This window comes from Burkholderia sola, from assembly GCF_905400185.1.
Classification (GTDB): Bacteria; Pseudomonadota; Gammaproteobacteria; order Burkholderiales; family Burkholderiaceae; genus Burkholderia; species Burkholderia sola.
Genome location: NZ_FR989675.1, coordinates 2513472 through 2741221, shown reverse-complemented (window position 1 = coordinate 2741221; position 227750 = coordinate 2513472). Strand labels below are relative to the sequence as shown.

The following is a 227750-nucleotide window of genomic DNA, read 5'->3' as shown; positions in this document are numbered from 1 at the left end:
CCGACCAGTGCGCCGACGCCCGCGCCGATCGCCGCGCCCTTGCCGCCACCGGCCAGTGCACCGATGCCCGCGCCCAGCGCCGCACCCGTGCCGGTACCGACGGCCGTGTTGTTACCTTGCTGCGTGGCGCAGCCTGCCAGCAGCGCGCCGGCGAGTGCGAAGACGGACAGGCGAGTCGCGATTTTCATGTTCATCTTGGATTCCTCTCTTGGTTGAACGAGTCGACAACGACGACAAACAACAGTGATGGCTCCCTGCGCGGGCCGTCCGAAAAAGGAAGGCCGGCCGGCGCTCGCGGCAGCCGCCGAGGCGCTCGCATGCCCTGTCCGTCAGCGTGGCTGTTCGGGCAGTGCGACGCGTCAGCCTCTACAATATAGGCGGTGAGTGGCCGATTTGGCCCTATAGCATGCCGCACGCGAAGAGTGCGCCGGGTCGCGCGTTCGCGCAATGGCGTGCAACAGATTCTTTCACTTTTCCCGAATTTCGCCGCGGAATTTGATATTTTTTGACGTTTTGCGCGCGAGAAAAACGTTTTCACGGAGTTTCGATGAGCATTGACCGGGCCCAAGTCGACGCCGCGCTGGCGGCAGTCGTCGACCCCAATACCGGCCGCCCGTACGCGGCGAACAAGGGCGTGCGCAACGTCGCGATCGACGGCGATGTCGTGGCGCTCGACGTGGTGCTCGGTTATCCGGCGCGCAGCCAGCACGACGACGTGCGCGCGCGCGTCGCCGCAGCGCTCCAGGCCGTGCCGGGCGTGCGCGACGCGCGCGTCGCCGTGTCGCAGGAGATCGTCGCGCATACGGTACAGCGCGGCGTGAAGCTGTTGCCGAATGTGAAGAACATCGTCGCGGTCGCGTCGGGCAAGGGCGGGGTCGGGAAGAGCACGACGGCCGTCAATCTCGCGCTCGCGCTCGCCGCGGAAGGCGCGTCGGTCGGCATTCTCGACGCCGACATCTACGGCCCGTCGCTGCCGACGATGCTCGGCATCCACGGCCAGCGCCCCGAGTCGCCGGACAACCAGTCGATGAACCCGCTGGTCGGCCACGGGCTGCAGGCGAACTCGATCGGCTTCCTGATCGAGGAAGACAACCCGATGGTGTGGCGCGGCCCGATGGCCACGTCCGCGCTCGAGCAGCTGCTGCGCCAGACCAACTGGCGCGAGCTCGACTACCTGATCGTCGACATGCCGCCGGGCACGGGCGACATCCAGCTCACGCTCGCGCAGCGCGTGCCCGTCACCGGCGCGGTGATCGTCACGACGCCGCAGGACATCGCGCTGCTGGACGCGAAGAAGGGGCTGAAGATGTTCGAGAAGGTCGGGATCCCGATCCTCGGCATCGTCGAGAACATGAGCATCCACGTCTGCTCGAACTGCGGCCACGAGGAGCACATCTTCGGCGCCGGCGGGGCGGAGCGGATGGCGAAGGATTACGACGTGACCGTGCTCGGCAGCCTGCCGCTCGACATCGCGATCCGCGAGCGCGCCGACAGCGGCACGCCGACGGTCGCGGCCGATCCCGAAGGCGCGCTCGCGCGTCGTTACCGCGACATCGCGCGTGGGGTCGCGCTGGCGATTGCCGAGCGATCGCGCGACATGACGTCGAAGTTCCCGTCGATCGTTGTTCAAAATACGTAAAACCCTTGCGGGGCGGGGCCTCACGCTGTTTGCTGCGCCGCGAGGCGCGGTATCATGGCGACTTTTCCCGGGTCCCTTTACCCGCCCGGCGCGGCCGTCGTCTCGAACGGTCGCCAGCCGGCATGAGGATCGAATGAAACAACGACATCACGGCGTGCGCGCCGGCCGCGCGCGGCGCGCGCTGCTGGCCGCCGCCGCGCTGGGCCTGCTGGCCGGCTGTACCTCCTTTTCCTCGTCGCACGAAAAACGGGCCGACGCGCAACTGCAGCCGACGGTCGGCTCGCAGGCGCGTGGCGCGGTGACGTTCGTCGAGCGCCCGGACGGCGTGCAGGTCACCTACAACCTGGTCGGCCTGCCGCCGAACAGCGATCACGCGCTGCAGGTGCACGAACGCGGCGACTGCAACGCGGGCGACGGCTCGAGCGCCGGCCAGGTGTTCGCGCCGGCCGCCGACCGGTTGCGCGCGGGCGCGCGCGTCGCCGGCGATCTCGGCAACATCCACGCGGATGCGAACGGCGTCGCGGCCGGCTTCATCGTCGCGCCCGATCTGGCCCTCGATGGCGTGCGCTCGGCGATGAACCGCGCGGCGCTGGTGCACCGCGACGCGAGCGACCCCGCGTTTTCGCAGCATGGCGCGGGGCCTGCGCTGGCTTGCGGCGTGATCCGTTGACGGCCGCCGCGTGCGTGGGCCGATGATCGCGTAAAATGTCCGCCTTTCCCGGCCGCCGCCTCGCGCGAGCGGCCCTCCCTGATTGTCACGCAGCGTTTCCAGGCGCCCAGATATGAGCATCAAGTCCGACAAATGGATTCGGCGCATGGCCGAAGAGCACAAGATGATCGAGCCGTTCGTGCCCGATCAGGTCCGCGCGTCCGAGGACGGCCGCCGGATCGTCAGCTACGGCACGTCGAGCTACGGCTACGACATCCGCTGCGCGGACGAATTCAAGATCTTCACGAACATCAACTCGACGATCGTCGATCCGAAGAACTTCGACGAGGGTTCGTTTGTCGATTTCAAGGGCGACGTGTGCATCATCCCGCCGAATTCGTTCGCGCTGGCCCGCACCGTCGAATATTTCCGCATCCCGCGCACCGTGCTGACCGTCTGCCTCGGCAAGTCGACCTATGCGCGCTGCGGGATCATCGTCAACGTGACGCCGTTCGAACCCGAATGGGAAGGCTACGTCACGCTGGAATTCTCGAACACCACGCCGTTGCCCGCGAAGATCTACGCGAACGAAGGCGTCGCGCAGGTGCTCTTCTTCGAAAGCGACGAGGTGTGCGACGTGTCGTACGCCGATCGCGGCGGCAAGTATCAGGGGCAGCGCGGTGTCACGCTGCCGAAAACCTGATCTGGTTGCATAACGTCTCACCAGTTTCCGGGTGACCGCTGCGCGTGACGCGCCGCGGTCGTTCTTTTTGGAGAATCGCCCATGAAGTTTCGTTTCCCCGTCGTCATCATCGACGAAGATTTCCGCTCCGAGAACATCTCGGGCTCCGGCATCCGGGCGTTGGCCGAAGCGATCGAGAAGGAGGGCGTCGAAGTCCTCGGCCTCACGAGCTACGGCGATCTGACGTCGTTCGCGCAGCAATCGAGCCGCGCGTCGTGCTTCATCCTGTCGATCGACGACGACGAACTCATGCTCGGCGAAACCGGCCCGGACGGCGAGCTGCCGGAGCTCGCGACCGCGATCATCGAGCTGCGCGCGTTCGTCACCGAAGTGCGCCGCCGCAACGCGGACATCCCGATCTTCCTGTACGGCGAGACGCGCACGTCGCGCCATCTGCCGAACGACATCCTGCGCGAACTGCACGGCTTCATCCACATGTTCGAGGACACGCCGGAGTTCGTCGCGCGCCACATCATCCGCGAGGCGAAGGTCTATCTCGATTCGCTCGCGCCGCCGTTCTTCAAGGAACTGGTGAAGTACGCGGACGAAGGCTCGTACTCGTGGCACTGCCCCGGGCACTCGGGCGGCGTCGCGTTCCTGAAGAACCCGCTCGGCCAGATGTTCCACCAGTTCTTCGGCGAGAACATGCTGCGCGCGGACGTCTGCAACGCGGTGGACGAACTCGGTCAGCTGCTCGACCACACCGGCCCGGTCGCGGCGTCCGAGCGCAACGCGGCGCGCATCTTCAGCGCCGATCACCTGTTCTTCGTGACCAACGGCACGTCGACGTCGAACAAGATCGTCTGGCACGCGACGGTCGCACCGGGCGACATCGTGCTGGTCGACCGCAACTGCCACAAGTCGATCCTGCACGCGATCACGATGACGGGCGCGATCCCCGTGTTCCTCACGCCGACGCGCAACCATTTCGGCATCATCGGGCCGATCCCGCGCGACGAATTCAAGCCGGAGAACATCCGCCGGAAGATCGAGGCGAACCCGTTCGCGCGCGAGGCGCTGCGCCAGAACCCGGACATGAAGCCGCGGATCCTGACGATCACGCAGAGCACGTACGACGGCGTCGTCTACAACGTCGAGATGATCAAGGACCTGCTCGGCGACCTGCTCGACACGCTGCACTTCGACGAAGCGTGGCTGCCGCACGCGACGTTCCACGATTTCTACCGCGACATGCACGCGATCGGCGACGGCCGTCCGCGCACCGGCGCGCTCGTGTTCGCGACGCACTCGACGCACAAGCTGCTCGCGGGCATTTCGCAGGCGTCGCAGATCGTCGTGCAGGATTCGGAGAACCGCACCTTCGACAAGCACCGCTTCAACGAGGCGTACCTGATGCACACGTCGACGAGCCCGCAGTACGCGATCATCGCGTCGTGCGACGTCGCGGCCGCGATGATGGAGCCGCCGGGCGGCACCGCGCTCGTCGAGGAATCGATCGCCGAGGCGATCGACTTCCGCCGCGCGATGCGCAAGGTCGACGCCGAATACGGCGACGACTGGTTCTTCAGCGTGTGGGGGCCGGACAACCTGTCCGAGGAAGGTATCGGGTCGCGCGAAGACTGGATGCTGAAGCCGAACGACCACTGGCACGGCTTCGGCCCGCTCGCGGAAGGCTTCAACATGCTCGACCCGATCAAGGCGACGATCATCACGCCGGGGCTCGACGTCGACGGCGAGTTCGGCGAGACCGGCATTCCGGCCGCGATCGTCACGAAGTACCTGGCCGAGCACGGGATCATCGTCGAGAAGACCGGCCTGTACTCGTTCTTCATCATGTTCACGATCGGCATCACGAAGGGTCGCTGGAACTCGATGGTGACCGAGCTGCAGCAGTTCAAGGACGACTACGACAACAACCAGCCGCTGTGGCGCGTGCTGCCGGAATTCGTCGCGCAGCATCCGCGCTACGAGCGCGTCGGCCTGCGCGACCTGTGCACGCAAATCCACGACGTGTACCGCGCGAACGACATCGCCCGCCTGACGACGGAGATGTACCTGTCGGACATGGAACCGGCGATGAAGCCGTCGGACGCGTTCGCGAAGCTCGCGCACCGCAAGATCGACCGCGTGCCGCTCGACGAGCTCGAAGGCCGCGTGACGAGCATCCTGCTCACGCCGTACCCGCCGGGCATTCCGCTGCTGATCCCGGGCGAGCGCTTCAACAAGACGATCGTGAACTACCTGCGGTTCGCGCGCGACTTCAACGAACGCTTCCCGGGCTTCCACACCGACATCCACGGCCTCGTCGCGGAAGAGGTGAACGGCCGCGTCGAGTACTTCGTCGACTGCGTGCGCGACTGATGGCGGCGCACGGACGAATCCGGACGATGCGCGCGGCGCTGGCCGCGCTCGTCGTCTGGGCGGCAGGATTGGCGGCGCTCGCGGGCGCGAGTGTCGCCCATGCGGAAGTCGCGGCGGCCGACCCGATCGACGTCGCGATGCGGCAATGCCTCGCGCGGCGCGATCGGTCGTCGCCGGCCGGGCAGATCCAGTGCATGGGCGAAGCGCAGCAGCAGTGGCAGGCCGTGATGGACGGCGCGTACCAGCGCCTGTTGAAGGATGCGCCGGCCGACGCGAAGCGCGGCTGGCAGGACAGCCAGCGCCGCTGGCTCACGTGGCGCAAGGACGAAGTGCTGCTGCTGAAGGCCGTGTACGACACGACGCGCGGCACCGCGTATGCGATGTCGAGCGCCGACCTGCAGTTGCAGCCGGTGCGCGATCGCGCGCTGGCGCTGCGCGGCGCGGCCGATCGCTATGCGCCGCCGCCCGCCGCCGTGCCGGTCGCGGCGACGAGCGGTGCGCAGGGCGGTGCCGGTGGGGTCGCGCCGGCCGGCGCCAAGCCGGCGAATGCGCCGCGCGATCCGGCGATCCGCCGCGTGCGGCCGTGCGCGCAGGACGCCGCATGCGAACACGCGTTATTCGACTTGAACCGCTATTACCAGAAGCTGCACCGCAAGATGCCCGCGCATTCGGCCGCGACGCTCGTGCGCGCGCAGCGCGCGTGGGTGGCGTTCCGCGATGCGACGGCGCCGCTCGTCGGCGAGGACGGACGCGTCGACCTGATCGGCGCGCGCATCGCGACGATGAAGCGGCTGTCGGAGACGGCCGGCAATCGGTAAAGGCGCGCCGCTTTTGACTGCGGCGACATGATGAAACGGGCACCCTCGGGTGCCCGTTTTGCGTTGGAGCGGTGTATCGCCTACGCGGGCTGCGACATGCCCTGCAGCCCGAACCACGACGGCACGAGCGCGACCGCGTCGTCGAGCGACGCGAGCACGTGCAGGCTCAGCGCGACGATGTCGGGCGTCGGCGCTTTCAGGTCGGGCACGGTGACGACCGCGGCGCCGGCGCCGGCGGCCGACTGCGCGCCGAAGTCGCTGTCCTCGAACGCGACGCACGCGTGCGCCGGCACGCCGAGACGCTCGGCCGCGAGCCGGTAGACGGCCGGGTCGGGCTTGCCGCGCGCGACTTCGTCGCCGCCCGCGATCGCGCGGAAGAACGGCAGCACGCCGACCGCGTCGAGCCGCGCACGGATCACGTCGCGCGCGGACGACGACGCGACCGCGCACGGAATGCCGGCCTGCGCGAGCGTTTCGAGCAGCGCGAGCGCGCCCGACTTCAGCGGAAACTTCGGATGGGGTTCGGGTGCGGCGAGTTGCTCGCGCACGCGGATGCGCACCGCGTCGAACGTGTCGGCGTCGCCGATCAGCCGCGCGAGGATCACCTGGCCTTCGGCGAACGAGCGGCCGACGATCTGCAGGTAATCGATCTCGGTCAGCACGACGCCGTGCGCGTTCGACACGTCGATCCACGTGTTCATGATGGTCCGCTCGGAATCGACGAGCAGGCCGTCCATGTCGAAGAGCGCGGCGGAGAAGGTCATCGTGGGCGTCCGTGAAGCGGTGAAGCGGGGAAGCGACGGGCGGCGCAACGGCCGCCCGAATGAAAAACGGACGCCGAAGGCGTCCGTCCGGGACGGCGGGTCGTTACTTGCCGATCGCGGCGCGGGCAGCCTTGACGGCCGCGCGCACCTGGTCGGGCGCGGTGCCGCCCGGATGGTTGCGGCTCGCGACCGACCCTTCGAGCGTCAGGTAGCCGAACACGTCGTCGCCGATCAGGTGCGCAACGTTCGGCAGCTCCTGCTTCATTTCGTCGAGCGTCAGGTCGGCGAGGTCGATCCCGCGGTCGTCGCAGATCTTCACCGCGTGCGCGACGGCTTCGTGCGCGTCGCGGAACGGCAGGCCGCGCTTGACCAGGTAGTCGGCGAGGTCGGTGGCCGTCGAGAAGCCCTGCAGCGCGGCCGCGCGCATCGCGTCCGGCTTCACGGTGATGCCGGCGACCATCTCGGCGAAGATCCGCAGCGTGTCGGCGACGGTGTCGACCGTGTCGAACAGCGGTTCCTTGTCTTCCTGGTTGTCCTTGTTGTACGCGAGCGGCTGGCCCTTCATCAGCGTGAGCAGCGCCATCAGATGGCCGTTCACGCGGCCGGTCTTGCCGCGCGCGAGTTCGGGCACGTCCGGGTTCTTCTTCTGCGGCATGATCGAGCTGCCGGTGCAGAAGCGGTCGGCGATGTCGATGAAGCCGACGCGCGGGCTCATCCACAGCACGAGTTCTTCGGAGAAGCGCGACACGTGCGTCATCACGAGCGCCGACGCCGCGGTGAATTCGATCGCGAAGTCGCGATCGGACACCGCGTCGAGCGAGTTCGCGCAGATGCCGTCGAAGCCGAGCGTTTTCGCCACTGCATGACGGTCGATCGGGTAGCTGGTGCCCGCGAGCGCGGCCGCGCCGAGCGGCAGGCGGTTCACGCGGGTGCGGCAGTCGCGCATGCGTTCCGCGTCGCGCGAGAACATCTCGACGTACGCGAGCAGGTGGTGGCCGAACGTGACCGGCTGCGCGACCTGCAGGTGCGTGAAGCCCGGCATGATCGTGTCGGCGTTCTGTTCCGCGAGGTCGATCAGCGCGCCGCGCAGGTCGTTCAGCAGGCCGCCGATGCGGTCGATCTCGCCGCGCAGCCACAGGCGGATGTCGGTCGCGACCTGGTCGTTGCGCGAGCGGCCCGTGTGCAGGCGCTTGCCGGCATCGCCGATCAGCGCGGTCAGGCGCGCCTCGATGTTCAGGTGGACGTCTTCCAGGTCGAGCTGCCATTCGAATTCGCCACGCTCGATCTCGCCTTTGATCTGCGCCATCCCGCGTTCGATCGCGGCCAGGTCGTCGGCGCTGATGATCTTCTGCGCGGCGAGCATGTTCGCGTGCGCGAGCGAGCCGGCGATGTCGACGAGCGCGAGGCGCTTGTCGAAAAACACCGACGACGTGTAGCGCTTGACCAGCTCCGACATCGGTTCCGAGAAGCGGGCCGACCAGGCCTCGCCCTTTTTGTGCAGTTGGGACGTCATGGCGATTCTTCGAAGGGGAGTTGGGCGGCCGTGGGCCGCCGAGGGAATCCCGCGATTCTAACATTCGCGAAGCGGGCGGCCGGCGCGCGCTACCGCGGGCCGCAGGTCAGCGGGCCGATGCGCGGCAGCGTGCCGTCGTCCGGCCGCCGGTACGCGAATTCGACGGTGCAGTCGCGGCCGCTGCCGGAGATCTCCAGGTGGTTGGTCTCGACGAGGCCGTCGACGAAGGTCAGGCCGTCGTAGCCGACGATCGTGCGCTGGCCGCTTTCGACGTGGCGGACCGCGAGTCCCGGCGGAAGCGGCGTGCCGTCCGGCGCGTGCAGCGCGATCGACGCGGCGCTGTAGCGCGTGATGGCGAAGTGCGCGAGCACGCCGGAGCGGGCCTGCGGCACGACGTCGAGCGTCGTGTCGGCGATCCGCGCGTCGGCCGGCAGCGCGCTGCCGTCGATCGCGACGCGATTGTTCTGGTACGCATTCAGGTCGGGCACCAGCAGGTAGCCGGCCCGGTCCGTCGCGCCGATCGGCCGGTTCTGGTGCAGCACGGGCACGCGCCCCGTGTCGGTCGAGACGAGCGCGAAGCCGTCGTCGACGCGGCGCGCCGTCATCACCCGGCCGTCCATCAGCACGAACGCGCCCGTGATGTCGGCCGCCGCGTTGCCGCGCCCGTCGAACGATTGCGCGAGCAGCGTGAGCTGGCCGGCGCGGCCGAGATACTGCAGCTGGCCCTGCCCGTAGCGCGTGCCCGCGTTGGCGCCGGCCTGCACGTTCCAGCCGAAGCCGCCGCCGTAGTCGGGCGGCCGCGATGCGTTGAGCGTGTAGGTCGATTCGCCGTTCTGCCGCCCGGCGTTCGCGGAGACGGACGTGTTGCCGCCGAGCCCGATGCTCAGGCTCACGAAGAAGCCGCGCGCGTCGCGTTGCCGGAAGTCCTGGAAGCCGCTGAACGTGATCGAGGTCAGGCCGCCGAGGTTGACGAGGTAAGCGAGCGAGCCGATCCGCGACGCGGCGACGCCCGGATACTTGAGGGCCAGATAGCTGAACGACAGCGTTTGCGCGCGCAGGAACGGGAACGACACCGTCACGCGATCGGTGGCGCGCGAGACCGGCACGCCTTCGCGGCTGCCCAGGTCGACGTAGTCGCCGAATGCGCGCAGCGTCTGTGCGTCGATCGAGAAGCGCGACGTCACGTACTGGTAGCCGATGCCGGCCTGCACGCCGGTCCTGCCCGGCGCGCTGAGCGCCAGGGACGCGTTCGCCACGCCCCGCTCGCCGAGGCGCGCGAGCACGCCGGCGCCGGCGTTGTAGACGCCGGCCGTCGCTTCCCCGTGCGCTTCGACGGTCAGCCGCTCGCTGATCCCGTAGCGCAGCGAGGCGCTCGCCGCCGGCGTGCGCGCGTAGTCGAACGAATCGGTGCCGTACGCGCGGCGCAGGAAACCGGCTTCGACCGAATAGCTGGCGAGGCCGGGCGCGAGCAGGCGCGTATCGACGTACAGCGGAATCGACGTCGCGATCGCGCGGCCGAGCGCGTCGCGCGTGACGACCGTCGCGTTGCCCGCGCCGGTGATGCCCGGCACGCTGTTGATCACGAACGGCCCGCTCGGCACGTTGCCGCTGAACTGGCGCACGTTGTTCACGTACAGGTCGACCGACGTCGGCACGACCGCGCTGCCGGACAGTGCAGGCACCGGAAACGTGACGAGGTCGGGGCGCAGGCCGAAATTGCTGCGCCACTGCACGCCGCCCAGGCGCAGCGAGCGCGTCCAGGACAGCGACGACGAAATCGTGTCGCCGACCTGGGTCGTCGTGAGCGTGCCGGGATGCGAGCGGGTCCAGGACGTGTCGTAGCGTACGTAGCGCCGGCGATCGTCGTACAGGTACGCGATGCCGGTGCTGCTGAGTACGCCGGCCGGATCGAAATAGCGCGCCTCGCTCCAGACCGCGAGCGGTGCGCGCGCGACGGTTTGCGCGTACGCATCGTAGTTCAGCACGAAGCCGCGGCCGGACGTGGCCGGCGGCGCGGCGGCGAGCGCGCGCGTATCGAACGTGTGCGGAATCCGCAGTGCATCGGGCACGCGCAGGTCGAGCGTCTGCCGGCCGGCGTCGTAGTCGTAGTGCAGCCCCGCGAGCGTATCGAGCGCGACGAGCGTGTTCGACGGCGCGTTCGCGGGGCCGCCGGTCGCGATGCCCAGGTCGTTCAGGTCGGTGGACGCCGCATACAGCCGCCCGTCGATCTGCCGGAACCGGGCAATCCGGTGCGTCGGTTCGCCATTGAGCGACACGTCGAGATACAGCCCGTCGGCTTGCGCCGCGGCTTCGGACGCGGCGGCGGGCGGCACCGGCGCCGGCTGCGCGCATACGGCGAGCGCGCGCAGCGCCAGTATCAGCGCCAGCGCGAGCGGCGCGGCGGTGGGCCGGCCGGGCCCGGCGTGTCGTACGGGGCAGTCGGGCCGGAGGGTCTTGCTCGGCGTCGGCACGGGCACCGTCGTGCGATCCTGCTCGGGTGGCTCAGGGCGCCGTCAGCCGGGCTTCGACCGGCTGCGCGTTGACGGTCGCCTGGATCTTGACGAACGGCGTGCCGGCGTCGAGCTTGAGCGGCCAGCGTCGCGTACTGCCCGCGAGCGCATAACCGAGCAGCCCGCGCGTGACCTCGTGGACACCGCCTCGCGCATCGACCAGCCGGACCGCGGAAATCTGCGCCCGCCGTCCGCCGCGATTGTCGACCGTGAGCCGCATGCCGGTCCCGTCGGGTTCGACGCGCCAGTCGAGGCGCGGGGACGCTGGCGCGGCATCGGGCTCGACGAATACGGGCACGGAATAGCGCAGCCGGATCGTCACGCCGTTGTCGACCGGCGTGCCCGGTGCGGGCAGTTCGTCGATCAGCACGCGATAGCTCTCCTCGGCGGCCGGCGTGCCGCGGCTCGTGCGTACGAGCCGGATCAACTGCTCGGCGTTCGCGTCGATCTGCAGCAGCGGCGGCGACGCGGCGAGCGCGTCGGTCGGCGTCATCACGTCGGTGCCGTTTTCCTGCGTCCAGCGATAGGTGCGGACCTGGCCGTAGATCGGCCGTCCGCCCGGGTTGCTGAGCGTCATGCTCGCGGCGGCCGCCGATGGCGGCAGCTCGATCGTCACGGGCGTGATCTGCAGCGTGGCGGCATGCGAGACCGCCGCCGCCCATCCGACGTACAGCGCGGCCAACGCGCGCGGGAACAATCGCACGGCCCGTTAGAAATAGACGGTGGCGGTGACCGAGGCCTGGTAGGTGTCGGGCTTCGGCGTCGCCTGCGCGGGCACCTGGCCGTACACGTTCAGCACCTGCGCGGAACCGGTGCCGGTGCCGCCCACCGTGTCGGTGCCTTGCGTATTGCCCCAGATCGTCGAGTGGCCCGAGTCCTGATAGAGCTGGTAGCCGACCGTCGTGCCGGTATTGCCGGTCGTGGTGCCGCCCATCAGCCGGCTGGCGACGGTCGAGCCGCTCACCGTGCCGGCGTCGAGCCCGACGTTGTAGGGCGTCGAGTTCGTGCAGGTGACGGAGACCGTCGTCTGCTGGTTGAGCGTCGACGCGAGCACGCCGGTCGTGCCGAATGCAAGCGGGTTCGCGGCGATCGTGCAGTTCGCCTGAATCGTGAGCGTGACGTTGAATTGTGCGGTGGCCGTGCCGTTCGAATAGACTGCGGCAACGGTGACGGGCTGCAGCACCGGCGCGAACGCGAACGTGGCTGCGAGCATGACTGAAAAAACACGACGTCGGGAATCTATCATTATGATTGTCTCCTGCCGTTCAAGGGGTCGCCCGGCCGCGGAGTGCCTGCCGCGTGGTCTGTTGCCGGTCGCCGTTACCGCTCTGTCGTTGGAGGAAGACTACTCCACCGCTTCGGTCGCGCGCAATGGAGAAAACGCCGACCTGGCGGGCATTGTCCGGGGGGGGCGGACGGATTCCATCGGCCTATTGATATGGATCAAGTAACAGTGCGAACGATCGATGCGCGGACCGATACGATGACGGCGCGACCCGGTCCGCGAACCCGATCGGGCGGACGGTTTTTTTCGGGGAGATGCATGGCGGATGACGGCTTCGACGTGGCGCGCCGCTGGATGCGCGCGCTCGCGTACCTGCTGCTGGCCGCGCTGCTCGGCATGCCGTGGATGCCCGCGCGTGCGGATACGTGCACGGTGACGCCGCCGGCGCCGAGCTTCGGCTCGGTCAGCCCGATCACGCAACAGGCGTACACGACGACGGCCACGATGACCGTGAACTGCACGTGGGACGTGCTGAGCCTGAACACCGGCGTGCTGGTGTGCGTGAACCTCGGCGGCACGAGTCCGCGCTACCTGAGCAACGGGACGAACCAGATGCAGTACGACCTGTATCAGGATGCGGGCTATTCGCAGCCCTGGGGCGCCGTGAGCAGCGGCACGACGCCGATCTCGCTGACGTTGACGAAACCGGCGCTCGGCACGTCCGCGAGTGCGAACGTGACCATCTACGGCCGCATCGCGCCGAACCAGCCGACCGTGCCGACCGTGAACAACGACAGCACCGTCTATACGCAGAGTTTCAGCGGCAACCAGGCCGCATACAGCTACAGTTTTTCGTTGCTCGGCGTGCTGCCGACACCGTGCGTGTCGCAGTCGACGGCCGGCACGATGACGGTTACGACGACCGCCACCGTCGTCAACAACTGCATCATCAGCGCGACCGGCGTCGCGTTTCCGCCGGCAGGCGTGCTGGCGTCGGCGCTGACCGCGAGCGGCTCGATCAGCGCGCGCTGCACGAACGGCGACGCATTCCGGATCGCGTTGAACGGCGGCGGCAGCGGCAACGTCGCCGCACGCACGATGCAGCGCGCGGGCGGCGGGTCGGTCAGCTACCAGCTCTATCAGGACAGCGGCTTCACGCAGCCATGGGGCGACGGCACCGCCGGCACGTCGATGGCGACCGGCACCGGCAGCGGGTTCGCGCAGGCGATCACCGTGTACGGCCGCGTGCCCGCGCAAGCGACGCCGGCGCCCGGCAACTACAGCGACACGATTACCGCGACGATCAGCTTCTGAGCCGCGCTCAGTCGCGCACCAGCACGACGAGCTTCAGGTCCTCGCGGTGCGCGGGCTTCAGCGTGATCTGCTGATACACGACGCGGCCGTCGGCCGGATGGTCGAATTCGCGCAGCCCGCCTTCGCGCTCGAACACGTCCTGCGACGCCCAGTACTGCGCGAACGCGTCGCTGCCGGCCGTCAGCGCGTCGATCAGCGCGCGCGTCGGCGCATCGGTCAGGTGGCGGATCGCATCGGCGCGGAATTCGGCGGCGAGCCGCCGGGCGCGGGTTTCCCAGTCGACGATCAGCGTGCGGGCGGCCGGCGACATGAACGTGAAGCGCAGCAGGTTGCGGTCGTGTTCGCCGTCGAGCCAGCCGGAAAAGAGCGCGGCAGCCGGCGCATTCCACGCGAGCGCGTTCCATTGTCGGTCGAGCACGTAGGCGGGCGTCGCGATCGCCGCGACGGTCGCGGCGAGCGTCGGCGGCAGGTCGCCGCCCGCGACGTCGGGCTCGGCCGGGTCGCGCTGCGCGGCGAGCTCGAACAGATACGCGCGCTCGGCCTTCGACAGCTGCAACGCGACCGCGATCCGGGCCAGCGCGTCGGCCGAGGCCGACACGGGCCGACCCTGTTCGATCCACGTGTACCAGGTCGGGCTGACGCCGCACAGTTGCGCGACTTCCTCGCGCCGCAGCCCCGGCGTGCGTCGGCGCGGGCCGGGCGGCAGGCCGACGGCCTGCGGCGACAGCCGCTCGCGGTGGGCGCGGATGAATTCGCCGAGCGCGCGGGCAGGCGTGGCGTCGAGCGGCGGGACGGGGGCGGAGGAGAGTTGGCTCATGCGGAAACGGCAAAGTGGAAGCGAAAACGCGGCAACGATCGAACGATCAGACAGGTGGATCGAATACCAGAATAACTGCTTAACTTGTACTGGTACACACGCCGGCCTATTGTAGCGGCTCGCGCGCTGGCAGGGCAGCGGGCGTCCCCCACAATACGTTGCACGGGGCCGGATCGCGCGCCGAAGCGTCGGTCGGCCGACTGCATCCAGGACAGGAGCGAACGATGAAACACCACGACCAGGTCGCCGACGCATTCGGCACGACGGCCGCCGCCTATCTGACCAGCACGGTTCATGCGACGGGCGCCGACCTGCAGACGCTCGCCGACGCGGTGCGTGCGACGCCCGATGCGGCGGTGCTCGACCTCGGTTGCGGCGCCGGCCACGCGAGCTTCGCGGTCGCGCCGCACGTGCGCGACGTGGTCGCGTACGACCTCGCCGCGCCGATGCTCGCGACCGTCGACGCGGCCGCGCGCGAGCGCGGGCTCGCGAACATCCGCACGCAGCAGGGTCCGGCCGAGCGGCTGCCGTTCGACACCGCGACGTTCGACTGGGTCGTGAGCCGGATGAGCGCGCATCACTGGCACGACGTTCGCGCGGCGCTCGCCGAGGTGCGCCGCGTGCTGAAGCCGGGCGGCCGCGTGCTGATGATCGACATCGCGGGCAACGACCATCCGTTGCTCGATACGTACCTGCAGGCCGCGGAAGTGCTGCGTGACGCGTCGCACGTGCGCGACTACCGTGCGGACGAATGGCTCGCGATGTTCCGCACCGCCGGTTTCGACGCGCAGGTGCACAGCCGCTGGCGGCTGCCGATCGATTTCGACACGTGGGTCGCGCGCATCCGCACGCCGGCCGACAGCGTCGCAGGCATTCGCGCGCTGTGGGCGCATGCGCCGGACGAGGTGCGCGGCTATTACGCGGTGCGGCCCGACGGTTCGTTCGAGCACGATGCGTTGCTGATCGACGCGCACTGAGCGTGCGGCGCGCGCTGCGCCGTTGCGCCATTTCGTCGCCGCATGAAAAAAGCCGCGATACGCATCGACGCGTATCGCGGCTTTCGTTATCCCGGCCGGCGCCGAACACGTCCGGCGCCGCGCGGCCCGCGGATCAGCCGGTGTTGCGCAGGCCGGCCGCGATCCCGTTGATCGTCAGGTGAATCCCGCGGCGCAGCCGCGCGTTCGTGTCGCCCGCGCGGTGACGCTTGATCAGCTCGACCTGCAGGTGGTTCAGCGGATCGAGATACGGGAAGCGGTTCTTGATCGAGCGCGCGAGCAGCGGGTTGGTCGCGAGGCGGCCTTCCTGCCCGGTGATTTCCGCGAGCGCCTGCGACGTGCGCTCCCATTCCGCGACGATCCGCCCGAACACGTGCTTGCGCAGCTTGCGGTCGGACACGAGCTGCGCATAGCGCGACGCGACCGCGAGATCGGTCTTCGCGAGCACCATGTCCATGTTCGACAGCAGGTTCGCGAAGAACGGCCAGGTCTTGTTCATCTTCTTCAGCAGCGTCACGCGTTTCGCACGTTCGGCGTCGTCCTGCGCGCCGTCGAGATACGCGCTCACCGCGCTGCCGAAGCCGTACCAGCCGGTCAGCAGCAGCCGGCACTGGCCCCACGAGAAGCCCCACGGAATCGCGCGCAGATCCTCGATCTTGCGCTGCTTCGGATCCTGCAGCTTGCGCGACGCCGGGCGGCTGCCGATGTTCAGCTCGGCGATCTCGGTGATCGGCGTCGACGAGAAGAAGTAGTCGGTGAAGCCCGGGGTTTCGTAGACGAGCGCGCGGTACGCGGCCATCGCCGAATCGGACAGCGTCTGCATCGCGGCCTCGAACGCGGGCAACTGTGCCGGCGCGTTCGACTGCGGCAGCAGCGACGCCTCGAGCGTCGCGGCGACGACCGTCTCGAGGTTGCGCCGGCCGATCGACGGGTTCGCGAACTTGCTCGCGATCACCTCGCCCTGTTCGGTCAGGCGGATCTGGCCGTTCACCGTGCCCGGCGGCTGCGACAGGATCGCCTGGTAGGTCGGGCCGCCTCCGCGGCCGACCGTGCCGCCTCGGCCATGGAACAGCCGCAGCGTGATCTTGCGTTCGCGGAACAGGTCGACGAGCGCGAGTTCCGCACGATACAGCTCCCAGTTCGACGTGAGGAAGCCGCCGTCCTTGTTGCTGTCCGAATAGCCGAGCATCACTTCCTGCTCGGCGCCCTGGTGCGCGATCAGCGCGTCGATGCCCGGCAGCGCGAAGTATTCGCGCATGATGCGCGACGCGTCGCGCAAGTCGGGAATCGTCTCGAACAGCGGAATCACCATCAGGCTGTTGCGCGCGTCGCTGCCCGGCACGCCGAGCGTGCCTTCGAGCAGGCCCGTCTCCTTCTGCAGCAGCAGTACCTCGACGAGGTCGCTGACGGTTTCCGTATGCGAAATGATGTAGTTGCGCACCGCACGCGCACCGAATTGCGCGCGGACCTCGCGCGCCTTCTCGAACACGCCGAGCTCGCTCTGCGCGAGCGCCGAGTAGTCGAGGTACGGCGAGCGCAGCGGGCGCGGATCGGCGAGCGCGGCGAGCAGCACGCGCAGCTTGTCTTCCTCGGCGAGCGCCGCATAGTCGGCCTCGACGCCCGCGCGCGCGAACAGCTCGGCGACCACCGCCTCGTGGATGTCGGAACTCTGGCGCAGGTCGATGCTCGCCAGATGGAAGCCGAACACTTCGGCCGCGCGCACGAGCGGCGCGAGGCGCGGCGCGGCGAGCGACGCGCCGTGGTGCTCGTCGAGCGACGCGGTCAGCACCTTCAGATCGGCGACGAATGCTTCGGAATCCTCGTACGGAATCGCGCGCACCGGCGGCGCGCCGCGGCCCGCGCTGCGCACGGGCACCGTGCCTTCGCCGACACGCACGCGCGCGCTCGCGGCGAGCCGCGTGTAGATCCCGATCAGCGCGCGGCGATACGGTTCGTCGACGCGATGCGGCGACTGGTCGGGCGATGCTGCCGCGAGGGCCTTCACTGCGTCGTTCGCGCCGACCAGCAGGTTCGACACCGATAGCTCGGCGCCGAGCTTGTGCACCTGTTCCAGATAGTGCTCGAGGATCACCGCGGCCTGGCGGTTGATCGCCTCGTCGAGCGTCGCGGCCGTCACGTTCGGGTTGCCGTCGCGATCGCCGCCGATCCAGCTGCCCATCTGGAAGAACGCGGGCACGCGGGCCGACAGGCCGTGCTCCGCGAGCGCGGCCTCGATGTCGCCGTACAGCGCGGGCAGTTCGTCGAGGAACGTCGCGCGGTAGTACGACAGCGCGTTCTCGATCTCGTCGCCAACCGTCAGGCGCGAGTCGCGCAGCATGCGCGTCTGCCACAGCGCGGTCACGCGTGCGCGCAGCATCGCTTCGTTGTACTGGCGCTCGCGAGCGGTCAGCTCCTGGTCGCGCTCGGCGAGCAGGCGCGCGATGTCGTGCTGCGCGTCGAGGATGCTCTTGCGCTGCACTTCGGTCGGGTGCGCGGTCAGCACCGGCACGATCAGCGCATCGTCGAAGAAGCGCTGCAGCAGGCGCTTCGACGCGTTGCCGGTGGTTTTCAGCTGGTCGAGCGCATACGCGACCGTGCCGGGCTGCGGCGCGGAGCCGGCCAGCGCGTGGATGCGGCGGCGGCGGTTGTGGTGACGGTCTTCCGCGATGTTCGCGAGGTGCGAGAAATAGCTGAACGCGCGCACGACGCTCACCGTCTGCTCGGGCGTCAGCTTGCGCAGCTTCTTCTCGAGGGTCTGCGCGGCTTCGCTGTCGTCCTCGCGGCGGAACTTGACCGCGGTCTGGCGGATCGTCTCGACGACGTCGAACACCGTATCGCCTTCCTGTTCGCGCACGACGTCGCCGAGCAGGCGGCCGAGGAAGCGGATGTCCTCGAACAGCGGGCGGTCCTTGTCGTCGCGCGTGCGGGTGCCGGCCTTCGGCGCGACCGCCTGGCGGGCGGCGGGGCTGGAGGCTTTCGTCGCGCGTTTTGTCTGACGTATCGGGTCTTTCGGTTTCGTTGCCGTGGGTTTCGTTGCCGTTTTCGCACGGCCGTTCGCGGCGGTCGCGAGCGTGGCCGTCGGGGCGTCGGGGGAGGGCAAGGCAGCATTGCGGCGCGCCGTACGCGCCGATCCGGAAGACTTCACGATGGGTTTCCTTGGGAAAGCTCGAGTCAAAAGGAACTGCGGAAACTGCGGGAACTGCGGTCAAGCAACCAGCTACGTGCGACACATCCGCACAACGGCGCCGCGACCCGCGCGGAAGCAGGCCGGGCGCAGGCTTCGGGCCCGGGCGGGCCGGGGCGTGCGTGCTACCATTGTTCGATCTTCAATCCCGTCCTTCGATGTTCCAGCAATGAATTCCGAGACCCCCGCGGCCGGGCCGCAGCAGGCACAGCCGCCCGCGACGTTGACGATTGCTTCGCGCGAGAGCCGCCTGGCGATGTGGCAAGCCGAACATGTGCGTGATGCGCTGCGCAAATTATATCCAGCTTGTGACGTGAAAATCCTCGGGATGACGACGCGCGGCGATCAGATTCTCGATCGCACGCTGTCGAAGGTCGGCGGCAAGGGCCTGTTCGTGAAGGAACTGGAGGCCGCGCTGGCCGACGGCCGCGCCGATCTCGCCGTGCATTCGCTGAAGGACGTGCCGATGGCGCTGCCCGACGGCTTCTCGCTCGCCGCGATCATGGAACGCGAAGACCCGCGCGATGCGTTCGTGTCGAACGACTACGCGTCGCTCGACGCGCTGCCGGCCGGCGCGGTCGTCGGCACGTCGAGCCTGCGCCGCGAGGCGATGCTGCGTTCGCGCTATCCGCATCTCGAGGTCCTGCCGCTGCGCGGCAACCTCGACACGCGCCTCGCGAAGCTCGACCGCGGAGACTACGCGGCGATCATCCTCGCGGCCGCCGGCCTGAAGCGCCTCGGCCTCGAAACGCGGATCCGCGCGCTGCTCGATGTCGAGGCCAGCCCGCCTGCGGCCGGCCAGGGCGCGCTCGGCATCGAGATCGCCGCGCACCGCGACGACGTCGCCGCGTGGCTCGCGCCGCTGCACGACCCGCGGACCGCGCTCGCGGTCGAGGCCGAGCGGATGGTGTCGCGCGCGCTCGGCGGCAGCTGCGAGGTGCCGCTCGCCGCGCACGCGGTGTGGCGCGCGGGCGAGCTGTACCTGACGGGCCGCGTGTCGACCACCGACGGCAAGCGCGTGCTGACGGCCGACGCGTGCGGCGCGGTCGTGACCGTCGCCGATGCGCTCGCACTCGGCCGCGCGGTGTCCGACGAACTCGAGGCGCAAGGCGCGCTCGACATCGTCCAGGCGCTGCTCGCGAGCTCGCAGGCCGCGGGCAAGGGCGACGCCTGATGGCGGGCGGCGCGCGCGCGTTCACCGCTGTCCTGACGCGTCCGGACGGCCAGTCCGACGCGCTTGCGTCGCAACTGGCCGACGCCGGCTGCGACGTGCTCGAATTCCCGCTGATCGATATCGCGCCGGTCGACGATCCGGCGCCGCTCGACGCCGCGTTCGCGGCGCTGGCCGACTACGCGCTGGTGATCTTCGTGTCGCCGAACGCGATCGACCGCGCGCTCGCGCGCTACGGCGCGATCTGGCCGAACGCGCTGCCGGTCGGCGTGGTCGGGCCCGGCAGCGTCGCGGCGCTCGAGCGCCACGGCATCGCGGCGCCCGCGCATCGCGTGATCGCGCCGCAGGCGCCGGCCGACGGCGGCGTGCCCCATTACGATTCGGAAAGCCTGTTCGCGAGCATCGACGCCGCGTTCGGCGGCGCGCAGGCGCTGGCGGGCGAGCGCGTGCTGATCGTGCGCGGCGACGGCGGGCGCGAATGGCTCGCCGAGCGCCTGCGCGAGGCCGGTGCGGACGTCACGCTCGTCGCCGCGTACCGGCGCGTCGTGCCCGAGCCGCGCGTCGGCGCGTGGGAGCGCGTGCACGCGCTGCTCGACGGCCAGCCGCACGCGTGGCTCGTCACGAGCTCGGAAGGCGTGCGCAACCTGCACGCGCTCGCGCGGGCCCACCTGAACGATGCCGAGATCGACGCGCTGAAGCATGCGCCGCTCGTCACGCCGCACCCGCGGATCGAGCAGACCGCGCGCGCATTGGGTTTTGATAGGATTACGCTGACTGGCGCGGGCGATGAGCGCATCGTCCGCGCGTTTCGAACGATGGCCGACGAGGCCGTCCAACCGGCGACAGCCGCACCGGTGACTAAACGCATGACAGATACCAACGATTCCAAAAGCGTCGCTTCCCAGCCGGCCGCTGCCTCCGCGCCGCCGTCCAGCCCTCCTTATCGCGCGCCCGAACCGCGTGCGCGCCGCGGCGGCAGCGCGGTGCTGTGGTTCGTCGTCGTCGTGCTCGGCTGCGCGGCGGGTGTCGGCGGCTACGCGCTGAACCGCAAGATCGACCGGCTCGACGGCACGTTCGTCGCGCGCCAGAAGGCGCTCGACGCGCAAGCGGCCGAAACGCGGACGAAGACCGAGCAGGCGCTCGCCGGCACGCACCAGGTCGACACGCAGCTCGCGCAGCTCGACGGCAAGCTCGCCGATGCGCAGAGCGCGCAGCAGGCGCTGCAGCAGCAATACCAGGACCTGTCGCGCAACCGCGATGCGTGGATGCTCGAGGAAGTCGACCAGATGCTGTCCAGCGCGAGCCAGCAGCTTCAACTGACCGGCAACACGCAGCTCGCGCTGATCGCGCTGCAGAACGCCGACGCGCGTCTCGCGACGTCGCAGAGCGCACAGGCCGTCACGGTGCGCAAGGCGCTCGCGCAGGACATCGAGAAGCTGAAGGCCGCGCCGGCAGCCGATCTCACCGGCCTCGCGATCAAGCTCGACGACGCGATCGCCAAGATCGACGCGCTGCCGCTGTCCGGCGAGGCGATCGTGCCGCACGCGGCGCCGAAGGCCGCGCCGGCCGACGCCGCGTCGTCGGTCGCCGCCGGCGAGCCGCGCTGGAAGGTGTGGTGGCACGCGTTCTCGGCCGGCCTCGGCCAGCAATTGAAGGGTCTCGTGCAGGTGCGCCGGATCGACAACGCGGACGCGATGCTCGCGTCGCCCGACCAGGGCTACTTCGTGCGCGAGAACGTGAAGCTGCGCCTGCTCACCGCACGGCTGTCGCTGCTGGCGCGCAACGACAGCGCGATGAAGGCCGATCTGCACGCCGCGCAGGCGTCGCTCGGCAAGTATTTCGATCAGGCGTCGAAGGACACGCAGACCGTCGAGGATCTGCTCAGGCAGGTTGACGGCGCATCGCTGACGGTCGCGGTGCCGAACCTGAACACGAGCCTGAACGCCGTTCAGCAGTTCAAGAGCCGGGGGTAACGATGACGCTTCGAGGAATCGTCTGGCTCGCGGTCCTGTTCGCGATCGCCGCGGCGCTCGCCACCGTCGGCCGTTTCGACGCGGGGCAGGTGCTGCTCGTCTATCCGCCGTACCGGATCGACGTGTCGCTGAACCTGTTCGTGATCGCCATCGTCGTGCTGTTCATCGTCGTGTACGCGCTGCTGCGCATCGTGCGCAACATCTGGCGCATGCCGCAGCGGGTCGCCGCGTATCGCGCGCGTTCGCGCAACGAGAAGGCGCAGGCGTCGCTGCGCGATGCGATCGCGAACCTGTACGCGGGCCGCTTCTCGCGTGCGGAGAAGGCCGCGCGTGAAGCGTTGTCGGTCGATGCGAACCTGGGCGCCGCGAGTCTCGTCGGCGCCACGGCCGCGCACCGGATGCACGAGTACACGCGCCGCGACGACTGGCTGTCGAAGGTCGACGCGCCCGAATGGCAGGATGCACGGCTGCTCGCCGCGGCCGACATGCGCGCGGACGCCCGCGATGCGGACGGCGCGCTTGCCGCGCTGGCCGACATGCAGGCCGGCGGCAAGCGCATCCATGCGCAGCAGGTCGCGCTGCGTGCGCAGCAGCAACTGAAGAACTGGGCCGAGGTGCTGAAGCTCGCGAAGGCGCTCGAAAAGCGCGAGGCGCTGCATCCGGCCGCGGCCGTGCGGCTGCGCCAGCAGGCGGCGGAAAACCTGCTGCGCGAGCGCCGGCACGACCCGGATGCGCTGCTCGAGGTGTGGCAGTCGCTGTCGCCGGTCGAGCGCCAGTCGCCGCGCCTGGCCGATCTCGCGGCCGAGCTGCTCGTGCCGCTCGAGCGCCGCAACGAAGCGCGCCGTATCGTCGAGGACGCGCTCGCGCACAACTGGGATGCGCGCCTGCTGCGCCGTTACCCGGATACGGCCGGCGCCGATGCGCTGCCGCTGATCCAGAAGGCCGAAGGCTGGAAGAAGGATCATCCGGAAGATGCCGACCTGCTGTTCGCACTCGGCCGCCTCTGCCAGCAGCAGCAGCTGTGGGGCAAGGCGCAGTCGTTCCTCGAATCGGCGCTGAAGCTGGCCGACAACGAGGCGCTGAAGGTGCGCGCGCATCGCGCGCTCGCCCGCCTGTTCGAGCAGCTCGGCGAAACCGACAAGGCGGCGAAGCACTACCGCGAAAGCGCGCTCGCGATCACCGTCGTGTGACGCGGCGCTGCGCTGCGCCGCGTAAAAAGCCCCGAACGCCGATCGGCCTTCGGGGCTTTTTTTCGCCTGTGGCGAGGCAGGAGCGGCCTGCGGCGCGTTACGCGCCGAGCCTGCGCAGCAGGTCGTCCTCGCTCGCGACGAACCAGACCGATTTTCCGCGATTGCACTCGCGAACGAGCGCGCGCAGCGCTTCGCTGCGCGCGAGCCGGCGGTCGATGTCGCCGACCACGCCGAGCCGGACGCCGTAGTTGGCCAGCTTTTGCAGCACGACGCCGGCCAGCCTGCTGTCGAGCCGGTAGAAGTCGTCATGCAGCGTGTCCGCCGCGACCGCGATCCAGTCGGCTTCATGCTCGTGCGCGAGCGCGACGAGATCGAGCGCGTCGCTTTCCCGTTGCACGAGGCCGGCGGAAGGATCGCGGACCAGCACGCGGCTGCCGGCGGCCTGAACGATTCGATGGGGCATGTCGAGCGTGTCCGTCGATGAGAGAAAAGTGCGCACGGTGTCGCGCTGTCCGCGGATGAAGTGAGGCTGCTCGGGAAGAAACCGCACCTGCGCGTGCGGCACGAGGCGCGTCAGGCGATCCTGCGTGTCGCGGGAATCGAGCATCACGTCGCGGCCTCCGACGATCGCCAGCACGGGCATCGATAACGTGCGGAGCATGGTGTCGTCGAATACCGGAATCGGCTCGATGCGCGGCCGAACGCCGCGATCGACGGCGCGCATCAGTGCGAGCGCGTCCCGTTCGGCCGGCGTCGATGCGGGTGGCAGGCGACCCAGCACGCGCCGCCGCACGCATGCGCGCCCGGCATCGCCAAGCAGCAACAGCGGCAGCGCCCACCACAGAAACGGCTTCTGCCTGCCGATGCCGGACGGGCAGAGCAGCGCGAGCCGGGTGACGCGCGGCGGCCGCCGCAACGCGAAGTCGAGCGCCGTTCGCGCGCCGAGCGAGATGCCGACGAACGCGGCGCGCGACACCTGCAGGCCGTCGAGCACGTCGTCGAGCCACTGCGCATAGGCGTCGCCCGCGAGCGGCGGGCGCGACGGCGCGCTCGGTCCCGCTTCGCCGATCACGTCGATCGCGTAGAGCCGGAAGTGCGTCGCCCAGTCGGTCGCGTGATGCTGCCAGCTTGCCGCCGTCGTCTGGGCGCCGTGGATCAGTACGACCGGCGGCGCGTGTTCGGGGCCGCAGGCGATGACGTGCGTCGCGCCATGACGCGTTTGCACGGTGACGCGCCGATGCCCGGCCGGCCAGTGCGACAGCGCGGCCGCGTACGCGGCGCGAATCGCGCGGGCATGGCGGGGTGACTTGAAGATTGCGCTCATGTCCCGCTTTGCTGGAGCAGCATGTCGAGCGACGACATCAGCGCGGCCGTGTCGGCCGGTGTCGCGGTCACGATGATCTTGACCATGCTCGAGGCGGGATCGAACGTGACGTCGATTCGCACGGGGTCGACGTACGATGTGCGGCCGGACGCCATCGCGTGCAGCGACCGCGACAGGTACTGGTGCAGCGACTGCGACGCATCGGGAACGTCGACGATGCTGGTGACGCGCACCGCACGCGGCGCGGGCGAGGCCGGCTCCGTCCGGGCGAACGCGGCGAGGTCGGCGTCGAGGATGCGGTAGGCACGGCCGACCCGCGTCGCGCGCAGCTTGCCGTCGCGAATGAACCGCAGGACGGTCTTCGGATGGACGCGCAGGCGGGCGGCGGTGTCTTCGACGGTGTGGAACATGAGCTATCGATAATTCCTTAATTGTCTTTATTGTTCCATATATAAAGGAGCATAAGGGAATAATTTGAGTGATAAAGGGGCTGCCGTCGGATGGGCGAGACACTCGGCCGATCCGGGTTGTGCCCGTCCGGAATCGAAAACGCCCCGGCGGCCGGCCATGCCGGACGTCGGGGCGTATCGGGGAGAAACGGGCCGGCAATCGGCCGGCGTGTTCGATCGATCCGGCCGCGCCTTTACGCGCCGCGCATCACTTGTCGACGAGCCGCTTCGGCACCGACAGCGCCAGCAGCCCGCCGAGCATGAGGAACCCGGCCAGCATGTACATGCCCGCATCGTTGCTGCCCGTTATCTGCTTGAGCCAGCCCATCAGGTACGGGCTCAGGAAGCCCGCGAGGTTGCCGATCGAGTTGATCATCGCGATGCCGGCCGCGGCGGCCGTGCCGCCGAGGAAGGCGGTCGGCAGGCTCCAGAACAGCGGCAGCGTCGTCAGGATGCCGATCGTCGCGAGCGTGAGGCCGAGCATCGCGAGCGCGGTCTGGTGGGCCCAGATCACCGACAGCACGAGGCCGAGCGCGCCGATCGCGGCCGGAATCGCGAGGTGCCAGCGGCGTTCGCGGCGCTTGTCCGCGCTGCGCGCGATCAGGATCATCGCGACCACCGCGGCCGCATACGGAATCGCCGACAGCAGGCCGATCATGACCGTGTCGGTCACGCCCGTCGCCTTGATGATCGTCGGCAGCCAGAAGCCGACGCCGTAGAGCCCCATCACGAACGAGAAATAGATCAGCGCCATCAGCCAGACGCGCGGGCTCGACATCACGGCGCCGAGCGGCGGGTCTTCCTTGGTGGCTTCCTCCGCGTCGACGTTGCGGGCGAGCAGCGCCTTTTCTTCGTCGGTGAGCCACGTCGCCTTCGCGATCCGCTCGTCGAGCGCGAAGAACACGAGTACGCCGGCGAGCACCGACGGAATGCCTTCGAGCAGGAACAGCCATTGCCAGCCGTGCCAGCCGCTTACACCGTCGAACGCCTTCAGGATGAAGCCCGAGATCGGCCCGCCGATCACGCCGGACAGCGCGACGGCCGTCATGAAGAACGTCGTCATCCGGCCGCGCCGGTGCGCGGGATACCAGTAGGTGAGGTAGAGGATCACGCCGGGGAAGAAGCCTGCTTCCGCGACGCCGAGCAGGAAGCGCATCACGTAGAACATCGCGGGCGTCGTGACGAACATCGTCAGGATCGAGATCACGCCCCACGTCGCCATGATGCGGGCGATCCACACGCGGGCGCCCACCTTGTGCAGGATGATGTTGCTCGGCACCTCGAACAGGAAATAGCCGAAGAAGAAGATCCCCGCGCCGAGCCCGTACACGGTATCGCTCAGGTTCAGGTCGCTCGCCATCTGCAGCTTCGCGAACCCGACGTTCACGCGGTCCAGATACGCGACCACGTAGCACAGCAGCAGCAGCGGCAGGAGCCGCCACGACACCTTGCGATAGGTTGTTTCCTCGAATGCGCCGGACGAGCCCGGCAGCGATTGCGTCGATGTTGCCATGTTGTCTCCTGTCGATCCAAGTTGGCGCTTTAGCGCTTACTTGGATCCCATGCTTTGCGGTCGATCCAAGTTGGCGCTTTGGCGGTTACCCGGATCCCATGTATCGCTGTCGTTGTAGTTGGCCGGCGCAGACGCCGCGGCGTCCGATCCGGTTTCGTGCGAAGCAAGACGGGGCGATCGAGCGTCCCGGTACGACTAGATGCAGCGTCCGCCGTCGACTTCGAGGCACACGCCGGTGATGAATTCGGCTTCGTCGGACGCAAGATACAGCGCGGCGTTCGCGATGTCCTGCGGCGTCGAGAAGCGGCCGAGCGGGATCGTCGCGAGGAAGCGGCGGCGATTGTCCGGTGTGTCCTCGCAGCCCATGAACTCGGTCATCAACGCGGTTTCGCCGAGCACCGGGTTGATGCAGTTCACGCGGACGCGGTCGGCGCCGAGCTCGGCCGCGAGCGACTTGCTCGCGGTGATCATCGCGCCCTTCGTGCTGTTGTACCAGACGAGGCCCGGGCGCGGCCGCACGCCGGCCGTCGACGCGACGTTCACGAACACGCCGCCGCCCTGTGCGCGAAAGTACGGCACGAAGGTCTGCACGCACCAGAACAGGCTCTTCATGTTGACCGCGTACACGCGGTCGAACTCGGCCTCCGTCACGTCGAGCACGGGCTTGTTGCGGTGCGTGGTGCCCGCGTTGTTCACGACGATCTGCACCGCATGGAAATCGTCGAGCGCGGCCTGCAGCAGCGCGCGCCAGTCGTCCTCTTTCGACACGTCGCCGGCCACCGCGATCGCCTTGCCGCCCGCGAGCGCGATTTCGCTCGCGACGCGCTCGGCCGCCGCGCCGTTCAGGTCGTTGACGACGACGTTCGCGCCTTCGCGCGCATACGTCTTCGCGATGCCTTCGCCGAACCCCGAGCCGCCGCCCGTGACGATGGCCGTCTTGCCGCTCAACCGCATGGTGTGTCTCCTGTGCTGGTAATGAGAGTCGTCGTGTGCCGACGGGCGGCCGGCTGCTGCCGGCTGCCTGTGGCGTGCCGTGCACTCAGCCGTGCCGGATCGCGATCGTCTTCAGCGCGGTGAAACCGTACAGGGCCTCGAAGCCTTTCTCGCGGCCGTGGCCCGAATGGCCGACGCCGCCGAACGGCAGTTCGACGCCGCCGCCCGCGCCATAGTTGTTGATGAACACCTGGCCGGCGCGCAGGCGCCGCGCGAGCCGCATCTGGCGGGCGCCGTCGCGTGTCCAGATGCCCGCGACGAGGCCGTACGGCGTGCCGTTCGCGAGTGCGACGGCTTCGTCCTCGTCGACGAAACGCATCGCCGCGAGCACGGGGCCGAACACTTCCTCCTGCGCGAGCCGGTGCGACGGCGGCACGTCGCGCAACAGCGCGGGCGCCTGATAGAAACCGCTTTCGGGCGCGTCGGCGACGACCTGCCCGTGGCCGGCCATCGGAATGCCGTCGTGCTGCGCGTCGGACAGGAAATCCCACACGCGCTGCTGCTGCTTCGCGTTGATCAGCGGGCCGCAGTCGAGATCGGCGCGGCTCGGGCCGACGCGCAGTCCGTTGAATGCGGTGGCGAGGCGCTCGACGAGCGGCTCGTACACCGCGCGCTCGATCAGCACGCGGCTGCCGGCCGAGCACGTCTGCCCGCCGTTCTGCACGATCGCGGACACGAGCACGGGCAGCGCCGCGTCGAGATCGGCATCGGCGAACACGATTTGCGGCGACTTGCCGCCGAGTTCGAGCGTGACCGGCACGTGGTTCTCGGCCGCCATCTGCGTGACCAGCTTGCCGGTGGCCGGCGAACCCGTAAACGAGATGTGATCGATGCCCGGATGGCGGGCGAGCGCGGCGCCCGCTTCATGGCCGTAGCCGGTGACGACGTTGAGCGCGCCGGCCGGCAGCCCGGCCTCGGCGGCCAGCTCGGCGACGCGCAGCACGGACAGGCACGCGTCCTCGGCCGGCTTGACCACGCATGCATTGCCGGCCGCGAGCGCCGCGCCGACGCTGCGCCCGAAGATCTGCATCGGGTAGTTCCACGGCACGATATGGCCCGTGACGCCGTGCGGCTCGCGCACCGTCAGCACCGTATAGCCGGCCTGGTAGGGGAGGGTTTCGCCGTGCAGCTTGTCGGCGGCGCCCGCGTAGAACTCGAAGTAGCGCACGAGCGCGGCGGCATCGGCGCGCGCCTGTTTCAGCGGCTTGCCGGTGTCGCGCGCCTCGATCGCGGCGAGTTCCTCGATCGAATCGGCCACGCGCGCCGACAGCCGCATCAGCGCGCGGCCGCGTTCGGCGGCGCTCGCGGCGCCCCACGGGCCCGCGAACGCGTCGCGGGCGGCGGCGACCGCGCGCTCGATGTCGGGCGCGGTGCCGCGTGCGATCGTCGCGAACGGCTGGCCGTCGGACGGATCGACCACCGCGATGGTTTCCAGTTGCGCGGGCAACGTCCATTCGCCCGCGATGAAGTGCTTCGCCTCTTCCATGCGTCCTCCTGTCGACCCAAGTTAGCGCTTTAGCGCTTACTTGGGTCCCATGCATAGCGGTCGATTCAAGCAAGCGCTTCAGCGCTTGCCCGGCCCCCACGCACCGCGGTCGACCCGGGTCGGCGCCTTGGCACCGCCTCGGGCCCATGCATTGTGATCGACGTGCCACGCCGCCGCCGGTTCGGCGGTCGGACATCCGGAACGATTATCGCGCCGATCGTCATCCGGACGCCACCGGTCGATTGGCTATAATGGCGCATTCCTTTTTGGGGGACGCCCGCGGCCGTGCATCGGCCGCGGCGCCCTGTCCCGAATTCCCATCGACCTACAGAGAGTGCTCATGAGCTTCAATCATGTTCCGGCCGGCAAGGACCTGCCGCAAGATTTCAACGTGATCATCGAGATTCCCGCGCAAAGCGATCCGGTGAAGTACGAGGCGGACAAGGAACTGGGCCTCCTCGTCGTCGACCGCTTCATCGGTACCGGCATGCGCTACCCGGTGAACTACGGCTACATCCCGCAGACGCTGTCGGGCGACGGCGATCCGGTCGACGTGCTGGTGATCACGCCGTTCCCGCTGCTGGCCGGCTCGATCGTGCGCTCGCGCGTGCTCGGCATGCTGCAGATGACCGACGAGTCGGGCGTCGACGCGAAGCTGGTCGCGGTGCCGCACGACAAGATCTGCCCGATGACGGCGAACCTGAAGACGATCGACGACGTGCCCGAGTACCTGAAGGACCAGATCAAGCACTTCTTCGAGCAATACAAGGCCCTCGAGAAGGGCAAGTGGGTGAAGGTCGAAGGCTGGGCCGGCATCGAAGCCGCGCACAAGGAAATCACCGACGGCGCCGCGAACTACAAGAAGTAAGCGGCGTGCCGGCCGACGGCCGGCTCGTACGGAACGCGAACCGCGCGTGTCTCGTCAGGAGGCCGCGCGGTTTTGTTTTGCGCGCGCGGTTTTCCGGCGGGCGGACGCGGAGACGGGCGGCAGCGAGGTAGCCGGTGCGTTCTTCGCGCGTTTCGCGCGGGGCGCGGCAACGGACGGCGCGGTCGCTTCGGCGGCTTTCGTGGCCGAACGACGGCGGGCCGGTGCGGAAGCGGCGTCTTCGCGTGCGTTCGCGGCGGGTTTGCCGGCGGCGGCCGGTGCCTTCCTCTTTGACGACGCGGATGCGGGCAGGTCGGTTTTCTTTACCGGTGTGCGACGCGACGAGGTCTTTTTTGCGGCTGCATCGCCGACGGGTTTTGCACGTTTCGCGTCCGGTGCGGCTTGACTCGCCTTCGTCGACTTCGATGCTTGTTTGCCCTTCGCAGGCTTCGCCGTCTTCGCGGCCGTTACTGCCCCGACCACTTTCCCGGCCTTCACCTTTTTCCCGGCAACCTGTTCCGTTGCAGCCGTCTCCGCCGCAGCGTCGACATTTTCCGCCTTCACCTTCTTCCGCCCGCGCGCCGTCGCCTTCGTCCCGGCCGTGTCGCCGCTCTCGTCGAGCGTGACCACCGCCGGCAGCACCGATTCAAGCGTCCGCAACCCGGCCGCGAGCTCGCGTTTTTTCGCGGGCGCGAGCCGCTTCACCCAGTATTCGGCGCGCGACGCGCTCGACCGGTCGGGCAGCGCAAACGCCGCGAGCACCGCGCGCGGCTTGCGCGAGCGCGTGTAGCGCGCGCCCTTGCCGGACGCGTGTTCGTCGAAGCGCGCGGCGACATCGGTCGTGATGCCCGTGTAGACGCTGTCGTCGGCGCATTCGATCAGATACAGAAACCAGGACATGGCAGGGCGGCGGGATGCGAAGCCGCCAGTGTCTCAGAAAAACCGTGCATCAACGCCGTCGGTCGCCGTGCCCGTCGCGAAAGCGGCTGGGCGCCGCGCCGAGTTCGCGCGTGAAGAAGCGCGTGAACGCGCTCGTCGAACGGAAGCCGACGCGCACGCCGATCTCGCCGATCGGCAACTGCGTGTTGAGCAGCAGGTCGCGCGCCTCGCCGAGCCGCGCCTGCGCGACGAGCGCATGGAAACCGACCGCTTCGCGATGCAGGCGCCGGCGCAACGTCCAGCGCGACATCGCGAAGCGCGTGCAGACGTGCTGCATCAGCGTATCGGTCGGCACGTCGGCGTCGTCGGACGTGCGCAGCCAGTCGCGCACGCATTGCTCGACCGACGAGCCGAACGTCGAGCGAGCGCGCACGCGTTCGCGCGCGGCGTCGGCCGCATGCCGCTGGATGCCGGCGAGCGGCGCGTTGTAGCGCTCGAACGGCGTGTCGAAGTGTGCGGAGCGCAGCACGATGCGATTGTGTGAGGCATCGAACGACACCGGCGCGCCGAGCATGTCGCGCAGCGCGGCAACGGGCGCGAACGCGCGGCCGGCGAATGCGGCGTCGTCGACGCGCACGTGCGGGTCGTACAGGCGCGCGAGCGCCGCGAGGATCGCGAGGTTCGCGAACGCGCTGCCCGCGTGCCGGCCGTCGCCTTCGTTCACGTACTCGAGCGCAATCGCGTCGCCGTTCTCGTGCGCGAACACCCAGTCGACGTTGCCGATCAGCTCGCGATAGTGCAGGTAGCCGTGCAGCGCGTCGCGCAGCGTCGCCGCGTTGCACGTGATGCCCGCGAGTTCGGGAAACGGCACGAGCCACGGCACGACCTGCGGCGGCGGGCGGTGCCACGACAGCGGCCAGTCGTCCATCAATTGCAGCGCGGCCACGTGCCGATCGCCCGCGATGCGGCGCGTGTCGTCGGCGAGCTCGGCCGGCCCGATGCCGAGTGTTTCGTAAAGCGGTGCGGGATCGATGCCGTTCGCACGCGCGTCTTCGCACAGCCAGCGGTAGATCCGGACGGATACCGATTTCTGCTGCAACTCCATGTCTGTCTCCCTGTCGTCATGCCGTTCGGGTTTGTCCCCGCTGCGAGAGGTCAACGCATGCTCCTGCCGGTCAAGCGTGGTGACCGGTCGATTTTTAGACTTGGAGTGGCCACAAGTACAACAGAACGATTCTGGAGGATCAATGAAAACTTCGCTGTTCCGGTGTTCGACGATTGCGTCCGCGTGCGCGCTCACGGTGCTGCTCGCGTCGTGCGGCGGCGACGACATTCACGCCCCGACCGACCCCGACGCGGCAGCCGACCAGCGCGCGGCCGCGCTCGTCGCGCAACTGACGACCGACGAGAAACTGCAGCTCGTGCACGGCACCGGCATGCCGGCGCTCAGCCTGGGCGGCCCGTTCCCGGCCGACGCGCTGAACGGCGCGAGCTACATCCCGGGCGTGCCGCGGCTCGGCATTCCGGCCGTCAGCAGCGCCGATTCGGCGGGCGGCGTGAACGTGAAGAATGCGCGCGTGACCGCGCTGCCGGCGCCGGTCGCGCTCGCGGCGACGTGGGACCCGGCGCTCGCGGGCACCTACGGCACGCGCATCGCGCTCGAACTGCGCGCGCTCGGTTTCGCCGAAGGGCTCGGCGGCGGCGTGAACCTCGCGCGCGAGCCGCGCAACGGCCGCACCTTCGAATACATGGGCGAGGACCCGGTGCTCGCGGGCACGCTGAGCGCCGCGCGCACGCAGGCCACGCAGGCGCGGAAGGTGATCGCGACGATCAAGCATTTCGCGTTCAACGACCAGGAAACCAACCGCATGACGGTCGATTCGGTCGTCGACGAGCGGACCATGCGCGAGGCCGAGCTGCTCGCGTTCGAGATCGGCGTGAAGGACGGCCAGCCGGGCAACGTGATGTGCGCGTACAACAAGCTGAACGGCGTGTATGCGTGCGAGAACCCGTATTTGCTGACGACGGTGCTGAAGAACGAGTGGGGTTTCAAGGGCGTCGTGCAGTCGGACTGGGGCGCGACGCATTCGACGGTCGCGGCCGTGCAGGCGGGGCTCGACGAGGAACAGCCGGGCGCGGCCGACGACGGCAACGCGCCGCTCGGCTCGTACTTCAATGCGAAGCTGCGCGCGGCGCTGCAGGCCGGCAGCGTGTCGGTCGCGCGGCTGAACGACATGGTGCAGCGCAAGCTGCGCACGCTGATCCGCATCGGCGTGATGGATGCGCCGCCGAAGCCGGGCGGCGCGATCGACGAGGCCGCCGGCAATGCCGACGCGCTCGCGATCGCACGGCAAGCGGCGGTGCTGCTGAAGAACGCGGCCGCGCCGGGCGACACGCAGCCGGTGCTGCCGCTCGCCGCGGGCACGCTCAAGTCGGTCGTCGTGATCGGCGGGCATGCGGACGCGGGCGTGCTGTCGGGCGGCGGCTCGGGTGCGGTGCCGGCGATCGACGGCAACGCGGTGACGTCCTGCCAGCAACCGGCGGGCATGCTGTTCGGCGGGTGCGCGACCTGGTACAAGTCCGCGCCGCTCGCGGCGATCCGCGCGAAGGCGCCGAACGCGTCGGTCAGCTATCTCGACGGGACCGACGCGAATGCCGCGGCGAGCGCGGCCGCACAGGCCGATGTCGCGATCGTGTTCGCCACGCAGTGGCAGACGGAAGGGCTCGACCTCGCGAGCCTGTCGTTGCCCGATGCGAAGGCGGACCCGTACAACCAGCAATACGACCAGAACGCGCTGATCGCCGCGGTCGCCGCGAAGGCCAAGCGTGTGATCGTCGTGCTCGAGAACGGCAGCCCGGTGCTGATGCCGTGGCTCGCGAACGTGCATGGCGTGCTGGACGCGTGGTATCCGGGCGCGCAGGGCGGCCAGGCGATCGCCGACCTGCTGTTCGGCGACGCGAACCCGTCGGGCCGGCTGCCGCTCACGTTCCCGAAGCAGGAGGCCGACCTGCCGCAGCCGACGATCGATCCGTCGAACCTGCAAAACGTCTATGCGGAAGGGCTCGCGTACGGCTATCGCTGGTTCGACGCGAAGGCGATCGAGCCGCTGTTCCCGTTCGGCTACGGGCTGTCGTACACGACGTATGCGTTGTCGGCGATGTCCGCGCAGGCGGACGCCGCGGGCAACGTGACGGTCGGCGTGACGGTGACGAACACCGGTGCGCGCGCCGGTACGCAGACGGTGCAGATCTACGCGGCGCTGCCCGCGTCGCTTGGCGAGCCGCCGAAGCGGCTCGTCGGCTGGACCAAGGTCGCGCTGCAGCCGGGCGAGGCACGCACGGTCAACGTCGCGGTGCCGGCGCAGCGCTTCGCCGTGTGGGATGCGAGCGCGCACGCATGGCGGATCGGCGCGGGCAGCTACGCGCTGTCGGCGGCCGCGTCGTCGCGCGATCCGCAGGCGCTGTCGCAGACGGTGACGCTCGCCGCGCACTGAACGCGCGGTAGCCGGACGGCAGGCGGCGAGGCCCTTGCGTGGCTTCGCCGCGTGCGCGGCGCGCCGGACGGCGCTAGCCGGTGTTGCGCCGGAACGGATCGTGTTCGCGCAGTTCGTCGACGTACGCGTGGATATGCTCGGTCTCGCGCTCGAGAAAGCGCGCGACCGCATCGGAAAACGCCGGATGCGCGAGCCAGTGCGCGGAGTGCGTGACGGTCGGCAGGAAACCACGCGCGAGCTTGTGCTCGCCCTGCGCGCCGCCTTCGAACGTGTCGAGTCCGGCCTCGATGCAGAATTCGAGCAACTGATAGTAGGCGGTTTCGAAATGCAGGCAGGGCACGTGTTCGATCGCGCCCCAGTAGCGGCCGTACAGCGTGCCGCCGCCGTGCTCGCCGCGCCGGTACACGGCGAGCGCGCTCGCGATCGGTTTCCCGTCGGCTTCCGCGATCACGAGCAGCAGGTTCTCGGGCATCGTCGCGCCGATCGTGCGGAAGAAGTCGAGGTTCAGGTACGGGCTCGAATAGTGCTCGCGGTACGTTTGCCGATAGCAGCGCGAGAAGAAGCGCCAGTCGGCGTCGGTGATCTGATCGCCGGTCAGCCGCCGGAAGGTCACGCCCGCGTCGTGCACCTTGCGCCGCTCCGCGCGGATGTTCTTGCGCTTCTTCTGCTCGAGTGTGGCGAGGAAATCGTCGAAGTGGCGGTAGCCGTCGTTGAGCCAGTGAAACTGCACGCCTTCGCGCACCATCATCCCCATCGATTCGAGCAGGCGCGCTTCGTCGCCGGTCGGAAACAGCACGTGCAGCGACGACACGTCGCTCTGCTCGGCGAACGCGAGCAGCGTGGCCGCGAGCCGGCGGCGCGCGTCGTCGTCGGCCGCGAGCAGCCGCGTGCCCTGCACCGGCGTGAACGGCACCGCGCACAGCAGCTTCGGGTAGTAGGGCAGGTCGTTGCGCTGGTACGCGTCGGCCCACGCCCAGTCGAACACGTATTCGCCGTACGAATGCTGTTTCGCGTAGACGGGCGCGGCGGCCGCGAGGCGGCCGGTGCGCGTGTCGGTCAGCGTGACGAAGTGCGGCGACCAGCCGGTGTCGTCCACCGCGCAGCGCGCGACGTGCAGCGCGTCGAGGAATTCGTGGCGCAGGAACGGCGTGGGCTGCGCGTCGCCCGCGAGCAGCGCGTTCCATTCGTCGGCCGGCACCTCGGCGGGGGACGACAGGATGCCCGTGCGATAATCGATGCGTTCGTGTTTCAAGCGTGAATCCGTACCGTTGGATGTTGCCGGATGCGGGCCGCCGTGGCCCGCGCCCGGATCGATTTCGTCAGCCGTTCAAGGCGCGCCGCCGGGTTGCGCCGCTCCCGCCATGAAGACCCGACTCGCTCTCGCCCAGATCAACGTCACCGTCGGCGATTTCGCCGGCAACGTCGCGCGCATCGTCGCGGCCGCGCGCGCCGCGCACAACGATGGTGCGCAACTGATGGTCGCCCCCGAACTCGCGTTGTCCGGCTATCCACCCGAAGACCTGCTGCTGCGACCCGCGTTCTACGCGGCGGCGGCCGCCGCGCTCGATGCGCTCGCCGACGCACTGAAGGCGTTCGACGGGCTCGCGGTACTGGTCGGCCATCCGTTGCGCGGTGCGGGGGCGGGCAGCGCGTCAGCCGTCGATGGTAATGCAAACCGCCCGATCGAGCGCGGCGTGCCGCCCACCGATACCTTCAACGCGGCGTCGCTGATCGTCGGCGGCGAGATCGTCGGCACCTACCGCAAGCAGGATCTGCCGAACGCCGAGGTGTTCGACGAGAAACGCTACTTCGCGACCGATACCGAGCCGTTCGTGTTCGAGCTGAACGGCGTGAAATACGGCGTGATCATTTGCGAGGACGCGTGGCATGCGTCGGCCGCGCAGATCGCGAAGGCGGCCGGCGCGCAGGTGCTGCTGATCCCGAACGGCTCGCCGTATCACATGAACAAGGAGGCGGTGCGCATCGACATCCTGCGCGCGCGGATTCGCGAGACCGGGCTGCCGATGGTCTACGTGAACCTTGTCGGCGGCCAGGACGAACTCGTGTTCGACGGCGGGTCGTTCGTGCTCGACGGCGACGGCGCGCTCGTCGCGAAGATGCCGCAGTTCGACGAAGGGCATGCGATCGTCGAATTCGATGGCGCGCGGCCGCTGCCCGGCGCGATCGCGCCCGAGCTGTCGACGCACGCGCAGGTGTACCGCGCGCTCGTGACCGGCGTGCGCGACTACATCGGCAAGAACGGCTTTCCCGGCGTGCTGATCGGGCTGTCGGGCGGCGTCGATTCGGCGCTGGTGCTGGCCGTCGCATGCGATGCGCTCGGGCCGGAGCGCGTGCGCGTGGTGATGATGCCGTCGCGCTTCACGGCCGACATCTCGACCACCGATGCGGCGGAAATGGCGCGGCGCGTCGGCGTGCGCTACGACGAGATCGCGATCGCACCGATGTTCGATGCATTCCGCACCGCGCTCGCGGACGAATTCGCGGGCCGCGCGGAAGACGCGACGGAGGAGAACATCCAGGCGCGCATCCGCGGCACGCTGCTGATGGCGCTGTCGAACAAGTTCGGCTCGATCGTGCTGACGACCGGCAACAAGAGCGAGATGGCGGTCGGCTACTGCACGCTGTACGGCGACATGGCCGGCGGTTTCGCGGTGATCAAGGACATCGCGAAGACGCTCGTGTACCAACTCTGCCGCTATCGCAACGAAACGACCGATTACGCGCTGCGCGACGTGATTCCCGAGCGGATCCTGACGCGCGCGCCGTCGGCGGAGCTGCGCGAGAACCAGACCGACCAGGACAGCCTGCCGCCGTACGACGTGCTCGACGCGATCATGCGGATGTACATGGAAGAAGACCGGCCGCTCGCCGAGATCGTTGCGGCCGGCTACGCGCAGGCCGACGTCGAGCGCGTGACGCGGCTCATCAAGATCAACGAATACAAGCGCCGCCAGGCGCCGATCGGCATCCGGGTCACGCATCGCGCATTCGGGCGCGACTGGCGCTACCCGATCACATCACGTTTTACCGAACGGCTCGATTGACCGGTGCTGGGCCGGAGGCGGCCCGCCGGCTTACAATCGGGAACGCGATTTTTCATCCAAACGAGCATTGAGGGACAACCATCATGAAACGCATCACCGCCATCATCAAGCCGTTCAAGCTGGACGAAGTCCGCGAAGCGCTCGCCGAAGTCGGTCTCACGGGCCTGACCGTGACGGAAGTGAAGGGCTTCGGCCGTCAGAAGGGCCACACCGAGCTGTATCGCGGCGCCGAATACGTGGTCGACTTCCTGCCGAAGATGAAGATCGAGGTGGTCGTCGCGGAAGCGCAGGTCGATCAGGTGATCGACGCGGTGATCGGTGCGGCGCGCACCGGCAAGATCGGCGACGGCAAGATCTTCGTGTCGGACGTCGAGCGCGTGATCCGCATCCGCACCGGCGAAGAGAACGAAGCGGCCGTCTGAGCGCCGCCGCTTCCGCGCCGTTCAATCACTTCCCGGCCGCTTCGGCCGAGCGGGCCACGGGTCGCAAGAATCCGCCGCCCAAGAAAAAACGGTGCGGATACCCGGTTGGGTACCGCACCGATACGCGCCTCTCGCAGCAGCGTGGAAAGTGTTGTCGAATCGTTCTTTGACGGCGCCTGATCAGAACAGGTGCTGGATGCCGGCGTAGACGCCGGTCTGGCTGCCGCCCGGATGCGGGTTGCCGGTCGACACGGCGGTGCCCGCACCGTTCGCGTTCAGGCCGAAGTTGGCCGACGAGCTGTTGCGCACCGTCGCGGCCTGCAGGTCGAACAGCGTGCGCTTCGAGATGTTGTACGAACCGCCGATCGTGTAGATGTTCGCGTTGCCGCCGCCGTGGTTCGCGTTCACGTGATACACGGCCGCGATCAGCGCCGCTGCCGGCGTCGCCTGCCACGTCACGCCGCCCCATACCTGTTGCGTACCCGTCACGCCGGCGTTCACTGCCGGGCCGCCGCTGCCGTCCGCGCGCGATGCCTGGTAGGCCGCCTGAACCTTGAACTGGCCGAGGAACACGTTCACGCCCGCGAAGTATTCGCGCGAGTAGTTGAACACGTCCGAGAAGCGGCCGTTGCTGTCGCGCGTTTCGTCGTAGATGCCGCGCAACTGGAACAGCGAGTTCGTGTAGGTGACCTGACCGCCCATTGCACGACCCGGTTGGCCGGCCGTCGTGTTGCCGTTGAAGCTGGTCGAATTCGAGAACGAGAACTGGCCGTAGAAGTCGAGGCCGTAGAGCGACGGCGACTGGTACGACACGTTGTTGCTGGTCTTGTTCCAGTTGCGGCCGCGCACCAGCGAGGCCGTCGACCAGGCCGACTGGCCGAACGGGTCGAAATCCCACACGCCGTTGGCGATCGCGAGCTCGCGACCCAGCAGCAGCGTACCGTAGCGGTCGTTCGAGATACCGACGGTCGCGAAACGATCCCAGATCGAGCCGCTGAAGCCGCCCGTCATCGTGTTGAACGCGCCTTCGATGTGGAACAGGACCTTGTTGCCGCCACCGATGTCCTCGCTACCCTTCAAGCCCCACAGGCTCGTGCCCCAGTCGCCGCTTTCCGCGCGCACTTGGTGGCCGTTTTGCAGGCCGTTCATGTACTCGATACCTGCATCCAGGCGGCCATACAGCGTGACGCTGCTCTGCGCGTGCGCCGTCACCACCCCAGCAGCCATCAGCGCCGCCGCGACCAAAGCTTTCTTCATCATCTCCTCCATACCCTGTCAAAAAGTCAACCCAGACTGCACGAGATGCCCGGAGCGCGAGCGCCGGGCAAAAGCGGGATAACCAGGGAGACCTCGTGCAGGGCCGGTAAGCGCGGCACGCGGGCAAGCAGACGGAAAACCGTTGAGCGGTCCCGCGCAGCCGGGTCGGCCTGCGGGGTCTCCTTGTTGTGTCGTGAAGCTAAACTACATTTCACGAACTTCGTTTTGCTACTTTGGTTACTAATTTAGCAAAAATACAATTTTGTGGCGACGGAAATCGTTGTTTGACTAACCGCTGTCGCCAAATTGCCATGCAACACGGTGCGCAACAGGGTTCCCAAGGGTTCTCGATTACCGGAAAACCCTTGTCCCACAAGGGAGACATGGATTCGGCGGATAGGGCTCAAGGATTGCCACTATTGACGTTGCAAAGGCGCCGGCGTAAGCGCGAAAGTCGCGAAATGGGTAAGTATTTCGTAATGATTCCGGCGATTGCAGCCATCGCCGATCGGTGCCCGAAACGCCCGGCCGAAACGCGCTGTGGCTAGTCCGCGCTCGGCCGTGCGTCGAGCAACTGCGCGCGGATCCAGCGATGCGCGTCGGTGCGCGCATGCTTCGCATGCGAGTAGACCTTCACCGTGTAGCGCGGGATTTCGAACGGCGCGGGGAAGATGCGGATCGGCGCCGCGTGCCGCAGCGCCTGCGCGGCGCGGTTCGGCACGGTCATCAGGAGTGCCGACTCCGCGATCACGAACGGCGCGGCCAGCACGGTCGGCAACTGCACGGCGACGTGCCGCGCGACGCCGAGCCGGTCGAGCACGTAGTCGACGACGCCACGCGACTCGTTCCACGGCGTGACGACCACGTGGCGCGCCGCCAGGTACTGGTCGAGCGTCAGCCGCCGGCGGATGTCCGGATGCGTGGCGCTCGCGATCACGACGTAATCGTCGGAGAACCAGTCGAAATCCTCGATGCCCGGTGCGTCGGCCGCCGATTCCTCGTGGTAGCCGAGCGCGAAGTCGATGCGGCCGGCCGCGAGCTCGTCGACGGAAATCTTGCGGTCCGAATGGACGACGCGGATGCGCAGGTGCGGCGCCACGTGCTGGATGCGGGCGACGAACGCCGGCAGCACCGCGAATGCCGTGTAGTCGGTCGCGGCGAACACGAACGTACGGTCGCTTTGCGCCGGATCGAAGCGGCGCGCGCGGGCGAGCCCCTTCGACATCGCGTCGAGCGCGTCGCCGGCCCACGTGGCGATGTCGTCGGCGCGCACGGTCGGCTGCATCTCGTTGCCGAGCCGCACGAACAGCGCATCGCCGATCGCGTCGCGCAGGCGGGCGAGCGCATGGCTCAACGCCGACGGGCTCAACGCGAGCTCGTGCGCGGCCGCTGCGACCGACCGGTGGCGGTACAGCGCGTCGAACACGAGCAGCAGGTTCAGGTCGAGGCGGCGCAGATCGGGATGCATCATGTTCAGGTCTGGATGAAGAACCTGCACTTCCTGCAGGCATCGCATGAACGTAGCATGACGGTTTGAACGGCGCCAGCGCGGCTGCGGGCTGCGCGGCGCCGTTTTCCGTTTCACATCCCGGGCCGGAGGAGGGCTCAACCCGTGCAAATCGATATCCGTTCCGCCACCGTCGCCGACGTGCCGCAGATCCTGCGCTTCATCACCGAACTGGCCGTCTACGAGAAAGCGGAGCACGAAGTCGTCGCGACGCCCGAATCGCTCGAACGCAGCCTGTTCGGCGAAGGCTCGCCGGCGCGGGCGCTGATGTGCGAGATCGACGGCGAGCCGGCCGGCTTCGCCGTGTATTTCTTCTCGTATTCGACGTGGCTCGCGCGGCAGGGGCTGTATCTGGAGGATCTGTACGTATCGCCGCGTTTTCGCGGCGCCGGCGCGGGGCTGCGGCTGCTGAAGGCGCTCGCGCGGATCGCGGTCGACTCGGGCTGCGGGCGTTTCGAATGGAGCGTGCTCGACTGGAACGAGCCGGCGATTCGCTTCTACGAAAGCGTCGGCGCGGCGCCGCAGAGCGAATGGGTGCGTTACCGGCTGGCGGGCGACGAACTGCGCGCGTTCGCCGACGGCACGCCGGTGAGCGCCGCGTAAACGCAAAACGGGCGCCGCGCGGCGAACCGCGGGCGCCCGCTCGGGCGTGGCGCGTGACGGGCGTTACTTGAGGCTGCCCGACAGGAAGCCGCGCAGGCGGTCGCTCTTCGGGTTCGCGAACACCTCGGCCGGCACGCCTTGTTCCTCGACGCGGCCCTGGTGCAGGAACATCACGTGGTTCGACACGTTGCGCGCGAAGCCCATCTCGTGCGTGACGACGATCATCGTGCGGCCTTCCTCGGCCAGCTTCTGCATCACCTTCAGCACTTCGCCCACCAGTTCCGGGTCGAGCGCGGAGGTCGGCTCGTCGAACAGCATCACGTCCGGATGCATCGCGAGCGCCCGCGCGATCGCCACGCGCTGCTGCTGGCCGCCGGACAAATGCGACGGATACTGCTTCTCGACGCGCGGCGCGAGGCCGACCTTCTCGAGATACTCGCGCGCACGGTCCTCGGCTTCCTTCTTCGGGATGCCGAGCACGTTCACCGGCGCTTCCATCACGTTCTCGATCACGTTCATGTGCGACCAGAGGTTGAAGTGCTGGAACACCATCGACAGCTTGGTGCGCACGCGCTGCAGCTGTTTCGAATCGGCCGCGCGCAGTGCGCCCGTCTTGTCGAGCGCGGTGCGCACTTCCTCGCCGTCGACGAAGATGCGACCCGCGTTCGGCTGCTCGAGGAAGTTGATACAGCGCAGCATCGTGCTCTTGCCGGAGCCGGACGAGCCGATCACGCTGATCACGTCGCCCGAGTTCGCCCTCAGCGACACGCCTTTGAGCACCTCGTTGTCGCCGTACCGCTTGTGGAGATCGTCGACGAAAAGCTTCTGGGTCTGGGAGTTCATTCGATTAGTCCTGCGGAAACTTACTTGCCTTGCGGGCGCAGATACGCGAGCCAGCGGCGCTCGGCCTGGCGGAACAGCCACACGAGCGTGAACGAGATCACGAGGTAGAGCAGCGCGGCGATGCCGAACGCGTGGAACGACATGTAGGTCGCCGAGTTCACGTCGCGCGCGATCTTCAGGATGTCCGGCACGGTCGCGGTGAAGGCCACCGTCGTCGCGTGCAGCATCAGGATCACTTCGTTGCTGTACAGCGGCAGCGCGCGGCGCAGCGCCGATGGCAGGATCACGCGGCGATACATCGTGAACGGCGACATCCCGTACGCGCGCGCGGCTTCGATCTCGCCGTACGACGTCGCCTTGATCGCGCCCGCGAAGATTTCGGTGGTGTACGCGCAGGTGTTCAGCGTGAACGCGAGCAGCGTGCAGTGCATCCCGTCGCGGAAGAACGCATCGAGCATCGGCGTGCCGCGCACCGCCTGCAGGCTGTACAGGCCCGTGTAGCAGAGCAGCAGCTGCACGTAGAGCGGGGTGCCGCGGAACACGTACGTATACAGCCACACGGCGCCCGCCAGCCACTTCCGCTTCGACACGCGCGCGACGGCGAGCGGCACCGACAGGCAGAAGCCGAGGCCGATCGACACGACCAGCAGCCACAGCGTGATCGCGACACCGGTGATGCGATAGCCGTCGGTGTACAGATAGTTGCGCCAGTATTCTTGGATGAGTTCGATCATAGGTCAGCCTTGCGGACACCGGTCGAGTAGCGCTTTTCGAGCCACATCAGCACGAAGTTCGAGATCGTCGTGATGGCGAGGTAGACCGCTCCCGCGATCAGCGTGAAGAAGAAGAATCGCAGCGTGCCCTTGCCGGCGTCCTGCGACGCCTTCACGACGTCGGCCAGACCGATGATCGACACGAGCGCGGTCGACTTCACGAGCACCTGCCAGTTGTTGCCGATGCCCGGCAGCGCGAAGCGCATCATCTGCGGGAACATGATCCGCGTGAATACTTGCCAGTTCGTCATCCCGTAGGCGCTGCCGGCCTCGAGCTGGCCGCGCGGCACCGACAGGAACGCGCCGCGGAACGTCTCGGTGAAGTACGCGCCGTAGATGAAGCCGAGCACGAGCACGCCGGCGAGGAACGGGTCGATGTCGATCTGGTCCCAGCCGAGCGCGTCGGTCGCCATGTTCAGCCAGATCTGCAGGCTGTAGAACAGCAGCAGCATCAGCACGAGATCGGGCACGCCGCGGATCAGCGTCGTGTAGACGGTGCCGACGCCGTTCGTCACGCGGTTGCGCGACAGCTTCGCGCCGGCGCCGAGCAGCCCCAGCAGGAACGACAGCGCAAGCGAAAGCACCGCCAGTTTGACGGTTTGCCAGGTGCCGGCGAGGATCAGCGGGCCGTAGCCTTGTAGAAACATATGGGGTCCCTGGTGTGGTCCCTGACGGCGCACGCGGTGCGCCGCGAAACACGCGTCCGCCAAGCTGCGCGGAACGCCCCGTGCGTATCATGACCGTCCGCCCCGGCAACGGTGCCGGGCCCGCCCGTCGCGCGAGCGACGGGCAAGGGGCGGGCGGCGCGTGGTTGACTGCCTGTACTGCCCGGACGCGGGGCCGCCCCCGCATCCGCTGCTGCTGCTTGGGCCGCGTTCAGCGGGCCGGCGCCGAATAGACGCTGAACGAGAAGTACTGGTGCGACAGCCGGTCGTAGGTGCCGTCCTTGTGCATGTCGGCCAGCGCCCGGTTGATCTTGAGCTTCAGGTCGGTATCTTCCTTGCGCAGGCCGATCGCGGTGCCGTCGCCGATCGTCTTCGGATCCTTCACTTCCGGCCCGGCGAACGCGAAGCCCTTGCCGCGCGGCGTGCGCAGGAAGCCGTAGTCGGCCTGCAGTTCGTCCTGCAGCGTCGCGTCGAGGCGGCCCGTGCCGAGATCGGTATAGACCTGGTCCTGATTCTGGTAAGGAACGATCGTCACGCCCTGCGGTTCCCAGTACGCCTTCGCGTAGGTTTCCTGCGTCGAGCCCTGCTCGACGCCGACGCGCTTGCCCTTCAGCGACGCGACCGTCGGCAGCAGCGGCGAGCCGGTCTTCGCGATCATCCGTGCGGGTGCGTCGTACACCTTGTCGGAGAAGTCGATCTGTTCGCGACGCTTGTCCGTGACGGTCAGCGACGACACGATGACGTCGTACTTCTTCGCCTTCAGCGCCGGGATGATTCCGTCGAGATCCTGCGCCACCCACACGCATCTCACGTTGATCCGCTTGCAGATTTCCTTGGTGAGATCCACGTCGAAACCGACGATCTCGCCGCTCGGCGCGGTCGACTCGAACGGCGGGTAGCTGGCGTCGACGCCGATCCGCACGGTCTTCCACTCCTTCGCGAAGGCGCTGCCCGCCACGAGGGCGAGGGCGGCGCACAGGGCGGCCTTCTTCATTTCCATCCTTCTGTTGCTGACTTTCCGGGGGCGCTCGCGGCCGGTCGAACCGGGCGCCGCGGCGTATTCTAGACGGCCAAAAATCGCCGATCGGCGCTCTGACGTTGGCGGCCGCCGGAACGGCGAACGCCAAAAGGGCGGTATTTTACCCGAACGCGATACCCGGAAAACGGCAATCCGGCACGGTCGACCGATTCCTCGAATCGGCTGTTGCGGTAATCGCGGTATTCGCAACGAATATTCCGGCAATTGGTTCCGCGGCTGCAACGATGCGGTGCGCGGGCGGCGGATTGTGGCGCGTTCGACGTCCCCCTACAGTGGAGGTAAACCCGAACAGAACATCTGCGCCCCCGAGCGTCCACCCCAATGTTCCAGATCCTGCGCGCCGAAGACCGCTGGCATACGCGCCACGGCTGGCTCGAATCGAGTCACAGTTTTTCGTCTGCCTGCCGCACCGCGCATGCGCCGGTGCGTCCGCCCGTCGGCGCGCTGTGCGTGCTGAGCGAGGATCTGATTGCGCCGACGCGCGGTTTCGGGATGCAGCCGCGCCGCGACGTGGAGATCGTCACCTACGTGCTGGATGGCGTGCTCGCGCACCGCGACAGCCTCGGCTGCGGCGCGATCGTCCGGACCGGCGGCATCCAGCGGATGAGCGCCGGCACGGGGCTCATGCACGGCGAAACCAACGCGTCGCGCGACCGCCCGCTGCATCTGCTGCAGATCTGGCTGCAGCCGGCCGAGCGGGGCGGGCGGCCCGGCTACGAGGAGCGGCGTTTCGCCGACGACGAGAAGCGCGGGCGCCTGAGGCTCGTCGCGGCGCCCGACGGCGGCGACGGCGCGCTGTCGATGCGGGCGGATGCCCGCATCTTCGCGGGGCTGATCGACGGCGACGAGACGACGGCGTTCGACGTGCCGGCCGGGCGCAGCGTCTACGTGCACGTGGCGCGCGGCGAGGTCGAGGTCAACGGCCGCGCGCTGGCCGCCGGCGACGGCGCGCGGATCGGCGGCGTGGACGCGGTGGCGTTCGCGCGCGGCCGGAGCGCCGAGGTGCTGCTGTTCGACGTCGCCTGAAACGAAAAAGGGGACGCAGGCCGATGCCTGCGTCCCCGTTCGGTGCCGCCGTGCGAGCGGCCCGCCGGCTTACTGCGCCGGCGCCGACGCGCCCTTGGCGGCCGCGCGATGCTGCTCCCAGCGCGCCTTCATCTTCTCGTGGCGCTGTTCCATCTTCGCGAACTGCTGCTTGAGCGCGGTGCTGACCATCGTCTTCTGCTGGTCGTTCAGCCCGTTGTAGAACGTGAGCCACGCGGCGGACGTCTGCTCGCGCAGCTGCGCGTTCTGCGCTTCCGCCTGCTGGCGCGCCGAATGCATCGCGCTCAGGTCGAGGATCGGCTGGTTCTGCTGCGCCTTGAACTGCTCGCGCATCTGCTCGTGGCTCTTGCGCATCGCGTCACGGTTCTGCTTCATCGTATTGACGGCGGCTTGCCATTGCTGCTCCTGCGACGCGTTGAGCTTTAGCTGGTCGTGCAGTTTCATGATCGCGCCGAACGGGCCGCCTTCATGGCCGCCGTGCATCTGGTGCATGCCGGGGCCGCCCGGCGGCGGCATGTCGTCGGGCGGCGCGGCATGCGCGGTGCCGAATGCGAGAGCGAGCACGGTGGCGGCCGCGATGGCCACGCGGGAAGTCTTCTTATACATTTCAGAAACTCCTTGTATCCAAAGGGTCCGGCGATGCGGTGCCGGGAAAGTCGGGTACCGCATCCGGTAAGACGCAGGTTAGCGATGCAGGCTCCGACGGGTGTTACGCGGGGCGGCGGCCCGGTTACCGCGCATTACAGTTCCCTTGCGCGGTAACCCGCAGTAACCCTTTCGCCCCTTTGTTTCGTTCTTCGACTCCGCCCTCGCGCGGTAAACTTCGAGCCATGACTACCCAGATCCTCATCGTCGACGACGACCAAGAACTCCGAGACCTGCTGCGCGACTATCTCGTGCGCCAGGGGATGGAAGTGTCCGTGCTGCACGACGCGGCGACGCTCGAGAAGCGCCTCGAGCGCGAGCGGCCCGACCTGATCGTGCTGGACCTGATGATGCCGGGCGTGGACGGCCTGACCGCGCTGCGCCAGCTGCGCGCGGCCGGCGACGACATCCCCGTGATCATGCTGACCGCGCGCGCGGACGACGTCGACCGCATCGTCGGGCTCGAGCTCGGCGCGGACGACTACCTCGGCAAGCCGTTCAACCCGCGCGAGCTGCTCGCGCGCGTGCAGGCCGTGCTGCGCCGCCGCCGCGCGACGCCGTCGGCGGCCGCGCCCGAACAGCGCGAGCCGTTCGCGTTCGGCCGCTTCCTGCTCGACTTCCAGGCGCGCACGCTGTCGGTCGACGGCAAGCCGGCCACGCTGTCGAGCAGCGAGTTCGCGCTGCTGAAGATCTTCGTGAACCACGCGCTGCGCACGCTCACGCGCGAGCGGCTGCTCGAGCTGCTGCACGGGCCCGAGTACGACGGCACCGACCGCGGCATCGACGTCCAGGTGTGGCGCCTGCGCCGCATCCTCGAAACGGATCCGTCGACGCCGCGCTTCATCCAGACGGTGCGCGGGCGCGGCTACGTGTTCGTGCCCGACGGCGAGGCCCATGCGCAAACCCATTGATTCGCTGTTCGGGCGGCTGGCGCTGCTCGTCGTTGGCGTCCTGCTCCTGTCGCACTTCGCGTGGTTCTTCGCGATGCGGCTCGAGCGCAACCAGATGCAGACGCGCTATGCGGTCGAGGAGGCCGCGTTCCTCGTCGACGCGGTGCGCCAGCACGTCGCGCGCACGCCCGACCAGCCGCTGCCGTCGCGCGTGCGGCTTGTGTCGCCGGACAGCGCCGACGTGCCGAAGGGCGGCGATGCGGGGCTGCCGCCGCCGCTGAAGCGATTCCGCGACGATGTGAGCGACCGGATGCCGCCTGGCACGCAGGTCGAGATCGGCACACCGGGCCATCCGCCCGTGCTGTGGGTGAAGGAGCCGGCCGACCGCAACTGGATCGTGGTGCCCGTGCAGCCGCTGCGGCCGCCGCGCTCGCTCGACCGGATGCTGCTGTGGCTCGGCACGATCTTCTCGGCCGGCGTGATCGCCGCGCTGTTCGCGGCCTGGCAGTTACAGCAGCCGCTGCGCTCGCTCGCTCGCGCGGTCGCGCGTTTCGGCCGCGGGCAGCCGGTGCCGCCGCTGCGCGAACGCGGGCCGCGCGAACTGCGCCAGCTCACGCACGGCTTCAACCAGATGGTCGAGCAGGTGTCGCAGGCCGACAGTGATCGCGCGGTGATGCTGGCCGGCGTCGCGCACGACCTGCGCACGCCGCTCGCGCGGATGCGCCTGCGGGCGGAAATGATGGACGACGCGCGGCTGCGCGACGGCGTCGTGCGCGACGTCGACTCGATGTCGCACATCGTCGACCAGTTCCTGGTGTTTGCGCATGGCGGGGCCGACCGCAGCGAGCCGGTGCCGGTCGATCACGCGTGCGAGCGGATCGCGCGCAGCTATCGCGCGGTCGCGCCGAACGCGCCGGCGGTCCAGACGCGGCTGGAGGCTGATCCCGGCTTCCGGCTGCCGACGGCGACGCTCGACCGGATCCTGTCGAACCTGCTGGACAACGCGCATGCGTACGGCGCACCGCCCGTACTCGTCGAGACGGCGCGCACGCCGGCCGGCTACGTGCTGTCGGTCAGCGACAGCGGCGGCGGCATCGCGCCGCGCGACCTCGCGGCCGCCACGCGGCCGTTCGTGCGGCTCGATCCCGCGCGCGGCGGGAACGGCCACAGCGGGCTCGGGCTCGCGATCGTCGAGCGGCTCGTGCTCAGGCTGGGCGGCGCATGCGACATCGGCAATCGCCCCGAAGGCGGCCTGCGCGTGTCGATGACGTTCCCGTTCGACGCCGTGCCGAAAGACGACGAATCCCACGCACAGGCCGCATGAGCGGGTGCGGCGCCTGCCCGGCCGGGCGGGCGCCGCGCGGCGTCATTCGCCGAACAGCGTGCCGAGCGTCTCGGCCGCGTTGCTGTCGATCGTGTTGTAGGTCACCGTGGTGGCCTCGAAGATATAGACGGTCGTATACCGGCCGAGGCGCTCCAGGATTTCCTCCTGCAGCGATTCCGGCACGACGTTCATGTTCAGGTACCACGCCGTGGACGACAGCCGCGTCTGGAACGACCCGTACTCCTGCATGAGTTCATAGAACGCGTTGGCATCCTGATCGCGACAGACGATCACCAAGTTTCCTGCCATTCCCTTCCTCCCGCTCGTCGGTCGATCCCCGGGGCCGGTCGACACGGCGCGCGTGCGTGTTGCGGCGACACGGCCGAACCGGACCCCGGGGGCTAGCCCCGATCATACCTGCTTCGCCGTATCCGGTTGCTGATCCCGGACACGGTTTGTGCCCGCGTGCGGGGGGCGGGTTCACGGCCGGGCCGGATCACGGCATAATTCGGGCCTGCGTGCCGGCCGCCGGACTGCGGCCAGGCTGTTCCGTACCGCGCGCCCGCCATCCGTCCACGCGCCGGGCACGATCCATGCGTTGCCTGCGCCGTCCCCGGACGGTTGTACCTGAAATACAGGTTGGTGTAGTGTCGTGCCGTCGCGGCCCGGCTCGACCGGCCGCGGCAGCGCATGCACGCACGGCGCGCCGCGTGCGCGAGATCGCCAGTCAATCGAATTACCGCGCCCGTGCGCTTTGCCATGAATCAACATCGACTGCCGGCTTCGATCGGCCTTACCGGGGAGGGCGCCTGATGAACGTCGGATTCTTCAATCCGAACCGGACCGCCAACGCATCCGCGTGGCGCGTGTTGCCGAACCGGTGGGACTTCATCGCCTTTCCGCTGATCATCTGCCTGATCGCGATGGCGGTGGTCGGCTTTCACGAAACGCTGGCGCCGATCGGCGTGCTGCAGACGCAGAAGATCTCGCTCGATCCGTCGAACCTGCCCGAATATGCACTGCGCACCACGCTGCGGATGCTCGCCGCGATGGTCGCGTCGCTGGCGTTTACGCTCGTCTACGGCACGCTCGCGGCCAAGAGCCGCCGCGCGGGCATGGTGCTGATCCCGATCCTCGACATCCTGCAGTCGGTGCCGGTGCTCGGCTTCATCTCGTTTACGGTCACGTTCTTCCTCGCGCTGTTCCCGAGCCGCGTGCTCGGCGCCGAGCTGGCCGCGATCTTCGCGATCTTCACGAGCCAGGCGTGGAACATGACGTTCAGCTTCTACCAGTCGCTGCGCACGGTGCCGCGCGACCTGGACGAGGTGTCGCGCGGCTTCCACCTGACGTCCTGGCAGCGCTTCTGGAAGCTCGAGGTGCCGTTCTCGATGCCGGGCCTGATCTGGAACATGATGATGTCGATGTCGGGCGGCTGGTTCTTCGTCGTCGCGTCGGAGGCGATCACCGTCGGCAACCAGACGATCACGCTGCCGGGCATCGGCGCGTATCTCGCGCAGGCGATCGCGGACAAGAATTTCGGCGCGATCGGCTGGGTGATCCTGACGATGACGGTCGTGATCCTCGCGTATGACCAGTTCCTGTTCCGCCCGCTCATCGCGTGGGCCGACAAGTTCCGGATGGAAAACACCGCGTCGGGCGATGCGCCGCAATCGTGGCTGCTCGACCTCGTGCGCCGCACGCGGCTGATCCATCAGCTGCTCGTGCCGGCCGGCTGGTTCTTCGCGAAGGCCGCGCGGATCCCGCTGCGCCTGCCGCTGTCGGGCGCGATGCGCTTTACGCTGCCGCGCGTCGAGAAGAAGGCGTCGCGCACGGTCGACATCGCGTGGGCGGGGCTCGTGCTGCTCGGCACGGCCTATATCGTGTGGCGCGTCGTCAGCTTCGTCGCGACCGGCGTGACGATGGCCGAAGTCGGCCACGTGCTCGTGCTCGGGCTCATCACGCTGCTGCGCGTGGTCGTGCTGATCTCGATCGCGTCGCTGATCTGGGTGCCGATCGGCGTGTGGGTCGGGCTGCGTCCGAAGCTGGCCGAGAAGCTGCAGCCGCTCGCGCAGTTCCTCGCCGCGTTCCCCGCGAACCTGCTGTTCCCGGTGTTCGTGATCGTGATCGCGCGTTTCCACCTGAATGCGGACATCTGGCTGTCGCCGCTGATCGTGCTCGGTACGCAGTGGTATATCCTGTTCAACGTGATCGCCGGCGCGACGTCCTACCCGAACGACTATCGCGAAGCGGCGACCAACTTCCGCATCCGCGGCTGGCAGTGGTGGCGTCAGGCGATCCTGCCCGGCATCTTCCCGTACTACGTGACCGGCGCGATCACCGCCTCGGGCGGCGCGTGGAACGCGAGCATCGTGTCGGAAGCCGTACAGTGGGGCAGCACCCGGATCGAGGCGCATGGCCTCGGCGCCTACATCGCGCGGACCACCGCCGCCGGCGATTTCCCGAAGATCATCCTGGGCATCGCCGTGATGTCCCTGTTCGTCACCCTGTTCAACCGCCTGCTGTGGCGCCCGCTGTATGCCTTCGCCGAAGCGAAGCTGCGGCTCGACTGAGACCGATTGAGAGCGAAACGCGATGCACAATCCGAATGCTGTAAACGCCCCCGTCCAGACGTCCCAGCCGCCGCGCCTCGGTGAAGAAATCCTGCGCGTCGATCATGTCTGCCGCGGCTTCAACAAGACGCAGGGCGAGCTGCTCGTGCTCGACGACGCGAACCTGTCGCTGCGCGAAGGCGAGATCGTCGGCCTGCTCGGCCGCTCGGGCTCGGGCAAGTCGACGCTGCTGCGGATCATCGCCGGGCTGATCGAGCCGACCGGCGGCGAAGTGACCTATCTCGGCAAGCCGCTGCGCGGCCCGGCCGAAGGCGTCGCGATGGTGTTCCAGACCTTCGCGCTGTTCCCGTGGCTCACCGTGCTGCAGAACGTGGAGGCCGGGCTGGAAGCGCTCGGCGTCGGCGCGCGCGAGCGGCGCGAGCGTGCGCTCGCCGCGATCGACCTGATCGGTCTCGACGGCTTCGAGAACGCGTATCCGCGCGAGCTGTCGGGCGGGATGCGCCAGCGCGTCGGTTTCGCGCGCGCGCTCGTCGTCGATCCGACCATTCTGCTGATGGACGAGCCGTTCTCCGCGCTCGACGTGCTGACGGCCGAGACGCTGCGTACCGATTTGCTGGACCTGTGGACGCAGGGCCGCATGCCGATCAAGTCGGTGCTGATCGTCACGCACAACATCGAGGAAGCGGTGTTCATGTGCGACCGGATCCTCGTGCTGTCGTCGAACCCCGGCCGCGTGATCGCCGAGATCAAGGTGCCGTTCAAGCACCCGCGCAATCGTCTGGACCCGGCGTTCCGCAAGCTCGTCGACGACATCTACGCGAAGATGACCGCGCGGCAGACCGGCGAGGCGACGAAGAAGGGGCTCGAGCTCGGCAGCTGGCTGCCGCAGGTGTCGACCAACCTGATGGCCGGCCTGATCGAGACGCTCGCGATGGCGCCGTACCACGGCCGCGCGGACATGCCGGAAATCGCACGCACGCTGCATCTGGAAGTCGACGACCTGTTCCCGATCGCGGAAGTGCTGCAGTACCTCGGCTTCGCGGACGTGCGCGAAGGCGACGTGTTCCTGACGCCGCCGGGGCGCGTGTTCGCGGAATTCGGCACGCAGGAGCGCAAGCTGATGTTCGCGGATCACCTGCTGAAGCACGTGCCGCTCGCCGCGCGGATCAAGAAGGTGCTGAACGAGCGCCCGGGCCATCGCGCGCCGCGCGTGCGCTTCGAGCAGGAGCTCGAGGATTTCCTGTCGGACGGCGCGGCCGAGGAAACGCTCGACGCGGTGATCGACTGGGGCCGTTACGGCGAGATCTTCTCGTACAACGACCAGACCGAGATCTTCAGCCTCGAGGACGTCGAGTCCTGATGTTGACAGGGCGATTCCTGCACGTCCCGCTGGAGTCGCCCGGATGCCCCCAAGCGGGTTGATTCGGCCGCTGCGGGCCAAGGGCCCGTGGCCCGCCCTGGCGTTCGCAATGGGCGCCGGTCCCCATGGACACCCGCCTGGCGGATCGTGCTCCTGCCGGAAGCGCCGCGGATGGCGTTCGCCGAGGATGTCGCGCCCGGTTTCACGCTTCGGCGCTCACGCTTCGTTCACTTTCGCCGCCGTCCTCCCCCTTCAACGCGCGTTTAATGCCGGATCGGTGCGGTGTGCTTCAATCGGCGCGCGAGCGCGCCCGCCCGTCAGCAACTGATATCGGGGATCGATCAATCGATAGTTGGCGACCGGAATGTTGTTATTTATACAGATAAGGCGAAAGATATTTCGGATCTTGCGTTCGGAGTAAATTACCACGGTCTGATCGGGAAGCCGGTTTATTCATCAGAAACGGTGATACCTCCAGGTGTGAAGTTTGAGGTGGTAGGGGTGGATGAATTCGGACGAGTTATTTTGGAGCAATTGTGATGTTGAAGCGGGACAGACTACCTTACTCCTCGCTACCTTCAGCATTGAGAGTGTTGATTCCCGAGGCCATTTTTTTGAAGGCGTTCGAGAATGCAGAGTCTCAAACGATCGTCGTTTGGTATTCCGACTCGAAAATCGGCAGTCAGCATGAGGTCGAGTATTCGTCAAAATTGGGGCGTTTTCTGTCACGCAGCGAGCGTGAAGCGCGATTTCCTGCGGAGCGGGAGATTGTTCTGCGGGACGGGATCCGAGTCAAAGTAGGCAATAGACTTGGGGTCCATACCGACGTTCGCTATGAGACCTATACGGCATACGATCCAATTACGTCGTCGAAGCTTGCAGTTGGGGAGCAGATGTTCTTCATGCGGTTTCTTGCTGAAGTCGAGACCGTCGTTCGGCAAGCAATCGAAAAAGCGAAGTTTCCAAGTACTTATGCTGGGTGGAGTCCACTCGAGCGCATTCGCTATTGGGTCGGCGTGCTGTATCGTGCGCGGCGCCAGACCGGGGAGTCGGGCATTAATGAGGATGAGGCCTTCCAGCCTTCTTTGTTGAAGCAGATGAGAGCTGTGGATCCTGGGGTCGATGCCATTCTCGCGGCGGTCCTTGCCGAGTTGAGCCGCATGGAGATGATCAGCCCAGACGTCATGCGGGCCGCGTTTAATCAACGTACGGGCGCATCGATTTGATCGCCCGGCGGATAAGCATGTTGGATGGTCGGTATACCCAGGTTCGCACGAAATTTTCTATGGTTAAGTTGAATGACCGATAAGAATCCCGATTTTTCACCGATGCGCATGCGGGCACGCGGATTCGTGTCGCAGGGGCGCATCGAGGATGCGCTTGGACTGTACGGCGACATCCTGAAAGTGGCGCCGGAAGACGCGGCGACGTATGCGGATCGCGGCACGACCTTCGCGATGATCAAGAAGACGGATCTCGCGCTGAACGATCTGAACCGGGCCATCGAGCTGGGGTACACGGACCCATCGGCGTATTGCACGCTCGCGACGATTTACCTCGAAGGCGGTGCCTACCAGAAGTCGCTCGATTACTTCGACAAGGCGCTGAAGCTCAATCCCGACCAGCCTTTCGTCTATTTCAATCGCGCCAGGGCATACGAGACGCTGGGCGATATCAATGCGTCGATCGCCGATCTCGAGCGATGCCTGACTTACAACCCGGACGATGCGCTGTCCGCGAAGATCAAGGAAAGGGTGGCGCAGCTTCGCGCGCGTCTGTAACCACGGCAGGTCGCGAGCACGCAGAGCGCCACGGGCGCCGCGCACGATGACGCGCGGCGCATCGCGCGATTACTGCAAATTCCCCCACCGATCAACGGCCGGCTCCGCCGACGCCCATTTCCAGTGCGTGCCTTGCTGGCACGCATTCGCGAAATACCAGTCGGCCTTGTCGCCGTCCTTCACCGAGAACGCGAATTCCTTGCACAGCGCGAGCGCCGACGAGTACGCGCGCGTGACGCGCACTTCGCCTTCGCCGTTTTCGAGCGGCAGCGTGTTCTTCACCTTCCACGGCTTCACTTCGCCGACGGCGAGACTGCCGGCCGTCTTTGCGATCGCGTCCTGCTGATTCTGATGGAGTTGCTTCATCGTGCGGTTGACGGCTTCGTCGGTCGCGGCCTGCACGGCAATGCCGACGCCGACGCCGACCGCCGGGTTCGCGGTGACGAGGCCGGTCGCCGCGCCGGCCAGCGCGCCGCTGGCGGCGCCGACCGACCCGCAGCCCGACAGCGCGACCGTCGCCGCGCACAGCGCGCCGATCGCCGCGATACGGATCGCGACGCTCATTGCAGCGCGCCCCAGCGTTCGGTCGCCGGTTCCGCCGATGCCCATTTCCACACGGGCCCGTCGCGGCAGATCGTGGCGACGTAGAACGCCGATTGCGCGGCCTTGTCGGCCTTCGCCGGCGTATCGACCGCGAACACGATTTCCTTGCAGTCGAGCGGACCGACGCTGATCATCCGGCTGACCGTCACGCGGCCCTGCTCGTCGTCCTCGATCGGGAACGAATGGTGCGTCGACCACGGCGCGACACCGCCGACGTCGAGCGGCCCGGCCGCCTTCGCGATCTGCTCCTGCGTGTAGCGGTGCGCGACGCGTTGCGAGTACTGGACGCCGGCGCGCGCGCCGGCGACGGCACCGAGGCCGATGCCCGTCGCGACGGCGGCATTGTTGGTGACCTTGGAGGCGATCGCGGCGCCCGCGATACCGGCGCCGGCCGTCGCGCCTTCGCTGTACAGCGAATTGCAGCCGGACAGCAGTGCGGCCGTGGCGATCACGGCCAGCACGACGCGCGCCGGCGTGGCCCGGCGCGGCGATTCGAAACGAATGTTCATCCCTGAGTGCAAGTCCTGTCTGGGTGAGCGGCGGCGCGTGCACGCCCTGATGCCGCGTCATTGTTTCGCAATTGTCATAGGAAAACTGCAAAGCTTTGACAAATCGCCGTGCGGCGCGCCGCGTGCGCGCGGGCGGCGTTATTGTCGGATAGATGATCGGCGAGGGGTCGAAACGTTACAAATTGAAGGTAATTGTTACCTTCGGATGCGATCAAGCGACCTAGACTATTTTGCTATGGAATGTTTCTACGACGGCCTCGAGCCGCGCCGCATATGAGACACCCCGCCATGCGCCGTTCGAAACGGTTGTCACCCCGGCCCCCCGTCGCGGCGGCCGACCATCCGGAAGTGCCGCCGCGTCCGCGGACCGACGCGCCTTCGGCACCGCCTGCGGGCGCGCCGGACGAGACACCGTCGGACGGCGATCACAACCAGGGCGGTGCTCGCCCGGAAGGGCTCGACTATCAACGCGACCTCGGTCAGGAGCAGGACGCTTGATACGGTCGTCGCCGCATTCCATCGCCGTATTTCATTGCAATTCTCGGAACTGAGTCGCCGCGCGGCCGCCTTCGGGCCGCCGCGCCTGCTTTGGCGTGCGTCGCGCGCCAGCCAATCGAATCGAGGAGGGGAAGTCGCATGAGCAGATTGATCGTGGTATCGAATCGTGTCGCCGCCGGCGAGGACACGCGCCCAAGCGCGGGCGGCCTGGCCGTCGGCGTGATGGACGCGCTGAAGGAAACGGGCGGCGTCTGGTTCGGCTGGAACGGCGAGATCGTCGGGGCGCCGGATGCCGAGCCCGCGATCCAGCGGGACGGCAACGTGACGTATGCGACGGTCGGGCTGACCCGGCGCGACTACGACCAGTACTACCGCGGCTTCTCGAACGCGACGCTGTGGCCGGTGTTCCATTACCGCGGCGATCTCGCGCGCTTCGATCGGCAGGAGTACGCCGGTTATCTGCGCGTGAACGCGATGCTCGCGAAGCAGCTCGCCGCGCTGCTGCGTCCGGACGACCTGATCTGGGTGCACGACTACCACCTGCTGCCGTTCGCGCACTGCCTGCGCGAGCTCGGCGTGAAGAACCCGATCGGCTTCTTCCTGCACATCCCGTTTCCGTCGCCCGACATGCTGCGCCTCGTGCCGCCGCACGAGGAACTTGTGAAGTTCATGTGCGCGTACGACGTCGCGGGCTTCCAGACCGACGCCGACAAACAGGCGTTCACCGACTACATCGAGCGGCGCGGCATCGGCGCGGCGAGCGAGGACGGGATGCTGCACGCGCACGGCCGCGTCGTGAAGGTCGCGGCCTATCCGATCGGCGTGCATCCCGACGCGATCGCGCAGGCGGCCGTCCAGTACGGCACGCGCAAGCCGGTGAAGATGCTGCGCGAGGCGCTCGGCGACCGCAAGCTGGTGATGAGCGTCGACCGCCTCGATTACTCGAAGGGGCTCGTCGAGCGCTTCCAGTCGTTCGAACGGATGCTCGCGAATGCGCCGGGCTGGCAGGGGCGCGTGTCGCTGCTGCAGATCGCGCCGCCGACGCGTTCCGACGTGCAGACCTACCAGCACATCCGCGAAACGCTCGAAGGCGAGGCCGGCCGCATCAACGGCCGCTTCTCGCAACTCGACTGGACGCCGATCCAGTACCTGAACCGGAAGTACGAGCGCAACCTGCTGATGGCGTTCTTCCGGATGTCGCAGGTCGGCTACGTGACGCCGTTGCGCGACGGGATGAATCTCGTCGCGAAGGAATACGTCGCGTCGCAGGATCCGGCCGATCCGGGCGTGCTCGTGCTGTCGGAGTTCGCGGGCGCGGCAGCCGAGCTGACCGGCGCGCTGCTCGTCAATCCGTACGACCTGTCACAGATGGCCGAGGCGCTCGAACGTGCGCTATCGATGCCGCTCGCGGAGCGGCAGGCGCGTCATGAGGAGAATCTCGCGCGGTTGCGCGAGAACGACCTGTCGGTGTGGCGCGACACGTTCGTCGCCGACTTGCGCAGTGTCGCCGCGGCGGCGTCGGTCACGCAGCGCGCGGGCCGGCGGGTCGCGCATGCGTGAGTGCGCGCCGGGCGCCGGCAGCGACGAAGAAACGGCAGGCGATACGGCCGGCCGTTTCTTCGTCGTGACGGGCGGCCCCGGTTCGGGCAAGAGCACGTTGCTCGATGCGCTCGAGCGCGCCGGGTTCGCACGCTCGCAGGAAGCCGGACGCGGCGTGATCCGCGACCAGATGGCCGTCGACGGTCCAGCACTGCCGTGGCGCGACCCGGCAGCGTTCGCCGAGTTGATGCTGGGCTGGGAGATGCGGTCCTACCATCTCGCGCGGCAGGCGCGCGGGCCGGTGTTCTTCGACCGCGGCGTGCCGGACGTGATCGGCTATCTGAAGCTGACCGGATTGGCGGTACCCGTGCACGCGGAAGCCGCGGCGCGGCGTTTCCGCTATCACCGGCGCGTGTTCATCGCGCCGCCTTGGCCCGACATCTATGCGCAGGACGCCGAGCGTCGGCAGGATTTCGCGGAAGCGGTGCGCACCCATGACGCGATGGTCGAGTGCTATACGTCGTACGGCTATCGGTTGATCGAGTTGCCGCGCGTGAGCGTGAAGGCGCGCGTGCGCTTCGTGATGGACGCGCTCGACGCCGCATGACGCCCGACGCGGGTGCGGCGCACGACGATGTCAGGCCGCCGTGTCCGGCCGCGGCGACGCGATGCGCAGCAGGCTGACGACCGCGGCCACCGCCGCGAACACCGTGGCGACATAGAGTGCGATCGTCGGTCCGCGGTCGGGCGCGAGCCCGAAAATCAGCGCGACCAGCGCGGCGCCGAGCGTCTGACCGGTCAGGCGCGCGGTGCTCAGCATGCCGCCGGCGCCGCCGCTGCGCTCGCGCGGCGCCGACGACAGCATCGCGCGGTTGTTCGGCGACTGGAACAGCCCGAAGCCCGCGCCGCACAGCGCCATCCGCCACACGATGTCGACCGTGCCCGGGTGCGCGCCGATCGTCGCGAGCGACAGCAAGCCGGCGGCGAACAGCGCCAGCCCGATCCCGCCGAGGATGCCGGCCGAATAGCGGTCCGACAGCACGCCCGCGAGCGGCGCGGCGAACACGATCACGAGCGGCCACGGCGTCATGTAGAGGCCCGTCTCGACCTGCGAGAAACCGAGTGAATTCTGCAGCCAGAACGGCAGCGCGACGAACGCGAGCATCTGCGACGTGAACGACGCCGTCGACGTGTAGACCGACAGCGCGAACATCGGGATGCGCATCAGGTCGACCGGCAGCAGCGGCGCCGGCTGCGACAACTGGCGCTTCACGAAGAAGTAGCCGACTACGAATGCGACGGCCAGTTCGGCCGCGACGTACGCATGACTTTCGCCGTGACCGAGCCCGTCGACGGCCGTGATCAAGAGGCCGAACACGCAGGCGTTCATCAGCGCGCTCGCGAAGTCGTACGGCGCGTCGTGCAGCGGGTTGGCCGGCAGCGCGCGCACGCTGCCGAGCACGGCCGCGATGCCGATCGGCACGTTGACCGCGAACAGCCACGGCCACGACGCGAACGACAGGATCGCGGACGCGACCGTCGGCCCGATCGCCGACGACAGCGCGACCACCATCGCGTTGAGCGACAGCCCGCGCCCCAGCATCGACGACGGGTAGATCATTCGCACGAGCGCCGCGTTGACGCTCATGATGCCGGCCGCGCCGAACCCCTGGATCACGCGCATCACCGCCAGCATCGGCAGCGAGCCGGCGAGCGCGCAGCCCAGCGATGCCGCGGTGAACAACGCGAGGCCGGCGATGTAGACGCGGCGATAGCCGATGCGTTCGCCGAGCGACGCGAGCGGCAGCAGCGTGATCGTGACCGCGAGCTGGTACGCGTTGACGATCCAGATCGACGCGGCGTCGGACGCGTGCAGGTCGCGCGCGATGGTCGGCAATGCGACGTTCGCGATGGCGCCGTCGAGCACGGCGAGCGTGATGCCCAGGGCGACGCAGACGATCGCCCAGTAGCGTTGCGGAAGCGGCAGGCCGGTATCGGCGTTCATGACGGGAGCGAGAGCGTGGTTGTCCGCGCGCCCGCGGGCCGGTTGCGTGCGCAACCATGTGCAGGGGTGGCGGCGATGAACGGCCCGGCCGGCGCGGCTGCGCCGGAACGGGGCCGGTCGAGTGTATCACCGGGCCGCATCGCGCGACGCCAGGTCGCGCGGGGGCCTGCTGGCGCGCGCATTCAGCCTTCGAAGTCGAGGCCGCCGAGCCGCACGAGCGGGTCGGCCTGCGTGCGCGACGCGAGATCGATGTCGCGTGCGCTTTGCCATGCGCTCAGCTTTTTCGGCAACGCGGCGAGATAGTGCTCGAAGCGCTGCGGGCCGTCCGGCTCCATCAGCCGCTCGATTTCGTCGGTGTCCCAGGTCAGTTCCAGGTTCAGCGGATACACGAAGCCGCTCACGTGCTCGTGCGGCGCGCTGCGGATCTGCACGCGCGTCGGGTGCCCGTGCCCGCCATAGGGGACGACGTCGGTCTGAACGTGATCGGCGAAGAATGCGGCGATCGCCTGCGCGATGCGCGGTGCGAATTCGGTATCGAAACGGCGGGCGGTTTCGGGCTGCATGAAGGCGTCTCCTGTCTGCCGAAAATCGTAGCACGGCGACGACGCGTTTCGGCGCGAGCGATACCGGTAATCGCGCGTTACCACTTGCTGCATCTATTACGGCCGCGTCCCGCCACAATGCATCGCATCCAGTACCACTTCGCGTGGGAGTCCATCATGAAAAAGATTGCCGCAGTGTGTGTCCTTGCCGGTTCGCTCGCGGTCGCGGGCCCGGCGTCCGCTCACGGCCGCGATGGCGGCGCCGTCATCGGCGCATTGATCGGCGGCGCGGTGCTCGGCGCGATCGTGACGTCCGCGATGAATCCGCCCGTCGCGTATCAGGCGCCCGCGTACCAGGCGCCGGCCTATCAGCCGCCGACGTACTACCAGGCGCCCGCGTACCAGCAGCCTGCCTACCCGACCTATCAGCAGGCGCAGTACCAGGACGACGGCCCGAACTATTGCTACGACCGTTACCAGCGCGCGTACGTGTGCGGGGCGCCGGTGCAGGGCGGCTACGCGCGGCCTGCCGGCTGGTGAGCGCGCGCGGGTTTCGGGCCGGTTGGCCGTTACCCGTCGATGCTCGCTTCGCCGGGCCGGACGACGAAAGGCCCTCGCTCGATGCGAGGGCCTTTGTCTTTTTGTGCGGCCGGTTCGTTGGCCGGAGCGATGCGCCGCCGGCCTTCGGCGCGCCGTGCGCGGATACAAACGGTTGCAATTGCGCGTCAGTGGCGATGACCGCCGCCACCGCCGCCTTCGTTCCAGTCGCCGCGGTGTCCGCCGCCGCGGCCCCAGCCGTTGCCGCGGTTGCCGCGATCACCGCGATCGCCGTCCCAGCGATGGTAGTCGCGGCGGCCGCGATCCCAGTCGCGTCCGCCGCCACCGCCCCAGATATTGACCGTGCCGTACACGGGGGACGGCGCGTACGCATAGCCGGGATCGGAATAGTAAGGCTGCCCGTAGCCGTATCCGGCGTCCGGGGCGACGACGCAGCCGGCCAGCAGGGTGGCGACGCCGGCGGCAGCAATGAGCTTCAGCATGATGTTCTCCGTTGGTTCCGCTATAAGTACCGCGCCCGGGGATTGCCGGCTGTTTGCAATTGTGTCGCCAAATTACAGCCTCGTAAGGTCGTGTGACGAAAGTGTTAGCATCGGGGGCTCATTTGTTTTTCAGGAGCTCATCAATGAAATTCGCGATCCGGGCCGCGCTGGCCGCCTTCTGCGTGACAACCGCCGCCGCATGCGCGGCCGCGCCGGCCTCCGCGCCCGCCGTGTCGGCCGAGTCGATCAAGATGTTTCCGCAGGCGGCGACCGGCCAGCAGCGCGTCGTGATCGCGCTGCCCGCGCTCGAGAACGAGGGTGATGCGCGCGTCGAGCTGATGATCGGCAAGACGCTGCAGACCGACTGCAACCAGCAGTGGTTCGGCGGCGAGCTGACTGCCGAGGACGTGAAGGGCTGGGGCTATACGTACTACCGGCTCACCGACGTGAAGGGGCCGGCGTCGACACTGATGGCGTGCCCGGGCCAGGCGCCGCAGCAACGGTTCGTGCAGGTGCGCAGTGACGGTCAACTGCTGCGCTACAACAGCCGCCTGCCGCTCGTCGTCTATGTACCGGACGGCTTCGACGTGCGCTATCGCGTGTGGCATGCGTCGAAAGACGTGCAGCAAGCGGCGAAGCAGTAATCTTTCCTTTCGGCGGTGTCCTGCCGCTACCTATACACCGGCCGCGCTGCTCGTGCCGACGAGCGCCGGCCATGCGGCCAGCGCGGCCTGTGCGACGGCCTCCAGATCGCGGCGGCTCGCGCCGTCGCGCGCCTGGATCGACATGCCCTGCTGGACCGTCACGTAGTAGCGCGCGATCGCGTCGAGGTTCGCGTGCGTTGATATTTCGCCTGCCGCGACGCCTTGCACGAGGCGTTCCCGCAGCGCGTCGACCGTGCCCTCGCGCATCGCGATCAACGTTTGCCGGACCATATCGGAACGTTCGGCCGGATGCAGCGCCGACAGCACGATCAGGCAGCCGGCCGGCTTCGAGCGCCGCGTGAACACGCGTGCGGTATCCATCAGGTAACTCTGCACGGCGTCGCGCGCGCTGGCCGCCCGTTCGACACCGCCCCAGATTTCTCGCCCCTCGGTTGCGCGGTAATGCTCGAGCGCTTGCCGGAACAACGCTTCCTTGCTGCCGAAGGCCGCATACAGGCTCGGCGACGCGATGCCCATCGCGGCCGTCAGGTCCGTCATCGACGCGCCTTCGTAGCCGAGACGCCAGAACACCTCCATCGCGCGATCCAGCGCCGCTTCCTTGTCGAAGCTTCTCGGTCGGCCTCGTTCAGCCATTGCGTCCGTTCCTTCGTCGATATCTGTATCGATCGATAAAATAAATCAATTGACTGTGCGGCGCAACTTCCCACATTCTGTGTCGGTTGTTACATAAATAAGGAAAGGAACCGACATGAATCGACTCCAGGGCAAGCGTGCACTCATCACGGGCGGCAGCCGCGGCATCGGCGCGGCGATCGCGAAACGGCTGGCGGCTGACGGCGCGGACGTGGCGATCACGTATGAAAAATCGGCCGAGCGGGCGCAGGCCGTCGTCGCCGGCATCGAGGCGTTGGGCCGTCGCGCCATCGCGATCCAGGCCGACAGCGCGGATCCGGTGGCCGTGCGCAACGCGGTCGATCGTGCCGCGGAGACGTTCGGCGGCCTGGACATTCTCGTCAACAACGCGGGGATTTTCCGGGCCGGCGCGCTGGACGACCTCACGCTCGACGATATCGACGCGACGCTGAACGTGAACGTGCGCGCGGTGATCGTCGCGTCGCAGGCGGCGGCGCGGCATCTCGCGGAAGGCGGGCGCATCGTGTCGACCGGCAGTTGCCTCGCGACACGCGTGCCCGATGCGGGGATGAGCCTCTATGCGGCGAGCAAGGCCGCACTCATCGGCTGGACGCAGGGGCTCGCGCGCGATCTCGGCTCGCGCGGCATCACGGTCAACATCGTGCATCCGGGTTCCACCGATACCGATATGAACCCCGCCGATGGCGAGCATGCCGATGCGCAACGTTCGCGGATGGCGATTCAGCAGTACGGCAAGGCCGACGACGTGGCTGCGCTCGTGGCGTTCGTCGTCGGGCCGGAAGGGCGGTCGATCAATGGGACCGGGTTGACGATCGACGGCGGCGCGAACGCGTAAAGACCGATGCCCGGCGTGAGTAGGCCGGGTAACGGCGCGCTCGTTGTTCGTCGTGGTTCGTTATTGGCAGCCGAGGCGCACGTGCTCGGCTTCCAGGTCGGCCCGTTTGTCGTACGCGTGCAGTTCGTTGCGCGGCTTGCCGTCCGGGCCCATGCCGCGCACGACTCGGTGGCCGCGGTCGGGCGAGTGCGTGAGCGCATCGATGCCGACGGCCAGTTCCCGGCACCGCGCGTCGGGAGAGGTGCTTTCCGGGCGAGGGGCTGCCGAGGCAGTGACGTTGGCGATGCCCGGGCTGACGTAGCGTTGCTTGGCAGGCGCCGTGCCGGTGTCGGCGGCGTTGGCCGTGGCGGTTATCGCTGAAAGCGCGGCGAGCGCCGCGATCGTTCGAATCATTCGAGAAGTCCGTGTGCTGAACCGAAGAAGGTTCGGAATTCTACGCAATGTTCGCTGCATGTCCTCGGAGAATGGACGAGGTGCGATCGCGTGTCGCACGTCGCGGTGAACGGTCGACTACCCATCTTCGTGTGCTGCGCCGCATGCGCGGCAATATCCCCCAGACAGCAAAAAGCCCGCTTGCTTTCGCAAAGCGGGCTTCGGCATTTGGTTGCGGGGGTAGGATTTGAACCTACGACCTTCGGGTTATGAGCCCGACGAGCTGCCAGACTGCTCCACCCCGCGGCGCGAAGTGTACTTCGGGTTGAGGCTTAGAGTCAATCGATTCGTGCGGCGGCAGTCCCGGTGCCATATCGGGCCTGTTCCTTGAAGCCACTGCAACGCAGTGAAGCCGACGCGTATAGCCGGAAATTTTCCACATTCGCCACAATATTCGCGCGCCTGAAACGTCTTCAGACGCATGGAACCGCCACCCACTTCGCAAACGATGACCGACCCAGACCGCGACATCACCGCGACAGTGATGCGTGAACGAACGAGGCTAGGGAATTTCATTCGGCGTCGGATTCGCGACCCGGACGATGCCGAGGACGTTCTGCAGGATGTGCTTCACGAATTCGTGCAGGCTTATCGGCTTCCGGCGCCAATCGAACAGGCGAGCGCGTGGCTGTTCCGTACCGCGCGTAATCGCATCATCGATCGTTTTCGCAAGAGGAAGGAGCAGCCGCTGGCCGATCTGCTCGATGCCGACGACGACGCGGACAGCGAGTATCGCCTGGATCTCGCGCTACCGTCGCACGATGCTGGTCCTGAAGCGCTCTACGCTCGCACGCTGTTGCTCAAGGCGTTGCAGGATGCGCTCGACGAACTGCCGGCGAATCAACGCGAGGTTTTTATCGCGCACGAACTGGAAGGGCGGTCCTTCAAGGAGATGGCCGCGGAAAGCGGCGTCACGCTCAATACGCTGCTCGCGCGCAAACGATATGCGGTTCTGCATCTGCGTGCGCGACTGCAACCGATTTATGACGAACTGGATATCTAGAGGAGTCGACGGATGAATTTTCGAATCAGATGTGCGGGCAAGGCGCTGCTCGTGGTGGTCGCCATCGGCGTGCTCGGGTGGGTCGTCATGATGCTGTGGAACTCGGTGATGCCGGGGTTATTCGTCGGTGCCCGGACGATTGATTTCGCCCATGCGCTGGGCTTGCTCGTATTGAGCCGCATCCTGTTCGGCGGATTCCGCGGACACCGCGGCTGGCACGGCCGGCGTCACTGGCGGAAGTGGGAAGCCATGACGCCCGAAGAACGCGAGCAATTCCGGGCCGCATGGCGATCGCGCGGCAAGCGGCCTACCGAGGAGTGAACATGCGCGAGAAATCAACAGTCGACTGCAAGCAGAAGGCGGGCGTGATTGCGCCGGTCGTCAATCTGAAACGTTGCGAAGGGAAGGGGGATTGCGTGACCGTTTGCCCTGAAGACGTGTTCGAGATCCATCGCATCGATCAGGCCGATTATCTCGATCTTGGTTTGATGCATCGGTTGAAGCTGCGCGTGCATGGGATGAAAGTCGCATACACGCCGAATGCGGACGCGTGCAGATCATGCGGGCTTTGCGTGACGGCATGTCCCGAACGCGCGATCACGCTTGCTCGAAGGGCATAGCGTCGCTCGTGCTTGCCGATGATGGAGCGGCGCAGCAGCAGGCCTGATGGCAGATGGCTGCTGCCGGATACGCCGTCTACGTGATCAAACTCATCAAGGAACGCACTTGGTTTCTACCACCAACGCTCTTTTGCAACGGCTTCATGAAGAGAGCCAGAGCGAAATCATCGCCCGCGCACGCGCGCAGTTCCAGGGGCCGAACGAGGCGTTTCCGACGCTCGTCGACGAATACGAAGCACTCGCGCCGAGGCTGCGTGGGCGTTTTCTCGAAACGTTCGGCCTGTTCACCGAAGATTTCGAGTCCTCGGGAGGCAGTGCTTTATCGTTGGCCGTGTCGGCGGAAACGGGAAGGTTCCTGCGCAACATGGTGCTGGCGCAACGGCCGACCAGAATCCTCGAACTCGGCAGTTCCTGCGGCGTGTCGACTTTGTATTTCGCCGACGCGCTGCGTACGTTCGGCCGTGGCGTCGTCATCGCGACCGAAGGCGATGCGCTCAAGTGCACGCGTTTGCGGGCTCACGTCGAAGCAGCGGGCCTGGACGACTATGTCGACTTGCGCGAGGGCGATGTATTCGAGACGGTTGCCGAATTGGACGGTGCCGTCGACATGGTGTTTATCGACGTATGGGCCGACGCCTATCTGAATCTGTTCAAGCAGATCGAGCGCTTGCTACGGCCGGGGGCGGTTGTACTGGCCGACAACATGTACACGGCCGAGGACGCCGTTCGACCGTACAAGCACTACCTCGACGCGGATCCGCGGTTTTCGACCACGACGCTGGATTTTGAGTCGGGGGTGGAGTTTACGGTTGTTGTTGCTTGAGGGGGAGTTCTTGTGAATCTGAGGGGCACAGAGCATGATTGGTCCCCCGACAGAATTCATATCTCTAGGCTGTATGTGCTGTTTGGGCGTGGATATTTCATAGATACCAACAGAAATACCAACAGGCACATCGGCATAGGTTCGATCAGTTGGAGGGGGACGCTATGCGTAACCTTGTCGGGTCGCCGGAAGCAAAAATATCTGGAGATTTGGAGATAGATACTCGTTTCGGCCTGTGAGCCTTGTCTGGCAAGGCCGTGGTTATCTCCAAGTCTATCTCCAAAGTACTTGTTTTCTTGGAGACAACGTTGGAGACAGGTGGGGCGAACACATTGCATTTGCACGGCGACTTAGCGGGTCGCTCCGCCGTCTGGGACGCTGCGCGCAAAGAGACTCGCCGCGCCGCCGCACTCCCGCCGCTCGTCGATGCCGACAGATTTGTATCTGAAGGCTCGGTTGCTGCTCGGGACGTCGTTCGATGGGCGAACTACTGGCCGAATGACTTTGGCGCTCGACCCCCGATGCCGCCCAGAGTGTATGGTCAACGCGGTCTATGGTGAGAACGCGCCCTTGCTGTAATATGTGCGCGGGGGAATGGGTTTTTCCTCGCACTGTTGGTGCGGGAGGCTCTAATAAAGAACGGCTCGCCGTTGTCGCGTAGCAGGATTGCGACTGACCCTTCAATAGGGTGTATTACTATTTCTTGATGTCTCATTCCCCCACCCATAAGACGCATAAACATACCTACTGCTGGGGCTCGGGGAATCGTGAACGACAAGATTTGGTTCACATACAAGGCAAGAATCTGCACGCAAAAGCGATTGGCAAGGAACGACTTTCATAGTCAAACCCTGCTCGTTTGGTACGCTTTTTCGGGGACTGTGCTCGGGATCGTGTCGATAAGGTTCCCGCATATCTTGGGTGCAAATACCGATATCATTTCGGCTATCTTTTCTGCAGCTTTGCTGGCCGTTTCAATGCTCGTCACGGGGCGTGATTTCCGGGGGCGCTCACTGGAGATGCGGCGAAATTATCTTGCATTGCAATATCTCTACCACGGCGCAATAGCGTCGCCGCCGGCTCTGAGCGGCGATGAGTTGCGTCGCGAATACGAGAAATTGCTGGACTCTGCAGAGAATCACACGACGCTTGATGACATATGTGCGAGAGTCTTTGGTGCCGGAAAGCTAACTTCGCGTACCCCCACGAGAGCGGAGAAGGCAATGGGCTATGCGTATATGGCAATTAGATTTGTTGTGCTGTTTGTTCTCTATTCGCTACCGATCGCGATGGTCGTGTTTTCGCTCATTCGCTGAAATTGCGCAATATGTCGGCTGCCAAAGAATTTAGACGGATATTTTCGCTGAAAAATCTCCGGTCTATCTATGATGAAAAGATACACGATTCGAATGCGATTGGCATTGATCGTACTCCGCCGAGAGCGCTAAGGAAGCGTCTAAAGGAGGAGTTGTCGATTATTTGTAATAAGGCGCGTGGTGGAAGCTATAGGTACACGCCATATAAGGAAAAGTTGCTTTCTAAGGGGGCTGCAAGCCTGCCGCGCGTTATATCAATTCCTACGGCTCGTGACAGGATAACGTTGCGTGCGCTGTCTGAGTTGTTGTCTTCGGTGTTTCCCGATGCCGTAATGGAGATTCCGCAGGTTAAGATTGATAGACTTAATAAGTCGCTTTCTTCTGGATTGTATTGCGAATTTGTGAAAATAGATTTGCGGCAATTCTACCCATCGATTCCGCACGATGCTCTTTTAAAGAAGCTTCGTTCGAAAATCCGTAAGCCTGAAATTCTTTCTTTGATTGCTGGTGCTATTTCAACACCAACAGTCCCGGAGAAGCGTGGGGGGCGTGACGCGAAGCCGAGTGCCGTCGGTGTGCCTCAAGGATTGGCGATTTCCAACATGCTGGCTGAGATTTTCCTTTTGGAATTCGATAGGAGTATGTTGAAATTAAGTGGAATCGCTTACGAGCGTTACGTGGACGACATTTTGGTGTTGTGTTCCGCGGGGAGTGCCGCAAAGCTTGCTGCTGAGATGATAAGTCATCTCGAAAGTATTGGGCTGAATCCGCATAAGCTTGAGGATGACGGATCGAAAACAAAGTGTGGTGAGATTGGCGAGGAATTTGACTTTCTTGGGTATAAATCTCACGGAAACAGGCTGGTGATTCGCCGGCAGAGCATCCACAAATTTGAGGCGTCGCTCGCCGGAATATTCACAGCGTATCGGCACAAATTGCTCGCTGCTAGGAGCGTGGCTGATAAGGATCGGGCTCTCGGAATTTGCGAGTGGCGTCTCAATCTGCGCATAACAGGCTGCATTTTTCAGGGTCGGCGACTCGGTTGGGTATTCTATTTTTCCCAGATTACGGATACGGCGCCGTTGCGAGCTGTCGACAATACAATTGCGAGTCTATTGCGTCGTTTCTCGCTCAACGGAAAGATAAAGATTAAGCGCCTTTTGAAAACGCTGTACGAGAGCCGGAGGACTGACAAGGGCGAGCATCGGTATATTCCGAATTTCGACAATATGAGTGTTGCTGAGCAACGAAAAATACTGGCCACGTTGCTTGGCGGTGACAAAGTCATTGGTTTATCCGATGAGCGGGTGTCACAGTTGTTCCAGATGAGAATCGGCGCAGCCGTTCGCGAACTTGAAGCCGACCTTGCCGCAACGTCGTAGACCTTCTCGACTTAAGATTCGCGACATTGCGTCTTTAGCTACGTGGCCGAGCGCACGCGCATGATGGTCTGGCGGCTGGTGCTGTACTGCTTGGCAAGGCTGGAGACACTTGCCCCAGCGTCCAATTGCTGACGCACGTCGTCCTGCTGCTGCTTGGATAGTGCGGACGGGCGGCCAATCATTTTTCCCTCTGCCTTCGCTCGGGCAATCCCCGCCTGTGTCCGCTCGATCAACAAGTCGCGTTCAAACTCGGCAACGGCATTCAATACCTGCATCGTCATTCGGCCGGCAGCGCTGGTTAAGTCGACGCCGCCGAGCGCAAGGCAATGAATCCGGATGCCGCGTTCTGCCAAAGCTTCAACAGTTGCGCGTACGTCCATCGCATTCCGGCCAAGTCGGTCGAGCTTGGTCACGATTAGTACATCACCTTCCTCCATCTTGAGAAGTAGCTCGGCAAATCCCGGTCGCTGATCCGCGCTGACGCTACCCGAGATACTCTCAGTAACGACTCGACGCTTGTCGACGGTGAAGCCAGCAGCCGCGATCTCACGGAGTTGGTTAGCGGGTGTCTGATCGGTCGTGCTGACACGGGCATATGCGAAGGTTCGAGACATGCTGCGCTCTGAGAGTGTTCGAAAAGGGTGTTCGAATCATAGCCTATGTACGAAAAGCGTCAAGCCCTACTTACGGACATGGTTGCGCGTGTATGTCCGAAAGGGTTCGGTTTCGGACATGAACGTTTAGTGAAAGGTCGCAGGTTTGCGGTCGGATGGTGACCGAGGATCGGTGGGGCGTGTCGAACGGCACGAATCGATTTGGCACGGTGGTTGCCTGTCTTTGGTTACGATGTTGCATTCGAGTATTTGCCAGTCGCTCACCGCGTCGGCGATTCAGCATTGGCGGGATGCACAACCGGGGCCGAGAGAAAACAGACCATGCGTGAACTGAGATTCGATTTGAATGCCATGCGAGAGCGAGCATGTGTTGGGGTACGCCGCGCTGCAGCATTTCTCGGCTTATCCGAGCGATTCATGGAGGGCGACCTTCCGCGTTCCCTGACTCTGGGGAACAACGTCAGGCGACAGTTTTTGCCTGATCCATACCCGGATGCTCACATCCCGGAGTTACGGGAGAGCTGGCGCACTTGGATTGTCGGAAATGCGTTGCGCGAACTGGATCAGTTTCTGAGCTTATACCTGGACGAGGCCTATGACATGGTTCAGCAGGCAAAGCTCGTATCCGGCGAGAACCCGGCCGATCATCAGTGGAAGCGGATCGACCGCCAAACCAACGTTGCTGATAAACATAAGTTGGTCGTGGAGCAAACGAAGCGGGGTACGCAGGTGCACTTAGACGATCACCAGTGCCTTGTGTCCCTGAGCAATGCCAGAAATTGCTTAGCGCACGACCTCGGTATTGTTACTCGAAAGCGTGCCGTCGATGGCGAGCTCCGCGTGCGTTGGCTTGCAGTCCGGATGTTGATCGAGCAGGGGGATAGGGTCATTGATATGGATGTTGCGCAATTCCCCATTGAACTTGACCCGGACGGGCCGGCCGGAGTTGTAATAGGCAAGGTCGAGATCGCCGAAAAAATCTTTCCAATGGCAGGTCAAATTCGGTTCACTCCGAACGAATTGTTGGAGATATGTTTCTTCTATCAGCTTGTTATTGATAGGGTGGCGCAAGTAGTTCAGGAGTATGCCGAGGAGTGCGGCGTGGTATTCGCTCAGATCGAAACTGCCAAGGCGGAGGCGGCACCGTAGGACGCATGCAGCACGAGCGAATTCACAACATTTTGTACCGGTCGGTGGAGCTCGAGAAGCCTGTGTCATGACGAATGTCGGTTGCTAGCGCCCATGGAACTTATATGGCTCACTCGATAGTGCCAGCCATGAGAAAATGCAGATCGTCGAGCATAGGGCGGCCACCCGAAAACCGGACACCTTCACCGGCTGGCTCGGCGTTCTTCGTGAAGGTCCACGCGAAGGGTGGACATGAGAAAGGTGCGCAACCTCGGGCATGAGGAAATAGATCCCGACGAAGAGCCGGTATCGGCGGACGAGCTGGCCGCGTTTGTCGATCGTGGCCCGTCAGCGAAAATCAAGCAAGTCTCCGACCATTTTCTGCATATCAATCCAGCCGACAGGGATAGTCCTGCGGTACAGGCCGCCGCTGTTCAGCTAATCAAGGCGGAGTATGAGCGGTGGGAGCGCGAGCACTTCCAGATGGACCGTCTAGATTTGCTTCGGGCGCGACGGCTTGCATCGAGCGATTCATTGCCGTATCCGCTGGAACAGAATGCGGGGCATGTTGCACGCCTAAGCGGCGGGAAGTACGACCGAGCGGAATGGATGTATGCCCTGTATTTGCGCGGAGTGGCGGAGGCAAGGCAGCGCGCGCGCGCTGGCGGCGACTTGTCCGACCTACCGAAGCCGGACAAGGCCATCGCTGCGCAGATTCGAAAGCTATGGCCGGACATGGAGCGCACGATTGAATTTGCTGTTTCTGCTGATGTCAGCAGCATCCAGCGCGAACAGCGGATTTATGCTTTCGTCCATTGCGGTACCACTCATGCCTTTGCCGCCGCGCTTGAACTTCTGCATCGGCGTTTGAAGACCGCTCCTGCGAAACTGGCGGCAGAGGCGGTGCGCCGCGAGACGCGAAAGCGAGATGGATCTGTTGGCCGAGATGCCAATGTCGCGAAGGGTGCGGCAACGCGTGCATTGGTCAAGACCGAAGTCGCGCGCTATCGCAATCGTGCGGTCCAAATTGGAGTCGACGAGCGAAAAGCTATCGCGGTGAAGCTGGGAATCTCTGAGCGTCACGTACGCCGGGTGATAGAACAACTTGCCGATGACGATTGAGCGACGGACATTTCAGGGTGAAAGTGCAGGACATTCCTGCAATCCGGACATTCCACTTTAAAAGGTGCTGATCGCGCGGCGATAGTCGCTCCCGTTACTGTCACTCAGGGAGCACAAATGTCCGCAAAGAACGCATTCGCAACGCAAGCCCCGGCGACTCTGCCGCTCGACGGCTTTTCCAAATGGGCCGATCTGCGTCCCTTCGTCCGCCTGTCTCGCGAGACCGTCCGCAAGCTTGAGCGGGAGGGGCGCTTCCCGCCCGCAATCCGTCTGACTCTGCGTTGCACTGTTTTTGACAACAGAGAGACCCATCGTTATCTCGCTGATCCGCTGAACTATCGTGCCCCTGATGTCGCGGGCAATGTGACGGAGGGCGCGTGATGACGAACGCAACGAATGCACGTGCAGTGGCGCGTGAAACCAAAAAGCAAGCCGACGCGGAGTTCTACGATTGTGAACTCTCCCGCCTGCACGAACTGTTTAGCGACGTGCTCCAGTGTACGGAACAGGGTGTGCGGCGCGATGCCGCATGCATGATCGTCACCGCTGCTGGCGTCTTCGAGCGCGACGCGGTTCGGATGCCGACGCGCGCTAAGCATGCCGTCCGGCTGCTGAAGGAGGCCATTTTCATGCTCGATCCGAAGGTGTCGGCATGAGCGCTCGCCAAGTCACTTTGTCATGCCAGCGCACGGCGGGCATGGCCCTGCTTTCTCTGGACCGTTCTGCGCCAGATTTGCACGTCGCGACGGCACGCAGTATTCTATGCGTGTCGCCGACACAGAAGCGACCGGGTTTGGAAGCCCGATTGTTCCAAGGCGGACGACCGCCGCAGTGCGGTTTTTTTACGTCCGTGTGCCTTCGCGCGCCTCTACGATCAATGGGTGGGCGACGGTGGGGAGGCTTCGGCCTGCCGGTTCCCTTGGACGCCGGTCTTCCAACCCTGCTGTCTGCCCGCCCACCCCATTTGGAAGTGGGGAGCGGGTTCAACCCGTCCAAGGAGGTCGCATTCAATGCGCCAGCCCTCGCACGCCCGTACCGGGCAGCAATCCCACCTCATTCAATCCATCGTCCGCGCAGCACTGCGCGACGCGGCAACCGCCAGCACGTATCAGGACGCGCTCGACGCAACCGGCGCGGCACTGGCCGCGATCGCCGCGCTCGTCCGTGCGGAGGTGCGCCATGGCTGAGCTGCGCTGCAAGATTGGCGATCTCGCGATCGTCACGAAATGCGACGCACGCGCTCGCATCGGCATGCTGGTCGAGGTGGCATCGGCTCGCCCGACGCCCGATCACGATTGGCGCGTGCGGATCTTGGGCGGCCCGGTCTCGGGGCGCAGCGTCTACGATCGGCGGTTCGGCGAATTCACGCATGCAGCCGTCCACGACTGGAACCTCACGCCAATTCGCGGCGAAGCGGAGCTGGATTGCGCGATCGATGTCGGGCAACTCCTCGCGTCGATTCTGGAGGTGCGCCATGTCTAAATACCGCCTGCCGAACGAAGTCACAATGATCGCCATGTGTGCGGCCCATCAGTTCGCCCAACTCGAAGCCCTGTTCGATGCTGTCCGTTCGCATCTTGCGGAGGGCACCTACGAGCGCGCGCTCGTCGACATGGGGCAAAGCGTCGCGAGCCGCTATTCGGCCGAAATGCGCCGTACTGCGCAGCCGGAGGTGTGCCATGACTGATCAGCGCATCCGAACCGCGGTTATCAATGGCTTCGACAATGCGCCGCCGCTCGATACCGGCGCTCCAATCGAGCTGCAATTCGCCGTCGACCTTGGCGCGATCTGCGCCAACGCATGGCTCGACCTGAAAGGCGACGTGCGGCTGCACGACTACGCGGCCCATCAAGCCGCCGCGTTCGCGCGCGGCATGGAAGCCGCTATGCAGGACGCGGGCGACGTCGACGCGCACCGCGTGACGATTAGCCGGCAAGCGTTCGCAGCCGGCCTGATGGGGCGCGTGCAACAGCACCTGTTTGCGGCGCTCGGCCTCGTCACGCGCGAACCGCGCACGACGCACTGAGGGGCGGTCATGGCAAAGACGAACAAGAGTGCCGTGCAACCGCTCGCGTCGCACTTCGTGGCCGAGGTGAATCGCCCCGATCGCAACCGTATCGGCACGCGGATCAGTGACGCCATGGAGCTGCTGGACAGTCTGCATTGGGCGGCTGACAAGGCCATGTCCGATGACGACTATTGGCTTGTGCTGAGCCTGTTCCGCGCGTCCCTGCCGTCGATCGGCGCGGCGCTGGAGGCGGCCAACGACGCCCTTGGCGAGTCGCGGCTCGGCCGCTACGTCTACAGCAACGACGTCACGGCCGGCGGTGCCGTTCTATCGGTGCCTCGCGCGGCCGGCTGACGCTGCGCCGCTAGGCATCGTCACATCATTCAATTCTTCGCGCGTCGGGTAGCTGCTTGCCCGATATGGACTACTAATCGGGAGTCGACCGACGCGCGTCCAGTGGGAACCTATGAGTAACGCACCCATGTCCGAATTCGAGCGGGCGAGAGTCGCGCTCGGCTATGTTCCGCCCGACGACCGCGACACGTGGAGTCAGGTGGGGATGGCGCTCAAGGCCGAGTTTGGCGAGGAGGGCTTCGCCCTCTGGAACGAATGGAGCCAAGGCGCGCAGAACTACAACGGCAAGGACGCGCGCGATGTGTGGAAGTCGTTCAAGGGCGGCAAGATCACCATCAACACGCTGTTTCACCTCGCCAAGGTCGGCGGCTTCGATCCTCGTGCGCATCGCGCGAAGCCGATCGATCCAGCGGAGCGCGTGCGGCAGAAAGCCGAGCGCGCGGCGCGCGAAGCGGCCGAGCTGGCCGAGCTGACCGAGAAACAGCAAACCGCGTCAGCGCTCGCTGAGTCGATCTGGTCGGCGGCCGAGCCCGCGCCGGCCGATCACCCGTACCTCGTTCGCAAGCGCATCCCGGTCGACGCGCTGCGCGTCTATCGCGGCGGCTTGTGCATCGGCACGGCCGCATGCGACGGCGCCCTCGTCATCCCGGCCCGTGACGCGGACGGCAAGCTGTGGACGCTGGAGTTCGTCCTGACGGACGGCCAGAAACGCTATCTGCCGAACGGCCGCAAGGCGGGCTGCTTCTCGCTGATCGGTGGCCCGTTATCTTCCGCGCCGTCCACGCTGCTGATTGGCGAGGGTTACGCCACGTGCGCGACGCTCGCGGCCGCGACGGGCTATCCGGCCGCCGTCGCGTTCGACGCAGGCAACCTGCACGCGGTCGCGACGGCGCTGCGCGGCCAGTATCCGGACGCCCGCATCGTCGTGTGCGCGGACGACGACCACACGACGAAGGGCAATCCGGGCGTGACGAAGGCCCGCGCGGCGGCCGAGGCCGTCGCCGGCATCGTCGCGGTGCCCGACTTCGGTCCGAATCGCCCGGCGAACGGGACCGACTTCAACGACCTGGCTGCGCACGTCGGCCCGGATGCGGTGGCCGCCGCCGTGCGCGCTGCGCTCGCGCCGATCGGCTCGCCGGATGCGGGCAAGCCCAAGGCCGCTCCAGTCGCCGCGAAGCCCGCCAAGCGCCCGAAAACGGCCCGCGCGCAGGACGGCAAGTCGCGGTTCGTCGTCGACGACAAGGGCGTGTGGTTTCACGGCTTCAACAATCAGGGTGATCCGTTGCCGCCTCATTGGGTCAGCACGCGTATCGACGTGATCGCGGAGACGCGAAACGAGATGAACAGCGAATGGGGCTACCTGCTCGAATTCACGGACCGCGACGGCATCCTGAAACGGTGGGCGGTGCCGGCCGGACTGTTTGCCGGCGATGGTACGGAGCTGCGCCGCATGCTGCTCGATATGGGCGTGAAGCTCGGCGTGACGCAGATCGCCCGCACGCAGATCGCGAACTATGTGCAGATGGCGCAGCCGGACGAGCGCGTGCGCTGCGTGCCGCGTGTCGGCTGGCATCACGGGGCGTTCGTGCTGCCGGATCGCGTCATCGGCACCGGCAAAGAGGCGCTGATCTATCAGGCCGACACGCCGATCCAAAGCCAATTCAAGGAGCGCGGCACGCTGGACGACTGGCAAAGGGAGGTCGCGGCCTACTGCGTCGGGAATAGCCGGCTGCTGTTCTGCGTCGCTACCGCCTTCGCTGGTCCGTTGCTGCATTTCTCCGGGCTTCAGTCGGGCGGCTTCCACCTGCTCGGCACGACGTCGAAAGGCAAGTCGACGGGCGGCGTCATCGCCGCGTCCGTGTTCGGCTCGCCGGACTACGTGCGGAGCTGGAAGGCGACCGACAACGCGCTCGAAGCGGTCGCCACGCAGCATAGCGACGCGCTGCTGATCCTCGACGAAATCGGGCAAGTCGAGCCGCGCCTGGTCGGCGATGTGATCTACATGCTTGCGAACGAGTCGGGCAAGGCCCGTGCGTCGCGTAGCGGCTCGGCAAAGCCGGTTCTCACGTGGCGGCTGCTGTTCCTGTCGAACGGCGAAAAGAGCGTGTCCGCGCTGATGGCCGAGGGCAACAAGCCTATGAAAGGCGGTATCGAGGTGCGCTTGCCCGCGATCCCGGCCGAGGTCGGCGAAATGGGCGTCGTGGAGAGGCTGCACGGATTCCCGACGCCGGCCGCGCTGATCGAGCATCTAGAGCGGCACGCCGGCATGCACTACGGCACGGCCGGCCCCGCGTTCATCGAGTGGGCGTCGTCGCAGGCCGGCGAGCTGGCCGAGCATCTGCGCATGCGCGTCGACGAGCTGGTCGGGCAATGGGTGCCGGACGGCTCGCATTCGCAGGTCGCGCGCGTCGCTAAGCGGTTCTGTCTCGTTGCGGTGGCCGGCGAGCTGGCGACGGCGCACGGGCTGACCGGCTGGCCGCAGGGCGAAGCGGTCGAGGCTGCGCGTCGTTGCTTCGAAGGCTGGCTCGAACTGCGCGGCGGCACCGGCAACTCGGACGAGGCGGAAGCCGTGCGGCAGGTACAGCATTTCCTCGCCGCACACGGCGATAACCGTTTCGTGTGGATGAACCGGGCGCAGGACGACCATCGGCCGAACGTGCCCCATCGAGCGGGTTTCAAGCAGCACGTGAAGCGCGACGAGCGCCGCACGCCCATCGCCTCCGATCGCGAGTATTACGCCGAGTTCGGCGGCAAGATGAGCGCCGACGACGCCGAAAGCGTCGAGACGGAATACCTGATCGAAGCGGCCGTATTCCGCAAGGACGTGTGCGCCGGCTTCGATCACAAGGTCGTCGCCAAGGCACTGATGAAGCGAGGCGTGCTGATGCCGCGTAGCGACGGCTACCCGTACCGGCAAGAGTACATCCCCGGTCACGGCAAGTTCATGGTCTATCGCGTGTTGCCGTCCATCTTCACGCTTGAGCTGTGAAATGCACCGCCGCCGTCCGGGAGGGCGGTGGCGGGCATTCCTTTGCGCGGCATTTTTGGCCCGCGCGTCAAAGTTACTTTGATCGATGCGCACCAGATGGAACTGGGCGGGCGGCTGCCGCGAATCTTGCCGCAGCCGTAACAATTCAGCCCGGTTTATCTCCAGTATCTCCAGCGTTCTCCAAATCGTTTGGAGACACACGAAGCCTTACCCCACAAGGCTTTGCGGCCGATTCAGGCGTTTATCTCCAAATCTCCAACTCGTTTTGCACTGAGCGGACGGGCATTGACCGACTGCATCAACCTTGAAGCCAAGCCGGGCGCGGCTCTCCGGGATTCCAAGGGCATTGACGACGTGTTTTCGAGGGGGGTGTCCGCGATGCGCCCCGATCGGGCATTGTTGCGCCTGCCGCAAGTGTCGGGGCGGGCGGAAAGCGGGGGACCCTGCGTCTAGGGCAAAGACGCGGGGGCTCACACCCGCGTGTTTTTCCTACTCCCGGCGCGCCTAAGGGGGGTCATATTCATACCGACATGCAGGGGACCGGCAGTGCGGTGGCAACTCTGAAAAATCGGTGGGAGGCGCGCAGCAAGGGGGACATATTGACGCCGATGGGACGTACGGCACGCGGATAGCGCCTGCTATGATCAACGGAAATCAACGGCGGCGAGAGAGACCAAATGGTGACGAGAAAAGCCCAGCCCGCACAACCTCGGCAGGCCAACCTTACGCCCGATCAGATGCGGGCCGCGATCCCGAAACTTGAGCGCAGGATCGCCGAATTGCGGGAGTTCGATCCCATGACGGTCAACGCGCGGAACGATCCACGAATTGGCGTCATCGATAACAAACTGGAGCAGACAATAGCCGATGTTTTCGGCGTTGATACTGTCGAGTTTTCCCGGTATCGACCTCGCAGTATCGACAGAGGCAACATCTATTTCGGGTCCCAGCTACCGCTGCATGAGGTCCGGCAAGGCCTCAATGAGGGTAAAGCCGAGCAGACGGCTAACCTACAAAGCATCATTGACCTTTTCAACGAAAACCTCGCAGATGGAGCGGGAACGCCCGCGAGCAAGGCACGCCGTAGTTTCGGTGATCTTGATCTACATGCGGACATAGCGCGCGAGTGCTCGAAACTTTTCGAAGACGGCCATTATGCACAGGCGGTCGAAACCGCGTGCAAGGTGCTGGATATGTTGGTGCAATTCCGAAGTATGCGTCCAGATGTGAGCGGTACGGCGCTAATGCGCTTGGTCTTTAGCCCAAAGGCGCCGATTCTCAAGTTCAATGATCAGCAAAACGATAGCGAGAAAAGCGAGCAGGAGGGGATGATGCACCTGTACGAAGGGGCGATGATGGCGCTGCGCAATCCGCGCGCCCATGGCATTACCCAAGATCACCCGGAGCGGGCAGTCGAGTACCTGAGCTTCGTCAGCATGTTGGCAAAGGCGCTGGATAGAACGCAACGGGCCTAGACACGGTGATCGCGACGCTGAGCGGCATACGTCGCGAAGATCGGGGGAGCAATTGAAGAGCGCGCACTTCCATCAATGGTAACGAGGGGAGTGCGCGAAGTGACGTGGGCGACGCCGTTCCGCTATCGGGTTGACGCGATACGAATGACCTCCGCCCCTGCCTTGATGCGGTCGAGGTGATCGCCCCACACCTGCATCATTCGTCTGCGCTCCGGCAGATATTCAGCGTGGACGTAGGCCGCCGTCACCTGATTGCGTTCGGCGTGCGCCATCTGACGCTCTACAACGTCCCGGCCGAAGCCAAGTTCACGCAGAGCCGTAGCCGCCAGCCCGCGAAAGCCGTGCCCGGTCATCCGCGACTTGTACCCCATGCGATAGAGCGCGTAGAGCATGGTGTTGTTCGAAATGTGGCTTCGGCCTTGCACGCTATAGAACACGAATCGATGCTGGCCGTTGAGCGCCCGGAGCTGAGCGATCACGTCGAGCGCCTGCCGCGATAGCGGCACGATGTGCGGGTCGCGCATCTTCATGCGCTCCGGCGGGATGCGCCATTCTGCGGCGGCCTCGTCAAACTCAGACCACTCCGCACGGATCATTTCCGTTGTCCGCACAAAGGTCAACGCCATCAGTCGGAGCGCGAGCCGAGTAACGAGATCCCCTTGGTAGGCGTCAATGTCGCGCATGAGCTGCGGGATCTCCGTCGCCTTGACGCGTGCCATGTGCTGTACGCCCGGACCTTTCTTCAAGACCGTCTGCGCGTCGATGTCGGCCGCCGGATTCCTGGAGCATCGCCCGGTCATGATTCCGTACTGGAAGACCGCGCGCGAGCGTTGGAGGATTCGCTTCGCCGTCTCGCGCACCCCGCGCGCCTCGACCTCGCGAACGATCCTGAGCATCTGCGGCGAATCGATCTCCGCGATCGGGCGAGCACCAATCTTCGGGAACACGTCAACCTCAAGCGAATTCAGCACCTTCTCTGCGTAACCGTCGCTCCAGCCCGGGCGCTGGGAGTCGAACCACTCGCGGGCTACCGCTTCGAATGAGTTGGCCGCTGCGATCTCGGCGGCCCGTCTTGCGTCCTTCTTCGCCTCGCCCGGATCGATGCCGGCCGCGATCTGCTCGCGGGCCTCGTCGCGCTTCTTCCGTGCCGTCGCAAGCGTGACGGCCGGATAGACGCCGAGGGCGAGCGTCTTCTGCTTGCCAAGGAAGCGGTAGGACAAACGCCAGTACTTCGCGCCGTTCGGTTGGACGAGCAAGAACATCCCGTTGCCGTCCGTCAGTTTGTATGGTGCCGCGCTGGCCTTCGCGTTCCGCACCTGTATGTCAGTGAGAGGCATTGTTGGTATCTGTGTTGTTGGTATCTGCTGATACCAACAAAAATACCAACACTTTCGCTGGCTGTCACTGAGCAACCTTGGGTAACGATAGGAGCTAGAGCGCCGCCAGACGGGCTTGAGCGGGGGATTTCTTGTGAATCTTGGGGGAGGTTTGGGGCATGACTGGTCCCCCCGACAGGAATCGAACCTGTATCTAGCGCTTAGGAGGCGCTTGTTCTATCCATTGAACTACGGGGAGAGCCATATCCGGGCAATCGCGCGAAAAACCGCGAGCCGGACGGCGGTGTGGACAGCGCGCAGAGTATAGCAAACGCGCGGCGCGTCGGCGGGGCGGAATGCACCCGCGACGCGCGTATCGCGAGATCACCCGCGACCGAAACAGAAACTCAGAAATCGACGACGACGAAATCTTCCTTGCCCACGTCGCACAGCGGGCAGCGCCAGTCCGCGGGAATGTCGGCGAAACGCGTGCCGGCCGGAATGCCTTCGTCGGGCAGCCCTTCCGCTTCGTTGTAGACCCACCCGCAAATCAGGCAGACCCAGCTCTGGTATTCGGTTACTTCGCTCATGTTGCGCTCGGGATAAAGAAAATTCGGCGATGCCGTCCGCAGCCTCGCCGGCGGACGAAAGGCGCAATGTTACCGGAATTTCGTCGAACGCCAGCGCAACGTCGTTTTAAACGTACGCATCGCGAACAACGCAACTGAAACACGCCCGCTGTTCGTGCGGTGTATGCTTCCGAGGCTGTCCAATCATAAGGAGAATGCGATGCTGAACAGAAAGTGGATCGCAGGTGCGGTATGCGTCGCGGCGATGGCCGTGTCGACGATCGCGCGGGCCGAGGCGCGCGTGTATTTCGAAGCGCCGAGCGACGGTGCGACGGTGTCGAATCCGGTGCATGTGAAGTTCGGTCTCGAAGGCATGGCGCTGAAGCCGGCCGGCGACATGACGCCGGATACCGGTCACCATCACCTGCTGATCGACGGCCGGCCGATTCCGAAAGGCGACGTGATCCCGGTGAGCGAACGTTCGCTGCATTTCGGCAAGGCCCAGACCGAGACCGACGTGAAGCTGCCGCCCGGCCAGCACACGCTGACGCTGCAGCTCGGTGACGGCGCGCACCGTTCATACGGTCCCGAACTGAGCTCGACGATCACGATCAACGTGAAATAACCGTGCATCCCACGCTGGCGCGCGATGCGCCGCGGGGGATCTGCCGATCGGCCGGCCCCTGGCATCCGGCCCGCATCCGCGTGCTCATGCGGGCACGCAAACCGTAGCCGGCATCCGAAAACCGGAGGTCGGCCACACCGCCCACGATACCGCGTCGGCGCCCATCGGAAACGCCCCGCGGCACTCGTCCATCCAGCCGAGCCGATGCCGGCCTCCGCGCCCGGTACAATGGGCGCTTCCGATTTCTCTCTTCGCCGTCTCCCCATGTCGCTCTATTCCATTACCGGCGCGCAGCTCGCGTTCGGTCACGTCGCGTTGCTCGATCACGCGGATTTCTCGCTGGAAGCCGGCGAGCGGGTCGGCCTGATCGGCCGCAACGGCGCGGGCAAGTCGTCGCTGCTGAAGATCGTCGCCGATCTCGCGAAGCCCGACGACGGGCTGGTCACGCGCCAGCAGGAGCTCGTGACCGTCTACGTGCCGCAGGAGCCCGAATTCGAGCCAGGCGCGACGGTGTTCGACGCGGTCGCGTCGGGGCTCGGGCATACGCGCGAATTGCTCGAAGAATACGATTCGATCGCGCACCGCCTCGCGGAGATACCGGAGGGCGCCGAGCACGATGCGCTGCTCGCGCGGATGAACGCGCTGCAGTCGTCGCTGGACGCGCACGACGCGTGGAGCTGGCGTACGCGCGTGTCGATGACGCTCGCGCAAATCGGCCTGACGGACGGCGACGCGAGCGTCGACGCGCTGTCGGGCGGGATGCAGAAGCGCGTCGCGCTGGCGCGCGCACTGGTGCTGCAGCCCGACGTGCTGCTGCTCGACGAACCGACCAACCACCTAGACTTCGACGGCATCCGCTGGCTCGAGGAGCTGCTCGTCGCGCAGCGCGCGGGCCTGCTGTTCATCACCCACGATCGCGCGTTTCTCGATCGCGTCGCGACGCGCATCGTCGAGCTCGATCGCGGCCGGCTGCTGTCGTACCCGGGCAATTTCTCCGCGTACCAGACGCGCAAGGCGCAGCAGCTCGAAGTCGAGCGCGTGGAGAACGAGAAGTTCGACAAGCTGCTCGCGCAGGAAGAAGTGTGGATCCGCAAGGGCGTCGAGGCGCGCCGCACGCGCAGCGTCGGTCGCATCGCGCGGCTCGTGCAGATGCGCAACGAGCGCGCGGAGCGCCGCAATGCGCAGGGCAACGTGAAGCTCGACGTCGCGCAGGGCGAAAAGTCCGGCAAGATCGTCGCGGAGCTGACCGACGTGACGAAGCGCTACGGCGGCCGCACGGTGGTCGACCGCTTCTCGACGACGGTCATGCGCGGCGACAAGATCGGCTTCGTCGGCCCGAACGGCGCCGGCAAGACGACGTTGCTGAAGCTGATTCTCGGCGACCTGAAGCCCGACGAAGGCACGGTGCGCACCGGTACGAACCTGCAGGTCGCGTATTTCGACCAGATGCGCGCGCAGCTCGACCAGGAGAAGAGCCTGGCCGACACGATCAGCCCCGGCAGCGAATGGGTCGAGATCGGCGGCGTGCGCAAGCACGTGATGAGCTATCTCGGCGATTTCCTGTTCGCGCCGGAACGCGCGCGTTCGCCGGTGAAGTCGCTGTCGGGCGGCGAGCGTAACCGGCTGCTGCTCGCGCGCCTGTTCGCGCGCCCGGCCAACGTGCTGGTGCTCGACGAACCGACCAACGACCTCGACATCCCGACGCTCGAACTCCTCGAAGAACTGCTGGCCGACTACGACGGCACGGTGCTGCTGGTCAGCCACGATCGCGCGTTCCTCGACAACGTCGTGACGTCGGTGATCGCGGCCGAGGGCGACGGCAAGTGGCGCGAATACGTCGGCGGCTTCACCGACTGGCAGATCCAGAGCGAGCGCTCGGAGCAGCTCGCGCAGCAGGAAGCGGCGAAGCGCGCGGTCAAGGAGGCGGCGCCCGCGAAGGACGAACCGGCGAAGAGCGCGGCCGGCCGCAACGCGCAGCGCACGGTGAAGCTGTCGTTCAACGAGCAGCGCGAGCTCGATTCGCTGCCGGAGAAGATCGCCGCGCTCGAAGCGGAGCAGAAGACGATCAATGCGCAGCTCGAGGACGGCGCGATTTTCGCGAAGGATCCGCAGGAAGGCACGCGCCTGACCGAGCGGTTCGCGGCGATCGACGACGAACTGCTCGCCGCGCTCGAACGGTGGGAAACGCTCGAGGCGAAGCGCAAGCCGGTGTGACGCGCGCGGTGCGCGCCGATCCCGCGATTGGCGCGCCACGCGGAACCAGTAAAATACCGCGCGTCCAGGGTCGCGCCGCACACGCCGCGCGCCCGCTTTCGGAGCAGTCCAAGCACACCGTTGTTTCGATTCGCTTTTTTACGGAACTCAACGTTTTGTCCACGACGTTATCCACACGAGGTGTGGACAACGTCCCGATGAATGACGAAATTCAGCGCCTATGTCAACGAAGAAACCCAGCGCGGCCTATAGCGAAGCATCGATCAAGGTGCTCAAGGGTCTCGAGCCGGTCAAGCAGCGGCCCGGCATGTATACCCGTACCGAGAATCCGCTGCACATCATCCAGGAAGTCATCGACAACGCGTCCGACGAGGCGCTCGGCGGCTACGGCAAGCAGATCACGGTCACGCTGCACGCCGACCAGTCGGTCTCCGTCGAAGACGACGGCCGCGGCATCCCGTTCGGCATGCACCCCGAAGAGGGCGTACCGGTCGTCGAGATCGTGTTCACGCGCCTGCACGCGGGCGGCAAGTTCGACAAGGCCGCGGGCGGCGCGTATACGTTCTCGGGCGGCCTGCACGGGGTCGGCGTGTCGGTGACGAACGCGCTGGCGACGCGTCTCGACGTGACGGTATGGCGCGACGGCAAGATCGCCGAACTCGGCTTCGCCGACGGCGACGTCGTGAAGCCGCTGTCCACGCAAGGCGCGGGCCGCGGCGAGAAGAAATCCGGCACGCGCGTGCAGGTGTGGCCGAATCCGAAATACTTCGATTCGCCGAACCTGCCGCTCGGCGAGTTGCAGCGCCTGCTGCGCTCGAAGGCCGTGCTGCTGCCGGGCGTCGAGGTCGTGCTCGTCAACGAAAAGACCGGCGAGCGCCAGACGTGGAAGTATGAAGACGGCCTGCGCGGCTACCTGCTCGACGAAATGAACGGCAGCGAGCTGCTGATCCCGCTGTTCGAAGGCGAGCGTTTCGCCGATGCGCGTTCGACCGACGAAACCTTCGCCGAAGGCGAGGGCGCATCGTGGGTCGTCGCATGGAGCGAGGAAGGCTCGCTCGTGCGCGAGTCGTACGTGAACCTGATCCCCACGCCGGCCGGCGGCACGCACGAGTCGGGCCTGCGCGACGGTCTCTACCAGGCGGTGAAGAGCTTCGTCGAACTGCACAACCTGCAGCCGAAGGGCGTGAAGCTGCTCGCGGAAGACGTGTTCGCGCGCGTGTCGTTCGTGCTGTCCGCGAAGGTGCTCGATCCGCAGTTCCAGGGGCAGATCAAGGAACGGCTGAACAGCCGCGACGCGGTGAAGCTCGTGTCGTCGTTCTCGCGTCCGGCGCTCGAACTGTGGCTGAACCAGCACGTCGAGCACGGCAAGAAGCTCGCCGAACTCGTGATCAAGCAGGCGCAGGCGCGTACGCGCGCCGGCCAGAAGGTCGAGAAGCGCAAGAGCTCGGGCGTCGCGGTGCTGCCGGGCAAGCTGACCGATTGCGAGACGGAAGACATCGCGCGCAACGAACTGTTCCTCGTCGAGGGCGACTCGGCGGGCGGCTCCGCGAAGATGGGCCGCGACAAGGAATACCAGGCGATCCTGCCGCTGCGCGGCAAGGTGCTGAACACATGGGAAACCGAGCGCGATCGTCTCTTCGCGAACAACGAGGTGCACGACATCTCGGTCGCGATCGGCGTCGATCCGCACAGCCCGGACGATACCGTCGACGTGTCGAACCTGCGCTACGGCAAGATCTGCATCCTGTCGGACGCGGACGTCGACGGCTCGCACATCCAGGTGCTGCTGCTCACGCTGTTCTTCAAGCATTTCCCGCAACTGATCGAGCGCGGCCACGTGTACGTCGCGCGCCCGCCGCTGTTCCGCGTCGACGCGCCGGCGCGCGGCAAGAAGCCCGCGCAGAAGCTCTATGCGCTCGACGACGGCGAGCTCGAAGCGATCCTCGACAAGCTGCGCAAGGACGGCGTGCGCGACACGCAGTGGAGCATCAGCCGCTTCAAGGGCCTCGGCGAAATGAGCGCCGAGCAGTTGTGGGACACGACGATGAATCCCGACACGCGCCGCCTGATGCCGGTGAAGCTCGGCGAGCTCGACTACGAGGCGACCGTCGCCCGGATGACGATGCTGATGGGCAAGGGCGAGGCAGCCGCGCGGCGCGGCTGGCTCGAAGAAAAGGGCAACGACGTCGAAGCGGATATTTAAGCGTTAAGCGGAGCTTCCGCGCGGCCGGGCATGACGCCCGGCCCGGCCTCACGCCACTTACGAATACGGAATTCAGATGGACGACAATACTTCCGATCTCTTTGCCAGCCCCGACGCGCCCGAGAGCGACGCGCTGACGCTCGGCAACTACGCGGAGCAGGCGTATCTCAGCTACGCGGTCAGCGTCGTGAAGAGCCGCGCGCTGCCCGACGTGTGCGACGGCCAGAAGCCGGTGCAGCGCCGGATCCTGTTCGCGATGAACGAAATGGGCCTCGGCCCCGACGCGAAGCCGGTGAAGTCGGCGCGCGTGGTCGGCGACGTGCTCGGTAAATACCACCCGCACGGCGACCAGTCGGCGTACGACGCGCTCGTGCGTCTCGCGCAGGATTTCTCGCTGCGCTACCCGCTGATCGACGGGCAGGGCAACTTCGGTTCGCGCGACGGCGACGGCGCGGCGGCGATGCGTTACACGGAAGCGCGGCTCACGCCGATCGCGAAGCTGCTGCTCGACGAGATCGACCAGGGCACGGTCGACTTCATGCCGAACTACGACGGCTCGTTCGAGGAGCCGAAGACGCTGCCGAGCCGCATGCCGTTCGTGCTGCTGAACGGCGCGTCGGGCATCGCGGTCGGCCTCGCCACCGAAATCCCGTCGCACAACCTGCGCGAAGTCGCGGCCGCGGCGGTCGCGTTGATCCGCAATCCGAAGCTCACGCACGCGGAGCTGATGAACCTGATCCCCGGCCCGGATTTCCCGGGCGGCGGCCAGATCATCTCGAGCGACACCGAGATCGCGGCGGCCTATGAAACCGGCCGCGGCAGCCTGAAGGTGCGCGCGCGCTGGAAGATCGAGGATCTCGCGCGCGGCCAGTGGCAACTCGTCGTCACCGAGCTGCCGCCGAGCACGTCGGGCCAGAAGGTGCTCGAGGAAATCGAGGAGCTGACCAACCCGAAGCTCAAGCTCGGCAAGAAGACGCTCACGCCCGAACAACTCAACACGAAGAAGGCGATGCTCGACCTGCTCGACGCGGTGCGCGACGAGTCGGGCAAGGAAGCGGCGGTGCGGCTCGTGTTCGAGCCGAAGTCGCGCACGATCGACCAGACGGAATTCGTGAACACGCTGCTCGCGTACACGAGCCTCGAATCGAACGCGACGCTGAACCTCGTGATGATCGGCGCCGACGGCCGGCCGGGCCAGAAGGGCCTGCTGACGATCCTCGACGAATGGGTGAAGTTCCGCCAGCTGACGATGACGCGCCGGTGTCGCCATCGTCTCGCGAAGGTCGACGACCGCATCCACATCCTCGAAGGGCGGATGATCGTCTTCCTGAACATCGACGACGTGATCCGCATCATCCGCGAGTCGGACGAGCCGAAGGCCGCGCTGATGAGCGCGTTCGGCCTCAGCGAGCGGCAGGCCGAGGACATCCTCGAAATCCGGCTGCGCCAGCTCGCGCGGCTCGAGAAGATCAAGATCGAGAAGGAACTCGAAGCGCTGCGCGACGAGAAGGCGAAGCTCGAGGACCTGCTCGCGAACGAAAGCGCGATGAAGCGGCTGATGATCAAGGAGATCGAGGCCGACGCGAAGCAGTACGGCGACGATCGCCGCACGCTGATCCAGCAGGAAAAGCGCGCGACGTTCGAGGCGAAGGTGGTCGACGAGCCGGTGACGGTGGTCGTATCGCAGAAGGGCTGGGTGCGCGCGCTGAAGGGTCACGGGCTCGACCCGGCCGGCTTCACGTTCAAGGCGGGCGACCATCTCTACGCGGCGTTCCAGTGCCGCACGCCGGATCGCCTGATCGCGTGGGGCAGCAGCGGCCGCGTGTATTCGGTCGACGTGTCGGTGCTGCCGGGCGGGCGCGGCGACGGCGTGCCGGTCACGTCGCTGATCGAGCTCGAATCGGGCTCGCACCTGATGCACTACTACGCGGCGCCGGCCGACCAGCAACTGCTGCTCGCGTCGAGCAACGGCTTCGGCTTCCTCGCGAAGGTCGGCGACATGGTGAGCCGCCTGAAGGCCGGCAAGTCGTTCATGACGATCGATACGGGCGCGGTGCCGCTCGCGCCGATGCCCGTGCTGCCGAACGCGACGCAGGTCGCGTGCCTGTCGAGCGGCGGGCGCTTGCTCGTGTTCGGGATGGACGAGATGAAGACGCTGTCCGGCGGCGGGCGCGGCGTGATCCTGATGGCGCTCGACGACAAGGAAACGCTCGTGCAGGCGCTGGCGATCGATCCGGCCGGCGTCGTGCTGATCGGCACCGGCCGCGGCGGCAAGGTGCAGGACGACACGCTGTCGTATGCCGGGCTCGCGCCGCACATCGGCAAGCGCGCCCGCAAGGGCCGCGCGCCGGACACGAAGCTCAAGGTCGTCACCGAGTTGCGTCCGCTGCTGGGCTGACGCCGCGCGGTCGACCGGACCGTCCGGTTCACCCGGTTCGGCCGCGATCGAAGGCCGCACGTCCGCTTCGGCGGGCGTGCGGCTTTTTCTTTCCGGCGCAGGAATGCGGGTAAGCAAGCGTGGCGCTGTCACGCGGAATTTGCAAAATAGTGTGAAATCGCGTCGAGGGTCCGAACCGCCGCGCGGCTGACGGGTCGAACGTCGCTTGATGCCGCGTGCGACGCGGCCGTTCGCTGCACCCCACTCATCACAGGATCGTCCCCATGTCCCACGCCGTTGCCGTCGCGCTGTTTCTTCACCTGCTGGCCGTCGCCGTGTGGGTGGGCGGGATGGTCTTCGCGCACTTCTGCCTGCGCCCCGCGCTGTCCGACCTGTCGCCGCAGTTGCGGCTGCCGCTGATCGAAGGCGTGTTCGGCCGCTTCTTCAACTGGGTGTCGGGGGCCGTGATCGTGATCCTGCTGTCCGGCGGTTTCCTGCTGATGAGCTTCGGCGGCGCGCACGCGACGTGGTCGCTGCATGCAATGGCCGGGCTCGGCGTCGTGATGATGCTCATCTTCGGGCACATCCGCTTCGCGCTGTTCCCGCGCATTCGCCGTGCGGTGCAGGCGCAGAACTGGCCGGACGGTGCCCGCGCGGTGAATGCGGTGCGCCTGCTGGTCGTCGTGAACCTCGTGCTCGGCGTCGTCACGATCGGCGCGGCCGTGCTGTCGCGCGGTTTCTGACCGGCCGGCGTCAGCCCTTCGCCCTCGGCCGTCGGCCGCATGCCCGGCGGCGCGCGCCGCTATGCGGCCAGCATCGCGTCGAGCAGCCATGAGCCGGCCGGCCCGAGCGGCCGGTTGCGCGACCAGACCGCATCCACCCGTACACGGCGCGGCCAGCCGCGCGCGCGCAGCTCGCACAGGCGGTCGCGCGCGAAGTGCTCGACCATCCAGCGCGGCAGTTCCGCCCAGCCGAACCCGAGTACGGCCATCTCCAGCAGCATCAGGTAGCTCGGCGCCAGCCAGTGCTGCGTGCCGACGACGATCCGGTCGTCGGTGCCGCGACCTTCCGTCTTCACGTAGGTATTGAGGCGCAGTTCGCGCACGTCGCGCAGCGCCGCGTGCGGCACCTCGGCGTCGCCGTATTCGGCGAGCGCGTGCGTGCGGCCGACGAACAGCCCGATCTCCGATTCCTCGGCCACCGTCGCCGCGCCGATATCGGCCGGGTAGGCCGCGCGCGCGGCCATCAGCCCGAGTTGCGCGCGACCCTGCTGGATCAGGTCGAGCACGTCGTCGTGCTCGGCGATCTGGCATTCGAGCTCGAGCGCCGGAAAGCGCCGTTCGAGCGCCATCAACGTTTCCTCGTAACGCTTCGACTGGTAGGTATCGGACACGACGAGCGTGAGCCGCGCTTCCTCGCCGTGCGCGAGCCGGGCGGCCGTGCGGTCGATCGCCGCGCTGGCCTCGAGCGCGCGCTGCACCTGCGGCAGCAGCGCACGGCCGGCATCGGTGAGCGTCGGCGTGCGCGTCGAGCGGTCGAACAACTGCACGCCGAGATCGATCTCGAGATTCGCGATCGCTTCCGACACGGTCGACTGACGCTTGCCGAGCTTGCGGGCCGCGGCCGTAAACGAGCCGAGCAGTGCCGCTTCGGCGAATGCGAGCAGCGCTTCCGGGGCGTGGTGCATGCAGGGCTCCTGGTGACTTCATATCGGTAAAACCGATGATATCAAACTGGATTCACACGGTTGTGCCGATCAGAATGGCCAGCATGAATCAAGTCATGCATCGGAGAGCATCATGAAACAGACGAATAAAACGGTGACGGAACGCCTGCTGCACGCGCTGACGTTCGAACTGGTGGCGATCGCGCTGTGCGCGCCGATCGGCGCGTGGCTGCTCGACATGCCGGTGTCGCACGTCGGCGTGCTGACGGTGATGGTGTCGTTGATCGCGATGGCGTGGAACATGACCTTCAACACGCTGTTCGACCGCTTCGAGCGGCGGGCCGGGTGGTCGCGCACGCTCGGCATGCGGATCGCGCACGCGGTGACGTTCGAGCTCGGCCTCGTCGCGATGGTGGTGCCGGTTGCCGCGTGGTGGCTGAACGTGAGCCTCGTCGAGGCGCTGCTGCTCGACCTCGGCATCGTGCTGTTCTTCCTGCCTTACACGTTCTGCTTCAACCTCGCGTACGACGCGCTGCGCGCCCGCTGGATCGCGCGCCGGGTCGCGGTGCAGGCCGGTTGACGGAGTCAGGCCGGCCAGCGCGAGCAGGGCGACGGCCGCCGCCCGTCAGTGCGCGGCCCACAGCCACACGCTGCACACGGCGGCGACCACGCCGTACACGGCATAGACGGGCACCTTGAAGCGCGTGAAGCACAGCGTCGCGAACGCGCCCGTCAGCCAGTAAACCGGGTCGGCCGGTTCTCGATGCAGGATCTTCACGACGGCGACCACGAGAAAGGCCGTCGTTGCCGCGCGCAGCAGGCGCATCCCGTGCTCGAAGCGCGAATGGCGCTTGAGCCGGAACAGATGGTTCTGCGCGAACACGACGAGGCACCCGGACGGAATGAACAGCGCGGCGGTGGCGAGCAGCGCGCCGGCCCAGCCGTCGGTCAGGTAGCCGAGAAACGGCACGACGTTCAGCAACGGCCCCGGCGCGACCGGCGACAACGCGAACGCCAGCGTGAAGTCGTGATCGGAGATGCCGGTCGCCGGCGACACGAACAGCGTCTTGAGCACCGGTAGCGCGGAGAAGCCGCCGCCGAACAGCGTCATGCCGGCGCCCGCGAGGCGCGGCCACAGCAGATCCGCCTGGTAATCGCCGGGCAGCGGCACCGCGAACAGCACGACGAGCACGCCGAGCAGCACGAGCAGGCCGCGATCGCGCCTGGACAGCGTGAAATCGACCGTGTCGCGTTGCGACGGCCCCGTCAGCCAGCCCGCTGCGAACGCGGCGAACAGAATCGCGACGAAAGCGGCCGGACTATGCGCGAAAGCAAGCAGAATCGTCGATAACGCGGCGATCGCCTGTTCGAGCCGCGTACGCGCGAGCGAGCGCAACTGCTTGACCCACGTGACGCCGATCAGCGCGGCGAGCACCATCCCGAAGTGATTGATCAGCACCGGCGCGGCCAGCGAGCGCACGAGCGGCGTCTGATAGAAGATCGCGAACAGCGTCATCAGGACCGAGAACGGCAGCACGCTGGCAATGCCGGCGATCCATGCGCCGGCACGGCCATGCAGCGTCTGGCCGACCTGCACGGCGACATTGCAGCCGACGGGGCCCGGCACGAGCCACGCGAGCGCGACGAGATCGCCGAAGACGTGCGGCTCGATGCGCTGCAGCCGCTCCACGTAGTGGCGTTCGAGCTGCGCCATCATCGAAAGCCCGCCCCACGAGACGGCCGAAATGCTGGCGACGACCTTGAACAAGGTCCATAGGGATGCCGGTGCCTCTTCGACACGCGCGGTCGCTTCGACTTCGACGGTTGTCATGATTGTGTGGTTGGCGCAGGGCCAGATCTCTCGCGTAAGGCCGTGGCAACGGCCCGCCGACACGTCGGCCCTCCCGATTGTCCGCCGCGCATCGTGACACTACCATGCGCGAAAACGCTAGTTAATGAACTAAACGAACGGATCGGAAAACGTAACAATTGCGGCGGTGCGCAAACGCGCGCCGCGGCTGCGGCGGTGCGGCTCAGCCGCCCGTGCTGCCGGTCGCGCGATGCGCGACGACGTTCGGATGATCGCCGCGCACGCCGAAGCGTGCGATCAGCGCGGGAATCGCATCGGCCGGCACCGGGCGCGAGAACAGGAAGCCCTGCGCCTCGATTTCGCCGAGCGCGGACAGCCACGTGATCTGCTCCTCGGTTTCGGTGCCCTCGACGACGACGGTCAGCCCGAGCGAGCGCGCGAGATGCACGATCGACGACACCATCACGCACACGCTGCGATCGGTCGGAATCGCCTGCACGAACGAGCGGTCGACCTTCAGCGTGTCGACGGAGAAGCGGTGCAGGTACGACAGCGACGAATAGCCGGTGCCGAAATCGTCGAGCGCGATCCGGATGCCGAGCTTTTTCAGCGCGACGATCTTCTCGGACACGAGTTCCGGATATTCCATCATCGCGGTTTCGGTGATCTCGATCTCGAGCCGGTTTGCGTCGATGCCGGTGTCCTGCAGCGCCTGCGAGATCGTCTCGATCAGGTCGCCGCGCCAGAACTGCACGGGCGAGATGTTGACCGCAAGCGTCAGCGTGTCGTGGCCTTCGTCGTGCCAGCGTGCGATCTGCGCGCATGCGGTGCGGATCACGAAGTCGCCGATCGGCACGATCAGGCCGGTCGATTCGGCGATCGAGATGAATTCGTTCGCGGAGATCACGCCGTGTTCGGGATGATCCCAGCGGGCGAGCGCCTCGAAGCCGGTGATCGTGCGGTGCGTGAGGTCGATCTTCGGCTGATACGCGAGGAACAGCTGCCCCTCGGCGAGCGCGACGCGCAATTGCTGTTCCCAGCGCATCAGGTGGTCGGCGCGGTGCGACAGGTGCGGCGCATAGAACTGGTAGCAGTTCTTGCCGGCGTCCTTCGCGCTGTACATCGCGAGGTCGGCCTTTTTCAGCAGGTCGATCTCGCTTTCGTTCGCGACGGTGTGCAGCGCGATGCCGATGCTCGCGTGCAGCACGAACGAACTGCCGCGTACGTCGAACGGCTCGCTGAACATCCGGATGATCGCTTCCGCGAGCCGCACCGCGCGCCGCTCGACATCGTCGCCCTTCATCACGACGACGAACTCGTCGCCGCCGATGCGCGCGAGCGAGCCTTCGTCGCCGACCGCATCGGCCAGGCGCGACGCGGTCATTTGCAGCACGATGTCGCCGGCGTTGTGGCCGAGCGTGTCGTTGACGGTCTTGAAGTTGTCGAGATCGATGAACAGCAGGCCGAGCCGCGACAGGCTCGCGGGCATCGACACGTCGTTGCGCAGCCCGCGCAGCGTCGCATAGCGGTTCGCGAGGCCGGTGAGCAGGTCGTATTCGGCGAGCTGCGTCATTTCGCGCTCGCGCCCGAGCAGCTTGCCGATCAGGCCCGTCGCGACGCCGAAGAACGCGAGCATCGCGAGCGTGATGAAGCTCGTCATCAGCAGATAGACGTTGCGCGTGTGGGTGTAGTCCGCGAACTCTTCCGTCTGCGACAGCCCGACCATCACCGCGAGCGGGTAGCCGTCGAGGTGGCGGTACGACACGATGCGCGTCACGCCGTCGATCGGATCGATGATCGTGCCCGTCACGCGCTCCGCGATCGGGTAGACGCCCGACGCCGAAAACGCGCCCGGCGCATTGCTGACCGAGCCCGTGCGTCGCGCGAGCACCGCGCCCGTGTCGGACACGACCGCGATCACGCCTTCCTTGCCGATCGCCGCGTTGTTGTAGAAATCGTTCGTGAAGTAGCTCGGGTCTTCCGACACCACGACGATGCCTGCGAAGCTGCCGTCCGGATTGTTCAGGCGCCGCGTCATCTGCAGCGTCCAGTGGCTCGACACGCGGCCGAGCACGGGCTTGCTGATGAAGAGGCGGTCGTCATTGTGCGCGAGGTGGACCTTGAAGTGCTCGCGGTCGGACAGGTTGATCGGCTGCGGATGGAGTTCGGCGGTGTTCGCGAACAGGATGCCCTTCGCGTTGACGAGCGATACCTGGATCAGCGTGTCACTCGGTACGACGCCTTTCTCGACGGCGCTCGCGAGATTGAAGCGCGCCGGCGACTTCTCGAATTCGAACTTGACGAAGCGGGTGATCTGGTCGACCTGGTGGATCGCCTTGACCGTATGCTGTTCGAGCGCGGACGACAGGATCGCCGCGGAAGCCGCTGCTTCCTTGTACGCACTGTCCTTTTCAACGGACAGCCGCGCGATGATCACGGCCCACAGCAGCGCGAGCGCCAGCATCCCGAGCAGCGGGATGGCAAACAGCGCACGCCGGCGCGATTTGCGCGGCGCGCGCAGCGGCCGGTTCGGCGGCGTGTGGTTGGACCGGGCGGAGCTCATCGAAGAGGGCGGCGTCCTGCTCGCGTGCGCCATCCGTCTGGATGGCCGACTATGGTTCGGATTGTCCCGACGTCTGTTCGTTCGCGGGACGCGCAACCATGGACAGACCTCCGAAACAACGGATTAGGCCCGATATTACTGGCTGGAACGTTTTTGCGATAGCTGGGCAAAGCGCGGGGCGCCGGACGAGCCGGCGCCATCGCACATCGCGAAATGTCAGTCGGGCGACCGGAACGTGCCGTCGACGACCGTGACGACGTCACCGCCGATCCAGGTCGTGCCGTCCGCGTCGTAGTTGACGAGGATGCGGCCGTCGCGGCCGATCGCCGTGCCCTGGCGGGCCGTATACGACGGGCCGGGGCGGCGTTCCTGCCGCGTCAGCAGCCCGGCCAGCGCGGCGTTCGCGCTGCCGGTGACGGGGTCCTCGCCGGGGATGCCGAACTTGCCGCCCGTCATCAGGCAGCGGATCTCGAACGTCGCGGGGCCGCCTTCGGCATGCGGCGCGTAGGCGGCGAGGCCGTCCACGCCGTAGCGGTGGGTCAGCGCCGCCAGTGCGGCCGGATCGGGCGACAGGCCGACGCACGCGTCGGCCGACTTCAGCCGCACGACCAGCCACGGCGCGCCGTTGTCCACCGCGCACGGCTCGGCGTCCAGGTCGAGCGCGTCGCTGCGCAGCGCGGCGGCCAGTACCGCGTAGTCCGAACGGTCGAGCGGCGTGACGCGTGCCGGCGGCGCGGCGAACGCCCAGCCGTCGGCCTGCTCGCGCAGCGCGACGCGGCCGACCCCGCACTGCTGGATCAGCCGGCCCGGCGTGCGCGGCCGCGCGCCGCTTTCGAGGAACGCATGCGCGGTGCCGAGCGTCGGGTGGCCGGCGAACGGCAGTTCGCCGCCCGTCGTGAAGATCCGTACGCGATAGTCGGCTTCCGGATCGGTCGGCGTGCAGAGAAACGTCGTTTCCGACAGGTTCGTCCAGCGGGCGATCTCGAGCATCGCGTCGTCGCCGAGCGAATCGGCGTCGAACACCACGGCGAGCGGATTGCCCTTGAACGGCACCGACGTGAACACGTCGACCTGCTTGAAACGAACGAGACGGCCGGGCATCGCGTGGCGCCCGTTACGCGACTTCGGCGATCAGCTCGATCTCGACGCACGCGCCGAGCGGGATCTGCGCGACGCCGAATGCCGAGCGCGCATGCTTGCCCGCGTCGCCGAACACTTCGGCGATCAGCTCCGATGCGCCGTTCGTCACGACGTGCTGTTCGGTGAAGTCGAGCGTCGAGTTGACGAGACTCATCAGCTTGACGATGCGCGTGACCTTGTTCAGGTCGCCGGTGTGCGCGTGCAGCGTCGCGAGCAGGTCGATCGCGATCGAGCGGGCGGCGGCCTTGCCGTCTTCCGTTTGGAGATCGGCGCCGAGCTTGCCGGCCCAGACCTTGCCGTCCTTCTTCGCGATGTGGCCCGACAGGTAGACCGTGTTGCCGCTTTGCGCGCTCATCACGTAGGCCGCGGCCGGTGCGCCGGCGGTCGGGAGCTCGATGCCGAGCGACTTCAGTTTGTCGTAGACGTTAGCCATGCGTTCGATTCCTCGTAGAGAGTCGTGACAGGGAAAAAAGGGGGATCAGAGGCGCTCGCGCAGCAGCTTGCCGAGGCGCGCGACGCCTTCCTCGATCTTTTCGGGCGGCACCGTCACGAACGACAGGCGCAGCGTGTTCTGCTGCGCGTTCTCCGCGAAGAACGGCGCGCCCGGCACGAAGGCGACGTGGTTGTCGACGGCCGCGGCGAGCAGCTTCATGCTGTCGATCTGCGCGGGCAGGTTCACCCAGATGAACATCCCGCCTTCCGGGCGGTTCCACGTGACGCCTTCCGGCATGTGGCGCGCGAGCGCGCCGAGCATCGCGTCGCACTGCGCGCTGTACAGCTCGCGGATCGTCGGGATGTGCTCGTCGAGGAAGCCGTCCTTGATCACTTCGTGCGCGATGCGCTGCGTGAGCGTCGGCGTGTGCAGGTCGGTGGCCTGCTTGGCCTGCACGAGCTTGAAGTGGAGTTCCTCGGGCGCGATGATGTAGCCGATCCGCAGGCCCGGCGCGAGCACCTTCGAGAACGTGCCGAGGTGCACGACGTGGTCGGGCGCCATCGACAGCATCGTCGGCAGCGGCTCGCCCTGGTAGTTCAGCGCGCCGTACGGATCGTCCTCCAGCACCGGGAACGGGCTCGACTGCGCGAACGCGGCGAGCGCGCGGCGGCGCTCGACGGGCAGGCGGCGGCCGGTCGGGTTCTGGAAGTTCGGCTGCGCGTACAGCAGGCGCGCGCCTTGCGTGAGTTCGGGGGTGAGACCTTCCGGCAGCAGGCCCTGCTCGTCGGTGGGCACCTGCACGTAGCGCGGCTCGTACAGCGAGAACGACTGCAGCGCGCCGAGGTAGGTCGGCGTTTCGACGAGGATCGGGCTGTCCGGGTCGATCAGCGCCTTGCCGAGCAGGTCGAGCGCCTGCTGCGAGCCGGTCGTGATCAGCACCTGCGACACGCGCACGCTGTAGCGCTCGGCGATCCACTCGCGCAGCGGCAGGTAGCCTTCGGTCGCGCTGTACTGAAGCGCGGCGGCCGGCGCGTCGCGCAGCACGCGGTCGGCGGCGGCGCGCATGCGTTCCGCCGGGAACGTCGCGGGGGCGGGCAGGCCGCCGGCGAACGAGATGACCTCGGGGCGTTCCGTGACCTTCAGGATCTCGCGGATCGCGGAGCTCGTCAGCTTGCGGGCGCGTTCGGAAAGCTGCCAGTGCGGCGGATGCAGGTCGTTCGGATTCATAGTCTCCTCGTTCGGATATCGTGGTCAGTCAAGAAAGGTCGTTCGGGCGCATCGCTTCGACGCTGCCGGGTGGGCAGTACGGGCACGATGAAGCCTTCGCGGCTGGGTAAGCACGGCCAGTCAGGCAAAACCGATCAGGCAAAACGTCCATTATGGCGCAGCTCATCAGCCGGCGCGAGCGGGACGCGGCGCCGTGGCGACCGCCGAGCGGCGCCCGAGCACCACGGTCGCGATCACGGCAGCCGCGAACAGCCACGTCGACGACGTGACCGTTTCGCCGAACAGCAGCGCGGAAAAGGCGATCGTGAAGAAGATCTGCAGCAGTTGCACCTGGCCGACGCGCGCGGTGCCGCCCATCGCGAGCCCCGCGTACCACGCGAAAAAGCCGATGAATTGCGAAAAGAGGGTCACGTAGCCGAACGCGAGCCACGTGCGCAGCGCGAGCGGGCCTGGATGCGCGGCGTGCTGCATCCAAGCGAGCCAGCCGACCGGCAGCACGAGGAACGGCGCCGACACGACGAGCGCCCAGCAGATCACCTGCCAGCCGCCGATCTGGCGCGCGAGGCGCGCGCCTTCCGCATAGCCGAGCGCGCCGATGCCGACCGCGACGAGCATCAGCGCGTCGCCGGCCTGCACGGTGCCGCCGCCGTCGCGCAGCGCGAACGCGATCACGAGCGCGCTGCCGGCCACCGCGCTGGCCCAGAACGCCTTCGACGGCCGTTCGTGCGACAGCCACGCCGCGTACAGCGCGACGAACAGCGGCTGCAGCCCGTTGACGACCGCGCCGTGCGACGCCGGCACCGTCTTCATCGCCCATGCGGAAAACACCGGATACGCGATGATCACGCCGGCCGACACGACCGCGAGGCTTTTCAGTTGCGCGCGGGTCGGCAGCCGCTCGCGGCGCCACCACAGCAGCAGGCCGGCCGGCACGGCGGCGGCGAGCGCGCGGCCGAGCCCGTTGAGCAGCGGATTGAGTTCGGAGACGACGATCCGCGTCATCGGCAGCGTCAGGCTGAAGATCATCACGCCGATCAGGCCGAGCAGCATGCCCCGGGTTTCGCGCGAATTCATGTCGTGGGTGTCTCCGTCTTGCAGGGTGGTTGTGATCGGCTGGGCGCTCAGCGCAGCGTGCGCGCGCCCTGCGGCGTGTCGAATTCGGCGACGAGCGCCGGCGGGCCGTCGGTGGATTCGACGTCGAGCAGGTGGGCGGCGCCGAGCCAGTCGAGCTGCTCGCGGATCGTATCCGCATGCGGGTGGACGCCCTTGAGCGCCTTCAGCGCGACGCCGTCGTTCGGCAGCGATTCGGCCGGATGGCGCGGGCTGTCCCACTGGATCAGCGACGGCACGAGGCCGTCGCCCGCGCCTTGCCACGCGGGGAAGCTGCCGTCGTCGGGCACCGTGAGGCCCCAGCTCAGGTCGCCGCGCCGCATCGCGACGACGGGCGCGATGCGGGCCGGGTACTGGCGCTGCCACAGCACAAGCTGGCGCGGGCGGTCGACGCGCGCGACCCAGTGCGCGAGAAACGGGCCTTGCGCGAGTCGCGCATGCATCGACGGGTCGTCGAGCCCGAACAGCCGCGCGCGCGGCGGCTTCGCCTCGTCGCCCGGCGCGGGCGTGTCGGGGTCGATCGCGATCACTTCGAGGTAGAGCCCGCCCCACGCGCCGAACAGCGCATTGTGGGTCCGCATCAGCGGGTGGCGGCCGCCGCCGGCCGGTTCGATGCCGAGTGCGTCGGCGACATGGCGCACGCCTTCGTCGAGGGTGCGCGCGGCGATCACGAGATGGTCGAGTGTCAGGGAGCGGGCTGGCATGAGCGTCGGTCGGGAAGCGAAAGTGTCATGGTAGGCGGGCGACGGGCCGGACGGGGGCCGGACCAGCCGGCGCACCGGCCGCGACGCGGGCCGGCGGGCGCAGCGCCACGTGTGGCTGGGTCGGACCGGCGGCCGCACGATCGCCATTCCGGTCAACTGTAATCGTCGCTACCGGCACAGTAACGGTACAATCGGCGCGATAGCCTTCGGTACAGTTGGAGCTGCCGCCCATGTCCACCGTCCCACTCGCCCAGATTCCCGCGCCGCACGACACGGCCACGCTCACGCTCGTCGACCAGCTGGTCCAGTGGGCGCGGCGGCGTATCGACGAGCGCGTGTTCCGTCCCGGCATGCGCATGCCGTCGATCCGCAAGCTCGCGCTCGACAAGAGCGTGTCGCGCTTCACCGTCGTCGAGGCCTACGAGCGCCTCGTCGCGCAGGGCTACCTCGACTCGCGGCGCGGCTCCGGCTTCTACGTGCGCGAGCGCACGGGCGCCGGCCCGCAGCCGGCCGACGGCGTCGCGCGCACGGCCGAGGCCGCGCCCGTGCACAACACGATCGACGTCGTCTGGCTGCTGCGCAACATGCTGCACACCGTCAGCCCGGAGAAGGGCCCGGGCCTCGGCTACCTGCCGGGCCGCTGGCTCGACGGCGAGCTGATCACCGGCGCGCTGCGCGCGCTCGGGCGCCAGTCGGGCGCGCAGATGCTCGGCTTCGGCACCGCGCAGGGCTTCCTGCCGCTGCGCCAGCAACTGCAGACGCGCCTCGCCGAAGTCGAGATCGGCGCGAAGCCCGAACAGATCGTGCTGGTTTCCGGCATCACGCAGGCGATCGACCTGATCTCGCGGATCTACATGCGGCCGGGCGATGCGGTGATCGTCGGCGATCCCGCGTGGTTCCAGATGTTCGGCCGTTTCGCGGCGCAGGGCGCGCAACTCGTCGGGATGCCGTATACGCCCGACGGCCCCGACCTCGACGCGCTCGAAACCCTGGTGCAGATGTGGCGGCCGAAGATGCTCGTGATCAACTCGGTGCTGCAGAACCCGACCGGCACGTCGCTGTCGGCCGCGCAGGCGTTCCGGATCCTGAAGCTCGCGGAGGCCTACGATTTCCTCGTCGTCGAGGACGACGTGTACGGCGACCTGTGCCCGCCGAGCTACCCGGCCACGCGCTTGGCGAGCCTCGACCAGTTGAAGCGCGTGATCTATCTCGGCAGCTATTCGAAGACGCTCGCGGCGAACCTGCGGGTCGGGTATGTCGCCTGCGCGCCGGAGATCGCGAAGGCCGTCACCGACCAGAAGATGCTGGTCGGGATGACCACGCCCGAGCTCAACGAGCGCGTGCTGTACAAGATCCTGACCGAAGGGCATTACCGGCGCCACGTCGAGCGGCTGCGCGCGCGGCTCGACGGCGTGCGCGACAAGACCGCGCGGATGCTCGAGCGCACGGGGCTCGGGCTCTTCACGATGCCGGCGGCCGGGATGTTCCTGTGGGCCGACACGAGCGTCGATTCGGACGCGCTCGCGGCGGTCGCGCACGAAGCCGGCTTCCTGCTGACGCCGGGCAGCCTGTTCTCGCCGCAGCAATCGCCGTCCACGTGGATGCGCTTCAACGTCGCGAATTGCGGCGATCCGGCGCTGCCGGGGCTGCTGGCGCGCTATATCGATTCGGCGGTGCGGCGCGCGTCGTGACGCGGCGCGGCCGGCCGGCTCTTGAAATGCCCGGCGCCGTCCCCAGATACGCGCGCAAACCGCTGGCGCCAGGCGGTCGTCCCAACCGGGCCGTCCCAACCGGGCCGTCCCAACCGGGCCGTCCCAAACGGGCCGTCCCAAACGGTCCGTTCTTCATGGGTCCGCCGGCATCGCGCGCCGGGCGCCGGCGTCCCCCCTTTCCAGTTCAAGTAAGAGGAAACAGCATCCATGGCACACGAAACGATGAGCTTTCAGGCAGAGGTCAAGCAACTCCTCCACCTGATGATCCATTCGCTCTACAGCAACAAGGAAATCTTCCTGCGCGAACTGGTGTCGAATGCGTCCGACGCGGCCGACAAGCTGCGTTTCGAAGGGCTCGCGGACAGCGCGCTGTACGAGAACGATCCGAACCTGCGCATCCGCATCGGCTTCGACAAGACCGCGCGCACGATCACGATCGACGACAACGGCATCGGGATGAGCCGCGACGAGGCGATCGCGAACCTCGGCACGATCGCGCGTTCGGGCACCAAGGAATTCTTCACGAAGCTGTCGGGCGACCAGCAGAAGGACGCGGCGCTGATCGGCCAGTTCGGCGTCGGCTTCTACTCGGGCTTCATCGTCGCCGACAAGATCACTGTCGAAACGCGCCGCGCGGGCCTGCCGGCGAATGAAGCCGTGCGCTGGGAAAGCGCGGGCGAGGGCGATTTCACGATCGACGCGATCGAGCGCGCGCAGCGCGGCACGACGATCACGCTGCACCTGCGCGAAGGCGAGGACGAGCTGCTGTCGTCGCATCGCCTGAAGTCGATCATCCAGAAGTACTCCGACCACATCGCGCTGCCGATCCTGATGCGCAAGGAAGAGTGGGATCAGGAAAAGGGCGAGATGGTCCTGAAGGACGAGGACGAGACCGTCAACCAGGCGAGCGCGCTGTGGACGCGCTCGAAGAGCGACGTCACCGACGAGCAGTACACGCAGTTCTACCAGCACATCGCGCACGATCACCAGGATCCGCTCACGTGGACGCATAACCGCGTCGAGGGTCGCAGCGAATACACGCAGCTGCTGTTCGTGCCGGCGCACGCGCCGTTCGACCTGTGGAACCGCGACTATCGCGGCGGCCTGAAGCTGTACGTGAAGCGCGTGTTCATCATGGACGACGCCGAGCAACTGCTGCCGCAGTACCTGCGCTTCGTGAAGGGCGTCGTCGATTCGGCCGACCTGCCGCTGAACGTGTCGCGCGAGATTCTGCAGGAAAGCCGCGACGTGAAGGCGATCCGCGAAGGCGTGACCAAGCGTGCGCTGTCGATGCTCGAGGAGCTCGCGAACGCGGAAGACGATGTCGGCAAGGAGAAGTACAAGACGTTCTGGGGCGCGTTCGGCCAGGTGCTGAAGGAAGGCCTGGGCGAGGATCACGCGAACCGCGAGCGCATCGCGAAGCTGCTGCGCTTCGCGTCGACGCACGGCGACACCGACGCGCAGGACGTGTCGCTCGCCGACTACGTGTCGCGCATGAAGCCTGAGCAGAGCAAGATCTACTACGTGACCGCCGATACGTGGCAGGCCGCGAAGAACAGCCCGCATCTCGAAGTGTTCCGCAAGAAGGGCGTCGAGGTGCTGCTGCTGACCGACCGCGTCGACGAATGGATGCTGTCGTTCCTGCACGAATTCGACGGCAAGCCGCTCGCGAGCGTGGCGCGCGGCGATCTCGATCTCGGCGAGCTGAACGACGAGGAGAAGAAGGCGCAGGAGCAGGCCGGCGAGGCGATCAAGCCGGTCGTCGAGAAGATGAAGGAAGCGCTCGGCGACAAGGTGAAGGAAGTGCGCGTCACGTTCCGCCTGACCGATTCGCCGTCGTGTCTCGTCGCGGACGACAACGACATGAGCGGCTACCTGCAGCGGATGCTGAAGGCGGCCGGCCAGAACGCACCGGCGATGCAGCCGATCCTCGAGATCAACCCGGAGCACGCGCTCGTGAAGCAGCTGAACGCCGACAGCGCCGATTTCGGCGACTGGTGCCATCTGCTGTTCGATCAGGCGCTGCTGGCCGAAGGCGGCATGCTCGACGATCCGGCGAGCTTCGTGAAGCGGACCAACGCGCTGCTGCTGTCGCGGGCCGCGTGAACGCGCGCATGCGATTCGACGGCGCACAGGCCGGCTGGCGCGAGACGCCGCGGCCTGGCTGCACGCTCGACCAGCGCGACTGGCTGACGCGCGGCGGATCGCTGACCGCGCACCTCGCGCGGCTCGGCCGCGTGACCGTGCGCGTGACGCGCGAGGCCGTCGACGCGCCGTGGTTCGACGAGCCCGACGCGCTAGCCAGCTCGCCGCGCGCGCCGATGTGGGTGCGCGAGGTGATCCTGTCGGTCGATGGCACGCCGTACGTCGCCGCGCACAGCATCGCGCCGCTCGCGGCCAGCAAGGGCGTGTGGCAGGCGATGCGGCGGCTGCGCACGCGGCCGCTCGCGGAGCTGCTGTACAGCGATCCGCAGGTCGAGCGCTCGGCGCTCGTGAGCCGGCGCGTGATCGCCGGTCATCCGCTGTATGCGCTCGCGAGCCATGCGTTGCAGGGCGCGCGCGCGCCGCATGCGTTTGCCGCGCGGCGCTCGGTGTTCCAGCGGCACGGCAAGCCGCTGATGGTCACCGAGTGCATGCTGCCGACGCTGTGGCGCCATCTCGCCGCGCACGGCGACGGGCCGCGATCGGTCGGGTCGCACGGAGACGTGTGATGCTGCAAGGTTTTCCGCCGGTCGTCGCGCCGGATACGCACACGATGATCCTCGGCAGCTTTCCGGGCGAGGCGTCGCTCGACGCCGCGCAGTACTACGCGCATCCGCGCAACCAGTTCTGGCGATTGTTGGGTGCGGTGCTCGGCGAGCCGGGGCTGCATGAGCTCGCGTATGACGTGCGGCTCGAACGCGTGCTGTCGCACGGCATCGGCATCTGGGATGTGCTCGATGCGTGCCATCGACAGGGCAGTCTCGATTCCGCGATCAGGAATGCGAAGCCGAACGATTTCGATTCGTTGCGCGCGCATGCGCCGTTGCTCAAGCGCGTGTGCTTCAACGGCAAGACGGCAGGGCGGTTTGCCGATGTGATCGGCGCGGCGGGTTATGAAACCCTCGTGTTGCCTTCGTCGAGCCCGGCGAATGCGATGTTGTCGTTCGAGCAGAAGCTGGTGCTTTGGCGCGCACTTCGCGCCTGAGACGCGTTGGATTCCGAGTCTCTCCCGGTCAGGGCTTCGCCGCGCCTTGCCTGGCGCCCGTGGTCGACGCAATGCGACTTTGTGCAGCGACGAGTTGATCATCGGTGGTCGCCACCAGCCACAGACGTGCATGCTTCTCGATCTGGCGATTGTGGTCCTTCAACGGCCCCATCGCGGCAGCGGCCTTCCAGACCACCGGGCCGATTCGGCTACTCCTGCCCGACGGCGCGCCTACCAGCAGGCAGTATGGTCCCAGCGGAAGCGATACGAACGGAAGTGCCGGACTGGTCGTCACGCGCCAGTCGATGAACGGTGTGTCGCTGATCAGCAGCGGCGTGGGCAAGCCGTAGAGCACGCTGAAATCGTACAGCGCCAGCTGTTCTCGCATGCCGACGTAAGTTCGCCGGACGTCGTCGACAACCGCCGCGCGGATCTCGTCCTCGAACATGGGTTCCTGCGCGTAGCGGGCCAATGCCTGGCGAGCCTCCCATTGATACGCGCTGAACAGGCCGATCTCCACGCAATCCTGCACGGCGCGCTGAACCTCCGCCACGGAACCGGCTTCCCCGGGCGTGCCCATCTGCGCCGCCCGCAAAAAGCGGGCAAGTCCCGCCTCGTGGATCGCGGGACCGTCCGCGGATGCGTCGTCGTCGGCGTTCTTGCCCAGCGGCACGTAGGTATATTGCTCCGCAGCGAAATGCGATTTCTTGCCTTCGTCGAACTTGATTTCGCCATCGACGCAGTCCAGATAGCGCGTCCCGATTCGACCGTGCTCCCAAACCCAGTTTTTCAGGAACGGACGGAGTGGATGCAGTCTGTCGTGATCGGCCATTGAACCTCCAGGTTTTCCCGGCATGAGCCATTCGAGCCACTCGCTGCACACGCCGCGCCGTCGGCGGGGCCCGCGCTACAACGCGAGCGTGCCCAGCGCCTCGTAAGTACGATGCAACCAGACCTTGACGCGCTGCCGCTCCAGCAAGCCGAGCCCCGTGGCGGCGCGGTCGGGATGATTGACCGCGGCCCAGAAGCTCGCGCTTTGTCGATCGATCTTCTGCATCGTCGTATCGAGCAGGCGGCGCAGCGTAATCACGCTGGCGCCAAGGGCTTCGGCCCGCTCGCGTTCGCCGGATGCCTCCAGAATCTCGAAGCGATCGCCGCGGACTTCATTCAGCACCACCACCAGCTTGATTCGTCCACCGAATTCGTCGAGCCATTGCCGCAGCAGATCGACCGAATCTCGTCCGGTGTCCATCACGTGCCACCACGTCAACGTGAGGCCGTGTTCTTCTGCAAAAGCGACTATGTCCGAATCGTCGAGCCACTTGGCGAGCGGTTGCCGCGTCTGGGCCGCGAGATCGACCAGTATGCGCCGCTGCGGATCTTCGAGCGCGGATTCCATGACCGGATCGAGGCTGTCGTGCTGGTCTAGCACGGCAGGCGCGGCAAAATCGGCATAGAACCGCAGTAGCGCGCCGTGCGATCGGTCGGTATCGAAGCCCACGAAGGGCATGCTGCGATCGATGAAATACTGGGCCAGCACGCGGGCCGCGAGCGATTTGCCGACGCCGCCTTTTTCCCCGCCAATGAAGTGGATGTGACTCATGCTTACGAAATCCCGTGTGATGGAGCAGGTATGGTCAGAGCGGATGTTGGCAGGCTTCGATGACGTTACGGTACGACCGGTCACGTCGAAAGAAAATGCGTGCGCCGCAGCAGCATGCTGGCTGATCGACGCCGGTGTCAAACTGGACAAAATGGCGACCGGTTCTGGCGGCTGTCTGGTGGTGGGCCGGCGAGCCGGCGCGCTAGCCGGACGATTCCTGTACGGCCACCGATGTTGTTACGTCAGCCGCGCGATGAAGCGATGCGCGGTAGACGATCAGTATCAGAAATATCGGCAACAGGACGGCGCCCGGTTGCCCCATCGCGGGCCTGAACACGAGGAAAAACGAGAGCCCCGGCAGCAACCACGCCAACGCGATGACCGCATGGTCCGTCCACCGGAGCGCGCGGGTCGTCCGGTCGTATTTGCACACGTAAATGATCGCAAGAAGCAGCCACGCGAGATCGTAGTAGATGAGGTACGGCTGGGTCAGCAGCGTCGCGACGATTGCCGCTGCCGCGCATAAGTCTGCATGCTTCTTCCTCGCCCATAGACCCGCGGTCGCAATCACGGCCGGTATCGCGATGGCCGCCTGAACGGCAAAGGCGGTCGGCAGGCTGGCGCCCAGCCGTCGTGACATCGCGAACGGCGTCGGCATCGCGCTCCAGATTCCGCCCGCATTGTTCACCAGGATCAACTGGCTGAACCACGATAGCGTGTCGAAAAAGCGCATCCACAGCGGCACGCCGAGCACCAGCGCACTGACCGCGCAGAACAGCGCGGCCGTGATGGCCATCGCGCCGAGCGTGCGGAAATGTCCGCCGCAGAGGAACAGCAACGGAAACAGGAGCGCCAGTTGCGGTTTGATGACGAGCATGCCGGCGCATACGCCGGCGACGAGAGGTCGTCGTTCGAGCCATCCCAGTGCGCCGGCAGCGAACGCCAGGGTCAGCAAGGAATTCTGCCCGCAGATCGTCACGACCCAGATGCCAGGGAATGCGAGCAGCGTGATCCACGGCAGGGGGCGATCCTTCATCGCGAGCGTGCACGCCGCCAACGCGCTTGCGATGCCGATGCTGACGAACAGACTGTACGAAGCGGCATAGGGCAGCAGCGCCAGCAGATAAACCGGCAACTGGAAGGTCGGCGGATAAACCCACGGTGCGAAAATTTGCGCGGGCGGGAAGTCGGGCAGCAATCGGGCTTCCGTCGCGAACATCTGGTGAAGGTCGAAAGCGGCGAGCGGCCCGCTGTGGAGGGAAACGAAAGACGCGCTCCAGAATACCCGGAAGTCGATACCCGGCGGCGGCACGCCGGGCAGATGCAGCGCCCAGTACGAAAATGCCCAGATACCCAGCAGCACGAGCTGGAACACCAGGATCGCCGCGCTGTACAGGACGAGCCGCTCTCTGGAGAGCCATCCCTGGCGATCTGGCGGTGCGTGGTCCGTCGCTGTATGCGTCATGGCCGCTGTGTGCCTCCCCGAATGCCGTTTCAGTTTGGCATAGGTTCGGGCGGGCGAACGGGCTTTTTATTGCAAGAAAGTAAATGATCGATCGCGTTCCGGATCGGGCTGGCGGCGGGTTTCGCGGATGTCGATCGTCGTCGTATCAGCAGTCGAATGGGCCGGAACATCGAGGCGGACCGGCGGCGGGCGCGCTCGCCGTCGGCGGCCCCGCCCCCCCACCAATGCTATCCTCTCGTCCGCTCATCCAGCGTCACCCAGCGAGATTCAACCAACATGACCCGACTGATCAAGCGTGCGTCCGCCGAGGCGCGCGCGTTCAAGCAACGCAAGCCGTCCGCGTACAACGGCTCGGAAAAACTCCAGCCGCCGCGCGTGAAGCGCCGCCCGGACATCGACGAACACGACGACGTGCCGGTGCTCGAAGCGCCGCGCAAGCCGCGCTTCGCGCCCGTGACGTTCTCCGAAGAAGGCGGCGTGCGCTTCCTGCACTTCGGCACCGAGTGGGTGCAGGGCGCGATGCGGATCTCGAAGCCGCTGCATATCGAGCTCGAATACGCGCAGCAGATGATGGCGTGGCTGCTGTTCCTGGAAACGCCCGGGCGGATCGTCCAGCTCGGGCTCGGCACCGGCGCGCTGACCAAGTTCTCGCACCGTTTCCTGCCGCACGCGAAGGTCGAGGCCGTCGAGCTGAACCCGGCCGTGATCGTCGCCGCGCGCACGATGTTCGCGCTGCCGCCCGACGACGCGCGCCTTGTCGTACACGAAGCCGACGCATGGGATTTCGTCAACGACCCGGCCAACCGCGGCACGACCGGCGCGATCCAGATCGACCTGTACGACGCGACCGCGCGCGGCCCCGTGCTCGACAGCGTCGCGTTCTATCGCGCGGTGCGCGGCTGCCTCGCCGACGCCGGCATCGCGACGATCAACCTGTTCGGCGATCATCCGAGCTTCGTGCGCAACATGAAGCACCTGAACGCGGCGTTCGATCACCGCGTGATCGCGCTGCCCGAAGTGCACGACGGCAACCGGATCGCGATCGCGTTCTCGGGCCCCGCGCTCGACGTGCCGTTCGCGCAACTGGAAGCCCGCGCGAAGCTGATCGAGGACACGCTGAAGCTGCCCGCGCGCAAGTGGGTGAAAGCTTTGAAAGCCACGACCGGCGCACGCGACGCCGCGTTCGCGATCTGACGTCGCAGGCACCGGCGACAGGCCGGTGCAACCGCACGACAAGGGGCGGATCACCTCGGGTTCGCCCCTGCTTGACCGCGTGCTCGCGGCTCCTATACTGGCGCGAAGCCAGGGGAGCCGCAGCCTACCCGTTTTGCCGCTCCTCTCGGCGCCGTACCCGCTCAACAAGATCGATAACCGGGATAGAAGAGGAGACGTCATGGCTCACGATGCCGACGCCAACCGGGCCGCCAAGCGCTGGCTCTGGCTGCTGGTACTGCCGCTGATCGCGATGGTCTGGGTACCGTCGTACAGCAAGATCGAACCGCAATGGCTCGGTTTTCCGTTTTTCTACTGGTACCAGTTGCTGTGGGTCTTCATCAGCGCGGTGATCACCGCGTTCGTGTATTTCAAGACCAAGAACGCATGGAAGGCGAGCGGCACGCAGGGAGGTGCGCAATGAATCTCGGCGCGACCTTCGTCTTCGTTCTGCTGTTCATCGGCGTCACGATCATCGGTTTCCTGGCCGCGAACTGGCGGCGCGGCGATCTTGCCCATCTCGACGAATGGGGCCTCGGCGGACGCCGCTTCGGCACGATCGTCACGTGGTTCCTGCTCGGCGGCGATCTCTACACGGCCTACACGTTCGTCGCGGTGCCCGCGCTCGTGTTCGGCGCCGGCGCGATGGGCTTCTTCGCGCTGCCGTACACGATCCTGATCTATCCGTTCGCGTTCGTCGTGTTCCCGAAGCTGTGGAGCATCGCGAAGCGGCACGGCTACGTGACGGCCGCCGATTTCGTCAATGCGCGCTACGGCAGCCGGATGCTCGCGCTGGCGATCGCGGTGACGGGCATCCTGGCGACGATGCCATACATCGCGCTGCAGCTCGTCGGCATCGAGGTGGTGATCGGCGCGCTTGGCTTCGACACGACCGGCTTCGTCGGCGATCTGCCGCTGATCATCGCGTTCGCGATCCTCGCTGCCTACACGTACACGTCGGGGCTGCGTGCGCCCGCGATGATCGCGATCGTGAAGGACGTGCTGATCTACGTCACGATCGCCGCCGCGGTGATCGTGATCCCCGCGAAGCTCGGCGGTTTCGGGCACATCTTCTCCGCGGTGCCGCCCGCGAAGCTGCTGCTGAAGGCGCCCGACGCGATGAGCCTGAACGGCTACAGCGCGTACGCGACGCTCGCGATCGGCTCGGCGCTCGCGCTGTTCCTGTATCCGCACTCGGTCACGGCGATCCTGTCGTCGTCGTCGGGCAACTCGATCCGCCGCAACATGGCGATGCTGCCCGCGTACTCGTTCGTGCTCGGCCTGCTCGCGCTGCTCGGCTACATGGCGCTCGCCTCCGGCGTGAAGGACATGCCGCAGTACGCGCCGTACTTCAAGGCGTTCGGCCCGAACTTCGCGGTGCCCGCGCTGTTCCTCGAGTACTTCCCGTCGTGGTTCGTCGGCGTCGCGTTCGCGGCGATCGGCATCGGCGCACTGGTGCCGGCGGCGATCATGTCGATCGCGGCCGCGAACCTGTACACGCGCAACATCCATCGCGAGTTCGTGAACCGCAATATGTCGCACGACCAGGAAACGCACGTCGCGAAGCTCGTATCGCTGATCGTGAAAGTCGGCGCGGTGGCGTTCATCCTCGGGCTGCCGCTGACCTACGCGATCCAGCTGCAACTGCTCGGCGGGATCTGGATCATCCAGACGCTGCCCGCGATCGTGCTCGGCCTGTACACGCGCGTGCTCGACCATCGCGGCCTGCTGGCCGGCTGGGCGGCCGGCATCGTGTGCGGCACGTGGATGGCGGTCTCGCTGAAGCTGGCGAGTTCGATCTTCACGATCCACCTGTTCGGCCTCGCGATTCCCGGCTACGCGGCCGTGTGGTCGCTGATCGTGAACCTGGTGGTGTCGGTGGCGGTGAGCGTGCTGGTGCGCGTGATGGGGATGACGCATGCGGAGGATCGCACGCGGCCGGAGGATTATCTCGACGTCGTCGAGGGCTGATACGGGCGGTGCGCGGCCGTGTGCCGCGCACGCGTCGCGCAGCAACGAAAACGCCCGCCACCGCAAGGTGGCGGGCGTTCGTTCTTGCGTCAGCCCTGCGCGCGTTTCGCGAGTTCCTCGCGCTGCGACAGATCCTCGACGTTGACCATCCAGTGCACGCCGAAACGATCCTTCGCCATCCCGAAGCCGAGCGCCCAGAACGTCTTGCCGAACGGCATCGTCACTTCGCCGCCGTCGGCGAGCGCATTGAACAGCTTCTGGCCTTCGTCGACCGTCGTCGGGTTCAGCGACAGCGAATAGCCGGCGTGCGCGGCGCCCGCCGGCTGGCTGCAGTCCCCGTCCGAGCACATGATCATCGACTCGCCGATCGTGAAGCTCGCGTGCATCACCTTGTCGGCCATCTCCGGCGACATCGGGTAATCGGGATTCGGCGGGGCGTCCTTGAAGTGCATCTTGAACATCGTCTTCGCACCGAGCGCCTTTTCGTAGAACTGAAGGGCTTCGTCGGCACGACCGTAGAACGTCAGGTACGGTTGAACTTGCATCGTTGTCTCCTGGAATGTGCGATGCCGGCGCGTCGGCGCTGGCGTGGCGTCGTGCAAGACTGACTGGGGGAAAAGGGTGCATCGGGAGGCGGCCGTCGTACCCGTGACGTGGATTGTAGTGCGCGCGCTTGACGATGGAATGAAAAATAAAACGGCCGCGAACACGAAATTCGCAGCCGTTTTCAGCGCGTGGGCTGACGCCTGTCGTCAGGCTTGCTGACAGCCGCTGACGCGCGGCGCGATTCAGCGCAGCGCGTCGATCAGCTTCTCGAGCTTCACCGCGTCGGCGGCGAACACGCGGATGCCTTCGGCGAGCTTTTCGGTCGCCATCGCTTCGTCGTTCAGCTGGAAGCGGAACGATGCCTCGTCGATCGCGACGCGCTCGGCCGGCTTGTCCTGCAGCGTGTCCGGCGACAGCTTGCGTGCGACCGTGTCGTTGCTCTCCTGCAGCTTCTGCAGCAAATCGGGACTGATCGTCAGCAGGTCGCAGCCGGCGAGCTCGGTGATCTGGCTCGTCGTGCGGAAGCTCGCGCCCATCACTTCGGTCTTGTAGCCGAACGTCTTGTAGTACGTGTAGATGCGGCGCACCGACTGCACGCCCGGATCGTTCGCGCCGCCGTCGCGCGCTTCGTTCCATTCCGCGCCGGCCTGCTTCTTGTACCAGTCGTAGATGCGGCCGACGAACGGCGAGATCAGTTGCGCGCCGGCTTCCGCGCACGCGGCGGCCTGCACGAGCGAGAAAAGCAGGGTCATGTTGCACTTGATCCCTTCCTTCTGCAGCACCTCGGCCGAACGGATTCCTTCCCACGTCGACGCGAGCTTGATCAGGATGCGCTCGCGCCCGACGCCGGCCGCTTCGTACAGCTTGATGAGCTCGCGGCCCTTGTCGATCGAGCGCTGCGTGTCGAATGACAGGCGTGCGTCGACCTCGGTCGACACGCGGCCCGGGATCAGTTTCAGGATTTCGGTGCCGAATGCGATCAGCAGGCGGTCGATGATGAAATCGGTGCTTTCGTTGCGATGATCGCGGACGGTTTTCTCGAGGATCGGCTTGTACGCATCCTTCTGGACGGCCTTCAGGATCAGCGACGGGTTCGTGGTCGCGTCCTGCGGCTTGTATTGCGCAAGCTGCTGGAAGTCGCCCGTGTCGGCGACGACGGTCGTGTACTGCTTCAGCTGGTCGAGTGCGGTAGTCATGGCGATTCGGAAGAAGAGCGCGGGGCGCCGGGTTCTCACGGGCCGCGCGAGCGCGGCGGCGAAGCGAAGCGGCGCCGGGCGCCGCTTCCGATCCATCATTTTAGGCCCGATTCGTGTCGCGCACGTTTTGGCGCGTCGGGCGCGCGCCGCGGCGGGCGGCGAGCCGCGTCACGCGGGGCGTCGCGCGTTCAGAATCACCTGCGTGACGACGCCCGCGACGAGCCCCCAGAACGCCGGGCCGATCGACAGCAGCGTGAGGCCCGATGCGGTCACCATGAACGTGACGAGCGCCGCTTCGCGCTGTTTCACGTCCTGCATCGCGTTCGCGAGCCCGCTCATGATCGAGCCGAACAGCGCGAGCGCGGCGACCGACACGACGAGCGCCTTCGGCAGCGCGGCGAACAGCGCGGCGATCGTCGCGCCGAAGATGCCGGCGACCAGGTAGAACGTGCCGCACCACACGGCGGCCGTGTAGCGCTTCGCGCGATCCTCGTGCGCTTCGGGGCCCGTGCAGATCGCGGCCGTGATCGCCGCGAGGTTCACGCCGTGCGAGCCGAACGGCGCGAGCAGCAGCGACGCGAGGCCGGTCGTCGCGATCAGCGGCGAAGAAGGCGTCTGATAGCCGTCCGCGCGCAGCACCGCGATGCCCGGCACGTTCTGCGACGCCATCGCGACGACGAACAGCGGAATGCCGATGCTGACGATCGACGCGATCGAGAATGCGGGCATCGTGAGCACGGGCTGCGCGAGCGCGATGTGGAAGCGGCTGAAGTCGAGCAGCCCGAGGCCGCCGGCCGCCGCCGTGCCGACGATCAGCGTCGTCGGAATCGCGTAGCGCGGCGCGAGCCGCTTCACGATCAGGTAGGTGAAGAACATCGCGAGCACGAGCGCGGTCTGGAACTGCGCGGCGCGGAAGATCTCGATGCCGATCTCGAACAGGATGCCCGCGAGCAGCGCGGCCGCGATGCCGGCCGGAATGCGCTTCATCAGCGTGTCGAACAGCCCGCTCACGCCGACGGCCGTCAGCAGCAGCGCGCACACGACGAACGCGCCGATCGCCTCCGGGTAGGGCACGCCGGGCAGCGACGCGACCAGCAGCGCGGCGCCGGGCGTCGACCATGCGACGACGACGGGCGCGCGAAAGCGCAGCGACAGGCCGATGGTCGTCAGCGCCATGCCGATCGACAGCGCCCAGATCCACGACGAGATCTGCGCATCGGTGAGGTGGGCGGCGCGGCCGGCCTGGAACATCAGCACGAGCGAACTCGTGTAGCCGGTCATCATCGCGACGAAGCCGGCGACGAGCGTGGACACGGACGTATCGGCAAAAAAGCGGCGGCCGCCGGCGCGGCTCGCGCTCGCGGTGGGCGAAGGGTTCATGCTCTCTCCGGGGCGGCCGCTCGGATGCGGCCTGGGTATCTGCGGGTGGGTGTCGTTACTTGCTGAGTGCGCGCATCGCGGTTTCGAGGCCCGCGAGCGTGAGCGGATACATGCGCTGGCCGAGCACGTCGCGAATGATCGCGACCGATTGCCGGTATTCCCATAGCCGCTCGGGCTCGGGGTTCAGCCATGCATGGTGGGGGAACTGGTCGGCGAGGCGGCGCAGCCACACGGCGCCAGCTTCCGGGTTGTTGTATTCGACCGAGCCGCCGGGCTGCAGCACTTCGTACGGGCTCATCGTCGCGTCGCCGACGAAGATCAGCTTGTAGTCGGGCGTGAACTTGTGCAGCACGTCCCACGTCGCGGTGCGCTCGGAGTGGCGGCGCCGGTTGTTCTTCCACAGGTGGTCGTACACGCAGTTGTGGAAGTAGAAGAATTCGAGGTGCTTGAATTCGGCCTTCGCGGCCGAGAACAGCTCTTCCGTGCGCTTGATGTGGTCGTCCATCGAGCCGCCGACGTCGAGCAGCATCAGCACCTTCACGTTGTTGTGGCGCTCGGGCACCATCCGCAGGTCGAGCCAGCCGGCGTTCGCGGCCGTGCTGCGGATCGTGCCGGGCAGGTCGAGCTCCTCGGCCGCGCCCTCGCGCGCGAAGCGGCGCAGCCGCCGCAGCGCGACCTTGATGTTGCGCGTGCCGATCTCGACCGAATCGTCGTAGTCGCGGTACGCGCGCGCTTCCCACACCTTCACCGCGGTGCGGTTGCCGTTCGACGGGCCGCCGATGCGCACGCCTTCCGGGTTGTAGCCGCCGTGCCCGAACGGCGACGTGCCGCCGGTGCCGATCCACTTGTTGCCGCCTTCGTGGCGTTCCTTCTGCTCGTCGAGCAGCGCCTTCAAACGCTCCATCAGCTTGTCGAGGCCGCCCATCGCTTCGATCTGCGCCTTCTCCTCGGGCGACAGCTCGCGCTCGAGGCGCTTCTCGAGCCAGTCGAGCGGGATGTCGAACGCCTCGGACGGCAGCGCGGACACGCCGTGGAAATACGCGCCGAACGCCTGGTCGAACTTGTCGAAGTACTGCTCGTCCTTGACGAGCGTCATCCGCGCGAGGAAGTAGAACGCGTCGATCGACGGCGAGATCAGCCCGGCCTTCAGCGATTCGAGCAGCGTCAGGTATTCCTTCACCGAGACGGGCAGCTTGGCTGCGCGCAGCGCGTAGAAGAAATTGAGCAGCATGGCCGGGCCTTCGCGGGTGGGTTACCGGTTGTGCCGGTTCATGTAGACGAGCCGTTCGAGCAGGCTCAGATCCTGCTCGTTCTTCAGCAGCGCGCCGGCGAGCGGCGGCACGATCTGCTTCGCGTCGGCACTGCGCAGCGCGTCGGCCGGGATGTTCTCGGCGAGCAGCAGCTTCAGCCAGTCGAGCAGCTCGGACGTCGACGGCTTCTTCTTCAGCCCCGACACGCCGCGCAATTCGAAGAAGCTCTCGAGCGCCGCGCGCAGCAGTTCCTCGCGGATGTTCGGGAAATGCACCGCGACGATCTTCTGCATCGTCGACGGATCGGGAAACTGGATGTAATGGAAGAAGCAGCGGCGCAGGAACGCGTCGGGCAGCTCCTTCTCGTTGTTCGACGTGATGATGACGAGCGGACGGTGCTTCGCGCGAATGGTCTCGCGCGTCTCGTACACGTGGAACTCCATCCGGTCGAGCTCGCGCAGCAGGTCGTTCGGGAATTCGATGTCGGCCTTGTCGATCTCGTCGATCAGCAGCACGCTCGGCTGCTCGGCGTCGAACGCCTGCCACAGCACGCCCTTGACGATGTAGTTCGCGATGTCCTTCACGCGCGCGTCGCCGAGCTGCGAATCGCGCAGCCGCGACACGGCGTCGTATTCGTACAGGCCCTGCTGCGCCTTGGTGGTCGACTTGATGTGCCACTGCAGCAGCGGCATGCCGAGCGCGGCGGCCACTTCCTCGGCGAGCATGGTCTTGCCGGTGCCGGGCTCGCCCTTGATCAGCAGCGGACGTTGCAGCGTCAGCGCGGCATTGACCGCGAGCTTCAGATCGTCGGTGGCGACGTACTGCGAGGACCCTTCGAAACGCATGGCGGCGCTCTTCTTCAACGGGAAAAAAACCCAGTATAAGTCAGAAGGGCTGTCCGGGCGGGCCGCGCCCGCGTATCGTTGCGGGGCTGTGGCGGGGCCCGCCGGGGCGCCGTATGGACGCATTCCCCGCCGACGCGGTACAATCTGGCCGTTTTTTTTGGCCTGCGTGGCGACCGACAAGCAAAACGGCGCGGGCCGTTGCCGCTTCGGCGCCAGTTTCCCCTCAAGCTAGGTTACAAGAGCTATGAACAAATTCGTCGGCAAACACGTCGTTGTCGCAGCGCTCGTGGCGCTCGCGGGCAGCGCGCAGGCGGCCGGTGTGGTCGGCAACCCGAAGGACGGGGCGAGCAAGGCCGCCATGTGCATCGGTTGCCACGGCATCCAGGACTACCGCGCGGCGTACCCGGAGGTCTACCGGGTGCCTGTCCTCGGCGGCCAGAACCAGCAATACCTCGAGAACGCGCTGAAGGCCTACCGCAAGAAGGATCGTCACTTCCCGTCGATGAATGCGATCGCCGGCTCGCTGACCGACCAGGACATCGCGGATCTGTCGGCGTACTACGCCGCCCAGAAGGCCGACACGAAGGACAACCCCTACAAGTAAAGCGCGCGCCGCCGATCTCTCCGGCGGGACAGGAGCATTCATGAACAACGCATTCAAGACGGCGGCGGTGGCACTGGCGGCCGGCCTCGCGATCGGTACCGCGCACGCAGCGGACATCTCGAAGGGCAAGGAACTGGTCGAGTCGCACAACTGCGCGGCCTGCCACGGCGCGCAGCTGAACAAGCCGATCAACGCGGAGTACCCGCGCCTCGCCGGCCAGCACGCCGACTATCTCGTGTGGGCGATGCGCCAGTACCAGATGGGGCTGACGAACCCGCTGATCGGCCGCAACAACGCGATCATGCAGGCGCAGGTCCAGAACCTGTCGGTCAGCGACATGAAGGACATCGCGTCCTACATCGAGTCGCTGAAGGAAACCGACCTCGTGTTCAAGAAGTAAGCGCGACGGGCCTCAGCGGCTCGCGCAGCAGGAATGCCCCGCCTCGGCGGGGTATTTTTTTGTCCGCGGCCCGGCGCAGGTCGATGTGCCGGCCCCGGGGCACTACTCAGTCGCGCGACGCGCGGCGCAGGATGCGCTGCAGGTACGCGTCGGTATCGGGCGGCGTGTTCGTGCGCTGCGCTTCCCAGATCGTCTCGCCGAGGCATTCCATGATCGCGTGCTGCGCGTCGTGGGTCGAGTCGAGCTTCGCGGCCAGCTTGTCGTGCGCGGCGCGGATCCCGGGCGGCTGGTCGATCGACAGCTGCTCGCTGATCGCGAGGTGCATCGACAGGTGCAGGAACGGGTTCGTCCGGCCTTCCTCGGGCGTGTAGTTGCGCGCGGCCGCGCCGTCGGCGTCGGCCAGTTCGTCGTGGTATTCGGGATGCTCGACGATCCAGTCGGCCGCGATCGCTTCCAGCGGCGTCAGGATCTCGCCTGCGCGCTGCTTGCGCCAGGTCTCGGTGAAAAAGCGACGCACGTCGTCGCGGCTTGGATTGAACATGGTGGGGAAACGTCGTGATTCGGGCGGCGTCATGCCGCGTTGCGCATTGTACGCCGGCGCGGCCGACGGCGCTGGCGGTGGCCACCAGGGCGGCTGGAGGCGGGCGGCGGGGCGGGTGTTACGGCCGCCCGTCGCGCAACGGGTAAGCGCGGGCTAGGCTCGCCGCCGCCGCGCCGCTACACTCCGACGATTCCCGTCACGGCGCGTTGCTCGCCCGCTTTCATCTTTCATCATGACCGCCATCGTCCGCTCCTCGTCCGCCGCGCTGCAGGGCGCGCTCTACGTCGCGTTGTCCGCCGCCGCGTTCGGTGCGATGGCGATTTTCGGCCGCTATGCGTATGCGGCCGGCGTCGACGTGCTCGGGCTGCTGATCGTGCGCTTCGCGATCGGCGGCGCGGTGCTCGCCGCGATCGCGCGGCACCGCCGTGTCGCCTGGCCGCGCGGGCGGGCGCTCGCGCCGCTGGTGGCGATGGGCGCGCTCGGCTACGTCGGCCAGTCGTTCTGCTATTTCAGCGCGCTGCAGCACGCGCAGGCGAGCCTCGTCGCGCTGCTGCTGTACCTGTATCCGGCGTTCGTCACGCTGCTGGCCGCGTGGTGGCTCGGCGAGCGCCTCACGCGTGCCAAGGCCGTCGCGCTGGTGCTGTGCGTCGCGGGCTCGGCGCTGATGGTCGGCGGCGGGCACGGCGAGCCGCTCGGAATCGCGCTCGCGCTGGCCGCCGCGGTGATTTACTCGCTGTACATCGTCGGCGGCACGAAGGCGACGCGCGGCGTCGATCCGCTCGCGACCACCGCGATCATCTGCTTGTCGGCCACCGCGACGCTCGTCGCGATCGCCGTCATGCGAACGGCGGCGTTCGGCGCGCCGCCGCGCTGGCCCGCGACGGCCGGCGGCTGGGCGTCGATGCTCGCGATCGCGCTCGTGTCGACGGTCGCGGCCATGCTCGCGTTCTTTTCCGGGCTCGAGCGGCTCGGGGCCGCACGCACGTCGATGCTGTCGACGCTCGAACCGGTCGTGACGGTCGCGCTCGCGGCGCTGCTGTTCGGGGAAGCGTTGTCGCCGCTGCAGTGGGCGGGCGGCGTCGCGATCCTGGCGGCCGTGCTGGCGCTCGTGCGCGCGGGCGGCGCGGCCGCCGACGACGCGACGGCGACGTCGAATGCATGACGGGGAAGAGGAAGCCGCCGGCGCGCAACGGCGCCGGCCGGTATCGCGCGCGGCCCGAGCGGCCGGTGCGATGCGTGGATACGTCAGTCGCGGCTGACGCGCGTCACTCGTTGGGCGGCGGCGTCTTCGGCCGGAACTCGCACAGCGGCTCGATCGCGCAGTGCCAGCATTCGGGCCGGCGGGCCTTGCAGACGTAGCGCCCGTGCAGGATCAGCCAGTGATGCGCGTCCTGCAGGAATTCCTTCGGCGTGAACTTCTCGAGCGCGGTCTCGACGGCCCGCACGTCCTTGCCCGGCGCGAGCCCGGTGCGATTCGCGACGCGGAAGATATGCGTGTCGACCGCGATCGTCGGCTGGCCGAACGCGGTGTTCAGCACGACGTTCGCGGTCTTGCGGCCGACGCCCGGCAAGCCTTCGAGCGCTTCGCGATCGGCCGGCACTTCGCCGTCGTAGCGCTCGAGCAGGATCCGGCACGTCGCGACCACGTTCTTCGCCTTGGTGCGATAGAGGCCGATCGTCTTGATGTACTCGGTGACGCCTTCCTCGCCGAGCGCGACGATTTGTCGCGGGGTGTTCGCGACCGGGAACATTTTCCGCATCGCTTTGTTGACCGACACGTCGGTCGCCTGCGCGGACAGCATTACGGCAATCAGCAGCTCGAACGGCGTCGAGTATTCGAGCTCGGTGGTCGGATGCGGATTGAGGCTCTGCAGCGTTTCGTAGATCGCGCGTCGTTTGTTGGCGTTCATGGAGCGTTCTGGTCGGGCGGCACGGCCGGGTCGTCCGGATCGCCGCTGCCTGCGTCGTTGTCGGGGTCGTTGCTGCCCGAGGCCGCGTCGGCATCGCGCTGCGCCTGCTGTTCGGCGAGCCGCTTGCGGCGCGCCTCGGCCGCGTCGATCTGCGCCTGGACGGCCGCGCTCACGCCCTCGGTGTTCTTCGGCCCGGCGCCTTGCCCGGACAGCTCTTCCTTCTTCTTGCGCGCGCGTTCGAGCGCGGCGGCGATGATCGCGCGTTTCTTCGCTTCGGCGTCGTCGGCCGGTGCGGCGGCCGGCGTGCCCGCCGAGCCGGGCCGCGCGGCCGATGCCTCCGCGGCCGGCTTCGCGGCGCTGGCCGCGCGGCGGGCGGCGGCGCGCGCTTCGGCGGCCTCGCGCTCGCGGCGCTGGCGCGCGAGCCGCAGGTCGTGGCGTTCGCGCGCGGCGTCGGCCTGTTCCTGCGACCACGCGTCCCAGCCCGTGCGATCGCCGGTCACCGGCAGCATCGCGATGCAGTCGACCGGGCACGGCGGCACGCACAGGTCGCAGCCCGTGCACAGCGACGCGACGATCGTGTGCATCTGCTTCGGCGCGCCGACGATCGCGTCGACCGGGCACGCCTGCATGCACAGCGTGCAGCCGATGCACAGGTTTTCGTCGATGAACGCGAGCGCGCGCGGATGCTCGGTGCCGTTGACGGGGTTCAGCGGAATCACCGGCTTGCCGAGCAGGCTCGCGAGGCGCGCGATGCCTTCGGCGCCGCCGGGCGGGCACTGGTTGTAGTTCGCGTTGCCGGCGGCGATTGCCTCGGCGTACGGACGGCAGCCGTTATAGCCGCACTTCGTGCATTGCGTCTGGGGAAGCAGATCTTCGATGCGATCCGCGAGTGTTTTGGAATCGGTCACGGTGACGACAGGCTGACAACAGGCGCAGCGGCGCCGAATGGCTCTCGACCGCGTCGGGCGCGGCCGGAAAGGTTTGCCAAAGCTCGATTATCGCCGATTTCCCGCATTGCGCCGGACGCCGTCTATGCGCATAATCGAACCGCTTTTTTGCAGGGGCTCAGCAGGAGGGCGGCCGCCCGCGGCGCGCCCGTTCCAGGGCGGCCGGCGCCGAGGCGGTGGGGTGTCGGTCCGAATCAAGCGGCTCACATAGCAAAGCGCCACCATGAATCAGCCAAAAATCAAAAGAGATCCTGAAGGCACGCGCCGCCGCATCCTGATGGCGGCAGCCGAAGAGTTCGCGAATGGCGGGCTGTTCGGCGCGCGCGTCGATCAGATCGCGCGCCGGGCCGAAACGAACGAGCGCATGCTCTATTACTACTTCGGCAGCAAGGAGCAGCTCTTCACGGCGGTGCTCGAACACGCGTTCTCCGCGCTGACGGAGGCCGAGCGCGTGCTGGATCTCGACGGCGTCGCGCCGGTCGAAGCCGTCACGCGGCTCGCGCATTTCGTGTGGGACTACTACCGCGACCATCCGGAGCTGCTCCGGCTCATCAACAACGAGAACCTGCACGAAGCGCGCTATCTGCACAAGTCGACGCGGATTCGCGAGATGATGTCGCCGATCGTCGCGAAGCTCGGCAACGTGCTGATGCGCGGCCAGAGGGCGGGGCTGTTCCGCGGCGACGTCGATCCGCTGCGCTTCTACGTGACGCTGTCGGGGCTCGGCTACTACATCGTGTCGAACCGCTTCACGCTCGCCGCGACGCTCGGCCGCGACTTCACCGACACCGACGAGCGCGCGGAGATGGTCCGAATGAACACCGAGGTGCTGCTCGCCTATCTGCTGCGGCGCTGACGCGACGAACGCAGGAGCCGACGAGCCGCCCCATCGCGGCCGCGGCCGAATAAAAAAACGCCGCCGTTGCGCGAAGCAACGGCGGCGTTTTTGCGTCGGGATGCGGCGCGTCAGGCGGCCTTGCGGGCCCGCACGGTTTTGGCGCGCGGGCTGCCTGCCGCGCGTTTCGCCGCGGGCGCGGCCTTCGCGGCGGGCGTCCTGGCGGGCGCGACCGTCACGGCCGGCGCCTTCACGCGCGTGCGTTTCGCGGCGGTGACGCGCACCGCCGTTTCCGGCTCCGGCTTGGCGGCCGGCACGACGCCGATCGCGGTCGCATCCTGCGCATCGACGGGCAACTTCGTCGCGCCGTTCTTCGGCTCCGGCGCATGCTCGCGGATGAAGTCGCGCAGTTGCGGATAGATGATCGTGCGCCAGCGGCGGCCCGAGAAGATCCCGTAGTGGCCGCACTTCTCGGCGGTCAGGCTGCGGCGGTCGTCCTGCGGGATGCCCGTGCACAGCTCGTGCGCGACGTGCGTCTGGCCGCTGCCCGAGATGTCGTCGAGTTCGCCCTCGATCGTCATCAGCGCGGTGTGCTTGATGTCCTGCGGACGCACGCGCTCGCCCTCGACGTCCCACGTGCCTTCCGCGAGCCGGAATTCCTGGAATACGACGCGGATCGTCTCGAGGTAATACTCGGCGGCCATGTCGAGCACCGCGTTGTATTCGTCGTAGAAGCGGCGGTGCGCTTCGGCGTCGTCCTCGTCGCCGCGCAGCAGGCTCTGGTAGAAGTCCCAGTGCGATTGCGCGTGGCGCTCCGGGTTCATCGCGACGAAGCCCGTGTGCTGCAGGAAGCCCGGATACACCTGGCGGCCTTCGCCCGGATAGTTCGCGGGCACCGTGTGGATCACGTTGTTCTCGAACCACGCGGTCGAGTGTTGCGTGGCCAACGAGTTCACCGACGTCGGGCTGCGGCGCGCGTCGATCGGGCCGCCCATCATCGTCATCGTGAGCGGCGTGTCCTCGCCGCGGCTCGCCATCAGCGAAATCGCCGCGAGCACCGGCACCGTCGGCTGACATACCGAGATCACGTGGAGGTTGCGCGCGCCGATGTGACGGATGAATTCCTGGATGTACGCGATGTAGTCGTGCAGGTGGAACGGGCCGACTTCGACCGGCACCATCCGCGCATCGATCCAGTCGGTGATGTAGACCTTGTGATCCTGCAGCAGCGTGCGCACCGTGTCGCGCAGCAGCGTCGAGTGGTGGCCCGACAGCGGCGCGCAGACCAGCACGACCGGTTCGTCCTTCAGTTGCGTGACGGCGTCGGCATCGTCCGAATAGCGCTTGAAGCGCAGCAGCCGGCAGAACGGCTTCTCGATGATCGTCTGCTCGACGATCGGGATGTTGTGGCCGTCCTTGACGATCTGATGAAGGTTGAATTCCGGCTTTTCGTAATCCTTGCCGAGCCGATACATCAGCTCATAGGCGGCCGCCATCCGCGGCGCGCCGGGCATCAGCGAGAACGGGCTGGACGGATTCGCGAACGACTTCGACGCGGCCTGGGCCCAGGCCGTGAGCGGGCTCAGCATCGCCCGCTGGAATTCGTGCAGTTGGTAAAGCATGCAGGCTACTCCCGCGTGGGGGGACGGTGCGCAAGGGCGGCGTGAGGCGTCGCGGCGTGCCGTGTGGGTCAGCGGCCGGCCATGTTGCATTGCAGCCGGACAATCTCGTCGATCATATCGGACAACGATCGTTTGTGCAATGCAACATTTCCCGGTTTTTTCATCAAATTTTTGCGATTTGACGATCTATGAACAAGGGCCCGCGCCGCCGCTCAGCGGCCGGTGGCCACGGCCGGCGCGGGCTGGCCGGCCGCGCGCGCCATCGCGTCTTCATGGTGCATCAGGTTCATCGCGGTATGCACGAGCGCCACGTGCGAGAACGCCTGCGGGAAGTTGCCGACGAGCCGCCCGGCCACCGGGTCGTATTCCTCCGCGAGCAAGCCCAGGTCGTTGGACAGCGCGAGCAGCCGGCTGAAGAGCCGATGCGCGTCGTCGATCCGGCCGAGCAGCGCGTAGCTGTCGACCAGCCAGAAGCTGCACGCGAGAAACGTGCCTTCGCCCGGCGGCAGGCCGTCGTCGTATTCGGTCGTGCGGTAGCGCATCACGAGCCCGTCGTGCAGCAATTCCCGTTCGATCGCGTCGACTGTGCCGACGATGCGCGGGTCTTCCGGCGGCAGGAAGCCGAGCTGCGGCAGCAGCAGCACGCTCGCATCGAGCTCGTCGCTGCCGTAGCTCTGTGCGAACGCCTGCTTGCCTTCGTGCCACGCGTTCGCGCAGACGTCCGCATGAATCCGCTCGCGCAGCGCGCGCCAGCGGTCGAGCGAGCCGGGCAGCCGGAACATTTCCGCCGACTTGATCGCGCGGTCGAACGCGACCCACGCCATCACCTTCGAGAACGTGAAATGGCGGCGGCCGCCGCGCGTTTCCCAGATCCCTTCGTCGGGTTCCTGCCAGATCTTCTCGAGGTGGTCGAGCAGCGCGCACTGCACCGACCAGACCGTGTCGTCGGCCTGCAGGCCGCCCACGCGCGCGAGATGCAGCGCGGCCATCACCTCGCCGAACACGTCGAGCTGGAGCTGGTTCGCGGCGCCGTTGCCGACGCGCACCGGCAGCGAATCCTGGTAGCCGGGCAGCCAGTCGAGCTCCATTTCCGGCAGCCGGCGCTCGCCGGCGATCCCGTACATGATCTGGATCTGCTCGGGCGAGCCGGCCATCACGCGGCCAAGCCACGTGCGCCACGCGCGCGCCTCGTCGTAGTAGCCGCCGCGCATCAGCGCGAGCAGCGTGATCGTCGCGTCGCGCAGCCAGCAGTAGCGGTAGTCCCAGTTGCGGTTGCCGCCGATCTTCTCGGGCAGCGAGGTGGTCGGCGCGGCGACGATGCCGCCGGTCGGCTCGTACGCGAGCGCCTTCAGCGTGATCAGCGAGCGGCGCACGGCGGCCGCGTAGCGGCCCTGCACCTGGCAGCGGCCCGACCATTCGAGCCAGTAGTTCTCGGTGCGCGCGAGCATCGACAGCGGGTCGCGCGCCGGCGGCAGCCGCATGTGCGACGCCGCGTAGCCGAGCGAGAACGGCACGCGCTCGTCGGCGCTCACCGTGAATTCCGCGAGCGTATGGAGGTTCTTGCCGGTGAGCGGCACCGGCGTGCGCAGCACGACGGTATCGGGGCCCGCGATGGCCTTCATGCCGTCCTCGCGGGTCAGTTGCGTGACCCACGGAATCGAGAAGCCGTAGTCGAAGCGCAACACGAGCTCCATGCGCATCTTCATCGTGCCGTGGCGGCCGACGACGATCCGCACCAGTTCGGACCAGCCGTTGCCGGGCGGCATGAAGTCGATCACGGTGACGGCGCCGTCGGCGCTTTCGTAATCGGTTTCGAGAATCAGTGTGTCGCCGCGATAGCGGCGTGTCGTGTGCGTGATCGCGGCGTCGGCGGCCGGAGCAAGCAGCCAGCGGCCGTGCTCGGGCGTGCCGAGCAGCGCCGCGAAGCAGGCGCCCGAATCGAAGCGGGGCCAGCACAGCCAGTCGACGGAGCCGTCTTTTGCGATCAGCGCGGCCGTGTGGCCGTCGCCGACGAGGGCGTAGTCTTCGATCAGGGCGGGCATGGGCAGGCGATCCTTGGGTATTCGAGTTCACAATGCGGACGTCGGCGGCCCGGACTTCACGCCCGGGCGCCGCGCCCCGTATACTCGGCCGGGCGGCGGAGCGCATGAACGGCCGGCGTTTCGTCCTATCTCAACACTTGAAGCGACTCGATGCAAGGAGGATTCAATGGCCAACCGTTTACGGGAGCGTGACGCACGCGCTTCGACACGAGGGTTGCCGCTTAGGTTCGCTCACTGGATGAAAGGTTTCGCGATCGTGCTTTCCCTGTCCGCGACCCACGCATTCGCGCAGCAATCGTCCGCCCCGGCCGACGGCGTCTACAACCTGCTCGTCGGCACCTATACGGGTGGCGGCAGCGACGGGATCTACGTTTATCGCTTCGATACCAAAACCGGCAGCGTCGCGCCGGTATCGTCGGCGAAGACCGTGAATCCGTCGTATCTGTTGCCGAGCCGCGACGGTCGCACCGTCTACGCGGTCAACGAACTCCCCGGCGACGACGGGCCCGCGACGCAGCGCGGCGGCGTCAGCGCGTTCCGCTTCGACGCGAAGACGGGCGCGCTGAGCTTCATCGAGCGTGTATCGTCGGAAGGGAACGACCCTTGCTATCTCGCGCTGTCGCCGGACGGCAAGTACCTCGTGACCGCCAACTACTCGGTCGCGGCCGACCCGGGCGGCAGCTTCGCGGTGTTTCCGCTGCGCGACGACGGCGCGGCCGGCCAGGCCGTGCTGGCGGTCCACCACGAAGGCACCGGGCCCGTGAAGGGCCGCCAGGACGGCGCGCACGTGCATTCGACGGTGTTTTCGCCGGACGGCCGCTACCTGTTCGTGCAGGATCTCGGCGCGGACAAGATCTACGGCTACCGCTACACGGTGGACGGCAGCCGCGGGCTGATCAGCCCGACCGACACGCGCTACACGCCGGTGAAGGCAGGCTCCGGCCCGCGTCACATGGTGTTCGGCGCGGACGGCCGCTTCGCGTACGTGACGAGCGAGCTCAACGCGTCGGTCGAGGTGTTCGGCTATCGCGACGGCAAGCTGACGCCGGTCGAGACGGTGCCGATGACGGCGCCGGGCTTCAAGGGCAAGGTCGGCGGCGGCGCGATCCATCTGTCGCCGGACGGCCGCTTCCTGTACGCGAGCAACCGCGGCGACGCGAACGACCTGGTGATCTACGCGGTGAACCAGGCCGACGGCCGGTTGAAGCGCGTCGGCCGCCAGTCGAGCCTCGGCAAGACGCCGCGCGAATTCCTGATCGACCCGACCGGCAAGTGGCTGATCGTCGGCAACCAGGACAGCGACACGTTCTACGTGTTCAGTCGCGATGTCGAAACGGGGCAGCTCGGCGCGAATCCGCAGAAGGTCGCGGTCGGCAAGCCGGTCGACTTCAAGCTGGTGCCGGTCGCGCAGTAAATCGCGGCCGATTCCCGGTCGATGCAAGAAGGGCGCTGCCGATGCAGCGCCCTTCGTATTTGCGGCAGCCGCTTGCGCGGCGCGCCCGTATCGATGCCGGCGGCCGTGCTGCCGGCTTGCTCAGTCGGCCGCGGCTGGCACGAGCACCTCGCGGCTGCCGTTGATGCCCATCGCCGACACGAGGCCCGCGGCTTCCATCTGCTCGACGAGCCGCGCCGCGCGGTTGTAGCCGATGCGCAACTGACGCTGCACCGACGAGATCGACGCGCGCCGCGTGCGCACGACGAACGCGACGGCTTCGTCGTACAGCGGATCGGCTTCCGCATCCGGCGCATCGCCGAACAGGTCCTGCGTCGCGCCGTCGGCGGCCGGGCCGTCGAGAATCCCTTCCTCGTACTGCGGCTCGCCGAACTGCTTCAGGTACTCGACGATCCGGTGCACTTCCTCGTCGGCGACGAACGCGCCGTGCACGCGCTGAGGATAACCGGTGCCCGGCGGCAGGAACAGCATGTCGCCCATCCCGAGCAGCGACTCGGCGCCCATCTGGTCGAGGATCGTGCGCGAGTCGATCTTCGACGACACCTGGAACGCGACGCGCGTCGGGATGTTCGCCTTGATGAGGCCCGTGATCACGTCGACGGACGGCCGTTGCGTCGCGAGGATCAGGTGGATGCCGGCCGCGCGCGCCTTCTGCGCGAGGCGGGCGATCAGCTCCTCGATCTTCTTGCCGGCGACCATCATCAGGTCGGCCAGCTCGTCGATCACGACGACGATCAGCGGCAGCGTCGACAGCGGCTCCGGATCCTCGGGCGTCAGCGAGAACGGGTTGCCGATCTTCTTTTCCTTCGCCTCTGCGTCGCGGATCTTCTGGTTGAAGCCCGCGAGGTTGCGCACGCCGACGGCCGACATCAGCCGGTAGCGCTTCTCCATTTCGCCGACGCACCAGTTCAGCGCGTTCGCCGCGAGCTTCATGTCGGTGACGACCGGCGCGAGCAGGTGCGGGATGCCTTCGTAGACCGACAGCTCCAGCATCTTCGGGTCGATCATGATGAGCCGCACGTCTTCCGGCGTCGCCTTGTACAGCAGCGACAGGATCATCGCGTTGATCGCGACCGACTTGCCCGAACCCGTCGTGCCCGCCACGAGCATGTGCGGCGCCTTTGCGAGATCGGTGACGACCGGGTGGCCGGTGATGTCCTTGCCCATCGCGATCGTCAGTTGCGACGGCGAATGCTGGTACTGCCGCGATTCGAGGATCTCCGACAGGCGGATCATCTGGCGCTTCGCGTTCGGCAGTTCGAGACCCATGCAGGTCTTGCCGGGGATCGTCTCGACGACGCGGATCGACGTGAGGCCGAGGCCGCGCGACAGGTCCTTCATCAGCCCGACGATCTGGCTGCCGCGCACGCCGAGCGCGGGCTCGATCTCGAAGCGCGTGATCACAGGGCCGGCCGATGCGCCGACCACCGTCACCGGCACCTTGAATTCCTGCAGCCGCTGTTCGATTACTTGCGCGGTTTGCGCGAGGTGTTCCTCGGTGATCGTTTCGACGTCGTCGGACGCGGGCTCGAGCAGGTCGAGCGTCGGCAGTTCGACGTTGAACGACGCGGGCGCGTGGAATTCGAACGCGTTCGGGCGCGGCGGGCGGGCGGGGGGCGCGGCCGGGGCCGGTTCGATCGTCTCGATTGCGTCGGTGGCCGGTGCGCCGATGGGCGGGATCGCGACGGGCGGCGGCGCGGAAATGACGGTTGCCGGCGTGGGCGGGAGGTTCGCGCCGGGGACGGTTGCCGCGGGCGGTGTGGCGGTTACGTCATGCGACACGGACCAGCTCGCCGACGAGGCGGCAGGCGCGGGCTGTGTCGTGAGCGTCGGGGTCGCGACTGCGGCAGGGACAGTCGCGATCGACGGCGCCTGCGTCGCGGTGGCCGCACCGATGGACGTCGGCGATCCGCCTGCAGCGGCGCCTGCGACTTGGTAAGCCGGCGTCGCGGCGGCCGTGGTCGTCGGCGCGATCGCGCTGAAGGACGGTGACGCCGGTGCGGACGCGGCTGGCGACGCGGGCAGGCCGATTGCCGGCTGCGGCGCGACCGCGCTCGATGAGCCGGATGGAGCGAAGGTCGTCGTGCCGGTCAACGTGGTCGACGTGGTTGCCGTGTCGGCGGAAAACGTCGATGCCGGCGCGGAAGACGGCGCAGCGATGGGTGCGGACGTGAAAGTCGCCGGTGTCGCGGTGGCGGGCGCAGGTGTTGCAGGCGCTTGCGCAGTCGAACCGAACGTCGAACCCGACGCGCCGGTCGTCGATGGCGTCGCGGCGGGCGCATCGGTCGATCCGGGCGTCGAAGCGGGGGGAAGCGAACCGTAAGTCATGCCCGTGACACCGGCAGGCGATGCCGACGCGGCGGAAGTAACGGGCGGTGCCGATGCGGCCGGTTGCGACGGCAAAGCGGACGCCGTGCCGGTCGCGCCGACCGGCGAAACGGCGGCGGCGACGGGCGCGATGCTCGATGCGGGGGCAGTCGAGTCAGGCGCCGTGCTGACCTGCGGCGATGCGGCGACAGCCGCAGCCGTCGATGCTGCGGCAAACGGCTGGACCGCCGGCGCTTTCGGCAATTCCGCGGCGACGGTTGTCTGCGTCGCGGCAGGCTGCATCGTCGGCGCAGTCCAATATGTAGCGGCCGTCGCGCGTTGAGTGACGGCCGACAACGGTGCCGCGGGGTCCGCCTCGACCGGCTTGGCAGCTTCCGGTGCAGCGCGATCGATTGCAGGCGCCGGTTGTGCGTCGTCGTTGTCGTCGATATCGACGGACGCGGTCGGCTCGCTGATGCCGGGATCGCGAACGGCTGCAGCACCTGCTGGCGTGAAGGCTGAATGGGTGGACTCCGATCCCGCGCTGTGCGCCAGCGACTCGGCGATCGGGCTTTCGGTCGACACGTCGAGCGCAGAAGCTGCCGGGCTGACGACGTCTTCCCACCGCGCGAGGTCGATGGGCGCGTCGATCGACGGCGCGGTGGCCGCTTGGTCGACGTGACGGATCTCGTCGTCGGCACGATGCGAGAACGCGGCATCGTCGATGCCGGGATTCCACCGTGCGTTCGATTCAGCGTCATCGAATGCAGGAGTGGACAAATCGCCGACCGGAGCCTGCGCGATACCGGATTCCGCCGGCATGAAGGCGTCGAGCACGATCGGTGCGCCGTCGTCGTAAGCGGGTGAGGTCGCGGATTCGGCCGGAACATGGGCGTCCTGGGCTGCGACGCCGTGCGCCGCGGAGACGAACGCGTTCGACGCGGCGGCCGATGCCGATGCCGCGACGCTGCCCGCTGCCGCGGTTACACCGGCCACGGCAGCGGCTGGGGCCGCCGCGTGCGTCGCATCGCCCGACTGCGCGCCGCCCAGCGTCGCCCATTGCGCGGTGCTGGCCTCGATCGAGCGCAGCGTGTCGTGAACGCTCGGCGCCGGCGTAATCGGCGCGGCCGGCTTCTCGTTCCACGCATAGAGCGGCGCGCGCGCCGGCGCGGGGGGCGCCGGGCGGCGTCGGGCCGCGTCCGGCGACAGGCCGGCTGCCGTCGTGCCCGCGACCGGGCGCACCGGCGGACGCTGCGTTTGCGGCTGCGTACCGGCCGGTCGTGGCGTGACCGTGGCGCGCGGCGCCGTCTGCGTCAGCGCGGCGGCGGCCGGTCGCGCGGCGGTCGGACGCGGCCGGACGGGTTCGAATCCGGCCGGCAGCGGCGCCGGCGCGGGGCGCGGCATTTGCGCGTTCGCCGCGGCGCGCGCGAGGCTGGCGGTGCTGCCGGTGGTCGGCGGCGGCATCGCGCTGGCCGGGATCGGCGCGGCCGGCGCAGGCGTGCGCTGCGGCGCGGTCGGCTTCAGCCAGCCCGACGGCGCGACGGGCTCCGCAAGCGGACGCGGTGGCGTCTTGCTGCGCGGCTTCGGTCGCGCCTGCGGATCGGGTTTCCACACCGTCGGGCGCGAATACCGGCCGTTCTGGCGCGGCGCCATCGAGTTGACGGTGTGGGCGGTGGTCGGCTGTACGACGTCGTCGTCGCGATGCAGCGCGCTGCGCGGCAGGTCGGCGATCCCGCGCGCGTCGTCGTCGCCGCCGTCGCGCGACAGCTTGACGCCGAACGACGTGTCGACCCACGCGGCGAACTGCCGCCAGCCGATGCCGGTCAGCCAGGGCAAGCCGGCGAAGAACAGCACGACCATCGCGACCGGCGTGCCGATCGGGCCGAGCACGTGGGCGAAGCCGGCCGAGCACGCATGGCCGAGCGCGTTCGTGTCGGGGCCCGACAGCGGGCTCGTCAGCGTGACGCTTGAGACGAATACCGCGGCGAAGCCGAGCCACAGGCGGATCGAGCCGCGGCCGGCGAGCCCGGCGCCGCCGGGCAGCATCGCCTGCACGAGACGCCAGAAGAGAAGGAGGAACCAGACGGCGGAGATGCCGAACCAGCCGAAGACAACCGTGTGCATGCTTTGAAACAGGAGTGGGGAGGGGCGCGCGGGGCGCGACCCGCCGAGTTTAACCGGCCGGCGAACAAGACTCTAACGCGGCGTGATTCCGATTCACGCCGCGCGACGCACGTGGATCGCACATGCGCGTCGCGCGCCACGCGAAGGCGGTCGGTCGGCCTTCGCGCGCGCCGTGCATCAGGGGCTCCGGTGCGTGAACGTCAGTGTTGCGCCGGCCTGCGTCACGATCTGCAATTGCTGGGGCGCGCGCATCTGTACGCCGGTCTTCTCGATGTGGGCGAGCGCGTCGAGGTACGCGGATTCGAGCTGGCCGCCGAGCGTGTTCGGGCAGGCCATCCGCGTGCCGGCGAGCGGGCCGAAGCTCAGCAGGCCGTTCTTGATCGCGTAGGTGCCCATGTAGCGGTTGCAGCCCGAGAACCCGCTCGCGCGCCGGATGCCCGAGTCGGTCGACAGCGCGAGCCTGATCGGCTCGCCGTTGTCGCCGTGCGGGATCGCGCGTGGCGTGCCGTCGGCGTTCACCCAGCTGGTGAGTTCCCAGCTCGTGTCGTCGAGCAACTGGACGGCGGCCGGGTTGTACGGGTCGGGCGCGGGGGCGGCGGAATCGGGATGGGTCGGCATCGCGCAGGCGGCGAGAAGCGTGGCAAGCGTCAACGCGCAGAGCGGCGCGCGCAACGGGCGAAGCAGGCCGGTGCGTGCGCGTGCGGCGGCAGACAGGTGGGACATGAGCCTCGTTCCTCTTCGGATTCTGATCAAGGCGTAAGAGTAACGCACCCGCCCCGCGGCAGGCGAGCCGACACTTCGCGTGCGAAAACGTTCGCGGGGCGTCCACGGGCCTCGCGCGATCGCGCGCGGGTGCGGCCCAACCGCCCAAACCGGCTCCGATGCCCGTGTTAACATCGAAGCCGTTTTCGTCCTCCAACAGAACCAGCGGGAAATCACATGCAGATCGGTCAGCGGCTCGGTACGCCGCTTTCACCCTCGGCCACGCGCGTCATGCTGCTCGGCGCGGGCGAGCTCGGCAAGGAAGTCATCATCGCGTTGCAGCGTCTCGGCGTCGAAGTCATCGCGGTCGATCGCTATCCGGACGCACCGGGCCACCAGGTCGCGCATCGCGCGCACGTGATCGACATGACGGACCCGGCCGCGCTGCGGGCCATCGTCGAAGCCGAGCGCCCGCACCTGATCGTCCCCGAAATCGAGGCGATCGCCACCGACGCGCTCGCGGCGATCGAGGCGTCCGGTCTCGCCGAGGTGATCCCGACCGCGCGCGCGACGCAGCTCACGATGAATCGCGAAGGGATCCGCCGGCTCGCGGCCGAGGAACTCGGCCTGCCGACTTCCCCGTATGCGTTCGCGGATTCGTTCGAGGCCTTCAGCGGGGCCGTCGCGAAGATCGGCATGCCGTGCGTCGTGAAGCCCGTGATGTCGTCGTCGGGCAAGGGGCAGTCGGTCGTGAAGACCGCCGCCGACGTGCAAGCCGCGTGGGACTACGCGATGGCGGGCGGGCGCGTGAACCACGGCCGCGTGATCGTCGAGGGCTTCGTCGATTTCGACTACGAGATCACGCAACTGACCGTGCGCGCGATCGACCCGGCGACGCTCGACACGCGCACCTACTTCTGCGAGCCGGTCGGCCACGTGCAAGTGGCGGGCGACTACGTCGAATCGTGGCAGCCGCAGCCGATGAGCGCGGCGGCGCTCGAGAAGTCGCGCGAGATCGCGCACAAGGTGACCGAGGCGCTCGGCGGGCGCGGGTTGTTCGGCGTCGAGCTGTTCGTGCGCGGCGATGACGTCTGGTTCTCCGAGGTGAGCCCGCGGCCGCACGATACGGGCCTCGTCACGCTCGCGTCGCAGCGCCAGTCGGAATTCGAGCTGCATGCGCGGGCGATTCTCGGGCTGCCGGTCGATCCGGCGCTCGGCACGCCGGCCGCGTCGGCGGTGATCTACGGCGGGCTCGACGAGCGCTGGATCGCGTTCGAAGGCGTGCGCGACGCGCTCGCGGTGCCGGGCGCGGACCTGCGCCTGTTCGGCAAGCCGGAGAGTTTTGCGAAGCGGCGCATGGGCGTCGCGCTGGCGACCGGCGCGACCGTCGACGAAGCCCGCGAACGCGCGAAGCGCGCGGCCGCGGCCGTGCGGCCCGTGTCGGCGCGTTGACGGAACGAGGAGACGACGATGGCGTCGAGGTGGTTGCGTATTGGAAAGCTGGGCGCCGCGCTGGCGCTCATCGCGAGTCTCGCGGGCTGCGGCCTCGCGGCCGCGCCGTGCCGGGTGGCGTCGGCCGGGCTCAAGATCGTGCCGCTCGTCGGCCATGTCGCCGCGGCGCCGACCGATGCGTGCGCGGACGTGATCGATCCGTGATTCCGGCGGCCGGCGCGATTTCCCGCAGCCTGATAAACAATAACCGCGCGCCCGCCGATGGCGCGCTTCCACCCGTCTCGTGAGAGGACCTGCATGATTCGCCCAACCCTCGCCGCGCTTGCGCTCGCCGGCAGTGCCGTTTCCATCGCGCATGCCGCGCAACTGACCGTCGAAGAGATCGACGCCGACGCGCGCCAGCCTACCGTCTACCAGTGCGCGAACCACAAGGCGCCGGTGCGTGTGTCGTACTGGCTCGCGGGCAACGGCCAGAGCTTCGCGCTCGTGCCGGTCGACGGCAAGCAGATGCTGTTCGTCGACACGGTGTCGGGGTCGGGCGCGCGCTACCAGGCCGGCCGCTATACGTGGTGGACGAAAGGCAAGGAAGCGACGCTGCGCGACGAGATCGCTGACCCGAAGTCGCCGCCGCTGCTGGGCGATTGCGTGCAGGTCGAGAAGAAAAAGAAGAAGGGCTGAGCAGCGGGCGCGGAGCCTGTTCGCCCTGACCGGTTGCGCCGGGCTGAAGGCCCGTACGCGCGGCCGACGGCGGGCATCCCGATGCGAGATTGCGCGATCGAACCCCTGATATTTTTCATCCGCCGATACGGCTACGCCGATCGGCCAGCCGCTCGCCTCCGCAGGCCGGGGCAGACCCGCCGCGCGAACCGCCGTCGCGACCGTTCGCGGCGTTGTCACGGACAGATGCCCGCACGGTGCTACAATACGGCCCTTTCCGCCGGCATTCGCGCCGAACGGAGTCCGCACGGCCTGGCGTCCAGCGTTCGCATTGAACCGGTCCCAAGCGCCAGAGCGGCGCCGCGCGGCGCGCCGCGGCTCCGTCTATTTCCGAATTGTGATGAGCGCAGGCCCCGGCCGGCCTGACGCACGATGTCCCCGCCGCGCCTTTTGAGCGAAACGCCACCATGTCCGATTCTGTCGCCAAGCCCGTCGACGCAACCTTCGATCAATTCGGCCTTGCCCCCGATATCCTGAAAGCCATTGTCGAGCAGGGCTATACGACGCCGACGCCGATCCAGGCGCAGGCCATTCCGGTCGTGCTCGCCGGCCGCGACGTCATGGGCGCCGCGCAAACGGGCACCGGCAAGACCGCGAGCTTCTCGCTGCCGATCATCCAGCGCTTGCTGCCGCAAGCGAACACGAGCGCGTCCCCGGCGCGCCACCCGGTGCGGGCGCTGATCCTCACGCCGACCCGCGAACTCGCCGACCAGGTCGCCGCGAACGTGCACGCGTATGCGAAGCACACGTCGCTGCGCAGCGCGGTGGTGTTCGGCGGCGTCGACATGAACCCGCAATCGGCCGAACTGCGCCGCGGCGTCGAGATCCTGATCGCGACGCCGGGCCGCCTGCTCGACCACGTGCAGCAGAAGACGGCGAACCTCGGCCAGGTGCAGATCCTCGTGCTCGACGAAGCCGACCGGATGCTCGACATGGGCTTCCTGCCCGATCTGCAGCGCATCCTGAACCTGCTGCCGAAGGACCGTCAGACGCTGCTGTTCTCGGCCACGTTCTCGGGCGAAATCAAGAAGCTCGCATCGACCTACCTGCGTAACCCGCAGACGATCGAGGTCGCGCGCAGCAACTCGACGAACGCGAACGTCACGCAGATCGTCTACGACGTCGCGGAGGGCGACAAGCAGGCGGCCGTCGTGCAGTTGCTGCGCGATCGCGGCCTCAAGCAGGTGATCGTGTTCTGCAACAGCAAGATCGGCGCGAGCCGGCTCGCGCGCAATCTCGAGCGCGACGGCGTGGTCGCGTCGGCGATTCACGGCGACAAGACGCAGATCGAGCGGATGCAGGCGCTCGACGCGTTCAAGCGCGGCGAGATCGAAGCGCTGGTCGCGACCGACGTGGCCGCGCGCGGCCTCGACATCGCCGAGCTGCCGGCCGTGATCAACTTCGACCTGCCGTTCAGCGCGGAAGACTACGTGCACCGGATCGGCCGTACCGGCCGCGCGGGTGCGACGGGCGACGCGCTGTCGCTGTGCAGCCCGAACGAGCGCAAGCAGCTCGCCGATATCGAGAAGCTGATCAAGCGTCCGCTCGACGTGCAGACGCTTACGCTCGACAAGCCGGCGCGCCAGCGTCACGATGAACGTGGCGGCGAGCGCGGTGGCGAACGAGGTGGCGAGCGCGGCGGTCGGCGCGATCGCGACGAGCATCGCGGTGCATCGGGTCGCCGGTCGGGCAGCACCGAGCGCGGCGGCCATCATCGCCGCCACGAAGCGCCGGTCGATGATTTCTTCCTGAAGCCGTACGAGCCGTCGGCGTCCGCGAAGCAGCCGGACGACGCGCAGCCCGCGCAGCAGCCGGAAAAGAAAGGGCCGAAGCGCCAGGTCGCCGCGCTGCTCGGCGGCTTCGGGATGCCGCGCAAGCCGTCGGCGTAAGCCGGGCGGAGCGCAGCGGCGGCGCGTCGGCGCTGCCGGACAAGCGGGTGCATGCGACGAGCATGTGCCCGTTTTTCATTGGGCGACGCGATCGGGGCGGGGAGTGCGCGCGGCCGCGAAAGCTTGCCGCGTGCGGGATTGGATATTTTGATGCGGTGTCGCAGCGGACGAGGTGCTCCGGCTTCCGTCACGCTTTCATGCGGTCGGATGCGCCGCTGACGGATGCCGGAACGCAGTCGCTACGGGCCGGTGTCGCGCAGGCGGTTCAACCGGCGCGCGGCCCGAAGCGACGTGCCCACGCGTCGGTCGCGGCCGCGTAGAACGCGTCGATCGTATGGCCCGGTAGATCGCCGCCTTCCGCCAGACCGAGATGCGCTGCCGCCGCCCGCAGCGCCGGCAGCGGATCGTGGCGCTCGAGCGCCGTCGCGCCCGTCTGCTTGCTGAGCTTTTCGCCGTTCGCATCGACGACGACCGGCACGTGCAGGTATGCGGGCGTCGGCACGCCGACGCAGCGCTGCAGATAGATCTGGCGCGCGGTCGAATCGAGCAGGTCGGCGCCGCGCACGACGTGCGTGATACCGGCGTCGGCATCGTCGACGACGACCGCGAGCTGATACGCCCATTGGCCGTCCGCGCGTTTCAGCACGAAATCGCCGACTTCGGTCGCGAGGTTCTGCGATTGCGTGTGCTGCCAGCGGTCGTCGAACGTGACGACCGCGTCGCTGCCGTCCGGCACGCGCAGCCGCCATGCGCGTGCAGGCTTGCCGTGCAGGCCGGTGCGGCAGGTGCCCGGATACGCGAGCGTCGTGTGGCGTTCATGCGCGGCGCGCAGCGAATCGGCGATTTCCTTGCGCGTGCAGCCGCACGGATACACGCGCCCCGCCGCGACGAGCCGCTCGAGCGCGGCCGCGTAGGCCGCGTCGCGCGTACTCTGCCAGACGGGCGGTTCGTCGGGCGTCATCCCGAAATGCGCGAGCGTCGCGAGGATGTCGTCGGCCGCGCCGGGCACCGTGCGCGGGCCGTCGAGATCCTCGATGCGCACGAGCCAGATGCCGTCGTGCGCGCGTGCGTCGAGCCAGCTCGCGAGCGCGCCGACCAGTGAGCCGAAGTGCAGCGGCCCGGTGGGCGAGGGCGCGAAGCGGCCGCGATAGCCGGGGTTCATCGGCGGGGCGCGGTGAGACGTGGGGGAGGCGCGCCGTTACGCGGCGCTGGCTGCCTGCGCGCAGGCCGGGCACGACTGGCCGGGCACGTAGCTCGGCGATCGTTGCGCTTCCGGCGTGACGACCGCGCGACACGCGAAGCACGTGACGTTCTCGGTGGGCTGGAGTTGCGGATTCAGCGCGGTGCGGTAATCGAACACGAAGCAGTCGCCGTGATAGTGGGCGCCGCCGACTTCCTCGAAGTACTTCAGGATCCCGCCTTCGAGCTGGTACACGTTGTCGATGCCGATTTCCTTCATGTGGATCGCGGCTTTCTCGCAGCGGATGCCGCCGGTGCAGAACGACACGACCGTCTTGCCTTCGAGATCGGCGCGGTTCGCGTCGATCACTTCCGGGAATTCGCTGAACTTGTCGATCCGGTAGTCGAGCGCGTTGTCGAACGTGCCGACGTCGACTTCGAACGCGTTGCGCGTGTCGAGCATCACGACCGGGCGGCCCGTGTCGTCGTGGCCGCGGTCGAGCCACGTCTTCAGCGTGCGCGCATCGACGAACGGCGCGCGGCCGAGTTCCGGCTTGATCGCGGGCTTCTTCATCGTGATGATCTCGCGCTTCAGGCGCACGAGCATGCGGCGGAACGGCTGCGAGTCGGACAGGCTTTCCTTGAACTGCAGCGTCGCGAACTTGCCTTCGAACAGCGGATCGTGGCGGATGTACGCGATGAACGCGTCGGTGGCTTCGCGCGTGCCGGCGATGAACAGGTTGATGCCTTCCGGCGCGAGCAGGATCGTGCCGCGCAGGCCGAGTTCGTTGCAGCGGGCGGTGACGAGCGGACGCCATTGCTCGTTCGCGTCGAGCGACACGAAGTGGTAGGCGGCGAGGTTGACGATGGTCATGATGGTCCGACGGGAAAACGGCCGCACGGCGGCCCGCAAAAAAGGGTGCGAAGCCGGGGCGTTGATTCGAAAAACCGTATTATCCCGCAAACGGCGCGGGCATCGGTATCCGGCCGATCGGCCAGCCGCGCGACGCGTCGCCGCGTGCATCGGCCGAACGGCCAAAGCGGGCATTTTTTGGGCAGCCTGCGCGGCGAGGCGGCTACAATAGCGCCCATGTCAGATCCTCGCTTCGTCCATCTTCGCGTTCACTCCGAGTTCTCGATCGCCGACGGCATCGTGCGCATTGACGACATCGTCAAGGCGGCCGCCGCGGACGGTCAGGGCGCGCTCGCGCTCACCGATCTCGGCAACGCATTCGGTCTCGTCCGTTTCTACCAGGAAGCCCGCGGCAAGGGCATCAAGCCGATCGCCGGCTGCGACGTCTGGATTGCCAATCCGGACGACCGCGACAAGCCGTCGCGGCTGCTGCTGCTGGTCAAGGACAAGGTCGGTTACCTGAATCTCTGCGAGCTGCTGTCGAAGGCGTGGCTCACGAACCAGTACCGCGGCCGCGCGGAACTCGACGCGAGCTGGCTCGACGGCGAGCTCGCGCAGGGGCTGCTCGCACTGTCGGGCGCGCAGCAGGGCGATATCGGGCTCGCGCTGGCCGCGGGCAACGAAGAAGCCGCGCGCCGTCACGCCGAGCGCTGGGCGCGGGTGTTTCCGGGCGGCTTCTACATCGAGCTGCAGCGTTACGGCCAGCCGGGCGCCGAGGCATACATCCAGCAGGCCGCGACGCTCGCCGCGTCGCTGAAGCTGCCGGTCGTCGCGACGCACCCGACGCAGTTCATGACCGACGACGATTTCACCGCGCACGAGGCGCGCGTGTGCATCTCGGAAGGCGACATCCTCGCGAACCCGCGGCGCCAGAAGCGTTTCACGACCGACCAGTATTTCCGCACGCAGGACGACATGGCCGCGCTGTTCGCCGACCTGCCGTCGGCGATCGCGAACACGGTCGAGATCGCGAAGCGCTGCAACCTGAAGCTCGAGCTCGGCAAGCCGAAACTGCCGCTGTTCCCGACGCCGGACGGCATGTCGCTCGACGACTACCTGGTCCAGCTGTCGAAGGAAGGGCTCGAGACCCGCCTCGCGCAGTTGTATCCGGTCGAAGCCGAGCGCGACGCGCAGCGCGACACGTACTACAAGCGCCTCGAATTCGAGTGCGGGACCATCACGAAGATGGGCTTTCCCGGCTACTTCCTGATCGTCGCGGACTTCATCAACTGGGCGAAGAACAACGGCGTGCCGGTCGGCCCGGGCCGCGGCTCGGGCGCCGGCTCGCTGGTCGCGTACGCGCTCGGCATCACCGATCTCGATCCGCTGCGCTACAACCTGCTGTTCGAGCGCTTCCTGAACCCGGAACGCGTGTCGATGCCCGACTTCGACATCGACTTCTGCCAGCACGGCCGCGATCGCGTGATCCAGTACGTGAAGGAGAAATACGGCGCGGACGCCGTGTCGCAGATCGCCACGTTCGGCACGATGGCCGCGAAGGCGGCCGTGCGCGACATCGGCCGCGTGCTCGACCTCGGCTACATGTTCACCGACGGCGTCGCGAAGCTGATTCCGTTCAAGCCCGGCAAGCACGTGACGATTGCCGACGCGATGAAGGAAGAGCCGCAGCTGCAGGAGCGCTACGACCACGAGGACGAAGTCCACCAACTGCTCGATCTCGCGCAGCGCGTCGAGGGCTTGACGCGTAACGTCGGGATGCACGCGGGCGGCGTGCTGATCGCGCCCGGCAAGCTGACCGATTTCTGCCCGCTGTACACGCAGGGCGACGACGGCGGCGTGGTCAGCCAGTACGACAAGGACGACGTCGAAGCCGTCGGCCTCGTGAAGTTCGACTTTCTGGGCCTCACGACGCTGACGATCCTCGACTGGGCCGAGCGCTACATCCGCCGCCTCGATCCGTCGAAGGCCGACTGGTCGCTCGCGCAGGTGCCGCTCGACGATCCGGCGTCGTTCCAGATCCTGAAGAAGGCCAACACGGTCGCGGTGTTCCAGCTGGAAAGCCGCGGGATGCAGGGCATGCTGAAGGATGCGCAGCCCGACCGCTTCGAGGACATCATCGCGCTCGTGTCGTTGTACCGTCCGGGCCCGATGGACCTGATCCCGAGCTTCTGCGCACGCAAGCACGGGCGCGAGAAGGTCGACTATCCGGATCCGCGCGTCGAACCCGTCCTGAAAGAGACCTACGGCATCATGGTCTATCAGGAGCAGGTGATGCAGATGGCGCAGATCATCGGCGGCTATTCGCTCGGCGGCGCGGACTTGCTGCGTCGCGCGATGGGCAAGAAGAAGCCTGAGGAGATGGCCAAGCATCGCGAGATCTTCGCCGAGGGTGCGGCGAAGAACGGCCTCACGCGCGAGAAATCCGACGAGATCTTCGACTTGATGGAGAAGTTCGCGGGCTACGGCTTCAACAAGTCGCACGCGGCCGCGTATGCGCTGCTCGCGTATTACACCGCGTGGCTGAAGGCGCACCATCCGGCCGAATTCATGGCGGCCAACATGACGCTCGCGATGGACGACACCGACAAGGTGAAGATCCTGTTCGACGACTGCGTCGTGAACAACCTCGCCGTGCTGCCGCCGGACATCAACCAGTCGCATTACCGGTTCGAGCCGGTCGCGCAAGCCGACGGCAAGCGCTCGCGCACGATCCGCTACGGGCTCGGCGCGGTGAAGGGCAGCGGCCAGAACGCGATCGAGGAAATCCTGCGTGCGCGCGAGGAAAAGGCGTTCACCGACCTGTTCGACTTCTGCGAACGGATCGACCGGCGCGTCGTCAACCGCCGCACGGTCGAGGCGCTGATCCGCGCCGGCGCGTTCGACTCGCTGAACCCGAACCGTGCGCAGTTGATCGCGTCGGTGCCGCTCGCGATGGAAGCGGCCGACCAGGCCGAAGCGAACGCGATGCAGGCCGGGCTGTTCGACATGGGCGCCGAGTCGCCGCATGCGCACGCGCTCGTCGACGAACCCGCGTGGGACGACAAGCGCCGCCTGCAGGAAGAAAAGGCCGCGCTCGGCTTCTACCTGTCCGGTCATCTGTTCGACGCGTATCGCGAAGAAGTGCGCCGCTTCGTGCGACAGAAGGTCGGCGACCTGAAGGAAGGGCGCGACAAGCTCGTCGCCGGCATCATCGCGTCGCTGCGCACGCAGATGACCCAGCGCGGCAAGATGCTGATCGCGCTGCTCGACGACGGCTCCGGCCAGTGCGAGATCACGATCTTCAACGAACAGTTCGAGGCGAACAAGGCGCTGTTCAAGGAAGACGAGCTGCTGATCGTGCAGGGGCAGGCGCGCAACGACGCGTTTACCGGCGGCATTCGCTTCACCGCCGATACCGTGATGGATCTCGAACGCGCCCGTAGCCGCTATGCGCAGGCCGTGCGGCTGACGATGAACGGCAACGCCGACGCGCTCGCGCTGCGCCGCGTGCTCGAGCCGCACGTGTCGAACGACGATCCGGCCGCGGCGAACGTGGTCGAAGCGCCCGCGCCGCGCGGCGGGGGGCGCGATGGCGGTCGGCGCCCCCCGGCGCCGCTGCCGAACGGGCTTGCCGTCCAGATCCACTACAGCAACGCGCGCGCGCAAGGCGAAATGCGCCTGGGCGACGCGTGGCGCGTGAAGCCGAGCGACGTGCTGCTGGCGGATCTGCGCGCGGCGTTCGACGGCAGCGTCGTCGAAATCACGTACTGACCGCGCCCCGCTTCGGCGGCGGTCGCGCAGAGGCGGCCCGCCGCATCGCCATCGTGCGGTGCGGCGGGCCGTTTTTACGTGTGGCGGCAGCCGGGGTCTTGGGCTGGCCATCCGGACGCTATACAATCCCGCGCTGACCGTCCGAACGCGACGCGTGCCGCGGGTTCGCATGGCGAGCATCGCCGATAGCGCGCGTAAACAGGGGCGGGATCCGTGCGGCGTGCGGCAGCGCGCGGCACGGTAAGCCCTCGGACCAGGATGCCGTGGAACGGCCCGTCGCGACGATAAAAACTGATTGTCCCCACATGACCATGGCCAATGGAAACCCGCCGCAGCGGATCCTCGTGATCCGGATTGATTTTCTGGGCGACATGCTGTGCACGACGGCGTTTCTCGGCGCGCTGAAGGCGCGTTGGACGGGCGCGGAGCTGCATGTGGTCGCGAACCGCTACAACGCGGCCGCGCTGGCCGGAAACCCGGACGTGGATACGATCCACACCTACGTGTACAGCCGCCAGTGCGAGCGCAACGATCGTCCCGGCCGGATGCGCGCATTCCTCGACCGGCTGCGCCTCGTGCGCCGTCTGCGCCGCTTGCGGTTCGACCTCGTGATCGTGCCGAACGGCGGCATGCATCGCAGCAGCATGCAGTTCGCGCGCCAGCTTCGCGCGAAGGATTGCCGCTGGCACGATGCCGAGACCGAATTCGACGATCGCAAGCCCGAGCATGTCGCGCGGCGGCCGATGTGCCACGAAGCGTTGTCGGGCTTCCGGCTCGTGCCCGAACTCGGTTGCGCCGATCTCGATCGCCTCGCGCTGTCGGTGCATCCCGATCGCACGCTGCAGGAAACGTGGCATCGGCTGCTCGGCGCGCGCATGAGGCCGCGCGTCGGGCTGTTCGTGTCGAACAAGGCGGTCGAGCGCCGCTGGCCCGCCGACCGCTGGCGCGACCTCGGCGAGCGCCTCGCACCGGTCGCCGACGTGATCGTGTTTCGCGATCCGGCCATCGGCCACGCTGCCGAAGGCGAGTTGTGGCGCGACGTGAATGCACGGCATGTCGCACCTTCGTCGGTCGCCGAGCTGGTGGCGGCCGCGAGCCTGCTCGATGCGATCGTCTCGGCCGACAGCGCGCCCGTGCATCTTGCGTCGGCGCTCGGCGTACCGGTGGCCGCCCTGTTCGAGGATCGTCCCGAGAAATACCTGCGCTGGCATCCGCTCGGCGTGCCGCACGTGATCCTGCGCGCGGGCCCGACCGTCGACGCGATCGGTATCGATGCGGTCGAGCGCGCGGTGCGCCACCTGCTGCCGCAGGCCGGCCATCGCGACGAAGCCGCGGCCGGTACGGCGCTCGCGCAACCGGCCGCCGCCACGTCACCTGCGATCGCGCCGATCGCATCGTAGCGCCGGGCGCGTCGTGCGGCCGCGTCCCGCACGACGCTGCGCCGGCGGGGCCGCATCGCGGCAGCCTGTGCGGCCGGTGCGCGATGCCGCGCCGGCTGCTGCAAAATCCTGTACATTGCCAGCCTTGTTCAGCCAGCCAGACGATCACCGTGGCCCTGTTTTCCTCCGCCCGTCCGCCCAGAACCATCCTCGTTGCCGCGCCGCGCCGTATCGGCGACGTGCTGCTGACGACACCGCTCGTCCGGTCGCTGAAGGCCCGCTGGCCGGACGCGCAGATCGACATGCTGGTGTTTCGCGGCACCGAGGGCGTGCTCGAGCACAATCCGGACGTGCGGCGCGTGATCGTGGTCGCGCAGCGCGCGGGGTTCGGCGAGCGGCTGCGCGACGCGCTGTCGATGTGGCGCCGCTACGATCTCGCGTGCGCGGCGCTGAGTTCCGACCGGCCGCGTTTCTACAGCTGGTTCGCCGGTCGCAAGCGGGTCGGCCTCGTCGACCCGAACCGCGTCACGTGGCTCACGCGGATGATGCTGAACGGGATCGCGATCAATCACCATGAATCCGCACATACGGTCGTCAGTACGCTCGCGCTTGCGCCGGTGATCGGCATCGAGCCGGTGTCCGAGGTCGTCGCGCCCGGCATCGGCGACGATCCCGCGCGGCGCGCACGTTTCGACGCGTGGCTCGCCGAGTCGCCCGCGATCCGCGCCGGCAAGCCGCTGGTCGTGCTGCATCCGTATCCGATGTTCCGCTACAAGCAATGGCGGCTCGACGGCTGGGTCGAGATGATCGGCTGGTTGCGCGAGCAGGGCTTCGCGGTCGCGCTGTCGGGCGGCCCGGCCGATCGCGAGCGCGAGTATGCGGAGCAGGTCGCGAGCGAGGCGGGTGGCGACGTGCTGAACCTGGTCGGCCGCCTGACGTTCGGCGAGAGCGCGGAGCTCGTGCGGCGCGCGCGGCTCTTCATCGGGCCCGACACCGGCGCGACGCACGTCGCGGCCGCGACCGGCACCGACACGATCGCGCTGTTCGGGCCGTCCGACCCCGTGCGCTGGGGGCCGTGGCCGCAGCACTGGCCCGCGACCGAGAATCCGTGGTCGCTGCGCGGCTCGGGCCGGCACGGGAACGTGTGGCTGCTGCAAGGGGAAGGCGACTGCGTGCCGTGCCGGCACGAAGGCTGCGAGCGTCATGTCGACAGCCGCAGCGACTGCCTCGTTCATCTCAGTGCGCAGCGCGTGAAGGCCGCGGCAGCCGAGATGCTCGGGCTGAATCCGCCGGGCCCGGCCGACATCGTCGTCGACACGTCGCGGCTGCACCGCACCGGATCCGACTGACGCGCGGCAAGCGCGCGTTTTTCTTCGTTCGCAGGGGGCGTGTTTCGCGGAGAGCCGCGCGGCTCGCCCGCATCGGCGGTGGATGTCCGCTGCCCCGAACCCGGCCGGGCAGGGCAGCGGAACGTATGCCGGCGTGCGTTACACGCTGCGCCGGATCGCCGACGTTTCGCGCGGCAGGGCTTCGCCGCGTTCGCCGCAACCGAGCAGGATGCCGGCCAGCAGCACGATCAAGTGCCCTTCGGCGAAATCCAGCAGCAGCGAATTCGCGAGGCTGCCGATCGCGAAGATCGCGAGCCACCCGAGCAGCAAGTGCTGCGAGCGCGGATCGAGCGTACGGCTGCCGCGCGCGATCTGCACGATCAGGTTGACGAACAGCAGCAGGCCGATCGTACCGAGCTGCACGGCCATCAGCAGGTATTCATTGTGCGGGTTCGACGTGAGCTGCCCTTCGGCGGCCGTCTTGCCGGCCGTGAGCCTCTCGAATTCGGATTCGAGGCCGCCCGCACCGTAGCCGATCACCGGGCGCTGCCGATACAGCTCCAGCCCCTTCTTGTACCACTCGAGGCGCAGCCCGGTCGACGTGGCCGCATCGCTCTGCCGGTATTGCTGCACTTCCGTCACGACCTTCGTCAGCCGGCCGTTGTGGACCGTGCATGCAGCAACCACGAGCGCGACGCCCGCCAGGACGAGCACGCCGGCGGCAAGCCCCGCGCGCAGCGCGGACTGCCGGCGCAGCAACAGCACGAAACGCACCGCGACGACGAGGATCAGCAGCAGCGCGATGACCTGTCCCGTGCGTCCCTGCAGCATCACGAACACGTTGACGAGCGACCACGCGGCGACGCCCGCATAGGCGGCGCGCGACAGCGCCGTGCGGGCCGCGAGCGCGAGATCGGCCGCCTGGTAGAACAGCAGCGCGCCGAACATGCCGGCCGCGATGTGGTTCTTGAACACCCACGCGCGCGACAGCGGCAGTTGGGTCGCATACGCCGGCCCGATCGCGGTGAGCCCGAGATAGTTGGTCGTCGACAGCAGCAGGATCACGCACAGCGTGCCGAACCAGCAGCGCCGCACGAACGGCGCCCAGTTCGAATGACGGAACGCGAGCACGGCGAATGGCAGCAGCAGCAGCTTGTCGTACTTCGCGACCCAGTTCCACGCCTTGTGATGCGGTGCGACCGTATAGGTGACGCTCGCGGCCAGCGCGGCCAGGATCAGCAGCGCCGCGAGCGAAGCCGGGTCGGCGACGAACGAGCGCAGGTCGCGCCAGAACTCGGGGGAGATCACGAGCGCGGCGGCGAACAGCCCGCAGAACACGTTGGTCAGCGCGGTCGAAACGGGCACCATGCAGAGCGCGGCGACGGCGAATGCGCGGGCGGCGGTCAGGCGCCGCGTGGCGGGAGCGGAAAACGAAAGCATCGGAACCTGTCGTATGGACGAATGCGGCTTGCGGGCATCTGCGCCGCGTCGCTTATCCCGGCGAGAGACCCGGGACGAACGGCGCAGTATACGCGAAGCAGGGCAGGTTTCCGTGCGGTTTTCGGGGCGGGATCAGCTGAACGCGCGCTTGATCCGCGAGCGCAGCAGCGCGCGCTTGAGGCGGCCTTCCACCACCGGTGTATCGAGCGCGATCTGCGTGCCGAGCGGCTCGCCGCGATGCAGGTAGTAGCGGTCGAACGTCGCCTGCGTCATGCCCCATTTGTTCAGGAACTGGCGGCGGCCGTCGTTCTTGACGATCTTGCCGGTGCTCTTCTGCTGGAAGTGGTACACGAGGCTTTCGCCGACGCCGACGAAGATCCGGCAACCGGCGTCCCAGAATTTCATCGAGAAGTCGTTGTCGCTGCTCATGCCCGGCGACAGCTCGCTGCTGTAGCCGCCGATGCGGTTCCACCAGTCGCGGTGCACGAGCGTCGGCGGCCAGGTCGAGCCGAGCCAGTCGGCACGCACCAGCTTCGGAGTCGCGGCGACGAGGCCCGCCGCGTCGAACTGCTCGGCGTCGCGGCCGAAATTGCTGACGACCACGCACGGGTTGCGCGTGTCGACCGGCTCGACCATCGTGCCCGACAGCATGAACAGGTCGGTGGGCATCTGTTCGATGCGGCGCACGAGCGCCGTGTCCCAGCCCGGGCAGCAGAACATGTCGTCGTTCATGTAGACCACGTAGTCGCGCGTGGCGCGCGCGGCGGCCAGGTTGACCGCATGGCAGATGCCGATGTTGGTCGGCGACGCGGTGTGTTCGATCCCTTCGTTGCGCACCCAGTCGAGGGTGCCGTCCGAGCCGTCGTTCACGTGCACGATGATCTGGTGGTCGTACGCGGAATGCCGGCGCAGGCTGTCGACGACGAGCTTGAGGTACGGCAGGTTGTTCCAGGTCGGGATGATGATGGAGAACATGGCGGTCGGATTCGGTGGTCGTCGTGACGGGCGGCGCGCAGCGCGGCCGCTCGGGCGGGCACGCACGGTGCGCGCAACCCGGCATTGTAACGCCGCGCCGATCGCGCACCGGGCGGGTGCCTAGCGTGTCGGCTCGTGACCGAGCTTCAGGAAGCGGTAGTACACGGTTTCCGCGTTGAACACCGCGATCATGAAGCCCGCGCGGCCGTCGAGGAACCCGCGCCGCAGCACGTAGGTTCGCACGAACGCCCACGCGCCGCGGCCGAGCGCCTTGCCGAAGCCGCCGCGCTGGCCGGCCGCGCGGCGCTGGCGCGCGCCGGCCGTCGAATACGCGTCGAGCTTGCGCACGACCGTTTCGAAATCCTCGTACGAGTAGTGCATCAGCTTGCCGGTCAGGCGCTGCGCGGCGGTATCGAATACGAGGCGCTCGTGCACGAGATCGTCCGAGAACCGTGCGGTGCCGCGCCGGAACAGCCGCGGCACCCAGTCCGGATACCAGCCGCTGTGATGGATCCACTGGCCGCAGAAGCTCGACAGCCGGTCGAGCGCATAGACCTGCGCGGCCGGCGCGCGGATCGCGTCGCGGATCGACCGCGCGAGTTCCGGCGTGACGATTTCGTCGGTATCGAGCGACAGGATCCAGTCGGTGCCGAGCGCGTCGAGCGCGCGGTTCTTCTGCGGGCCGAAGCCCGGCCAGTCGCGCTCGACGATCACGCGCGCGCCGTGCGCCTGCGCGATCGCGACGGTATCGTCGGTGCTGCCGCCGTCGATCACGACGACGTCGTCGGCGAACGACAGCGCATCGAGACACTGCGCGAGCCGCGCGGATGCGTTGAGGGCGATGAGGGCGACGCCGAGGGAGGGTTCAGCCATGAAATCGTCGGAAAGGCGGAGAAAACGGTGAGCGGCAGTATACCTTCGGCCCGGCCGCGGCCCGCATCGGCGACGGGCGTGCCCGCGGGGGCGGTGCAGCTATAATGTTGAGCCCTTTCCGGCACCCGCCCGACGGGGCGCACACCCGGGCGGCCACGCGCCGGGCGCCGCATCGCGGCTCAAGAAGGATTGCCTTGGAAACCCAGAACACTCTTCGCAAACCGATGGACGGCACCGGCACGTCGCCGCTCACGGTCCTCAAGCGCCTGTGGCCGTACATCCGGCCGCTCGTCGGCATCGTGGTGCTCGCCGTGATGACGATGGGCGTCGTCGCGGCCACCGAAGCCGGCATTCCGGCGCTGCTCAAGCCGCTGCTCGACCACGGCTTCGGCTCGCACGGCAGCGACAGCGCGAAATGGTACGTGCCGATCGCGGTGATCGGCCTCGCGCTGGTGCGCGGCGTCTCGCAGTACACGTCGAATTACCTGCTCAACTACGTATCGAACCGCATCCTGCTGCAGCTGCGGCTCGAAATGTTCCAGCGGATGCTCCACACGGGCGCGTCGTTCTTCCAGCGCGAAACCGCGAGCACGGTAATCAACGCGATCGTGTTCGAGGTCAACCAGATCCTGTCGGTGCTGACGGGCGTGATGGTCACGCTCGTGCGCGACTCGCTGACGGTGATCTTCCTGCTCGGCTACCTGTTCTACCTGAACTGGCGGCTCACGCTGATCGTCGCGGTGATCCTGCCGGGCATCGGCTGGCTCGTCAGCAAGATCAACCGCCGGCTGCGCCGCCTGAACCGCGAGCACCAGACGCTGACCAACGAACTGTCGTACATCGTCGAGGAGACGGTCGGCGGCTACAAGGTCGTCAAGGTGCACAACGGCGAAGCGTACGAGATGGACCGCTTCACGACGATGAGCAAGCGCCTGCGCGGCTATGCGATGCGCATGACGATCTCGGGCGGCCTCGCGCAGCCGCTCACGCAGTTCCTCGCGTCGATCGCGCTCGCGGTCGTGATCACGATCGCGGTCGTGCAGTCGTCGAACGACCAGACGACGGTCGGCGGCTTCGTCGCGTTCGTCACGTCGATGCTGCTGGTGATCTCGCCGCTCAAGCACCTGATCGACGTCAACCAGCCGCTGCAGCGCGGGATGACGGCCGCCGAGCTGATCTTCGGGCTGATCGACGAGCCGGCCGAGCCGCAAGGCGGCGGGCGGCCGCTGTCGCACGCGCGCGGCGAGATCGAGTTCCGCTCCGTGTCGTTCGATTACGGCGCGGCCGAACGGCCGACGCTCGACCGCATCTCGTTCAAGGTCGCGCCGGGCGAAATGATCGCGCTCGCCGGCCCGTCCGGGAGCGGCAAGACGACGCTCGTGAACCTGCTGCCGCGCTTCTTCGACCCGACGGACGGCACGATCCTGGTCGACGGCGTGCCGGTTGCCGACTACGATCTTCACGCGCTGCGCAGCCAGATGGCGATGGTGAGCCAGGACGTCGTGCTGTTCAACGACACGATCGCCGCGAACGTCGCCTACGGGCAGACGCCCGACCGCGCGCGCGTGCAGGCCGCGCTCGAGGCCGCGAACCTCGCCGACGCGGTCGCCGCGATGCCCGACGGGCTCGATACGCTGGTGGGCGGCAACGGGATGCGGTTGTCCGGCGGCCAGCGCCAGCGGCTCGCGATTGCGCGCGCGATCTACAAGGACGCGCCGATCCTGATCCTCGACGAAGCGACGTCGGCGCTCGATTCGGAGTCGGAGCGCCACGTGCAGGCCGCGCTCGAGCGGCTGATGGAAGGCCGGACGACGCTGGTGATCGCGCACCGGCTGTCGACGATCGAGCGCGCGGACCGCATCCTCGTGCTCGAGTCCGGCAAGATCGTCGAGGAGGGCAGCCACGACGAACTGCTGCGCCACGGCGGCCTCTACGCGCACCTGCACCGGATCCAGTACCAGCAGCAGGCGGCGTGACGCGCGGTCATGCGGCCGGCCGTGTGCTAGTCTTCATCGGGCAAGCCCGGTCGTTTCTTGTTCGACGTGACACCACGGAGGGAAGGACAATGAAGAGGATGCACGGCACGATGCTGGCCGCACTGATCGCGGCCGGCTGCGCCGCCACCACGGCGATGGCGCAGGATCACGGCAACCACGGCAATCGCGATGACCACGGCGGCCCCGGCATGCATCGCGGGCATGGCCCGAAACACGTGCCGCCCGGCCACGCGATGCATCGCGACGACGTGCCGCCGCGCTGGGCCGACGGGCCGCGCCGCGACTGGCACAAGGGCGACCGGCTGCCGGACGAATTCCGCGATCGTCAATACGTGGTCGACGACTGGCGCGGCTACCACCTGAGTGCGCCGCCGCGCGGCTATCACTGGGTCGGCGTCGGCGGCGACTACCTGCTCGTGCAGATCGGCTCGGGCATCGTGCTGCGGGTCGGTCCGTAACCGCCCGGCCCGTCACCCGTCACCGTCACGCAGCGTTCCGATCGTTCATCCGGCTGCCGGGCGCGTTGCCCGGCGCCGCGTTACTTTGCCGCCGCGCGGCGGAACCAGCGCCGCTCGATGCTCGACATCGCCCAGCACACGCCCAGCGCGCACACGGTGCCGAGCGTCACTTCGCCGAACCGGATCAGCGGAACGTCCCACAGCGGGCCGTTGCCGGGGAACAGCAGCACGATCGTCGCGGTCACGCCGCCGAGCCGTGCCGCGCTGCCGATGTTCAGGCACCAGCAGCAGACGATCACGACCGCGACCGTGATCGCATACGCGACGAGGCGATCGCCGCCCAACGCCGCACCGGCGAAGCCCAGGGCGCCGCCGACCATCGCACCGATGAACTGGTCGCGCGACAGCGACATCGTGTCCGAGTAGTTGTGCTGCGTGACGGCGATCGCGGTGATCGCCGCCCACACCGCCTGCTCGCTATGCACCGCGCGGCCGATCGCATACGCGAGGCACGCGCCGCACACGGCCTGCACCGCCATCAGCCCGCCTTGCGCGAGCCGCTCGCTGAATGACAGCCCCTTGAACAGATCGAAGATCGACTGCTGGATCTGCTGGCGGGCTTCGTTGAGTGTCCTGATCGTATCCATCGTGCATCGGCCAAGAAGCGGGTAGCGGCGGCGCGCCGCCGTCAATGCGCCTGTTCGGGCGAGGCGGGCGCCGGTTCGTCGGCTGTCGCGTCGCCGTTGTCGACGCGCGTTTCGGGCATCACGAGCCAGACCAGCAGCACCGCGAGCGCGCCTGCCGCGGCGAGCCCGAAGAAACTGACCGCGTTGCCGAAGTGATCGGCGACGTAGCCGGCCACGGCCGTGCTGAGCGTCGCGCCGATCCCGGCCGCGAGCCCGAACAGCCCGATACACAGGTTGTAGCGGCCCTTACCGCCCGCGACGTCGGCCGCGATCAGCGGCAGCATCACGCCGAACACGGCCGCGCTGATGCCGTCGAGCATCTGCACCGGCACGAGCAGGTACGGGCTGCTGACGCCGGCGAACAGCAACGCGCGCACCGGCAGCGCGGAGAAGCCGAGCAGCAGGATCGGCCGGCGCCCCCAGCGCTGCGCGGAACGGCCGACCCACGGCGACAGCATCGCGACGATCGCCTGCGGCACGATGATGCACGCGGCGATCACGAGCTGCACGTTCTCGCCCATCCCGGCCGTGACTTCGCCGGCCGCGAGGTTCAGCATCGCGGCGTTCGACAGGTGGAACAGCACGACACAGGCCGCGAAGATCAGCATCCGGCGATCGCGCAGCAGTTCGAGCAGCGTTTCGCGCTCGCCGGCTTCGTCGACGTCGTCAGGCTTCGACGACTGCGGAATCACCTGGTGCGTCGGCTGGATCATCGCGAGCGCGAACAGCGCGGGCAGCGCCAGCACGGCGGTCAGCCAGAACACCGCGCGCGCGGAGAAGTATTCGCCGGTGAGCCCCATCAGGCCCGCCGCGACCGCGCTGCCGATCGACGCCCAGCGCGCGTTGCGGCCGAGCCGGTCGCCGAGGTCGGCGCGGCCGACGAGCGAGAACGAGATCGCGGCCATCGCCGGCACCAGCATGCAGCTCGCAAAACCGTGGAACACTTCGGCGGCGATTACCGGCACGATCGTCGGGCTCGACGCGAGCAGCACCGCGGACAGGATGATGGCCGCGATCGCCCACGCGGCCGCGCCCTTCTTGTTCTTCAGCGCATCGACGGCCGCGCCGCCCGGCACCTGGCTGACCATCGCGCTGATCGTGCCGATCGACAGCACCATGCCGATCTCGCCCTGCGTCCACTTGTGCGACGCGAGGTAGGACGCGATGAACGGACCGAACCCGGTTTGAACGTTTGCAACGAAAAAGTTGAGCCAGTCGAGGGCCCGGAGACTGCGAACGCTGACGGAATGCTTGATCGTCATCGGGTGGCACTCGCAGACGAAGCCGGCACCGCTGCCGCCGGGGCAACGGGCGGGAAAACCGCGACGATCGGCTTGTCGGCCGCGTACGGCGGCGCTGCCTTGATCTGCGCGTCGTTCAGGTCGAGCTGCGGGTGCAGCGCCTTGTCGCGCGTGACGAAGCGCAGCGCGCCCCAGCTCGCGGCGATCGAACGGCGGTCGGTATTGACGAGCCCGCCGAGGTCGAGCACGACGGCCTGCGGTTGCGCGCCGCGGTCGATCAGCACGTCGACGATCCGGCCGATCTTCGTGCCGTTCGGGCGTTCGACATCGCTGTCGAGCATCGGCAGCCGCGTCGCCGGCGACGCCGCAGCCGAGCCCGACAGCGGCACGGCCTTCGGCCGCGCGGCCGGCGGCAGGTCGCCCGACGGCACGTCGAGCACGATCGGCTCCTGTTTGCCGCCCGGCGTGAAGCGGAACACGTTCCACGGGAAGATGACCTTGCGGTCGCCGATCCCCATGAAGCCTTGCAGGTTGACGATCATCTCGCGCGGCTTGCCGCCCGCGTCGACCACCATGTCGACCGCGCGGCCGACCACCTTGCCGTTGCGGCGCGCGACTTCGCTGTCGAGCAGCGCATGGATCTGGGTGCGGTCGAGCGCGCGCGTCGCGACGAGCGGCGGGGGCGGAGGCGGCGGCGGGGTCGGCGATTCGGGGCGCTGCACGGGCTTCGGCCGCGCCACTTCGCGGTGCGGCTTCTTCGGCGCTTCCGGTTCCTCCGGTTGCGTCGGCGCGGGCACCGGCGGCATCGTCAGCGGCTCGCCGGCGGTTTCCTCGACAGGCTCGACGAGCGCCTCGCTGATCGGCGCGGGCGGGTTCTGGACCGGCAGCAGCCCGCAGCCGGACAGCAGCGCGGCGACGGCGACGATCAGGAAGACCGTCGAGGACGGCAACGACTTGCGGGATGCGGGAAACGGGAGTCCGCCGCTCATTGACACTCACTCCATGGGTCGGGGCGGCCCGAGGGCACGCGGCTGGCGATGGATGGCGGGTGCGGGCGGCGCACCACGCGAGGGTGAGAGTTTAACGTGTCTTGCTTTCAGGACCGATATCGATGGCGGGTTGCAGGCGGACCGTCGGGAAAAGGAAGGGATCGGAGGCCGTCGCGGGCGGCTCCGGCGACTGATCGACGACGATGCGGGCGCCGGCGCTGCTACCGTCGGTGCGTTGGCTCAACGCGCCGAGCTGCCGCACGCGGACAGCAACGAGAGCGCCGCAACGCCGGCGGCCATCATGATCATTCTGCAGAAACGACGTCGACCTGGCCCGCCGTGGTGGCGGGGCGCTGCCTGAAGGCAGCGTCAAACCGGGAGATCAGGCGTCCGGATACCACGCGTCGGCGAATTCGCTGACCTGGACGTCCTTCAGCTCCGGACGCGCGGCCAGCCACCCGCGCACGAGCTCGCGATCGGCGTCGGTCGTCGTGCCGCGCGGCGCGCCGGAGATCACGTACGCGCCGATGCCTTCGTCCGCGGACGCGACGGTCAGCAGCCCGTTCGCTTCGACGAAGTCGATGAACGCATCGATCAACTGGCCGCGCTCGAGGTCGGTCATGTCGTTGCGGTAATGCGCGGTGGCGTTGAACGAGAGTTCCTGGAATTCGCCGATGTGGAGTTTCTTGCGCTGGCGGCGGTTGTAGCGTGTGCTCATGGTGTGTGACGAGTGAACGAGAGGTGGGAAAGGATAGCGCGGCGGATGGCGCGCGCACCCTGTCGACGTGCGGCATGGGCGAGGCTGGAGGCGAAAGAGGGCGTATCGCGGGACCGTTCCCGAAACTGTTCTTAAACAATTGCGCGATGCGCCTTTCGCCGTGCGGCCTGGTCAAGCGGCCTATTACACGCTTGACCGAATGATACAGGGATGGCGAGCGTGTTCGGCTTTGCTAAGGTCTGCGGTCATTCGAACAACCACGAGGGCCGTATGTCGAACAATCGCTATGCGTACGAGGGGCGCGAGGATCTCACGCCGCGAGCAGTCATCATGTTCAGCACGGTGCGCCGGTGTAACGCCGTCGCCAAACCAGAAGCCAGGGTGTTCTGATCGTGCCGACCGATACGTGGGAAAAGCTGGCCTCATTTGCACGCGAAGAGCTTGGTCGACCGCTGTTCGGCGGTCAGTTGAGGATCGAACCATCGTCGCGCCTCGAAGAGGATCTGCGCGTGACGGGAGTCGACGCAGTCGAGTTCATCGACAAATGGGCAGAAACATTCGGTGTGCAGGCCTCCGAGTTTCCTTACGACCGCTATTTCGGTCCTGAGGGCCAAGACATGGTGACGACGTTTCTCGCGCTGTTTTCGGAGCGTTACCGTAAGCCGCCGCGCGTGCCACTTACGCTCGCCATGCTGGAAGAAGCGATGCGTCTCGGCCGATGGGATACCGAAGCGATCGAGCGCTTCGCCCGGGAAGCGCCCGACGACGAATAGCCATTCGGCGATGCATGCAGGTCGAGGTTGCGCGAAATCCGCGCTGCGCCGGGCACGCTTCGCACAACCTTGCACGAGCCCACCGTTACATCAGCACGATGTCGTACTGCTCCTGGCTCAGATTCGACTCGACCTGCAGCGACACCGGTTTGCCGATGAAGTCGATCAGCATTGCCAGATGCTGCGATTCTTCGTCGAGGAACAGGTCGATCACCTGCTGCGCGGCGATCACGCGAAACTCGCGCGGGTTGAATTGGCGCGATTCGCGCAGAATCTCGCGCAGGATGTCGTAGCACACGGTGCGCGACGTCTTCACCTGGCCCTTGCCCTGGCAGGTCGGGCACGGTTCGCACAGCACGTGCGCGAGCGATTCGCGCGTGCGCTTGCGCGTCATCTCGACGAGTCCGAGCTGCGAGAAGCTGTTGACCGTCACGCGCGTGCGGTCGCGCGACAGCGCCTTCTTCAGCTCGGACAGCACCGCGTCGCGATGCTCGGCGTTCTCCATGTCGATGAAGTCGATGATGATGATCCCGCCGAGGTTGCGCAGCCGCAGCTGCCGCGCGATCGTGTGCGCGGCCTCGAGGTTGGTCTTGAAGATCGTGTCGTCGAAGTTGCGCGCGCCGACATAGCCGCCCGTGTTCACGTCGATCGTCGTCATCGCCTCGGTCTGGTCGATCATCAGGTAACCGCCCGACTTCAGGTCGACGCGGCGCGACAGCGCGCGCTGGATCTCCGTCTCGATGTTGTACAGGTCGAACAGCGGCCGCTCGCCCGTGTAGTGATGCAGCTTCGGACTCACGGCCGGCGTGAACTCGCCCGCGAATTCCGACAGGCGCTGGTAGGTCTCGCGCGAATCGACCTGGATGCGCGTCGTGTCGTCGTTCGCGAAATCGCGCAGCACGCGCTGCGCGAGATCGAGATCCTGGTACAGCAGGCTCGTCGCCGGCAGCCGCTGCGCCTGCGCGACGATCGTCGCCCAGGTCTTGCGCAGGTACGCGACGTCGCCGGCCAGTTCGTCGGAGGTCGCATCCTCGGCGATCGTGCGCACGATGTAGCCGCCTTTCTCGTCCGGCGGGATCACGGCGGTCAGGCGCGCGCGCACGGCCTCGCGCTCGGCCTCGCTCTCGATCTTCTGCGAGATGCCGATATGCGGCTCCTGCGGCAGGTAGACGAGCGTGCGGCCCGCGATGCTGACCTGCGTCGACAGCCGCGCGCCTTTCGTGCCGATCGGATCCTTGATCACCTGCACCATCAGCGTCTGGCCTTCGAACACGATCTTCTCGATCGGCTGGTGCGGCGCGCCCGACTGCGGCTCGCCCGCGAGGCGCGGATGCCAGATGTCGGCGACGTGCAGGAACGCCGCGCGCTCGAGGCCGATGTCGATGAACGCCGACTGCATGCCGGGCAGCACGCGCACGACCTTGCCGAGATAGATGTTGCCGACCCGTCCGCGCGACAGCGTCCGCTCGACGTGAAGCTCCTGCACCGCACCTTGCTGGACGAGTGCGACGCGCGTTTCCTGCGGCGTTAGGTTGATCAGGATTTCTTCGTTCATGGTGCGGTTCAGAAGGCGACGCGTGCGGTACGCAGCAGCGCGGCAGTCTCAAAAAGGGGCAGACCCATGATACCTGAATGGGATCCGTCGATTCGCTCGATGAATTCGGCCGCGCGGCCCTGGATCGCGTACGCGCCGGCCTTGCCGAACGGCTCGCCGGTGTCGACGTAGCGCGCGAACGCGTCGCGCGATGCGTTTGAAAAGCGTACCGACGAGCGCGACAGCGCGGGCGGCAGCAGTTCGCCGTCGGCGCCGATCACGGCGACGGCGGTCAGGACTTCGTGTGCGCGGCCCGCGAGGCGGGTGAGCATCGCGAGCGCATCGTCGGCGTCGGCCGGCTTGCCGAGGATCGCGCCATCGATGGTCACCGTGGTGTCCGCAACGAGCACCGGCGCGGGCGGCTTGCCGCTCGCGATGAGGCGCGCACGCGCGGCCTCGGCCTTCGCGACGGTCACGCGCCGCACGTACGCGTCGGCGGCTTCGCCGGGCAGCTCGGCCTCGAGCGCCTCGGCGTCCTCGTCGGGGCGCGGCAGCAGCAGCTCGAAGCGTACGCCGATCTGCAGCAGCAGCTCCTGGCGGCGCGGGCTTTGCGAGGCGAGGTAAAGGATCGGGAAAAGCGCGGGGGACGTGCTGGACGGCATGGTGTCGTTATCTCGTTAGGCGCGCGTGGCGCGCGTCTCGAGGACGACACGTCATGCGCGGTGGTAGGGGTGATTCTGCGTGATGCTCCACGCCCGGTAAAGCTGTTCGGCGAGCAGCACGCGCACCATGCCGTGCGGCAGTGTCATGCTCGAAATGCGCAGCAGCACGTCGGCGCGCGCTTTCAGGTCCGGATCGAGCCCGTCAGCGCCGCCGATCACGAACGCGACGTCGCGGCCGTCCTGCTGCCAGCCGGGCAGCGCCTGCGCGAGCTGCATCGTGGTCCAGTCGCGGCCGCGCTCGTCGAGCGCGACGAGGCGCGCGCCCTTCGGCAGTGCGGCCTCGATCTTCTGCCGCTCGGCGGCCATCACGCTTTCGGCGCTGCGGCCGCCCGAACGCAGTTCAGGCTTGATTTCGCGCAGCTCGATGCGCAGTTCGGGCGGCATCCGCTTCGTGTATTCGTCGAAGCCGGATGCGATCCAGCCCGGCATCTTGTGGCCGACCGCGAGGATGAAAAGCTTCATCGGGACGACTCGCTGCGACTCAGCGGCGGCGGGCCGCCGTCTTGCGCGCCGGGCGTGCGGGCGCGGCTTCTTCCTCGTCGTCCTCGTCTTCGCTGGCCGTCGCGAAGCCGTTGCCCTTGCCGCCGCCGAGCTTCATCCGCACGGGCTTGTCGCCCCAGATTTCCTCGAGGTTGTAGTACTGGCGCAGCGCCGGTTGCAGGATGTGCACGACCGCGTCGCCGCAGTCGACCAGCACCCATTCGCCGGTGTCCTCGCCTTCGGAGCTGACGACGTCGCCGCCGGCTTCCTTGACCTTGTCGCGCACGTTCGACGCGAGCGCCTTGGTCTGTCGGTTGGAGGTGCCCGACGCGACGACCACGCGGTCGAACAGTTCGGTCAGGTGGCTGGTGTTGAACACCTTGATGTCTTGCGCCTTGACGTCTTCGAGGGCGTCGACGATCACGCGCTGCAGTTTGCGAATATCCATGGATTCAGGAATGGTAGAGGCGATGTTGAAGAATATAGGCCCATACGGCGGCCGGCACATGTTCGGCCGACGCGTCGGGCATTTGCGCATGGCGTGCGATGCATGCGCGCAGGTGCGCGCGGATGTCGGTCGCGGCGATGTCGAACGAAAGGGTCGTATCGATCAGCAGGTTGCCTGCCGGCGTGGCCTTGAGCACGTCGGCGCAGGCCTGCCGCGCGGCGATCTCCCGCGCGACGTCCGGCGGCGCCGCGCCGAGCTCGAAGCCCGGGCGCGTCGACACGCCGATGTGCGCGTAGTCGAACAGCGTGCGCCAGTCGCGCCACGTATCGAGGCGCACGAGCTGGTCGGCGCCGATCAGCAGCGACAGCGACGCATCCGGGCCGATCCGCTCGCGCCAGCGCGCGAGCGTCTCGACCGTGTAGGTCGGGCCGGTGTGCTCGATCTCGTCGGTGGCGACGGTCACGGTCACGCCCGGCAGCACGAGCGAATCCGCGGCCGCGCGCGTCATCGCGAGCCGGTGCTCGGCGGCCGACACGTCGCGCTTCTGGTACGGCTGTCCGGCGGGCAGCAGCACGAGTTCGGTCAGGTCGAGCAGCGCGGCGAACCGGCGCGCGAGCGCGAGATGACCGTCGTGGATCGGGTCGAAGGTGCCGCCCAGCAAGCCGATACGACGCGGCAGCGGGGCGGGGCGGGCGGTGGTGTCCAGAAACGCGTCCTTTCGTTGGGGCAGCGGCACGCGCGGGCTCAGACCCAGTCGCGCGGCACGAGGAAGTCGCTGTAAAGGCGCGCTTCCGGCGAACCCGGCTCGGGTTGCCAGTTGTAGCGCCAGTTCGCGACCGGCGGCATCGACATCAGGATCGACTCGGTCCGGCCGCCGCTTTGCAGGCCGAACAGCGTGCCGCGGTCGAACACGAGGTTGAATTCGACGTAGCGGCCGCGGCGGTAGGCCTGGAAGTCGCGTTCGCGCTCGCCGTACGGCAGTTCGGCGCGGCGCTCGACGATCGGCAGGTAAGCGTGCAGGAACGCATCGCCGACGCTTTGCATCATGTCAAACGAGCGTTCGAAACCGGGTTCCGAGAAATCGTCGAAGAAGATCCCGCCGATGCCGCGCGTTTCGTTGCGGTGCTTCAGGAAGAAATATTCGTCGCACCATTGCTTGAAGCGCGGGTAGAGCTCGGCGCCGAACGGGTCGAGCGCATCCTTGCAGGTCTGGTGGAAATGCCGCGCGTCGTCCTCGAAGCCGTAAACCGGTGTCAGATCCATGCCGCCGCCGAACCAGAACACGGGGTCTTCGCCCGGTTTCGTCGCGATCAGCATCCGCACGTTCATGTGCACGGTCGGGCAGTACGGATTGCGCGGGTGCAGCACGAGCGACACGCCGAGCGCCTCGAAGCCGCGGCCCGCGAGCTGCGGACGCGCCGCGCTGGCCGACGGCGGCAGCGCGTCGCCCGCGACGTCGGAAAAGCCGATTCCCGCGCGTTCGAACACGCGGCCGCCTTCGAGAATCCGCGTGCAGCCGCCGCCGCGCAGGCGTTCGGCCGGCCCGCGCTGCCACGTGTCGGTCGCGAGCGGCGTGCCGTCGAGCGCGCCGAGCGCGTCGGCGATGCGTGTCTGCAGGCCCTGGAGGTACGTGCGCACACGCGCCACGTCGTAGGTCGAATCGGTCATGTCTGGACTGGCTGCCCCCACCCGGAGCGGGGGCCGTAAAAAAAGCATCTGCCGGGCATTCTATCGAACCCCGGCAGACGGGTCGCCGCCGCGCGGGCGCGGGGCGGCGATGGCGACGTCACGCGCTCTTGCGGTTGAGCGCGCGAAAGCCGATGTCGCGGCGGTACTGCATGCCTTCGAAATTGATCTGGTTGATCGTGTCGTACGCATGCTGCTGCGCTTCGCGCACCGAATCGGCGAGGCCGACCACGCACAGCACGCGGCCGCCGGACGTCACGAGCTTGTCGCCGTCATTGAGCGTCGTGCCCGCATGGAACGTCACGGCCTGTTCGGTCTCGGCCGGGATGCCGTTGATGCGGTCGCCCTTGCGCGGCGCGTCCGGGTAACCGTGCGCGGCCAGCACGACGCCGAGCGCGGTGCGGCGATCCCAGTCGAGCTCGACCGTGTCGAGGGTGCCCGCGATCGCCTGCTCGACGACCTTCGAGAAATCGCTCTTCAGGCGCGCCATGATCGGCTGCGTTTCCGGGTCGCCCATCCGGCAGTTGAACTCGAGCGTGCGCGGATTGCCATCCTTGTCGATCATCAGGCCCGCGTACAGGAAGCCCGTGAAGCGGATGCCGTCCTTCTCCATCCCGCGCACGGTCGGCATGATGATTTCGCGCATCACGCGGGCGTGCATCTGCGGCGTGACGATCGGCGCGGGCGAATATGCACCCATGCCGCCGGTGTTCGGGCCGCGATCTTCGTCGAGCAGGCGCTTGTGGTCCTGGCTGGACGCCAGCGCCAGCGCGTGCTTGCCGTCGACCATCACGATGAAGCTCGCTTCCTCGCCATCGAGGAATTCCTCGATCACGACGCGCGCGCCGGCATCGCCGAGCTTGTTGCCCGACAGCATCATGTCGACGGCCGCATGGGCCTCTTCGAGCGTCATCGCGACGACGACGCCCTTGCCGGCCGCGAGGCCGTCGGCCTTCACGACGATCGGCGCACCCTTCGCGTCGATGTACGCGTGGGCGGCGGCCGCGTCGGCGAAGGTTTCGTAGTCGGCCGTCGGAATGTTGTGGCGCTTCATGAACGCCTTCGCGAAATCCTTCGAGCTTTCGAGTTGCGCGGCTTCGCGGGTCGGGCCGAACACCTTCAGGCCGCGTGCGCGGAACAGGTTGACGATGCCGGCCGCGAGCGGTGCTTCCGGCCCGACGAGCGTGAACGCGACGCCTTCGCGTTCCGCGAAATCGGCGAGTTCGTCGAGCGCCGTGATGTCGACGTTCTTCAGACGCTCGTCCTGCGCCGTGCCGCCATTGCCCGGCGCGACGTAGACCATCTGGACGCGCGGCGACTGCGCGAGCTTCCACGCCAGCGCATGTTCGCGGCCGCCGGAACCGACGACGAGTAGTTTCATGGGATTCCCCGCAGACTAGAAAACAGGGCGGCCGGCACGCTCAGGCGCGCCGGCCGCGAAATCGGTCGGGCCGCCGCCGCAACGCTGCGCACGGCGGCCGGCATCTCATTCCTCGACGATGACGGCGTTCGTATACACGTCCTGCACGTCGTCGAGGTTCTCGAGCGCGTCCAGCAGCTTCTGCATCTTCGCCGCGTCGTCGCCGGTGAATTCGACTTCGTTCTGCGGCTTCATCGTCACTTCGGCGAGTTCGGCCTTGAAGCCCGCGGCTTCGAGCGCGTCCTTCACCGCCGAGAATGCCTGCCAGTCGCACAGCACTTCGATCGAGCCGTCGTCGTTCGTGTTCACGTCGTTCGCGCCGGCTTCGAGCGCGGCTTCCATCAGCGCGTCTTCCGACGTGCCGGGCGCGAACAGGAACTGGCCGACGTGATCGAACATGAACGCGACCGAGCCGTCGGTGCCCATGTTGCCGCCGAACTTCGAGAACGCGTGGCGGACTTCCGCGACCGTGCGGGTGCGGTTGTCGGTCAGCGTGTCGACGATGATCGCCGCGCCGCTGATGCCGTAGCCTTCGTAACGGATTTCTTCGTAGTTCGCGCCGTCCGCGCCGCCGACGCCGCGATCGATCGCGCGCTTGACGTTGTCCTTCGGCATGTTCGCGTCGGCTGCCTTGTCGACCGCGAGACGCAGGCGCGGGTTCGAGTTGACGTCGCCGCCGCCGAGGCGCGCCGCCACCTGGATTTCCTTGATCAGGCGGGTCCAGATCTTGCCGCGCTTCGCGTCGGCCGCAGCCTTCTTATGCTTGATGTTGGCCCATTTCGAATGACCAGCCATACCTTTCTCCGTGCCCGGGCGCGCAGCGCGGGCGATTGTTGCAATGTGTCGTTGAATCGGCGGCCGTGTCGGCGGGCATGAAGCCGCGGGGCCGCGCGTGTCGAGTGGATCGTGATTTTATCACGCGGCGACCGCCGGTTCGGGGCCGCCGCGCATGGCCGAACGGCCAGGGCGGCCGTCGCGGCGCGCCGGGCCGCGCGGCACGGTGGCGCCGGCCGCTCGGTTCCGTCAGTTCTTGGTGCCGAACAGGCGGTCGCCGGCGTCGCCCAGGCCCGGCACGATGTACGCGTGCTCGTTCAGGTGCGAGTCGAGCGACGCGACGAACAGCTTCACGTCCGGGTGCGCGTCCTGGAACACCTGCACGCCTTCGGGCGCGGCGACCAGCGCGACGAACATGATGTTCGCGGCCGGCACGTTGCGGCGCTTGAGCACGTCGACCGCATGCACGGCCGAATAGCCGGTCGCGACCATCGGGTCGCACAGGATGAAGATGCGGTCTTCCAGGTCCGGCAGGCGCACCAGATATTCGACCGGGCGGTGGTCTTCGGCGCGGTACACACCGATGTGACCGACGCGCGCGGACGGCACCAGGTCGAGCAGGCCGTCCGACATCCCGATGCCCGCGCGCAGCACGGGCACGATCGCGAGCTTCTTGCCGGCGATCACCGGCGCGTCGACCGCCACCAGCGGGGTTTCGACCCGCTTGGTCGTGAGCGGCAGGTTGCGGGTGATCTCATAGCCCATCAGCAGCGTGATCTCGCGCAGCAGTTCGCGGAACGTGCGCGTGGACGTGTCCTTGTCGCGCATGTGCGTGAGCTTGTGCTGGATCAGCGGGTGATCGGTGATGAAGAGGTTCGGGAAACGGCTGTCCTGTTTCATGACGGGGTGCCTTGGCGGCAAAAGGGGATCGGGGGCGGCGGCGGGCGCGAGGCCGGCCGTCGCTCATGGCCGCAATTTTACCAAGGCGCGCCGCGCGATCCGGATATTATCGACGTCTCACGACAATCCGCGTGCCGCGCACGCCCGCTCGCCCGCCCGCCGGCGGCCGTGCGGGGCCGCCGGCACGCGCGCCACCAGGGAAGCGACGATGGATCTCGGCATCGAAGGAAAGACCGCGCTCGTGTGCGCGGCCAGCAAGGGTCTCGGGCGCGGCTGCGCGGAAGCGCTGGCCGCCGAGGGCGTGAACCTCGTGATCGTCGCGCGCACGCGCGACACGCTGGAGGAAACCGCGGAAGAGATCCGTGCCGGCGCGAACGTGTCGGTCACGGCGGTCGCGTGCGACATCACGACGCCGGACGGCCGCGCGGCCGCGCTCGCCGCGTGCCCGCAGCCGGACATTCTCGTGACGAATGCCGGCGGCCCGCCGCCCGGCGACTTCCGCGATTTCTCGCACGACGACTGGATCCGCGCGCTCGAGGCGAACATGCTGACGCCGATCGAGCTGATCCGCGCGACCGTCGACGGGATGATCGGCCGCGGCTTCGGCCGGATCGTCAACATCACGAGTTCGGCCGTGAAGGCGCCGATCGACGTGCTCGCGCTGTCGAACGGCGCTCGCTCGGGGCTGACTGGCTTCGTCGCGGGGCTGTCGCGCAAGGTCGCGGGGCAGGGCGTGACGATCAACAACCTGCTGCCCGGGTTGTTCGACACCGACCGGATCGCGACGACGCTCGCCGCGTCGGCGAAGGCGCAGGGCGTGACGGTCGACGAGATGCGTGCGCGGCGCACCAAGGACATCCCGGCCGGGCGCCTGGGCACGCGCGCGGAATTCGGCGCGGCCTGCGCGTTCCTGTGCAGCGTGCATGCCGGCTACATCACCGGGCAGAACTGGCTGCTCGACGGCGGCGCGTATCCGGGTACGTTCTGACCCGCGCTTTTCGATTCACGACGACAACAACCGAACGACGAAGGAACTGGAGATGAGCAAACCCCGCATCGCATTGATTGCGCACGACGCGAAGAAGGACGAGATCGTCGCGCTCGCGGGCCAGTATCGCGAGACGCTCGCGCAATGCCGGCTGGTGGCGACCGGCACGACGGGCGGCCGGATCGCCGCCGCGCACGGGCTCGAGGTCGAGCGCAAGCTGTCGGGGCCGCTTGGCGGCGACCTGCAGATCGGCGCGGAACTGGCCGACGGCCGCGTCGACATTGTCATATTCCTGCGCGATCCGATGACCGCGCAGCCGCACGACCCCGACATCACCGCGCTGGTGCGCGCGTGCGACGTGCACGACGTGCCGGTCGCGACCAACGTCGCGACCGCGCGGATGCTGCTCGACGATCTGGCGCGGAACATGCAGGACGTTTGCTAGGCAGCTGTTGAAGAGCGCCGCGCTTTAGCGGTCGGGGGCTTCGTTCAAGAAGTTGTCGTATGCGATCGGCCGCGGAGTGTCGGACGGATCGTGCCGAATGCTTCGCTGTCGAGCGAGCGGGCCGGTGCATTGCCACGCAACGGCCGGGTTCGAAGGCTTCAGCGCGCCACTCATGACGGCACCGCTTCTTGGCGTGATGGCCTGGCACACAATCGAGCTGGCGAGCGCGCTTGCGCGTTCGGCGAAGCCGTCGGCTGGCTGACTACGGCGTCGACCAAGGCACGTGCATCCGCGCGCGAGGGCCTCGATTACGGTGATTTGCTCGTTCCCCTGAACGATAGAAGGGATTCGATTCCTTGTAGCAGTTCGGGCAAGAAGGACTGATCCAGCCCGCAATACCCCGTGATGCATGCTCCCTCGGGAGGGGTCGGCTGAAAGCGCCAGTCGCCCACGATTGCGCGTCGATCAAGTGTTCGCAATATCAGCTCAAACCCCGGCTCAACGCCTGTTAGCTCCGCTCGTTGCCCGGCTTGAAGCTGCGTTTGAATGGATTGAATCTGTTGCCGAAATTGTCGCAACTCGTCGGGCATGACACTCCATTGCCCTTCCGCCTGGATACTCGGTACCGTCAATTGGATCCGTACATCGATCCATTCAAGATACGGCCCTCCCGGTTCGTCGCGTCGCGCAGCAACGGGCTCCATTTGAAGTCTAAAGTCATCTGTGTCGATGGTTAGCATGTGTTCAACGTTAAGAGCGCAACCTTCCGAGACGTTGTGATCAGTCGGCCCAGCTACCCGTTCGTTCCGGTGAGAGGCAATGTCCGGTATTTCGGGCGCGGCTAATGGCACGGGTATTTTTGTCGCAAGACGTATGTGACCAGGACTGCCGCATTTGCCCTCAGCGCATCTCTCGGCCATTTCCCGAGATCGTGGAGCACTTCCGAATCGATTTCCCCCGGTTTGACACGCCCGTTGTCGCACCAGTCCTGGCCTTCGGTCGCATCGGCCACGCCTGCCAGATACCCGGCCATAGCGTGGCGCTCGGCGCCAGCATACGGCGTGTTGTCGGAACGGCTCAGGCCGTCGAGCAAACGGGTGCCGTCCGCACGCGGTATCGGGGCCGCGGTTGCGCTGCCGATACTTGCGGATAGCGACGCGAAAGCGATCACATTCCAGACAAGAGCGAGCTTCATGGGGTGGACTGGGCGAATTGGGCAGCAGGCAAATTAGCACGGCCGTCGTCTCGTAAATGACCATGGCCAGAACCGGTTGTCGGGCCGATCGACGTCGACCTTCGTCGGTTCGGGAAAAGCGCGTCGACACCGCGCGGGAGATCCTTTGCGCACGGGGCGCGAGGCGAGAAATGACCAACGGCCCGGTTCGGCCATCGCGGCGCGAGCGACGTGACGTCAACGTTACAAAGTGTGCCGAACATCATTGACTGCGCAAGCGAAGGAAACGAGCGGCAGCGACCGGTCTCATACCGCGCCGTTTTCCTCATGCGCGGCCCATGCCATCCATTTCCCGCGAAAACCCTACCGATGTGAAGGGATTGCAACGACGCGCTGCGTGACCGTGCACGACGCGCGAGAATCCTCCGCTACGACCCGTGTTCACGCGCATCGCCGCAGCGGCAATGTCGATGCATTCGCCGAACCGGATTTCCAGATTCCAGACAGAAGAGGAGCAAAACGATGCCGAAAGCAATCCGATACGACCAGCCGGGCGGCCCGGACGTGATGAAGTGGGTCGATGTCGACGTCGGCGCGCCGAAGGCCGGCGAAGTCCGCATCCGGCAACACGCGGTCGGGCTCAACTACATCGACGTGTATTTCCGCACGGGCCTGTATCCGCAGCCGCTGCCCGGCGGTCTCGGGATGGAGGCGGCGGGCGAGGTGACGGCCGTCGGCGACGGCGTGACCGCGTTCAAGGCCGGCGACCGCGTCGCGTATGTCGGCCAGCCGCCCGGCGCGTATGCGCAGGAGCGCGTGATGCCGGCCGAGCGCGTCGTGAAGCTGCCGGACGGGATCAGCGACGACGACGCGGCGTCGGTGATGCTGCAAGGCCTGACCGCACATTACCTGCTGCGCCGCACGTACCCGGTGAAGGCCGGCGACACGATCCTGATCCACGCGGCGGCCGGCGGCGTCGGGCTGCTCGTGTGCCAGTGGGCGAAGGCGCTCGGCGCGACCGTGATCGGCACGGTCGGCTCCGACGAGAAGGCCGAACTCGCGAAGGCGCACGGCTGCGATCACCCGATCGTCTACACGCGCGAGAACTTCACGCAGCGCGTGAAGGCAATCACGAACGGCGCGGGCGTGCCGGTCGTCTACGATTCGATCGGCAAGGACACCTACGTCGGCTCGCTCGACAGCCTCGCGCCGCTCGGCTACTTCGTCAGCTTCGGCAACGCGTCGGGCCCGCTGCCGCCGATCGACTCGAAGGAATTCTCGTCGCGCGGCTCGCTGTTCTTCACGCGCCCGACGCTGTTCTCGTACATCGCGAAGCGCGCCGATCTCGACGCCGCGGCCACCGAATTGTTCGACGTGATTCTGTCGGGCAAGGTGAAGACGAGCATCAACCAGCGCTACCCGCTCGCGGAAGTCGGCCGCGCGCATGCCGACCTCGAAGCACGCAAGACCACCGGCTCGACGATTCTCGTTCCCTGACCGTCCCCCGTGCCGGCGCGACGCCGGCACGCGCCTGTTGCGGGCGGCGCTGCAGCGCCGCTCGTCCCGCCTCGTTTTGCGCCAGTCCCGCCGCACGCGTTTACGCGTTTTTTACACCCGCCCCGACACCTTTGACCCGCCCTTTACGTGCGTTCCCATAAGGTTCTAGTCGTCCGATTTCGACGACGGAGAACAAAAAATGGATGGGGTTTTCATCGGCGCACTGGTGCTCTTCACCGCGCTGATCCTCGGTTTGCTTGCCGGTTGCGACAAGCTCGTGCAATACGGTCGCGGGGGGCGCGCATGACCTGGATGCTTTGGCTGGCGGGCGCCTCGACGGCCCTGCTGTTCGCGTATCTCGTCTTTGCGCTGCTGCGCGCGGAGGACATCGAATGAACGCGAACAACCTGTTGCAGACGCTGCTGTTCATCGTCGTGCTGCTCGCGGCGGCCGTGCCGGTCGCGCGCTACCTGAGCGCGGTAATGGATGGCAGTTCGCGCGTCGTGCGCGTGTTCGGCCCGCTCGAACGCGCGCTGTACCGCGTCGCCGGCGTCGACGCCGGCACCGAGATGAACTGGAAGCAGTATGCGATCGCGACGATCGCGTTCAACGCGCTCGGCGTGCTGTTCCTCTACGGGCTGTTGCGCCTGCAGGGCTTCCTGCCCGGCAACCCGCAGCAGTTCGGCGCGATGACGCCCGACGGCGCGTTCAACACGGCCGTCAGCTTCGTCGCGAACACGAACTGGCAGGACTACACGCCCGAGCAGACCGTCAGCTATCTGTCGCAGATGCTCGGCCTGACCGTGCAGAACTTCCTGTCGGCAGCGACCGGCATCGTCGTCGTGATCGCGCTGATCCGCGGCTTCGCGCGTCACACCGCGCAGACGATCGGGAACTTCTGGGTCGACCTCACGCGCGTGACGCTGTACGTGCTCGTGCCGATGGCGGCGCTCGTCGCCGCGCTGCTGATGAGCCAGGGCGTGCTGCAGAACATCAAGGCGTACCAGGACGTGCCCGTGCTGCAGGCGAGCACCTACGCGGCGCCGAAGCTCGACGCGCAGGGCAGCCCGGTGAAGGACGACAAGGGCAACGCGGTCACGGTGCCGACTCCGCTGACGAAGCAGACGCTCGCGATGGGGCCGGTCGCCTCCCAGGAAGCGATCAAGATGCTCGGCACCAACGGCGGCGGCTTCTTCAACGCGAACTCCGCGCACCCGTTCGAAAATCCGACGCCGTTCGCGAACTTTCTGCAGATCTTCTCGATCCTGATCATCCCGGCCGCGCTGTGTCTCGTGTTCGGCCGGATGATCGGCGACCGCCGGCAGGGCATCGCGGTGCTCGCGGCGATGACGGTCGCGTTCGCGGTCGCGACCGGCGTCGAGGTGAGCGCCGAGCAGGCCGGCAACCCGACGCTCGCCGCGCTGCACGTCGACCAGTCGGCCGGCGCGCTGCAGCCGGGCGGCAACATGGAAGGCAAGGAAACCCGCTTCGGGATCGCACAGACCGGCATCTTCACGGTCGCGACGACGGCCGCGTCGTGCGGCGCGGTGGACGCGATGCACGATTCGCTGACGCCGGTCGGCGGCCTCGTGCCGATGCTGCTGATGCAGCTCGGCGAGGTGGTCTTCGGCGGCGTCGGCTCCGGCCTCTACGGGATGCTCGTGTTCGCGCTGCTCGCGGTGTTCGTCGCCGGCCTGATGATCGGCCGCACGCCGGAATACGTCGGCAAGAAGATCGAGTCGTACGAGATGAAGATGGTGTCGATCGTCGTGCTGCTCACGCCGCTGCTCGTGCTGGTCGGCACGTCGATCGCGGTGTTGGCGGACGCGGGCAAGGCCGGCATCTCGAACCCGGGCCCGCACGGCTTCTCGGAAATCCTCTACGCGTTCAGCTCGGCCGCGAACAACAACGGCAGCGCGTTCGCGGGCCTGACGGTCGGCACGCCGTTCTACAACTGGATGACCGCGATCGCGATGTGGTTCGGCCGCTTCGGCACGATCGTGCCGGTGCTGGCGATCGCCGGTTCCCTCGCCGCGAAGAAGCGCATCGCGGTGACGAGCGGCACGCTGCCGACGCACGGCCCGCTGTTCGTCGTGCTGCTGCTCGGCACCGTGCTGCTGGTGGGCGCGCTGACCTACGTGCCGGCGCTCGCGCTCGGCCCGGGTGTCGAGCACCTGATGATGTGGCTGGGCGCTTGATGCGCGCCCGCATCGCGACACACTGAAAAGACTGAAGAGCTTGAAGAGATCGCAATGACTCAACATTCCGCAACACGGTCCATGTTCGATCCGGCGCTGCTGCGCCCGGCGATCGTGGATTCGTTCAAGAAACTCACGCCGCGCACGCAGTTCCGCAATCCGGTGATGTTCTGCGTGTACGTCGGCAGCATCCTGACCACGATCCTGTGGATCGCGGCGCTCTCGGGCCAGGCCGAGGCGCCCGCGGGCTTCATTCTCGCGATCGCGCTGTGGCTGTGGTTCACGGTGCTGTTCGCGAACTTCGCCGAAGCGCTCGCCGAAGGGCGCTCGAAGGCGCAGGCCGCGTCGCTGCGCAGCGCGAAGAAGGACGTGATGGCGAAGAAGCTCAACGAGCCGCATCCGAAGTCGCCGATCCGCATCACGACCGCGTCCGACCTGCGCAAAGGCGACGTCGTGCTGGTCGAGACCGGCGACGTGATCCCGGCCGACGGTGAAGTCGTCGACGGCGTCGCATCGGTCGACGAATCGGCGATCACCGGCGAATCCGCGCCGGTGATCCGCGAATCGGGCGGCGACTTCTCGTCGGTGACGGGCGGCACGCGCGTGCTGTCCGACTGGATCGTCGTCAAGGTCACAGCGAACCCCGGCGAGGCGTTCCTCGACCGGATGATCGCGATGGTCGAAGGCGCGAAGCGCAAGAAGACGCCGAACGAGGTCGCGCTGACGATCCTGCTCGTCGCGCTGACGATCGTGATGCTGCTCGCGACCGCGACGCTGCTGCCGTTCTCGATGTTCTCGGTCGAAGCGATGAAGGCCGGCCACGTGGTGACGATCACCGCGCTCGTCGCGCTGCTCGTGTGCCTGATTCCGACGACGATCGGCGGGCTGCTGTCCGCGATCGGCGTGGCCGGGATGAGCCGGATGATGCAGGCGAACGTGATCGCGACGTCGGGCCGCGCGGTCGAAGCGGCCGGCGACGTCGACGTGCTGCTGCTCGACAAGACCGGCACGATCACGCTCGGCAACCGTCAGGCGTCGACGTTCGTGCCGGCGCCGGGCGTGACCGAGGAAGCGCTGGCCGATGCCGCGCAACTGTCGTCGCTCGCCGACGAAACGCCGGAAGGGCGCAGCATCGTCGTGCTCGCGAAGGAGCGCTTCAACATTCGCCAGCGCGACATGGCGCAACTGCATGCGACGTTCCTCGGCTTTTCCGCGCAGACGCGGATGAGCGGCGTCGATCTGCCCGGCCGCGAGATCCGCAAGGGCGCGGCCGACGCGATCCGCCGCTACGTCGAAACCCACGGCAGCCGCTTCCCCGAAGAAGTGCGCCGCGCGGTCGACGACGTCGCGCGCCGCGGCAGCACGCCGCTCGTCGTGGCCGACCTGCAGGACGGCGCGGCGCGCGTGCTCGGCGTGATCGAGCTGAAGGACATCGTGAAGGGCGGCATCAAGGAGCGCTTCGCGGAGCTGCGCAAGATGGGCATCAAGACCGTGATGGTGACGGGCGACAACCGGCTGACGGCCGCGGCGATCGCGGCGGAAGCGGGCGTCGACGATTTCCTCGCGGAAGCGACGCCGGAAACCAAGCTCGCGACGATCCGCGAGCACCAGGCGGCCGGGCGTCTCGTCGCGATGACGGGCGACGGCACCAACGACGCGCCGGCGCTCGCGCAGGCCGACGTGGCGGTCGCGATGAACACCGGCACGCAGGCGGCGAAGGAAGCCGGCAACATGGTCGACCTCGACTCGAACCCGACGAAGCTGATCGAGATCGTCGAGATCGGCAAGCAGATGCTGATGACGCGCGGTTCGCTCACGACGTTCTCGATCGCGAACGACATCGCGAAGTACTTCGCGATCATCCCGGCCGCATTCGTGACGACCTACCCGCAATTGCGCGTGCTCGACATCATGCATCTGACGTCGCCGGCGTCCGCGATCCTGTCCGCGGTGATCTTCAACGCGCTGATCATCGTCGCGCTGATCCCGCTCGCGCTGAAGGGCGTGACCTATCGGCCGCTCGGCGCCGCGTCGCTGCTGCGCCGCAACCTGCTGGTCTACGGCCTCGGCGGCGTGCTGCTGCCGTTCCCGTTCATCAAGCTGATCGACATGACGCTCGCCGCGCTCGGCTGGGCCTGAGCCGGCCGTCCTTGAAGGAACCATCATGAAATCGTTGATTCGCCCGCTCGTCGTGCTGTTCGTCGTCCTGACCGCCGTGACGGGGCTCGCTTACCCGGCGGTGATGACCGTGTTCGGTCAGGCCGTGTTCCCGTCGCAGGCCAACGGCAGCCTGATCGAGCAGAACGGCAAGGTCGTCGGCTCCGCGCTGATCGGCCAGTCGTTCGACGCGCCGAAGTATTTCTGGGGCCGGCTGTCGGCCACCGCGCCGATGCCGTACAACGCGGCCGGCTCCGGCGGCTCGAACTTCGGCCCGCTGAACCCGTCGCTCGCCGACCAGGTGAAGGCGCGCATCGCCGCGCTGCGCGACGCGGGCACCGACCTGTCGAAGCCGGTGCCGGTCGACCTCGTGACGGCGTCGGCGAGCGGCCTCGATCCGGAGATCACGCCGGCCGCGGCCGCGTACCAGGTCGAGCGCGTCGCGAAGGCGCGCAACCTGGCGCCGGACGCGGTCGCGCAACTCGTCGCCGCGAACACGGCGGGCCGCCAGTTCGGCGTGCTCGGCGAGCCGCGCGTGAACGTGCTGAAGCTGAATCTCGCGCTCGACGCGGCGCAGGCCGCGCACTGAGCGTGCGGGCGTGCGGGCTCCCCGGCGCGGCTGGCTGCGCGCCGGGCCCGACTTCGTTTCGACGGCGCGCGCGCCGTCTTTGCCTTTTGCGGCGATTTGGAACCACAATGGCTGTATCTCGCGCGCCATCCGGCGCGTCGCCCTTCTGACGCATGAACCGCCCCGATCCCGACCAACTCCTCGACAAGCTGCAGCGCGATGAAGAAAAGCAGCGGCGCGGCCAGCTCAAGATCTTCTTCGGCGCGTCCGCCGGCGTCGGCAAGACCTACGCGATGCTGCAGGCCGCGCGCCAGCGCGTGCAGGAAGGCGTCGACGTCGTCGTCGGCATCGTCGAGACTCACGGCCGCAGTGAAACCGCCGCGCTGCTCGACGGCCTCGACGTGCTGCCGCCCGCCCGCATCGACTATCGCGGCCGCACGCTCGCCGAATTCGATCTCGACGGCGCGCTCGCGCGTGCGCCGCAACTGATCCTCGTCGACGAGCTCGCGCATTCGAACGTGCAGGGCGCACGGCACCTGAAGCGCTGGCAGGACGTCTACGAGCTGCTCGATGCGGGCATCGACGTGTATACGACCGTCAACGTCCAGCATCTCGAAAGCCTGAACGACGTGGTCGGTGCGATCACCGGCATTCGCGTGTGGGAGACCGTTCCCGATCGCGTGTTCGACGCGGCCGACGAAGTCACGCTCGTCGACCTGCCGGCCGAGGAATTGCTCGAGCGGATGCGCGACGGCAAGGTCTATCTCGCGCAGCAGGCCGAGCGCGCGGTGCGCAACTTCTTCCGCAAGGGCAACCTGATCGCGCTGCGCGAGCTCGCGCTGCGGCGCACGGCCGATCGCGTCGACGCGCAGATGCGCGAGTACCGCGCAGACCGTTCGATCCAGCGCATCTGGCAGGCGCGCGAGCGGCTGCTCGTGTGCGTCGGCCCGGGCGCCGAAGCGCCGACGCTCGTGCGCGCGGCGGCGCGCCTTGCCGCGAGCCTGAAGGCCGACTGGATCGCCGTGTACGTCGAGACGCCGCGCCTGCAGCGGCTGCCCGACGCGCGGCGGCAGCGCACGCTCGACGCACTGAAGCTCGCGGCCGAGCTCGGCGCGGAGACGGTCACGCTCGCCGGGCCCGACGCGGTCGCCGCGTTGATCGGCTATGCGAAGGTGCGCAACGTATCGAAGCTCGTCGCGGGCGGCTCGCCGAAGGTCGGGCTCGCGCGCCGCTTCGCACGGCCGTTCGGCGAGCAGCTGGCGGAACGCGCGGGCGACGTCGACCTGATGCTGATCCGTGCGTCCGCGAGCGACGAGACGCGCGCCGCGCCGCTCGACGCGCGGGCGCGCGACTGGCGCGACGCGTTCGCGCAGTTCGGCACGCACCGTTCGCCGCCGCGCCACTACGCGTATGCGGCCGCGATCTGCGCGGCGATCACCGTCGTCGCGAGCGTCGTGTCCGGGCGGCTCGACCTCACGAACCTCGTGATGCTGTACCTGCTCGGCGTGGTGTTCTCGGCGGTGCGGCTCGGCCGCGGCCCGGGCGTGCTGCAGTCGTTCCTGTCGGTGGCCGCGTTCGATTTCTTCTTCGTGCCGCCGCGCATGTCGTTCTCGGTCAGCGACACGCAATACCTGCTGACCTTTTTCGGGATGCTGCTGACGTCGCTCGTGATCAGCCACCTGACGTCGACGCTCACGCGTCAGGCGAGCGTCGCGCAGCGCCGCGAGCGCCGCACCGGCGCGATCTACGCGATGGCGCGCGAGCTCGGCGCGGCGCTGACGACCGAGCAGATCGTCGAGATCGGCAGCCGTCACGTGGGCGAGGTGTTCCGCGCGCGCGTCGCGTTCCTGCTGCCCGACAGCGCGGACCAGGTGCGGCAGAAGATCGAGGAGCCCGACGCGGTCGTCACGCTGACGGGCGCGGAGCTCGACAGCGACGTCGGCCAGTGGGTGTACGACCAGCAGAAGCCGGCCGGGCGCGGCACCGATACGTTGCCGGCGACGGCCGCGCTGTACCTGCCGCTGAAGGCGCCGATGCGCACGCGCGGCGTGCTCGCGGTCGCGTCGCGCGAGCCGCGCGAACTCGAGGTCCCCGAGCAGCAGCGGATGCTCGACGCATTCGCCGCGCAGATCGCGCTCGCGCTGGAGCGCGTGCACTACGTCGAGATCGCGCGCGACGCGCTCGTCAACATGGAATCCGAGCGGTTGCGCAACTCGCTGCTGTCGGCGATCTCGCACGACCTGCGCACGCCGCTCACGACGATCGTCGGTTTTTCGTCGATGCTCGCGAACGGGCGCGCGGCCGCGCAGGCCGGCGACGCCGCGGCGGCCGGGCGGCTCGCGCAGCGCGAGGGCGAACTCGTCGACGCGATTCACGACGAGGCGCTGCGCATGACGGGCATCGTCACGAACCTGCTCGACATGGCGCGGCTGCAGGCCGGCAGCCTGCAGCTCAAGCGCCAGTGGTCGCTGCTCGAGGAAACCGTCGGCGCCGCGCTCGCCGCGTGCCGGCGCGTGCTCGCGCGCCATCCCGCGCACGTCGCGCTGCCGGCCGACCTGCCGCTGCTGCAGATGGACGCGGTGCTGATGGAGCGGTTGTTCACCAACCTGTTCGAGAACGCGGCGAAGTACACGCCGCCCGATACGTCGCTCGACATCGGCGCGGAGCGCGTGACCGACGACGGCCATCCTTTCGTGTGCGTGCACGTCGACGATCACGGCCCGGGCCTGCCGGTTGGCATGGAAACGCGGATCTTCGACAAGTTCACGCGCGGCGAGAAGGAATCGGCGACGCCGGGCATCGGGCTCGGTCTCGCGATCTGCCGCGCGATCGTCGAGGCGCACGGCGGTAAAATCGGCGCGCTCAACCGCACCGCGCCCGACGGCCGCGTGACGGGCGCGCGCTTCTGGTTCACGCTGCCGGTCGACACGCCGCCGGCGGCACCCGCCGTGCCCGACGACGAATCCGACCTGCCGGACGCATCGCCCCCATCCGAGTCATTGCCCGACCATGAGTGAACCCAGCCTGACCGTCGTCCTGATCGAGGACGAAAAGCAGATCCGCCGCTTCGTGCGCGCCGCGCTCGAGGAGGAGGACATCGCGGTGTTCGAAGCCGAGACGGGCAAGCAGGGGCTGATCGACGCGGCGACGCGCAAGCCCGACCTCGTGATCGTCGATCTCGGCCTGCCCGACACCGACGGCCTCGACGTGATCCGCGAACTGCGCGGCTGGTCCGAGGTGCCGGTGATCGTGCTGTCCGCGCGCACGCAGGAAGAGGAGAAGGTGGCCGCGCTCGACGCGGGCGCCGACGACTACCTGACCAAGCCGTTCGGCGTGTCCGAACTGCGTGCGCGGATTCGCGCGCAACTGCGCCGGCGCAACCAGGGCGGCGCGAACGAGTCGCCGAAGGTGACCTTCGGCGGCGTGACCGTCGATCTCGCGCTGCGCCAGGTGTGGCGCGACGACGCGATCGTGCACCTGACGCCGCTCGAATACCGGCTGCTCGCGACGCTCGTGCGTCACGCGGGGCGCGTGCTCACGCACCGCCAGCTGCTGCGCGACGTGTGGGGGCCGTCGCACGTCGAGAGCCATCATTACCTGCGCATCTACATGGCGCATCTGCGCCAGAAGCTCGAGGCCGATCCCGCGCAGCCCGAGCACATCGTCACCGAGACGGGCGTCGGCTATCGGCTCGTCGGCGCCGTGTGACGGACGGGGCGCGGCCAAGCATGCGGCCGCGGCGTCGCGCCCCGGCAGGGTTGCGCCGGCGCGACAGCCTCGCGACCGGCGCCGGCCTTGCACACCCGCTGCGCAATCCCCGCTATCCTGACCGTTCCGCGAACCAAATCGAGGAGCGTGCAATGTCCGTCCGTCTGGTCGTCATCTGTGCGCTGGCGCTCGCTGCGCCCGGCGCGTTCGCCCAGCCGCTGCCGCCCGGGCAGCACCCGCCCGCGCAGGCGGCGCTGGCCAATCCCGCGTCGGTCAACTGCGAGAAGCTCGGCGGTCGCCACGTAATCCGCAACCTGTCGAGCGGGCAGGTCGGCATGTGCGTGTTCAAGGACGGCCGCGTGTGCGAGGAGTGGGCGCTTTACCGCGACGACCGCTGCGTCGGCGGCGGCGCGCCGAAGCGCGTGGCGAACTGACCGCGTCCTGACGATCGCGCCCCGCATCGGCGACGGCCTGCCAGGCCGCCGGCAGGTCCGTAAGCTACTTGTTATACTCGGCGCCGCCCGGGGACGACCCCGGGTCATTCGCTTCAACGGGGACGGCCCCATCCGATACGGAGTACGTCGAGATGGCGTGGGTATGGTTGTTGATCGCCGGTTTGCTGGAAGTGGCCTGGGCGGCCGGCTTGAAATCGTCGGACGGCTTCACGAAGCTCGGTCCGTCGGTGTTCACGATCGTGACGGCGCTGGCCAGCTTCGGGCTGCTCGCGGTCGCGATGCGCCAGTTGCCGCTCGGCACCGCGTACGCGGTGTGGACGGGCATCGGCGCGGTCGGCGCGTTCGTGTTCGGCATCGTGATGCTGGGCGAGGCGCTGACCGTCGCCCGCGTCGCCAGTGCGGCGCTGATCGTCGCGGGGCTGGTCGGCCTGAAATTGTCGTCGGCCGCCTGACGACGGACTCCGCGGCGCGCCCGCGCCCGCGCGCCGCCCCGCGCCGCGGAATTGCGCCGGTCGCCCGTCCAGCCTGTCTATAATGGAACGTATTCGGGCCTGAATCCCGTCGTGCTGCGCGCGGCACGCGGTGCCGGTCGCCACGCGCCGCGCGGCCGGTCTGTCCGACCCGATCCGATCAATCGGCAAAACGCACGGAAAGTGCAAGGAGAGGGCCATGATCGAAGCCATTTCGCTCGGCGCGGGACTCGCGTGGGCGAGCGGCCTGCGCCTGTACCTGACGGTGCTGATCGCCGGCGTGCTGGCACGCTTCGGCTGGCTCCATCTGCCCGACACGCTGGCCGTGCTGATGTCGCCGTGGGTCATCGGCGCCGCGGCCGTGCTCGCCGTCACCGAATTCCTGGCCGACAAGATCCCCGCGTTCGACTCGCTGTGGGATGCCGTGCATACCTTCATCCGCATTCCGGCCGGCGCCGTGCTCGCGGCCGGTGCGCTCGGCCATGCCGATCCGACCATGCTGGCGGTCGCGGGGCTCGCCGGCGGCTCGCTCGCCGGCGCCGCGCATGTGGCGAAGGCCGGCACGCGCGCGCTGATCAACCTGTCTCCCGAACCGATTTCGAACTGGATTGCGTCGTCGACCGAGGACGGTCTCGTGGTCGGCGGGCTCGTCCTCGCGTTCTTCGTTCCGCTCGCGTTCCTCGTGCTGCTTGCCGCGTTCATCACGGCGTCGGCGTGGGCGCTGCCGCGCCTGTGGCGCGGCGTGTCGGGTGGCTTTCGCGGGATGGCTAACCACATGGTGTCGCGGCTCAACTCGATCGGAGGGAAGCGCGATTGAAGGGGCCGCAACACGCGGCGCAGCCGCCGGCCGGATACTCCGGCCATGACGGGCGCACGCATGCCGGCCGCTTCGGCCTGCGCGACCTGATTCACCAGGCTGCCCGGATGACCGCGCGCGACTGGCGCGCGGGCGAATTGACGCTGCTGGTCCTCGCGCTGGTGCTCGCGGTCGCGGCGCTGACGAGCGTCGGCTTTCTCGCCGATCGGCTGCGCCAGGGCCTCGAGCGCGACGCGCGCCAGATGCTCGGCGCCGATTTCGTCGTGCGCGCCGATCGCCCCGTCGATCCGTCGTTCGACCGCCAGGCACGCGCGCTCGGCCTGCGTACCGCGACGACCGCCATTTTTCCGAGCATGATCGCGGCCGCCGCGGGCGGGCAGGCGGCCGACGCCGCGCCGTCGCGCCTCGCGGCCGTGAAGGCCGTGTCGCCCGGCTATCCGCTGCGCGGCGCGGTCGAGATCCTGCCGGCCGGTGCGACCACTGCGCAGAAGGCGTCCGCGATCCCCGCGCCGGGCACCGTATGGGCCGACCCGTCGCTGCTCGACGCGCTGCACCTGAAGGCGGGCGATACGGTGCGCGTCGGGCTGCGCACGTTCACGGTCGCCGCGGCGATCACCCGCGAACTCGATCGCGGCTTTTCGTTCGTCAATTTTTCGCCGCGGCTGATGATGCGCGCGGACGAGCTCGCCGCGACGGGGCTCACGGGCTACGGCAGCCGCGTCACGTACCGGCTGCTGGTCGCCGGCGACGCAGCGGCCGTCGCACGCTTCGAAACCTATGCGCACGCGCGCGTCGACGGCGGGAAACTGCGCGGCGTCGGGCTCGAGTCGTTGCAGGAGGGGCAGCCGCAGGTGCGGCAGACGCTGGATCGCGCGCGCCACTTCCTGACGCTCGTCGCGTTGCTGACCGCGCTGCTCGCGGCGGTCGCGATCGCGATGGCCGCGCAGCGCTACATGCGGCGTCATCTCGACGGCTGCGCGACGATGCGCTGCCTAGGCGTGAGCCGCCGCACGCTCGGCGCGTTGTTCGCGCTCGAATTCGCGGGCGTCGGCATCGTGTCGGGCGCCGCGGGCGCAGTGCTCGGCTACGGTGGCCACTGGGCGCTGCTGGCCGCGCTCGGCAGCCTGATCGACGTCGTGCTGCCGCCGCCCACGTTGTGGCCGGCGCTGATCGGCATGGGCGCCGCGCTCGTGCTGCTGCTCGGTTTCGCGCTGCCGCCGCTCGTGCCGCTCACGCGCGTGCCGCCGGTGCGTGTGCTGCGGCGCGAGTGGGGCGACGCGTCGCGCACCGCGTGGGCCGCGTATGCGGTCGGCGTCGTGCTGTTCGCGGGGCTGCTGATCGTGGCCGCCGGGAACCTGAAGCTCGGCCTGATCGTCGCGGGCGGTTTTGCCGGCGCGCTGGTCGGGTTCGCGCTGATTGCCCGGCTCGTGCTGTTCGCCGCCGCGCGCGCGGTGCGCAATGCGCGCGTGGCCGCGGGCGTCGGCTGGCGTTACGCGCTGGCGTCGCTGCACCGGCGCGGCACGGCCAGCGCGCTGCAGATCACCGCGCTCGCGCTCGGCCTGATGTGCCTGCTGCTGATCGCGATCACGCGCAACGACCTCGTGGCGGGCTGGCGGCAGTCGACGCCGCCCGATGCGCCGAACCAGTTCCTGATCGACATCCAGCCCGACCAGCGCGCCGACGTCGCCGCCTATCTGGCCGCACACGGCGTGCGCGACGCGGTGCCCGCGCCGATGGTGCGCGGCCGCCTCGTCGCGATCAACGGCAAGCCGGTGAATCCGGACGCGTACCCGTCGGAAGAGGCGCGCCGGCTCGTCGATCGCGAATTCAACCTGTCGTATACGACCGACCTGCCGTCCGACAACCGGATCGTCGAAGGCGACTGGTTCGGCGCCGCGGCCACGCCGCAGATCTCGATCGAAGCCGGCCTCGCGAAGACGCTGAACGTGAAACCGGGCGACACGCTGCGCTTCGACGTGACGGGGCTGACGGTCGACGCGCCGATCACGAGCGTGCGCAAGCTCGACTGGGGCTCGTTCCGCGTCAACTTCTTCGTGCTGATGCCGCCGCCGGTGCTGAAGGATTTCCCGGCCGTCTACCTGACGAGCTTCCATCTGCCCGCATCGAACGCCGCGCTGCTCGATCCGCTGATCGCGCGCTACCCGAACCTGACCGCGATCGACGTCGCGCCGATCCTCGCGCAGTTGCAGCGGATGATGCTGCAGGTGGTCGGCGCCGTGCAGTTCCTGTTCGCGTTCACGCTCGCGGCCGGCGTGCTCGTGCTGTACACGGCGCTTGCCGGCTCGCGCGACGAGCGCGTGCGCGAGGCCGCGCTGCTGCGCGCGCTCGGTGCGTCGCGCGCGCAGGTCAACGCGGTGCAGCGCGCGGAATTCGTCGTGGTCGGCGCGCTGGCCGGCGTGCTCGCGTCGGCGGGCGCGATCGCGGTCGGCTGGGTGCTCGCGTCGCGCGTGTTCGACTTCCAGCTCGCCGTCGATCCATGGCTCGTGCCGGCCGGCATCGCGGCCGGCGTCGTCTGCGCCGGTGCGGCCGGCTGGCTCAGCCTGCATAATGTGTTGCGGCGCCCCGCGCTGCAGTCGCTGCGCGACGCGTGAGCGTCGCCCGCGGCCCCGAAGATCCCGTTTTCCGACTATCCGTAATGACCGATGTGAATGACGATGCGCCGTCGCAGCCGACGGCGTTCGAGCTCGTGGGCGGCGAAGCCCGCGTGCGCGAAATGGTGGACCGCTTCTACGACCTGATGGACCTCGAGCCCGAGTTCGCGCAGATTCGCGCGCTGCATCCGCCGTCGCTCGACGGTTCGCGCGACAAGCTGTTCTGGTTCCTGTGCGGCTGGCTCGGCGGCCCCGACCACTACATCAGCCGGTTCGGCCATCCGCGGCTGCGCGCGCGGCATTTGCCGTTCCCGATCGCGTCGGTCGAGCGCGACCAGTGGCTGCGCTGCATGGCGTGGGCGATGGAGGATGTCGGGCTGCCGGAGCCGCTGCGCGAGCGGCTCATGCATTCGTTCTACGACACGGCCGACTGGATGCGCAACCGGCCCGGTTGATCGACCGGTACGCCGCTGCCCGCGCGCGGGACGATCTGCGTCTGGGCGCACGTGCGGGCCGGCGCGACACTGGCCGTTTCCTCCATCGACACGAGGCTCATCCCGATGACGACACAGGCGCTGTTTCGCGAAGACGCGTACCTGATGCAATGCGACGCGATCGTCGAGGCCGTCGGCGACGACGGCATCCGGCTCGACCGCACCGTGTTCTATCCGCTCGGCGGCGGCCAGGCCGGCGACACCGGCACGCTGACGCTGCCCGACGGCAGCACGATCGCGATTGCCGATACGCGCAAGGCGAAGTTCGACGGCGCGACGCCCGACGACGCCGTGCACGTGCCCGCGCCGGGCCAGGACGCGCGCGTCGCGACGCTGGCCCCCGGCACGCGCGTGGTCGCGGCGATCGACTGGCAGCGCCGCCACCGGCATATGCGCCTGCATACGGCCGCGCACCTGATGTGCGCGGTGCTGCCGTACGCGGTCGACGGCTGCAGCGTGACGGCCGACTACGTGCGGCTCGATTTCGCGACGTCCGACGCGATCGATCGCGACGACGTCGAGCGGCGCCTCGCGGGTTTCGTCGCCGGCGCGCATCCGGTCACGACCGAATGGATCACCGACGACGAGATGGCCGAGCGGCCCGAACTCGTCCGCACGATGAGCGTGAAGCCGCCGATGGGCCTCGGCCGCGTGCGGCTGCTGCGCATCGAGAACGTCGACCTGCAGCCGTGCGGCGGCACGCACGTGCGCAACACGTCCGAAATCGGCGGGCTGCGGGTCGCGAAACTGGAAAAGAAGAGTGCGCGCACACGGCGCCTCGTACTGGAGTTTGCATGACGATCGATACCGGGAAAGCGGGCGCGGCGGCGCTCGATCCGCAGGCACGGGACATTCTCGATTTCTGGTTCGGCGAGCCGGGCTCGGCCGAGTTCGGGCAGAACCGCAAGGTCTGGTTCAACGGCGGCGCGGCGTTCGACGACGTGCTGCGCACGCGTTACGGCGCGCTGCTCGATGCTGCATGCGACGGCGCGTGCGATCACTGGGCCGCTTCGCCGTCGGGCGCGCTGGCGTTGATCGTCGTGCTCGACCAGTTCTCGCGCAACATCCATCGCGGCACGCCGCGCGCGTTTGCCGCCGATCCGAAGGCGCTCGGGCTGGCCCGCCGCGTCGTCGCGGCCGGCTGGGACGCGCGGTTGCCGAGCGGGCATCACCGCGCGTTCGCGTATCTGCCGTTCGAGCACGACGAGTCGGTCGAGAGCCAGCGCGAGGCCGTGCGCCTGTGCGCGGGCATCCGCGACGAGGCCGGGTGCGAGCGCTATCACCGCTACGCGTTGCTGCATGCGGCGGTCGTCGAGCGCTTTGGCCGCTTTCCGCACCGGAACGCGATTCTCGGTCGCGCGTCGACCGACGAGGAAGCGGCGTTTCTGCGGGAGCCGGGCTCGTCGTTCTGACGATCCGTTCGTTGGCGAGACGAAGGAGCGGGGCGGCGAACCCCACGACGCTTGCGGGTTGCCGGTATTGCAGCGCAGGCTGCGCAGCGCTCGAATGGACGATCGCGGCCCGTGCCGAAGAAGAAAGCGAAGGCGGGCAGGGCAGCGCATCGCGCCGCCCTGTGTTACTGCGGGTGCTGTTCGGGCGTGCGCACGTAGACGCGCAGCAGCTCCTCGTTGTCGCCCGGGCGGGCGCCGGTCCAGAACAGCTTCCATTCGTCGCCGGGCGCCGGATCGACGGCCCGCACGCCCTGCACGATCATCCACGTGCAGCGCGTCGTCTTCGCGTCGTCGATCGGCGTGTGCTGGATGCCGGAGAAGTAATACAGCATCGGCGCTTCCGATTCGCCGAGCCCGTGCAGGCTCGCCATGCAGTCGCCGTCGTTCCATTCGAGCGCGAGATGCGCGTTCAGGTCGTCGAACACCGACCGGTAGCTCTTCGCGACGTCGAGCCACGGCAGCAGCAGCGTATAGATGAGCCCCCACGCGACCAGCGTGCCGGCGCCCCACGACAGCGCGCCGCGCCACAGGCCCGTCGTGCGTAGCTTCGGCAGCAGCGTCAGCCAGCCGACCGTCAGCGCGAGCGCGCCGGTCACGAGCGCGGGCTGGATCGGCATCGTCCAGTCGAGCGGCAGCCAGCGGCCGAGCAGTGCGAGATCGGCGCGCGACGCGGCCGGATCGGCCATCACCGCCCAGATCGCCCACGCGAGCACGACCACCATGCCGAACAGGATGCGGCTCAGGTAATCCCACGCGAGATGCAGCCGGCGCGGCAGGCGGTCGATCGCCTGCGCGGCGACCAGCGCGAGCGGTGCGAAGAACGGCAGGATGTAGAGCTGGCGCGACGTCGCGGACACCTGCAGTACCACCAGTCCGATGCCGGCGAACAGCACGGGCAGCGCGATGCGCGGCGTACGCCAGTCGCGCCATGCGCCGCGGGCGAGCGCGACGATCGCGAGCGGCGCGACCGGGAAGCCGACGAGCAGGAACGCGCGCAGGATGAAGAACGGCTTGTCGTTTTCGGCGCCCAGTTCGGGAACGGAGAAGCCGAAGAAGCGGCCGACGTTGTTGTCCCAGAACCACGTCATGAACAGCGTTTCCGAGCGCAGGAACAGCGCGGTCGGCCAGATCAGCGCGAACGGCGCGAACACGAGCGCGGCGACGCCGAGCGCGCGTGCGAACGAGCGGGTGCGGCAGGCCGGGTAGAGCACCAGCGTGCAGACGAGCGTGGCCGCGAACACGAGCGGCACGAACAGCCCCTTCGCCATCAGCGCGATGCCGACGCCCGCGCCGAAGATCGGCGCGGCCCAGCGGCCGGCCGGGTGCGCCGGCAGCCCGTGACGCATCGGCTGCGCACGCGCGACGTGCTGCATCACGAGTTCCAGCAGCCCGCAGAACGCGATGGCGGTGCCGGCAAACAGCGCGACGTCCGTCATCATGTCGTGCACGTGCTTGATCACGACGAGCGTGCCCGCGCTCAGCACGACCGGGCCGAGCACGCGCAGGTCGAACCAACTGTCCGCGCGGCTGGCCACGCGGGCGGCGCGCGCGATGAAGCCGAACGCGAGTGCGGCGAACAGGGCGCTCGCGAGGCGCGCCGCGTCGTGCAGCGGCATCGCGCGCTGCAGCAGCCACGCGAGGCTGGTCGCGACCCACGCGTAAAGCGGCGGCTTTTCCATGAACGGCAGGCCGGCATTGGTCGGCACGACGAAATCGCCGGTCTCGAGCATGTGCTGGATGATGCCGAACGTATAGGTTTCGTCCTGTTTCCACGGATCGTGCCCGAGCACGCCGGGCAGCGTGTACGCGCACACCAGCGCGGCGACGAACAGCCATGCGCGCCAGCCGAGCAGCAGCGAGCGGTCTCGCAGGGGGCTGATGGCGGCGGTCGAGGCCGCGACGGGCGTGCCGGCGACGTCCAGCGTCGCGATGACGTCGGTATCGGCGGTCGAGTGGGTGTGCGCGGCCGGGGCGGGCACGGACGTGTGTCGCCGGCTGGGCGCTGCGGTTCCAGGCATGGAAAAGATCTCGGGTCGAGTCGAGCCGGTCCGGCGACATGGGCTGGACCGATAAGGGGCTACATCCGGGGTAACGGACAGCGTGTTTGAGACACCTGTCTGAATGGCCGCTAGTAGAGCACGGAATTGTTACGGATGTTTACTGGAAGTGTCACGGAATTGTGGAGATTTGTGGCGCCGTGACCACGGGGCGATTTCGACCGCCGTATTGTTGCGCCGCGCGTCAGCTTAGCGGCCGCCGCCGACGTCGAGCAGGGCGCCCGTCGTGTAGGACGCCGCATCGCCGAGCAGCCAGACGATCGCCTCGGCGATCTCCTGCGCTTCGCCCGCGCGGCCGAGCGGCGTTTGCGCGCCGAGACGCGCCGCACGGCCCGGCTGGCCGCCGCTTGCATGAATGTCGGTCTCGATCAGGCCCGGGCGCACCGCGTTGACGCGCACGCCGTGCGGGCCGAGCTCCCTGGCGAGGCCGATCGTCAGCGAATCGACCGCGCCTTTCGAGCCCGCGTAGTCGACGTACTCGTTCGGCGAGCCGAGCCGAGACGCGATCGACGACACGTTGACGATCGCGCCGCCGCGCCCGCCGCGGTCGGTGGACAGCCGGCGCGCCGCTTCGCGCGCACACAGGTAGGCGCCGAGCACGTTGGTATCGAACATCCGTCGCAGCCGGTCGACCGGCATGTCGGCGAGCGGCATCGACGGCGCGACGATGCCGGCATTGTTGACGAGCGCGTCGAGGCGCCCGAACTCGGCCGCAACGGTGTCGAACATCGCGACGACGTTCGCCTCGTTCGCGACGTCGCCCGCGACGATGCACGCGCGGCCGCCCGCGTCGCGCACGGCCTGCGCGGTCAGTTCGGCCGCGGCCGCGTCGCGCGCGTAGTTGATGCCGACGTCCCAGCCGCGTTCGGCCGCGAGCACGGCGGTCGCGCGGCCGATGCCGCGGCTCGCGCCGGTGATGAGGACAGCCTTGCGGTCGGACGGTGCGGTCATCGCGTGCGGTTTCCGGTGACGGTTACTTCGCGGCGTCGGGCGCCCACTTGTCGCGGGTGGGCGGCTGGTAGCGGCGCAGCCGCTCGATCAGCGCGACGGGTTCCGACTCGACGCACAGTGCGTCGAAATAGGCCGGCCGCATGAAGCCTTCGTCGACCGTATGGCGCAGCAGCGCGATCAGCGGATCGTAGAACGAATCGATGTTGTAGAGCGCGACGGGCTTGCGGTGATAGCCGAGCTGCGCCCACGTATAGACCTCGAAGAGCTCTTCGAGCGTGCCGGCACCGCCGGGCATCGCGACGAACGCGTCGGAGAGGTCGGCCATCATTTTCTTGCGATGGTGCATGTCGGGCACGACGTGCAGTTCCGACAGCCCCGTATGGCCGACTTCCTTGTCGACGAGCAACTCGGGAATCACGCCGACCGCCCGGCCGCCGGCCGCCATCACTTCGTCGGCGATCACGCCCATCAGGCCGACGCGGCCGCCGCCGTACACGAGCGTGAGGCCTGCCTCGACGAGCGCACGGCCGAACGCGCGCGCGGCATCGGCATAGACGGGTCGCACGCCGGACGACGAGCCGCAGTAAACGCAGACTGCCTTCATTGCTTCGCGTCCTTGGCGGGGGCCTGGCCGGTGGCGACGGGGCCGCCCGCCGGGCGCGGCGACCCGTCGCGCGGCGGCAGGTAATCGGTGAACTGGCGCTTGGGCAGCTTGCCGGACACGAGATCGTCGAACAGCTGGCGCGAACGGCCGCGCAGGTACGGGGCCATGATCGAGATCACGTGCATGCTCACCTGGTGCAGCTCTTCGCGGATCGCGTCCTGGTCGTTGTATTTGCGCGGATGCATCACGTATTGGTACGACAACCAGTACGTCGAGATCACCGCCATGTTGGTCGCGATGACCTCGATCTCGGCGGGCGTCGCGACCATCTCGGCATCGGAGACGAGCAGCTCGCACATGTCGTGCGCGAAGCGCACCTTGTGGCTGATGATCTGCTTGAAGTGCGTCTCGAGCGTGCGGTTGCGGGCGAGCAGGTCGTTGAGGTCGCGATACAGGAACCGGTAGGTCCACATGAAATCGGCCATGTACTGCAAGTACGACCAGGTTTCGTCGATCGTCGGACGGTGATCTTCGGGGAAGCGCAGCCGCCGTTCGATCTGCTGCTCGAACTGCGCGAAGATGCTGTTGATGATGTCGTCCTTGTTGCGGAAATGGTAGTACAGGTTGCCTGGACTGATTTCCATTTCCTCGGCGATCGTCGTGGTGGTGACGTTCGGCTCGCCGATCTCGTTGAAGAGTTTCAACGACAACTCGAGAATCCGTTCGCGGGTGCGGCGGGGAGGTTTCGCTTCCATGTCGTCCGGCCCTGTGTGTGCCGGACTGGCGGGCGCTGCAATCGATGCTGCGTGATTCGTCCGGCGCGGGTTGCTGTTCTATGTCTAGCGGCCGATTATAAACCGGGGTTTCGCCACGTCGGGGCATTTCGTGATCGCGGCGCCGCGCCGCGCATGGTGCGGCGCCGCATGCGGGCGTGGCGAAAGGCGCCCGGCGGTGGCCTAGAAACCGAGCCAGCGTGCGACCACCGGCCCGAGCACGAAGCCCCACGTCGTCACGCACGCGAACAGCGCGACCGTGACGGCCGCGCTGCCGAGGTCCTTCGCGCGCTTCGACAGTTCGTGGCGCTCGAGCGAGATGCGGTCGATCGCGGCTTCGACGCTCGAGTTCAGCAGCTCGACGATCAGCACCAGCAGCACCGAGCCGATCAGCAGCGCGCGCGATGCGGCCGGCACCGGCGCGAATGCGCCGATCGGCAGCATCAGCGCGGCGAGCGTGAGTTCCTGGCGAAACGCGCTTTCCTCGCGGATCGCGACGCGAAAGCCGTTCAGCGAATGCTTGAGCGCGAACCAGGCACGCGTGATGCCGCGATGGCGCTTGTACGGGTTCGGCGGCAGCGGCGCGAGCCGGTCGTCGGGGCCGAGCGGCTCGTGCGGGTGCACGTCCGCGTCGGCATGCGGCTCTTCCTCGTCGAACGGGCGGTGCCGTGACGGCGTCGCGGCGGGGGGCGGGATCTTGTCGTTCAGGTCTCGTTTCAAACGGCTGCACCTTCGGCTGGCGAGTACGCGGTCTTCGGCAGCGGCTTCAGATGCGACGCGAACTGCTCGGATGCGGCGCGCCACGAGAAGCGTTCCGCCCACGCGCGCGCAGTCGTGCGTTCGATCTTCAGCGCCTCGAGGCAGGCTTCCTGCAGGTCCTCGTGCATCGCGCCGGCATCGCCTCCGCTGAGCACGTCGATCGGGCCCGTCACGGGATACGCGGCCACCGGCGTGCCGCAGGCGAGCGCTTCGAGCAGCACGAGGCCGAACGTGTCGGTGCGACTCGGGAATACGAACACGTCGGCCGCAGCATACACCTTCGCGAGCTCGGTCTGTGACAGCACGCCGAGATAGTTCGCCTCCGGATAGCGCGACTTCAGTTCCGCGAGCGCGGGGCCTTCGCCCGCGACCCACTTCGAGCCGGGCAGGTCGAGGCGCAGGAACGCCTCGACGTTCTTCTCGATCGCGACGCGGCCCACGTACAGGAAGATCGGCCGCGCGGTGTTGAGCACCTTCGACTCCATCGGCCGGAAGGTGTCGAGGTCGACGCCGCGGGTCCACAGCACGACGTTCGTGAAGCCGAATTTCTCGAGGTCCTGCTTGACGACCGGCGTCGGCGCCATCACCGCGCGCGACGGGCCGTGGAACCAGTGCAGGAACTTGTAGGTCGCCGCCAGCGGAATGCCGAAGCGCGCCTGCACGTATTCCGGGAAGCGCGTGTGGTACGCGGTCGTGTACGGCAGCTTGCGGGCGCGCGCATAGCGCCGCGCGGCGAGGCCGAGCGGGCCTTCGGTCGCGATGTGCAGCGCGTCGGGTGCGAACGCATCGATCCGCGCGCGCAGCTTGCGATACGGCAGGATCGACAGGCGGATCTCGGGGTAGGTCGGGCAGGGCACCGTGCGGAATTCCAGCGGCGTCAGCAGTTCGACGCGGTGGCCGAGCGCCGTGAGTTCGCGCGACGTGCTCTTCAGCGTGCGTACGACGCCGTTGACCTGCGGTTCCCACGCGTCGGTGACGATCATGATCTTCATCGCGGCATGTCCTGTAAGTAGGGTTGTGTCAGGCAGCGGCCTTGGCCTTGCGCGACGCGGTCTCGGACGGTGCGGTGCGCATCACCGTCCAGTAGACGATCTTCAGTTCGCCTTCCATCGTTTCGACGAGCGCGGACAGGCTTTCGACCCAGTCGCCGTCGTTGCAGTACAGCACCCCGTCGATGTCGCGGATCTCGGCCTTGTGGATGTGGCCGCACACGACGCCGTCGCAGCCGCGGCGGCGCGCCTCGTCGGTCATCACGGTCTCGAACTGCGAGATGAAGTTGACCGCGTTCTTGACCTGGTGCTTCAGGTACTGCGACAGCGACCAGTACTGGAAGCCGAGCCGGCTGCGGATCCGGTTGAACCAGCGGTTCAGCACGAGGATCAGCGTGTAGAGCGTGTCGCCGAGGTACGCGAGCCATTTCGCATGCTGGATCACGCCGTCGAACAGGTCGCCGTGCACGATCCACAAACGTTTGCCCGCGAGCGTCGTGTGGAATGCCTCGCCGCGCACCTGGATGTCGCCGAACGCGAGATCGCAGAACTGCCGCGCGCCTTCGTCGTGGTTGCCGGGGATGTAGACGACCTGCGTGCCCTTGCGCGCCTTGCGCAGGATCTTCTGCACGACGTCGTTGTGCGCCTGCGGCCAGTACCAGCCTTTCTTCAGTTGCCAGCCGTCGATGATGTCGCCGACGAGGTACAGGTATTCCGAGTCGTTGTGACGCAGGAAATCCAGCAGGTAGGGCGCCTGACAGCCGCTCGAGCCGAGGTGGATGTCGGACAGCCAGATGGTGCGGTAGCGATGGGCGGACGGCTCGGGGTCGTCGTGCTGCGTGGTGGGCGCGACGGGCGGCTTGTGCGACACCACGCCGTCGGTTGCGCCCGAGCCGGACAGGAACGCAGTGGCGGCGCGGGCGCCGATGGGATGACGAAACAATGAAGTCGCGGACGTTTTCTGGCCCATGCATGACTCGCGCCGGTTGACATTACCGGCATTCCGCCATGCGGGCGTGACTGTACCGTGACAGTCACGAGACGTTCTTATTACGACCGTCGAAGGGTGTTTAGCAGTAAATGAGCGGGCGTTGCGTAAGCTGCCGCACTGAACGGTCGGCGTGTGTCCGGCAGGGCCGTCCTCGATGGAGACGGGTGGGGCGAGCGGCTTTCATCTGGTGAATGCGGCGCGTCAGCGCGGTATCGCGACGACGCGCGTACGCGCGAGCCGGTCGTGCGGGAACTGGCGGCCGGCGTGCAACCGGGCGGCGCCGGCCCACACGACGATCCATGCGGCGGCGAGCGCGAGCGTGACGGGCACCGACAGGCCGAGGAGCGGGTGCAGCGCGAGCGGCGGCAGGAACCACAGCCAGCCGAGCGCGTAGCGGACGAGCGCGTGGCCGGCGCTCAGCGGCCGGCCGCTCGACGACTCGAGCCGCAGCCGCCAGGTTTTCATCGGCAGCGTCTGGCCGCCGTGCGTCCAGAACCACACGAAATACGCGCCGACGACGAGCGCGATCCACGCGGCAAGCAGGTTGTGATGAACGAGGCCGTTGCGTTGCTGCGTCGCGAGGCTGAACGCGAGCCCGGCGAAGAACACGACGCCGAACAGCAGCACGCCTTCGTAGAGCAGCGCGGCGAGGCGCCGCCGCACGGACGGCGCGGCAGCCGGGGTCTCGGGAGCGCGGGCGGTCGCCACGGCGCTCAGGAGCCCTTGAACAGCGAAGGCGCGTCGGCGGGCGACACCGGCAGGGCCGCGGCCGGTGCCGATGCGGTGCCGGACGTGGACGACGCGGGCACCGGCTGCACGACGACGCCGGCCGACGCGGGCGCCGGGGCGGCGGCCGCGCCGCTCGCCGGGTGTTCGTGCGAGTTGACGAGGCGGCGGACGTCACGGTCGGCGACGGTCGGCGGCGCGCTGACGACGCTCGGCCTGCGGCGGCGCTCGGCGGCGGCAAGCCGTTCCTTCTGCTCCTCGGGGAGTTGCTGGTAGGCCTTCCACGCGCGCTCGCGCGCCTGTGCGGACAGCTCCTTCGCGCTCTGGTAGTTCTCGCGCGCGACGCGGCGCTGCTCGGGCGTCATCTTCGCCCATTCGGTCATCCGGTCCTGCAGGCGTTTCTGGTCATCCGGCGACAACTTCGCGAAACGCGATGCGATCTTCAGCCATTTACGCTTGCGGGCGTCGCTGAAGCCGTCCCACTGGTCGGCGAACGGCGCGAGGGCCGCATGCTGCGCCGGCGTGAGGCGTGCCCACGACAGCGGGCCGGCGGCGGCCGGCAGCGGCAGCGGAAGGGGCAGCGGCGGGAGTTCGGTGGTCAGCCCGGTCGCGGTCGACGCGGGCGCGGCGGGGCTGGTGGTCGCGACGGGCGCCGTCGCGGGGGCCGGGTGGAATCGGGGATAGGTGGCGACGTAGGAAACGGCGATCGCGATCACGCATCCGAAAAATACGGCCAGGCCGCGCTTCTGACTCACCCGTGCGATCCCCTCGTTATTGTCTGTTAGTGAGCGCGCGAAAGATACGCGTTGAACCCGTGATCGAGATACGCATTGAGCGGCAGGTCGTCGCTGAGCATCGCCGCGTCGATGTCGGCGAGTTCGGCGGTGCGCTGCATGTCTTCCCAGTACGCGATGCCGACGAGCCCCGCGAGCAGCAACGCGAGCGGCCACGCACGCAGCAGGCGGCGGGCAAACGACGCGTACGGGCGGCCGGCGGGCGGGCGGTTCGCGGGCGTCGGGCCGTAGGCGCCGGCCGCGCCGGCGAAGGCCGGCACGAACACCGGCGCGCTCGCGGCTTCGGGCTTCTTGCGCGCGAGCGCGGCCCGGCGGGCGACGGCCAGCCGGTCGGTGGTCGCGGCCGGCAGCGCGGCCGCGCGCTCGTCCAGCGCGCGGCGCACCTTCAGCGCGAATTCGTGTTCTCGGTTTGCGGAGCTCATAGCGTGATTCCTTTGGCCTTGAGCGCTTGCGCCAGGGTATGAGTGGCTCGCGAGCAGTGCGTCTTGACGCTGCCCTCGGAGCACCCCATTGCGGCGGCAGTCTCGGCGACATCCATATCTTCCCAATAACGCATCAGGAACGCTTCCCGTTGACGCGTCGGAAGCTTCTGGATTTCTTCGTCGATCAGGGCCAGAACCTGCTCTCTTTCGAGGCGGTGCTCGCTGCTCTCGACGCCCGCGTTGTCGTCCGCGGATTCGAGCGTTTCAAGCGGGTCGAAGTCGTCGTCGTCGGTGTTGTTCAGCGACGAGAAGAGCGTCACCCACGTGTTGCGGACCTTCTGCCGGCGGAACCAGTCGTGGATCGCGTTCTGCAGGATCCGCTGAAAAAGCAGCGGCAGCTCGGCGGACGGCCGGTCGCCGTACTTTTCCGCGAGCTTGATCATCGCGTCCTGCACGATGTCGAGCGATGCATCGTCGTCACGTACGGCGTACGCAGCCTGCTTGAACGCGCGCCTTTCGACGCCCGCCAGAAAGTCGGCGAGTTCCTTGTCTGATGCCATTCCGTGAAGGTATGCGCTGCGGCCCGCTGCGTGGTGAAAAAGGTCGAAAAATTTCGTAAAACCCGCGGATGCTATCAAATTTTCATGCGCCTTGGCACCGGGTCGGCCGCCGCACGTTGCGCGCGAACCGCGGCGGCCGGGCGCCGGGCGGCGCGCATGATGCGCTGCGGGATATTTTGCTTGACGGCCCAGCTGCGACCCGCTATTGTCGGCGATTCGCAACATGAAGTGATGGTCTCATTTGAGGCTGGCCCAAGAAGCCCGCCCTTCAAACTGGACGCGCCGCTTGAACCCGAGCCACAAGCCCGGCAGAGAGCACCCGATCAATTTTTTGCCGAAAATTCGAAAGGTCAAAATGAACATGCCCAGCGCGGAATTCTCCACGTCGGAACCCCTTTCCCCTCCCGATAGCGACTCCATCGGCGGTACCGTGCTCATGAAGGCACTGGCCGACGAAAACGTCGAATTCATCTGGGGCTACCCCGGCGGCTCGGTTCTCTACATCTACGACGAGCTGTACAAGCAGGACAAGATTCAGCACGTGCTGGTGCGCCATGAACAGGCGGCCGTGCACGCAGCCGATGCGTATGCGCGCTCCACCGGCAATGTCGGCGTCTGTCTCGTGACGTCCGGCCCCGGTGTCACCAACGCGGTGACCGGCATCGCAACGGCGTACATGGATTCGATCCCGATGGTCGTGATCAGCGGCCAGGTGCCGACTGCCGCGATCGGTCAGGATGCGTTCCAGGAATGCGACACCGTCGGCATCACGCGTCCGTGCGTGAAGCACAACTTCCTCGTGAAGGACGTGCGCGACCTCGCGGAAACCGTCAAGAAGGCGTTCTATATCGCCCGCACCGGCCGTCCTGGCCCGGTGCTGATCGACATCCCGAAGGACATCTCGAAGACGCCGTGCCAGTACGAGCCGGTGAAGAGCGTGTCGCTGCGTTCGTACAATCCGGTCACGAAGGGCCATTCGGGCCAGATCCGCAAGGCCGTGTCGCTGCTGCTGACGGCCAAGCGCCCATACATCTACACGGGTGGCGGCATCATCCTCGCCGACGCGTCGCGCGAGCTGAACCAGTTCGCGGACCTGCTCGGCTACCCGGTCACGAACACGCTGATGGGCCTCGGCGGCTATCGCGCGTCGGACAAGAAATTCCTCGGCATGCTCGGCATGCACGGCACCTACGAAGCGAACATGGCGATGCAGCACTGCGACGTGCTGATCGCGATCGGCGCCCGCTTCGACGACCGCGTGATTGGCGACCCGGCGCACTTCGCGTCGCGCCCGCGCAAGATCATTCACATCGACATCGACCCGTCGTCGATCTCGAAGCGCGTGAAGGTCGACATCCCGATCGTCGGCGACGTGAAGGAAGTGCTGAAGGAGCTGATCGAGCAACTGCAGACGGCCGAGCATGGCCCCGACACCGAGGCGCTCGCGCAATGGTGGAAGGACATCGAGGGCTGGCGCGCGAAAGACTGCCTGAAATACGACCGCGAAAGCGAGATCATCAAGCCGCAGTACGTGGTCGAGAAGGCGTGGGAGTTGACGGACGGCAACGCGTTCGTGTGCTCGGACGTCGGCCAGCACCAGATGTGGGCTGCGCAGTTCTACCGTTTCAACAAGCCGCGTCGCTGGATCAACTCCGGCGGCCTCGGCACGATGGGCTTCGGCCTGCCGGCGGCGATGGGCGTCAAGATGGCCCATCCGGACGAGGACGTGCTGTGCATCACGGGCGAAGGCTCGATCCAGATGTGCATCCAGGAACTGTCGACCTGCCTGCAGTACGACACGCCCGTGAAGATCATTTCGCTGAACAACCGCTACCTCGGCATGGTCCGCCAGTGGCAGCAGATCGAATACAGCAAGCGCTATTCGCATTCGTACATGGATGCGCTGCCCGATTTCGTGAAGCTTGCCGAAGCGTACGGCCACGTCGGCATGCGGATCGAAAAGACTTCGGATGTGGAGCCGGCGCTGAAGGAAGCGCTGCGCCTGAAGGACCGCACCGTGTTTCTCGACTTCCAGACCGATCCGACCGAAAACGTCTGGCCGATGGTACAGGCCGGCAAGGGCATCACCGAGATGCTGCTCGGATCGGAAGATCTGTAACGGCGCGACGCGCGCCCGGCCCGATGCGGCCGCCTTCACGAAGGGCGGTGCGGCACGCGGCGGCGCGCGGCGCGGGTGAATCGACACGGACACATTCTGGAAGAAGCGAACATGAGACACATCATTTCCGTCCTGCTGGAGAACGAACCGGGTGCGCTGTCGCGCGTGGTCGGCCTGTTTTCCGCACGCGGCTACAACATCGAAACCTTGACGGTGGCGCCGACCGAAGACCAATCGCTGTCGCGGCTCACCATCGTTTCCATTGGCTCCGACGACGTGATCGAACAGATCACGAAGCATCTGAACCGCCTGATCGAGGTGGTGAAAGTGGTGGACCTGACCGACGGTGCACACATCGAACGCGAGCTGATGCTGATCAAGGTACGTGCAGTGGGCAAGGAGCGCGAAGAAATGAAGCGGATGTCGGACATTTTCCGCGGCCGCATCATCGACGTGACCGAAAAGACCTACACGATCGAATTGACGGGCGCGAGCGACAAGCTCGACGCATTCATCCAGGGGCTGGACGCCAGCGCGATCCTCGAGACCGTGCGCACCGGCAGCTCCGGCATCGGACGCGGCGAGCGCATCCTGAAGGTGTGATGCCGACATAGCCAGAAATGGCACGCCGGGTGCGCCGTCATGTCCCGGCCCGCAGTACTCCATCCGAACGAATCATTGAATTTTTTGAATTAGCGAAGGAACCATCATGAACGTTTTCTACGACAAAGACGCCGACCTCTCCCTCATCAAGGGCAAGCAAGTCACGATCATCGGCTACGGCTCGCAAGGCCATGCGCACGCGCTGAACCTGAAGGAAAGCGGCGTGAACGTGACGGTCGGCCTGCGCAAGGACGGCGCGTCGTGGAGCAAGGCCGAAAACGCCGGCCTGTCGGTCAAGGAAGTCGCCGAAGCAGTGAAGGGCGCGGACGTCGTCATGATGCTGCTGCCGGACGAGCAGATCGCCGACGTGTACGCGAAGGAAGTGCACGCGAACATCAAGCAGGGCGCGGCGCTCGCGTTCGCGCACGGCTTCAACGTCCACTATGGCCAGGTGATCCCGCGCGCCGACCTCGACGTGATCATGATCGCGCCGAAGGCACCGGGCCACACCGTGCGCGGCACGTACTCGCAAGGTGGCGGCGTGCCGCACCTGATCGCGGTTGCGCAGAACAAGTCGGGCGCGGCGCGCGACATCGCGCTGTCGTACGCGGCGGCGAACGGCGGCGGCCGTGCCGGCATCATCGAGACGAACTTCCGTGAAGAAACCGAAACCGACCTGTTCGGCGAGCAGGCCGTGCTGTGCGGCGGTACCGTCGAGCTGATCAAGGCCGGTTTCGAGACGCTGGTCGAAGCCGGCTACGCGCCGGAAATGGCGTACTTCGAGTGCCTGCACGAACTGAAGCTGATCGTCGACCTGATCTACGAAGGCGGCATCGCGAACATGAACTACTCGATCTCGAACAACGCCGAGTACGGCGAATACGTGACCGGCCCGCGCGTCGTCACGGAAGAGACGAAGAAGGCGATGAAGCAGTGCCTGACCGACATCCAGACGGGCGAGTACGCGAAGAGCTTCATTCTCGAGAACAAGGCGGGCGCGCCGACGCTGCAATCGCGCCGCCGCCTGACGGCCGAGCACCAGATCGAGCAGGTCGGCGCGAAGCTGCGCGCGATGATGCCGTGGATCGCGAAGAACAAGCTCGTCGACCAGACGAAGAACTAAGCACCGATAGAAGCAAAACGTGCTGTTCCGGCCCTTCGAGTGGAGGGTCGGTATCAAAAAGCCGTCCGAAGGCAGCAGTGCCCCGGGCGGCTTTTGCTATCCTACGGGCTTTGCAATTCACCGAACACCGAACGAACCCATGAACTATCCTCATCCGATCATCGCGCGCGAAGGCTGGCCGTTCATCGCGATTGCAGCCGTCATCGCGCTGTTGATCCACGCCGTCGGGGGCTTCGGCTTCGCGTGGCCGTTCTGGCTGCTGCTCGTCTTCGTCGTCCAGTTCTTCCGCGATCCGCAGCGCCCGATCCCGGCGCAGCCGAACGCGGTGCTGTGCCCGGCGGACGGCCGCATCGTCGCGGTCGAGACCGCGCAGGATCCGTACGCGAACCGCGAAGCGCTGAAGATCAGCGTGTTCATGAATGTCTTCAACGTCCATTCGCAGCGTTCGCCGGTCGATGGCGCGATCAGCAAGGTCGAGTACTTCCCGGGTGCGTTCCTGAACGCGGCGATCGACAAGGCGTCGACCGAGAACGAGCGCAATGCGGTCGTGATCCAGACGGCGAGCGGCAAGACCGTCACGTCCGTGCAGATCGCGGGCCTGATCGCCCGCCGGATCCTCTGCTACGTGCGCGCCGGCGAGCCGCTGTCGCGCGGCCAGCGCTACGGTTTCATCCGCTTCGGTTCGCGCGTCGACGTGTACCTGCCGCTCGGCAGCCGCGCGAAGGTGTCGATCGGCGAGAAGGTCTACGCGTCGTCGACGATCCTCGCCGAGCTCGAACAGTAAGCGGCGGGGCGCACGATGGCCGCATTCAAACCGCGTCGGCCGCGTAACGGCTCCGGCCAGACGCCACGCCCGTTCCGCCGCAACAAGGTGATGGCGCCCGATGCGGCGCCGCTCGAAAGCCGCCGCGCCGCGCGCCAGCGGTTCCTGAAGACGCGCGGCATCTATCTGCTGCCGAACGCATTCACGACCGCCGCGCTGTTCTGCGGCTTCTTCGCGGTCGTGCAGGCGATGAACGTCCGCTTCGAGATCGCCGCGATCGCGATTTTCGTCGCGATGGTGCTCGACGGGATGGACGGGCGCGTTGCGCGCATGACGCATACGCAGAGCGCGTTCGGCGAGCAGTTCGACAGCCTGTCGGACATGGTGTCGTTCGGCGTCGCGCCGGCGCTCGTGATGTACGAATGGGTGCTGAAGGATCTCGGCCGCTGGGGCTGGCTCGCCGCGTTCGTCTATTGCTCGGGCGCCGCGCTGCGCCTCGCGCGCTTCAACACGAACATCGGCAGCGTCGACAAGCGTTTCTTCCAGGGGCTGCCGAGCCCGGCCGCCGCCGCGCTGATCGCGGGCTTCGTGTGGCTCGCGACCGACAACCGCGTGCCGATGAAGCTTGGCTGGCTGCCGTGGGTCGCATTCGCGCTGACGATCTACGCGGGCGTGACGATGGTGTCGAACGCACCGTTCTACAGCGGCAAGGCGCTCGACGTGCGGCACCGCGTGCCGTTCGCGGCGATCCTGCTCGTCGTCGTCGCGTTCGTGCTCGTGTCGTCCGATCCGCCGCTGATGCTGTTCTGCCTGTTCGTGCTGTACGGGCTGTCCGGCTATGTGTTCTGGGCCTACCAGGCCATTCGCGGGCGGGCGAACCCGGCGCGCTCGTCGCAGCGCGATCACTGAATCCGCGCGCGATCTGCGATCTGCCCGGAAACGGCGGCCTCGGGGCCGCCGTTTTCATTTGTCCCTTTTTGCTGGCCGGACTGCGTCGGTTCCCGGGCGCCGTCCGATTGCGCGGCCAGCGGAATGTCGCTATAGTCTTCGGCATGACTGCATTTCCCCGCCTCTCCCTCCTTCTAGCCGGTGCGCCGCTACGCGCGCTAGCTTTGGCGCGCCTGCCGCGCTGACCGTTCTCGCCCCCCGTCTCAAGCCTCGTCTGTTGTTGAGCGTCGCCAGCGGTGGCGCGATCTCATTACGTTTGACTTCCGTATAAAAGAGCCCTGGAGCCCCCCATGACAGACAAGCTGATCATTTTCGATACGACGTTGCGTGACGGCGAGCAATCGCCCGGTGCGTCGATGACGAAGGAAGAGAAAATCCGCATTGCGAAGCACCTCGAGCGGATGAAGGTCGACGTGATCGAGGCCGGCTTCGCCGCCAGCTCCAACGGCGATTTCGACGCGATCCACACGATCGCCGGTCTCGTGAAGGACAGCACGATCTGCTCGCTGGCGCGGGCCAACGACAAGGACATCCAGCGCGCGGCGGACGCATTGAAGCCGGCCAACAGCGCGCGGATCCACACGTTCATCGCGACGTCGCCGCTGCACATGGAGAAGAAGCTGCGGATGACGCCGGACCAGGTGTTCGAGCAGGCGCGTCTCGCGGTGCGTTTCGCGCGCAAGTTCACCGACAACGTCGAGTTCTCGCCGGAAGACGGCAGCCGCTCGGATCTCGATTTCCTGTGCCGCGTGCTGGAAGCCGTGATCGCCGAAGGCGCGACGACGATCAACATCGCCGATACGGTCGGCTACGGCGTGCCGGAGCTGTACGGCAACCTCGTGAAGACGCTGCGCGAACGCATTCCGAACTCGGACAAGGCGATCTTCTCGGTGCATTGCCACAACGACCTCGGGATGGCGGTCGCGAACTCGCTCGCCGGCGTGAAGATCGGCGGTGCGCGCCAGATCGAGTGCACGATCAACGGCCTCGGCGAGCGCGCGGGCAACACGTCGCTCGAAGAAATCGTGATGGCCGTGAAGACCCGCAAGGACTACTTCGGCCTCGACGTCGGCATCGACACGACGCAAATCGTGCCGACGTCGAAGCTCGTGTCGCAGATCACCGGTTTCGTCGTGCAGCCGAACAAGGCAGTGGTCGGCGCGAACGCGTTCGCGCACGCGTCGGGCATTCACCAGGACGGCGTGCTGAAGGCGCGCGACACCTACGAGATCATGCGTGCGGAAGACGTGGGCTGGACCGCGAACAAGATCGTGCTCGGCAAGCTGTCGGGCCGCAACGCGTTCAAGCAGCGCCTGCAGGAACTCGGCGTATCGCTCGACAGCGAAGCCGAATTGAATGCCGCGTTCATGCGCTTCAAGGATCTGGCCGACCGCAAGGCGGAGATCTTCGACGAGGACATCATCGCGATCGTGTCCGAGGAATCGGCGCTCGCGCACGAGCAGGAGCACTTCAAGTTCGTGTCGCTGTCGCAGCGTTCGGAAACGGGCGAGCAGCCGCAGGCGAAAATCGTGTTCGCGGTCGAAGGCAAGGAAGTGACCGGCGAGGCGCGCGGCAACGGCCCGGTCGACGCGACGTTCAATGCGATCGAGGGCGAAGTCGGCAGCGGGTCCGAGCTGCTGCTGTACTCGGTGAACGCGATCACGACCGGCACGCAGGCGCAGGGCGAAGTGACGGTCCGGTTGTCGAAGAGCGGGCGGATCGTCAACGGCGTCGGTACCGATCCGGATATCGTCGCCGCGTCCGCGAAAGCGTACATTTCCGCGCTGAACAAGCTGCACTCGAAGGACGACAAGGTCAACCCGCAGCGTTCGTAAGCTGCGCGCGCCGCCGCGCTCATCAGGCAGCCCCGAAACGCCCCGTGCGGCCCTGCGCCGCCCGAGGCGTTTTTTCATTGGCCGCTCATTCGGCGGCCGGCGCGCGGAACAGCCAGCGGCGCGCAGCCGCGCGTGGCGCCGGCTGGCGCCGGCGGAACTCGACCGCGATCCCGCGCCGCGGCGCATCGGCGACGAACGCATCGAGCAGTTCGAGCACGTCGTGATCGATGTAGTCGGCGCGCGTCGCGTCGATGATCACCGCCGCCCGGTCCGGAATGTGGCGCAGGTGGTGCTTGACCTGTACCTTGCCCAGAAACGACACGTCCTTGCGGAACGACAGCAGGAAGTGGTCGTCATGCTGCGCGAGCGTGACGGGGCTCTTCAGGTTCGCGACGGCGACGGCCAGCACGCTGCACGCGAGGCCGAGCGCGATGCCGAACAGCAGGTCGACTGCGAGCACGCCGACGATCGTCGCGGCGAACGGCGCGAACGCGGCCGGGCCTTGCTTCATCACCGAGCGGAACAGCGCCGGTTTCGCGAGCTTCAGACCGGTGTGGATCAGGATCGCGGCCAGGCTCGCGAGCGGGATCAGATTGATCAGGCCGGTGAGCGCGAACACGCTCGCGAGCAGCAGGATCCCGTGCACGATCGCGGACATCCGGCTTTGCGCGCCTGCGTTGACGTTGGCCGAACTGCGCACGATCACCGACGTGATCGGCAGGCCGCCGACCGCGCCCGCGACCAGATTGCCGACGCCCTGGGCCTTCAGTTCGCGATCGGGTTGGGTCGGTCGCCGCTTCGGATCGATCTGTTCGACCGCTTCGAGGCACAGCAGCGTCTCGAGGCTCGCGACGACCGCCAGCGTGATCGCAACCCGCCAGACGTCCGGATTGACCAGGTGCGCGAAGTTCGGGCCGAGCTCCGCATGCTTGAGCGATGCCGCGAGCGTCGCGAACGAGTCGAATTCGGGCAGCGTGACGCGATGCGCGGCGCCCGGTGCGGCTGCCGGTGCGACCATGCCGAGCACGAGCGTCGCGCCGATGCCGAGCACGACGACCGCGAGCGGGGCGGGGACCGAACGCACCCATGCGAAGCGCTTGAGTGCCGGCGTGTCCCACGCGATCAGCAGCGCCAGCGACGCAACCGCGATGGCCGTGGCGGCCCATGCGGTCGGCAGCGTCAGCCAGTTCGCAAACGATTGCGAAGCCGCGCCGCCGATGCCGAATGCGAACGGAATCTGCTTCACGATCAGCAGCAGGCCGATCGCGGCGAGCATGCCCTTGATGACGGGCGACGGCACGTAGGCGGCGAAGCGGCCGGCGCGCAGCATGCCGAAGCCGAACTGCAGCACGCCGGACAGCAACACCGCGAGCAGGAACGCGGAGAAGCTGCCGAGCTGCGCGATGCCTTCGACGACGATCACGACGAGGCCGGCGGCCGGCCCGCTGACGGACAGCGACGAGCCGCTCAGCAGCGCGACGACGATGCCGCCGACGATGCCGGACACGAGCCCGGCGAACGGTTCGACGCCGGAGGCATTGGCGATGCCGAGACAGAGCGGCAACGCGACGAGGAAAACGACGATACCGGCGACGATGTCGCGCGGCAGGGTGGACAGGCGCTCGTTCAGTTTCATGGTTGGGGCGGTTTCGTTGGCGTGGAGGGCAGGGCGCGGGTCAACCGAGCGCGGCGGCGGCGGCAACAGGCTCCGGCTCGGGCTCGGGCTCGGCTTCGGCCGGCGGTGCTGCATAGCCGGAATCGAGCTCCTTCAGGCGGCCGTCGGCGAGCGAAAAGATCCAGCCGTGCACGAGCGGCGGTCGTTCGCGGCCGCGCACGATCGGCGACGCGCGCAGCAGCCGCACCTGTTCGAGCACGTTCAGCTCGGCGAGGCGATCGGCGGCGGCCAGGTCGTCGAGCCCGTCGAGCGTGTCGCGATGGCGCCGCGCGAGCGCGCAGAGCGGCGCGATGCGGCGCGCGACGTGCGGCAGGTCGGCGGGCGGCGGCAGCAGCGATGCGCGCACGCCGCCACACCCGTAGTGACCGCACACGATCACGTGGTCGACCTTCAGCACCCGCACCGCGTACTCGAGCACGCTGGCGGAATTGTCGTCGTCCGGCTGGAACAGGTTCGCGATGTTGCGATGGACGAACAGCTCGCCGGGCGCGCAGTGCGTGATGGTTTCGGCCGGCACGCGGCTGTCGGCGCAGCCGATCCACAGCACGCGCGGGTTCTGGCCGCGCGCGAGCGTGTCGAAGAAGCCGGGCGTGTGTTCGCGCGTCTCGCGGGCCCAGGCAATGTTGGCAACCAGCATGCTCTTGGGGCGGTTCATGAGGACTCCTTTATGAACAAGGCGAATAAATATCGATCGAAATGGCGTACCGACATTCTTTCTAAGTTGAAAGGTTCGATTTCGACTGATATTAGGGGTATGCCCTAGCACTCCGGGTGGGTTGAAACAAATTGTTTCAAATTGATTAGGCGTAGTGCATTGCATGCACCAGCGAGACGCATGACATGCGCCGGGCATGCCTGTTTATGCGCAGGCGCCCGCATGACGGGCCGTTCAGCGTATTGCCATCGAAATATTAACGATCGGAAAAGTTTTCCGTCTTATTCCTGAAATTAAATAACACGACGGAAAAAATGAAATGGCCATTCACGCAATCATTCGTGAATGGCCATTGCGACAATTGCGCGTCAATGCGCAATCGGTCAGAACAGCGTGCGGCGATCGGGATCGTGCAGCGGGTCCGGCGTTTTCTGCGTGGTGCGCAGGATGCCCTGCGGATCGAAGTAGAAGCTGTACATCATGTACCAGACGTTGTCCTCGAGATACCGGTACGTCCACACCTCGCGCTTCATCAGCGGAAAGTAGGAGGTCTCGACCGGGCGTCCGAAATTGACGAGGACGTCGGTCTTCGTCCACTTGCCGATCTCCGCGCGATAGAACTCGCTCGGCTGCAGCACCTGGCGCACGTTGACGATCCGGTGGGCCGCGTCGACGTCGGCCGCGACCGTGATCTCGCCCATTGGCTGGGTCGGCCACATCAGGCGCTTGCCGCCGCCCGGGAGGTCATAGATCTCGCGCGGCGGGCCCATGCGCGCGACGATCGCCGACTCGTCCTGGCCGGCCTGGTATTGCTGCCACGGTTGCGCGCAACCGGCCAGCAGCGCGGCGGCGCAGGCGACCAGCACCGGCAGGCGCGCGGGAATGCGAGAGCGCATCGGATTCTCCAGAACACGGAAACAGGTCCCGTTTTATCACGGACGGCGCGCGATCGTGCATCGGGCGGAAAAAATCGGTGCGGATCGCGCGCCGTCGCGCTTGCGGGCCGCGGGCGCGGCGGCCTATGATCCGCGCTTCTCGGGCAGATTGAAGGGCAGGTTGGCGATGCACGGATGGAAGCGATGCGCGCTCGCGTGGAGCGCGGGGTGGATGCTGGTGTCGTCCGCGTTTGCCGGCGGCGAGCCGGTGCGGATCGCACTGATCGAAGGGATGTCCGGCCCGTTCGCGAACGCGGGCGCGGCGGTCGAGCGCAACCTGCGCTTCGGCGTCGAGCAGGTCAATGCGGCGGGCGGCGTGAAGCTGCGCGACGGCGCGCACCCGCTCGAGCTCGTCGTGCTCGACAGCAAGGGCAGCCCTGAGGAGGCGCTCGTGCAGTTGCGCGCGGCCGCCGACCGCCATGTCGGCTTCGTCGCGCAGGGCAACAGCTCGGCCGTCGCGGCCGCGCTCGTCGCGGCGCTCGACAAGCTGAACGCACGCGATCCGGACAACCGGATGCTGTTGCTGAACTACTCGGCCGACGATCCGGCGCTGACCGGCGCGCGCTGCAGTTTCTGGCATTTCCGCTTCGATGCGCATGCCGGCATGCGGATGGCGGCGCTCGCGGACGTGATGGCGCGCGATCGCGCGCTGCGCAGGGTCTATCTGCTGAACCAGGACTACAGCTTCGGTCACGACGTCAGCACCCTCGCTCGGCAGGCGCTGGCCGCGCGGCGCCCGGACGTGACGATCGCCGGCGACGAATTCCACCCGATCGGCCGGATCAAGGATTTCTCGCCGTACATCGCGAAGATCCGCGCGAGCGGCGCGGACGCCGTCGTGACCGGCAACTGGGGCAACGACCTCACGCTGCTCGTGAAGGCGGCGCGCGAACAGGGGCTCAACGCCAAGTTCTATACGTTCTACGGCAACAGCCTCGGCGCGCCGGCGGCCCTGGGTGACGCGGGTGTCGGCCGCGTCGTGGCGGTAGCCGACTGGCACCCGAACGCGGGCGGCGCCGCGTCCGACGCGTTTTACCGCGCGTTCCGGACCCGTTTTCCGGCCGCCCAGGACGACTACCCGGTGCGGCGGATGAGCCAGATGATCCAGATGCTGGCCGCCGCGATGACCCGTGCGGGTTCGGCCGACCCAGTCGCGGTCGCGCGTGCGCTCGAGGGGCTGTCGTTCGACGACGGCTTCCACGCGTCGCGGATGCGCGCGCAGGATCACCAGCTGATCCAGCCCCTTTACGTGATGGAAATGGACAAGGCCGGCACGCCGGGCGTGCGCTTCGACAACGAGGCATCGGGCTACGGCTTCCGGACGGCGCTCGCGGTGCCGGCGCAACGCACGGAGATGCCGTCGACGTGCTCGATGACGCGCCCGTGACGGGAAGCGCCAAGAACGGCACCGAGTTGTGCTACAATGCGCGCCGGTTGTAAGTCACGGCACGGCCATTCTTCCGTGTCCGCCTGTTCAGTTAGAAAGGAAATCACATGTCTGTTGCAGATATCAAGAAGTCGGAAGTCGTTGCTCAGTTCGCCCGCGGTACCAACGACACGGGGTCGCCCGAAGTCCAGGTCGCACTGCTGACCGCACGTATCGTCGAACTGACGGGTCACTTCAAGACCCACGCGAAGGATCACCACAGCCGCCGCGGTCTGCTGCGCATGGTGAGCCGCCGCCGCAAGCTGCTCGACTACCTCAAGGGCAAGGATGCCGACCGTTACCGCGCACTGATCGAGAAGCTGGGTCTGCGTAAGTAATCGAGGCGATTGCCGCCAGCAAGATGCCTGTGTCAGTCCGCTGATACAGGCATTTTGTTTTTGCGCGGTGCGTAGCGTCACACGCACCGCAGGCGCTCCCGCACGTTCGTACGGGGCCGCCGCCACGACCGATACCGGGGCAGGATTTGTGTCATTCCAGCGCGTCGCTGCTTGAGCGCCGCGCTGGAATGGCATAAAAAACACACCTTGCTCCGGGTGATTCGGTCGGGACGCCGCCGCGCGGGATGGCCGGCGCGGCGAATGAAATGCATGAATACAAAGGAGCAACCATGTCCATGTTCAACAAGGTCGTGAAGGAATTCCAATGGGGCCAGCACAAGGTGCGCCTCGAAACCGGTGAAGTCGCCCGCCAGGCGAGCGGCGCCGTGATCGTCGACGTCGAAGACACCGTCGTGCTGGCAACCGTCGTCGGCGCGAAGTCGGCGAAGCCGGGCCAGGATTTCTTCCCGCTGACCGTCGACTACCTCGAGAAGACCTACTCGGCCGGCAAGATTCCGGGCGGCTTCTTCCGCCGCGAAGGCCGTCCGTCGGAGCACGAGACGCTGACGTCGCGCCTGATCGACCGTCCGCTGCGCCCGCTGTTCCCGGAAGGCTTCTACAACGAAGTCCAGGTCGTGATCCACGTGCTGTCCGTGAACCCGGAAATCCCGGCGGACATCCCCGCGCTGATCGGCGCATCGGCCGCGCTCGCCGTGTCGGGCCTGCCGTTCAACGGCCCGGTCGGTGCCGCGCGTGTCGCATACATCGACAACGCATACGTGCTGAACCCGACGCGTGACCAGCTCAAGGCATCGAGCCTCGACCTCGTCGTCGCGGGTACGGAGCGCGCCGTGCTGATGGTCGAGTCGGAAGCCGATCAACTGTCGGAAGAAGTGATGCTGGGCGCCGTGGTGTTCGGCCACGAGCAGATGCAGATCGCGATCGACGCGATCCACGAGCTGGTGCGCGACGGCGGCAAGCCCGAGTGGGACTGGCAGCCGGCGCCGAAGAACGAGGCGCTGATCGCCCGCGTGACCGAGCTGGCGCAGAACGATCTGCTCGCCGCTTACCAGTTGCGCGACAAGCAGGCGCGTTCGGCGAAGCTGAAGGAAGTCTACGCGGCGACGTCGGCGAAGCTCGAGGAAGACGCGCTGGCGGCCGGTACGGTCGCGGCCGACAAGGCCACGGTCGGCAACGTGCTGTTCGACATCGAGGCGAAGATCGTCCGTTCGCAGATCCTGAACGGCGAGCCGCGCATCGACGGCCGCGACACGCGCACCGTGCGCCCGATCGAGATCCGCACCGGCGTGCTGCCGCGTACCCACGGCTCGGCGCTGTTCACGCGCGGCGAAACGCAGGCGCTGGTCGTCGCGACGCTCGGCACGAAGGGTGACGAGCAGATCATCGACGCGCTCGAAGGCGAATACCGCGAGCGCTTCATGCTCCACTACAACATGCCCCCGTTCGCGACCGGCGAAACGGGCCGCGTCGGCTCGCCGAAGCGTCGCGAAATCGGCCACGGCCGTCTGGCCAAGCGCGCGCTGGTCAAGTGCCTGCCGAGCGCCGACGAATTCGGCTACTCGATCCGCGTCGTGTCGGAAATCACCGAATCGAACGGTTCGTCGTCGATGGCATCGGTGTGCGGCGGCTGCCTCGCGCTGATGGACGCCGGCGTGCCGATGAAGGCGCACGTCGCGGGTATCGCGATGGGCCTGATCCTCGAAGGCAACAAGTTCGCGGTGCTGACCGACATCCTCGGCGACGAAGATCACCTCGGCGACATGGACTTCAAGGTGGCCGGCACCGAGCAAGGCGTGACGGCACTGCAGATGGACATCAAGATCCAGGGCATCACGAAGGAAATCATGCAGGTCGCGCTCGCGCAGGCGAAGGAAGGCCGCATGCACATCCTCGGCAAGATGACGTCGGCGGTGTCGGGTGCGAACACGCAACTGTCGGAATTCGCGCCGCGCATGATCACGGTCAAGATCAACCCGGAAAAGATCCGCGACGTGATCGGCAAGGGCGGTTCGGTGATCCGCGCGCTGACCGAGGAAACGGGCACGACCATCGACATCTCGGACGACGGCGTCGTGACGATCGCGAGCACGAGCAGCGAAGGCATGGCCGAAGCGAAGAAGCGCATCGAGCAGATCACGGCTGAAATCGAAGTCGGCCAGGTGTACGAAGGCACGGTGCTCAAGCTGCTCGATTTCGGTGCGATCGTGAACCTGCTGCCGGGCAAGGACGGTCTGCTGCACATCTCGGAAATCGTCAACGAGCGTGTGAAGGACATCAACGACTACCTGAAGGAAGGTCAGCAGGTGAAGGTCAAGGTGATCCAGACGGACGAGAAGGGTCGCGTGCGTCTGTCGGCCAAGGCGCTGCTGAATGAAGCAGCGGCGGCAGCGCAGTCGGATACGCCGCCGCAGCAGTAAGCGGACAGGCGGACCAACGGCCGGCAGTGCGAAAGCGTGCCGGCCGTTTTTTCTGTAGCATCGTTGTGCGGCGCAGCAGCGCCGGCGAGGCGCCCGCGCCGTGCGCACGGGCGTGCCATCCGATTCCGATCCTGGAGCGATTCTCACCATGAAAGCCATCGAAATCACCGAATTCGGCGCCCCCGACGTGCTGAAGCTCGCGGAGCGTCCGCGCCCCGAACCGAAGCGCGGCGAAGTGCTGATCAAGGTGGCGGCTTCCGGCGTGAACCGGCCCGACGTGTTCCAGCGCAAGGGCGCCTATGCGCCGCCGCCGGGTGCGTCGGATCTGCCGGGCCTCGAGGTCGCGGGCGAGATCGTCGGCGGCGACGTGTCCGATGCGGCGCTGAACCCGTTCGGCCTGAAGCTCGGCGATCGCGTGTGCGCGCTGCTCGCGGGCGGCGGCTATGCCGAATATGCGGTCGCGCCGCTGCCGCAGTGCCTGCCGGTGCCGGACGGCCTCACCGATGTCGAGGCCGCCTCGCTGCCCGAAACGTTTTTCACCGTGTGGAGCAACGTGTTCGACCGTGCGCAGCTCGGCGCGGGCGAGGGCGGCGAGCAGGAGACGCTGCTCGTGCAGGGCGGCTCGAGCGGCATCGGCGTGACGGCGATCCAGATCGCGCATGCGCTCGGCTTTCGCGTGTTCGCGACGGCCGGCACCGCCGACAAGTGCCGCGCGTGCGAGGCGCTCGGCGCCGAGCGCGCGATCGACTACAAGACCGAAGACTTCGTCGAAGTCGTGAAGTCGCTGACGCACGATCGCGGCGTTGACGTGATCCTCGACATGGTGGCGGGCTCGTACGTGCCGCGCGAGCTGTCCGCGCTCGCGGACGGCGGCCGTCTCGTGCTGATCGCGCTGCTCGGCGGCGCGAAGGCCGAGGTCAACCTGAACGAGATCCTGCGCCGCCGGCTGACGGTGACGGGCTCGACGCTGCGCCCGCGCCCGGTCGAGTTCAAGGCGCGCATCGCCGCGCAGTTGAAGGCGCGCGTGTGGCCGCTGCTGGCCGACGGTCGCATCAAGCCCGTGATCTATCGTGTGCTGCCGGCCGGCGAGGCCGCGCAAGCGCATGCGCTGATGGAAAGCGGCGAGCACATCGGCAAGATCGTGCTCGATTGGGGTACGAACGCGTGACGGCCCGCGCAGCGGGCTTGACATACGCGGTTTGACCGGTTCAAGCCGCGCGCAGTAAAATCGCGGGTTTGCTTCGCCAGATCCAACCTGACGGCCGGGTTCCGGCACGTTAATGACAAGATAGTGACGAGACAGACACGATGTCGAAACAACGAACAAAGCGAGTGATCGGCAACTGGAAGATGCACGGCCGGCTGGCCGGCAACCAGGCGCTGCTGAACGAAGTGGTGCAGGGTGCGGGCGCGGTGGCGGCTGAAACGTCGATCGGCGTGTGCGTGCCGTTCCCGTATCTCGCGCAGGTTCAGGCGCAGCTCGGCGGTGGCCGTGTCGCGTTCGGCGCGCAGGACGTGTCCGCGCACGAGCAAGGCGCGTTCACCGGCGAGGTGGCGGCCGCGATGGTGGCGGAGTTCGGCGCGCAGTATGCGATCGTCGGCCATTCGGAGCGTCGCGCGTATCACGGCGAAAGCAGCGAGACGGTCGCCGCGAAAGCGCAACGCGCGCTCGCGGCAGGCCTCACGCCGGTCGTGTGCGTCGGCGAGACGCTCGACGAGCGCGAATCGGGTGCGACCGAGCAGGTCGTCGGTGCGCAGCTCGACGCGGTGCTGGCCGTGCTGACGGCTGACGAAGCTGTCCGCATCGTCGTCGCGTACGAGCCGGTCTGGGCGATCGGTACGGGCAAGAGCGCGACGTCGGCGCAGGCGCAGGACGTGCACGCGTTCCTGCGTACGCGTCTCGCGGCGAAGGGTGCGGCGGACGTGTCCGTGCTGTACGGCGGCAGCGTGAAGCCGGACAACGCGGAAGAGCTGTTTGCTCAGCCGGACATCGACGGTGGCCTGATCGGCGGCGCGTCGCTGAAGGCGGAAGATTTCCTGGCGATCTGCCGGGCCGCGCGTTGAGCGGTCCGAGATCGAATTGAACCATGACGGCGGCCGGTCGGTCCGGTCGCCCGATCCAATCGGGTGGGTGTGATGCTGTTATTCAAGACGTTGATTATTGTGGTGCAGGTGCTGTCTGCGCTCGGCGTGATCGGGCTCGTGCTGCTGCAGCATGGCAAGGGTGCCGACATGGGCGCCGCGTTCGGCAGCGGCGCGTCGGGCAGCCTGTTTGGTGCGACGGGCTCGGCGAACTTCCTGTCGCGCACGACGGGCATTCTCGCGGCGATCTTCTTCGTCGCGACGCTCGCGCTGACGTACCTCGGTTCGTACAAGTCGACGCCGTCGGCAGGCGTGCTCGGCACGGCAGCGACCGCGCCGGCATCGGCGCCGGCTGTCGCGGCGTCCGCCGCAGCCGCTTCGGCCGCAAGCGCGCCGGGCCAGGATGTCCCGAAATAAAAAGTTAATTTTTTTGCGGTTGTGCGTTGAACAAATCCGGAACTCGGGTTAGAATTTAATTCTTGAAGCGATTCGCGGGAACAAGCAGCACAACCCGAGTTGCATGCAGTGCCGACGTGGTGAAATTGGTAGACACGCTATCTTGAGGGGGTAGTGGCGAAAGCTGTGCGAGTTCGAGTCTCGCCGTCGGCACCAAAGTTACTCAATGCCAGCCGCTTCTAGTGGCTGGCATTTTTCATTTCTGGGGTGGGCTTGCGGTTGTCTTGCGATCGCCTGTACTCCGAAATGATTCCTTCCGCCGGAAGTGGTATTCTCCGGACGCTCAGAACCAACCGATAGAGGATTGCCTTGAACCTCGCAGCCTATTACCCCGTCTTGTTGTTCCTCCTCGTGGGCACTGGTTTAGGTATAGCGCTGGTCAGCATCGGCAAGCTCCTTGGTCCCAACAAGCCGGACGTCGAGAAGAACGCACCGTACGAGTGCGGCTTCGAAGCCTTTGAAGACGCCCGGATGAAGTTCGACGTTCGGTATTACCTCGTCGCCATCCTGTTCATCATCTTCGATCTCGAAACCGCATTCCTGTTCCCGTGGGGCGTCGCGCTCCGGGACATCGGCTGGCCGGGTTTCATCGCAATGATGATTTTTCTGCTCGAATTCCTGCTGGGCTTTGCCTATATCTGGAAGAAAGGCGGCCTCGACTGGGAGTGATGGGTTAATCGCCGGTTTGCATGGGCGGCCACGCTCGGTCGCTCGTCTGGAGTGGAAAGCAAATGAGTATCGAAGGGGTCTTGAAGGAAGGGTTTGTCACCACGACGGCTGACAAGCTGATCAACTGGACGCGTACCGGCTCGCTGTGGCCGATGACGTTCGGGCTCGCGTGTTGCGCCGTCGAGATGATGCATGCGGGCGCCGCCCGTTACGATCTGGACCGGTTCGGTGTCGTGTTCCGTCCGAGCCCGCGTCAGTCGGACGTGATGATCGTCGCCGGCACGCTGTGCAACAAGATGGCGCCCGCGCTGCGCCGCGTGTACGACCAGATGGCCGAGCCGCGCTGGGTGATCTCGATGGGGTCGTGCGCGAACGGCGGTGGTTACTACCACTACTCGTACTCGGTGGTCCGCGGCTGCGACCGGATCGTGCCGGTCGACGTCTACGTGCCGGGCTGTCCGCCCACGGCCGAGGCGCTGGTCTACGGCGTGATCCAGCTTCAGGCGAAGATCCGCCGCACCAATACCATCGCCCGTCAATAAAGCCCCGAGCGTCCCCTCAATATGGCAAGCAAACTCGAGACCCTGAAGGCAAACCTCGAAGCCGCGCTCGGCGCGCGCGTGGTGAGCCTCACCGAAGCGATCGGTGAACTGACGCTCGTCGTGAAGGCGAGCGATTACCTCGAAGTCGCAAAGACGCTGCGCGACGATCCGAAGCTCCGTTTCGAGCAACTGATCGACCTCTGCGGCGTCGACTACCAGACCTTCGGCGACGGCGCCTACGACGGCCCGCGCTTCGCGGCCGTGTCGCACCTGCTGTCGGTCACGAACAACTGGCGTCTGCGCCTGCGCGCGTTCGCGCCGGACGACGATCTGCCGATCGTGGCGTCGCTGGTCGACATCTGGACCTCGGCGAACTGGTACGAGCGCGAAGCGTTCGACCTGTACGGCATCGTGTTCGAAGGCCACCCCGACCTGCGCCGCATCCTCACCGACTACGGCTTCATCGGTCACCCGTTCCGCAAGGACTTCCCGGTGTCGGGCTACGTCGAAATGCGTTACGACCCGGAAGAGAAGCGGGTCGTGTACCAGCCGGTGACGATCGAGCCGCGCGAAATCACGCCGCGCGTGATCCGCGAGGATCGCTATGGCGGTCTGAAACATTAAGGGGGCGTCATGGCAGAAATCAAGAACTACACGCTCAACTTCGGCCCGCAGCACCCGGCAGCGCACGGCGTGCTGCGCCTCGTGCTCGAGCTCGACGGCGAAGTCATCCAGCGTGCCGATCCGCACATCGGCCTGCTGCACCGCGCGACCGAAAAGCTCGCGGAATCCAAGACCTTCATCCAGTCCGTGCCGTACATGGACCGTCTCGACTACGTGTCGATGATGGTCAACGAGCACGGCTACGTGCTCGCGATCGAAAAGCTGCTCGGCATCGACGTGCCGGAGCGCGCGCAGTACATCCGCGTGCTGTTCGACGAAATCACGCGCGTGCTGAACCACCTGATGTGGATCGGCGCGCATGCGCTCGACGTCGGCGCGATGGCCGTATTCCTGTACGCGTTCCGCGAACGCGAAGACCTGATGGACGTGTACGAAGCGGTGTCCGGCGCCCGGATGCACGCGGCCTACTATCGTCCGGGCGGCGTCTATCGCGATCTGCCTGACGCAATGCCGCAATACAAGGCGTCGAAGATTCGCAACGAGAAGGCGCTCGCGAAGATGAACGAAGCGCGCAGCGGCTCGGTGCTCGACTTCATCGACGATTTCTTCACGCGCTTCCCGAAGTGCGTCGACGAATACGAAACGCTGCTGACCGACAACCGGATCTGGAAACAGCGTCTGGTCGGGATCGGCGTGGTGAGCCCGGAACGTGCGCTGCAGATGGGCCTGACGGGCCCGATGCTGCGCGGCTCGGGCATCGCGTGGGACCTGCGCAAGAAGCAGCCCTACGAAGTGTACGACCGGATGGATTTCGACGTGCCGGTCGGCGTGAACGGCGATTGCTACGACCGCTATCTGGTGCGCGTCGAAGAAATGCGCCAGTCGATCCGCATCGCGAAACAGTGTATTGAGTGGCTCCGCAAGAATCCGGGCCCGGTGATGACGGACAATCACAAGGTTGCCCCGCCGTCGCGCGTCGGCATGAAGACCAACATGGAAGACTTGATTCACCACTTCAAGCTTTTCACCGAAGGTTTCCATGTGCCGGAAGGCGAAGCGTACGCGGCGGTCGAGCATCCGAAGGGTGAGTTCGGCATCTATCTCGTGTCGGATGGCGCCAACAAGCCGTATCGCCTCAAGATTCGCGCGCCGGGTTTCGCGCACCTGGCGTCGCTCGACGAAATGGCGCGCGGTCACATGATCGCCGACGCCGTCACGATCATCGGTACGCAGGACATCGTGTTCGGCGAAATCGATCGCTAATGGTTGCGCCGCCCGCGCGCGGGCGGCGAGCAGTCAGTCGCACGCGAAGTCACAAGCGGTATGCGCCGAACCGGCGCGGCTTCGCAAGCTGTCAACAGAGTGAGCGCCAGGTCTGCCGTCCATGCACCCCAGTGTGCGGCAGGTTGTTCGTTCGGTAGGAATTGAAAGAGTCGTGTCTGAAAATGATCTCAGCTGAAGGCCTGAAGGAAATCGATCGAGCGTTGACGAAGTATCCCGCCGATCAGAAACAGTCCGCCGTGATGTCGGCGTTGGCCGTGGCTCAAGAAGAGCATGGCTGGCTGTCGCCCGAACTGATGCAGTTCGTCGCGGACTATCTCGGCATGCCGGCGGTCGCCGTGCAGGAAGTCGCGACGTTCTACACGATGTACGAGCTCAAACCGGTCGGCAAGCACAAGATCACGCTCTGCACGAACCTGCCGTGCCAGCTCGGCCCGCACGGCGGCGCGGAAGCGACTGCCGACTACCTGAAACAGAAGCTGGGCATCGGCTTCGGCGAGACCACGCCCGACGGCAGGTTCACGCTGAAGGAAGGCGAATGCATGGGCTCGTGCGGCGATGCGCCGGTGCTGCTGGTGAACAATCACAGAATGTGCAGCTTCATGAGCCGCGAGAAGATCGACCAGCTGCTTGAGGAGCTCTCGAAATGACGTCCCTCCACGACCGTCACATCAAACCGCTGATCCTCGCTGGTCTGAACGGCGAGAACTGGCACCTCGAAGACTACGTTGCGCGCGGCGGCTACAAGCAGTTGCGCCGCATTCTCGAAGAAAAGATTCCGCCCGAGCAGGTGATCGCCGACGTGAAGGCGTCGGGCCTGCGCGGCCGCGGCGGTGCGGGCTTCCCGACCGGCCTGAAGTGGAGCTTCATGCCGCGTCAGTTCCCGGGGCAGAAGTACCTCGTCTGCAACTCGGACGAAGGCGAGCCGGGCACGTTCAAGGATCGCGACATCCTGCGCTGGAACCCGCACGCGCTGATCGAAGGCATGGCCATCGGCGCATACGCGATGGGCATCACCGTCGGCTACAACTACATCCACGGCGAGATCTTCGAAGTGTATCGACGCTTCGAAGCCGCGCTGGATGAAGCGCGCGCGGCCGGGTTCCTCGGCGACAACATCATGGGCTCGGAATTCTCGTTCCAGCTGCACGCGCACCACGGTTACGGCGCGTACATCTGCGGCGAGGAAACGGCGCTGCTCGAGTCGCTCGAAGGCAAGAAGGGCCAGCCGCGCTTCAAGCCGCCGTTCCCGGCGAGCTTCGGCGTGTACGGCAAGCCGACCACGATCAACAACACCGAGACGTTCGCCGCGGTGCCGTTCCTGCTGTCCATCGGGCCGCAGAATTACCTCGAGATCGGCAAGCCGAACAACGGCGGCACGAAGATTTTCTCGGTGTCGGGCGACGTCGAGCGTCCGGGCAACTACGAAGTGCCGCTCGGCACGCCGTTCGCGACGCTGATGGAGCTCGCCGGCGGGATGCGCGGCGGCAAGAAGATCAAGGCCGTGATTCCGGGCGGTTCGTCGGCGCCGGTGATCCCGGGCGACATCATGATGCAGACGGATCTCGACTACGATTCGATCGCGAAGGCGGGCTCGATGCTCGGTTCCGGCGCGGTGATCGTGATGGACGAGACGCGCTGCATGGTGCGCTCGCTGCTGCGCCTGTCGTACTTCTACTACGAGGAATCGTGCGGCCAGTGCACGCCGTGCCGTGAAGGCACCGGCTGGCTGTATCGCGTCGTGAATCGTATCGAGCACGGCGAAGGGCGCCAGGAAGATCTGGACCTGCTGAACTCGGTGGCCGAGAACATCATGGGCCGCACGATCTGTGCGCTCGGCGATGCGGCGGCGATGCCGGTTCGCGGGATGCTCAAGCACTACTGGGACGAATTCGCGTACCACGTCGAGCACAAGCATTGCATGGTCGGCGGTCACGCGCCGCATGTGGCTTCGGCTGCGGCGGCCTGAAGCGAAACACCCGGTTGCGGAATTTGAGCGCACGGTCGGGCGAAGGCGCGAACGGGCGGAAATAGGTTAAGGACCATTCACCATCATGGTTGAACTTGAAATAGACGGCAAGAAGGTCGAGGTGCCCGAAGGCAGCATGGTGATCCAGGCTGCGCACAAGGCGGACACGTACATTCCTCACTTCTGCTATCACAAGAAACTGTCGGTTGCGGCCAACTGCCGGATGTGTCTCGTCGAAGTCGAGAAGATGCCGAAGGCCGTGCCGGCCTGCGCGACCCCCGTGTCGGCCGGCATGATCGTCCGCACGCAGTCCGACAAGGCTGTGAAGGCGCAGCAGTCGGTGATGGAATTCCTCCTCATCAATCACCCGCTCGATTGCCCGATCTGCGATCAGGGCGGCGAATGCCAGCTGCAGGATCTGGCGGTCGGCTACGGCAAGTCGTCGTCGCGCTACTCGGAAGAAAAGCGCGTGGTGTTCCACAAGAACGTGGGCCCGCTGATCTCGATGGAAGAAATGTCGCGCTGCATCCACTGCACGCGCTGCGTCCGTTTCGGCCAGGAAATCGCCGGCGTGATGGAGTTCGGCATGCTGGGCCGCGGCGAGCATTCGGAAATCACGACGTTCGTCGGCAAGACGGTCGACTCCGAAATGTCGGGCAACATGATCGACCTGTGCCCGGTCGGCGCGCTGACCAGCAAGCCGTTCCGCTACAGCGCCCGGACGTGGGAACTGTCGCGCCGCAAGTCGGTGAGCCCGCACGATTCCGTCGGCGCGAACCTCGTCGTGCAAGTGAAGAACAACCGCGTGATGCGCGTGCTGCCGTTCGAGAACGAAGCGATCAACGAATGCTGGATCTCGGACAAGGACCGCTTCTCGTATGAAGGCCTCAACAGCGAAGCGCGCCTGACGAAGCCGATGCTGAAGCAGGGCGGCCAGTGGATCGAAACCGACTGGCAGACCGCGCTCGAATACGTCGCGAAGGGCCTGAAGGGCATCGCCGCGGATCACGGCGCGAACGCGCTGGCGATGCTCGCGAGCGCGCACAGCACCGCGGAAGAGCTGTTCCTCGTGAAGCAGCTCGCCAACGAACTGAAGACGCCGAACGTCGACTTCCGTCTGCGTCAGCAGGATTTCTCGGCGCCGGTCCAGGGCGCACCGTGGCTCGGCATGCCGATCGCCGACCTGTCGAACGTGGACGCCGCGTTCGTCGTCGGTTCGTTCCTGCGCCGCGACCACCCGCTGTTCGCATCGCGCCTGCGTCAGGCTGCGAAGAACGGCGCGAAGCTGCACTTCCTGCATGCGACCGGTGACGATTCGCTGATCCCGACCGCGCAACGCATCGTCGCCGCGCCGTCCGCATGGCTCGACGAGCTGGCCGGCATCGCCGCGGCCGTCGCGCAACTGCGCGGCGTCGCGCTGCCCGACGCGCTCGCGGGCGTCACCGCATCGGCGGCCGCGCAAGCCGTCGCGCAGTCGCTCGCGAACGGCGAACGACGCGCGGTGCTGCTGGGCAACGTCGCGGTCCGTCATCCGCAATTCGCGCAACTGCACGCCGTCGCGCAGTGGATCGCCGACAACACCGGCGCCACGTTCGGCTTCCTGACGGAAGCGGCGAACACGGTCGGCGCGCACGTCGTCGGCGCACTGCCGGGCGAAGGCGGCCTGAACGCACGCGAAGCGTTCACGCAGCCGCGCAAGGGGTACGTGCTGCTGAACGTCGAACCGGAATTCGACACCGTCGATCCGGCACAGGCGCTGGCCGCGCTGAACCAGGCGGAAATGGTCGTCGTGATGTCGCCGTTCAAGCACGGCCTCGACTACGCCGACGTGCTGCTGCCGGTCGCGCCGTTCACGGAAACGGCCGGGACGTTCGTCAACGCCGAAGGCACCGTGCAGAGCTTCAACGGCGTCGTGCGCCCGCTCGGCGACACGCGTCCGGGCTGGAAGGTGCTGCGCGTGCTCGGCAGCCTGCTCGGCCTGCCGAACTTCGAATACGAGACCGCGGAAGAAGTGCGTCTCGCCGCGCTCGGCGACGCCGGCGTCGCGGGCCGCCTGTCGAACCAGACGTCGGTCGCGCCGGCCCGTGCCGCGGCGAATGCCGCGAACGGCGGTTTCGAGCGCCTGGCCGATGTGCCGATCTATCACGCCGACGCGCTCGTGCGCCGCGCGGGTGCGCTGCACCTGACGGCCGCCGCGAAGGCGGCGAACGCGGCAGCCCTGCCGGCCGCGCTGTTCGACAAGCTGGGCTTGAAGGAAGGCGACGCGGTGCGCGTGCGCCAGGGCGAGCGTGCGGTGCAGTTGCCGGCCGTGCGCGACGCGAATCTTGCGGAGACGGTCGTTCGCGTGTCGGCGGCGACGCCTGCCGGCGCAGCGCTCGGCAGCCTGTTCGGTGAACTGGTGGTGGAGAAGGCGTAAATGAGCTTGTTCGATACGATCAACGCGGGCGGGGCCGAGCTTCTCGGCTTCGCATGGCCGACGGTGTGGGCAGTCGTGCGCATCCTCGTCGTCTCCGTCGTCATCCTGCTGTGCGTCGCGTACCTGATTCTGTGGGAACGCAAGCTGATCGGCTGGATGCACGTGCGTCTCGGCCCGAACCGCGTCGGCCCCGGCGGCCTGCTGCAGCCGATCGCCGACGTGCTGAAGCTGCTGCTGAAGGAAGTCATTCAGCCGAGCGCCGCCAGCCGCTGGCTGTACCTGATCGCGCCGGTGATGACCGTCGTGCCGGCATTCGCCGTGTGGGCGGTGATCCCGTTCCAGGCCGAAGCCGTGCTCGCGAACGTGAACGCGGGCCTGCTGTACGCGATGGCGATCTCGTCGATCGGCGTGTACGCGGTGATTCTCGCCGGCTGGGCGTCGAACTCGAAGTACGCGTTCCTCGGTGCAATGCGCGCCGCGGCGCAGATGGTGTCGTACGAAATCTCGATGGGCTTCGCGCTGGTGCTCGTGCTGATGACGGCCGGCAGCCTGAACCTGTCGGAAATCGTCGGTTCGCAACAGCACGGCTTCTTCGCCGGCCACGGCGTGAACTTCCTGTCGTGGAACTGGCTGCCGCTGCTGCCGGCGTTCGTCGTCTACTTCATCTCGGGCATCGCCGAAACGAACCGTCACCCGTTCGACGTGGTGGAAGGGGAGTCGGAGATCGTCGCGGGTCACATGATCGATTACTCGGGCATGGCGTTCGCGCTGTTCTTCCTCGCCGAGTACATCAACATGATCGTGATCTCGGCGCTGGCTGCGACGCTGTTCCTCGGCGGCTGGGACGCACCGTTCGAATTCCTGTCGTTCATCCCGGGCATCTTCTGGCTGGTGCTGAAGGTCTTCGCGCTGCTGTCGGTGTTCATCTGGGTGCGTGCGACGTTCCCGCGCTACCGTTACGACCAGATCATGCGTCTGGGCTGGAAGGTGTTCCTGCCCGTCACGGTGGTCTGGGTGGTCGTGGTCGGCTTCTGGATGATGTCGCCGCTGAACATCTGGGTGAAGTAAGGACGAAATCATGACGGCTATCCAACACTTCTTTAAGACCTTCTTCCTGACCGAGCTGCTGAAGGGGCTCGCGCTGACCGGTCGCTACACGTTCAAGCGCAAGTTCACCGTGCAGTTCCCGGAAGAGAAGACCCCGATTTCGCCGCGTTTCCGCGGACTGCATGCACTGCGCCGCTACGAGAACGGCGAAGAGCGCTGCATCGCGTGCAAGCTGTGCGAGGCCGTGTGCCCCGCGCTGGCGATCACGATCGAATCGGAAACGCGCGCGGACAACACGCGCCGCACCACGCGCTACGACATCGACCTGACGAAGTGCATCTTCTGCGGTTTCTGCGAAGAGAGCTGCCCGGTCGATTCGATCGTCGAGACGCAGATTCTCGAGTACCACGGCGAAAAGCGCGGCGACCTGTATTTCACGAAGGATATGCTGCTCGCGGTGGGCGACCGCTACGAGAAGGACATCGCAGCGGCGAAGGCTGCCGACGCGCCGTATCGTTGATTGTGTTTGCAGTGCCGGCCCGGCATGAACGATGAACGGGCCGAGCCGCCGCGACGGGTGCGGGCCTTCCGCAAGCCGCGCCTGACTATGGCCTAACGATGAACCGGTAATCATGGAATTCACGACCGTACTGTTCTACATCTTCGCGCTGCTCCTGGTGGTATCAGGGCTGAAGGTGATCACTTCGCGCAACCCGGTGGCGTCTGCGCTTTTCCTTGTGCTGGCGTTCTTCAACGCCGCCGCGATCTGGATGCTGCTGGAAGCGGAGTTCCTCGCGATCCTGCTGGTTCTGGTCTACGTGGGCGCGGTGATGGTGCTGTTCCTGTTCGTCGTGATGATGCTGGACATCAACATCGACTACCTGCGCCGCGACTTCAAGCGCTTCGTACCGATGGCGACCGTGGTCGGCGCGATCATCGTGATCGAAACCGCGCTGATCCTGTGGCGCGGCTACGGCGACACGCACACCGTGCATGCGATGGCGACGGGCGAGATGGCCAACTGGTCGAATACGCGCCTGATCGGCAAGGTGATCTACACCGACTACATCTTCGCGTTCGAAATCGCCGGCCTCGTGCTGCTGGTCGCGATCATCGCCGCGATCGGGCTGACCGAGCGCAAGGGCAAGGACAGCAAGCGCCAGCGCGTGTCGGATCAGGTCAAGGTGCGCCGCAACGACCGCGTGCGCCTCGTGAAGATGGAAGCGGACAAGCCGCAGCCGGAGACGGCGCAGAGCGAAGCCGGCTCGGGCACCAACGGCTAAGCGGAGGAAAAGAAAACCATGCTGACTCTTGCTCACTACCTTGTGCTCGGCGCGATCCTGTTTGCGATCGCGATCGTCGGGATTTTCCTGAACCGCCGCAACGTCATCATCATCCTGATGTCGATCGAACTGATGCTGCTGGCGGTGAACACCAACTTCGTCGCGTTCTCGCATTACCTCGGCGACGTGCACGGCCAGATCTTCGTGTTCTTCGTGCTGACCGTCGCCGCAGCGGAAGCCGCGATCGGCCTCGCGATTCTGGTGACCCTGTTCCGTAAGCTCGACACGATCAATGTCGAGGATCTCGATCAGCTCAAAGGTTAATTTCAGGCTACGCTGTTATGTCAACGACACTCAATGAAAACCTGCTGCTGGCGATTCCGCTCGCTCCGCTGGCCGGCTCGCTGATTGCGGGGCTGTTCGGGAACGCAGTCGGGCGCAAGGGCGCACACCGGATCACGATCCTCGGCGTCATGATCGCGTTCCTCCTGTCGGCGAAAGTCTTCCTCGACGTGATGGGCGGCGCAAGCTTCAACGCGACCGTCTACGAATGGATGAACGTCGGCTCGCTGAAGCTCGAGGTCGGCTTCCTCGTCGATTCGCTGACCGCGATGATGATGGTCGTCGTGACCTTCGTCTCGCTGATGGTGCACGTGTACACGATCGGCTACATGGCGGAAGAAGACGGCTACCAGCGCTTCTTCTCGTACATCTCGCTGTTCACGTTCTCGATGCTGATGCTCGTGATGAGCAACAACTTCCTGCAGTTGTTCTTCGGCTGGGAAGCGGTGGGTCTGGTGTCGTACCTGCTGATCGGCTTCTACTTCACGCGTGAGAGCGCGATCTACGCGAACATGAAGGCGTTCCTCGTGAACCGCGTGGGCGACTTCGGCTTCCTGCTCGGCATCGGCCTGCTGCTCGCGTTCGCCGGCTCGATGAACTACGGCGAAGTGTTCGCGAAGCGCGCGGAACTCGCGAGCCTGCACTTCCCGGGCACCGACTGGGGCCTGCTGACCGTCGCCTGTATCTGCCTGTTCATCGGCGCGATGGGTAAGTCGGCGCAGTTCCCGCTGCACGTGTGGCTGCCGGACTCGATGGAAGGCCCGACCCCGATCTCGGCGCTGATTCACGCGGCGACGATGGTCACGGCCGGCATCTTCATGGTGTCGCGCATGTCGCCGCTGTTCGAGCTGTCGGATACCGCGCTGTCGTTCATCACGGTGATCGGCGCGATCACGGCGCTCTTCATGGGCTTCCTCGGCATCGTGCAGAACGACATCAAGCGCGTGGTCGCGTATTCGACGCTGTCGCAGCTCGGCTACATGACCGTCGCGCTCGGCGTGTCCGCCTACCCGGTCGCCGTGTTCCACCTGATGACGCACGCGTTCTTCAAGGCGCTGCTGTTCCTCGGCGCCGGCTCGGTCATCATGGGCATGCACCACGACCAGGACATGCGCAACATGGGCGGCCTGCGCAAGTACATGCCGATCACGTGGATCACGTCGCTCGTCGGTTCGCTCGCGCTGATCGGCACGCCGTTCTTCTCGGGCTTCTACTCGAAGGACTCGATCATCGACGCGGTGAAGCTGTCGCACCTGCCGGGTTCGGGCTTCGCATACTTCGCGGTCGTCGCGAGCGTGTTCGTCACGGCGCTGTACTCGTTCCGCATGTACTTCCTGGTGTTCCACGGCGAAGAGCGCTTCCGCCATCCGAAGCATCCGGAATCGCCGATGGGCATGGCCGCCGCACATGGCCACGACGATCACGGCCATGGCCACGACCACGGTCATGACGACCACGCGCACGAGCCGCACGAGACCCCGTGGGTCGTGTGGGTGCCGCTGGTCCTGCTGGCGATCCCGTCGGTGATCATCGGCGCGATCGCGATCAGCCCGATGCTGTTCGGCGATTTCTTCCAGCACGGCGTCGCATTCGACAAGGTGATCTTCATCGGCGAAAACCATCCGGCGCTGGCCGAGATGGCCGAAGAGTTCCACGGCTGGGTCGGCATGGGCCTGCACTCGGTGTCGGGCCTGCCGGTGTGGCTGGCGCTCGCCGGTGTGGTCGTCGCGTGGTTCCTGTACCTGAAGCGTCCGGAACTGCCGGCGTCGATCCGCCGCGCGTTCGGCCCGATCTACACGCTGCTGGACAACAAGTACTACATGGACAAGATCAACGAAGTGGTGTTCGCCCGCGGTTCGGTGGCGATCGGCCGCGGCCTGTGGAAGGAGGGCGACGTCGTAGTGATCGACGGCCTCGTCAACGGCAGCGCCCGGTTCATCGGCTGGTTCGCCGGCGTGATCCGCTTCCTCCAATCCGGTTACATCTATCACTACGCGTTCGCCATGATCATCGGCATGCTGGGGCTCCTGACCCTGTTTGTAACGCTCGGCGGCAAATAAGGCGGGGAGACAACACTAATGCACGCTTTTCCGATTCTCAGTACCGCGATCTGGCTGCCGATCGTTTTCGGCCTCCTCGTGCTGGCGGTGGGTAACGACAAAAATCCGGGGACGGCCCGCTGGGTCGCGCTGATCGGCGCGCTGCTCGGCCTCGCGGTCACGATCCCGCTGATCACGGGCTTCGACTCGAGCACGGCTGCGCTGCAGTTCGTCGAGAAGTCGACCTGGATCGAACGCTTCGACATTGCGTATCACCTCGGCGTCGACGGCATCTCGATGTGGTTCGTCGTGCTGACCGCGCTGATCACGGTGATCGTCGTGATCGCCGCGTGGGAAGTGATCACCGAGAACGTCGCGCAGTACCTCGCGGCGTTCCTGATCCTGTCCGGGATCATGATCGGCGTGTTCTCGGCGGCCGACGGCCTGCTGTTCTACGTGTTCTTCGAGGCGACCCTGATCCCGATGTACATCATCATCGGCGTGTGGGGCGGCCCGAACCGCGTGTACGCGGCGTTCAAGTTCTTCCTGTACACGCTGGCCGGCTCGCTGCTGATGCTGGTCGCGCTGATCTACCTGTACACGCAGACGCATTCGTTCGACCTCGCGACGTGGCAGAACGCGAAGATCGCGATGACGCCGCAGATCCTGCTGTTCATTGCGTTCTTCCTCGCATTCGCGGTGAAGGTGCCGATGTGGCCGGTGCACACGTGGCTGCCGGATGCGCACGTGGAAGCGCCGACGGGCGGCTCGGTCGTGCTGGCCGCGATCATGCTGAAGCTCGGCGCATACGGTTTCCTGCGTTTCTCGCTGCCGATCACGCCTGACGCGAGCCACTTCCTGGCGCCGGTCGTGATCACGCTGTCGCTGATCGCGGTGATCTACATCGGCCTCGTCGCGATGGTGCAGGCCGACATGAAGAAGCTGGTTGCGTATTCGTCGATCGCGCACATGGGCTTCGTCACGCTCGGCTTCTTCATCTTCAACCAGCTCGGCGTCGAAGGCGCGATCATCCAGATGATCTCGCACGGCTTCGTGTCGGGCGCAATGTTCCTGTGCATCGGCGTGCTGTACGACCGCGTGCACTCGCGCCAGATCGCCGATTACGGCGGCGTCGTGAACGTGATGCCGAAGTTCGCGGCATTCGCGATGCTGTTCTCGATGGCCAACTGCGGCCTGCCGGGTACGTCGGGTTTCGTCGGCGAGTTCATGGTGATTCTCGCGGCCGTCCAGTACAACTTCTGGATCGCCTTCGGTGCGGCATTCACGCTGATCCTCGGCGCGGCCTACACGCTGTGGATGTACAAGCGCGTGTACTTCGGGGCCGTCGCGAACGATCACGTCGCCAAGCTGAAGGACATCGGCCGTCGCGAATTCCTGATGCTGGCCGTGCTTGCCGCGTTCACGCTGCTGATGGGCCTGTATCCGAAGCCTTTCACCGACGTGATGCACGTTTCCGTCGAAAACCTCCTCTCCCACGTCGCGCAGTCGAAGCTGCCGCTGGCCCAGTAATCGCGAGCGGAGGAACTCAAGATCATGCAAAACGCCCCTATGAATGTCCTGTTGCCTGACGCGCTGGTGCTGGCCGCCATCGTCGTCGCCTGGCTGAACGACACCTTTACCGGTGCGTCCGGCCGCCGCCTGACCTATCTGATCGCGGTCGTCTCGTCGGTCGTCGCCGGCGTGTGGTTCTCGGTCCAGGCGCTCGACCCGCAGCAGTACTACTTCTTCTCGAAGATGGTCGTCGTCGACTCGTTCGCGAGCACGATGAAGGCCGTCGTGTCGTTCGGTTTCGCGGTGTCGCTCGTCTATTCGCGCAAGTACCTCGAAGACCGCGACATGTTCCGCGGCGACGTGTTCCTGCTTGGCATGTTCTCGCTGCTCGGTCAGCTGGTCATGGTGTCGGGCAACAACTTCCTGACGCTGTACCTCGGCCTCGAACTGATGTCGCTGTCGCTGTACGCGGTCATCGCGCTGCGCCGCGATGCTGCCCAGTCGAGCGAAGCCGCGATGAAGTACTACGTGCTGGGCGCGCTCGCGTCGGGCTTCGTGCTGTACGGCATCTCGATGCTCTACGGCGCGACCGGCTCGCTCGAGCTCGGCGAGGTGTACAAGGCGGTCGGCGGCAACACCGACGCGGCCGTGCTGATGTTCGGCGTGGTCTTCATCGTCGCCGGTATCGCGTTCAAGCTGGGCGCCGTGCCGTTCCACATGTGGGTGCCGGACGTCTACCAGGGCGCACCGACCGCGATGACGCTGTTTGTCGGCGGCGGCCCGAAGGTTGCCGCGTTCGCATGGGGCCTGCGCTTCCTGGTGATGGGCCTGCTGCCGCTCGCGCAGAACTGGCAGACCGCGCTCGTGATCCTCGCCGCGCTGTCGCTGATCGTCGGCAACATCACCGGTATCGTCCAGCGCAACATCAAGCGGATGCTCGCGTACTCGGCGATCTCGAACATGGGCTTCGTGCTGCTCGGCCTGCTCGCCGGCATCGTGAAGGGCGACGCGGCGGCACCGGCGAACGCGTACAGCTCGGCGATGTTCTACGCGATCGTCTACCTGATCACGACGCTCGGCTCGTTCGGCGTGGTGATGCTGCTCGCGCGCCGCGATTTCGAAGCGGAAACGATCGACGACTTCAAGGGCCTCAACAAGCGCAGCCCGGTGTTCGCGTTCGTGATGATGGTCATGATGTTCTCGCTGGCCGGCATCCCGCCGACCGTCGGCTTCTACGCGAAGCTCGCCGTGCTCGAGGCGACCGTCAACGCGGGCCTCACGTGGCTGGCCGTGCTGGCCGTGATCACGTCGCTGTTCGGCGCGTTCTACTACCTGCGCATCGTGAAGCTGATGTACTTCGATGCCCCGCAGGATTCGACGCCGATCTCGGGCGATTTCTGCAAGCGCACGATCCTCGTGCTGAACGGCCTGGCCGTCGTCGTGCTCGGTCTGATCCCGAGCCCGCTGCTGACCGCCTGCCTGCAGGCCATCCGTCACACGCTGCCGCTGTAATGTCGGCAGCCGGCTGGTTCATCGTGCTGTTGGCGCTCGTCTGCGCCAACCTGCCGTTCCTGAATCAACGCCTCTTCGCCGTCGTGCCGTTCGGCGCGACGAAGAAGAACGCGTGGGTGCGGATCGGCGAGCTGATCGTGCTGTACTTCGTCGTCGGCGCGCTCGGCTTCTGGCTCGAGTCGCGCGCCGGCAACCGCTTCGAACAGGGCTGGCAGTTTTACGCGATCACGTTCAGTCTCTTCGTTGTGTTCGCGTTTCCCGGCTTCACGTTCCAGTATCTCGTCAAACGACGCTGACGGCTTCGGCCGTCCGTCGTGCTCATTCAGGAGCCGCCGATGGCCGAACTACCCAATCACGACGCCGCACTGACCGAAACCTGCCTCGAAAGCGAGGCGATCTTCGAAGGCGCGTTCCTCAAGCTCAAGCGCGACACCGTCCGTCTGCCGGACGGCAAGAATGCCACGCGCGAATACGTGCAACACCCGGGCGCGGTGATGGTGATCCCGCTGTTCGACGACGGCCGCGTGCTGATGGAGAGCCAGTTTCGCTATCCGATCGGCAAGGTGATGGCCGAATTCCCGGCCGGCAAGCTCGACCCGAACGAAGGCGCGCTCGCGTGTGCGGCGCGCGAACTGCGCGAGGAAACCGGCTACACGGCGCGCGAATACGTGTTCCTGGCCCGTATTCACCCGATCATTTCCTATTCGACCGAATTCATCGACTTGTACCTCGCGCGCGGGCTCACGGCCGGCGAGCGCAAGCTCGACGAAGGCGAATTCCTCGAAACCTTCACCGCGACGCTGGCCGACCTGCAGGAATGGGTGCGCACCGGCCAGATCTCCGACGTGAAGACGATCATCGGCACGATGTGGCTCGACAAGGTGCTGTCCGGCGCGTGGCCGCTCGGGCCGGTCGTCACGCCCTGAGCACGGCGTCAGCGGCGGGCGGGGCGCCGCGTTACAATCCGGTGACGCGGTGCGTTCGTGCCGCGCGATCGGGATTTAGCACGACCGTTCACAAAACCGCTTTTTGCGCTACACTCGTCACACGCCCTGATTCAGCATGAAGGTCCTCGATTTACAGTGTCCGCACGGTCATCGGTTCGAAGGCTGGTTCGCTTCCGCCGATGAATTCGAAGCGCAGTTGTCCCGCAAGCTGGTCGAATGCCCGGTGTGCGGAACGACGGAGATCAACCGGATGCCGTCCGCGCCGCGCCTGAACCTGTCGGGCGCGACGCAGCCGCAGCCGGCCGATCCGCGTGCGCTGCAGGCGCAGGTGATGCGCGCGCTGCGCGAGGTGCTGGAGAAGACCGAGAACGTGGGCGAGCGCTTCGCCGAGGAAGCGCGGCGCATCCATTACAACGAGGCGCCCGCACGCAGCATTCGCGGCGTCACGACGCCGGAGGATGCGCAGTCCTTGGTCGAAGAAGGCATCGACGTGATGCCGCTGCCGATTCCTGCCGCGCTGAAAGAACCGCTGCAATGACGTACGCAGTGTGTCCTTGGCCGGGCCGGACGGCCGCGGACAGGAGACACTGCGCATGGATCTGGACTATTCCCCCGCCGACGACGCGTTCCGCGCCGACGTCCGCGCCTGGCTCGAGGCCAGCCTGCCTCACGCACTGCGCGCCAAGGTACTCGATCACAAACGACTCGACCGCGAGGATTTCGCGCGCTGGCACCGGATCCTGGGCCAGCGCGGCTGGTCCGCGCCCGCCTGGCCGGTCGAATACGGCGGCCCGGGCTGGAACGCGACGCAGCGGCACATCTGGGACGAGGAGTGCGCACGGATCGGTGCGCCCACCGTGCTGCCGTTCGGGGTGTCGATGGTCGCGCCGGTCCTGATGAAATACGGCAGCGAAGCGCAAAAGCGCCACTATCTGCCGCGTATTCTCGACGGCTCGGACTGGTGGTGCCAAGGTTATTCGGAGCCGGGTTCCGGGTCCGACCTCGCGTCGCTGCGCACGCGCGCCGAGCGCCACGGCGATCACTACGTCGTCAACGGCCAGAAGACCTGGACCACGCTCGGCCAGTATGCCGACATGATGTTCTGCCTCGTGCGCACCGATCCGGCCGCGAAGAAGCAGGAAGGCATCTCGTTCCTGCTGATCGACATGAAGACGCCCGGCATCACGGTGCGCCCGATCGTGATGCTCGACGAGGACCACGAGGTCAACGAGGTGTTCTTCGAGGACGTGAAGGTGCCGGTCGAGAACCTCGTCGGCGACGAGAACCGCGGCTGGACCTACGCGAAATACCTGCTGGGCCACGAGCGCACCGGCATCGCGCGCGTCGGCGCGTCGAAGCGGGAGCTCGCGTTCCTGAAGCGCGTCGCATCGAACCAGCGCAAGAACGGCAAGCCGTTGCTCGCCGATCCCGTGTTCGCCGCGAAGGTCGCGGCGCTCGAAGTCGAGTTGATGGCGCTGGAGGTGACGGTGCTGCGCGTCGTCAGCCGCGAGACGAGCGGCAAGGGGCCCGGCCCCGAGGCGTCGATGCTGAAGATCAAGGGCACCGAGGTGCAGCAGGCGCTCACCGAGCTGATGGTCGAAGCGATCGGTCCGCTGGCCGCACCGTTCGACGTGCCGTTCCTCGATGGCGAGCGCGAACACAGCATCGCCGGCGACGACGATGCGGCGCCGCTCGCCGCGTACTACTTCAATTACCGGAAGACGTCGATCTACGGCGGGTCGAACGAGATCCAGAAGAACATCATCGCGCAGATGATTCTGGGGCTGTGATCAGGGAACGGAGACAACCATGGATTTCAGCTTTACCGATGAGCAGCAGCAGTTCGCCGACGCGCTGCGCCGGTATCTTGGCGAGCAATACGGCTTCGACGCGCGCCAGGCGATCGTGCGTAGCGATACCGGCGTGTCGGATGCGCAGTGGAGCGCATTCACCGAACTGGGCTTGACCGCGTTGCCCGTGCCGGACGCACAGGGCGGTTTCGGCGGCGGCCCGGTCGACATGCTGGTCGTGATGCAGGAGCTCGGCCGTGCGCTCGTGATCGAGCCGTACTGGGCCACGGCGGTTGGCGTCGAGGCGTTGCGGATCGCCGGCTCCGGCGCGGGCGACGATGCCGCGCTGCTGGAGGCGGTCGCGCAGGGGCACAAGCGCGTGGCGGTCGCGTTCCACGAACCGCACGCGCGCTACGACCTGTACGAGCTCGACACGCGCGCGCGCGGGCAGGGCGGCACGTACCGGCTGACCGGTACCAAGTCGGTCGTTCAGCACGGCGCCCAGGCGCACGCGTGGATCGTGCCTGCGCGGGTCGACGGCGGCGGCCTCGGCCTCTTCGTCGTCGAACGCGATGCGGCCAATGCGAAGGTGGTCGACTACCGGACCATCGACGGCCAGCGCGCCGCGACGATCATGTTCAACGAAACGCCGGCCCGATTGCTGACGGGTGGGGCGCGCGACGCGGCGGCGCTCGAGCAGATCGCCGATTACGCGACCTTCCTGCTGTGCGCGGAAGCGGTCGGCGCGCTCGACGAACTGAATCGCGCGACGGTCGAATACACGAAGACGCGCGAGCAGTTCGGCGTGCCGATCGCGCGTTTTCAGGCGCTGCAGCACCGGATGGTCGACATGCTGATCCATGCGGAGCAGGCGCGTTCGCTGACCTATCTCGCGGCGGTCCGCTACGCGAACGGCGATGCCGATGCGCGGCGCAAGGCCGTGTCGGCCGCGAAGGCGCGGGTCGGCGCGGCCGCGCGCTTCGTCGGCCAGCAGGCGGTCCAGCTGCACGGCGGCATGGGCGTGACCAACGAGGTGGCCGCCGCGCATTTGTTCAAGCGGCTGTCGATCATCGAGACGACGCTCGGCGATACCGATCATCACCTCGCCCGCATCGCGGCGCTGCCCGATTTCGCGCAGACCGACGTAGCATGACGGTGACGCGCGAGCGCGCCAGACAAGGAGACTTATCAGTGGGCATCAGTTACGAAGACCTGGTGGTCGGCAGTACCACCGAAGTGGGCCGCTACACGTTCGAGGCCGACGACATCAAGACGTTCGCGAAGCGCTACGATCCGCAGCCGTTCCATGTCGACGAGGAAGCGGGGAAGGCGTCGCATTTCGGCGGGCTCGTCGCGAGCGGCTGGCATACGTGCTCGGTATTCATGAGCCTGCTGGTCCAGAAGCTCGGGCCGGATTCGACCAGCATGGGCTCGCCGGGCATCGATTCGATCCGCTGGCTGAAGCCGGTGCGCGCCGGCGACACGATCACGATGTACCAGAAGGTGCACGACAAACGCGTGTCGGAGAGCAAGCCCGATCGCGGCATCGTGTCGACGGAATGGATCGGCGTGAACGAAGCCGGCGAGACGGTGATCTCCGTGCACACCAAGGTGATTTTCGGGCTGCGCCATCCGGGGGGCGCGAACTCATGACCGACGTGACCTTGCCGCTGATCGCATCGGCGCAGGCGCTGCAGGCGCGGGTCGGCGCGGAGCCGCTCGCGAGCGGCTGGATCGAGATCGACCAGCCGCGCGTCGACGGTTTTGCCGACGCGACCGGCGATCATCAATGGATTCACGTCGACCCCGAACGCGCGCGACGCGAGTCGCCGTTCGGCGGGCCGATCGCGCACGGGTTCCTGACGCTGTCGCTGATTCCTGCGTTGATGACCGACGCGATGCGCTTCGAGCAGAAGATGGGCGTGAACTATGGGCTGAACCGCGTGCGGTTCCTGAAGCCGGTGCCGGTCGGGGCGCGCGTGCGTGCGCTGTTCGCGGTAAAGGAAACCGCCGACGCCGCGCGCGGCGGCATCCAGGTAACGTGGTCGGTATCGATGCAGGTCGAGCGCCCCGACGCGCCGCTGCCGGTATGCGCGGCGGAGTTCGTCACGCTGCATTACTTCTGAAGCACGGAGCGGCATGCGCGGATGCCGCTCCGCTCGTTACACGCTCGTCAGTGCTTCGCGTATTGCGTTGCGCCGAACAGCACCTCGCGAGCCTTGTCGTCCTGCAGCGCCTTGCGCATCGACGCGAGCACCTCGACGCCGCGCTGCACGGCCGGTCGCGCGGCGATCGCCTCGTGCCAGCGCTTCACGTTCGGCAGTTCATCGAGCACGATGCCCTGGTTTTGCCACGAGCGCGTCCACGGGAAAGTCGCAATGTCCGCGATCGTGTACGTGTCGCCTGCGAGATACTCGGATTCGCCGAGCCGCTTTTCCATCACGTTGTACAGGCGCTTCGCTTCGTTCGTGTAGCGGTTGACCGCATACTCGATCTTCTCCGGCGCATACAGCCGGAAGTGGTGCGCCTGCCCGAGCATCGGGCCGACGCCGCCCATCTGGAACATCAGCCACTCGAGCGTCGCATAGCGCGCGGCCGGCTCGGTCGGCAGGAACTTGCCGGTCTTCTCCGCGAGGTAGATCAGGATCGCGCCCGATTCGAACAGCGAGATCGGCTGGCCGCCGGGGCCGTCCGGATCGACGATCGCGGGGATTTTGTTGTTCGGGCTGATCTTCAGGAATTCGGGCTTGAACTGGTCGCCGGCACCGATATCGACCGGATGCGCACGATACGCGAGGCCGGTTTCCTCGAGCATGATGTGTACCTTGTGGCCGTTCGGGGTCGCCCAGCTATAGACGTCGATCATCGTCAACTCCTGTGTGGCATGCGCGAAAACGGCGCCGGCGGCGCCGCGACAGGCGGTCATTAGAGCATGGATCGACACGGGCTGCTGGCGACGGAAACGCGCGTGCCGACGGGCATGCGCGGCCGCACGGGAGAGCGCCGCGGGCGTTGCGCGCGGCGCATCGGATGGACGTCGCGGCGTAGCGTCGGTTCGAAGGCCGACGCGGCGGATCAGCGCTTGTAGCGCGGCTGGCGCTTATCGAGAAAGGCGGTGATGCCTTCGAGCCCGTCCGCATGATGCAGCGACGCGACGAAATGATCGCGCTCGGTGCCGAGATGCGCGTCCAGCGGTTGCGCGGTCGCGTCGTCGAGCAGCGACTTGATGCGCGTGAGCGCATTCGGCGAGATGCCGGCGAGCGCGTCGGCCCATGCCAGTGCGTCGCTCAGTGCCGTGCCGGGCGCGGTGAGCCGGTTGACGACGCCGAGCGCATGCAGGCGTTCGGCGGCAACCGGCTTGCCTTCGAAGAGGATTTCGGCCGCGATCGCACGCGGCAGTGCGCGGGCGAGAAACCACGAGCCGCCGCCGTCGGGCGTCAGGCCCACGCGCGCA

Annotated in this window: 217 protein-coding genes and 3 tRNA genes (2 of these 220 cut by a window edge); 124 read left to right on the top strand and 96 right to left on the bottom strand. The window is 67.1% G+C overall.

Translation table 11 applies throughout. The features are described 5' to 3' along the window. Positions 1–194 carry the 5' portion of a YiaD family glycine zipper/OmpA-like lipoprotein gene (locus KR541_RS12620; RefSeq protein WP_050012048.1) on the bottom strand. The gene continues 454 nt to the left of window position 1, outside the view, so only the first 194 of its 648 coding nucleotides appear in the window; it begins with the start codon at positions 192–194; its stop codon lies off the left edge, out of view. A gap of 353 nt (positions 195–547) precedes the next feature. Between KR541_RS12620 and apbC the strand changes: the two genes are divergently transcribed. The 5 genes from apbC to KR541_RS12595 all read left to right on the top strand — a co-directional run bounded on the left by apbC (position 548) and on the right by KR541_RS12595 (position 6170). Continuing rightward, entirely contained in the window at positions 548–1639 is a 1092-nt protein-coding gene (gene apbC, locus KR541_RS12615; RefSeq protein ID WP_050012047.1) for an iron-sulfur cluster carrier protein ApbC, read from the top strand. A gap of 133 nt (positions 1640–1772) precedes the next feature. Next, complete coding sequence (gene sodC, locus KR541_RS12610; RefSeq protein ID WP_050012046.1) at positions 1773–2309, top strand: superoxide dismutase [Cu-Zn]; 537 nt, start codon at positions 1773–1775, stop codon at positions 2307–2309. A gap of 112 nt (positions 2310–2421) precedes the next feature. Next, entirely contained in the window at positions 2422–2991 is a 570-nt protein-coding gene (dcd, locus tag KR541_RS12605) for a dCTP deaminase (protein WP_006398615.1), read from the top strand. A gap of 81 nt (positions 2992–3072) precedes the next feature. Then, the gene (locus KR541_RS12600) at positions 3073–5352 is read left to right on the top strand and encodes an arginine/lysine/ornithine decarboxylase (protein WP_089488731.1); all 2280 of its coding nucleotides are present in this window, start codon (positions 3073–3075) and stop codon (positions 5350–5352) included. Beyond that, complete coding sequence (locus KR541_RS12595; protein ID WP_050012044.1) at positions 5352–6170, top strand: lysozyme inhibitor LprI family protein; 819 nt, start codon at positions 5352–5354, stop codon at positions 6168–6170. The genes KR541_RS12600 and KR541_RS12595 overlap by 1 nt, the downstream gene beginning before the upstream one ends. Positions 6171–6250: 80 nt before the next feature. Here KR541_RS12595 and KR541_RS12590 read toward each other — a convergent pair whose 3' ends face one another. From KR541_RS12590 to KR541_RS12570, 5 genes are all read right to left on the bottom strand, one after another. Then, the gene (locus KR541_RS12590) at positions 6251–6934 is read right to left on the bottom strand and encodes an HAD family hydrolase (protein ID WP_050012043.1); all 684 of its coding nucleotides are present in this window, start codon (positions 6932–6934) and stop codon (positions 6251–6253) included. Positions 6935–7037: 103 nt separating this feature from the next. Further along, complete coding sequence (argH, locus tag KR541_RS12585; RefSeq protein ID WP_050012042.1) at positions 7038–8447, bottom strand: argininosuccinate lyase; 1410 nt, start codon at positions 8445–8447, stop codon at positions 7038–7040. Positions 8448–8536: 89 nt separating this feature from the next. Then, positions 8537–10924 (bottom strand): fimbria/pilus outer membrane usher protein, encoded by a 2388-nt coding sequence (locus KR541_RS12580; RefSeq protein ID WP_216089571.1) that lies wholly within the window; start codon positions 10922–10924, stop codon positions 8537–8539. Positions 10925–10949: 25 nt separating this feature from the next. After that, entirely contained in the window at positions 10950–11660 is a 711-nt protein-coding gene (locus KR541_RS12575) for a fimbrial biogenesis chaperone (protein WP_050012040.1), read from the bottom strand. Between the two features lie 6 nt (positions 11661–11666). Further along, positions 11667–12203 carry a Csu type fimbrial protein gene (locus KR541_RS12570; protein WP_050012039.1) on the bottom strand — a complete coding sequence of 179 codons (537 nt, stop codon included), beginning with the start codon at positions 12201–12203 and terminating at the stop codon, positions 11667–11669. A gap of 297 nt (positions 12204–12500) precedes the next feature. Between KR541_RS12570 and KR541_RS12565 the strand changes: the two genes are divergently transcribed. Then, positions 12501–13496 (top strand): Csu type fimbrial protein, encoded by a 996-nt coding sequence (locus KR541_RS12565; RefSeq protein ID WP_050012037.1) that lies wholly within the window; start codon positions 12501–12503, stop codon positions 13494–13496. Positions 13497–13503: 7 nt separating this feature from the next. Here the strand turns inward: KR541_RS12565 and KR541_RS12560 are convergent, their stop codons facing one another. Further along, a complete protein-coding gene (locus tag KR541_RS12560) occupies positions 13504–14313 on the bottom strand; it encodes a helix-turn-helix transcriptional regulator (protein WP_050012036.1) in 810 nt (269 codons plus the stop codon). Between the two features lie 224 nt (positions 14314–14537). Here KR541_RS12560 and KR541_RS12555 point away from each other — a divergent pair, with 224 nt between their 5' ends. Then, the gene (locus tag KR541_RS12555) at positions 14538–15290 is read left to right on the top strand and encodes a class I SAM-dependent methyltransferase (protein ID WP_050012035.1); all 753 of its coding nucleotides are present in this window, start codon (positions 14538–14540) and stop codon (positions 15288–15290) included. A gap of 133 nt (positions 15291–15423) precedes the next feature. Here the strand turns inward: KR541_RS12555 and ppc are convergent, their stop codons facing one another. Continuing rightward, the gene (ppc, locus tag KR541_RS12550; protein WP_050012034.1) at positions 15424–18453 is read right to left on the bottom strand and encodes a phosphoenolpyruvate carboxylase; all 3030 of its coding nucleotides are present in this window, start codon (positions 18451–18453) and stop codon (positions 15424–15426) included. A 208-nt stretch (positions 18454–18661) separates the two neighbouring features. Between ppc and hemC the strand changes: the two genes are divergently transcribed. From hemC to KR541_RS12535, 3 genes are read left to right on the top strand one after another with little or no spacing between them, the layout of a single operon-like run. After that, complete coding sequence (gene hemC / locus KR541_RS12545; RefSeq protein ID WP_050012033.1) at positions 18662–19666, top strand: hydroxymethylbilane synthase; 1005 nt, start codon at positions 18662–18664, stop codon at positions 19664–19666. Then, positions 19666–21636 carry a fused uroporphyrinogen-III synthase HemD/membrane protein HemX gene (hemDX, locus tag KR541_RS12540; protein ID WP_050012032.1) on the top strand — a complete coding sequence of 657 codons (1971 nt, stop codon included), beginning with the start codon at positions 19666–19668 and terminating at the stop codon, positions 21634–21636. Before hemC ends, hemDX begins: the two co-directional genes overlap by 1 nt. A 2-nt stretch (positions 21637–21638) precedes the next feature. Continuing rightward, positions 21639–22826, top strand: a complete 1188-nt coding sequence (locus KR541_RS12535) for a heme biosynthesis protein HemY (RefSeq protein WP_050012031.1) — start codon at positions 21639–21641, stop codon at positions 22824–22826. Between the two features lie 97 nt (positions 22827–22923). Here the strand turns inward: KR541_RS12535 and KR541_RS12530 are convergent, their stop codons facing one another. From KR541_RS12530 to KR541_RS12510, 5 genes are all read right to left on the bottom strand, one after another. Beyond that, positions 22924–24150: an alpha/beta fold hydrolase gene (locus tag KR541_RS12530; protein WP_050012030.1), complete on the bottom strand. Its 1227-nt coding sequence runs from the start codon at positions 24148–24150 to the stop codon at positions 22924–22926. Next, positions 24147–24560, bottom strand: a complete 414-nt coding sequence (locus KR541_RS12525; RefSeq protein ID WP_050012029.1) for a helix-turn-helix domain-containing protein — start codon at positions 24558–24560, stop codon at positions 24147–24149. Before KR541_RS12525 ends, KR541_RS12530 begins: the two co-directional genes overlap by 4 nt. A gap of 247 nt (positions 24561–24807) precedes the next feature. Beyond that, positions 24808–26112 carry an MFS transporter gene (locus KR541_RS12520; RefSeq protein ID WP_216089570.1) on the bottom strand — a complete coding sequence of 435 codons (1305 nt, stop codon included), beginning with the start codon at positions 26110–26112 and terminating at the stop codon, positions 24808–24810. A 195-nt stretch (positions 26113–26307) separates the two neighbouring features. Further along, on the bottom strand, positions 26308–27066 hold the full coding sequence (locus tag KR541_RS12515; RefSeq protein ID WP_204383352.1) for an SDR family oxidoreductase: 759 nt from the start codon (positions 27064–27066) through the stop codon (positions 26308–26310). 85 nt (positions 27067–27151) lie between these two features. Continuing rightward, entirely contained in the window at positions 27152–28591 is a 1440-nt protein-coding gene (locus KR541_RS12510) for an aldehyde dehydrogenase family protein (RefSeq protein ID WP_050012027.1), read from the bottom strand. Positions 28592–28931: 340 nt separating this feature from the next. On the opposite strand from KR541_RS12510, the gene ppa reads away from it, so the two are divergent. Then, positions 28932–29459 (top strand): inorganic diphosphatase, encoded by a 528-nt coding sequence (gene ppa / locus KR541_RS12505; protein ID WP_006489643.1) that lies wholly within the window; start codon positions 28932–28934, stop codon positions 29457–29459. A 54-nt stretch (positions 29460–29513) separates the two neighbouring features. On the opposite strand, the gene KR541_RS12500 is transcribed toward ppa, so the two are convergent. Both KR541_RS12500 and KR541_RS12495 read right to left on the bottom strand, forming a co-directional pair. Next, positions 29514–30356, bottom strand: coding sequence for a GIY-YIG nuclease family protein (locus KR541_RS12500; RefSeq protein ID WP_050012026.1), 843 nt, complete (start codon positions 30354–30356; stop codon positions 29514–29516). Between the two features lie 49 nt (positions 30357–30405). Beyond that, entirely contained in the window at positions 30406–31440 is a 1035-nt protein-coding gene (locus KR541_RS12495) for a helix-turn-helix transcriptional regulator (protein ID WP_050012025.1), read from the bottom strand. 142 nt (positions 31441–31582) lie between these two features. On the opposite strand from KR541_RS12495, the gene KR541_RS12490 reads away from it, so the two are divergent. Then, positions 31583–33829 carry a glycoside hydrolase family 3 C-terminal domain-containing protein gene (locus KR541_RS12490; protein WP_050012024.1) on the top strand — a complete coding sequence of 749 codons (2247 nt, stop codon included), beginning with the start codon at positions 31583–31585 and terminating at the stop codon, positions 33827–33829. 73 nt (positions 33830–33902) lie between these two features. Here the strand turns inward: KR541_RS12490 and KR541_RS12485 are convergent, their stop codons facing one another. After that, positions 33903–35081 (bottom strand): GNAT family N-acetyltransferase, encoded by a 1179-nt coding sequence (locus tag KR541_RS12485; protein ID WP_124631631.1) that lies wholly within the window; start codon positions 35079–35081, stop codon positions 33903–33905. 109 nt (positions 35082–35190) lie between these two features. Here KR541_RS12485 and KR541_RS12480 point away from each other — a divergent pair, with 109 nt between their 5' ends. Both KR541_RS12480 and KR541_RS12475 read left to right on the top strand, forming a co-directional pair. After that, complete coding sequence (locus KR541_RS12480) at positions 35191–36894, top strand: NAD+ synthase (protein WP_216089569.1); 1704 nt, start codon at positions 35191–35193, stop codon at positions 36892–36894. Between the two features lie 83 nt (positions 36895–36977). Continuing rightward, positions 36978–37316 (top strand): P-II family nitrogen regulator, encoded by a 339-nt coding sequence (locus tag KR541_RS12475; RefSeq protein WP_006398637.1) that lies wholly within the window; start codon positions 36978–36980, stop codon positions 37314–37316. A gap of 180 nt (positions 37317–37496) precedes the next feature. Here the strand turns inward: KR541_RS12475 and KR541_RS12470 are convergent, their stop codons facing one another. Both KR541_RS12470 and KR541_RS12465 read right to left on the bottom strand, forming a co-directional pair. Beyond that, positions 37497–38576, bottom strand: coding sequence for a porin (locus tag KR541_RS12470; RefSeq protein WP_050012021.1), 1080 nt, complete (start codon positions 38574–38576; stop codon positions 37497–37499). 541 nt (positions 38577–39117) lie between these two features. Further along, positions 39118–40044 (bottom strand): LysR family transcriptional regulator, encoded by a 927-nt coding sequence (locus KR541_RS12465; protein ID WP_050012020.1) that lies wholly within the window; start codon positions 40042–40044, stop codon positions 39118–39120. 141 nt (positions 40045–40185) lie between these two features. On the opposite strand from KR541_RS12465, the gene KR541_RS12460 reads away from it, so the two are divergent. Continuing rightward, the gene (locus KR541_RS12460; protein ID WP_050012019.1) at positions 40186–40683 is read left to right on the top strand and encodes a GNAT family N-acetyltransferase; all 498 of its coding nucleotides are present in this window, start codon (positions 40186–40188) and stop codon (positions 40681–40683) included. A 63-nt stretch (positions 40684–40746) separates the two neighbouring features. Here KR541_RS12460 and KR541_RS12455 read toward each other — a convergent pair whose 3' ends face one another. The 4 genes from KR541_RS12455 to KR541_RS12440 all read right to left on the bottom strand — a co-directional run bounded on the left by KR541_RS12455 (position 40747) and on the right by KR541_RS12440 (position 43958). Then, a complete protein-coding gene (locus KR541_RS12455; RefSeq protein WP_050012018.1) occupies positions 40747–41526 on the bottom strand; it encodes an ABC transporter ATP-binding protein in 780 nt (259 codons plus the stop codon). 20 nt (positions 41527–41546) lie between these two features. Continuing rightward, a complete protein-coding gene (locus KR541_RS12450) occupies positions 41547–42260 on the bottom strand; it encodes an ABC transporter permease (protein ID WP_050012017.1) in 714 nt (237 codons plus the stop codon). Then, positions 42257–42946: an ABC transporter permease gene (locus tag KR541_RS12445; protein WP_006489645.1), complete on the bottom strand. Its 690-nt coding sequence runs from the start codon at positions 42944–42946 to the stop codon at positions 42257–42259. Before KR541_RS12445 ends, KR541_RS12450 begins: the two co-directional genes overlap by 4 nt. 229 nt (positions 42947–43175) lie before the next feature. Continuing rightward, a complete protein-coding gene (locus tag KR541_RS12440; protein ID WP_050012016.1) occupies positions 43176–43958 on the bottom strand; it encodes an ABC transporter substrate-binding protein in 783 nt (260 codons plus the stop codon). A 366-nt stretch (positions 43959–44324) separates the two neighbouring features. Here KR541_RS12440 and KR541_RS12435 point away from each other — a divergent pair, with 366 nt between their 5' ends. Beyond that, complete coding sequence (locus KR541_RS12435) at positions 44325–45029, top strand: pirin family protein (RefSeq protein ID WP_089488724.1); 705 nt, start codon at positions 44325–44327, stop codon at positions 45027–45029. Between the two features lie 69 nt (positions 45030–45098). On the opposite strand, the gene KR541_RS12430 is transcribed toward KR541_RS12435, so the two are convergent. Then, the gene (locus tag KR541_RS12430) at positions 45099–45653 is read right to left on the bottom strand and encodes a Spy/CpxP family protein refolding chaperone (protein ID WP_216089568.1); all 555 of its coding nucleotides are present in this window, start codon (positions 45651–45653) and stop codon (positions 45099–45101) included. Between the two features lie 224 nt (positions 45654–45877). On the opposite strand from KR541_RS12430, the gene KR541_RS12425 reads away from it, so the two are divergent. Both KR541_RS12425 and KR541_RS12420 read left to right on the top strand, forming a co-directional pair. After that, complete coding sequence (locus KR541_RS12425) at positions 45878–46603, top strand: response regulator (protein ID WP_006493394.1); 726 nt, start codon at positions 45878–45880, stop codon at positions 46601–46603. Next, positions 46587–47906, top strand: coding sequence for an ATP-binding protein (locus KR541_RS12420; RefSeq protein WP_050012013.1), 1320 nt, complete (start codon positions 46587–46589; stop codon positions 47904–47906). Before KR541_RS12425 ends, KR541_RS12420 begins: the two co-directional genes overlap by 17 nt. 42 nt (positions 47907–47948) lie before the next feature. Here the strand turns inward: KR541_RS12420 and KR541_RS12415 are convergent, their stop codons facing one another. Continuing rightward, positions 47949–48215: a double-stranded DNA-specific endonuclease gene (locus tag KR541_RS12415; RefSeq protein WP_216089567.1), complete on the bottom strand. Its 267-nt coding sequence runs from the start codon at positions 48213–48215 to the stop codon at positions 47949–47951. A 503-nt stretch (positions 48216–48718) separates the two neighbouring features. Here KR541_RS12415 and KR541_RS12410 point away from each other — a divergent pair. From KR541_RS12410 to KR541_RS12395, 4 genes are all read left to right on the top strand, one after another. Continuing rightward, a complete protein-coding gene (locus KR541_RS12410; RefSeq protein WP_050012012.1) occupies positions 48719–50476 on the top strand; it encodes an ABC transporter permease in 1758 nt (585 codons plus the stop codon). Positions 50477–50498: 22 nt separating this feature from the next. After that, positions 50499–51836, top strand: a complete 1338-nt coding sequence (locus KR541_RS12405; protein ID WP_006755837.1) for an ABC transporter ATP-binding protein — start codon at positions 50499–50501, stop codon at positions 51834–51836. Between the two features lie 590 nt (positions 51837–52426). Then, positions 52427–53062: a hypothetical protein gene (locus KR541_RS12400; protein WP_235356304.1), complete on the top strand. Its 636-nt coding sequence runs from the start codon at positions 52427–52429 to the stop codon at positions 53060–53062. A 72-nt stretch (positions 53063–53134) separates the two neighbouring features. Continuing rightward, positions 53135–53617, top strand: coding sequence for a tetratricopeptide repeat protein (locus KR541_RS12395; RefSeq protein WP_050017461.1), 483 nt, complete (start codon positions 53135–53137; stop codon positions 53615–53617). Between the two features lie 69 nt (positions 53618–53686). Here the strand turns inward: KR541_RS12395 and KR541_RS12390 are convergent, their stop codons facing one another. Further along, positions 53687–54181, bottom strand: coding sequence for a hypothetical protein (locus tag KR541_RS12390; RefSeq protein WP_050017462.1), 495 nt, complete (start codon positions 54179–54181; stop codon positions 53687–53689). Then, positions 54178–54729, bottom strand: coding sequence for a hypothetical protein (locus KR541_RS12385; RefSeq protein ID WP_050017463.1), 552 nt, complete (start codon positions 54727–54729; stop codon positions 54178–54180). The genes KR541_RS12390 and KR541_RS12385 overlap by 4 nt, the downstream gene beginning before the upstream one ends. Positions 54730–55017: 288 nt before the next feature. Here KR541_RS12385 and KR541_RS36680 point away from each other — a divergent pair, with 288 nt between their 5' ends. The 3 genes from KR541_RS36680 (at position 55018) to KR541_RS12375 (ending at position 57373) form a co-directional block, all read left to right on the top strand. Further along, the gene (locus tag KR541_RS36680) at positions 55018–55227 is read left to right on the top strand and encodes a hypothetical protein (protein WP_080334377.1); all 210 of its coding nucleotides are present in this window, start codon (positions 55018–55020) and stop codon (positions 55225–55227) included. Between the two features lie 138 nt (positions 55228–55365). After that, positions 55366–56787 carry an alpha,alpha-trehalose-phosphate synthase (UDP-forming) gene (otsA, locus tag KR541_RS12380; RefSeq protein WP_050017464.1) on the top strand — a complete coding sequence of 474 codons (1422 nt, stop codon included), beginning with the start codon at positions 55366–55368 and terminating at the stop codon, positions 56785–56787. Next, a complete protein-coding gene (locus KR541_RS12375; RefSeq protein WP_216089566.1) occupies positions 56780–57373 on the top strand; it encodes an AAA family ATPase in 594 nt (197 codons plus the stop codon). The genes otsA and KR541_RS12375 overlap by 8 nt, the downstream gene beginning before the upstream one ends. 30 nt (positions 57374–57403) lie before the next feature. On the opposite strand, the gene KR541_RS12370 is transcribed toward KR541_RS12375, so the two are convergent. Next, on the bottom strand, positions 57404–58771 hold the full coding sequence (locus tag KR541_RS12370) for an MFS transporter (protein WP_050017466.1): 1368 nt from the start codon (positions 58769–58771) through the stop codon (positions 57404–57406). A 182-nt stretch (positions 58772–58953) separates the two neighbouring features. Continuing rightward, positions 58954–59334 carry a DUF5594 family protein gene (locus tag KR541_RS12365; protein ID WP_050017467.1) on the bottom strand — a complete coding sequence of 127 codons (381 nt, stop codon included), beginning with the start codon at positions 59332–59334 and terminating at the stop codon, positions 58954–58956. Between the two features lie 117 nt (positions 59335–59451). On the opposite strand from KR541_RS12365, the gene KR541_RS12360 reads away from it, so the two are divergent. Beyond that, on the top strand, positions 59452–59853 hold the full coding sequence (locus KR541_RS12360) for a hypothetical protein (protein WP_050017468.1): 402 nt from the start codon (positions 59452–59454) through the stop codon (positions 59851–59853). A gap of 185 nt (positions 59854–60038) precedes the next feature. On the opposite strand, the gene KR541_RS12355 is transcribed toward KR541_RS12360, so the two are convergent. Continuing rightward, complete coding sequence (locus KR541_RS12355; protein ID WP_050017469.1) at positions 60039–60353, bottom strand: hypothetical protein; 315 nt, start codon at positions 60351–60353, stop codon at positions 60039–60041. Positions 60354–60496: 143 nt separating this feature from the next. Here KR541_RS12355 and eco point away from each other — a divergent pair, with 143 nt between their 5' ends. Further along, the gene (gene eco, locus KR541_RS12350; RefSeq protein ID WP_089488719.1) at positions 60497–60997 is read left to right on the top strand and encodes a serine protease inhibitor ecotin; all 501 of its coding nucleotides are present in this window, start codon (positions 60497–60499) and stop codon (positions 60995–60997) included. 30 nt (positions 60998–61027) lie between these two features. Here the strand turns inward: eco and KR541_RS12345 are convergent, their stop codons facing one another. Beyond that, a complete protein-coding gene (locus KR541_RS12345) occupies positions 61028–61651 on the bottom strand; it encodes a TetR/AcrR family transcriptional regulator (RefSeq protein ID WP_050017471.1) in 624 nt (207 codons plus the stop codon). A gap of 115 nt (positions 61652–61766) precedes the next feature. Between KR541_RS12345 and KR541_RS12340 the strand changes: the two genes are divergently transcribed. Next, positions 61767–62507 carry an SDR family NAD(P)-dependent oxidoreductase gene (locus KR541_RS12340; RefSeq protein WP_050017472.1) on the top strand — a complete coding sequence of 247 codons (741 nt, stop codon included), beginning with the start codon at positions 61767–61769 and terminating at the stop codon, positions 62505–62507. Positions 62508–62567: 60 nt separating this feature from the next. Here KR541_RS12340 and KR541_RS12335 read toward each other — a convergent pair whose 3' ends face one another. Both KR541_RS12335 and KR541_RS12330 read right to left on the bottom strand, forming a co-directional pair. Beyond that, on the bottom strand, positions 62568–62900 hold the full coding sequence (locus KR541_RS12335; protein WP_216089565.1) for a hypothetical protein: 333 nt from the start codon (positions 62898–62900) through the stop codon (positions 62568–62570). Positions 62901–63108: 208 nt separating this feature from the next. Then, positions 63109–63185, bottom strand: a tRNA-Met gene (locus tag KR541_RS12330). 175 nt (positions 63186–63360) lie between these two features. Between KR541_RS12330 and KR541_RS12325 the strand changes: the two genes are divergently transcribed. The 6 genes from KR541_RS12325 to KR541_RS12300 all read left to right on the top strand — a co-directional run bounded on the left by KR541_RS12325 (position 63361) and on the right by KR541_RS12300 (position 68083). Then, positions 63361–63942 (top strand): RNA polymerase sigma factor, encoded by a 582-nt coding sequence (locus KR541_RS12325; protein ID WP_080334378.1) that lies wholly within the window; start codon positions 63361–63363, stop codon positions 63940–63942. A 12-nt stretch (positions 63943–63954) separates the two neighbouring features. Next, complete coding sequence (locus tag KR541_RS12320; protein WP_050017475.1) at positions 63955–64263, top strand: hypothetical protein; 309 nt, start codon at positions 63955–63957, stop codon at positions 64261–64263. Between the two features lie 2 nt (positions 64264–64265). Beyond that, positions 64266–64562: a 4Fe-4S binding protein gene (locus KR541_RS12315; RefSeq protein WP_080334379.1), complete on the top strand. Its 297-nt coding sequence runs from the start codon at positions 64266–64268 to the stop codon at positions 64560–64562. Between the two features lie 106 nt (positions 64563–64668). Then, entirely contained in the window at positions 64669–65385 is a 717-nt protein-coding gene (locus KR541_RS12310; RefSeq protein ID WP_213345518.1) for an O-methyltransferase, read from the top strand. 767 nt (positions 65386–66152) lie between these two features. Then, positions 66153–66701 (top strand): SLATT domain-containing protein, encoded by a 549-nt coding sequence (locus tag KR541_RS12305; protein WP_216089564.1) that lies wholly within the window; start codon positions 66153–66155, stop codon positions 66699–66701. Between the two features lie 11 nt (positions 66702–66712). Beyond that, entirely contained in the window at positions 66713–68083 is a 1371-nt protein-coding gene (locus tag KR541_RS12300; RefSeq protein WP_216089563.1) for a reverse transcriptase domain-containing protein, read from the top strand. A 38-nt stretch (positions 68084–68121) separates the two neighbouring features. Here the strand turns inward: KR541_RS12300 and KR541_RS12295 are convergent, their stop codons facing one another. Beyond that, entirely contained in the window at positions 68122–68697 is a 576-nt protein-coding gene (locus KR541_RS12295; RefSeq protein ID WP_216089562.1) for a recombinase family protein, read from the bottom strand. Positions 68698–69018: 321 nt separating this feature from the next. Here KR541_RS12295 and KR541_RS12290 point away from each other — a divergent pair, with 321 nt between their 5' ends. The 11 genes from KR541_RS12290 (at position 69019) to KR541_RS12240 (ending at position 77774) form a co-directional block, all read left to right on the top strand. Further along, positions 69019–69846, top strand: a complete 828-nt coding sequence (locus tag KR541_RS12290; RefSeq protein ID WP_216089561.1) for a hypothetical protein — start codon at positions 69019–69021, stop codon at positions 69844–69846. Between the two features lie 231 nt (positions 69847–70077). Further along, entirely contained in the window at positions 70078–70947 is an 870-nt protein-coding gene (locus tag KR541_RS12285; protein ID WP_216089560.1) for a hypothetical protein, read from the top strand. Between the two features lie 117 nt (positions 70948–71064). Next, positions 71065–71328 carry a helix-turn-helix transcriptional regulator gene (locus KR541_RS12280; protein WP_006758155.1) on the top strand — a complete coding sequence of 88 codons (264 nt, stop codon included), beginning with the start codon at positions 71065–71067 and terminating at the stop codon, positions 71326–71328. Next, positions 71328–71603 (top strand): hypothetical protein, encoded by a 276-nt coding sequence (locus KR541_RS12275; RefSeq protein WP_006758154.1) that lies wholly within the window; start codon positions 71328–71330, stop codon positions 71601–71603. The genes KR541_RS12280 and KR541_RS12275 overlap by 1 nt, the downstream gene beginning before the upstream one ends. A gap of 354 nt (positions 71604–71957) precedes the next feature. Then, positions 71958–72134 carry a hypothetical protein gene (locus KR541_RS12270; RefSeq protein ID WP_009964272.1) on the top strand — a complete coding sequence of 59 codons (177 nt, stop codon included), beginning with the start codon at positions 71958–71960 and terminating at the stop codon, positions 72132–72134. Continuing rightward, complete coding sequence (locus KR541_RS12265) at positions 72127–72429, top strand: hypothetical protein (protein ID WP_216089559.1); 303 nt, start codon at positions 72127–72129, stop codon at positions 72427–72429. Before KR541_RS12270 ends, KR541_RS12265 begins: the two co-directional genes overlap by 8 nt. Beyond that, positions 72422–72634 (top strand): hypothetical protein, encoded by a 213-nt coding sequence (locus tag KR541_RS12260; protein WP_006765346.1) that lies wholly within the window; start codon positions 72422–72424, stop codon positions 72632–72634. The genes KR541_RS12265 and KR541_RS12260 overlap by 8 nt, the downstream gene beginning before the upstream one ends. Further along, complete coding sequence (locus KR541_RS12255) at positions 72627–72974, top strand: hypothetical protein (protein ID WP_216089558.1); 348 nt, start codon at positions 72627–72629, stop codon at positions 72972–72974. The genes KR541_RS12260 and KR541_RS12255 overlap by 8 nt, the downstream gene beginning before the upstream one ends. A 9-nt stretch (positions 72975–72983) precedes the next feature. Further along, positions 72984–73310, top strand: coding sequence for a hypothetical protein (locus KR541_RS12250; protein WP_019256361.1), 327 nt, complete (start codon positions 72984–72986; stop codon positions 73308–73310). A 127-nt stretch (positions 73311–73437) separates the two neighbouring features. Continuing rightward, entirely contained in the window at positions 73438–76299 is a 2862-nt protein-coding gene (locus KR541_RS12245; RefSeq protein ID WP_216089557.1) for a DUF927 domain-containing protein, read from the top strand. A 677-nt stretch (positions 76300–76976) separates the two neighbouring features. Further along, a complete protein-coding gene (locus tag KR541_RS12240) occupies positions 76977–77774 on the top strand; it encodes a TIGR02391 family protein (protein WP_216089556.1) in 798 nt (265 codons plus the stop codon). Positions 77775–77896: 122 nt separating this feature from the next. Here KR541_RS12240 and KR541_RS12235 read toward each other — a convergent pair whose 3' ends face one another. The 3 genes from KR541_RS12235 to KR541_RS12225 all read right to left on the bottom strand — a co-directional run bounded on the left by KR541_RS12235 (position 77897) and on the right by KR541_RS12225 (position 79680). Further along, positions 77897–79111 (bottom strand): tyrosine-type recombinase/integrase, encoded by a 1215-nt coding sequence (locus KR541_RS12235; protein WP_216089555.1) that lies wholly within the window; start codon positions 79109–79111, stop codon positions 77897–77899. Positions 79112–79274: 163 nt separating this feature from the next. Further along, a tRNA-Arg gene (locus KR541_RS12230) sits at positions 79275–79349 on the bottom strand. Positions 79350–79497: 148 nt separating this feature from the next. Further along, entirely contained in the window at positions 79498–79680 is a 183-nt protein-coding gene (locus KR541_RS12225; protein WP_006478164.1) for a rubredoxin, read from the bottom strand. 199 nt (positions 79681–79879) lie between these two features. Between KR541_RS12225 and KR541_RS12220 the strand changes: the two genes are divergently transcribed. The 5 genes from KR541_RS12220 to KR541_RS12200 all read left to right on the top strand — a co-directional run bounded on the left by KR541_RS12220 (position 79880) and on the right by KR541_RS12200 (position 87821). Continuing rightward, positions 79880–80284 carry a DUF4399 domain-containing protein gene (locus tag KR541_RS12220; RefSeq protein WP_216089554.1) on the top strand — a complete coding sequence of 135 codons (405 nt, stop codon included), beginning with the start codon at positions 79880–79882 and terminating at the stop codon, positions 80282–80284. A gap of 264 nt (positions 80285–80548) precedes the next feature. Next, entirely contained in the window at positions 80549–82498 is a 1950-nt protein-coding gene (locus tag KR541_RS12215) for an ATP-binding cassette domain-containing protein (protein WP_425542612.1), read from the top strand. Between the two features lie 220 nt (positions 82499–82718). Beyond that, positions 82719–84701: a DNA topoisomerase IV subunit B gene (gene parE, locus KR541_RS12210; RefSeq protein ID WP_050017499.1), complete on the top strand. Its 1983-nt coding sequence runs from the start codon at positions 82719–82721 to the stop codon at positions 84699–84701. Between the two features lie 76 nt (positions 84702–84777). Next, entirely contained in the window at positions 84778–87099 is a 2322-nt protein-coding gene (parC, locus tag KR541_RS12205) for a DNA topoisomerase IV subunit A (RefSeq protein WP_050017500.1), read from the top strand. 263 nt (positions 87100–87362) lie between these two features. Then, entirely contained in the window at positions 87363–87821 is a 459-nt protein-coding gene (locus KR541_RS12200; protein WP_050017501.1) for a CopD family protein, read from the top strand. A 59-nt stretch (positions 87822–87880) separates the two neighbouring features. Here the strand turns inward: KR541_RS12200 and KR541_RS12195 are convergent, their stop codons facing one another. Beyond that, positions 87881–88765: a LysR family transcriptional regulator gene (locus tag KR541_RS12195; RefSeq protein ID WP_069618083.1), complete on the bottom strand. Its 885-nt coding sequence runs from the start codon at positions 88763–88765 to the stop codon at positions 87881–87883. A gap of 112 nt (positions 88766–88877) precedes the next feature. Between KR541_RS12195 and KR541_RS12190 the strand changes: the two genes are divergently transcribed. Continuing rightward, on the top strand, positions 88878–89324 hold the full coding sequence (locus tag KR541_RS12190; RefSeq protein ID WP_050017503.1) for a multidrug/biocide efflux PACE transporter: 447 nt from the start codon (positions 88878–88880) through the stop codon (positions 89322–89324). Between the two features lie 45 nt (positions 89325–89369). Here the strand turns inward: KR541_RS12190 and KR541_RS12185 are convergent, their stop codons facing one another. The 7 genes from KR541_RS12185 to KR541_RS12155 all read right to left on the bottom strand — a co-directional run bounded on the left by KR541_RS12185 (position 89370) and on the right by KR541_RS12155 (position 97731). Continuing rightward, on the bottom strand, positions 89370–90575 hold the full coding sequence (locus KR541_RS12185; protein ID WP_050017504.1) for a chromate transporter: 1206 nt from the start codon (positions 90573–90575) through the stop codon (positions 89370–89372). Positions 90576–90777: 202 nt separating this feature from the next. Next, a complete protein-coding gene (locus KR541_RS12180) occupies positions 90778–93117 on the bottom strand; it encodes a bifunctional diguanylate cyclase/phosphodiesterase (RefSeq protein ID WP_050018122.1) in 2340 nt (779 codons plus the stop codon). A 216-nt stretch (positions 93118–93333) separates the two neighbouring features. Beyond that, positions 93334–94218, bottom strand: a complete 885-nt coding sequence (locus KR541_RS12175; RefSeq protein WP_050018121.1) for a PhzF family phenazine biosynthesis protein — start codon at positions 94216–94218, stop codon at positions 93334–93336. Between the two features lie 13 nt (positions 94219–94231). Next, positions 94232–94690, bottom strand: a complete 459-nt coding sequence (locus tag KR541_RS12170) for a RidA family protein (RefSeq protein WP_006478174.1) — start codon at positions 94688–94690, stop codon at positions 94232–94234. A 45-nt stretch (positions 94691–94735) separates the two neighbouring features. Next, positions 94736–95917: an aminotransferase-like domain-containing protein gene (locus KR541_RS12165; RefSeq protein ID WP_050018120.1), complete on the bottom strand. Its 1182-nt coding sequence runs from the start codon at positions 95915–95917 to the stop codon at positions 94736–94738. Between the two features lie 165 nt (positions 95918–96082). Next, positions 96083–96991 carry a DMT family transporter gene (locus KR541_RS12160; protein ID WP_050018119.1) on the bottom strand — a complete coding sequence of 303 codons (909 nt, stop codon included), beginning with the start codon at positions 96989–96991 and terminating at the stop codon, positions 96083–96085. Positions 96992–97038: 47 nt separating this feature from the next. After that, a complete protein-coding gene (locus KR541_RS12155; RefSeq protein ID WP_124554821.1) occupies positions 97039–97731 on the bottom strand; it encodes a VOC family protein in 693 nt (230 codons plus the stop codon). Positions 97732–97961: 230 nt separating this feature from the next. Here KR541_RS12155 and KR541_RS12150 point away from each other — a divergent pair, with 230 nt between their 5' ends. The 4 genes from KR541_RS12150 (at position 97962) to KR541_RS12135 (ending at position 102630) form a co-directional block, all read left to right on the top strand. Next, the gene (locus KR541_RS12150; RefSeq protein WP_216089553.1) at positions 97962–99422 is read left to right on the top strand and encodes an aminotransferase-like domain-containing protein; all 1461 of its coding nucleotides are present in this window, start codon (positions 97962–97964) and stop codon (positions 99420–99422) included. A gap of 228 nt (positions 99423–99650) precedes the next feature. Further along, positions 99651–101549, top strand: a complete 1899-nt coding sequence (gene htpG / locus KR541_RS12145) for a molecular chaperone HtpG (protein WP_050018116.1) — start codon at positions 99651–99653, stop codon at positions 101547–101549. 8 nt (positions 101550–101557) lie between these two features. Then, positions 101558–102154, top strand: coding sequence for a chorismate--pyruvate lyase family protein (locus KR541_RS12140; protein WP_175978831.1), 597 nt, complete (start codon positions 101558–101560; stop codon positions 102152–102154). Then, positions 102154–102630 (top strand): DNA-deoxyinosine glycosylase, encoded by a 477-nt coding sequence (locus tag KR541_RS12135; RefSeq protein ID WP_204383347.1) that lies wholly within the window; start codon positions 102154–102156, stop codon positions 102628–102630. The genes KR541_RS12140 and KR541_RS12135 overlap by 1 nt, the downstream gene beginning before the upstream one ends. Before the next feature lie 28 nt (positions 102631–102658). Here the strand turns inward: KR541_RS12135 and KR541_RS12130 are convergent, their stop codons facing one another. From KR541_RS12130 to KR541_RS12120, 3 genes are all read right to left on the bottom strand, one after another. Next, positions 102659–103462 carry a hypothetical protein gene (locus KR541_RS12130; RefSeq protein ID WP_050018114.1) on the bottom strand — a complete coding sequence of 268 codons (804 nt, stop codon included), beginning with the start codon at positions 103460–103462 and terminating at the stop codon, positions 102659–102661. A gap of 75 nt (positions 103463–103537) precedes the next feature. Further along, the gene (locus KR541_RS12125; RefSeq protein ID WP_213345513.1) at positions 103538–104233 is read right to left on the bottom strand and encodes a P-loop NTPase family protein; all 696 of its coding nucleotides are present in this window, start codon (positions 104231–104233) and stop codon (positions 103538–103540) included. Positions 104234–104435: 202 nt separating this feature from the next. Next, the gene (locus KR541_RS12120) at positions 104436–105698 is read right to left on the bottom strand and encodes a glycosyltransferase family 87 protein (RefSeq protein ID WP_216089552.1); all 1263 of its coding nucleotides are present in this window, start codon (positions 105696–105698) and stop codon (positions 104436–104438) included. A gap of 276 nt (positions 105699–105974) precedes the next feature. Between KR541_RS12120 and KR541_RS12115 the strand changes: the two genes are divergently transcribed. The 3 genes from KR541_RS12115 to mctP all read left to right on the top strand — a co-directional run bounded on the left by KR541_RS12115 (position 105975) and on the right by mctP (position 108881). Then, positions 105975–106892 (top strand): class I SAM-dependent methyltransferase, encoded by a 918-nt coding sequence (locus KR541_RS12115; RefSeq protein ID WP_050018112.1) that lies wholly within the window; start codon positions 105975–105977, stop codon positions 106890–106892. Between the two features lie 199 nt (positions 106893–107091). Beyond that, a complete protein-coding gene (locus KR541_RS12110; protein ID WP_006490660.1) occupies positions 107092–107334 on the top strand; it encodes a DUF3311 domain-containing protein in 243 nt (80 codons plus the stop codon). Continuing rightward, positions 107331–108881, top strand: a complete 1551-nt coding sequence (gene mctP, locus KR541_RS12105; RefSeq protein WP_050018111.1) for a monocarboxylate uptake permease MctP — start codon at positions 107331–107333, stop codon at positions 108879–108881. Before KR541_RS12110 ends, mctP begins: the two co-directional genes overlap by 4 nt. A gap of 89 nt (positions 108882–108970) precedes the next feature. On the opposite strand, the gene KR541_RS12100 is transcribed toward mctP, so the two are convergent. The 5 genes from KR541_RS12100 to KR541_RS12080 all read right to left on the bottom strand — a co-directional run bounded on the left by KR541_RS12100 (position 108971) and on the right by KR541_RS12080 (position 114098). Next, entirely contained in the window at positions 108971–109426 is a 456-nt protein-coding gene (locus tag KR541_RS12100; protein ID WP_050018110.1) for a VOC family protein, read from the bottom strand. A gap of 243 nt (positions 109427–109669) precedes the next feature. Then, positions 109670–110623, bottom strand: coding sequence for a transaldolase (tal, locus tag KR541_RS12095; RefSeq protein WP_089488924.1), 954 nt, complete (start codon positions 110621–110623; stop codon positions 109670–109672). A gap of 168 nt (positions 110624–110791) precedes the next feature. Then, positions 110792–112003 (bottom strand): benzoate/H(+) symporter BenE family transporter, encoded by a 1212-nt coding sequence (locus KR541_RS12090; RefSeq protein WP_050018109.1) that lies wholly within the window; start codon positions 112001–112003, stop codon positions 110792–110794. Between the two features lie 55 nt (positions 112004–112058). Beyond that, entirely contained in the window at positions 112059–113234 is a 1176-nt protein-coding gene (locus KR541_RS12085) for a vWA domain-containing protein (RefSeq protein ID WP_050018108.1), read from the bottom strand. A gap of 21 nt (positions 113235–113255) precedes the next feature. After that, positions 113256–114098, bottom strand: a complete 843-nt coding sequence (locus KR541_RS12080) for an AAA family ATPase (RefSeq protein ID WP_050018107.1) — start codon at positions 114096–114098, stop codon at positions 113256–113258. A gap of 244 nt (positions 114099–114342) precedes the next feature. Here KR541_RS12080 and KR541_RS12075 point away from each other — a divergent pair, with 244 nt between their 5' ends. Both KR541_RS12075 and KR541_RS12070 read left to right on the top strand, forming a co-directional pair. Then, positions 114343–114702 (top strand): c-type cytochrome, encoded by a 360-nt coding sequence (locus KR541_RS12075; protein WP_006478192.1) that lies wholly within the window; start codon positions 114343–114345, stop codon positions 114700–114702. Positions 114703–114742: 40 nt separating this feature from the next. Beyond that, positions 114743–115102 (top strand): c-type cytochrome, encoded by a 360-nt coding sequence (locus KR541_RS12070; protein ID WP_006478193.1) that lies wholly within the window; start codon positions 114743–114745, stop codon positions 115100–115102. A gap of 106 nt (positions 115103–115208) precedes the next feature. Here the strand turns inward: KR541_RS12070 and KR541_RS12065 are convergent, their stop codons facing one another. Next, positions 115209–115676 (bottom strand): DUF1841 family protein, encoded by a 468-nt coding sequence (locus KR541_RS12065; protein ID WP_371090871.1) that lies wholly within the window; start codon positions 115674–115676, stop codon positions 115209–115211. Between the two features lie 199 nt (positions 115677–115875). Between KR541_RS12065 and KR541_RS12060 the strand changes: the two genes are divergently transcribed. Further along, positions 115876–116805, top strand: a complete 930-nt coding sequence (locus tag KR541_RS12060) for a DMT family transporter (RefSeq protein ID WP_050018106.1) — start codon at positions 115876–115878, stop codon at positions 116803–116805. A gap of 103 nt (positions 116806–116908) precedes the next feature. Here the strand turns inward: KR541_RS12060 and nth are convergent, their stop codons facing one another. Beyond that, a complete protein-coding gene (gene nth / locus KR541_RS12055) occupies positions 116909–117553 on the bottom strand; it encodes an endonuclease III (protein ID WP_050018105.1) in 645 nt (214 codons plus the stop codon). Next, the gene (rsxB, locus tag KR541_RS12050) at positions 117550–118461 is read right to left on the bottom strand and encodes an electron transport complex subunit RsxB (RefSeq protein ID WP_089488705.1); all 912 of its coding nucleotides are present in this window, start codon (positions 118459–118461) and stop codon (positions 117550–117552) included. The genes nth and rsxB overlap by 4 nt, the downstream gene beginning before the upstream one ends. A gap of 262 nt (positions 118462–118723) precedes the next feature. Here rsxB and KR541_RS12045 point away from each other — a divergent pair, with 262 nt between their 5' ends. Then, the gene (locus KR541_RS12045; protein ID WP_050016340.1) at positions 118724–119356 is read left to right on the top strand and encodes a TetR/AcrR family transcriptional regulator; all 633 of its coding nucleotides are present in this window, start codon (positions 118724–118726) and stop codon (positions 119354–119356) included. Positions 119357–119466: 110 nt separating this feature from the next. Here KR541_RS12045 and KR541_RS12040 read toward each other — a convergent pair whose 3' ends face one another. Then, positions 119467–120957, bottom strand: a complete 1491-nt coding sequence (locus KR541_RS12040; RefSeq protein WP_050016341.1) for a polyhydroxyalkanoate depolymerase — start codon at positions 120955–120957, stop codon at positions 119467–119469. A gap of 212 nt (positions 120958–121169) precedes the next feature. Continuing rightward, entirely contained in the window at positions 121170–122999 is a 1830-nt protein-coding gene (locus tag KR541_RS12035; protein ID WP_050016342.1) for a glycoside hydrolase family 15 protein, read from the bottom strand. Between the two features lie 166 nt (positions 123000–123165). On the opposite strand from KR541_RS12035, the gene KR541_RS12030 reads away from it, so the two are divergent. Next, on the top strand, positions 123166–124413 hold the full coding sequence (locus KR541_RS12030) for a lactonase family protein (protein ID WP_124631388.1): 1248 nt from the start codon (positions 123166–123168) through the stop codon (positions 124411–124413). A gap of 120 nt (positions 124414–124533) precedes the next feature. Here the strand turns inward: KR541_RS12030 and KR541_RS12025 are convergent, their stop codons facing one another. Both KR541_RS12025 and KR541_RS12020 read right to left on the bottom strand, forming a co-directional pair. After that, complete coding sequence (locus KR541_RS12025; protein ID WP_050016345.1) at positions 124534–128883, bottom strand: DNA translocase FtsK; 4350 nt, start codon at positions 128881–128883, stop codon at positions 124534–124536. A 177-nt stretch (positions 128884–129060) separates the two neighbouring features. Further along, positions 129061–129606 carry an META domain-containing protein gene (locus KR541_RS12020; RefSeq protein WP_050016347.1) on the bottom strand — a complete coding sequence of 182 codons (546 nt, stop codon included), beginning with the start codon at positions 129604–129606 and terminating at the stop codon, positions 129061–129063. A gap of 216 nt (positions 129607–129822) precedes the next feature. Here KR541_RS12020 and purT point away from each other — a divergent pair, with 216 nt between their 5' ends. The 4 genes from purT to KR541_RS12000 all read left to right on the top strand — a co-directional run bounded on the left by purT (position 129823) and on the right by KR541_RS12000 (position 133643). After that, a complete protein-coding gene (gene purT / locus KR541_RS12015; protein ID WP_089488702.1) occupies positions 129823–131037 on the top strand; it encodes a formate-dependent phosphoribosylglycinamide formyltransferase in 1215 nt (404 codons plus the stop codon). 18 nt (positions 131038–131055) lie between these two features. Further along, a complete protein-coding gene (locus tag KR541_RS12010) occupies positions 131056–131241 on the top strand; it encodes a DUF6726 family protein (RefSeq protein WP_050016351.1) in 186 nt (61 codons plus the stop codon). A gap of 93 nt (positions 131242–131334) precedes the next feature. Next, positions 131335–131715: an MliC family protein gene (locus KR541_RS12005; RefSeq protein WP_050016353.1), complete on the top strand. Its 381-nt coding sequence runs from the start codon at positions 131335–131337 to the stop codon at positions 131713–131715. A gap of 446 nt (positions 131716–132161) precedes the next feature. Next, positions 132162–133643, top strand: a complete 1482-nt coding sequence (locus KR541_RS12000) for a DEAD/DEAH box helicase (protein WP_216089550.1) — start codon at positions 132162–132164, stop codon at positions 133641–133643. A gap of 265 nt (positions 133644–133908) precedes the next feature. Here KR541_RS12000 and gluQRS read toward each other — a convergent pair whose 3' ends face one another. Both gluQRS and KR541_RS11990 read right to left on the bottom strand, forming a co-directional pair. Next, positions 133909–134805: a tRNA glutamyl-Q(34) synthetase GluQRS gene (gene gluQRS, locus KR541_RS11995; RefSeq protein WP_050016356.1), complete on the bottom strand. Its 897-nt coding sequence runs from the start codon at positions 134803–134805 to the stop codon at positions 133909–133911. Between the two features lie 36 nt (positions 134806–134841). After that, positions 134842–135696 (bottom strand): sulfurtransferase, encoded by an 855-nt coding sequence (locus KR541_RS11990; RefSeq protein WP_050016357.1) that lies wholly within the window; start codon positions 135694–135696, stop codon positions 134842–134844. A gap of 216 nt (positions 135697–135912) precedes the next feature. On the opposite strand from KR541_RS11990, the gene dnaE reads away from it, so the two are divergent. From dnaE to KR541_RS11975, 3 genes are all read left to right on the top strand, one after another. Beyond that, positions 135913–139446, top strand: coding sequence for a DNA polymerase III subunit alpha (dnaE, locus tag KR541_RS11985; protein WP_050016359.1), 3534 nt, complete (start codon positions 135913–135915; stop codon positions 139444–139446). 311 nt (positions 139447–139757) lie between these two features. Next, the gene (locus tag KR541_RS11980) at positions 139758–140846 is read left to right on the top strand and encodes a glycosyltransferase family 9 protein (protein ID WP_050016509.1); all 1089 of its coding nucleotides are present in this window, start codon (positions 139758–139760) and stop codon (positions 140844–140846) included. A 149-nt stretch (positions 140847–140995) separates the two neighbouring features. Further along, entirely contained in the window at positions 140996–142174 is a 1179-nt protein-coding gene (locus tag KR541_RS11975; RefSeq protein ID WP_050016362.1) for a glycosyltransferase family 9 protein, read from the top strand. Between the two features lie 138 nt (positions 142175–142312). Here the strand turns inward: KR541_RS11975 and KR541_RS11970 are convergent, their stop codons facing one another. From KR541_RS11970 to KR541_RS11960, 3 genes are all read right to left on the bottom strand, one after another. Further along, the gene (locus KR541_RS11970) at positions 142313–143593 is read right to left on the bottom strand and encodes an O-antigen ligase family protein (protein WP_050016364.1); all 1281 of its coding nucleotides are present in this window, start codon (positions 143591–143593) and stop codon (positions 142313–142315) included. Between the two features lie 132 nt (positions 143594–143725). Next, a complete protein-coding gene (locus tag KR541_RS11965) occupies positions 143726–144568 on the bottom strand; it encodes a glycosyltransferase family 2 protein (protein ID WP_050016365.1) in 843 nt (280 codons plus the stop codon). Positions 144569–144688: 120 nt separating this feature from the next. Continuing rightward, positions 144689–145441, bottom strand: coding sequence for a glycosyltransferase family 2 protein (locus KR541_RS11960; protein ID WP_050016370.1), 753 nt, complete (start codon positions 145439–145441; stop codon positions 144689–144691). A 224-nt stretch (positions 145442–145665) separates the two neighbouring features. Between KR541_RS11960 and msbA the strand changes: the two genes are divergently transcribed. Both msbA and KR541_RS11950 read left to right on the top strand, forming a co-directional pair. Beyond that, a complete protein-coding gene (gene msbA, locus KR541_RS11955; RefSeq protein WP_050016372.1) occupies positions 145666–147417 on the top strand; it encodes a lipid A export permease/ATP-binding protein MsbA in 1752 nt (583 codons plus the stop codon). Positions 147418–147506: 89 nt separating this feature from the next. Next, positions 147507–147896, top strand: a complete 390-nt coding sequence (locus KR541_RS11950; protein ID WP_050016374.1) for an RcnB family protein — start codon at positions 147507–147509, stop codon at positions 147894–147896. An 80-nt stretch (positions 147897–147976) separates the two neighbouring features. Here the strand turns inward: KR541_RS11950 and KR541_RS11945 are convergent, their stop codons facing one another. The 5 genes from KR541_RS11945 to KR541_RS11925 form a co-directional block, all read right to left on the bottom strand. Then, complete coding sequence (locus KR541_RS11945; protein WP_124631394.1) at positions 147977–148543, bottom strand: FUSC family protein; 567 nt, start codon at positions 148541–148543, stop codon at positions 147977–147979. Positions 148544–148584: 41 nt separating this feature from the next. Beyond that, positions 148585–149844, bottom strand: a complete 1260-nt coding sequence (locus KR541_RS11940) for an MFS transporter (RefSeq protein WP_050016379.1) — start codon at positions 149842–149844, stop codon at positions 148585–148587. Next, entirely contained in the window at positions 149841–150812 is a 972-nt protein-coding gene (locus KR541_RS11935) for a PRC-barrel domain-containing protein (protein ID WP_089488694.1), read from the bottom strand. Before KR541_RS11935 ends, KR541_RS11940 begins: the two co-directional genes overlap by 4 nt. A gap of 91 nt (positions 150813–150903) precedes the next feature. Beyond that, on the bottom strand, positions 150904–151056 hold the full coding sequence (locus tag KR541_RS11930) for a hypothetical protein (protein ID WP_160300526.1): 153 nt from the start codon (positions 151054–151056) through the stop codon (positions 150904–150906). Positions 151057–151194: 138 nt separating this feature from the next. Next, entirely contained in the window at positions 151195–151530 is a 336-nt protein-coding gene (locus KR541_RS11925) for a YggL 50S ribosome-binding family protein (RefSeq protein WP_050016383.1), read from the bottom strand. Between the two features lie 210 nt (positions 151531–151740). Here KR541_RS11925 and KR541_RS11920 point away from each other — a divergent pair, with 210 nt between their 5' ends. Together KR541_RS11920 and KR541_RS11915 are read left to right on the top strand one after the other, a co-directional pair. Next, positions 151741–151920 carry a hypothetical protein gene (locus KR541_RS11920; protein WP_050016386.1) on the top strand — a complete coding sequence of 60 codons (180 nt, stop codon included), beginning with the start codon at positions 151741–151743 and terminating at the stop codon, positions 151918–151920. 2 nt (positions 151921–151922) lie between these two features. Further along, complete coding sequence (locus KR541_RS11915) at positions 151923–152303, top strand: DUF1493 family protein (RefSeq protein WP_050016388.1); 381 nt, start codon at positions 151923–151925, stop codon at positions 152301–152303. Between the two features lie 85 nt (positions 152304–152388). On the opposite strand, the gene rng is transcribed toward KR541_RS11915, so the two are convergent. From rng to upp, 9 genes are all read right to left on the bottom strand, one after another. Beyond that, positions 152389–153858: a ribonuclease G gene (gene rng / locus KR541_RS11910; RefSeq protein WP_050016390.1), complete on the bottom strand. Its 1470-nt coding sequence runs from the start codon at positions 153856–153858 to the stop codon at positions 152389–152391. 8 nt (positions 153859–153866) lie between these two features. Then, positions 153867–154499 carry a Maf family protein gene (locus tag KR541_RS11905; protein WP_050016392.1) on the bottom strand — a complete coding sequence of 211 codons (633 nt, stop codon included), beginning with the start codon at positions 154497–154499 and terminating at the stop codon, positions 153867–153869. A gap of 51 nt (positions 154500–154550) precedes the next feature. Continuing rightward, positions 154551–155021, bottom strand: coding sequence for a 23S rRNA (pseudouridine(1915)-N(3))-methyltransferase RlmH (gene rlmH, locus KR541_RS11900; RefSeq protein ID WP_006478222.1), 471 nt, complete (start codon positions 155019–155021; stop codon positions 154551–154553). 19 nt (positions 155022–155040) lie between these two features. Beyond that, the gene (rsfS, locus tag KR541_RS11895; RefSeq protein ID WP_050016394.1) at positions 155041–155487 is read right to left on the bottom strand and encodes a ribosome silencing factor; all 447 of its coding nucleotides are present in this window, start codon (positions 155485–155487) and stop codon (positions 155041–155043) included. A 4-nt stretch (positions 155488–155491) separates the two neighbouring features. Next, positions 155492–156223 (bottom strand): nicotinate-nucleotide adenylyltransferase, encoded by a 732-nt coding sequence (locus KR541_RS11890; RefSeq protein ID WP_089488693.1) that lies wholly within the window; start codon positions 156221–156223, stop codon positions 155492–155494. Between the two features lie 8 nt (positions 156224–156231). After that, the gene (hemF, locus tag KR541_RS11885; RefSeq protein WP_050016398.1) at positions 156232–157155 is read right to left on the bottom strand and encodes an oxygen-dependent coproporphyrinogen oxidase; all 924 of its coding nucleotides are present in this window, start codon (positions 157153–157155) and stop codon (positions 156232–156234) included. Between the two features lie 118 nt (positions 157156–157273). Next, the gene (gene purD / locus KR541_RS11880) at positions 157274–158554 is read right to left on the bottom strand and encodes a phosphoribosylamine--glycine ligase (RefSeq protein WP_050016400.1); all 1281 of its coding nucleotides are present in this window, start codon (positions 158552–158554) and stop codon (positions 157274–157276) included. A gap of 105 nt (positions 158555–158659) precedes the next feature. Further along, positions 158660–159388, bottom strand: a complete 729-nt coding sequence (locus KR541_RS11875) for a YebC/PmpR family DNA-binding transcriptional regulator (protein ID WP_006478227.1) — start codon at positions 159386–159388, stop codon at positions 158660–158662. A 228-nt stretch (positions 159389–159616) separates the two neighbouring features. After that, positions 159617–160267, bottom strand: a complete 651-nt coding sequence (gene upp, locus KR541_RS11870; protein ID WP_216089549.1) for a uracil phosphoribosyltransferase — start codon at positions 160265–160267, stop codon at positions 159617–159619. A 208-nt stretch (positions 160268–160475) separates the two neighbouring features. On the opposite strand from upp, the gene KR541_RS11865 reads away from it, so the two are divergent. Together KR541_RS11865 and KR541_RS11860 are read left to right on the top strand one after the other, a co-directional pair. Then, the gene (locus KR541_RS11865; protein WP_124594795.1) at positions 160476–161255 is read left to right on the top strand and encodes an SDR family oxidoreductase; all 780 of its coding nucleotides are present in this window, start codon (positions 160476–160478) and stop codon (positions 161253–161255) included. Between the two features lie 52 nt (positions 161256–161307). Next, on the top strand, positions 161308–161700 hold the full coding sequence (locus KR541_RS11860; protein ID WP_050016404.1) for a methylglyoxal synthase: 393 nt from the start codon (positions 161308–161310) through the stop codon (positions 161698–161700). Positions 161701–162008: 308 nt separating this feature from the next. Here KR541_RS11860 and KR541_RS11855 read toward each other — a convergent pair whose 3' ends face one another. Next, on the bottom strand, positions 162009–162440 hold the full coding sequence (locus KR541_RS11855; RefSeq protein WP_124631397.1) for a WapI family immunity protein: 432 nt from the start codon (positions 162438–162440) through the stop codon (positions 162009–162011). 101 nt (positions 162441–162541) lie between these two features. Further along, positions 162542–162895 carry a Rap1a/Tai family immunity protein gene (locus KR541_RS11850; RefSeq protein WP_060733606.1) on the bottom strand — a complete coding sequence of 118 codons (354 nt, stop codon included), beginning with the start codon at positions 162893–162895 and terminating at the stop codon, positions 162542–162544. Between the two features lie 501 nt (positions 162896–163396). Here KR541_RS11850 and KR541_RS11845 point away from each other — a divergent pair. The 14 genes from KR541_RS11845 to KR541_RS11780 all read left to right on the top strand — a co-directional run bounded on the left by KR541_RS11845 (position 163397) and on the right by KR541_RS11780 (position 179262). Next, on the top strand, positions 163397–164371 hold the full coding sequence (locus KR541_RS11845; RefSeq protein ID WP_089488691.1) for a quinone oxidoreductase family protein: 975 nt from the start codon (positions 163397–163399) through the stop codon (positions 164369–164371). Positions 164372–164674: 303 nt separating this feature from the next. Next, positions 164675–164767 carry a K(+)-transporting ATPase subunit F gene (gene kdpF / locus KR541_RS11840; RefSeq protein ID WP_006752209.1) on the top strand — a complete coding sequence of 31 codons (93 nt, stop codon included), beginning with the start codon at positions 164675–164677 and terminating at the stop codon, positions 164765–164767. Continuing rightward, entirely contained in the window at positions 164764–166569 is a 1806-nt protein-coding gene (kdpA, locus tag KR541_RS11835; RefSeq protein WP_216089548.1) for a potassium-transporting ATPase subunit KdpA, read from the top strand. The genes kdpF and kdpA overlap by 4 nt, the downstream gene beginning before the upstream one ends. Positions 166570–166623: 54 nt before the next feature. Beyond that, positions 166624–168708 carry a potassium-transporting ATPase subunit KdpB gene (gene kdpB / locus KR541_RS11830; RefSeq protein ID WP_050016412.1) on the top strand — a complete coding sequence of 695 codons (2085 nt, stop codon included), beginning with the start codon at positions 166624–166626 and terminating at the stop codon, positions 168706–168708. A gap of 25 nt (positions 168709–168733) precedes the next feature. After that, positions 168734–169315 carry a potassium-transporting ATPase subunit KdpC gene (gene kdpC, locus KR541_RS11825; RefSeq protein ID WP_124637620.1) on the top strand — a complete coding sequence of 194 codons (582 nt, stop codon included), beginning with the start codon at positions 168734–168736 and terminating at the stop codon, positions 169313–169315. A gap of 152 nt (positions 169316–169467) precedes the next feature. Continuing rightward, complete coding sequence (locus tag KR541_RS11820; protein ID WP_050016416.1) at positions 169468–172311, top strand: sensor histidine kinase; 2844 nt, start codon at positions 169468–169470, stop codon at positions 172309–172311. Further along, positions 172304–173002, top strand: a complete 699-nt coding sequence (gene kdpE, locus KR541_RS11815; RefSeq protein WP_050016417.1) for a two-component system response regulator KdpE — start codon at positions 172304–172306, stop codon at positions 173000–173002. The genes KR541_RS11820 and kdpE overlap by 8 nt, the downstream gene beginning before the upstream one ends. A 152-nt stretch (positions 173003–173154) precedes the next feature. Then, on the top strand, positions 173155–173436 hold the full coding sequence (locus tag KR541_RS11810; RefSeq protein WP_050016419.1) for a putative hemolysin: 282 nt from the start codon (positions 173155–173157) through the stop codon (positions 173434–173436). A 152-nt stretch (positions 173437–173588) separates the two neighbouring features. After that, positions 173589–173909: a quaternary ammonium compound efflux SMR transporter SugE gene (gene sugE / locus KR541_RS11805; protein WP_124554853.1), complete on the top strand. Its 321-nt coding sequence runs from the start codon at positions 173589–173591 to the stop codon at positions 173907–173909. 217 nt (positions 173910–174126) lie between these two features. Further along, positions 174127–174744, top strand: coding sequence for a DUF4126 domain-containing protein (locus tag KR541_RS11800; RefSeq protein WP_050016423.1), 618 nt, complete (start codon positions 174127–174129; stop codon positions 174742–174744). Further along, positions 174741–177356, top strand: coding sequence for an ABC transporter permease (locus KR541_RS11795; protein WP_124631398.1), 2616 nt, complete (start codon positions 174741–174743; stop codon positions 177354–177356). The genes KR541_RS11800 and KR541_RS11795 overlap by 4 nt, the downstream gene beginning before the upstream one ends. Before the next feature lie 44 nt (positions 177357–177400). Further along, on the top strand, positions 177401–177811 hold the full coding sequence (locus tag KR541_RS11790) for a group II truncated hemoglobin (protein ID WP_006488211.1): 411 nt from the start codon (positions 177401–177403) through the stop codon (positions 177809–177811). Positions 177812–177916: 105 nt separating this feature from the next. Beyond that, positions 177917–178648 (top strand): alanyl-tRNA editing protein, encoded by a 732-nt coding sequence (locus KR541_RS11785; protein ID WP_124554855.1) that lies wholly within the window; start codon positions 177917–177919, stop codon positions 178646–178648. Further along, positions 178645–179262 (top strand): DUF924 family protein, encoded by a 618-nt coding sequence (locus tag KR541_RS11780; protein WP_176015620.1) that lies wholly within the window; start codon positions 178645–178647, stop codon positions 179260–179262. Before KR541_RS11785 ends, KR541_RS11780 begins: the two co-directional genes overlap by 4 nt. A 164-nt stretch (positions 179263–179426) precedes the next feature. Here the strand turns inward: KR541_RS11780 and KR541_RS11775 are convergent, their stop codons facing one another. The 11 genes from KR541_RS11775 to KR541_RS11725 form a co-directional block, all read right to left on the bottom strand. Next, a complete protein-coding gene (locus tag KR541_RS11775) occupies positions 179427–181319 on the bottom strand; it encodes an ArnT family glycosyltransferase (RefSeq protein WP_216089547.1) in 1893 nt (630 codons plus the stop codon). Positions 181320–181547: 228 nt separating this feature from the next. Beyond that, a complete protein-coding gene (locus KR541_RS11770; RefSeq protein ID WP_050016433.1) occupies positions 181548–182309 on the bottom strand; it encodes an SDR family oxidoreductase in 762 nt (253 codons plus the stop codon). Positions 182310–182331: 22 nt separating this feature from the next. Then, entirely contained in the window at positions 182332–182913 is a 582-nt protein-coding gene (locus KR541_RS11765) for an LOG family protein (protein ID WP_050016434.1), read from the bottom strand. Beyond that, on the bottom strand, positions 182910–183668 hold the full coding sequence (locus tag KR541_RS11760; protein WP_050016436.1) for a TetR/AcrR family transcriptional regulator: 759 nt from the start codon (positions 183666–183668) through the stop codon (positions 182910–182912). Before KR541_RS11760 ends, KR541_RS11765 begins: the two co-directional genes overlap by 4 nt. Before the next feature lie 201 nt (positions 183669–183869). Continuing rightward, entirely contained in the window at positions 183870–184406 is a 537-nt protein-coding gene (locus tag KR541_RS11755) for a diacylglycerol kinase (RefSeq protein WP_011694335.1), read from the bottom strand. Continuing rightward, complete coding sequence (locus tag KR541_RS11750) at positions 184403–185437, bottom strand: glycosyltransferase family 4 protein (protein ID WP_050016438.1); 1035 nt, start codon at positions 185435–185437, stop codon at positions 184403–184405. Before KR541_RS11750 ends, KR541_RS11755 begins: the two co-directional genes overlap by 4 nt. A 28-nt stretch (positions 185438–185465) precedes the next feature. Next, positions 185466–186404, bottom strand: coding sequence for a UDP-2,3-diacylglucosamine diphosphatase (locus KR541_RS11745; protein ID WP_050016440.1), 939 nt, complete (start codon positions 186402–186404; stop codon positions 185466–185468). Between the two features lie 222 nt (positions 186405–186626). Then, complete coding sequence (locus tag KR541_RS11740; RefSeq protein WP_050016442.1) at positions 186627–187133, bottom strand: RDD family protein; 507 nt, start codon at positions 187131–187133, stop codon at positions 186627–186629. Between the two features lie 5 nt (positions 187134–187138). Beyond that, positions 187139–187906: a DUF3106 domain-containing protein gene (locus KR541_RS11735; RefSeq protein ID WP_050016444.1), complete on the bottom strand. Its 768-nt coding sequence runs from the start codon at positions 187904–187906 to the stop codon at positions 187139–187141. Between the two features lie 26 nt (positions 187907–187932). Continuing rightward, entirely contained in the window at positions 187933–188367 is a 435-nt protein-coding gene (locus tag KR541_RS11730; protein WP_089488685.1) for a DUF3619 family protein, read from the bottom strand. Beyond that, the gene (locus KR541_RS11725; RefSeq protein ID WP_006491033.1) at positions 188364–188927 is read right to left on the bottom strand and encodes an RNA polymerase sigma factor; all 564 of its coding nucleotides are present in this window, start codon (positions 188925–188927) and stop codon (positions 188364–188366) included. The genes KR541_RS11730 and KR541_RS11725 overlap by 4 nt, the downstream gene beginning before the upstream one ends. A gap of 355 nt (positions 188928–189282) precedes the next feature. Here KR541_RS11725 and KR541_RS11720 point away from each other — a divergent pair, with 355 nt between their 5' ends. From KR541_RS11720 to KR541_RS11695, 6 genes are all read left to right on the top strand, one after another. Further along, positions 189283–191046 (top strand): acetolactate synthase 3 catalytic subunit, encoded by a 1764-nt coding sequence (locus KR541_RS11720; RefSeq protein WP_216089546.1) that lies wholly within the window; start codon positions 189283–189285, stop codon positions 191044–191046. Positions 191047–191157: 111 nt separating this feature from the next. Beyond that, positions 191158–191649: an acetolactate synthase small subunit gene (gene ilvN, locus KR541_RS11715; protein ID WP_006750445.1), complete on the top strand. Its 492-nt coding sequence runs from the start codon at positions 191158–191160 to the stop codon at positions 191647–191649. A gap of 106 nt (positions 191650–191755) precedes the next feature. Beyond that, positions 191756–192772, top strand: coding sequence for a ketol-acid reductoisomerase (gene ilvC, locus KR541_RS11710; protein ID WP_034190794.1), 1017 nt, complete (start codon positions 191756–191758; stop codon positions 192770–192772). A gap of 139 nt (positions 192773–192911) precedes the next feature. Beyond that, the gene (locus KR541_RS11705; protein ID WP_006491035.1) at positions 192912–193556 is read left to right on the top strand and encodes a phosphatidylserine decarboxylase; all 645 of its coding nucleotides are present in this window, start codon (positions 192912–192914) and stop codon (positions 193554–193556) included. Between the two features lie 15 nt (positions 193557–193571). Then, the gene (gene pssA, locus KR541_RS11700; RefSeq protein WP_050016452.1) at positions 193572–194444 is read left to right on the top strand and encodes a CDP-diacylglycerol--serine O-phosphatidyltransferase; all 873 of its coding nucleotides are present in this window, start codon (positions 193572–193574) and stop codon (positions 194442–194444) included. Positions 194445–194773: 329 nt separating this feature from the next. Then, a complete protein-coding gene (locus KR541_RS11695; protein ID WP_050016453.1) occupies positions 194774–196318 on the top strand; it encodes a 2-isopropylmalate synthase in 1545 nt (514 codons plus the stop codon). An 85-nt stretch (positions 196319–196403) separates the two neighbouring features. On the opposite strand, the gene KR541_RS11690 is transcribed toward KR541_RS11695, so the two are convergent. From KR541_RS11690 to KR541_RS11680, 3 genes are all read right to left on the bottom strand, one after another. Then, positions 196404–197954 carry a SulP family inorganic anion transporter gene (locus tag KR541_RS11690; RefSeq protein ID WP_050016455.1) on the bottom strand — a complete coding sequence of 517 codons (1551 nt, stop codon included), beginning with the start codon at positions 197952–197954 and terminating at the stop codon, positions 196404–196406. Between the two features lie 40 nt (positions 197955–197994). After that, on the bottom strand, positions 197995–198648 hold the full coding sequence (locus KR541_RS11685) for a carbonic anhydrase (protein WP_050016456.1): 654 nt from the start codon (positions 198646–198648) through the stop codon (positions 197995–197997). Positions 198649–199031: 383 nt separating this feature from the next. Beyond that, positions 199032–199544: a hypothetical protein gene (locus tag KR541_RS11680; protein ID WP_050016457.1), complete on the bottom strand. Its 513-nt coding sequence runs from the start codon at positions 199542–199544 to the stop codon at positions 199032–199034. A 166-nt stretch (positions 199545–199710) separates the two neighbouring features. Between KR541_RS11680 and KR541_RS11675 the strand changes: the two genes are divergently transcribed. The 28 genes from KR541_RS11675 (at position 199711) to KR541_RS11540 (ending at position 226422) form a co-directional block, all read left to right on the top strand. Then, on the top strand, positions 199711–200970 hold the full coding sequence (locus tag KR541_RS11675; RefSeq protein ID WP_089488683.1) for a branched-chain amino acid ABC transporter substrate-binding protein: 1260 nt from the start codon (positions 199711–199713) through the stop codon (positions 200968–200970). Between the two features lie 107 nt (positions 200971–201077). After that, positions 201078–201347: a 30S ribosomal protein S15 gene (gene rpsO / locus KR541_RS11670; RefSeq protein ID WP_006398792.1), complete on the top strand. Its 270-nt coding sequence runs from the start codon at positions 201078–201080 to the stop codon at positions 201345–201347. A 290-nt stretch (positions 201348–201637) separates the two neighbouring features. After that, on the top strand, positions 201638–203785 hold the full coding sequence (pnp, locus tag KR541_RS11665) for a polyribonucleotide nucleotidyltransferase (protein ID WP_050016459.1): 2148 nt from the start codon (positions 201638–201640) through the stop codon (positions 203783–203785). A 148-nt stretch (positions 203786–203933) separates the two neighbouring features. Continuing rightward, on the top strand, positions 203934–204953 hold the full coding sequence (locus KR541_RS11660; RefSeq protein WP_050016461.1) for an NAD(P)H-quinone oxidoreductase: 1020 nt from the start codon (positions 203934–203936) through the stop codon (positions 204951–204953). Between the two features lie 140 nt (positions 204954–205093). After that, positions 205094–205849, top strand: a complete 756-nt coding sequence (tpiA, locus tag KR541_RS11655) for a triose-phosphate isomerase (RefSeq protein WP_050016464.1) — start codon at positions 205094–205096, stop codon at positions 205847–205849. Between the two features lie 72 nt (positions 205850–205921). Further along, positions 205922–206284: a preprotein translocase subunit SecG gene (gene secG / locus KR541_RS11650; RefSeq protein ID WP_050016466.1), complete on the top strand. Its 363-nt coding sequence runs from the start codon at positions 205922–205924 to the stop codon at positions 206282–206284. A gap of 110 nt (positions 206285–206394) precedes the next feature. After that, positions 206395–206479, top strand: a tRNA-Leu gene (locus KR541_RS11645). Positions 206480–206632: 153 nt separating this feature from the next. Further along, positions 206633–206992, top strand: a complete 360-nt coding sequence (locus KR541_RS11640) for an NADH-quinone oxidoreductase subunit A (protein WP_006398798.1) — start codon at positions 206633–206635, stop codon at positions 206990–206992. A gap of 62 nt (positions 206993–207054) precedes the next feature. Continuing rightward, positions 207055–207534: a NuoB/complex I 20 kDa subunit family protein gene (locus tag KR541_RS11635; protein ID WP_006398799.1), complete on the top strand. Its 480-nt coding sequence runs from the start codon at positions 207055–207057 to the stop codon at positions 207532–207534. A 21-nt stretch (positions 207535–207555) separates the two neighbouring features. Continuing rightward, positions 207556–208158 (top strand): NADH-quinone oxidoreductase subunit C, encoded by a 603-nt coding sequence (locus KR541_RS11630; protein ID WP_216089545.1) that lies wholly within the window; start codon positions 207556–207558, stop codon positions 208156–208158. Positions 208159–208167: 9 nt separating this feature from the next. After that, positions 208168–209421 (top strand): NADH-quinone oxidoreductase subunit D, encoded by a 1254-nt coding sequence (locus KR541_RS11625; protein ID WP_034184888.1) that lies wholly within the window; start codon positions 208168–208170, stop codon positions 209419–209421. A gap of 182 nt (positions 209422–209603) precedes the next feature. Beyond that, the gene (nuoE, locus tag KR541_RS11620; protein WP_050016470.1) at positions 209604–210089 is read left to right on the top strand and encodes an NADH-quinone oxidoreductase subunit NuoE; all 486 of its coding nucleotides are present in this window, start codon (positions 209604–209606) and stop codon (positions 210087–210089) included. After that, a complete protein-coding gene (gene nuoF, locus KR541_RS11615; protein ID WP_017331620.1) occupies positions 210086–211408 on the top strand; it encodes an NADH-quinone oxidoreductase subunit NuoF in 1323 nt (440 codons plus the stop codon). Before nuoE ends, nuoF begins: the two co-directional genes overlap by 4 nt. Positions 211409–211493: 85 nt before the next feature. Next, positions 211494–213824, top strand: coding sequence for an NADH-quinone oxidoreductase subunit NuoG (nuoG, locus tag KR541_RS11610; RefSeq protein WP_050016472.1), 2331 nt, complete (start codon positions 211494–211496; stop codon positions 213822–213824). Continuing rightward, positions 213825–214892 (top strand): NADH-quinone oxidoreductase subunit NuoH, encoded by a 1068-nt coding sequence (nuoH, locus tag KR541_RS11605; RefSeq protein WP_050016474.1) that lies wholly within the window; start codon positions 213825–213827, stop codon positions 214890–214892. A gap of 10 nt (positions 214893–214902) precedes the next feature. Continuing rightward, positions 214903–215391: an NADH-quinone oxidoreductase subunit NuoI gene (gene nuoI / locus KR541_RS11600; RefSeq protein WP_006484869.1), complete on the top strand. Its 489-nt coding sequence runs from the start codon at positions 214903–214905 to the stop codon at positions 215389–215391. A gap of 112 nt (positions 215392–215503) precedes the next feature. Then, positions 215504–216154 (top strand): NADH-quinone oxidoreductase subunit J, encoded by a 651-nt coding sequence (locus KR541_RS11595; RefSeq protein WP_011545812.1) that lies wholly within the window; start codon positions 215504–215506, stop codon positions 216152–216154. Positions 216155–216172: 18 nt separating this feature from the next. Next, positions 216173–216478 carry an NADH-quinone oxidoreductase subunit NuoK gene (gene nuoK / locus KR541_RS11590; RefSeq protein ID WP_006478272.1) on the top strand — a complete coding sequence of 102 codons (306 nt, stop codon included), beginning with the start codon at positions 216173–216175 and terminating at the stop codon, positions 216476–216478. A gap of 17 nt (positions 216479–216495) precedes the next feature. Further along, complete coding sequence (gene nuoL / locus KR541_RS11585) at positions 216496–218556, top strand: NADH-quinone oxidoreductase subunit L (protein ID WP_050016476.1); 2061 nt, start codon at positions 216496–216498, stop codon at positions 218554–218556. An 18-nt stretch (positions 218557–218574) separates the two neighbouring features. Then, positions 218575–220065: an NADH-quinone oxidoreductase subunit M gene (locus tag KR541_RS11580; protein ID WP_050016477.1), complete on the top strand. Its 1491-nt coding sequence runs from the start codon at positions 218575–218577 to the stop codon at positions 220063–220065. A 39-nt stretch (positions 220066–220104) separates the two neighbouring features. Beyond that, positions 220105–221559 carry an NADH-quinone oxidoreductase subunit NuoN gene (nuoN, locus tag KR541_RS11575; RefSeq protein ID WP_175886159.1) on the top strand — a complete coding sequence of 485 codons (1455 nt, stop codon included), beginning with the start codon at positions 220105–220107 and terminating at the stop codon, positions 221557–221559. Continuing rightward, positions 221559–221855, top strand: a complete 297-nt coding sequence (locus KR541_RS11570; RefSeq protein ID WP_006478276.1) for a DUF2818 family protein — start codon at positions 221559–221561, stop codon at positions 221853–221855. Before nuoN ends, KR541_RS11570 begins: the two co-directional genes overlap by 1 nt. A gap of 39 nt (positions 221856–221894) precedes the next feature. After that, positions 221895–222485, top strand: a complete 591-nt coding sequence (locus tag KR541_RS11565; RefSeq protein WP_050016481.1) for an NUDIX domain-containing protein — start codon at positions 221895–221897, stop codon at positions 222483–222485. A gap of 136 nt (positions 222486–222621) precedes the next feature. Then, positions 222622–223044 carry a DUF1178 family protein gene (locus KR541_RS11560; protein ID WP_050016483.1) on the top strand — a complete coding sequence of 141 codons (423 nt, stop codon included), beginning with the start codon at positions 222622–222624 and terminating at the stop codon, positions 223042–223044. A gap of 55 nt (positions 223045–223099) precedes the next feature. Continuing rightward, on the top strand, positions 223100–224296 hold the full coding sequence (locus KR541_RS11555; RefSeq protein WP_089488681.1) for an acyl-CoA dehydrogenase family protein: 1197 nt from the start codon (positions 223100–223102) through the stop codon (positions 224294–224296). 19 nt (positions 224297–224315) lie between these two features. Beyond that, on the top strand, positions 224316–225449 hold the full coding sequence (locus tag KR541_RS11550; protein WP_050016487.1) for an acyl-CoA dehydrogenase family protein: 1134 nt from the start codon (positions 224316–224318) through the stop codon (positions 225447–225449). 38 nt (positions 225450–225487) lie between these two features. Continuing rightward, positions 225488–225949, top strand: coding sequence for a MaoC family dehydratase (locus KR541_RS11545; protein WP_050016488.1), 462 nt, complete (start codon positions 225488–225490; stop codon positions 225947–225949). Further along, positions 225946–226422 carry a MaoC family dehydratase gene (locus KR541_RS11540; RefSeq protein ID WP_089488680.1) on the top strand — a complete coding sequence of 159 codons (477 nt, stop codon included), beginning with the start codon at positions 225946–225948 and terminating at the stop codon, positions 226420–226422. The genes KR541_RS11545 and KR541_RS11540 overlap by 4 nt, the downstream gene beginning before the upstream one ends. 47 nt (positions 226423–226469) lie before the next feature. Here the strand turns inward: KR541_RS11540 and KR541_RS11535 are convergent, their stop codons facing one another. Next, on the bottom strand, positions 226470–227162 hold the full coding sequence (locus tag KR541_RS11535) for a glutathione binding-like protein (protein WP_050016513.1): 693 nt from the start codon (positions 227160–227162) through the stop codon (positions 226470–226472). 209 nt (positions 227163–227371) lie between these two features. After that, positions 227372–227750, bottom strand: the final stretch of a protein-coding gene (locus KR541_RS11530; RefSeq protein ID WP_089488679.1) for an oxepin-CoA hydrolase, alternative type. 413 nt of this gene lie beyond the right edge of the window; 379 of the gene's 792 nt are visible here — the last part of the coding sequence; its start codon lies off the right edge, out of view; its stop codon occupies positions 227372–227374.

Coding starts and splice junctions, on each gene's coding strand:
- KR541_RS12020 (WP_050016347.1), bottom strand. CDS start 129,606: ATGTCCCACCTGTCTGCCGCCGCACGCGCACGCACCGGCCTGCTTCGC.
- KR541_RS12450 (WP_050012017.1), bottom strand. CDS start 42,260: ATGATCGAACTCATCCAAGAATACTGGCGCAACTATCTGTACACCGAC.
- KR541_RS12440 (WP_050012016.1), bottom strand. CDS start 43,958: ATGAAGAAGGCCGCCCTGTGCGCCGCCCTCGCCCTCGTGGCGGGCAGC.
- KR541_RS12025 (WP_050016345.1), bottom strand. CDS start 128,883: ATGCACACGGTTGTCTTCGGCTGGTTCGGCATCTCCGCCGTCTGGTTC.
- KR541_RS12040 (WP_050016341.1), bottom strand. CDS start 120,957: ATGCTTTACCAACTGCACGAATTCCAGCGGGCGATGCTGAGCCCGCTC.
- KR541_RS11935 (WP_089488694.1), bottom strand. CDS start 150,812: ATGAGCGGCGGACTCCCGTTTCCCGCATCCCGCAAGTCGTTGCCGTCC.
- KR541_RS12315 (WP_080334379.1), top strand. CDS start 64,266: ATGCGCGAGAAATCAACAGTCGACTGCAAGCAGAAGGCGGGCGTGATT.
- KR541_RS12300 (WP_216089563.1), top strand. CDS start 66,713: ATGTCGGCTGCCAAAGAATTTAGACGGATATTTTCGCTGAAAAATCTC.
- KR541_RS11660 (WP_050016461.1), top strand. CDS start 203,934: ATGAAAGCCATCGAAATCACCGAATTCGGCGCCCCCGACGTGCTGAAG.
- KR541_RS12265 (WP_216089559.1), top strand. CDS start 72,127: ATGGCTGAGCTGCGCTGCAAGATTGGCGATCTCGCGATCGTCACGAAA.
- KR541_RS12115 (WP_050018112.1), top strand. CDS start 105,975: ATGACCCGACTGATCAAGCGTGCGTCCGCCGAGGCGCGCGCGTTCAAG.
- KR541_RS12130 (WP_050018114.1), bottom strand. CDS start 103,462: ATGGCCGATCACGACAGACTGCATCCACTCCGTCCGTTCCTGAAAAAC.
- nuoE (WP_050016470.1), top strand. CDS start 209,604: ATGATCTCAGCTGAAGGCCTGAAGGAAATCGATCGAGCGTTGACGAAG.
- argH (WP_050012042.1), bottom strand. CDS start 8,447: ATGACGTCCCAACTGCACAAAAAGGGCGAGGCCTGGTCGGCCCGCTTC.
- KR541_RS11720 (WP_216089546.1), top strand. CDS start 189,283: ATGAACATGCCCAGCGCGGAATTCTCCACGTCGGAACCCCTTTCCCCT.
- KR541_RS11745 (WP_050016440.1), bottom strand. CDS start 186,404: ATGGGCCAGAAAACGTCCGCGACTTCATTGTTTCGTCATCCCATCGGC.
- msbA (WP_050016372.1), top strand. CDS start 145,666: ATGGACGGCACCGGCACGTCGCCGCTCACGGTCCTCAAGCGCCTGTGG.
- KR541_RS12420 (WP_050012013.1), top strand. CDS start 46,587: ATGCGCAAACCCATTGATTCGCTGTTCGGGCGGCTGGCGCTGCTCGTC.
- KR541_RS12490 (WP_050012024.1), top strand. CDS start 31,583: ATGAAAACTTCGCTGTTCCGGTGTTCGACGATTGCGTCCGCGTGCGCG.
- KR541_RS11550 (WP_050016487.1), top strand. CDS start 224,316: ATGGATTTCAGCTTTACCGATGAGCAGCAGCAGTTCGCCGACGCGCTG.
- KR541_RS11595 (WP_011545812.1), top strand. CDS start 215,504: ATGGAATTCACGACCGTACTGTTCTACATCTTCGCGCTGCTCCTGGTG.
- nuoF (WP_017331620.1), top strand. CDS start 210,086: ATGACGTCCCTCCACGACCGTCACATCAAACCGCTGATCCTCGCTGGT.
- KR541_RS12250 (WP_019256361.1), top strand. CDS start 72,984: ATGGCAAAGACGAACAAGAGTGCCGTGCAACCGCTCGCGTCGCACTTC.
- ppa (WP_006489643.1), top strand. CDS start 28,932: ATGAGCTTCAATCATGTTCCGGCCGGCAAGGACCTGCCGCAAGATTTC.
- KR541_RS11760 (WP_050016436.1), bottom strand. CDS start 183,668: ATGGAAGCGAAACCTCCCCGCCGCACCCGCGAACGGATTCTCGAGTTG.
- KR541_RS12500 (WP_050012026.1), bottom strand. CDS start 30,356: ATGTCCTGGTTTCTGTATCTGATCGAATGCGCCGACGACAGCGTCTAC.
- nuoG (WP_050016472.1), top strand. CDS start 211,494: ATGGTTGAACTTGAAATAGACGGCAAGAAGGTCGAGGTGCCCGAAGGC.
- upp (WP_216089549.1), bottom strand. CDS start 160,267: ATGAAACAGGACAGCCGTTTCCCGAACCTCTTCATCACCGATCACCCG.
- KR541_RS12235 (WP_216089555.1), bottom strand. CDS start 79,111: ATGCCTCTCACTGACATACAGGTGCGGAACGCGAAGGCCAGCGCGGCA.
- KR541_RS11560 (WP_050016483.1), top strand. CDS start 222,622: ATGAAGGTCCTCGATTTACAGTGTCCGCACGGTCATCGGTTCGAAGGC.
- KR541_RS12170 (WP_006478174.1), bottom strand. CDS start 94,690: ATGGCTAACGTCTACGACAAACTGAAGTCGCTCGGCATCGAGCTCCCG.
- KR541_RS12000 (WP_216089550.1), top strand. CDS start 132,162: ATGTCCGATTCTGTCGCCAAGCCCGTCGACGCAACCTTCGATCAATTC.
- KR541_RS11555 (WP_089488681.1), top strand. CDS start 223,100: ATGGATCTGGACTATTCCCCCGCCGACGACGCGTTCCGCGCCGACGTC.
- KR541_RS12600 (WP_089488731.1), top strand. CDS start 3,073: ATGAAGTTTCGTTTCCCCGTCGTCATCATCGACGAAGATTTCCGCTCC.
- KR541_RS12520 (WP_216089570.1), bottom strand. CDS start 26,112: ATGGCAACATCGACGCAATCGCTGCCGGGCTCGTCCGGCGCATTCGAG.
- KR541_RS12275 (WP_006758154.1), top strand. CDS start 71,328: ATGACGAACGCAACGAATGCACGTGCAGTGGCGCGTGAAACCAAAAAG.
- KR541_RS12070 (WP_006478193.1), top strand. CDS start 114,743: ATGAACAACGCATTCAAGACGGCGGCGGTGGCACTGGCGGCCGGCCTC.
- secG (WP_050016466.1), top strand. CDS start 205,922: ATGCTGTTATTCAAGACGTTGATTATTGTGGTGCAGGTGCTGTCTGCG.
- KR541_RS11750 (WP_050016438.1), bottom strand. CDS start 185,437: ATGAAGATCATGATCGTCACCGACGCGTGGGAACCGCAGGTCAACGGC.
- KR541_RS11565 (WP_050016481.1), top strand. CDS start 221,895: ATGGCCGAACTACCCAATCACGACGCCGCACTGACCGAAACCTGCCTC.
- KR541_RS11705 (WP_006491035.1), top strand. CDS start 192,912: ATGAACTATCCTCATCCGATCATCGCGCGCGAAGGCTGGCCGTTCATC.
- nuoK (WP_006478272.1), top strand. CDS start 216,173: ATGCTGACTCTTGCTCACTACCTTGTGCTCGGCGCGATCCTGTTTGCG.
- KR541_RS11730 (WP_089488685.1), bottom strand. CDS start 188,367: ATGAGCTCCGCAAACCGAGAACACGAATTCGCGCTGAAGGTGCGCCGC.
- KR541_RS11970 (WP_050016364.1), bottom strand. CDS start 143,593: ATGCTTTCGTTTTCCGCTCCCGCCACGCGGCGCCTGACCGCCGCCCGC.
- KR541_RS12135 (WP_204383347.1), top strand. CDS start 102,154: ATGCTGCAAGGTTTTCCGCCGGTCGTCGCGCCGGATACGCACACGATG.
- dnaE (WP_050016359.1), top strand. CDS start 135,913: ATGTCAGATCCTCGCTTCGTCCATCTTCGCGTTCACTCCGAGTTCTCG.
- KR541_RS12280 (WP_006758155.1), top strand. CDS start 71,065: ATGTCCGCAAAGAACGCATTCGCAACGCAAGCCCCGGCGACTCTGCCG.
- dcd (WP_006398615.1), top strand. CDS start 2,422: ATGAGCATCAAGTCCGACAAATGGATTCGGCGCATGGCCGAAGAGCAC.
- KR541_RS12345 (WP_050017471.1), bottom strand. CDS start 61,651: ATGGCTGAACGAGGCCGACCGAGAAGCTTCGACAAGGAAGCGGCGCTG.
- KR541_RS11765 (WP_050016434.1), bottom strand. CDS start 182,913: ATGAAGGCAGTCTGCGTTTACTGCGGCTCGTCGTCCGGCGTGCGACCC.
- KR541_RS12090 (WP_050018109.1), bottom strand. CDS start 112,003: ATGAACCCTTCGCCCACCGCGAGCGCGAGCCGCGCCGGCGGCCGCCGC.
- KR541_RS12340 (WP_050017472.1), top strand. CDS start 61,767: ATGAATCGACTCCAGGGCAAGCGTGCACTCATCACGGGCGGCAGCCGC.
- KR541_RS12270 (WP_009964272.1), top strand. CDS start 71,958: ATGCGCCAGCCCTCGCACGCCCGTACCGGGCAGCAATCCCACCTCATT.
- KR541_RS11690 (WP_050016455.1), bottom strand. CDS start 197,954: ATGAAACTGAACGAGCGCCTGTCCACCCTGCCGCGCGACATCGTCGCC.
- KR541_RS12375 (WP_216089566.1), top strand. CDS start 56,780: ATGCGTGAGTGCGCGCCGGGCGCCGGCAGCGACGAAGAAACGGCAGGC.
- KR541_RS12195 (WP_069618083.1), bottom strand. CDS start 88,765: ATGCACCACGCCCCGGAAGCGCTGCTCGCATTCGCCGAAGCGGCACTG.
- KR541_RS12565 (WP_050012037.1), top strand. CDS start 12,501: ATGGCGGATGACGGCTTCGACGTGGCGCGCCGCTGGATGCGCGCGCTC.
- parE (WP_050017499.1), top strand. CDS start 82,719: ATGTCAACGAAGAAACCCAGCGCGGCCTATAGCGAAGCATCGATCAAG.
- kdpB (WP_050016412.1), top strand. CDS start 166,624: ATGACTCAACATTCCGCAACACGGTCCATGTTCGATCCGGCGCTGCTG.
- KR541_RS12535 (WP_050012031.1), top strand. CDS start 21,639: ATGACGCTTCGAGGAATCGTCTGGCTCGCGGTCCTGTTCGCGATCGCC.
- KR541_RS12425 (WP_006493394.1), top strand. CDS start 45,878: ATGACTACCCAGATCCTCATCGTCGACGACGACCAAGAACTCCGAGAC.
- KR541_RS12110 (WP_006490660.1), top strand. CDS start 107,092: ATGGCTCACGATGCCGACGCCAACCGGGCCGCCAAGCGCTGGCTCTGG.
- KR541_RS12355 (WP_050017469.1), bottom strand. CDS start 60,353: ATGCTGAAGCTCATTGCTGCCGCCGGCGTCGCCACCCTGCTGGCCGGC.
- KR541_RS11725 (WP_006491033.1), bottom strand. CDS start 188,927: ATGGCATCAGACAAGGAACTCGCCGACTTTCTGGCGGGCGTCGAAAGG.
- KR541_RS11845 (WP_089488691.1), top strand. CDS start 163,397: ATGCCGAAAGCAATCCGATACGACCAGCCGGGCGGCCCGGACGTGATG.
- KR541_RS12185 (WP_050017504.1), bottom strand. CDS start 90,575: ATGACAACCGTCGAAGTCGAAGCGACCGCGCGTGTCGAAGAGGCACCG.
- KR541_RS12320 (WP_050017475.1), top strand. CDS start 63,955: ATGAATTTTCGAATCAGATGTGCGGGCAAGGCGCTGCTCGTGGTGGTC.
- KR541_RS11685 (WP_050016456.1), bottom strand. CDS start 198,648: ATGAACCGCCCCAAGAGCATGCTGGTTGCCAACATTGCCTGGGCCCGC.
- KR541_RS12225 (WP_006478164.1), bottom strand. CDS start 79,680: ATGAGCGAAGTAACCGAATACCAGAGCTGGGTCTGCCTGATTTGCGGG.
- KR541_RS11695 (WP_050016453.1), top strand. CDS start 194,774: ATGACAGACAAGCTGATCATTTTCGATACGACGTTGCGTGACGGCGAG.
- KR541_RS12495 (WP_050012025.1), bottom strand. CDS start 31,440: ATGGAGTTGCAGCAGAAATCGGTATCCGTCCGGATCTACCGCTGGCTG.
- purT (WP_089488702.1), top strand. CDS start 129,823: ATGCAGATCGGTCAGCGGCTCGGTACGCCGCTTTCACCCTCGGCCACG.
- KR541_RS11925 (WP_050016383.1), bottom strand. CDS start 151,530: ATGAGCACACGCTACAACCGCCGCCAGCGCAAGAAACTCCACATCGGC.
- KR541_RS11775 (WP_216089547.1), bottom strand. CDS start 181,319: ATGCCTGGAACCGCAGCGCCCAGCCGGCGACACACGTCCGTGCCCGCC.
- KR541_RS11905 (WP_050016392.1), bottom strand. CDS start 154,499: ATGCCGTCCAGCACGTCCCCCGCGCTTTTCCCGATCCTTTACCTCGCC.
- kdpE (WP_050016417.1), top strand. CDS start 172,304: ATGAGTGAACCCAGCCTGACCGTCGTCCTGATCGAGGACGAAAAGCAG.
- KR541_RS12180 (WP_050018122.1), bottom strand. CDS start 93,117: ATGAGCTCCGCCCGGTCCAACCACACGCCGCCGAACCGGCCGCTGCGC.
- KR541_RS12530 (WP_050012030.1), bottom strand. CDS start 24,150: ATGAGCGCAATCTTCAAGTCACCCCGCCATGCCCGCGCGATTCGCGCC.
- KR541_RS12325 (WP_080334378.1), top strand. CDS start 63,361: ATGGAACCGCCACCCACTTCGCAAACGATGACCGACCCAGACCGCGAC.
- KR541_RS11875 (WP_006478227.1), bottom strand. CDS start 159,388: ATGGCTGGTCATTCGAAATGGGCCAACATCAAGCATAAGAAGGCTGCG.
- eco (WP_089488719.1), top strand. CDS start 60,497: ATGAAATTCGCGATCCGGGCCGCGCTGGCCGCCTTCTGCGTGACAACC.
- KR541_RS12215 (WP_425542612.1), top strand. CDS start 80,549: ATGTCGCTCTATTCCATTACCGGCGCGCAGCTCGCGTTCGGTCACGTC.
- KR541_RS12415 (WP_216089567.1), bottom strand. CDS start 48,215: ATGGCAGGAAACTTGGTGATCGTCTGTCGCGATCAGGATGCCAACGCG.
- nuoH (WP_050016474.1), top strand. CDS start 213,825: ATGAGCTTGTTCGATACGATCAACGCGGGCGGGGCCGAGCTTCTCGGC.
- KR541_RS11800 (WP_050016423.1), top strand. CDS start 174,127: ATGATCGAAGCCATTTCGCTCGGCGCGGGACTCGCGTGGGCGAGCGGC.
- KR541_RS12100 (WP_050018110.1), bottom strand. CDS start 109,426: ATGCAAGTTCAACCGTACCTGACGTTCTACGGTCGTGCCGACGAAGCC.
- ilvN (WP_006750445.1), top strand. CDS start 191,158: ATGAGACACATCATTTCCGTCCTGCTGGAGAACGAACCGGGTGCGCTG.
- KR541_RS11780 (WP_176015620.1), top strand. CDS start 178,645: ATGACGATCGATACCGGGAAAGCGGGCGCGGCGGCGCTCGATCCGCAG.
- KR541_RS12405 (WP_006755837.1), top strand. CDS start 50,499: ATGCACAATCCGAATGCTGTAAACGCCCCCGTCCAGACGTCCCAGCCG.
- KR541_RS11940 (WP_050016379.1), bottom strand. CDS start 149,844: ATGACGATCAAGCATTCCGTCAGCGTTCGCAGTCTCCGGGCCCTCGAC.
- KR541_RS12045 (WP_050016340.1), top strand. CDS start 118,724: ATGAATCAGCCAAAAATCAAAAGAGATCCTGAAGGCACGCGCCGCCGC.
- hemDX (WP_050012032.1), top strand. CDS start 19,666: ATGGCGGGCGGCGCGCGCGCGTTCACCGCTGTCCTGACGCGTCCGGAC.
- KR541_RS11950 (WP_050016374.1), top strand. CDS start 147,507: ATGAAGAGGATGCACGGCACGATGCTGGCCGCACTGATCGCGGCCGGC.
- KR541_RS11790 (WP_006488211.1), top strand. CDS start 177,401: ATGACCGATGTGAATGACGATGCGCCGTCGCAGCCGACGGCGTTCGAG.
- KR541_RS12255 (WP_216089558.1), top strand. CDS start 72,627: ATGACTGATCAGCGCATCCGAACCGCGGTTATCAATGGCTTCGACAAT.
- KR541_RS12240 (WP_216089556.1), top strand. CDS start 76,977: ATGGTGACGAGAAAAGCCCAGCCCGCACAACCTCGGCAGGCCAACCTT.
- KR541_RS12010 (WP_050016351.1), top strand. CDS start 131,056: ATGGCGTCGAGGTGGTTGCGTATTGGAAAGCTGGGCGCCGCGCTGGCG.
- KR541_RS11785 (WP_124554855.1), top strand. CDS start 177,917: ATGACGACACAGGCGCTGTTTCGCGAAGACGCGTACCTGATGCAATGC.
- KR541_RS12395 (WP_050017461.1), top strand. CDS start 53,135: ATGACCGATAAGAATCCCGATTTTTCACCGATGCGCATGCGGGCACGC.
- KR541_RS12245 (WP_216089557.1), top strand. CDS start 73,438: ATGTCCGAATTCGAGCGGGCGAGAGTCGCGCTCGGCTATGTTCCGCCC.
- KR541_RS12455 (WP_050012018.1), bottom strand. CDS start 41,526: ATGAACTCCCAGACCCAGAAGCTTTTCGTCGACGATCTCCACAAGCGG.
- KR541_RS11860 (WP_050016404.1), top strand. CDS start 161,308: ATGAGCAAACCCCGCATCGCATTGATTGCGCACGACGCGAAGAAGGAC.
- KR541_RS11680 (WP_050016457.1), bottom strand. CDS start 199,544: ATGCGCTCTCGCATTCCCGCGCGCCTGCCGGTGCTGGTCGCCTGCGCC.
- KR541_RS12200 (WP_050017501.1), top strand. CDS start 87,363: ATGTCCCACGCCGTTGCCGTCGCGCTGTTTCTTCACCTGCTGGCCGTC.
- mctP (WP_050018111.1), top strand. CDS start 107,331: ATGAATCTCGGCGCGACCTTCGTCTTCGTTCTGCTGTTCATCGGCGTC.
- KR541_RS11980 (WP_050016509.1), top strand. CDS start 139,758: ATGGCCAATGGAAACCCGCCGCAGCGGATCCTCGTGATCCGGATTGAT.
- sugE (WP_124554853.1), top strand. CDS start 173,589: ATGGCGTGGGTATGGTTGTTGATCGCCGGTTTGCTGGAAGTGGCCTGG.
- htpG (WP_050018116.1), top strand. CDS start 99,651: ATGGCACACGAAACGATGAGCTTTCAGGCAGAGGTCAAGCAACTCCTC.
- KR541_RS12120 (WP_216089552.1), bottom strand. CDS start 105,698: ATGACGCATACAGCGACGGACCACGCACCGCCAGATCGCCAGGGATGG.
- KR541_RS12260 (WP_006765346.1), top strand. CDS start 72,422: ATGTCTAAATACCGCCTGCCGAACGAAGTCACAATGATCGCCATGTGT.
- kdpC (WP_124637620.1), top strand. CDS start 168,734: ATGAAATCGTTGATTCGCCCGCTCGTCGTGCTGTTCGTCGTCCTGACC.
- KR541_RS11630 (WP_216089545.1), top strand. CDS start 207,556: ATGGCAAGCAAACTCGAGACCCTGAAGGCAAACCTCGAAGCCGCGCTC.
- KR541_RS11540 (WP_089488680.1), top strand. CDS start 225,946: ATGACCGACGTGACCTTGCCGCTGATCGCATCGGCGCAGGCGCTGCAG.
- rsfS (WP_050016394.1), bottom strand. CDS start 155,487: ATGGATATTCGCAAACTGCAGCGCGTGATCGTCGACGCCCTCGAAGAC.
- KR541_RS12035 (WP_050016342.1), bottom strand. CDS start 122,999: ATGCCCGCCCTGATCGAAGACTACGCCCTCGTCGGCGACGGCCACACG.
- nuoN (WP_175886159.1), top strand. CDS start 220,105: ATGAATGTCCTGTTGCCTGACGCGCTGGTGCTGGCCGCCATCGTCGTC.
- ilvC (WP_034190794.1), top strand. CDS start 191,756: ATGAACGTTTTCTACGACAAAGACGCCGACCTCTCCCTCATCAAGGGC.
- KR541_RS12595 (WP_050012044.1), top strand. CDS start 5,352: ATGGCGGCGCACGGACGAATCCGGACGATGCGCGCGGCGCTGGCCGCG.
- KR541_RS12285 (WP_216089560.1), top strand. CDS start 70,078: ATGAGAAAGGTGCGCAACCTCGGGCATGAGGAAATAGATCCCGACGAA.
- KR541_RS12140 (WP_175978831.1), top strand. CDS start 101,558: ATGCGATTCGACGGCGCACAGGCCGGCTGGCGCGAGACGCCGCGGCCT.
- KR541_RS12515 (WP_204383352.1), bottom strand. CDS start 27,066: ATGCGGTTGAGCGGCAAGACGGCCATCGTCACGGGCGGCGGCTCGGGG.
- KR541_RS12085 (WP_050018108.1), bottom strand. CDS start 113,234: ATGCTGCTCAATTTCTTCTACGCGCTGCGCGCAGCCAAGCTGCCCGTC.
- KR541_RS12370 (WP_050017466.1), bottom strand. CDS start 58,771: ATGAACGCCGATACCGGCCTGCCGCTTCCGCAACGCTACTGGGCGATC.
- KR541_RS11965 (WP_050016365.1), bottom strand. CDS start 144,568: ATGTTCTCCATCATCATCCCGACCTGGAACAACCTGCCGTACCTCAAG.
- KR541_RS12570 (WP_050012039.1), bottom strand. CDS start 12,203: ATGATAGATTCCCGACGTCGTGTTTTTTCAGTCATGCTCGCAGCCACG.
- KR541_RS12005 (WP_050016353.1), top strand. CDS start 131,335: ATGATTCGCCCAACCCTCGCCGCGCTTGCGCTCGCCGGCAGTGCCGTT.
- nth (WP_050018105.1), bottom strand. CDS start 117,553: ATGAACGCCAACAAACGACGCGCGATCTACGAAACGCTGCAGAGCCTC.
- KR541_RS12220 (WP_216089554.1), top strand. CDS start 79,880: ATGCTGAACAGAAAGTGGATCGCAGGTGCGGTATGCGTCGCGGCGATG.
- KR541_RS12290 (WP_216089561.1), top strand. CDS start 69,019: ATGCGTGAACTGAGATTCGATTTGAATGCCATGCGAGAGCGAGCATGT.
- KR541_RS12065 (WP_371090871.1), bottom strand. CDS start 115,676: ATGACGCCGCCCGAATCACGACGTTTCCCCACCATGTTCAATCCAAGC.
- KR541_RS12360 (WP_050017468.1), top strand. CDS start 59,452: ATGCATCGCATCCAGTACCACTTCGCGTGGGAGTCCATCATGAAAAAG.
- rlmH (WP_006478222.1), bottom strand. CDS start 155,021: ATGAAGCTTTTCATCCTCGCGGTCGGCCACAAGATGCCGGGCTGGATC.
- KR541_RS11635 (WP_006398799.1), top strand. CDS start 207,055: ATGAGTATCGAAGGGGTCTTGAAGGAAGGGTTTGTCACCACGACGGCT.
- KR541_RS12160 (WP_050018119.1), bottom strand. CDS start 96,991: ATGAATTCGCGCGAAACCCGGGGCATGCTGCTCGGCCTGATCGGCGTG.
- KR541_RS12060 (WP_050018106.1), top strand. CDS start 115,876: ATGACCGCCATCGTCCGCTCCTCGTCCGCCGCGCTGCAGGGCGCGCTC.
- KR541_RS11820 (WP_050016416.1), top strand. CDS start 169,468: ATGAACCGCCCCGATCCCGACCAACTCCTCGACAAGCTGCAGCGCGAT.
- gluQRS (WP_050016356.1), bottom strand. CDS start 134,805: ATGAACCCCGGCTATCGCGGCCGCTTCGCGCCCTCGCCCACCGGGCCG.
- KR541_RS11850 (WP_060733606.1), bottom strand. CDS start 162,895: ATGAAGCTCGCTCTTGTCTGGAATGTGATCGCTTTCGCGTCGCTATCC.
- KR541_RS12560 (WP_050012036.1), bottom strand. CDS start 14,313: ATGAGCCAACTCTCCTCCGCCCCCGTCCCGCCGCTCGACGCCACGCCT.
- KR541_RS12030 (WP_124631388.1), top strand. CDS start 123,166: ATGGCCAACCGTTTACGGGAGCGTGACGCACGCGCTTCGACACGAGGG.
- hemF (WP_050016398.1), bottom strand. CDS start 157,155: ATGACCGATTCGACCTACGACGTGGCGCGTGTGCGCACGTACCTCCAG.
- KR541_RS11945 (WP_124631394.1), bottom strand. CDS start 148,543: ATGGATACGATCAGGACACTCAACGAAGCCCGCCAGCAGATCCAGCAG.
- KR541_RS12525 (WP_050012029.1), bottom strand. CDS start 24,560: ATGTTCCACACCGTCGAAGACACCGCCGCCCGCCTGCGCGTCCATCCG.
- KR541_RS11810 (WP_050016419.1), top strand. CDS start 173,155: ATGTCCGTCCGTCTGGTCGTCATCTGTGCGCTGGCGCTCGCTGCGCCC.
- KR541_RS12475 (WP_006398637.1), top strand. CDS start 36,978: ATGAAACGCATCACCGCCATCATCAAGCCGTTCAAGCTGGACGAAGTC.
- KR541_RS12080 (WP_050018107.1), bottom strand. CDS start 114,098: ATGCGTTTCGAAGGGTCCTCGCAGTACGTCGCCACCGACGATCTGAAG.
- hemC (WP_050012033.1), top strand. CDS start 18,662: ATGAATTCCGAGACCCCCGCGGCCGGGCCGCAGCAGGCACAGCCGCCC.
- purD (WP_050016400.1), bottom strand. CDS start 158,554: ATGAAACTACTCGTCGTCGGTTCCGGCGGCCGCGAACATGCGCTGGCG.
- kdpF (WP_006752209.1), top strand. CDS start 164,675: ATGACCTGGATGCTTTGGCTGGCGGGCGCCTCGACGGCCCTGCTGTTC.
- KR541_RS11535 (WP_050016513.1), bottom strand. CDS start 227,162: ATGATCGACGTCTATAGCTGGGCGACCCCGAACGGCCACAAGGTACAC.
- nuoL (WP_050016476.1), top strand. CDS start 216,496: ATGTCAACGACACTCAATGAAAACCTGCTGCTGGCGATTCCGCTCGCT.
- kdpA (WP_216089548.1), top strand. CDS start 164,764: ATGAACGCGAACAACCTGTTGCAGACGCTGCTGTTCATCGTCGTGCTG.
- KR541_RS12430 (WP_216089568.1), bottom strand. CDS start 45,653: ATGTATAAGAAGACTTCCCGCGTGGCCATCGCGGCCGCCACCGTGCTC.
- otsA (WP_050017464.1), top strand. CDS start 55,366: ATGAGCAGATTGATCGTGGTATCGAATCGTGTCGCCGCCGGCGAGGAC.
- KR541_RS12295 (WP_216089562.1), bottom strand. CDS start 68,697: ATGTCTCGAACCTTCGCATATGCCCGTGTCAGCACGACCGATCAGACA.
- KR541_RS12125 (WP_213345513.1), bottom strand. CDS start 104,233: ATGAGTCACATCCACTTCATTGGCGGGGAAAAAGGCGGCGTCGGCAAA.
- KR541_RS12510 (WP_050012027.1), bottom strand. CDS start 28,591: ATGGAAGAGGCGAAGCACTTCATCGCGGGCGAATGGACGTTGCCCGCG.
- KR541_RS11990 (WP_050016357.1), bottom strand. CDS start 135,696: ATGACCATCGTCAACCTCGCCGCCTACCACTTCGTGTCGCTCGACGCG.
- KR541_RS11855 (WP_124631397.1), bottom strand. CDS start 162,440: ATGCTAACCATCGACACAGATGACTTTAGACTTCAAATGGAGCCCGTT.
- KR541_RS12555 (WP_050012035.1), top strand. CDS start 14,538: ATGAAACACCACGACCAGGTCGCCGACGCATTCGGCACGACGGCCGCC.
- KR541_RS12335 (WP_216089565.1), bottom strand. CDS start 62,900: ATGATTCGAACGATCGCGGCGCTCGCCGCGCTTTCAGCGATAACCGCC.
- KR541_RS36680 (WP_080334377.1), top strand. CDS start 55,018: ATGCGCCGTTCGAAACGGTTGTCACCCCGGCCCCCCGTCGCGGCGGCC.
- KR541_RS11920 (WP_050016386.1), top strand. CDS start 151,741: ATGGCGAGCGTGTTCGGCTTTGCTAAGGTCTGCGGTCATTCGAACAAC.
- KR541_RS11675 (WP_089488683.1), top strand. CDS start 199,711: ATGCACGGATGGAAGCGATGCGCGCTCGCGTGGAGCGCGGGGTGGATG.
- KR541_RS11625 (WP_034184888.1), top strand. CDS start 208,168: ATGGCAGAAATCAAGAACTACACGCTCAACTTCGGCCCGCAGCACCCG.
- KR541_RS12365 (WP_050017467.1), bottom strand. CDS start 59,334: ATGCAGCCCGAAACCGCCCGCCGTTTCGATACCGAATTCGCACCGCGC.
- tpiA (WP_050016464.1), top strand. CDS start 205,094: ATGTCGAAACAACGAACAAAGCGAGTGATCGGCAACTGGAAGATGCAC.
- rpsO (WP_006398792.1), top strand. CDS start 201,078: ATGTCTGTTGCAGATATCAAGAAGTCGGAAGTCGTTGCTCAGTTCGCC.
- KR541_RS12075 (WP_006478192.1), top strand. CDS start 114,343: ATGAACAAATTCGTCGGCAAACACGTCGTTGTCGCAGCGCTCGTGGCG.
- KR541_RS12590 (WP_050012043.1), bottom strand. CDS start 6,934: ATGACCTTCTCCGCCGCGCTCTTCGACATGGACGGCCTGCTCGTCGAT.
- KR541_RS12165 (WP_050018120.1), bottom strand. CDS start 95,917: ATGAATCCGAACGACCTGCATCCGCCGCACTGGCAGCTTTCCGAACGC.
- KR541_RS11580 (WP_050016477.1), top strand. CDS start 218,575: ATGCACGCTTTTCCGATTCTCAGTACCGCGATCTGGCTGCCGATCGTT.
- KR541_RS12445 (WP_006489645.1), bottom strand. CDS start 42,946: ATGTTTCTACAAGGCTACGGCCCGCTGATCCTCGCCGGCACCTGGCAA.
- KR541_RS12390 (WP_050017462.1), bottom strand. CDS start 54,181: ATGAGCGTCGCGATCCGTATCGCGGCGATCGGCGCGCTGTGCGCGGCG.
- KR541_RS11570 (WP_006478276.1), top strand. CDS start 221,559: ATGTCGGCAGCCGGCTGGTTCATCGTGCTGTTGGCGCTCGTCTGCGCC.
- tal (WP_089488924.1), bottom strand. CDS start 110,623: ATGACTACCGCACTCGACCAGCTGAAGCAGTACACGACCGTCGTCGCC.
- KR541_RS12175 (WP_050018121.1), bottom strand. CDS start 94,218: ATGCCCGGCCGTCTCGTTCGTTTCAAGCAGGTCGACGTGTTCACGTCG.
- KR541_RS12150 (WP_216089553.1), top strand. CDS start 97,962: ATGTCCACCGTCCCACTCGCCCAGATTCCCGCGCCGCACGACACGGCC.
- KR541_RS12470 (WP_050012021.1), bottom strand. CDS start 38,576: ATGATGAAGAAAGCTTTGGTCGCGGCGGCGCTGATGGCTGCTGGGGTG.
- apbC (WP_050012047.1), top strand. CDS start 548: ATGAGCATTGACCGGGCCCAAGTCGACGCCGCGCTGGCGGCAGTCGTC.
- pnp (WP_050016459.1), top strand. CDS start 201,638: ATGTCCATGTTCAACAAGGTCGTGAAGGAATTCCAATGGGGCCAGCAC.
- KR541_RS11865 (WP_124594795.1), top strand. CDS start 160,476: ATGGATCTCGGCATCGAAGGAAAGACCGCGCTCGTGTGCGCGGCCAGC.
- KR541_RS12190 (WP_050017503.1), top strand. CDS start 88,878: ATGAAACAGACGAATAAAACGGTGACGGAACGCCTGCTGCACGCGCTG.
- KR541_RS12465 (WP_050012020.1), bottom strand. CDS start 40,044: ATGATGCATCCCGATCTGCGCCGCCTCGACCTGAACCTGCTGCTCGTG.
- KR541_RS11960 (WP_050016370.1), bottom strand. CDS start 145,441: ATGGCTGAACCCTCCCTCGGCGTCGCCCTCATCGCCCTCAACGCATCC.
- KR541_RS12435 (WP_089488724.1), top strand. CDS start 44,325: ATGTTCCAGATCCTGCGCGCCGAAGACCGCTGGCATACGCGCCACGGC.
- KR541_RS12410 (WP_050012012.1), top strand. CDS start 48,719: ATGAACGTCGGATTCTTCAATCCGAACCGGACCGCCAACGCATCCGCG.
- sodC (WP_050012046.1), top strand. CDS start 1,773: ATGAAACAACGACATCACGGCGTGCGCGCCGGCCGCGCGCGGCGCGCG.
- rng (WP_050016390.1), bottom strand. CDS start 153,858: ATGAACGAAGAAATCCTGATCAACCTAACGCCGCAGGAAACGCGCGTC.
- parC (WP_050017500.1), top strand. CDS start 84,778: ATGGACGACAATACTTCCGATCTCTTTGCCAGCCCCGACGCGCCCGAG.
- KR541_RS12385 (WP_050017463.1), bottom strand. CDS start 54,729: ATGAACATTCGTTTCGAATCGCCGCGCCGGGCCACGCCGGCGCGCGTC.
- KR541_RS12480 (WP_216089569.1), top strand. CDS start 35,191: ATGAAGACCCGACTCGCTCTCGCCCAGATCAACGTCACCGTCGGCGAT.
- pssA (WP_050016452.1), top strand. CDS start 193,572: ATGGCCGCATTCAAACCGCGTCGGCCGCGTAACGGCTCCGGCCAGACG.
- nuoI (WP_006484869.1), top strand. CDS start 214,903: ATGACGGCTATCCAACACTTCTTTAAGACCTTCTTCCTGACCGAGCTG.
- KR541_RS11770 (WP_050016433.1), bottom strand. CDS start 182,309: ATGACCGCACCGTCCGACCGCAAGGCTGTCCTCATCACCGGCGCGAGC.
- KR541_RS12155 (WP_124554821.1), bottom strand. CDS start 97,731: ATGCCAGCCCGCTCCCTGACACTCGACCATCTCGTGATCGCCGCGCGC.